The sequence below is a fragment of the Thermococcus sp. 21S9 genome (assembly GCF_012027635.1).
Classification (GTDB): domain Archaea; phylum Methanobacteriota_B; class Thermococci; order Thermococcales; family Thermococcaceae; genus Thermococcus.
This window is the reverse complement of the sequence record NZ_SNUS01000001.1, coordinates 870133-1093261: the sequence shown is the minus strand read 5'-3', so window position 1 is coordinate 1093261 and position 223129 is coordinate 870133. Positions and strand designations below refer to the sequence as shown.

The window sequence follows — 223129 nt, the reverse complement described above, 5'->3', positions numbered from 1 at the left end:
CAGGTTTCCGAGCCCGGCCTTCGTTAGGAACAGATAAGCGAGGCCAATCGTCATGAGAAAGATGGCGAGCGAACGCTCGACCGAGATGTCCTTTGCCACGTCCCAGACCTCGCCGGTGAAGATGAAGGGGAGCGCGAAGGTTATCGCCCCCACTATCTCCTGGGCTATGTCGTCCCAGCCGAGGGAGTCGGGCTTTCTTCTCTCCTCCAGCCTGGCAACCTGTCTTGTTAGCTCTTCAACGCTCTTCCGGAGTTTCTCCAGTTCAACCACCTCTCGCTCAGGTTCGGGGTTCATCATCCCGTCAGCATTGGATTCACTCATCATCGCGGAAAACCCTTTCCCGGGAACGGTTATAAAGGTTGACGTTGAGTAAAAAGAACGGTGAAGCTGATGAGACGAATTGAAGCCGTGATGGCGGTGTTTATTGTTAGCGTTCTTCTGGCAGTGCCCCTGGCAAGTGCAGGATTTAACTCCGCAAACACGATTATCGTTCTCCCAACAACCAAAGTCGTCAACAACACGCCCCTTCACATAAACGAAGACGCGATAGCGGGCGCAAAGCTCGGAGCCTTTCTTGTTCTGAATGGCATCGAGACAAAGACGTACACAAAGACTGTCAAAGTTCCTGTTGAATATCACAGTGTCCTTATAAGTGACGAAAACCAGACGTATGTGCTGACAAGTGACGACATGCCCGACCTCGGGCTGAACTTTGGCACGGAACCAGTCGGGGACGCCGTTGTTCTGAGGGTTAACTTCTCAAGGGTGCTCTACAACTCCACAAAGCACGCCGCGGAGTTTCTCGACAGGAGCGTTGAGATAATCTTTAATGAGAACACCACACCCCTCGATATCGGGGGCAACTACAAGGTCGTCTACACGAACGTTGACGGACGGGACGTCATGTACTTCTACAACTACCAGTACTCAACAGGCAACACGAGCTCGCTCGGCGACTGGGTGAAAATGGGAAGCTGGAAGATTCACTTCATAGACATCGATACCAACCAGATGAAGACCCTCGTCGAGCTCTACTACCCCGGTGGAAGTGTGAAGCTCACGAGCCTTCTGAAGGGCACCTACTACCTGATGTACATTCTCTCCAACGGCACATTCAAGTTCGAGAGCTACACCTCCAGCCCCACCACGGAGATTGACACCCTACTTAAGGAAGGCGCCAAGGAAATCTTCCTGTTCACCCCCACTGACTTCTTCATAGGGATAAACCAGGCGAAGATGGTAACATACGACTACTGGTTCTACAAGAAGGTCAGACAGTACGGAGACGGTGACGTTTACAGCGGTCAGTGGGTCTGGGACATCCAGCCGGAGAACAACCTCTACGTGCTATACCTCCACGTCAACGGGACAGAGTACCCAACGGTTTTCGTGGGCTCTAACTCGGCACTCCAGATTCCAATAAAGAGCTGGAACCTCAAGCTCGTCCCGGTCTTCAACAGAACCGCGGACGGCGGGGCAATAACTGGAATCCTTGGATACCGCTTCGTTAGAACCACCTACGTCACCAAGAGCGTCTCGATTACCGCACCGGCAGTGACGGCAACTAACGACGTAAACTCCCTCATAGTCAACGACACCTACATCCTCGACAACGGCCTTCCGAAGGACAAAAACGTCGTGATAATCGGCGGTTGGGTTAGCAACAAGGCCTGGGAGGTTCTTGAGAAAGCTTACGGCACAGACAAGGTCAACGAGCTCAAGAACGAGCTCATGAGCAAGGGCTACATCGTGGCCAAGCTCAAGAACCCGTACAACCCGAACTACTACGTGGTAATCCTTGCAGGAAAGACCTACCGCGAAACCGCGAAGGCCGTTGAGGAGTTCATCAAGTCCGCGGGCTGATTCCCACCGTCTTATCAATTGTCCCACTTTTTCCCGTTTTCAAAATCTCCCCAGCCCATCACGCCCGATTCTCACAAGTTTTATATACTCGATAGCCATCTAAGCGTTCATGTCTCTGCAGAAATACAGGGGCTTTTCCAGGGACGCGTGGTTGCTTGTGGCCTATTCGTTCATCGCCTGGCTGGGCGGGAACATAGCGTGGTTCATCCTGCCCTTCTATATGAAGTCCCTCGGCTACACCTACGGCGACGTCGGTGTGGTGTTCTCAGCTTCAACACTCTCCCAAGCTGTGGCGCTCCTCTTCTCAGGCCCTTTGAGCGCGAGGCTCGGCTACAAGCGCTCCATCCTCCTCGGACTGGGGCTTATGTTCTCAGGGAGGGCCATCCAGGCGGCATTTCCTTCCCTCCTGCCCCTGGCCATCGGCGGTGCCCTCGTTGGAGTTGGCCTTGCCTTCGAGAGCCCCTCCTTCACCTCCCTCCTAAGCGGAGAGGTGAGCGACGAGAAGAGGCACTACCTGTTCAGCCTGTCCTCGGCCCTCGGAACCATCGGCTCGGCGGTTGGACTAATCATCGCCGGAGTTCTACCAAAGTGGCTGACGTACAGGGAAACGTTCGCCCTTGTCCTGCTTGTCATCCCCCTCCGCTTTTTGGTAATCCTTCCCACGAGGCCAGTACTCAACGGCGGAAGGAGGATAAAGCTCCGGGGAGAAATCCTCAGGAGAATCGCGAAGTTCGCGGTTCCGCAGGCGTTAATCGGCCTTGGAGCCGGAATAGCGATACCCTACGTCGGGCTGTGGTTCAACCAGCGCTTTGGGACGAGCCTTGAGAGCATCGGCTGGCTCTTCGCGGTTCAGCAGTTCATAATGGGTCTCGGCACGTTCCTCCTCCCAATCATCGCGGACAGGATGGGCAGTGTGAAGACCATCGTGGCCTTCAACGGTAGCGCGAGCGCTTTGATTGCCCTGATGCCCCTCTCCCCGAGCTTTCCGGTCGCGGCGCTTCTGTACACCGTCAGGACAATCCTGATGAACATAGTCAACCCGATATGGAGCTCCTTCATGATGGGCTTTTTCAGCGAGGAGGAGCGCTCAACCGCGATGGCGCTCAACAACCTCTCCTGGACGGCCACCTTTGGGGTGGGCCAGTTCATCGGAGGCTTCATCTTCGACGTCTCGCTCACGTGGCCTTTCTTCATAACGGCCATACTTTACTCGCTCTCGATGGCGGTCTTCTGGGAAACCTTCAAAAAAGAGGATTAGAGGCGGAACTGCTCCACGTTCTCACGGAGCTCCCGCGCTATCTCCTTGAGCTTCCTGGCCTCCTCACTCAGGGCCTCTATCTCGGCCCTCTGCTCCTGCATCGCCGAGCTGACCTCCTCGGCAGAGGCTGTTGTCTCTTCGGCGCTCGCGGCGAGGTTCTCAAGGGCCCTAAGGGCCTTCTCGACTTCCTCCTTTGTCCTCTCTGCCTGCTCCTTTACCTCAGAGACCCTTTCGCCTATCGAGCCAATCATCTCCGCTATGTATCCGAGGTAGCCGAGGCTCTCCTTTAGGGTCTCGGTAGAGCTTGAGACAGTATCAACACCCTTCTCGGTCTCCTCAACGGCCCTCCGGACCTTCTCGTCCATCTCGGCTATGATTTCGCGTATTTTCTCGGCGGCTTCCTTGCTCTCCTCTGCCAGACCGCGGATTTCCTGGGCAACCACCGCGAAGCCCTTTCCAGCGTCCCCGGCACGTGCCGCCTCTATCGCGGCGTTCAAAGCGAGTAAGTTCGTCTGCTCGGCAATGTTACCTATCGTCTGAGTTATCTCACCTATCCTCTTGCTCATCTCGCTTACTGCCCGTACGGCCTCGTCAATGAAGTCCATCGAGCGCTTGATACTCTCAACGTCCCGTATGGCCTCATCACCCTTCCGTCCACCCTCAGATGCCGTCCTCGTAACCTCCTCGACGGCCCTCTCAAACTCCTCCATTATGCTCGAGGTCTCCTCTGTGACCTGGGCGACGAGGCGCATTCCCTCGGTAATCTCGTTGATGCTCTCCTGCTGCCTCTGCGCCTCAATGCTCACCTGCTCTATGGCTTCACCAACCTGCTCCATTGAACCGCGGACGTTTTCGGCAATCTGCGCCAGTTCTCCCGCCTGCTGGTCGAGCAGTAGACCGATGTGGCGGATGTTGCCTATCAGCGTTCTCATCTTGGCCGACGTTTCGCGGAGGGCCTTTATTATGTTCTTCAGGTCTCCCCTGGCCTCGACGCTCAAACCGTTGCTCAGGTCGCCCTCGGCGAGGCGTTCAAGCTTCTGGATGACGCCATTGAGGGTTCCGATAACGTCGCGCGAGATTGCCTCAAAGGCGGTAAGGAGCTTTCCAATCTCATCGTCGCGGTAGGGGTAGTCGATGGACCCAACGACCTTCTTGGCCTCCTCGAGCCTGCCCTCGGCTATCAGCTCCGCCGCGTTCGTGAGTTCTTCTATCGGCTTCAACGCTTTTCTCAGGTACTGAACGCCCGCGAGCACGAGGCCGAAGGCTATCAGCGAGGCAAGGCCAAGGCTGAAGATGAGGTTCCTCGACGCCTCTGACTTGGCGGTGTTCAGGGACTCAACCAGCGCCCCGATGAGCTCATCCTTCGGAGCCGCGGCCACTATCGTCCAGTTGGTAACCTTGCTCCTCGCAAACGCCATGACCATCGTTTTCCCGTTGAGGTCGAGCTCAACAACTCCCTGCTCCTCCCTCTTCATCGCATTGGCAAGGGGAGCGTAGCTCTCGTTCGTGAACACGTTGAGCTTGCCCACCAGGCTCTCGTTGGGGTGAATAACAACAGTACCGTTGGGGCTGAGAACGAAGAGGTAGCCGGTCTTCCCGATGCGCGTGGAGACTATCTCCCTTGAGAGAGCGGAGAAGTCAACGTCTATACCAAGGACACCAACAACGGTTCCGTTGTAGACGACGGGGGTAATGTAGCTTATCACGGTCTTGTTCGTGATTATGTCGGTGTAGGGTTCCATCCAGAAGGGGCCGTTCTCAACGGCACGGCGGTACCAGCTCGAGTGGGTGGCGTTGTAGTCCTGGGGAAGCTGGGCGGGGGGAACTATCTCAATCCTTCCCGTGCTGTCAGCGTAGTAGGCGTTGATAATGTCCCCCTCTGAGTTCTTTAGCTCCGTCAGCTTCTTTTCAACCGTGTTCCAAAACGTCTGGGTGCTGGTGTACCCTGGCAGGTACTCGTTGACCGCGTACTCGCTCGCTATGGACTTGGCATAGGAGTCAGCAACGAGCTGGAGGGGACTGAGCCTCTCGTCTATCATCAGGGCGTACTTCTCGCTTTCAAGAAGCGCAATGTGGTTAGCCTGGTCGGTTATCACCGGCCCAACAGTGTTTTCTACAGTAGTTCTCATGGTTTCAATTCCTCTCAACTGAGCTAATGCCATAACAACCATAACAGTTATCATAGTGCCAATCAAAACAAAGTAAAGTTTTTGTCGGAATCTCACTCGTAAACCCCCCATTTTGCTATTTCGGCTTTACTCCCCCAGAAATCATTAATTCAAGCAATTTTTAAGCGATTTGTGTAGGACATCGTGTAGGTTCGAACCACGAAATAGAGACAGTAAAAGCGGGAACCTGCTAACGTTTTTAAGCCAAAGCCGTAACCTAAGCGGGGTGAGAGGATGGCGGTTAAGGACTGTCCCGAGTGCCACGGAACGGGAAAGGTGAAGGTAGGCGAGAAGGAGTGCCCCGTTTGCGAGGGCTGGGGCTACGTTCCGGCTGATTTCAAGATAGGCGAAAAGCTGAAAGGTTACAGAAACCTCGACCACCTCGGCGTCGAGGACGAGGTTGACGAGATACCCTGCCCCGAGTGCCACGGCAAGGGAACGGTTCCCGTTTACGACACCTGCCCAACCTGTGGCGGAACGGGCAAGGTGCTCGTCTGTGACATCTGTGGCAAGATAAAAGAGCCCTGGGAGCCGGGAATGGAAACGACGTGGGTCTGCCCGGACTGCCTCAGGAAGTACAAGGTCGTCTTCATACTCGACAAGACCTGCGACTACGAAGATGTGGAAATCGGCAGTCTCTACAAGGGAACGATTGACAGGGTCGAGCGCTTCGGAGTTTTCGTCAGGCTCAACCCGCACGTCGTCGGTCTAATCAAGAGGAAGGACCTCCTCGGCGGAAGGGAGTACCTGCCGGGACAGGAGATAATCGTCCAGGTTCTCGACGTCAGGCCCGACAAGAGGGAGATAGACCTCATCGAGTCACCACAGAGGCACTACAAGACCGTCGTCGTCAAGAAGGAACTCCCCGTAACGCCGATAGCCGAGCTCAGCAAGGACATGGCCGGAAAGACCGTGAGGATACAGGGTAAGGTTACGCAGATACAGGTCACCGGCGGGCCAACGGTCTTCACGATAACCGACGGAACTGGAATAACCTGGGCGGCCGCCTTCGAGGCTCCTGGAGTTAGAGCTTACCCCAACATCCAGGTCGGCGACATCGTTGAGGTCATAGGCAAGATAGCCTTCCACTCGGGCGAGATTCAGATTGAAGTCAGCGACATGGCGAGGCTCTGGGGACCTGATGCAGCGAGGGTTAAACAGCAGATAGAAGCCGAGCTCGACAAGAGGGCACAGCCCAAAGATGTGGGCTTCCTCGTCCAGAGCGAGGTTCTCGAGAAGCTCAAGCCGAAGATTATGAAGGCCGCCTTCATGATTAGGAGGGCAATCTTCGAGGGCAGGCCGATTCTCCTGAGGCACCACTCCGATGCCGATGGTTACACTTCCGGTCTGGCCCTTGAATACGCGATAGTCCCGCTGATAGAGAGCATCTCCCCGGACCCGCAGGCGAGGTGGAAGCTCTTCAAGCGCAGACCGAGCAGGGCTCCCTTCTACGAGCTGGAAGATGTGCTCAAGGACATAATATTCATGGTCGAGGACCATGAGAAGTTCGGAGACCCGCTCCCGCTCGTCGTCATAGTGGACAACGGCGGAACGAGCGAGGACATTCCTGCCTACAAGAGGATAAAGGCCTACGGGGTTCCAATAGTGGTCATAGACCACCACGACCCGCGCGAGTGGGTGAGCGAGGACAAAGCTAAGGTCGATGAGTACGTTGATGTCCACGTCAATCCGCACCACGTCAAGCGCGGTTACTACGAATTAACCGCTGGAATGCTGGCAACTGAGGTGGCCCGTTTCGTCAACCCCGACGTTGAGGACAAGATAAAGCACCTGCCTGCCATCGCTGGAACCGGCGACAGGAGCAAAGCTCCGGAGTTCTACCAGTACCTCGAGATTGCCAAGAAGGCGAAGGGCCTCACCGAGGAGGACCTGAAGAAGATTGCCGAGGTCATAGACCACGAGGCCTTCTACTGGAAGTTCATGGACGGGCACGGAATCATTGACGAGATTCTCCTTCTGACCGGCAACCTGCAGAGGCACCGCGAGCTGATAAACGCGATTTATCCAGAGGTCAAAGAGAAGCAGGAGAAAGCGCTGAAGGCATCGCTACCGCACGTCAAGAGCGTCGTCCTACCCAACGGCATAAGGTTCAACACCATCGACGTGGAGCTCTTCGCGCCGAAGTTCAGCTATCCTTCTCCGGGCAAGCTGAGCGGTTTAATCCACGACCACTTCAAGGAGAAGTACGGTGAAGACAGTCCAATCCTGACCCTTGCCTACGGCCCGGACTTCGCCGTGGTTAGGGCCAGCGATGGAATGTCCGCCTACAACTTCGACCTCAACGAGATAATCCCGAGGCTCCAGGAGAAGCTCCCATCGGCGGGAATCGAGGGCGGTGGCCACAGCTACGCGGGGTCAATAAAGTTCTTCGAGGGCATGCGCAAGGAGGTGCTTGAGGAGTTCGCCAAGGAAGTCGTGAAGCTGAAGAAGGCCTGAGGCCAACCTTTTTAACCTCCCTCCCCTAATTATCCCGGTGAAAGCTTTGAAGATAGTTCTTGAGGTAACTTTCAGGATGGGCGGAGTGAACTTCCGCGGTACGAGATGGGAGGACGGAAACCTCGTTTTTGAGTTCGAGAGACTTGGCGATGCGTTCATTCAGGTTCTCAGCAATCAGAGGGTTGAGGCCGAGGTTGAGGAACCCCCAAAGAAGGTTCTCGTCGAGCTAAAAACGAAAGAAGGGGGAAAGGTCTTCGAGGCCTTCGAGAGGGACGGCCGTTACCTGGCGGTTGAGCCTTAGGTTCTTTTTCGCCCAGCTATCAGCGCCAGCAGGGCCAGCACAACTATAAACGCCGGCCCGCACACGTTTCTTTCCCCATTTAACGGTTGTACACTGGTGTTTTGGACCGGAGTGCTCGAGGTAATGCTGGAAGTCGCATTGTGGGCAACGGGAGTGGAAGTGCTCGTTGGGCTCGTGGTGGAGTTCTCTAAAGGAGTAAGTGTGACGCTAAGGCTTTTACTCTCCCCTGGCTTGAGTGTTAGGTTAACGGAATAGTTCTGATAACCCTGCTTCGATAGGACTACGGTGTAGTTTCCGGGATTGAGGGACAGGTTCTTGGGCGTTCTGCCGTAGGATTTCCCGTTTACAAAAACCTCAGCCGGGGGATTGCTGGAAATCGTCAGGCTAACAGGCTCAGGTGTAAGGTTGAAGGTGAGGTTCATGACATTGAAAGTCCATATCTCCTTTGACTGCGGGACGTAGCCATCTTTAACGGCAGTTACGAGACAGTAATAAGCGGTTGGTAGTATTATCCCCTTTATCTTGGAAGTGATGTTAAAGGTGAACCGATAGTCGGGCTGATACGATGGAGGACATATTATTTTGATAGTGGTGTTTTCCGGGGAGACTGAAAGCCGTAAAAACGATGCAAGAGTACTAATATCAAAGCCATATCTCACAAACGCTTGCAGGTCAATTGTCTCATTATGGGGTATGAAACCCTGTTTTGTTATAGTCACATTATGTTTCCCCGGGAAGAGATAAAGGGTGGCCGCAGAGGAGCTAATGTTAATTTTAGTGCCGTCTATGTAAATAGTGGCATCGCTTGGGAAAGATGAGTCAGAGTCCTGGAATATGTCCACCTTAACCATTGGCTTTGGGTCCCTGAGCTCGACAATATTTAACATGGAATCGACGGGAACAATGCTAATATTGCCAGGATGTATCTCAACGTTGAGGAGCTTTATACTGTAGGGGACAACGTACCTGCTCTCCTTTACCCTGAAACCCGCGTTCTTGAGTTTTATCGAGAAGTTTCCACCGTAGAGGAAATTCTTTCTCAGCGCCACGGGATTGTGGAGCTTGGTGTAGGGAATTCTAATGGCCAGGAGAGGACTGTACGCTTTGAAGTTTACGTCGGAGTACCTTTGGGCAGTTAACGTAAGAACAAGGGAGTTATCCAACTTAAAAACAGGGGTAAACGGCGGAATGAGTGAGTTATAGTAATCCACAGGAGAACGGTTGACGTTCACGAAGTAGCCGTCTATCGAACTGTTGTGAATCCAGCCCACGAAGAACCGCTCATAGTCGAGGTAAACCCCAGACACTATCATAGAGTCGTTGGAAGAGGGCAGGTGGTACAGTTTGAAAACCCCGGAATAACCGAGCTCAATGGGGCTGGAGTTGACAGTGGCTTCCTTGAACGAGTAATTGAGGAGGTCGAAGTTGTTATCAAGGGTCATCCACCACAGCCCGCTTTTCTGCAGGGTAACCCTCTTCTGGCCGTATTTTTCAACGAGAAACTTTCCAAAGAGTCTAATCGTGCCGTTGGAGTAGCTGGTGTAAGTCGCCCACCAGTCAGCAGACTTCACGGGAGTTCCGCCATCGAGGAGTGTAAACGCGACAGAGTTCAGAACGCTGAAGTCCTTCGTAAACCTCACCACGAAGGGTTTTCCCTGGATATCGCCCAGACTCCAGGAGCTCCCCACCACAACGTATGAATCCCTGAGAACTATAACGTCGTCAATCCCATCGGCATATATACCACCGAGGGCAACGAGCTTCTCAAGCTTCCGGGTTTCAGGGTTGAACACCCCAATGAACCCGTCACTACCTGAGTAAAAGCATCCACTACCCACCAGCAGGATTTTCCCCGTGGAGTTATCAACGATAATCCTTGAGACGGAGGAGGTAAAGCGGGTCAGGTAAGCCCTCTCCCACACAACGTTTCCACTTTTATCAAAGTACGCCAGCCAGAATCCCCAATGAGAACTGGAAGAGTTACTTCTAACGTCAATATTACCGGCAACCAAAAACCCATTCTTGTATGGAATCAGCGAGGTAGGATAGACAACATGGCCTTTGGGCTCCAAAACGTGATACACACGAATGGGGGTGATGTGCATATCGGTGTCCAATCTAACAAATGCCCAAGTGGTAGTGTTATCAAAGAAAACGAGGAAACCGTAGCCCCCATTCTGTTCCATTACAAGGGTAGGGGCCTTACCGTTAACAATGTATCCCGCAACCGTCACATCCGTTCCCAGTCCCGCGCCCGAGACATAACCCGTGGATAGAATGGAGAGTAAGACAATTGTTAGAACTATCCGTCCAATTCTCATAACTCCCTCACCTCGTATGCACAGACTCCAAGAGTCCATTATAGTTTTAAATGTTTCTGGGGAGACAGAAACGGTGATGCCCATGTTCATGGCCGAGTTCAAGCTCAGGTTTGGAGACAGAAAGTGGTACGTCAGGAGAATCGTCGAGGCTTCCTCGCTTGAGGAAGCCGAAGAGAAGGCAAAGCGCTACGCAGAGCTCATGAACAGGGGAGAGGTTGAGTGGAAGCTGAGCTACGTCATAGAGGCCGAGAGGCCCCTCATAATAGGCGACGAGGAGCTCAAAAAGCTGAGCTGAGCTCCCCGGCGAGGTTTTTCTCCATTATCCTCCTCACTTCTTCAACCTCCCTCGACCTGCCGAGGGCGTACATGAGCTTAACGAGCGTTGCCTCCTTCGTCATATCTCCAGCCGGAATAACGCCGGCCTCAAGGGCCCTTCTGCCAACTTCGTAGCGCGTCAAATCAACGCCACCGTAGAGGGCCTGCGTCGTCATGACCACGGGTTTTTCGCGGGCGACCTTTGAGACGGCCTCGAGGAGGTTCCGCCCGCGGTAGGGAATCCCCCCGGCGCCGTAGCCTTCGAGAACTATGCCGTGAACTTTCTCTGCAACCGCGAGAAAGACCTCCGGCGAAAGGCCCGGCGTTAGGCGAACGTGGACAACCTCTGGGTCTATCCTCGGGTCGAAGGACGGCTCTCCGGCGGGAAGCTCGGGCTTGTGCCTTATAACTACCTCCTCGCCCTTGATGTAAGCAATGTCGGGATAGTTTATGCTCTGGAAGGCGTTCAAGCCAAGGGAGTGCACCTTTGAAACCCTCGTGCCGAGCATTATCTTGTCCATGAAGGCGACGTATATTCCCGGAAAGCCCTTCATCGCGAAGGTTAGTGCCGTTTTCAGGTTCCTCGGCGCGTCGCTGTTGGGTTCAGTTATGGGGAGCATCGAGCCAGTCAGAACTACTGGAATTGGAACGTTCCTCAGCATGAAGCTCAATGCCGAAGAGGTGTAGGCGAGGGTATCAGTTCCGTGGGTTATGACGATTCCATCGTAGTCGTTCAGGCTCTCAAAAACGGCCTTTCCAATCGTTATCCAGTCCTCGGGCTGAATCAGCGTGCTGTCGAGGTTGAGTATGTCCTTCGCCTCTATCTCAACGCCGTCGCCTTTTATTCCGGCCATCTCCAGTATCTCGCCGACGCTCAGCGTGGCTTTGTAACCCTTCTCGGTCTTCGCGCTCGCTATCGTCCCGCCGGTACCGATTATTAGAATCCTCACTCCCACCACCGTGCCGAGTAGGCCCCACAGTTTTTAGTCTTTTTGACGGGAAATGAACAAAAAGGGACAGAAAAAATTGGCAGAACGTCAATCAAACTGGAGCAGGACGAAGGCCAGGAAGGCCATGGCGGAGGCGAAGAGGAAGCTGTAGGTTAAGGAGTAGGCACTCCAGAGGTAGCCGGCAATCAGCGAGGCAGGGAAGGCAAATACTCCAACCACAGTGTGGTAGGCACCTATAACCGTCCCCTTCTCGCCCTCCCCTGCCAGCTCAGCCATGTACGCCCTCGGAACCGTGTCAATCACCGCCATGTAGAGGCCGTAGAGGACGAAGGCGAGGAGCAAAAGTGTCAGGTCCCTCGCGAAGGCAAAGCAGAGACTTGCGAGGGCCGAGAGGAGGAAGCCAACGCCGATTAAGGCCTTCTTGCTCACCCTGTCCGAGTAAACTCCTATTGGATAAGCTGAGAGGGCGTAGATGAGGTTGAAGAGCGCGTAGAAGGCAGAGCCCTGTAGAACCGTGTAGCCGAGCTCCTCGGCCTTCCAGAGGGTAAAGGCGTAGCTGTACCTTCCGAGGGTCCCTATGGCGACAACCGCAAGGAAGAGCTGAAGGGAACGGCTCCGTAGTGACGAGATAGCGGTTATTTTCCTCTTAACTTCTCCACCCCTGTCCCTGACGAAGAGCGCTATTATGAGGAGCGACAGCAGTCCTGGGACGGCGGAGAGGAGGAAAATCCTCCGATAGAGGGTTTCCTTCGGCAGGTAGGAGAGGAGTCCGATTAGCAGAACCGCCACGAGGGGACCGGCAACCGCGCCAAGGGTGTCCATCATCCTGTGGAAGCCGAAGGACTTTCCGGTTTTTCCGTTGCTTGACTCGGCTATTAGAGCGTCGCGCGGGGCCGTTCGTATTCCCTTCCCCGTCCTGTCGAGCAGTCTGAGCGCGAGGAAGTCGAGCCAGCCACGCGAGAAGGCAAGCAACCCCTTGGAGAGCGTTGAGAGCGCGTAGCCTGTGAACACGAAGGCCTTACGCTTTCTAAAGCGGTCGCTGAAGTAGCCGAAAACCACCTTGAATAGCGAACTCGCGCTCTCGATGAGGCCCATTATCGAACCGCCCGCGAGCTTCCCGACCTTGAGAACCTCCGTCAGGTAAGCCGGAACTATTGGCGCTATCATCTCACTGCTCATGTCGTTGAGGAAGCTGACGATGCCGAGGAGAAAGACGTTCCAGCTGATTCCGAAGACCCTCTTTTCGTTCTCGTCCATCTTCATTCCTCCAGAAGCTCCTCACAGAGTTCCCTCAGCTTCTCTTTCCCCTCTCCAAGAGCCCTAATGCCTCTTTCTGTTATCGTGTAGACCCTAACCCTCCTCCCGTTCCGAACCTCTTCCCTGCTCGTGAGAAGGCCCTTTCGCTCGAGCTCATGGAGGAGGGGATAAATCGTGCCGGGACTGAGTCTGTAGCCGTGCCTCCTAAGTTCTTCCATCATGAAACTGCCTGTAACTCCTTCCCTCGCGTGGTGGAGGATGTGGAGCGTTAGGAAGTCCCGGTACTTCATATCGAACACCGATATCTAAGTGCGATATCTATGCCTAAAAAATTTTGGGTCACTCAAGCACGTGCCTTTCAAGGACGTAGCAGTGGAACGTTCCCTCGAAGACCTTCTCGTTTTTCTCATTGAAAACCTCGGCTTTGACAATCTTTTTACGCCCGAGGTCTTCGATTACCTCTGCCTTAGCTATCAGCCCTTCACCGGCCTTAACGGGCTTGAGGAACTTCACCTCGGCCTTTCCGAGGACGACGGTGGGCTCGTTAACGGCGAGCATAGCAGAGTAATCGGCCAGGCCGAAGGTAAAACCACCGTGCACGAGGCCGTACTCGTCAACCGCCATCTCCTCGGTAGTTAAAAGCTCGACCTCAGCTTTTCCGGGTTCGATTTTCAACGGCCTCCCAACGAGCCTCTCAGAGGTTAGTTTATGCGTCCTCTGCTCCATTTCCCACACCAAAAGTTTATCTATCCTGGAACCCTAAAAAGCTTGATGCCTATGCACCCGCTCAAGGAAGCAGTCCAGGTCAAGGGCTCAACCGAGTTCACGAGGAGTGAGCTGGTCGGAATCCTGAGCTTCCGGCTCAGGCGCTTCTCGGTGGGCGAAGCAAAGGCGGTGATTGAGGAGTGGATTAAGGAGGGTCTCCTTGAGGAGCGTGAGGGAAAGCTCCACGCGAGGATTGAGGCCCTGGAGGAGGCCGAGAAGCCGGAAAACCTGCTCGGGGAGATGGTCGTCCACATAGCGAGGGCCCTCGGCTGGACGGAGCTCGAGGTGATGGAGGGGATAAGGGCACTGCGCGAGCGTTACGGTAACCTGGACGAGCGGATTTTAGCTTACCTCTTCGGTCTTGAGAAGGGCGTTGACATGTCGAAGTTCAGGGACAGGATTGACGTCTGATTAACCCTTATTAACCTCCACCCCGATTCTGTAATTGGTGAAGCCCATGCCCGAGGAGGCCCTCATCGTAGTGGACATGCAAAGGGATTTCATGCCCGGCGGAGCGTTGCCGGTTCCCGACGGCGACAGGATAATCCCGAAGGTCAACGAGTACATCAGGAAGTTCAAGGAGAAGGGAGCGCTGATAGTGGCGACGCGCGACTGGCACCCGGAAAACCACATCAGCTTCAAGGAACAGGGAGGCCCCTGGCCGAAGCACTGCGTTCAGGGAACCGAGGGGGCGGAGTTCGTCGTCGAGTTGCCAGAGGACGCGGTGATAATCTCCAAGGCCACCGAGCCAGACAAGGAAGCCTACTCCGGCTTCGAGGGGACGAACCTGGCAGAGATACTCAGGGAGAAGGGCGTTAAGAGGGTTTACGTCTGCGGTGTTGCGACGGAGTACTGCGTAAAGGCAACGGCCTTAGACGCCCTCAAACACGGCTTCGAGGTCTATCTCCTGAGCGACGCGGTAAAGGGCATCAACCCGGAGGACGAGAAGAAAGCTCTTGAGGAGCTTGAGAAGGCCGGCGTGAAGATTCTGTGAGCCTTTTCCATTCTTTTAGGAGGACGAGGAGCAGGTTTAACACGATTGGTCCTATTATAAGGCCCTTCAGCCCCATCGCCCAGGTTCCTCCAATCATACCTATGAACACGAGGGTCTCGTCGAGCTCCGTGTCTCTCGCCACAAGCATGGGCCTTATCGTGTAGTCGGGCATCGGGGAGACGAGAATGAATCCGTAGAGAGCTATTCCGAGGGCGTGTAGATAAGCGCCTTTGACCGCAAAGTATATCGCCGCCGCGAGCCAAATCATCCAGCCCTCGAAGAGGGGGACGAAGGAAAAGGCGAACGTCAGGAAACCGGCGACTATGGCCGTGTAGAGGTCTGAAACGCGGAAGATTATGAAGCCGATTGTCATCAGGATTCCCTTGGCCACGTTGAGGAGGAGCCATGCCCTAACGAGGGCGGAGAGGGTTTTGTTCACGCTCCGCAGGATTTCCTCGCCGAGTTCGCGGTTTTTCTCGGGCAGAAGGGCGTATATCTGGGCCCGGATTTCCTCCCCGTAGGCGAGGGCGTAGTAGTAGGTGAAGAAGAACACGAAGAGCTGGAGGAGGTAGGAGGGCAGGGAGAACGCCTGCCTTGAGAGGTAATCGGCTATCCTAGGGACCACCTGGTCCTGGAAGTGCTGGAGGAAGTTGAGGACGTCCGAGGGTAGCGGAAGGGTCAGAAGCCAGTTGAAGACGTTCACGATGCCCTCGTAAAAGGACATGAGAACCTGAACAGAGACGAGGAGGAGTTCCAGTGTCAGTGCTCCGCCAAAGACGAGCATTGAAAGGCTTATCACGAGGGCGGAGCGCTTCCTTCCGAGCCTCACTGAGAGCCTGCGCTGAATCGGGTATGATGCATAGGCCAGAACGAACCCGAAGAATATGGGCGTCACGAGGGGATGCACTACCCTCCAGGTTACGTAGAGGATGATTGCTATAACCGCGCCCCAGACGAGTTCCTCGGCCTTCATCTCAGAACTTTTATTAGGGAGTCCTATAAAAACCCGCCGGTGGTCGTATGGAAGAGGCACTGGTTGAGAGGTTCACCTCATACCTTGAGAGAGGCGATAGGCTGATTGAAGAGGGCCGATACGGCGAGGCCTTCGAGGCCCTTCTCGACGCCCTGAAAACGCTCGGCGCACTGGTGGTTTACAGGGAAACCGGAATGCTCGTTCCGGCCGAGAGGCTCAGCGGTTTCCTTGGAAAATGGCCTAAGCTTGAGGAGGCCCTGAGAAAGTATTCATCCCTGACGGGAAGCAAGGAAACGGCAAGAGCTTTAAGGGAAGAGCTGGAAGAACTGAAGGGGATGATGAGTTTGCCGAGTTCCGAGCGGTGACGAGACTCAGCCTCTGACCCAGAGCGAGCCAATGCCCCCGCTACACTGGGAGGCAGTGTTCGCAAGGACTTTTGCAAAGCCCCTGCCCGCCCTAAGTCTCACGAGGACGTGGCCCATTCTCGTCAGGAAGAGCAACTCAATCCTCCCGGAACGGAAGCGAACCTTTGGAGAGCCCCTCAAGTAGAGCGCTCCGTGCTTTTTCCTTCCCCACAGGGAGCTTATCTCTATTGATTTTCCTGAGAAAAACAGCGAAAGCCTTACATCCTCCGGGGTTACAGGTTCACCCTCAAGGTAAACCCTGCCCCGGGTCGCCCCAAGGTACAGGGAGTTGGATAAGCTGTCAACGTACTTCCCCAAAGCTTCATAAACTGTCCCATCCATCGGTCTCACCATAGGTATTTGAACTCAGGAGTATATCGGTAATTGGTCGTTAACGGTGATTGCCATGAGGATTGTTTCAGCCGACACGGGTGGGGCCCTACTAACGGAGGACTACGAGCCGATAGGACTCATTGCAACGGCGGCAGTACTGGTTGAGAAGCCCTACAGAACCGCGACGCTCAGCAGGGTTCGCTACGCCAACCCCTTCGACTACGACATGAGCGGGAGGCAGGCCATCCGGGACGAGGCTTTCCTCGCGGTGGAGCTTGCGAGGGATGTCAAGCCGGATGTCATCCACCTCGACTCGACCATCGGCGGGATAGAGGTGAGAAAGCTCGACGAGCCGACCATTGACGCTTTAACGATAACCGACCGCGGGAAGGAGGTGTGGAAAGACCTCGCGAAGGACCTCCAGCCACTGGCGAAGAAGTTCTGGGAGGAGACGGGGATAGAGATAATAGCCATCGGCAAGTCGAGCGTCCCCGTTAGGATAGCGGAAATCTACGCTGGCCTGTACACGGCGAAGTGGGCCATCGAGTACGCGAGGAAGGAAGGGAAAGCCATCGTCGGCCTCCCGCGCTACATGAAGGTCGAGATAAGGCCCGGAAAAATCTACGGGGAAAGCCTCGACCCGCGCGAGGGCGGTCTCTTCGGGGAAATTGAAGCGGAAACAGAGGGAATCGGCTGGGAGCTGTATCCGAACCCGCTCGTGAGGCGCTTCATGGTTCTTGAGGTTTGGAGGGAGTAAGGGGGCTAAGCCCCCTTCTCCAGCTCGCTCGGGAACTTTATCGCGTCGAACGGGCACGTCTGGTTGCAGACGCCACAGCCCGTACAGAGCAGGCTGTCTATGCGCACCTTGTTGGTCTCCGGGTCGTAAACGAGCGCCGGACAGCCTGTCAGGAGTATGCACGCCTTACAGCCTGTACACTTGTCCTCGACGACGAGCGGAATCTCGCCTATCTCACCGCGCCTTATGACGGGAATGACACACTCGCGCTTCGCTATTATCACTGCCGGCCCCTCAACCTGCATGGCCTCCTTTATTGCCTCCCTCGTGGCCTTGAGGTCGTATGGGTCAACGGTCTTGACGTACTTCACTCCGAGAGCCTTGACGAGGGCCTCGATGTCAATCTCGTTGAACTTCCTGCCGGTTTCACTTCCACCTGTTCCCGGGTGAGGCTGGTGGCCGGTCATTGCAGTCGTCCTGTTGTCGAGTATCATCACCAGAACGTTCAGGTTCTTGTAGACGGCATCAACGAGGGGCTGAATTCCGTTGTGGAAGAACGTTGAGTCACCGATTGTCGCGATTATCTTCTTGTCCATGACGACGCTCTGGCCGTTCGCTAAGCTGATGCTCGCGCCCATGACGTATTCAGTCCAGATGGCCTCGAGCGGTGGGAGGAGCGATAGGGCGTAACAGCCTATGTCGCCGTGTATCGGGACGGAATAGCGACCGAGCTTGAGGTCGCGGAGAGCATCTAAAGCGGCCCTGTATGAACCGCGGTGAGGACAGCCGGGGCACATTACCGGCGGTCTCTTCGGGGCGAGGCTTTCAGCGAGCTTTACCTCCTCCGGCTTCTCGTAGGTTTCCTCGCTCTCGCCGATTAGCCTGAGGAGGGCGTTTCTGACGAGGCTCGGGGTGAGCTCGCCCTCGAGGAGCAGGTGACCAGTTCTCTTGCCGTAAATTGGAACGTTCAAGCCGGCCTCGTAGGCGACTATCTTGACCTCCTCCTCAAGGAACGGCGCGCCATCCTCGATTACAATCGCGAAATCAACGGTTTTGAGGAAATCAACGACGAGCTTCCTCGGGAGCGGGTGGGGCGTTGAGAGCTTGAGGACCTTGAAGTCCTCCCCGATTTTCGGAAGAACCTCCTTCACGTAGTTGTAGGGCGCGCCCTCGACGATTATTCCGATTTTACCGTTCCCCTCGACCCAGTTGAAGGGCATCGAGTTGAACTCCTCCTCAATCTTCGCCAGGGTCTCGTTGAGCCACCTGTGCCTCTTCCTGTTGCCCTCCATGCTCGCTCTAACATAGCGCTCGATGTCCTTCTTGAATACGGGCTCTCTATCGAGCTCGATGAACTCGCCGACCTCCACGTCGGCCGTCGTGTGGTTAACCCTGGTCGTTGTCCTGAAGATGACGGGGACCTTATAGCGCTCGCTCAGCTCGTAGGCGTACTTAATCAGGTCATGGGCCTCTTGCGGGTCGGCAGGTTCGAGGACGGGCAGGAGCGAGAGCTTGCCGTAGTAGCGGTCGTCCTGTTCCGTTTGAGAGGTGTGCGGTCCTGGGTCGTCCGCCACGAGGATTACAAGACCGCCTTCGACACCGGAGTAAGCGAGGCTCATAAGCGGGTCCGCGGCAACGTTCAGACCGACGCACTTCATGGTCACGAGCGCCCTCAAGCCAGTATAGGCCACTCCCGCGGCTTCCTCAAGGGCAACCTTCTCGTTGGGCGCCCACTCGGCAAAAACTTCTGGCTTGAGCCTCGCTATCGTCTCAATGACCTCGGTTGAAGGCGTTCCGGGGTAACCTGTGGCGAAAACGACACCGCTTTCAAGGGCGCCGTAGGCAATCGCCTCGTTTCCCATGAGAAGTTTCCTCTCACGCCTTTCACCCTTCACATCGGCTGAATCAGAAGGGTAAGTCTTAACCGCCTCCATGTCACCACCGTAGTGGATTGACACGGGAGGTTAAAACTCTGCCTTCACCAGCCAGGCAGGGATTTCGAAAGATTTTCGAATCAATGCTTATATACCGTGACGTAGAGGAAGATTCATGAAGGTCAAGGAACTTCTCGAGCTTTTGGAGGAAACGATAGGCCACCTCAGGATAGCTCTCGTGACAAACCAGCAAAGGATTTTTGAGAGCCCATACACGAGCTATGAATTCGCGCAGAGGGCCGTTGAGATTCAGGAGGACTTAGAAGATTTGGAAAAGCTCAGGGCGGAGCTTGAGAAACTCGACCCTGAGAGCGACGTCGAGGAGCATTACCCGAGGGAAGAGGTTGAGAAGCTCCTCCAAATGCTCGAACTCCTCAGGGAGAGCGAGAGCCACGTTTATTAACTTAGACTAGCATCGTGGTAGACCGCAATGAGCCTCTCACTGTTGGGAACCCCTGCTAACTTGTAAGCTCCTTCCGCCAAGGAGAGCTGATGGTAAGTGTAAAAGTTGTAGGCGAAGAAGGAAAGGAAAATTAAAAAGATGCCAAAGATCGCCAGAGTTCTCATTTTTCTTCCTCCTTAGCCGCAGTAGTAGCCAAGAATACTGTGATAGTACATTTTTTCGATTTCTCCAGGTGGATAGATCCTCCAGTACATCTGGATTTTTCTTTTGGCATTGATCCAGTCGGAGAACACTTCGAGTTTTCCGTTGTATTTGAAGATCGCCAAGTTGAATCTCAGGCTTTCTTTCATTTCTTTTTTGAGGATTTCGGATTCGAGTTTCTTGGTGGTATAGTTCCAAGGTACTTCTTTTAAAGTCCATGTTTCGTTTGAGAAGAATTTAAACCCAATTGTATCAGTGAGTACAATGCCGCCCGGGTAATGAATGGTTCTCCTTGCAGTCTGGTTGCCGAGAGGTGTAAGTTCAAGTACAATCCCCCTCTTTGGATCCTCCATCGTGCTTGGCAGGTGGATAAAACCTAAATACTCGGATGGTGCGGAGTATCTTACTGTATCTCCAGAGAGTATTTCCAGTGCTCCCATTGATATCTCAGCGTCCTTAAGAACAGCAAGTTCAAGGTAAGTTGTGTTTTCCTTATCTTTTATCACGTCATCAATTGATGGGTAAATGCCCTCAATTTCCTCATTCTTGTAAATCCTGCCCTTGTAGAGGAGGACTCTACAATTGTCGCAGTTTTCGAAGTTTTTGAGTTTTTCTGGGCTGGTGGCCAGTACGGAGTAATTGAGCTGAGTTTTGCAGGTTATTGTGGTTTTTTTCATCCTCGGCCAGATTTTCAGGAGTTTGGAAATTTTGAAAGTGTAAATGCTGATTGTTCTCTCTTTTGGATTATAAAACGCGAATTGGTATTCTCTGAAGCCATCAAAGCCTGTTTGTGATGAGTAGTAAGCGGCTATTAGCTCAGAATTTCCCCTGACTTGCTCTGGGATTTTTTGATAGAGTTCACTCATGTTCTCGCTCGGAAGGTAAAAGTAAGAGAGGAATAAGAGGAGGGAAAAGAAGGCAAAGAGGACAAGGAGTTTTCTCATCCCCAGGTCACCTCCATGAAGTAGCCAACGCCAGTGTAGGGGCCGGTTTTTGGAGTGAAGTCCTCAGTAAGGATGAAGTCAATATTAATTTGCGGTCTCTGCCTTTTGAAGTCTACTTTAGACAGCCATGCAGGCTCGTTTGTCCCTGTGAGAAGGGTGTACACAGTTTCCCATGCGGAACGATTCCATGATTGTTTATCTTTTAAGTTTGACATATCTCCCAACCACTGGTCCGTTGTGTGGTCTTTCCAGTCTCCAAAATTCTTTGAAAGATATTCGTGGAACTCATCATAATCCCTCGGCGTGCTCAACTCGCTCCATTTCCACTCGTGGTGCATGACAGAGTGTGGTGCGTGCTCATCGACCTTAGGGCCATCTAATCCATAGTCCCAAAAGTATGATTTACCATTCAAGTCCATATACTCATCCCCAAGCCAGAAAACATAGTGACCCAGCTCGTGCCCCAAAGCTTTTGCCCACTTTATATCCCCCATTTCGGCAATTCCCATTGGATGGGTAAGCCTTAAGAATCTAAAGGGCATCACGAGCTTTCCTCCAATCCAGTAGCCACCAACTGAAGCATGTGGCCACTTCTTGTTATCTCCCCAGAATTTAACTTCTAAAAATGTCTTATTAACCCAAATATCGGCCTTATCCCAGTTTCTCTTGTCGTCCCAAATTGTAACCCTTGTAATCATCGCGTAACCGTCCGTGTAGTCGTAGATGAAGTCACTCGCCTTCCTGATGCTGTAAATCAGGTTCTTCTTGTCCTCCTCGCTCATCTTCCATTCTACTGAGATATTCAGCTCGATACCGAGGATATCCCTCTTCGCAGGGTCCTTCCCAATCAGAAGCTCCACCGCGTTGGGAACGCCATCGCCATCATAGTCACCGTTCAGGTCGGCGTTATTTTTGTCCGTTGGGTCAAAGCGCGCGGTAAATCCATTCACCTCAAGCTCTTTGTTCAGCTCGATTTCGCGATAAAAGGGTATTCCGTCGGGGTCGTTGGTAGTTACAACGAACCAGATTTCACCGTCCGGAGTGTCGTCAGCTGAAGAGTACGAGACGACAAGGCCTGACTCCAGAGGCATTTCTCCGGAAGAAGTCACAACTCTGACATCACCTTTAAGTGTCGTTACATCGTTGCCTATAATCTCATTGCCCAAAACTTCAGCGGAACTTGGAGAGCTTGCTATCGCGACAACGTCATTTCCTGGAGAAGTCAGCTTAGACCCGTAGGTGTTCACGAGGGTAACGTTGATTACCGTTCCGTTCTCCAGCCTGACCTGTGCAACCTTCAGGCTTTTCGGTTTCACTATTGAGAATGCTGTAGTTCCATCTTTCACCGTGACGTCGCTAACACCTTCAATCGTTTTCATGCCGATGATTTCACCCCTAATTCCGGCCTTTTCAAGTATGCCCTCATATTTGACGTAAACCTTGAGGTCTTTGTCAGGGTTCCTTGGGCCGACGTTACAGGAGCTGTCACCACATCCGCTCAAGTGGCCGTAGCCGAAGTATTTCTCCTCGTCTCCGGGATAATCATCACCGCTCCACGTTCCGGTTTTGAGATTGTAGTAGATAGTTGCAACGGTTCCCTTGCCAGGGGAAACGTCCATTTCAGTTCTTCCAATTCCCTCTTTATTATCCCTGTCGTAGAGGTGGAACTCTATTGTGGCGAGCTCCTTATCGTCTGGAACGTCAAAGGTGGCCTTTGCAATCGCATAGTTTTGAATATTGATTAAGATGTCATCAGTCGGAAGGATTTTCTTCTCATAATCGTCTTGATTGTCAGTAAGGAATAGGGTTTTAGTCCGCCCGTTCACGGTGAGTTCCAGACTCATGTCCGCAGGGTTGTGACCAATAATCGAACTATCAACATCGTCCAACGCCCTCGCCCTGAGGATGTAAACGGTTACCTTCACATCCCTCAGCGGGTCAACGTCCTTGGAGTCGATAACCCCATCCCCGTCGGTATCTTTGCTGTGGGGATTGGTGCCGTACTCAAGCTCAAGGGTGTTGCACCACCCGTCTTTGTCGCTGTCGGTAATCACCGTTATGGTCTCGGTCACGGGTTTGCCCTTCAGTCCGTACTCGTCTATTGGGGTCGCTTCAACGGTGATTTCCTCCCTACAGTTCGTGCGGTTGTAGATTGGAGCAAGAGGGAACTTTCTTGTCTCTCCTGAGGCCAAGCCCCATAGTTCGAAGCTGTAGCGACCGATGATTTTCACGTATACGTTAACCCGGTCTCCATCACCGTCAACTACGGTTACACTTCCGTTGCTCTCTTCACCGGCGTAAACCCACTGGGGAAGTTCAAGGTCAACTATTGCCGGCGGGGAGTTGGGTTTCACGTAGATGCGCTTCTCCCATCTGCTCGTTGAGCCATCACTGGATTCCATGACTACCGTGACCGTGTGATAGCCAACCTCAGGACGCTTCCAGACGAGGTAGAACTTGTCGTATTCGCCATATCCGTACAGGAAGCCGTTGGTAAACTCATCGACCTTCTCGCCGTCAACGAGAAGTTTTAGCTTAACGTTGACTTTGCTTCCCGTTGGGTTCTCCGCCGTGATATTGAACCTGAGTGGGTGATTCTCAACGGGCTTTCCGTATTCGACGTCCTTCAGGTGAGGATGAACCTCCAGAACTTTGAAGGTTCTCGCAAAGGTCTGCGTGCTTCCCTTGTAGTTCGGAATGAACTTGACGATAAGGGAGTGAGCCCCGGCCGTTGCCTTCCATCCCGTGTTAATCCAGTAGTCCCTTATGCTGTAACCCCAGACATTCACGTCTTTATTCGTTACCACGAGGTTTCCATCAACGTAAACCTGAACCGTTCCAATACCATCAACAACGCCCCTGTTGTCCAGCTTAATTTTGACCCTTAGGGAATCTCCCACTACGGGATTCACCGGATAAACCGAGACGTCTTCAATGGTTATGTTCGGCGATGCTGTGTACCTGTAAATCGAAACGAGGTTACCCCATTTGTCAATCAGATAAACCGTGTCCCCATCATTGTTGAGTATAGCGGTCTTTGGGGAAGTTGCGAGCTGAACCTTTCCGACGGAATTCGGTGCAAGGCTAAGGGAAAGCTTAACCACGTGGTCCCTGCCAAAGGAGTCGTAGCAGTCATCCCGTGGAAGGTTGTTCGCCCAGCACTTCTGGTTGCCGTAGGCGTAATCATCCAGGATGTACCAGCCATTCAGGCTCACCGTTGTGAGAGAGGGGTTCTCAATGTAAACGTATTCTCCGCTTCCATCATTGGTTAGATAGTCAACGCCCATTATCTTGACGGCAAAGTTTACAGAGAGAGGTTTGATTACGAACTGGTTCTCAAGGGATTGGATTGAATAAGTGCCTGATTCGGCATTTTTAACCGCGGTAAGGGCAGAATACGGATTTTCCCACAGGTATGTCCTAATTAAAGCCGGCTCGGTCCCGTTGTACCACCAGATTTGGAATATCAGGTCAGTTCCGTTCCAGTAGGCGTTTTTGATTCTCATATAATCCGAAACCACAACATCACCGTTCAGAGTTCCGTTTAGGAGGGCTTCAATCAGAGAAAGTATTGCTTTCCTCTCATCCGATGTGGCGTTTGGAAGAAACCTCAAGTATTCCTCGAAGAAGGGATTGATTACACCCACTTCCGTTTGGGTTTTGAGAGAGCATTCACAGTTGGATTCACAATCCCGCTCAGGACAATTAACATTGTTAGAAATACTACAACTAACTTTCTCACATCTATCCCCACCAATAGTTGTTCCAGCGCAAAGCCAGAAAGGGGAATTAAAAATATTTCGGATAGAATTAAGTCAGCCTAAAACTCTGGCTAAAGCCTCTCTTAACAGTGAGACCCCTTCCTCGTCCAGCCGGTTCTTCACCCACCGCTCCTTCAGGCTTAGGTTCTCGTCCTCCAAATCGAGGACGGCCTTTCTAACGCCTCCCCTCGGGTTTCTGCTGTCACCCCTCCAGCGCGGAATGACGTGGAGGTGCAGGTGGGGAACGGTTTGCCCGGCTTCCCTTCCGAGGTTCATGCCGACGTTGAAGGCGTCCGGCTTCAGAGTCTCCCTCAGGACTTCCATCGCAAGCTCCATGCCCTGTATCAGGGCGAGCTTCTCTTCTCCAGTCAAATCTTCCCAGCGCTCGACGTGCCTCCTCGGAACGACTAGGAGGTGTCCCCTGCTGGCCGGATAAGCGTCGAGCAGGATTCTTATTAGGCCATCCTCGTAGAGGAGTTGTTCCCTAGGCGGTCTGCAGAAGGGGCACTCCATCGGCAACACCAAAGGCTTAAAATCCTCCCGCCTAAAAAAGCTCCCGGTGGTGGCATGGAGGAGTCGCTTGAATCGCTCCAGAAACTCCACAAAAAATTCCTCTCGGCTGGACTGCTGTTGCTCCTGCTCGGCTTTGCGTTGCTGATATTCAAGCCCATCGGAAAGGCGTCCATCTACGTCGGAGCCCTCGTCTTCGCTTTGGCCTTCATACCGCTCGAGATGGCGAAGAGAACCGCGAGGAAGATGGCGATTATAGCCTTCCGGGGAGGATAGAAAAGCTTAATAGAAAACCCGGCAACTATCGAAAAGGAGTGAGAAACAGGGGTGATGTAGAATGGCGTTTGTACCACCGCAGGCCGGCTACGACCGGGCGATAACCGTTTTCAGCCCGGACGGAAGGCTGTTTCAGGTAAACTACGCGAGGGAAGCTGTAAAAAGAGGCGCAACGGCTGTAGGAGTTAAGTGGAAGGACGGAGTCGTTTTGGCCGTTGAGAAGAGAATCACGAGCAGGCTCATTGAGCCGAGGAGCTACGAGAAGATTTTCCAGATTGACGACCACATAGCGGCCGCTCCGAGCGGTATCATCGCCGACGCAAGGGTTCTCGTTGACAGGGCCAGGCTGGAGGCCCAGATTTACCGCCTCACCTACGGCGAACCCGTTCCACTCACCGTTCTGGTGAAGAAAATCTGCGACCTCAAGCAGGCCCACACCCAGTACGGCGGTGTGAGGCCCTTCGGTGCCGCTTTGCTCATGGCGGGCGTTAACGAGAAGCCCGAGCTTTACGAGACCGACCCGAGCGGTGCCTACTTCGAGTGGAAGGCCGTCGCCATAGGAAGCGGAAGGAACGTGGCGATGGCCATCTTCGAGGAGCACTACGACGAGAACCTCGACAGGGACGGGGCCATAACGCTTGCAATACTCGCCTTGTCCAAGACCCTTGAGGAGCCAACCGCCGACTCGATAGAGGTTGCGTACATTACCACCGAGGACAAGCGCTGGAAGAAGCTCCCGAGGGAAGAGCTTGAGAAGTACCTCAACGAGGTCCTTGAGGAGATTAAAGAGGAAGAGGTTGAGGAGAAGGCCGAGGACTATTCGGAACTCGACCAGAACTACTGAGGTGACGGGCGATGCCCATTAGCGTTGACAAAGCGGTAATCGCCCGTCTGAAGACGCACGGCGAGACCTTTGAGATACTCGTTGACCCCTACCTCGCGAGGGACTTCAAGGAGGGCAAGGAGGTTCCCATAGAGGAAATCCTCGCCACTCCCTACGTTTTCAAAGATGCCCACAAGGGCGACAAGGCGAGCGAGCACGAAATGGAGAAAATCTTTGGAACAAGCGACCCCTATGAAGTCGCTAAAATAATCCTCCAGAAGGGCGAGGTCCAGCTCACCGCGGAGCAGAGGAGGCAGATGCTCGAGGAAAAGAAGCGCTACATAGCGACGATAATCCACAGGCACGCGGTTGACCCGAGGACAGGTTATCCGCACCCGGTAGACAGAATCCTGAGGGCGATGGAAGAGGCAGGGGTTCACGTTGACCTCTTCAAGGATGCCGAAGCTCAGGTTCCGAAGGTCATCAAGGCGATTAGACCTCTGCTCCCGATAAAGCTCGAGGTCAAGGTCATAGCGGTGAAGATACCGAGCGACTACGTTGGAAAAGCCTACGGCGAGGTTAGAAAGTTCGGAACGATAAAGCGCGAGGAGTGGGCCAGTGACGGCTCGTGGATGTTCCTCATCGAGATTCCTGGGGGAATCGAGGAGGAGTTTTATGAAAAGCTCAACGCCCTGACGAAGGGCACCGCTCTTACTAAACTTGTAGAGAGGAAGGGACTATGAGGCGGATTTTTGTAAAACCAAGGGAACTGGTGGTCCCGGGCACTTTGCTGGCCCAGGGACCGTTTAAGAACGGAAGGGGAACCTTCAGGGAAGGCAACAGGATTTACTCAACGGTGATAGGACTCGTCGAGATAAGGGGAGACCTCATAAGGGTCATTCCGCTTGAAGGGCCCTACATTCCAGAGGTTGGGGACAACGTCCTCGGAAAGATAGTGGACGTCAAGTTCTCCAACTGGACCGTTGACATAGGGGCACCGTACCAGGCCAATTTACGCGTTCAGGACGCGGTTGAGGAGCGCATAGACCTTCTCAAGACTGACCTGAGGAAGATTTACGACATAGGCGACATAATCTACGCCAAGGTGAAGGCCTTCAACGAGATAAACCAGATTGACCTCACAACTAAGGGAATGCCCTTCAAGGGCGGTCCGCTCAGGGGAGGACAGCTCGTCACGATAACGCCTTCCAAGGTGCCGAGGCTCATCGGCAAGGGCGGTTCGATGATTAACATGATTAAGAAGCTCACCGGGACGAGAATCATAGTGGGCCAGAACGGCTGGGTCTGGGTGAGTGGAAGGAACGACGAGCTGGAGAAGCTCGCGATAGAGGCCATACTCAAGGTTGACCGCGAAAGCCACACGCAGGGACTGACCGACAGGGTCAAGGAGTACCTGCTTTCGAGGCTCAGGGAGCTCAAGGAGCAGGGAGTTATTGAGGAAATCCCCCAGCTTGAGGAGAAGGAAGGTGAGAAGGATGATGGGCAGGCCTGAGGGTTTAAAGCTCATCGACGAGAACGGTAGAAGGGTTGACGGCAGGAAGAAGTACGAGCTTAGACCCATTAAAATGGAGGTTGGAATTCTCAAGAACGCCGACGGCTCGGCCTACGTCGAGTGGGGCAAGAACAAGATAATGGCAGCTGTCTACGGCCCGAGGGAGATTCATCCCAAGCACCTCCAGAGGCCGGACAGGGCAATTCTGCGCGTCCGCTACAACATGGCACCCTTCAGCGTTGAGGAAAGGAAAAAGCCCGGGCCGGACAGGAGGAGCGTCGAGATAAGCAAGGTCATAAGGGGCGCGCTTGAGCCGGCCCTAATCCTCGAGATGTTCCCGAGAACGGCGATAGACGTTTTCATAGAGGTCCTCCAGGCCGACGCTGGAACGAGGGTTGCAGGAATAACCGCGGCCTCACTTGCTCTGGCAGATGCAGGAATACCGATGAGGGACCTCGTTGCCGCGTGCGCCGCCGGAAAGATTGACGGCGAAATCGTTCTCGACCTCAACAAGGACGAGGACAACTACGGTGAGGCGGACGTTCCCGTTGCAATAATGCCCCTCAAGAACGACATAACGCTCCTTCAGATGGACGGCTACCTGACGAGGGAGGAGTTCGTCGAGGCAGTGAAGCTCGCGATAAAGGGAGCCAAGGCGGTTTACCAGAAGCAGAGGGAGGCCCTCAAAGAAAAATACCTCCGCATAGCGCAGGAGGTGGCGGGCAATGAGTGAGATGGAAGTCATGGCCAGCATAATGCGCGACCACATCATAAACCTCCTCAGGGAGGGCAAGAGGATTGACGGAAGGGGCTTCGAGGACTACCGCGACCTCGAGGTCAAGGTCAATGTCATAGAGAAGGCCGAGGGCTCTGCCTGGGTCAGGCTCGGCAACACGCAGGTTCTCGTTGGAATAAAGGTCGACCTCGGAGAGCCGTTTCCGGATTTGCCGGAGAAGGGAGTTATGACGACCAACGTCGAGCTCGTTCCCCTTGCCTCGCCGACCTTCGAGCCCGGTCCACCGGACGAGAACGCCATCGAGCTCGCCCGCGTTGTGGATAGGGGAATAAGGGAGAGCGGGGCCGTTGAGCTTGAAAAGCTCGTCATCGTCCCCGGCAAGCTCGTCAGGGTTATCTTCATCGACGTCCACGTTCTCGACCACGATGGCAACCTGCTCGACGCGAGCGGAATAGGTGCAATAGCGGCCCTGATGAGCACCAAGATTCCGAAGATTGAGTACGACGAGGAGAGCGGGGAGGTAAAGATACTCGACGAGTACGAGCCCCTGCCGGTCAAGAGCGTCCCGATACCAGTCACCTTCGCGAAAATCGGCAACACGATGGTCGTTGACCCCAACATAGACGAGGAGCGCGTCATGGACGGCAGGATTACGATAACCACCGACGAGAACGGCCACATTTCAGCGGTTCAGAAGGGCGAGGGCGGAAGCTTCAAGCTCGAGGAAGTCATGTACGCAGTGGATACCGCCTTCAAGAAGGCCGAGGAACTCAGGAAAATCGTCCTTGAGGCCGTTGGGAAGGCCTGACCCTTTCCCTCTTTTCCGGTGGTGGCGATGGACTTCATGAGCATAGTCGCGTCAGTGATTTTCGCCGGTTTCGCGGTGAGAACCGTTTACCTCCTTCTGCGGGAGGAAAGGAAAAAGGACCTGCTCCTCACAACGGCCCTCTGGGGTCTGGCCCTTTTCGTATGGGGTCTCTACATCGCCGGAAAGAAGGGATGGGGTATTTCAAGCACCCTGGTGATTCTCTCGGGCGTCGTTGCATTCTCCCTGTCCCTCTTCGGCCTGTTTAAACTCCGCGAAGAGAGCCCCAAAGAGTTTGGGAAAGAGCTATAAAGGAAAAGGCATAAAACTAAACGGCTTTACGATTAACCGGGGGGAACCCTCATGGGATTGTTTGACAGCCTCAAAAAGAAGGAGAACAAGCCTAAAATGAAACCTCCCGCGAGCGTTAAGAAGGAAGTCGCTCCCAGGCATGACATCGATGTCGTACCGATTGAGGAGGATGTTCTTGCTAAGGAGCTCGTTAAGCCCCAGCTTCGCTACCTGAAGAAGATAACCGTGACCAGCTACTCCGACCTTGAGAGGATTTCCAGCGAGCTTCAGGAGGGCAACATAGTCATAGTTGACCTGACCCCGCTCGAGAAGAGGCCCGACGTCCTTGAAAAGGTCGCCGAGCAGATTAAGGGCATGGTCAACGCCTTCGGCGGACAGGCGGCGAAGATATGCAAGACCGAGGTTAAGCTCATCCTCCTTCCAGAGGACATAAAGATTGCCAAATGAGGTTTTCCTTTTTCAAACTTCAACCGAAACCATGACTTTATAAAGGCATCCCTGGTTCTCTTCTCGGTGATGCTCATGGGCGAGAAGAAGGGCGAGAAGGTTGAGGTTAATCCCGAGCTCGGTGAGGTTCAGGTCATAAGCCTCGGTGACTGCCCCATCTGCGGTGGCAAGAACACCCTCAAGGCCATTCAGCACATCCACGAGATTCCCTACTTCGGAAAGGTCATGGAGAGCACCATAATCTGCGAGAAGTGTGGCTACAGAAACGCTGACGTCATGATACTCGAGGACAGGCCACCGAAGCTTTACACAGTTAAGGTCGAGAACGAGAAAGATTTATTCACGCGCGTCGTCAGGAGCAAGAGCGGAACGATAGAGCTGGAGGAGATAGGCGTCAAGATTGAACCGGGGCCGGCATCTGAAGGATTCATTACTAACGTCGAGGGAGTACTTGAGCGCGTTCGCGAAACGCTCCTGATGGCGAGGGAGTTCAGGAGGCAGGAGGGCGACGAGGAAGCGGTAAAGAAGGCCGACGAGATACTCCAGTACATCGAGGACGTCAGGGAGGGGAAGAAACCACTGACTGTGAAGATAGCGGACCCCCTGGGCAACAGCGCGCTCATAGGTGAGAAGGTCAGGAGCAGGCTTTTGACGGAGGAGGAAATCCAGAAGCTGAGCCTCGGGCCGTACCGGATAATCAACCCGGAGGAGCTTGAGGGGCAAAACGAAGCCGGGGAGGGCAGTAAAAACCCAGAAGAAACCGAAAAAGAGAGGAAAGAGCTCAGTGAGAAATAAGGACGAAGACTTTGTCCTCGATTCCATTTACCTCCACGTTTCTTCCGTCGAAGTTCAGCTCAGCTTCCCCGTTCGCGAGTTTATTATAGTCGTCCATGCTTACAGCGATGACGCTGAAGACGTCGTCGCCGTTCACGTAGTTTACGTATTCCAGCCCAAAGGGCATTCCAAAGGCCATATCGCCGGCGATGCCCTTGGTGACGTCGCTCACGTCGAGCGAATCGCCGTTGTCAACGATGTAGATGAAGACGTAGGGCTTGCCCACCTTCGCGACGTCCTCGTCGGCCATGTAAACGTTGCCAGTTAGAACGTCAACGTCATCGCTGTCCGGGTTGAAGGTCATGTGCTTACCGTTGGGTTCAGCCACCATGAGGGTATACTCGCCCATGTCGTCCGCGCTCTTGGCCATCTCCACTGCATTTTCGATGTCGCCACCCAGGTCGGTGTCGTCAACCGCGCCGAAATAGTCGCGCGATTTGACGACGAGGTAGTCATCGTCGGTTTCAAGGTAATAGAACGTCTTGAGGGGTTCATCGTCGCTGTAGGAGTAGTCTATGTTGACGTAGTAGCCGTCTGAGTAGTCGATTTTAACGACGTAGCCGTCGTCGGTTTCGAGAACCTCGTAGGAGTCATCTGGAACGACCACGACCGCGTCGGTGCTCCCGGTTTCGCTCGTTATGACATCGATGAAGGGCTCGTCAACGTCCGATACAACGACTCTCATCGTGTCGAACTTGAGCGTGACGGGCAGGTCGGCGTTGAGCTTGACGTCTTCGGTCGTCTCTGTCGAAGTTTTCTCGGAGCTTTTCTCTGAAAAGGTATCGGTCGTGGACGGAGTCGAACTGCTCGTTCCGGAGCTCATACACCCGCTTCCCGCGAGAACGAGTCCCACGAGAAGAAACGCCAGAACGTATCTAATCCCAAACTTCATTCAGAACACATCCGTGCTTCGGTAATCCTGAACTGGGAGGGAGGAGCTTAAAAAGGTTTGCAGGCGCGTTAGGAAGTCCTAAAATCGTCAGGGGTAGAAGTAGTCCCTCGCGAGCAGGTCCTCAATCAAGGCCCTTACCCACGGCTTCCTCGTCTTCCTTGAGAGGTGAATTATGCCCTCGACGTGGATTCCGTAGCGCTCCTTCATCTCCTCCCTGCTCATCGGTTCCTTGAATAGAAACGGCCTTTCGATGGTAAAGACGTAGCCGTAGTCCTTGATGTAGTTGGCCAGCCAGTTCTTCCCGTTCTCGCCGTGGACGAGGGTTAAACCGCTCGTATCCTTCGCCATCTCCCAGAGCGTCTCGAGGTCAGCCTTTATCACCTCACCGACCTCGAAGCCTCCAGCTATTGTCCCCCTCCGGGTTAGCGTCTGCTCCTCGTGAAGGTTGAGCCTCCTCAGCGTGTCCCTCAGCTCGTAGGGGTTTCCACGCGCTATGTAGAGGAACACTAGGTCACCCTCGTCGAAGGCCTTCCTCTTCCTGACCTCGACCGTTTTGAGGCCCCTGAATATCAGCTCGGCGTAAACCTGGTGGAGCGCTATGACGTGCTCCATGCTTTCACCTGGCGAACCCTCGAAGAATGGAATAAAAAGGTTTGGATTACTCACCAAGCCCCAGCGATGCCTTCACGAGGTCGCTCACAACCCCGCTCGCCGTCTCCTTCAGCCCGGCGCCGGCTCCTTTGATGAGAAGCTCTCCCAGAAGGTCGCTCTCTATTAACGCAACGTTCTCGTTGCTCGAAACCGCGAGCGGTCCTGAAACCTCCTCCGGAGCGACCCTAACGTCCTTCTTCTCGATTGTCGCGACGAGCCTAATCCTCTTCCCCTTTGCAAGCGCCCTCTTAACCTCGTCAACCGTAACCTCTGCGATGCCCTTGACGGCAATCTCGTCGAAGGTAATTGGCTTAAAGGCAACGCAGTGGAGTATCGTTGCCTTGTAGCCGGCATCAATTCCGAGGACGTCTCCGCTTGGGTCCCTCTCGGCTATGCCAAGCTCCTGCGCCTGCTTTACCGCCTTCTCGAAGTCAATCCCCTGCTCCATCCTTGAGAGTATGAACGTCGTCGTCGCGTTCAGGACGGCCTTTATTCTCCTTACCGAGTCCCCGAGCATGTTCTCGCGGAGGAGGCCGATGATTGGCGTCCCCGCCATAACCGTCGCCTCGAAAAGGTACGGCAGACCTCTCCGCTCGGCTTCTCCGATTAGCTCCGCGTAGTGGAACGCCAGTGGTGGCTTGTTGCTCGTAACGACGGCCTTCCCGTCCCCCAGCGCCTCAAGGTGCCACTCGTGGGCGTTTCTATCGTTGGTCACGTCAATTATAATATCGGCCTCAATCTCCTTCACAGCCTCGGCCGGTGAGAAGTTGTAAACCTCGTAGTCGTTGGTCCATTTACTGAGCTTTCCAAAGTTCTCCTTGACGAGGAGGGCCTCGCTCAAATCGATTCCCTCGGGAAGCCACACGGTTCCGCTCGTGTCGGAGATGCTGACGACCCTGAAGGATAAGCCGTATTTCTCTCGGAAGAAGCGCTCCTTTTCAAGCAGAACCCGCGCAACGGCTCTGCCAACGTTGCCGAAGCCGAAGAGCCCAACCTTTACCTCCATCCAACCACCGGAATAGAAAAGGAAGGGGGACTTAAATCACTTGTTGAGGATTACCTTGATTATGTCCATGTCCCTGACTATGCCGACGAGCTCGCCCTCGCCCTTGATGACGGGCAACTGCTCGATGTGGTGCTGGACCATCTTCTGCGCGACCTCGTAGACGCTCATGTGCGGAGTTGCCACGACGACGTTGGGGTTCATTATCTCCTCAACCGGCTTCTGGGGAAGCTGGAGCTCAGCCTTCTCGAAGAGGAGCGTTGGGTTGCTTTCAAGAATCCAGTCCTCCTCGCTTGAGGCGGAAAGGGCCGTCTGCTTCATGACCCTAACTACCTCTCCGTCCTTGAGGAGGTCTGTCTCGTCAACCATCCCTATCAGGTTACCTTCGTCGTCTATGACCGGAATCGCCATTGCGTTGCATAGGAGGAGAGCCTTAAGGGAAGCCTTAAGCGGGGTTCCACGCCAGACGACGCCGACGTTTCTCTGGTAGTAGGGCTCAATCGTTATATCCTTTAGCTTCTCGTTCTTGGCCAGGTAGCGCCTCACGATGTCACCGACGGTCAGGATTCCTATTGGCTTCTCCTCGTCGTCAACGACCACGACGCGCCTGTAATCTGTCTCAAGCATCCTTCTGACTGCCTTCTTGAGGTCGTCGTTGGCTTTAACAGTAGGCACGTCCCTCTTAACGAGCATGGCCAGCTGGTCCTCGTCCGGGTTCAGGAGAACGTTCTTTATGCTTATTATCCCGACGAGCTTTCCCTCCTTGTTAACGACCGGGAAGGAACGAACGTTGTGCTTCTTGAACAGCTCAAGCGCATAATCCCTCGTCGCCGGCAACTGTATTACCACTGGGTCCTTTGTCATCAGGGTCTTTACCCTCATGTTCTACCACCGCTTAACCTAAAACGGTGCCACCCTATTTAAGGTTTTAGAAAAGGAAATGGACGAAACGTCAGCCCAGAAGGGCGAGGAAAACACCCGCGACAACGGCAGTTCCGATAACTCCCGCGACGTTCGGACCCATGGCGTGCATGAGGATGAAGTTGCCCGGGTCCTCCTCGCTGGCCAGGCGCTGGACGACGCGAGCGCTCATCGGGACAGCTGAAACTCCCGCGGCGCCTATCATCGGGTTTATCTTTCCACCCGAGAGCTTCATCATGAGCTTTCCGAAGAGCACTCCTCCCGCCGTTGCGCTGGCGAAGGCCACTATTCCGAGACCGAGAATCATGAGAGTCTGAGGCGTGAGGAAGCTCTCTGCTCTCATGGTTGAGCCGACACCGAGGCCGAGGAATATCGTCACGATGTTCATGAGCTCCTCCTGGGCGGCCTTGGTGAGCCTCGGAACGACGCCACTCTCGCGGAAGAGGTTGCCCATCATGAGCATTCCTATCAGCGGTGCCGCGCTGGGAACGAGCAGGCCGATGACTATCATCGTGACTATCGGGAAGAGGATTTTCTCGCGCTTTGAAACGGGCCTCAACTGCTCCATCCTTATGCGCCTTTCCTCCGGCGTTGTTAGTGCCTTTATGATGGGTGGCTGAATCAGCGGGACGAGGCTCATGTAGGAGTAAGCGGCCACCGCTGTCGCGGCGAGTATCTGGGGCGCGAGCTTGGTGGTGAGGTATATCGTCGTTGGCCCGTCAGCACCGCCGATGATTCCTATTGAAGCGGCCTCGTGTATGTTGAAGCCCAGCGCGAGAGCGGTAAGCATCGCCACGAAGACGCCTATCTGCGCCGCGGCACCGAGGAGTGCTGTCTTAGGGTCAGCTATGAGCGGTCCGAAGTCCGTCATCGCCCCGAGACCGAAGAATATCAGGAGTGGCACTATCTCCGTCTTGATGAGGTAGTGGTAGATTATGTCGAGCAGACCTGGATGACTGCAGAGGGGTCCAACGGTCGGACAGTTGGCTATGCCGTTGAGGGGAAGGTTAACGAGAACCGCCGTGATGCCTATGGGCAAAAGCAACAGCGGTTCCATCTCGTAGCGTATGGCCAAGTAGACCAGCGTCAGGCCCACTGCAATCATGATGATGTTCCCTACCGTGAGGTGGAGCAGACCCATTGTGCTCAGGAAGTCCACGAACGTCGCCATGCCCCATCACCCGAGCTCAACCAGTGGGTCGCCGGTGTTTACGGTGTCGCCTTCCTTCACGTAGAGTTTTTTCACAACGCCGTCTTTCGGAGCCGGAATCTCATTCTCCATCTTCATGGCCTCAAGCACGACCAACCCCTGACCAGTCTTAACCTCCTGCCCCTCGCTCACGAGGACCCTCAGGATTTTTCCGGGCATTGGGGCAGTGACAGTGTTGGGCGAAGCACTCGCAGGAGCCGGCGAAGGAGCCGGAGCACTAACCGGAGCAGGAGCAGAAACTGATGCGGGAGCTGGAGCAGGAACCGGAGTGCTGGCAGTTTCGGGAACGCTTGGGAGCGCTATTCCAAGGCCTTCGGCCTTGACCTCGTAGCTCTTGCCCTCGAAGCTGACCCTGAACTTCCCGCCGGCGAGCTCTTCAACCTCAACCTCGTACTCCCTTCCATCGATGATGACCTTAACCTTCATCTTCACCACTTCCTCATCTCGTAGTTGAAGTTCTCAACCTCATTCATACCGCTCTGTAAACCGTAGAGGCGCCAGGCGTCGGAAACCTTCCTCTTGAAGGGCAACGGCCTGGCGACCTCGGCCTTCTTCGCGAGGTAGGCAAGAATTGAGGCAGTTATGATTGCCAAATCTCTTGGAGGAATTTCTTCAGTTTTCTCGGCAACCTCTGGGGTCTCAACCCCTTCCCTCTCCTCGACGGCCTTCTCCTCGGCCTTCTTGGCCCTTCCGGTCATCCCGCGCTCGAAGGCGCCTATGGCGTAGAGGATGATGGCCAAAATGGTGAGTATGGCGAAGACAACGGTGATTCCTATGACGGTAATCCATCCGCCTTCGGCGAGCTGGCTCATGCTTTCACCTCACAGCGGTATGTTGCCGTGCTTTTTCGGCGGGAGCTTGACGCGCTTGCTCTCAAGGGCCTCGAGCGCCATAATCACCTTCGCCCTCGTCTCCGCCGGGTCGATGACGTCGTCTATGTAGCCTCTAGCCGCTGCTACGTACGGGTTGGCAAACTTCTCGCGGTACTCGGCTATCTTCTGCTGTCTGACCTCCTCCGGGTTCTCAGCCTGGGCGATTTCCTTGCGGAATATGATGTTCGCCGCTCCCTCCGGACCCATGACCGCTATCTCTGCAGTTGGCCAGGCAAAGACGAAGTCGGCTCCAAGGTGCTTGCTTCCCATCGCGAGGTAAGCCCCACCGTAGGCCTTTCTGAGGATAACGGTCACCATCGGGACCGTCGCCTCGGCGTAGGCGTAGAGGACCTTCGCGCCGTGCCTGATTATTCCCCGGCTTTCTTGGTCAACGCCCGGCAGGTAACCGGGGACGTCCACGAGCGTGACTATCGGTATGTTGAAGGCGTCGCAGGTTCTAACAAACCTGGCAATCTTGTCCGAGCTGTCTATGTCGAGAACTCCAGCGAAGTACTTGGGGTTGTTGGCGACTATACCGACGGTCTGGCCGTTCATCCTTCCGAAGCCAACCACGGCGTTCGGGGCGAAGTACGGAAGGATTTCAAGGAAATCTGGGTTACCGTTCTCGTCGCGGTCAACTATCTCGTAGATGACCTCCCTGACGTCGTAGGGCTTGTTCGGGTCGTCCGGGACAATTTCATAGAGCCTCTCGCTCTTCCTGAAGGGTAAATCGCTCGTCTTGACTTTTGGAGGCTTCTCCATGTTGTTGGACGGCAGGTAGCCCACTAGGCGCCTTATTAAAGCCAAGACTTCCTCGTCGCTCTTGCCTATGAGATGGGCCTGACCGGCCCTCTGCGCGTGAACCATCGCTCCGCCAAGCTGAACTGGAGTAACCTCAACGCCGGTAACGGCTTTGACGACCTGCGGGCCGGTGATGAACATGAAGCTCGCGGGGTTGTCCACCATGAGAATGAAGTCTCCGATAGCGGGGCTGTAAACGGCTCCGCCGGCACAGGGACCCATTATCGCGGTAATCTGCGGGACGACACCGCTGAGAATCGTGTTCATCTTGAAAATCTCGCCGTAGCCCTTGAGCGCGTCAACGCCCTCCTGAATCCTCGCTCCTCCTGAGTCGTTGAGGCCTATGACAGGGGCTCCAGCCTCCAAAGCCAGCTCCATGACGCGCTTTATCTTCATCGCGTGCATCTCGCCGAGCGAACCGCCCATGACGGTGAAGTCCTGCGCGTAGACGAAAACGAGCCTGCCATCGATGGTTCCGTAGCCAGTAACGACGCCGTCCGCGGGCAGTTCCTTCTTGTCGAGGCCGAACTCAGTTCCCCTGTGCTTGACGAACATGCCGATTTCCACGAAGCTTCCGGGGTCAAGGAGCTTCTCAATCCTCTCGCGGGCGGTGAGCTTGCCCTTGGCGTGCTGTTTCTCGACGGCCTTCTCCCCGCCCATGGCGAGAATCTTTTCCCTCCTCTCGTAAAGCTCGTTGAGCTTCTCCTCCATGCCCATAAGAGTAACCCCCTTGATTTCTTTGGGCTTGTAGTTTGTAAAGTTTAAAAGGGTTTTTGAGGAGCGAAATTCATTCGAAGACGGATAATTTGTCCAATGACATGGAAAAAAGAAGGAAGACCTCAGAGGTGCTGGATTGGCGTTTCGGCACCACAGGCCTCACACTTGAGGAAGTGGAAGCGTCCGCGCTTGATAATCTTGGTATCTGGGCTTCCACAGACCGGACAGATGACGTACTCCTTGAGGTACTTCTTCATCTTGTTGGCTATCAGGTACGGAGTGAAGCGTCCCTGCAGGATTACGCGCCTGCCCTCGAGCGTTCCAGCGGTTGCGACCTCGCGCAGGATGAACTTCAGGAGATGGTTCGGGTCGCGGTTCATCGCTTCCGCTATGTCAACGAAGTTCTCGATTATCGTCCTGTTACCGGCTATTGTGACGACCGCCGGCGGGACCTCGAAACGGGACTTGTGGGACTTCACGTTCTCGGGCAACTCCTCGTAAGCCTTATCGAGGAGCTTCTCGAAGTCGTAAAAGTCAATGCTCTCGCTCATCTTCTCACCCCCTCATAGGTTTCCCCTTCGCTTTATAACCTTTGTTAGAGCACCCTGTAAAAGCCCGCCCTCGGCTCGTAGATTCTGCCGTCTGCCTTGAGCTCCTCGATGAGCTTCTCAACCTCGCGCTTACTGCCGACCCCGGCCTGCTTCGCGGCCTCGATTACCTTCTCTGCCGGCGCTCCGTAGTCGCCTTCACCTTCGAGGTTCTTGATTATATCGACCAGCTTCTCTATCTTGTTGAGCTTCTTGGAGCTTTTACCTATCTCCAGTATCGAGACGTCTATGTTGCCCTCCTCGTCAACTGCTATCGTCCTCATCATGGCCTCGATGAGCTCTATCGCCGCTCTAGCATCTTCGCGCGTTACCGTCTCGCTCAGCCTCATCCTCGCGTGGGCCTCGCTGAGACGTATGAGGGCCTCAAGCTGTCTCGCGGTTATCGGAATCGGCTGGACGCCTTCCTCGTCGCCCCTCTTCAGGCCCTTCCTCATCTTGACGTAGTAGCGCTTGATTTCCTCCATGGCTTCCCTGCTCAGGACCGGGTGGACGTTCTTCCTCGCGTAGGCTATGTACTTCTTGAGGAGGTCGTAGGGTATCTTCGGCGTAACGACCTCCGCCTCTCCCCTGCGAACCTTGAGGATGTGCTCAGCGATGCTCGCGTCAACCTTCTCGTCCGGCTCGTCGAGGAGGAGGAATATAAGGTCAAAACGGCTCAGCAGGGTCGGCGGGAGGTCGAGCTGTTCGGGGAGGGACTTGTGCCTGTTAAAGCGACCGAACTTCGGGTTGGCAGCGGCTATAACGGTCGTCCTTGCGTTGAGGGTGGCTGTAATGCCGGCCTTGGAGATGCTTATCGTGTTGTGGAGAACCAGCCCGTGGGAGACGAAGAGGTGGTACGGCTCAACGGTTACATCGTAGACCCACTCCCAGCGGTCGTTGGGGATTTCTTCGACCTTCGTAACCCTGAGGAAGCGGAGATTGCCCTCGACAAGTTCCGTTATGTCGTTGAGCTTTTCCTCGGCCTCCTCAAGCCTTTCCCTCGCAATTTCGAGAAGAGCGTTTGTTGTCTCTTTATGTCCTCTCCTGAGCCTGTAAAGGGTCGTCGAATAGGGAGTACCCAGCTTCTCCGATAGCTCTTTAACAGTAACGAAGGCCCTCAGCGCCTCAACGTCCCCCCTCTCAAGGGAGCTCTTAAGTTCAGCGATTCTCTCTTCTGCCTTCACAAGGTAGTCCATTACGCGCTCTCTGTTGGCGTTCTGGCGGGCGGTTATGTTGTTGGTAAGACCGCCGTCGTTCACGTGAAGGACGTTTAAAACCTCCCTCAGGGATTCGAGAACCTCGGTCGGAACGATGTCGCGGTAGTTGCGCTTTCTCCTGGAGACCTCGATAAGCTTCTCTATCTTCCCTATCCGCGGGTCATCCCGGACAATTTCAGCGAAGCGCTCCATGTCGGCCGTACCGCTCACGATGACCTTGTAGTAGGTCGTCTCCCCCCGCTTCTCCTCGAAGATGTAGGAGTATATCCCAAGGCTCAGCAGTAGGTCCTGGAGGTCTTCCACCATGCCCCTCGACGACGTTGTGAATCCAACGCGGTACTTGTCCACGAAGCCGTCTCCCTTGAAGAACGCGTTGAGGAAGGCCCTTCTCGCGGTTTCGTCGGCGCCGAGAACCCTGGCAGGAACCCTCTTCCGGCGAGCAGGTCTTTCGTCACCCTTCTCGGGAAACGCCTCCGGGAACTCGCTTAGAAGCTTGGTGTAGAAGTCCTTGGAGATGACGCGGACCGTGTAGAGCCTCTTCTCGCCAGGCCTCTCGCGAATCTGAACGCCGTACTTAACGCCGAGCTCCTCAAGGAGTCCCTTGAACTCCTCAACGAGCTTCTCATCAGTGTTCGTGAAGCCTACCTCATAGTAGCCGTTGCCGGGGTTAGCGTAGCTGAAGCCTTCCGACAGGAGGAAGCCAAGGAGTTTGGCAGTGGTCTCATCAAGACGGTTCTCTTCGGGGGAAAGGTAGCGCCTGACCGCGAGGACGAGGTCGTCGGGTTTCACATTCTCCGCTGGCTTCTCCCTTATTTCGCCGTCCTCCCACACCATAATCGGGTGCTCTGGGGTTACGGTTATCTCCCTGCCGTTCGAGAACCTCAGCCGTATGAACTTGTCAGGTGCTTTGTGCCTGCTCACGCGGTCCGCTTTAACCTTTACGATTTCCTTCCGCTCGAGGTCGTACGCGAGGAGCTCTATGTCATCAACGGGCAGTATCTCGGTGTCCTTACCGAGTATCACCTTATCGCGGTTGGCCTCGATGAGGGAATCCACCAGCTCCCCAATCTTAACCTTCCTGCCGTCAGCGAGGAGAAGCTCGAAGTCGTGGTGGTAGCTCTGCTGTTCCAGCGCCTCGTGAATCGCGCTCCTGTCACGGTCACTCATCTTGTCGAACTCGTCGATTAGTGCGAACCCGCCATCCGCTAAGACGAGAACACCCGCTTCCAGAACCCACGAGCCCGTGAACTCGTCGCGCACGGCTGCAGCGGTCAAACCGGCCGCCGAACTGCTCTTACCGCTCGTGTAGATTGCTCTCGGAGCCAAATTGGCCACGTAGCGGAGGAGCTGACTCTTCGCCACTCCAGGGTCACCAACCAGCAGAACGTGGCTCTCTCCCCTCAGCTTCGTTCCGTCCGGGAGAACCCTCTGCACACCGCCGAAGAGCGCCAAAGCGATTCCCTTCTTGACAACCCTGTGGCCCCAGATGGCCGGAGCTATCGAGTCCACTATCGCGTCAACGATATCCTTCCTCTTCGCCAGCTCGCGAATCTTCTGCTCGTCCTCCGGCGAAATCTCAAGTTCCTCAATCTCCTTGCTGAGCTGTTCGATGTGGTTGACCTCAAGGACTTTCTTGAAAATCGGCCTCTTGTCCCTCTGCTCGAGGATAACGCGCAGGATTCCGGTCACGAGAACACGGTCGCCGGGCAGAGCGGTATCGACGAGGTCATCGAGAAGTATGGCATCAACGAAGCGGGGCATCTGGCCACCTTTGAGGCTCTCGGGTCTGTCCTGAAGACGGAAGCTCTGGAAGTTGATGAACCGGCTCTTCTCGACGTCGAGCTCGACGTTTCTTGAGCCACAGGCGTCGCACTTGGCAGGTTTAACGAGATTCTCGTAGGGCCTCTGAAGGCGAATCATCTCGTTTCCGCAGTCCTTGCAGACGAAGATGGCTCTCTGGACGAAGGGTTTGACCTCACTGACGCGCGTGATGATTCCCTCGACCTGAATAAGCCTGTTTATGTGCTCGCTCCCCAGTTCCTTGACGAGTATCGTGTGGGGCAGGTTGTAAAAGCGCGCGTGAACCTTCAAATCCCTCTCGACGAGGAGCGGGGGCTCGCGGAGGATAATCTGAATCGCGTCCTCACAGCTCGCTATCGCCTCTTCTGGGTTGTTGAGGAGCTCCTCAGCCAGCTCGGGGTCGAAGGAGTTGAGGTGCGCCCAGTCTATGGCCAAGGAGCGCTTCGGCGTTACCGTAAGGAGGTCCTTGAGGCGGTTGATGTAGACCTCGTTGCCGTCGTCGTCAACGTACTCGCGGAGGAATTTTGCGAAGCGCGAAATCATCTCCTCCCTGTCCATCAGGCATCACCGAGCCACTCGTTCCTTATCTTGGACATCTGGAGGTAGAGCCGTCTTTCCTCCGGCGAGAGGCGCGAGAGCAGTTCGAGGCTGTTGGGCCTCAGCATGACCGCTTTGAGGATTTTGTTGAAGCGTATCATCTTCAAATCGCGGAGCTTCTTCTTGAGGTTGGCAAGCTTAGTCAGCTTGACGTTTATCGTCTCGACGCTCTCGCCCGGGTTCAGCCTGACGTAGTTTTCCAGGTAATACAGGTAGAACTCGGCCCTCTCATAGAGCCCGGCCGGGAGTGCCGTTAACGGCTCACTCTCACGCTCCCCGGCTATGGCCTTGTCTATCTCGCCGATTACCTTGTCGGTCTCGTCCACAATCTCAACTACCCCGGCCTCCCAAAGTTCCCTCGCCTTCCAGTCCTCGATTAAGACGATGTCGCCCTGATTCCAGTCCGAGAAGGGCTTTAACACCTTCACAGCGATGAGCGCCCTGCCGGTGAACATACCACCACCTTGAACGACCTAAGGTCTTCGGCTAATAAACCTTGTCGGAACAGCTTAGAACGGTGTTGCGCGGAGTTATGCCAGTTCGATTTCCACTCGAATGCATTCATGAGCACAGATGAGCAGGAGGACGCTTTTGGCCTCGATAACCCTTTAAACCTGAACGAGCAGTCCCATTAAGGTGAGCCGTAATGCTGATTGGAATAATGAGCGACACCCACGATAACCTTCCGGCCATAAGGAAGGCAGTCGAGTTCTTCAACGAGAGGAACGTTGACCTCGTAATCCACGCGGGTGACTACATCGCCCCCTTCGTCGCACGGGAGCTCGGAAAGCTCAAGGCCCCGCTGAGGGGCGTCTTCGGCAACAACGACGGCGAGAGGAGTGGATTGAGGAAGGCGTTAGGGATAGAGGACGAGCTCATCGAGGTCGAGGCGGATGGAATGAAGATAGCGGTGACGCACGGGACGAACGAGGTTCTCGTTAAGGCTTTGGCCTACAGCAAGCTCTACGACGTGGTTATAGTCGGCCACACCCACCGCTACGAGATTAGGGAAGTGGGCAGGACGATACTCGTCAACCCCGGCGAGGTCTGCGGTTATTTAACCGGCGTCAAGAGCGTTGCTTTACTCGACACGAGGAAAAGGGTTGTGGAGATTTTCAACATCGAGACCGGCGAGCTTCTCGGCGCGATGAGCGTATGAGGTGAGCCGATGGACATACTGACGCCGGCCGAGAGGAGGGACGCGGTGGTCTTCATCGGCGTTGATAGGGCTGGAAACGTTGAGTTCGTGAAGGTCTACGCCGTCAGCGAGGAAAAAGCCAAGGAAACGCTGGAGGAGTTCTTCAACGCCAAGGGGCTCTTTCCGACGGATTACCGGCTCGTGAGCCGTGGTCTAGAAGACGTTTCCGGAAAGAAGGCCATAACGACGAGGAGCGAGGAGGAGCTCAGCTCTTCCCTCGCGAGGCTCGGCCTTAAGCTCCTCTCCAACGGAATCCTGACCCTCGAGGACATCGAGGAGGTCTACCAGATAACCCTCGTCAGCGAGGTCCTCTACGAAAGGGTAACGTCGGAAAAGAGGGAAAAAAGCGAGGAGAAAACCCCTGGCTGGCGGGAAGTTCTCTCGCTCGGCGTCGATACGCTCGTCGAGAACCTGAGGGGAGTTGATTTGTCCGAGCTCGTTCCGGCAAACGCGCTAATCCTTCGAGAGCCGGGCGTTGAGACCGTTGCAGAGCTCCTGAACGGGGAGCGGGACGGGCCGATAATCGTCGAGACGAAGGACGCGGGCAGGTATCGGAACCTCGATTTTTCGGCCTTCGTGAGGATTCCCCCGCTTAGCAGGGAGGAGTTTGCGGTCGAACTCTCTGCGAGGCTCGGCTTCAACGTTCCGGTGAGCCTGATTTCCCTCCCCGAGAACAGGCTGAACCTGCGCAACGTCGAAAAACTCGCGAAGCTCGTCGAGGCCCTCGTGAGGAAAGGGTTTGAGAGGGAAGAGGCGCTGAAAATAGCGGTCGAGCTCAACTCTTCAGGGCCCTGAAGTAGGCCTTAACAGCTTCCCTGAAGGCGGGGTTGAGCTTTCCGAGGACGGCGTTGACCCTCTCGCGCTTCTTCCGCTCGCCCGCGAGGTAGCTGAGGAGGAGGCATTCGTCAACCGAGAGGTTAGAAACCTCTGGAGGCTCTTCTCCCGCTAAAATCCGCTTCAGGAGGGGCCTCAGCTTCTCGCTTCGCCTCTCGAACTCAAGCCAGTCCACGTTGAGCCTGCCCCTTGTGGAAATCTCGCCCGCTTTCTCAAGGTACGGCCGGATTTTCTCTCCGAGCGGGGAAGATAGAACCCTCGCGATGAACTCCTCAACGTACGCCATGTCGTCGCCGAGCCTCTTCCGGTCAACGAGGTCGAGGCTCTCAAAGAGTGCTCTTGCCGTCAGGTAGCACTTAACCGCGAAGGGGAGCTCCGGAAGGGTTAAGTGCACCCCGTCAATCTCGACCCTCTCACCGGGTTTTCTCTTCAGCGTCTCGAGGAGGGTCCCGAGGGGATAGCTGAGACTCTTCACGCAGAACTCAAGCTCGTCCATGCTCTCACCATGCCACCTTGTTCGGCCCGCCTAAAAGCCTTTCGTCAGGTTTTTAGGCTTCGCGGGAAATTCCACCACGGTGGGAGAATGGAGTGGGTCGAGATAGACGGCTCGTACGGCGAGGGAGGGGGTCAGATACTCAGAACGGCCGTTGCCCTGTCGGTAATCACTGGAAAGCCGGTGAGAATTCGCAGGATAAGGGCCAACAGGCCAAACCCTGGTTTAAGGCCCCAGCACCTGCACGGTATTCTCGCTTTGAAGGAGCTGAGCAACGCGAGGGTTAAAGGAGCAAAAGTCGGCTCTACGGTTCTTGAGTTCGTCCCCGGAAAAGCCGAGCCGAAGCACATCAAAGTCCCGATAAAGACTGCAGGAAGTATAACGCTCGTCCTCCAGGCGTTATTGCCAGCGATGGCCTTCGTGGGGGGAAGCTTCGAGGTAACCGGCGGAACCGACGTGCCCTGGAGCCCGCCTGTGGACTACCTGAGGCATGTTACGCTCTTCGCTCTTGAAAAGATGGGCTTGAATGTTGAGATTGAGCTCAAGAGGAGGGGCCACTACCCGAAGGGCGGTGGGCTCGTCCTCGGAAGGGTCGAGCGGTGGGAGGAGAGAAAACCGCTCGTTGCCCTCGAGTGGCGCAGGATAGAGCGCTTCGCGGGAATAAGCCACGCGACGAATTTACCCACCCACGTCGCGGAGAGACAGGCGAAGTCAGCTGAAGAAAAGCTGAGAAGCCTTTACAGCGTCCCGGTCGAGATTGAGAGGGAAGTCTCGCGCTCCCTTGGACCGGGAAGCGGAATAGTGGTTTGGGCCGAAACGGACTCGCTTAGGTTAGCTGGAGACGCCCTCGGAAAGCGCGGAAAACCGGCCGAAGTAGTCGGCAGGGAAGCCGCCGAAGAGCTGATTGAGCAACTGACGCCGAGGAAGGCCGTTGACAGGTTCCTAGGCGACCAGCTGATACCGTTCCTGGCCTTCGCGGGCGGAGAGATAGGCGTTGCAGAAATCACGAACCACCTCGTCACCAACGTCTGGGTCGTGGAGCGGTTTTTGGGCAAAACCTTCGAGGTCGAGGGAGAAATTGGAGAGCCAGGGGTTGTGAGGGTGGTGAGGAAGGCGGAGGTCTGATGAAGGGGTTAAATAGGTCACAGTTCTTAGTGAAGATGGTGGGAGAATGGAAGGTGTCGAGTACATTTACGACGAGCATGGGCGGATTAAAGGTGTGATAATACCGCCAGAACTTTGGGAGAGAGTTAAGAGCGAGTTCTTTGACCCATCAAGATACAGGGGTATTTATAAGGACAGGAAAGACCTTGAGAAGAGCCTCGGGGAGCTGAGGGAGGAATGGGAGAGGGATTTTTTGATTGACACCAACATTCTCATCTGAAAATGTAGATAAAAAGCAGTGACATTCTGCCCTGCAGACATCTCCTAAGCTTTACTCCTCCATCTCCACCCCGTAAACCGTCTCCGGGTTCTCGACGTGGATTTTGTAGACGTCCTCCTCCGTAAACAGGCCGTTCTGGAGGAAGGCCTTCGTTCTTCTCGGGACCGTCTTCGGGCCGAGAACCGCCCCCGGCCGTCTTTTGTCGTCTATGTAGTCCGTCTCCATCATGAAGCGGTTGCCCTGCTTTATTGCCTCCTCGATGTTCTTCCTGCTCGCGATTATGCTCGGAAAGACGCCGACCTCTTCAGCAACCTTCACCAGAGGTGGCGAGAAGTGCTTGACTACTTTGTAGGGCTTTATTCCAACTTCCTTCACGTACTCGCCGAGCTCCCTAAACTTGGCCTCGTCAAAGCTCTCGGTGTGGAGCTGAACGGCGCAGTCGGCATCTTTGGCGAGGCTCATGCCGTACTTCATAAGCTCTATGCTGGCGTTCCAGACTTCCTCGCTCACCTCGTAGTGGGGCCTTCCTATCTCGCCTATCGCCACGGCTTTCCCCTCAAGGCATAGCTTTTGCGCGTACTCCATGGCCTTCATGACCTCGTTTTTGGCATAGCTAAGCCCTTTCTGCTCCGCCAGATAGACGAACTCCGCCGGGTGGACGCCGACGACAGCGAAGGCTTTGACTGGCGTCTCGCGGTTTATCCTCTCGACCAGCTCGACGTGGAAGTCCATGGCCTTTATGAAGTCCTCAGCCTTGAGGCCCGGGAAGCCGTAGTCGTGGGCCGTCTTGTATACCACCATAAGATGCGTTCCGCCCGCTCTGTGGAACTGCTTAACCGCCTCGAGGAAGAGGCCCTTGAAGGGGTCAACGTGGAAATGATTATCGAGGATTATCATGCTCCCACCTCACGACTGGTAGACCTCAAGGACGTCGCCTTTTTTAGCGTTTGTCTTCCCCTCAAGAATCAGCGCGACCCTGTCGCCGTCAACCGCGAAGTCAACCCTCTTTCGCTCCCTCTGGATTTCCCGGATTAGGGCGATGCTCCTTCCCTTGACCTTGTAGCCGGGGTAGATTATCCCCTCAACGGTTCCAATCAGCGTCTCCCTGCCGAGGACGTTGAGAACCTGCTCCACCCTGAACTTCGCGACCGGTTTCCTCGACGCTATGAACTCTCCGGATTCACCTTCCCTCGGCCTTCTCAGAAAGTCGAACAGTCCCATGCTCCCACCGGGGAGAGTGGGAAAGAAAGGAGAAAAGCTTATCCCCTGACGAAGTGCACCGAGCAGGAGATGCAGGGGTCGAAGGCCCGGACGGTTTCCTCAAGCCTTCTGAGGAGCTCATCCTCCGGCGCGTTTCCGTAGAGGTTTCTCGCTTCCCACAGGAGGGCGCCCTCCATCATGGCGTGGTTGAAGGCCGTGGGCGTTATTATGTTGGAGTACTCGATTTTTCCGCCGGCTATTCTGTAGTGGTGCACGAGGACTCCCCTCGGGGCCTCTACATAACCTATCCCCTCCCCGTCCCCGGCCTCGACCGGAACGTTCTCGGGCTCAAAGCCTTTGTCTAGAAGGGTTTTCGCTATTTCCCCCGCCCGTTCGAGGGCGTAAACCAGCTCTATCGCCTGGGCGAGGTTGTTGTAGCTCACCCATCCGGCTTCGAGCCTCTCCCGGTTCTCCTCGAAGAGTCTCTTAGCTGTGGGGGTCAGCGATTCAGCCTTGAGCAGGAGCCTCGCCAGCGAGCCGACGAGGAAGGGCTTTCCGCTGTAGAGGCTCTGCTTCGCGAAGCTGTAGACGAGGGGGCGCTCCTCGATGCGCTCGAAGTAATGGAAGTTCCGCTCGACGTTCGAGATGAGCGAGTCGCCGGTGAGGTAGCCGTCGGTGGCGACGAACAGCTCCGCTTTTCCGCCGTACTCTCCAATTCCCGAGAAGAGCCTCACCGCGCGCTTCGCCACCGTGAGGAGTGCCTTCGCCTCCCGCTCTATCGCCTCAAGCTCTTCCCACCCCGGCCACCTTCCGAAGCCACCGGGTTTAACGTTTATGCCGTGGATTTCCCTCCCGCCGATGAGGTCCCTAATCCTGTTCCCGAAGGCCTTGAGCGCTATGCCCTCCTTAACGAGCTCGCCGTGCTTCGTCGCGAGCCGTATCGCGTCGGGGTAGCCGAAGAGGTCTGGCGCGACGAGAAGGTATAGGTGAAGAGAGTGGCTCTCGATGAGCTCCCCTATGAGGCCGAGTTCCCTGAGGAGCTCCGTCTTCTCCGGAACCTCGACGCCGAGGGCCCGCTCTATAGCTAAAACGGAAGCGACGCTGTGGGAGAGGTAGCAGATGGCGCATATCCTCGCTTCAAGGTCGGGAACATCCCAGAAGTCCCTTCCGAGGGTGAGAAGCTCAAAGAACCTCGGCCCCTCGACGATTTTGACCCTGACGTCCTTGACCTCGTTTTCCTCGATGACTATCTCGGCCTTCCCGTTCCCCTCGACGCGGGTGAACTCCCTCGTCTCGATTATCATGGCCCCCACCTCGCGAAGGTCTTGAACTTCCTCATGATGTACTCCTCGTCGTAGCCGAGGCCCTTGAGAACTTCGAACTCTCCAGCCGGGTTCACCTCACCGGGCAGGGGCCCGCGGCAGCCGATACAGCCGAGTCCGGAGCGCGGGCAGGCAGCGTTGCAGCCTCCGAGCGTTATCGGGCCGAGGCAGGGAAGGCCCTTCTTGACTAGAACGCACTCGTACTCGTTCAGCTTGCACTCGAGGCAGACTGGGTAGTCAGGTCTTACAGGCTCGATGCCCTTCGCTATGTCAATAAGCGCCTGGAAGAGCTCGTTTTTATCGTAGGGACAGCCGGGTATGGCGAGGTCAACGGTAACGTACTCGACGACGGGCTTGGGGTCGAGTGCCCTCATCGGGTTTCCCTCGTCGCCATAAACGGCCTTCAGCTTCTCCTTGAGCGGAAGCTCGACGCTCGCCTGAAGGCAACCGTGGGTGGCGCAGGTTCCGAGGGCTATGAGGTAGTCGGAGCGGTTTCTGGCCTCTCTAAGAACCTCAAGGTCGCGGTGGCTTGAGACCGTTCCAGTAACGAGGCCGACGTCGAAGTGCTTCCCCTCGAGACTGGTCGCCATGTGGAACTCCTCTATCTCGTAGAACTCAAGAACGTCGAAAAGCCTCTCGTAGAGGAACAGGAAGTTGAGAGCACAACCACCGCAGTCGGTAAGCTCAAACACGCCGAGCTTCATCATATCAACCCCCTCGTCGAGAGGGCGTCCCAGTATGTGAAAACCGGACCGTCCTGGCAGATGTACTTCATCGAGACGCTCGTTCCGACGACGCAGTGACCGCACTTGCCGACTCCACAGCGCATGCGCCTCTCGAGGGTCATGTAGATTCTCCCCGGCGAGAGCTTCCTGTTGAGGAGCTCCCTTATGACGAAGCGGTACATGATTGGCGGACCGCAGATTAGGGCGTAGGAGTTCTCGACGTCGAAGTTCTCGCCCCTGAAGAGGTCGGTAACCACTCCACGGCAGACCCTGTCGGAGAAGCCCTGCTCAAGGTAGATGCACGAGGGGCTCTCGATTTCGTAGGCGAGCTTGACGGTGCAGTTCATCGCACTCCCGTGCTTGAGGAGGTGGAGAATCTCGTCGCGGAAGAGTATGTCCTCGTAGGCCTTCGTGCCGTAGAAGAGCCAGACGTGCTCGTACTTGCCGGTGTCGAGGGCGTACCAGAGAACCGAGCGCAGGGGCGCCATTCCAAGACCGCCGGCCACGAGGATTAGGTTCGAGCCCTCCATGTCCTCCATCGGGAAGCCGTTGCCGTACGGCCCGCGGATTCCAACGACCGAGCCTTCCTTCATTCCGTGTATGAACTTCGTCATCCTGCCGGCCTTTCTTATGCAGAGCTGGATTGGACTCCTCGTCGGGGACGAGCAGAGGCTTATCGGGAACTCGCCGAAGCCGGGAACGTCCACTATGACGAACTGTCCCGGCCTGAAGGTGAACTCCTCGTTGAGCTCCTCGTCGAGGAAGCGGAGTGTAAAGAGCTTCTCCCTCGGGGTCAGGTCCTTAACCTCAAGGATTCTCGCCGGATGGCTCTCGTAGGGATTCATTCCAACGACCCCCTTATCTCGTCGAGAACCTTAACGTGCTCTATACCAGCTGGACAGAACTCGTCGCACCGGCCACAGCCGACGCAGTTGAAGCCCGCTGAAGGGTCGAAGTAGCTCTTGCAGTAGTAGCGGTGCCTGAAGCGGTCCAAGCGTGTGGGCCTGAAGTTATGACCGCCCGCGACGAGGCCGTGGCTCTCCATGAAGCAGGAATCGTAGCGCCTCTCGCGAACGGCCCTGTAGGCATCGACCCAGCGGTCGCAGACCTCGTAGCAACGGCACGTCGGACAGACGAGGTTGCAGTTCCCGCAGGCGAGGCACTTCTCGGCGTACTCCTTCCAGACCGGGCTGTTGTAGGCCAAATCGAGCGTGTCTGCCAGACCCTCCGAGCGGAGCTCCCTCTTGAAGGCTTCCGCACGCTTTTCCTCGAAGGCCTTGAAGTTGGCTATGTCCTCGTCGCTCACCTCGTCGAATAGCCTCGCGTTCTCCCAGACCACCTCGTGTCCCCTCACACTCCCTATCCTGACGAGCCATCCATCGGGAAGCTCGTGGAGGAAAAGGTCGAAGCCGTCCATCGCGAAGTGCGTTCCAAGGCTTTTGCAGAAGCACAGCTCGTCGGGGAGACAGCTTATGCCGACGATGAAAGCGCTCTTCCTTCTTTCTGCGTAGTAGGGGTCAACCGGCTCGGAGAGGTAGACTCTGTCGAGGATTTTGAGGGCGTGAACGTCGCAGGAATGAACTCCAAAGAGCACGAAGGGCTTTCCGTCCCCATCCTTCCGCCACCAGCCGTCCTCGAGGCTGAAAAGCCTCTCCCTCGGCCTGACGAAGAACTTCTTGGGCGGGAGCATCGTTCTGGTGTATTTCAGGTCCATTTCGCCGGCTTCCTCGACCCTTCGGAAGTGGTGGGTCTTCCCCTCTTTAACCGGCCCGTAGATTTGGCCTATCCCCTTGAGGGAATTGAAGAAGTCCTCAAAGTTTCCGGAGGGTAGCTTTACATATCTCAACTCGACCACGCCCCTATCGGGCTATAATTTTAAGTTTGTAAAGATTCCCTTAAGGATTTTTCAAACCGGAGGTTGGGAACCTTTTGTTACAAACTTGTGCTTCAATGCACATTTATAAGCACGGCAAACCAACTATCGCCCATAAGTGGTGGTGCTCATGGAGGCGGAAGTCGATTACCTGACCTCGTATCCCCCCGAGCCGAGCTCGCTAATCCCCCTTCTCCAGCGGACTCAGGAGCGCTTCGGCTACCTTCCAAGGGAAGTCCTTGAGAGAATCGCGGAATACCTCGGAATTCCCCTAAGCAGGGTATACGGCGTCGCAACATTCTACGCCCAGTTCAGGTTCGAGCCCCTCGGAAAGTACGTCGTCAAAATCTGCCACGGAACGGCCTGCCACGTGAACGGAGCGGTAACCATTGCCCAGGCGATAACGGAGGAGCTCGGCATAGAGGAGGGCCAGACGACGGAGGATGGGCTGATAACCCTCGAAAGGGTGGCCTGCCTCGGCTGTTGCAGTTTGGCACCGGTAGTCATGATAAACGACAAGGTGTTCGGCAAGCTCACGCCGGACAGGGTTAGGAAGCTCATAAGGAAACTCAGGGAGGGGAAGCTCGATGTCTGAGATAAAGGCCATAGCGGTCGGCATGAACTCCTGCGGGATTGCCGCAGGCGCGAGGGAAACCTACGAGGCAATAAAGGCCGAGCTTGAGAGGAGAAACCTTGACGTGAAGCTCAAGATAGTCGGTTGCGTTGGCATGTGCTACCGCGAGCCCCTCGTTGACATAATCACCGAGGACGAGATTATCACCTACGGCCACGTCGACCCGAAGAAGGTTCCGAGGATTATAGAGGAGCACGTGGTAAACGGGAAGCCGGTCAAGGAGTGGATAGTCAAGCGCGACTGGTGGGAGAACGGCGAGAGGAAGACGTGGGACGTTGACGGCTACTTTGCCAAGCAGGTGAAGATAGTCCTTGAAAATTCCGGCTACATAGACCCCGAGAACATAGACGAGTACATCGCAGTCGGTGGTTATGAAGCCCTCAAAAAGGCCCTCAGGATGGAGCCGGAGGAAATCATAGATATCATTATGAAATCCGGGCTTCGCGGGAGGGGCGGTGCGGGCTTCCCGACCGGCCTGAAGTGGAAGTTCACGAGGGAAGCGGAGGGCGACGAGAAGTACATCATCTGCAACGCCGACGAGGGCGACCCAGGAGCCTTCATGGACAGGAACGTCCTTGAGGGCGACCCCCACCGCGTTATAGAGGGCATGATAATAGGGGCCTACGCGATTGGAGCGACGAAGGGCTTCATCTACGTCCGTGCCGAGTACCCGCTCGCCATAAGGAGGCTGAGGATAGCGCTGAAGCAGGCTAAGGAGAGGGGCTTTCTGGGGGAAAACATCCTCGGAAGCGGTTTCTCTTTCGACATCGAGATTAAGGAGGGCGCTGGAGCGTTCGTCTGCGGTGAGGAAACCGCTTTGATAGCTTCAATTGAAGGCAAACGCGGGATGCCGAGGCCGAGGCCACCGTATCCGGCCCAGAAGGGCCTCTTCGGAAAGCCGACCAACATAAACAACGTCGAAACGTGGGCGAACGTGCCGTGGATAATAAGGCACGGCTGGAAGGCCTTTGCCTCGCTCGGAACCGAGAAGAGCAAAGGAACGAAAGTCTTCGCGCTGTCGGGCAAGATAAAGCACGGCGGAAACGTCGAGGTGCCGATGGGAACGACGCTGAGGGAGATACTCTACGAGATAGGCGGTGGAACGAAGACAGGGAAGAGGATTAAAGCAGTCCAGCTCGGCGGGCCTTCTGGCGGTTGCATTCCGGAGTACCTCTTCGACACGCCGGTGGATTATGAAAGCGTGAACGCGACCGGTGCGATAATGGGTAGCGGTGGAATGGTCGTCATGGACGAGGACACCTGTATGGTGGACGTCGCCAAGTTCTTCCTCGACTTCACGGTCAAGGAGTCCTGCGGTAAGTGCACATTCTGCAGGGTCGGGACGAAGAGGATGTTCGAAATCCTCGAGCGGTTCACCGAGGGAAAGGCCACGAAGGAGGACCTTGAGAGGCTCGAGAAGCTCGCCCACCAGGTCAAGGCCGGTTCACTCTGCGGTCTCGGACAGACCGCCCCGAACCCCGTCCTAACGACGCTCCGCTACTTCAGGGATGAATACCTCGCCCATATCGAGGGGAAGTGCCCGGCCAAGGTCTGCAAGCCCCTCATAAGGTACGTCATAATCCCAGAGAAGTGCACCGGCTGTACCGCCTGCGCAATCTTCTGCCCGGCCAACGCGATAACCGGCGAGAAGCTCAAGCCCCACGAGATTGACCAATCTGCCTGCATCAAGTGCGGAACCTGCTACGAGGTATGCCGGTTCAACGCTATAGAAATCGTTACCGGGGGTGAGTGAGATGGTCAGGCTCATCGTTGACGGAAAGGAAGTTGACGCTCCTGCAGATAAGCCCCTCATAGAGTTCCTGCGCGAGATTGGCCACGTTCCCGGCTTCTGCTATACCGAAGAGCTTGAACCCTACGGCTCGTGCAGGCTCTGCCTCGTAGAGACCGAGAGGGGAGTAACGACCGCGTGCACCCTCAAACCGACGGAAGGGATGAGGATAGAGACCCTGAGCGATAGGGTCATCGAGATGCGCAAAACAGCTCTCGAGCTTCTCCTTTCGAGCCACTACGGTGATTGCATCGGTCCGTGCCAGGACGCCTGTCCGGCTCACGCGGACATACAGGGCTACCTCGCGCTGATAGCGATGGGCAAGTACCACGAGGCCGTCAAGCTGATGAAAGAGAAGTACATCCTGCCTGCCGTTCTCGGAAGGGTCTGCCCGGCCTTCTGTGAGGAGGCCTGCCGGAGGAACCTCGTCGATGAGCCGGTCGGCATAAGGCTCGCGAAGCGCTTCGCTGCCGATTACGACCTGGAGAACGGTCCGTGGATGCCCGAAATACCGCCGTCGACCGGGAAGCGCGTTGCCGTCGTCGGAGGAGGGCCTGCAGGACTGGCGTGCGCCTACTACCTGAGGCTGAAGGGCCACGAGGTTACAATCTTCGAGGCGATGCCCGAACTCGGCGGAATGACCCGCTACGGCATTCCGGAGTACAGGCTTCCGAGGGACGTCTTAGACAAGGACATAGCGACCGTGATAAACACGGGCATCGAGGTGAGAACCAACACCGCCCTCAGCAGGGACGTTTCCCTTGAGGAACTGCGCGAGAAGTACGACGCCGTTTTCTTGGCCGTCGGAGCCTGGAAGAGCAGGAAGATGGGGATTCCCGGAGAGGATTTAGAGGGAGTGATGCACGGCATAGAGTTCCTGAGGAAGGTGAACACGGGCGAAAAGGTCAAGCTCGGCGAGCGCGTTATAGTTGTCGGCGGTGGAAACACAGCGATGGACGTCGCGAGGACTGCTCTAAGGCTCGGCGCGAAGGTCACCGTCGTCTACCGCCGTTCGAAGGCCGAGATGCCCGCCAACGAGCGCGAAGTGGAAGAAGCAATCGAGGAAGGCGTGGAGTTCCTCTTCCTGGCCAACCCGGTGAGGATTATCGGCGATGGCAGGGTCGAGGAGGTGGAGCTAATCAAAATGCGCCTCGGCGAGCCGGATTCAAGCGGAAGGAGGAGACCTGTGCCCATCGAGGGCTCGGAGTTCAGGGTTAAGGCCGACAACGTGATTCTGGCTATCGGCCAGTACTGCGACGAGGAGTTCCTGAAGAGCCTTGGGATAGAGGCGAGGCGCGGAAGAGCCGTTGTTGACGAGATTACACTTCAGACCAACGTTCCCGGCGTCTTCGCGGGCGGAGACCTCGTTCTCGGACCCTCAACGGTAATAGAGAGCATAGCCACCGGAAGGAGAGCCGCTGTGATGATAGACCTCTACCTCAGGGGCAGGCTTGAAAAGGCCAGAGAAGTCCTCGCAAACCCCGAGAAGCACATCAGGGAGCTGACAGAGGATAGAGAGCTGTACGAACTCCTTCTGGACATTAGACCCTACAACCACTGGAGGGACGTTACGGAGGAGGACTACCGCGAGACGCCGAGGAGGCCGAGGGTCAGGCCGAAGCTCCTCGACCCGAAGGAGAGGGCGAAGGGCTTTGAAGAGGTCGAGAATACGCTGAGCGAAAGTGAGGCAAGGAGCGAAGCTTCACGGTGCATGAGCTGTGGCTGTCTGGCGGTTTTCGACTGCAAGCTGAGGGAGTACGCGACGCTGTACGGCGTGAAGCCCGAACTCGGAAGGGGCGAAAAGCGCTTTGAGATTGATGAAAGCCACCCGAGGATTACGCTCGACCCCAACAAGTGCGTCCTCTGTGGCCTCTGCGTCCGCTTCACCCACGAGATTGCCGGAGAGGGCGTGATAGACTACCTCTTCAGGGGCTACAACACGAGGGTTGGGCCACCGCTCGGCGACACCATGGCCGACGTTGAGGGGAAGTTCCTTGGAGAGCTGGCCGACGTCTGTCCTGTCGGCGCGATAGTTGAGAAACCACCGCTCACGAAGCCCGGCCCATGGAAGACCGAGAAGGTAAGAACCGTCTGCAACGGCTGTTCCCTCGCCTGCGAGATGGCGGTTGAGGTCTACGCCGGGCTTCTCGTGAGGGCTTCGAGCGTCGGGGACTCGTGGAACGGATACCTATGCGACGTCTGTCGCTTCGAGAGGCCCTGGGAGAAGACCCTCAGCGGACCGCTCCTCAACGGAAAGCCCGTAAGCGGGGAAGAAGCGAAGAAGTTCATCAAGAGCGGAAACTACGCCCTTATCCTAACGCCCAACCTGACCAACGAGGAGATAGAAGCCCTCAAGGCCTTCGCCGAGCGTAAGGGTGTTCCGATAGGCTCGACCGTGAGCGGAAGTCCTTCAACGGCGACCCTCGACGACGTCAGGAAAGCCAGGCGCGTCCTGCTCAGGGCAGACCCGGAGAAGTTCCCGCTCCTCAAGATACTGCTGAGGGGCAAGGAAATCGTTGAGGAGAACTACGAGCTGGCCGTAACTGAGGACGGCGAAGCCTTGAACGTCCCGACGCTGATACTCAGGAAGGGGGCGAACGCTGAGGGGCTGATAAGGGCCGGTGTGGCTGGGATACCGAAGGCAGAACGTTACGTGGTCGTTTCGAACGAACCCGTTGAGCTGTCCGGCGAGACCCTCGTTGTTCCTGCGGGCAGGTGGGCCGAGAAGAGCGGAACGGTCACCAACGCCCTCGGAATGGAGCTGAATGTTGAAAAAGTGAGGGAAGGCTACTCCCCACTGGGGCTTTTCTCCTGATTTTTTACCACCATCCCACGACGTCGGCGGGCTGTAAAAACACTTCATCCCTTCCCTCGAGGAACGTGAAGACGGATTTCCTGAACCTGAGCCGGAGCATATCTCCGTGGTCGTGAAGCTCGATGACAGAGGTGGCGACGCCTTCAAGGAGAGGAAGCGGGTTCGTTGGGAAACCCCTGATGACGTTGCCCTCTATTATGTTGAAGCTCATCCTCCTGTCGTTCCCGAGGTTCTCCCTAAGGTGGTTGACGATGACGTAAACCCCCTTGACGTCGCGCTGGAAGCCGAGGAGCCTCTCAAAGCCCGTGACGATGTAAACGTATCTGTCGTCGCCCATTGCCCGCTCTATGGCCCTCTCCTTCTTCTGAAGATAGAGAGTTGGGTCCGCCTCGAACTGAATCTTGTCAACCACGTGGCCGACCTCGTCAACGCCACCGATTTTCAGGACGCCAACGTGCTCCATCGGCGGGGTGAGGCCCATGACTTCGAAATGCCTCACGTAGCCGGCGAACGCGTCAAAGATGTCCTCCACGAGAACCGGGAGACCCCTCTCGTAGGCGTAGTTCAGGATGGCGTACATCGTGAGCTCAACGCCCATCGTTGAGTAGTTCTCAAGGAGCGTGAGACCACCGAAGCGAAGCGAGTTGAACATAGAAATTACGTCGTCCCTTGATGCCAGACCCTTAAGTTCAACTCCCACCAAGGAAAACACCCCCGACGTCTATGGTGAACTCCCTGCCGACGAGGTCGAGGTCTGGACTGCGGAGTATTGAGAGCCTAACGCCGGTAGGATAGCTGTGGAAGACCCAAACGCTCGTGGCTATTCTCCTGAGCTCGGGGTGAACGTAGGGAGGAAGGCTCCGTATCAAACCAGTGTGAATAAGATAAAACGCCTTCCTCCTCTTGTTGCCAACGTAGCGCTGGATTCCAAGCAGAAAGCGATAGAAATCACGAACGTCGCGGACGAAGTACAAAAGGTTCTCGATACCGAGGGTTAAGTTTATGGCCGGGTTCTCAGGTGTTCCAACAGAGTTGGAGAACGCTGTATCGTAATTTCTGAGGAGAACCCTTGGGTCCGGATGGAAATCAACGCGCCTGATTGTACCACCGACCTCCTTTCTGCCACCGGTCTTAAAGACATGAGAGTGACCAATATCAACCTTAAGACCGAGCATATCACAGTGAACGAGCACGGTATAGAGACTATCAAAGTTATCGTCTATCACGAAGGGAACGTTGTTCTCCCTCGTGTAATCGGCGAGAAGCTTGAGGGCGAATTCGGGGACGTACGACGTCTCGTACTCGACGACGACGGTCTCCCCGGGCCTCACCAGTTCAAGGAGTTCAGGGATTGTAACCTCCATTGTGACCCCCTTACGGAATCTGCGACCCCGGAGGTAAAATACTTTTCTGCTCCAAAAAGAGAGTCAAAGGTGAGAAGTCAGAACCTCAAGGAAAAGCTCCACGTCCTCCCTCTCGTTGTAGAGGTGCGGGGAAACCCTTATCCCGTAGTGGCCGAGAACTCCCCTGTGGCTGATTGAAATTCCCTCCGAGACGAGCCTCTGGTAGAGCGCCTCCTCCGCGCTGTAGTCGAGTCCGGTCTTTATCGTCACTATCGGCGAGTCCGTCGAGAAGACGTCGAGACCAAGAGCCCTTACCTCATCAACGACAATCTTTGCGAGCTTGGTGTTGTGGCGCTCTATCCTCTCGATTCCCAACCCGTTAATCAACCGGAGCGACGCGAGAAGTGCCGAGGCTATTAGATACGGAGGCCCCCCGCCAAAGTCGAGCTTCCTAATCCCCTTCGCAGGCCTCAGCTCGCCCCAGGGGTCCTTCTCCGGCAGTCCCCACCAGCTACCCCAGTCCCCGGTGGGCGGTTCGTTGTTGAGGAGCCCAGATATCGGCTTGGCCTCCTCGATGAGTTCATCAGAGGCGTAGATTAGACCGGCTCCCGTGTCAGGGCTGATGAGCCACTTCTCCGAGCCGGCAGAGAGGGCATCCACGCCTTCCTTCTCAGGGAAGAGCCTCAGCGAGCCGAGGTGCTGGACGGCATCAACTATAAGCCACGCGCCGTGCTCGTGGGCGATTCTTGAAAGCTCGCCCAAGTCAATCCACTCGCCGATGACCCAGTTCACGGAGCTGAGGACGACCGCGAAGGTGTTATCGTCTATGGCCTTCTCAATATCTTCAAGGCTGTGGAGGCCATTCCTGTTCTCAACAACGCGGAGCTCGAGGCCGAAGCGCTTGGCATAGCTCTTGAGAAGCGCTGGAATCGTGGGGAACTCGGTGTCGAGGGAAACTATGTTCTGCTCCCTCTTCGGCTCAAGGGCCAGCAGGATTCGCCTCAGCCCCTCGGTGGTCTGAATCGAGAGGCCGACGTTCTCGGGCCTCACCTTCATGAGCCTACCCGCTTCCCTTTGGAGGGGCTTTAGGACAAGCTCGTCCATGTAGTCAACGGAGTTCACCTCCCCGTTGAACTCTATCACGTCGCTCAGGAGCTTAGTGGCTTCAAGAAGGGCCGTTGAGGGCATCAATCCGGTACTCGCGGTGTTGAGGTAGGCCTTGAACTTCTCAAGGGCCGGAAAGAGGTTCCGCATCATGGGCATCGCCGGAGGGATAATATGAAAAGAGCTTAAATCAATTTCGAAGTGTTCAGATAACAGCCGGAACGCCCGGAATCCTCGGGAAGGGCTGGACTTCTGCTATGTGCTCAGCCCCTACAATGTAGCGGATTAGCCTCTCGATTCCTATCCCAGCCCCGGCGCTCGGACGCAGGAGACCGGCCTTAGCCACCTCAAGGTAGGGCCTGAAAGCCTCTTCGCTCAGACCGGCCGAGCGTATCTTAGCGAGTATCTTCTCGTACTCCCACTCCCTTTCTCCACCGCTCGAGACCTCGCCGTAGCCTTCCGGAAGGTAGAGGTCGTAGTTCCTCCAGATTCCGTCAACTTCCCTGTCGTAGAACTCCCTCGGGATTCCCGTTATCCAGAAGGGCTCCTCGAGGGCTCTGCTGGCCTCCTCCTCGCTCCCGAACTCCTCGCGGATTTCCTCGATGGTGAAGCGCCTGAAGGGCCTCTTGGGCTTCGGAAGCTCCCTCTCGAAGGACTCCCAGACGACTGGTCTCAACTCGCGGAAGAGTCCAACTATCAGCTCCTCGATTAGGCCCATAACGTCGTCCATGCTCGCGCCGGCAATCTCCATGTCGAGCTGGGTGAACTCGTAGGCGTGCTTTCCGTCGTCTGCCTCTTTACCTTCGAGCCTTATGTTGGGTGAGAGGACGAAGAGCTTATCTATTCCCATCGCTATCGCCATCTGCTTGTGGAGTATCATGCTGTGCGTCAGTCTAAGTCTTTCCCCGTAGACCTCGACCTCCGGTGGTCTTAATGCCTCCTCGGCGGCGGGGTCCGGCCAGAGGGGGTCGGTTATTGAGCTGAGCACTATCGGGAGCAACCAGCGGAAGCCCTTCTTGGACAGCTCGCCCGTGAGGTAAGCTACTGCCCTCGTCTGAACCTCGGCAATTGGGTCAATTTTTCTGCTTACGATTTGGAGAGCGTTCATATCAATCACCCAGTTTTCGTCAGAGTGCCTTCGGGTTTATTGCCTTTGTGCAGAAATTTTGGGACGAAAGTCAAATTTTGACATGAATTTTCGAGTTATTTTAGATATTAAACAAATTTTCTTGGATTTATTGGCAGATTGTGCACTAACTACCAAAGATGGGGAAAAGCTTAAATTATTATCCTGCTCAAGATTATCCTGGTGAAGATAATGTTTGTCAACCGAAAAGATGAGCTGAGGTTCCTTGACTCACTCTACCGCTCAGGAAAAAAGGAGGTCCTGATTCTCTACGGGCGCAGGCGCGTTGGGAAGACCGAGCTCGTGAAAAGGTTCATTGAAGGGAAAAAGGCCGTTTACTTTTTGGCCGATAGGGACGGGCTAGAGTCGAACGCGAAGAGGTTTTACAGGGAAGCCGCCGAGGTTCTTGACCTGCCAAAGGTTGAAGTCAGGGACTTCAGGGAAGCCTTTGAACTCCTGAAGCTCAAGGCTCCCGAAAGGCTCGTCGTCGTTATAGACGAGTTTTCGTACCTTTTGCTCACCGATAAGAACGCCTCAGCGGTTTTTCAGCACGTTATAGACGAAATCCTTGACGACAGGTTCTTCCTAATCCTAAGCGGGTCGATAATCGGCCTAATGGAGGGACTTATGGAGTACGGCAACCCCCTCTACGGCAGGAGAACAGCACAGCTCAAGCTTAAGCCCCTCAACTTCTTCCACGTCCGCGAGTACTTCAAAAATTCACCGATTGAGACTGTCGTGAAGATATACTCTGTTACCGGCGGTGTTCCCATGTACTTTAGGCTCTTTGAGGGGAGAAACTTCGAGGAAGAGCTCCTCAAGGTGGCCTTTTCGCCGACGTCAATCCTCTACGAGGAGCCAGAGTTCATTTTGAGGGAAGAGCTCGGCGACGTCCACCGCCACTACCTGATTCTTGAGGCGATTGCCCTCGGAAAGCACAGGGTCAGCGAGATTGCCAACTTCGCGGGAATCGAGGCCAAGGACATGCCGAAATACCTGAGAACTCTAATCTCCCTCGAACTCGTGAGGCGCGAGGTTCCTGTTACCGAGCCGGAGAGGAGCAAAAAGGCGCGCTACTACCTCAACGACAACTTCTTCGCCTTCTGGTTCAGGTTTGTTAAGCCGAACAGGGGAAAGATAGAGCTCGGAACGTTCGAGATGGACTGGGACGCCTTCAACACCTATGTGGGGAAAGCCTTTGAGGAGATTGCCAGGCAGTTCCTCATCGAGCTGAACAAAGCTGGGAAACTGCCGTTCCACTTTACAAAAATCGGTCGCTGGTGGCGGAAGGGAAAGGAGATTGATTTGGTCGCCTTAAACGAACGCGGGAGGAAGGCTCTCTTCGTTGAGGTTAAGTGGAAGGACTTGAGCGAGCGGGAAGCGCGGGGGATTCTAAGGGGGTTGGAGAGGAAAGCCGAGCTCGTGGGGCTTGACGGAGGGGAGAAGAGCTACGGACTGGTGGCCAAGAAGGTTGAAGGAAAAGAAGAGCTGAGGGAAGAGGGATTTTTGGTCTGGGATTTGGAAGATTTCGAAAGGTTTTTGTCTCTTCGGAAAGAACGAGTTTAAGGGGGCGACTGAATGATTACGGTTCCGTCTCTGGAACGGATTAAGAAACTCCAAAAAAAATATAAAAAAAGAAACTAAATCCGGGTAGTGCGAAGCTGGGACTTTCCACGATCTTTAAAAAGAAAGGAAGAGAATACGCACGGGAATTCGCGCGTCTTGTAAAACACGTGCTCCCTACGGCGAACCCCGTAGAAATCCAAGAAAAGTATTCTGGTGGGGGATTTGGCCCCGATGCGCATTATGGGGAAGAAGATCTACCCATACATGAGATAGCGCGGCTTAACATCCTCGGAAAGCTCGCTTCCACAATCCTGGCCTACAAGTATGGAGTTCCGCTAGAGGATGCGGCAGAACTCGTGGAAAGAGAAATAATTATCCCCACCATGGTCCTCAAAGGCAAACTGCCTCACGAACTTACGCCCAAAGAAATAGAAGAAATTGCAAGAAATAGAGTAAAAAAGTTCAACATACCCGAGAACCATGCAGGCAAGATTGCAGAACTTATATGGATTCTAGCGCAGGCAACCAAAGAAGCAATTCCAGAGATTGACGAAAAAACAGAAATAGAAATACTCGAAGATCTAGATATTGGTCACAAACACGGAACACTGGAGCGTGCCAGCTCGCTACACAATATAAAAGTACATTTCGGCTTAGATGAATCTGCTTTTGATAAGTACGCGCCTGAAATAACGAGAATTGCCGAAGAACTTGAGCAAATCAGCCCGTTCAAGGAGAAGAGGTCTGATAGAAGTAACCCCATTGCCCTTTCTCAGGCGAAGCTCGAAGTCCTGTCCATAATCCGCGGCCTTGAGTTCGCGGGCTTCTCTGAGGAAGCTAGGGAAAGGGCACTCGAAGTTCTGAGCTCAAAAATCGAAGAGCTCATCGAAGGGCCGGTAACCGCCGAGACCGTCTGGAAGCTCGGTCTCTACGCCTTCGCCGTCGAGATGATAAAGCGCGGAGACTTCGAGAGGCTGAGGGAGGTGGAGGGGCTTTAAGACCCATCAAAAGATACCGTTATAACCCCCGGCGAGAAATACTTACGGTGAACCGAATGGGCGTCTACATCTTCAAGCCCGAGGATTTGATACGCTACGGCTCCGCTCGGCCAGAGCAGATGGAGCTCCTGAAGGAAGAGGTCCTCGGAAAGAAGGACATACTAATCGTCGGAACGAGCAGGAGCGGAAAGACGAAGCTCGTGGAAGCGCTACTACACTACGTCCCCGACGACTGGAAGGTGGCCGTTGTTACTGCCTACGGCGAGTTCAAGCCCTTCAAGCCGAACATCGAGGTCATTGATACCGCCTTCGACCAGCGCCCGACGAAAGAGAGGACCGACGAGGTTATTGAGAGGCTGAAGAAGCTCAACCCGGACTACGTCGTGATAGACACCCTCCACACCGTCAGCGTCCCGAGGATTCTCGATGAGCTGATAGACGACTACGCCTTCATTGTCACCTCGCTGGCGATGAGCGACGACCTGAAGGCCGAAGTCATGCACTGGCTCGGTATAGACGAGAAGACCTTCGACCGCTTTGATATTCTCGTCGAGCTGAGCAGGGACTGGAGAACAGGAATGAAGAAAATAAACAGGATTTACAGGATTAAGAACGGGGAGCTCGAGCCGATAGTTTAGCTACCAGCGGTTTTTCACGTTTCTTCTTCCTCCCCTCAGGAGAAGCTTTCTCTTCCAGAGGGCGAAGAGGATGAGGTTCAGGAGAACCGTAACGACGAGGGAAGCCGTTAGCGAGCCGAAGGTTATGCCCGCGATACTGTACTTCGTCCGCTTCACCATACCGAGGGCCACGTAGTCCTCTGGAGTCATGTGCCTCATCTCGGGCGAGACCCGAACAGTGCCGTTCTCGGGGAGGAGTGAGAGCATGTGGTTCCACGTGACCACGTAGAGCTTCACGTGGGTTCCGTTGACGGTGCAGTTGGGAACGCTCAGCCCGCGTTCGAGCCACAGGCACGAGCCGTCAGGGAATATTTTTCCATGAACGGGCGAGTGGTCATAGGTCTGGAAGTAGAAGGAGCCGTTTTCAGGGTTTATCTCGAAGACCTCTACATCCTCCGTGGTGCCGTAGATTAGACCCCTCATGACGCGGTAGAGCCTGTCGAGGAGAGGGTTGCTGAAGTACTCGTCGCGCCAGACGATGTAGTAGTACAGCTCGCCGTTCCTCCCGACCATGTAGAGGACCTCGGTCGGCTCGTCGCCGGGCTTGGAGTGGAGAACAGGAGAGTAAGCGAAGACCTTGGAGCTCTCCCAGGGGAGGTAACCCTCCAGTGAGTAACCGCTCGCGGTTAAGGCAACTGCCCAGAAAACGAGAACGTTTCCGACGAGCCACAGAGCCAGTAGAACCGTTCTCCTCCGCATGGTTAAAAAGAAGGGAAAATCAGGCCTTAAGCTTTTCTATGACCTCCCTGAGGTTATCGAGCATCTCGCGGATGTCGTCGAATGTCATGTAGCCCATGTTTCCAATCCTGAAGGTCTTCTCTGCCACGCTTCCGTAGCCCTTGGCGAGCTCAAAGCCCCTCTCGCGCATGGCGTTGTAGACGTCGACGCCCTTCATTCCCTCGGGAACGACGACGGCAGTGATGGTCGGGCTCTCGTAGCCGGGCTCGGCGAGGATTCCAAGACCCATCTCCTTGACGCCCTCGCGTATCATCTCGCTCCTCTTCCTGTACATGTCGAGCCATTCATTCTTTCCGCCCATCTTCTCGATTATCCTGAGAACGACGTTGAGGCCGAATATCTGCGGGAGCGGTGGGGTTGAAGGCGTTCCCTTCTTCTTCTCGTTGAACTTCTTGTAGAGCGGTAGGTCGAAGTACCAGCCACGCTCGGGCATCTTCTCGGCTATCTCGAAAACGCGCTCGCTCACAGCCGCAACCGCGAGTCCCGGCGGGACGCCGAAGGCCTTCTGACTGCTCGCGAAGACGAGGTCGATGCCCCACTCGTCGAACTTTATGTCCGCTCCACCCATTGCCGAGACGGCGTCAACGAAGAGGAGCTTGTCGTGCTCGTGAACAACTTTGGCCAGCTCGGGGAGCGGGTTAAGAACACCGGTTGAGGTCTCGTTGTAGGTTATTGTGACCGCGTGGACGTCGGGGTTCTTCCTGAGGGCGTCGTCCAGTTCCTCCGGCTTTATTGCGTAGCCGGGCTCCTTCTCGAGGATTACCGCCTTCCTTCCGTTGGCCTCGACGACGTCAGCGAAGCGCTTTCCGAAGGCGCCGATGATTGTGACGAGGACCTTTCCACCGCGCGGGACGGTGTTTCTGACGGCCGACTCCATGAAGCCGGTTCCCGAGCTCGGGAAGAGGATTATCTCGCCCCTGTCGGCCTCAAGGAACTTCTTGAGCCTCTCGAGGGTGTCAACGTGAACGGCTTTCGCCTCGGCCGAGCGGTGGCTGAACATCTGCACGCTCATTATCGCGAGAACCTCCGGAAAACAGGCGACCGGTCCGGCGGTAAAGAGCTTGTACTTCGGCTTCACCATCTCATAGACTTCCCTGTAAGCGTCCTCATACTCCATGTCGAAACGGAGTTCCATTCCAATCACCTCGAAGCGTGTTGATGGAAGACGGTAAAAAGTCTTCGCTCGGCCATTGGCGGAAAAATCTGAAACTAAACGCACCCATCGGTTCGGCTTTCGAAAAACTTTCGGGGGCCAAATCCTTTTAAGTCAAGTGCGTAACGTTCAGAAGGTGGTCTGATGGAGCGCAGAAGACTCGCCGGGATTCTGCTCCTCATCATCTCGGCCTTCACGGGAACGATTGCATTTCGCCTCGCAACCCCCGCCATAGCCTTCTACACGCGAGACATTCTCAGGGCGAGCATGTTCGCGGTTTCCCTCGTCTCGATGTCCTTTGTGCTTGCGAGGGCCTTCTCGTCCGTCCTCGGCGGTCTCGTCCTTGAGAGGGGCAAAAAGCTCGTCTACCTCGGAGCGATAGCGATGATGGGGAACGCGGTGGCCGTTCAGCTCTACCCGCTCACGTCGAGCTGGCTTCAGGTCGCTGGGATAAAGCTCCTCAACGGCTTCCTCAACGGGATAAGCTGGCCGATGGCCCAGTTCGTTCTGGCCGTAACGACGCCGAGGGAGATAAGGGCGCGCGTTACCGCGCTCTACTTCTTCTTCGGGAGCATAGCGTCTCTCCTCGGCAACTACGTTTACGCCTACACCGTCAGCCTCGGCTTGGCCGGCCAGATGTGGATTTCCTCAGCGTTCTTCGTCCTGACCGGCCTTATCATGCTCCTCAGCTACTACCTCCTCTTCGACCTGATAACGCCGAGGAAGAAGAAAACACCGGACGGCGAGAGGCCGAGCTTAAATCCGAAGAGGGTTCTAACGATTGCCTCGCTGATGGCGGTTATAGTGGCCTTCACCTCGGGCGAGATAACCTACGTCTACGTCTCGGAGGCTTTGGGGCTGAGCAAGGAGAGAACCGCCGTTCTGCTCGGCTGGACCGGGTTCCTCTCGGCGTTGCTCAGCTACTTCGTCTCGTGGGTTGCGGACGTTAGGAGCGAGGCAAGGATGGTGAAGCTCACCGCCCTACTCGCGGGAATATCGCCGATTTTAGCGTCGATAAAGACCGCGCCAACGGTTTTCCTTGGAATTTTTCTGGCTCTCTTCGCCTTCCAGAGCTTCCGCCCGATTTCGCGGAAGGTTCTGGCGAGCTACCACCGCTCCTCTCTCGCGATAGGCGGTGTGAACGCGGTTCAGAACCTCTCGACCTTCATCGGCGGAATGCTCTTCGGCTTGGCTTACTCGCTCGGGGAGGTCCACCTTGGGCTGACCCTGAACCTTGCGCTCCTAACCTTCCTGCCCTTTTCGCTCGGGCTGATAATCGAGGGAACGAGGGTGAAAGATGGTGAAAGTCCAAAACTTTTATAAGGGGCTCAAACGGCTTAAGTTCAGACCGGTTACGCTCATTTGGAGGTGAGATTATGGGACTTAGACCAGCGAAGATTGATAGGGACGTTGACAAGCCCGCTTACACGAGGAGGGAATACATACGCGGTGCTCCCGGACCGAGGATAACCATCTTCGACATGGGCAACCTCTCGGCCGAGTTCCAGTACGAGGTTAGCCTTCAGGCGGAGCAGGCGATGCAGATAAGGCAGAACGCCCTTGAGGCGATTCGTATCCAGGTCAACAGGTACCTCCAGAAGAACGTCGGTAGGAGCAACTACCACTTCAAGATTCGCGTTTACCCGTTCCAGGTGCTCCGTGAGAACCCGATGGCCACCGGAAGGAAGGCCGACCGTTACGGAAACGGTATGCGCAGGCCCTTCGGAAAGCCGATTGGCTTAGCTGCCCGCGTCAGGAAGGACCAGAAGATACTCACCGTCTGGGTCAACGAGAACCACCTCAAGTTCGCCCTCGAGGCCATGAGGAGGGCCAAGATGAAGCTCCCCTACAGCGCCTACTACAGGATTTATGACAAGGACGGCAACGACGTCACCACCAAGGTTCTCTCCACTATGAAGCGCTGACCCTTTTCTTTCATTCCAACACGTTTTTACGCACTTCATCCTATGTATCATTAGTGATTGCTATGGAGCGAATCGAAGCGCTCCTCGTCGTGGTAGGACTGCTGGCGCTGTCGGTTCTCGGCTACGCCATGACTTACAACTCCCAGCCCCAGGCTCAACCAATCCCTCCGGGCTTCGGGAACTTCAACGCCAAACTTATTCACCTGAACGCCATCAGCGTTCACCTCAAGGTCGGCCAGTCACTCACGGTCAAAGGCGAACTCGTGGGCGGGTACTATTCCATTAACGGAAACCAGTATCCCTATTACGGCAGGGTCTCGCTGATAGTCTACGGGGGACCTGCCAGGGATAGCCCTCAGTGGATAGCCCTTGAGCCTCACCTCACCGCGCCGGAAGGAGTGGCCGTCAGCGTCCTGCCCGAGGAGTTCTACCTCCAGCCGAACGGAAGGGAGAACATCAGCGTGAGCATCACCCCGCGGAGGAGCGGAACGTTCCACCTTTACGTCGTCGCGGTCTCAGATAGAGGCTGGCGGGCGTGGGCGGAGCTGAACGTCACGGCGGGATGACAACGTTATTTAACCCCAGCGACCAAGGTACTACGGTGAGAATATGGTCAGCTCGGGCTTTCGAAACCTTCTCCTGAAACTCGGCCTGCCGGAGGAAAGACTTGAGGTTCTTGAAGGCAAAGGAGGGATAGAGGAGGATACCTTCGAGGGAATCCGCTACGTCCGCTTCCGCGATTCGGCGAGGGGCTTCAGGAGGGGAACGGCCGTTTTTGAGGACGGGACGGTCGTCTTGGGATTTCCTCACATAAAGCGAATCGTCCAGCTCGAGAACGGTGTAAAGAGGATTTTCAAGGGCAGGCCCTTCTACGTCGAGGAGAAGGTTGACGGCTACAACGTCCGCGTCGTCAAAGTTAAAGACAGGATTTTAGCGCTCACCCGGGGCGGTTTCGTCTGCCCCTTCACGACCGAGAGGATTCTTGACTTCATCAGCGAGGAGTTCTTCAGGGATTATCCCAACCTCATCCTCGTCGGTGAGATGGCGGGGCCGGAGAGTCCTTATCTGGTCGAGGGACCGCCCTACGTTAAGGAGGACATCCAGTTCTTCCTGTTCGACATCCAGGAGAAGGGAACCGGCAGGAGCATTCCAGCCGAGGAGAGGTATAAACTCGCCGAGGAGTACGGGATTCCACAGGTTGAGGTCTTTGGACTCTACGACCGCTCAAGGGTTGAGGAGCTGAGGGAGCTTGTTGATAGGCTCAGCGAGGAGAAGCGGGAAGGCGTCGTCATGAAGACGCCGGACATGAGGAGGATAGCGAAGTACGTGACGCCCTACGCGAACATCAACGACATAAGGATAGGCTCCAGAATCTTCTTCGACTTGCCCGGTGGCTACTTCATGGGCCGGATAAGCCGGCTCGCCTTCTACATAGCCGAGCGAAGGATTAGGGGAGAGGACTTCGAGAGCTACGCGAAGGCGCTCGGCGAGGCCCTCCTAAAGCCCCTCGTTGAGAGCATCGAAGAGGTATCCCAGGGCCACGACGTCGAGGAGACCTTCAGGGTGAGGGTAAAGAACGTGAGCACCGCCCACAGAATGGTGAGCCACTTCGAGAGGCTCGGCCTCAAAATCCACATCGAGGACATAGAGGATTTGGGGAACGGCTACTGGAGGATAACCTTCAAGAGGCTCTACCCCGACGCGACGCGCGAGATAAGGGAGCTGTGGAACGGCTTGGCTTTTGTTGACTGAGCTTTTTCCATTTTCCAGCGCTCTGGAGAGGTGTAAAAAGACTCGAACCCATTCAGAAGGGTCTTAGATGAATCCACATCCCAAAAGAGCAACTCACAAAGGAATCCACTCAAAAACTGTCTTTCAAAAGGCACGCTCGCTTTGGTGAAACGTTTCTGAGAAAAGTTTCTTTGGCGCCCGGGCCGGGATTTGAACCCGGGTCACGGGAGTGACAGTCCCGTATGATGGGCCGGGCTACACCACCCGGGCGCGTGATAGTGGCCGGCGGCGTTCCCGGTTTCCCGCCCCCTCTCGGAGGGCAGTACACCCGGGAACGCAGGCGGGCTTAACTTCCGGGGTCGAAACGAGACCGGGTGTAACCCCGCCGCTATGGCCGCCGTGCCGATTCATACCTGTCGTGGCGGGTTTATAAATTTTGCGGTAGGTGGCATCAAGAGAGGTGGAACAACCGCCGACGGTACCTCAGCACTACAGTTTAAAGTTGTACTTCTAAAGATAGATAGAACAGAGTTATACATAACAAGAATGGACAATAATGCGTAACAATGGGGAAAAAGGTTATAATCCCTACCCGGCAAAGCAGGGTTAAGTGGTTGAAATGGATGGGTTGCTCCTCGCTGGTCAAATGCTCAGCCTAACGGCCAAGGTTGCGGTAGCCGTTCTGTTACTGCGAGCCTATCGAATCTCGGGGAGAACATCCGCCCTCCACCTGGGCCTCGCGTGGCTCTTCTCAGCTGTCGTTGTGCTGATGGATGCGCTCGGCCATGAAATCCTTGTCGTCGTTTTCTACTCGGTTTTCTCGGCTGTCCTCTTCTACGGCTCCCTGAGGTTCCTCATCGAAGAGGGTCAGGTTGTCCTTAAACGGCCGTGGATGTGGGCCCTTCCTCCGGTAATCGGTGCGTTTTATGGCCTCCTTCTCGGCAACGGCTGGGAATCAACCGTTGGAATCCCATACGGAGTCTCAGCGTTTTACGTATTTCTCGCGGGCGTGACCATAGCCTCTGCTGAGGGAGACTTCCCAACTGCAAGGAGAGCGGGAATAGCGCTCGCCCTCTTCGGTCTCCACGAGATGGATTACCCTGTTCTCAGGGACGTCCAGTGGTTTGCCCCCATAGGGTTCACCCTGGGAGCTGTACTAACGGTCCTATCAGCATACATGATGGCGAGAATGGTGCTGTCAGAACGCTTCATCGGAACAAAGCCAACTGTCGAAGTCAAACCAGGGGTTAAGTTACTTACCAGAAAGAACTACGAGCGCGTCGTTGAGGGACTGAAGGACTACCCCGTACTCGCTTTTTTGAGGGAACCAACTCCGTTTCCTGCGTGGACGGGGTATATGCTAACAGCCGTAAGCGGGGAGATGAGAATCCACCCCACGAACCTCGCGAGGATGAGCGAAATAGTAAGCAGATACCTGCGCGAGGCCTCTAACCAGGACGTTACGGGGGTTGTTGTCATTGACGGTGTGGAGTTCCTCGTAACCTACAACGGCCTTCAACCGGTTCTTAAATTCCTCGCGACGCTCCGGGACATGGCACTCGTCAACAATGCCCTTCTGCTCGTCTTTGTAGAGGAGAATGCCTGGAACCCCAAGGAACTGTCCATGCTGAAGCGGATTTTTGCGGGGGAATGACGGAAGTTTAATAACCAATCTCAACGAGACCCCCAACAGGTGTGAACCATGGGATTGTTGGAGGACAAGGCCCTCGTTGAGGCTGCCCTCTTCGTTTCGGGAAGACCGCTCAGCGTCAAGGAACTGTCGAAGGCCCTCGGGATAAAATCCCTCGACTACCTTGAAAAGCTCATCGAGCTCATAGCGGCTGAATACGCGGAGAGAAAGAGCGCAATAGAGGTCGTCAAGGTTCTGGGCGACAAGTACGTCATGCAGGTCAAGCAGGAGTACAGTCAGAGGGTTATCCACCTCATGCCGAGACCGGACCTAAGAACCGGCGAGCTGAAGACTCTCGCGCTCATTGCTTACCTCCAGCCTATAGAGCAGAGCAAAATCATAAAGCTCCGCGGAAGCCAGGCCTACGAGCACATAAGGAAGCTGACGGAGATGGGCCTAATCTATGCCGAGCCCTACGAGAGGACGAAGCTCCTCGGAACGACCCAGAAGTTTGCGGAGCTCTACGGCTTCCCCGAGAATGACCCTGCGATAATCAAGGAGGCCTTCAAGAAGGTTGTCCATGCGGAGTACAGCGACCTCATAGCGAAGCTCGAGGGCAAGGCCGGGGACGAGAGTACCGAAACTGGGGGAGACAGCTCCGAAAGCGATGGAACTTCTTGAGCTCCCAGTTATCCCTTTTCTTCGATAGCGCAGAAATAATGCCCCTTCTCGCCAAAAGAAGTTAGGAGGGAAAAGTTTAAATACTCCAGAAACGGATTACCATCAAGGTGAGTGCTATGGTAGGCCTTACAAAGGAGCAGATAATCAATCGAATCATCCGGCATCGGGGCCTCTCAAAGGAGGAAATCGAGGAGAGGATTGCCGAGCTGGCCAGAACCCATGGGATTTCCGAGCACGCCGCGGCTGTAATGCTGGCCGAAGAGCTCGGCGTCAAACTCGAGGAGGGCGAGGAGCTCCTCCACATAGCTGACCTCGTCCCGGGAATGAGCAACGTGAACATCGTCGCGCGGGTTCTCAGGAAGTTCCCGCCAAGGGAGTACCAGAAGAGGGACGGCTCGACCGGAAGGGTTGCCAACCTCATCATCTACGACTCCACTGGCCAGGCGAGGCTCGTTCTCTGGGACAACTTCGTTAGCAAGTACTACGACGAACTCAACCCGGGCGACGTCATCAAGGTCATAGACCCCCTCGTCAAGGAGGGAATGCGCGGGATAGAGCTCCACGCCAACTACAGGACTAGAATCATCAAGGACCCAGAAGACCCGCGCGTCGAGGAGATACCGCCCATCGAGGAGGTCAGAACCTACAATTACAGGAGGATGAAGATTAAGGACCTCGAAGGAAACGAGCGCTTCGTCGAGCTCAGAGGAACCATAGCGAGGCTTTACAGGGTCATAACCTACGACTCCTGCCCCGAGTGCAGGAGGAAGGTTGACTACGACCCGGCGAGCGAGAGCTGGGTCTGCCCGGAGCACGGTCCGGTCAAACCGGTGAAGATGGTCGTCCTCGACTTTGGCCTGGACGACTCAACTGGCTACATCCGCGTTACCCTCTTCGGCGACGATGCCAGCGAGTTGCTCGGCGAAAGCCCAGAAGAGATAGACGAGAGGCTCAAGAAGCTCATCGAAGAGGGCCTGACGATGAGGGAAGCCGGCAGAAAGCTCGCGGAGGAAACCTACTACCCGCTCCTCGGCAGGGAGATAATCGTCAGGGGCAACGTCACGGAAGACAAGTTCCTCGGAACCCTCCTCAAGGCCAGAACCTGGGAAGACGTTGATGAGAGGCGCGAGATAGAGCTCGCGAGGAGAGAGCTGAGGGAAGTTTTGAGGGCCTTCGGTGGTGAGTGAAATGGAAGAGGTTAGGTTCAGACGGAGAAAGCCCGCCGTCGAGAGGAAGATTGCCGAGATTAGGGAAGACGATACGAGGGTTTCCCTGATAGGCAAGGCCTTCAAGGTTGACAAGCTTGACTACACCTTCTGGCTCGACGACGGAACTGGAGTTATACTCGTCGAGAGCGAGGAGAACGTTTTACCTGAGAACGGCCAGGTTGTCAGGGTCATCGGCAGGGTCATAAGGAGCGAGGAGAGCGTTCACATCTTCGGCGAGGTCATACAGGACTTCAGCGACGCCGACCTGGAGGCACTGGAGGAGATAAGGGAGCTTGAGAGGAAAGTACTGCCAAAGGTTGAGAACGTCATCAGCTTCTTCGGAGGTGAGGAGCTATGAAGAAGCGCCTTCCGGCGAGCAGGGTCTACATCAAGGACATCCTCGACGGCTACTACGTCAGGAGCGAGGGTGATTTCGAGCCCAACTACCTCATAACGCGCGACGCCAGAAAGGTCTACCGCGTCAAGGTCGTTGCCACAGTCGTCAGGGAGCCTGTGATAAGCGACGACGAGACCTACGGCAAGTTCCAGATTGACGACGGAACCGGAACCATCTGGGTTCTCGGCTTCAGGGACGACACGCGCTTCATAAGGCTCGTGAAGAAAGGGGATTTAGTCCAGATAATCGGAAAAGTTGCAGAGTGGCGCGACGACAAGCAGATACTCGTCGAGGGAGTTGCTAAGGTGAGTCCGAACTTCTGGATACTCCACCGCTTTGAAACGCTCCGCGACAAGGTCGAGCACGCGGAGAAGGCGAAGATAGCCTTCGAAATCTACGACCGCTACGGAATAACGGCCAAGGCCAAGGTCATAGCCAGGAACAAGGGCGTTGACGAGGAGCTCCTCCAGACTATAGACGAGCTCTACACCATGATGCTCGAGCAGAGGGCCCTTGAGGAGGAGCTAATCGAGGAGGAAACGACCGAGGAGGCCGAGGAGACACCTGTCAACCCGGAGCTCGAGAAGGCGAAGGAAGCGGTCATGAACCTCCTCCGTGAGAAGGGCAAAGCCCTGTCGCACAAGTTCATAGTCAAGAAGCTCTCCAAGGAGTTCGACGAGGAAATCATCGAAGAGGCTATAAGCCAGCTCTTAGCCGATGGGGAAATCTACGAGCCGGAGATAGGCTTCTACGAGCCCCTGTAAACCTTTCTTTCTCCCAAAATTTCCAGAAAAATCAAAAATAAAGGCCGTCAGTACTGCTCGCGCATCGTCCTTATCACGGGGTCGTGTATCAGCGTCGACGTTATGCTGTCCACCATGCGGAAGAACTCGTCCTTTCCGCGCTCAAGGTCAAGGCTCTCAACCCTAATCAGCTCGCAGTCCTTCCCCAGTATCCACTTCCCAAGGAGAATCTTTTCCCTCCCGTCCTTCTGGAGGTCGAGCCTTATGAGGCCGTAGGGTATGTCGGCGGTCCACCAGTTGGCCTTGAAGGTCACCTTCCAGCCGGCTTCCTCAACGACCTTGGCGAGTTCGTTTAACGTTTTAGACGGACCGTGCGGGGTCTTGAACGTCAAAACGGTCCAGAGCTCATCGTTTTCAAGCTCTTTAATTATCTCGTCCTTAAACTCCATACTCATCACCTCACAAGCGAAGCTATCATGAAGGCCATAACGGCAAGGAATATGCTTATTTTGAGCAGTTTTTGCGAACGGTGGGCGGTTTCCCTGTCCTGCGAGCGGAGGATTAGGAAGGCCGAGTAGAGGATTATGGCATCCACCGGAACCATCGCGAGATAGCTGAGGCCGACGCCGGCCTTAATCGGCAGGAAGGACGCGATAACCGTCAGAAACGCAAAGAACGCCCCCACGTAGGCGGATTTCTTCTTCCCGATGACTATCGGGAGGGTCCTCGCGCCCTTGGCGAGGTCGCCTTCAACATCTTCTATGTCCTTTATTACCTCCCTCGCGACGTTAACGAGAAACGCACACAGGGCGAGGTAGCCTGCGAGGCCTATCTTCCCGACCGCTATCGCGCCGTAGAGCGGTGTGGCTCCGGTAAGGCCGGCGACGACGAGGTTGCCGACGAAGGGGAGTGGCTTTAGCTTCCAGGCGTAGAGGAACATCGTTGTGTAGGCGACAACAGCAAGCAGGAGGGCGTAGACGTTTATTAACGAGGCGAGGATTAGGCCGATGGCGAAGAGAGCCATCGCGTACCAGAAGGCTGTTTTTCTGCTCATCGCACCCCTCGGCAGGGGTCTCTCAGGGCGGTTTATCCTGTCTATCTCGTAATCGAAGTAGTCGTTTATCGTGTTGCCTGCGGAGCAACCGAGAGTGACCACTAAGAAGACGAGCAACGCCTTTACCGGCTCCGGGAAGTGGCCTACCGCCACTATCGAACCGAGCAGGCCGACTATCCCAGCTAGGACGCAGTTGTGTGGCCTCGTTATTTCGATGAAAGCCCTCGCCTCCAAACTACCACCGTCCAACCATTATGGTTAGTCTTTAAAACCTTATGGGTTCAAAGTTCGTCTCTCCTCAGGAGACCAAGTTCCTCGCCGGTCTCAAGGACCCTCATCCTGCCGAAGCGGAGTTCCCTAACCTCCCCAAGTGCCTCCTCGTCGAGCGGGGTGAGTAGTTGAAGCGTTTCAGCGCTGAAGTTCACCCACTTGAGGATTCCAAGGCCGAGACACAGCCCGTTCCCGTCGAGGAGACCCACGAGCAGGTTGCTCAGTCTCTCGAAGTCAACAGCGTGAATCGAACGGTAGCCCCTTGGGAAGCTCTCCTCGTCGGCCTTGACTACAGTGTAGCGCCCCTCGTTTTCCCAGCCCGCTAAAACGAGCCACCTGAAGGCCCGCGAGAGGAGGGTTTTCTCTCTTTCATCAAGGGGACGGCCATTGAAGAGCGAGGTTCCCGTTAAGGCAACCTTCGAAAGGCTGAACTCCGCCAGTCTGGCATTGGAGAAGTAGGTTCTCCACTTCTCAAACCTTATCTCCCGCCTCTCCTCCCGCGCAACGGTTTTCGCGTTCTCGCTGACGGTCAGCCTGACGACCTCTCCGTAGGGGCTCAAAGCCCTCGCAAGGGATTCCAGCTCGCCGTTCCGCTCGAGGAGGACTATTAAGTCTGGCCTCACGAGCTCCGCCTTGAGGCGCTTCATCTCGAAACCCGGCCCCATTACGAAGCCGGTCGTGTCTATCAGAACAATTTCAGCGCTCCTCTCGGCGAGCTCAACGAGCCTCTTCACCCCTACGGCCATCTCGCCCGTGAACTGGCCCGGTGAAACGGTGCCTATGAAGTAGTGCGCGACTCCATTAAGCTCGGAAAGGCTGGAGAAGTTCTCATCAGGAAGGGCGAGGCTTATCGTGGCCGGCGGGAGGATGCCCTTCTGGCCGACGTCGGAATCAACCACCGCGACGCTCCTCCCAATGCTGAGGAGCTCGTTGGCCAGAAACGTCACGAGGGTGCTCTTTCCGGCGTCGAGACCACCGATGACCATGACCTTAACCGCGTCGCGGGATGAGAGTTCGGCGAGGAGTTCAAGCCTGTCCGGTGGAACGTCGCGGGTGTAGATGGCCTTGTTCATGGTTTAAGGTTTCCGCAGGGAGTTAAAAACCTTGAGTCCAGCAAATTTAGAAAAACTTATAAGATGTGCCACTTTCAGTGAGAAAATGAAAAGTTAGGTTTGACATTTATCGCGCTCAAATTGGAAAAACGGTAAGGTGAAGACTCATGGTTGAGCGGAACACCCTAACACCGAGGCAGATTAAGCTTCTCAGGAAGCTCTACGACGACGGAAAGACCATCGAGGTCCACACCGTCGAGAAGACCCAGGACGAGCTCGCGAGGGAACTCGGTATAACGAGACAGGCCCTGAGCAACCACCTCAAGGTTCTCAAGGAGCTTGGCTACATAAGGACCGGCAGGGGCTTCATCGATTTGACGGACAAGGCCCTCGAACTGCTCGGCGAGAAGAAGGGCGACGTCTTCGTCTTCGTCAAGATAGAGCCGACCAAGAGGAGGCAGGTCTACGAGGCGATAAGGAGGCTCAAGATAAAGAAAATCTACCGCGTCACCGGCGACGTTGACCTTATCATCGAGGCCGACAAGACCAAGCTCGACGAAATCCTCGAGGAGATAGCTTCCCTCGACGGGGTGAAGGAAACCAACACCCACCTCGTTCTGGAGATTCTATGAACGCATTTTCTTTTCCATCAGCCTTCTGAGCTCGTCGAGGTTCTTCCCGAACTTGGCCGAGATTGGAACGAAGGTCTCGGGAATCTCGGAGTAGGGGACGCCGAACTTCTCGGCAAGGAAGTGGACGACCCGCTCGACGTTCTTGACCTTGTCAACCTTGTTGACCGCCACCACAACAGGTATCTCCAGCTCCCTGAGAAATTGATAGAACTCAACATCAATCGGAATCTCGCCCCTCTTCTCCCAGCGCTCTATAATCTCCGGCGAGGCCTTGCCGTCAACGACGAGGACGGCGAGCTCTATCTCATCGGCGTTGTCCTCGATGAAGTGCACTATCTCGTCCTTTATCCGCTCCTGGACGTGCTTCGGAAGCCCGCTCATGAAGCCGAAGCCTGGCAAATCAACGATTTTCTTCCCTCGCCACTCGATTTCGACGGGCTTCCTCGTCACGCCGGGCCTCTTACCTCGCCTAACCTTCTTACCGGTGAGCCTGAATATGAGGGTGCTCTTACCAACGTTGGAGCGCCCGGCGAATATTATCATCTCTCCCCACCGGGCTGAAGTTCTTTCGGCCCTTTAAAAGGTTTGGCGGAAAGGTTAAGTAGGCCCTTGGACAAAACCAAGCGGTGGTGACCATGCCTGAAGAAGCGCGGGCCAACCAGCTGATAAACAAGTTCGTGATTTCCCTTATAGATGGCAAAATACTCGGCTACGTCACCGATATAAACGTCGAGGTTGAGGGTGACCAGTTCTACTTCATCCTGAAGATGAAGGAAGTCGAGAACCTTGGAAAGGGCCAGAGCATCTTCACGAGCGAGAAAAAGCTCAAGATAACCCCAAACGATATAGTCAACGTTGGACCGGACGTCATTATCCTCGGTGACGGGAAAGTTCCCCCGCTCAGGGAGATAGAGAGGCTCCACCAGATAGCGGAGGAGTACAACAACCTGATGGCCGAGCTTGAGGCCAAGGAGAAGCTCATAGAACAGCTCAAGGAGGAGAACTACCGCCTTAAGAGGGAGCTCGATGAACTCCAGCGCGAGTTAAGGAAGTTCCAGGTCATGAAGGACGACTTCGAGCACCTCAAGGAACAGCTTGTGAGGCAGGAGGGTCAGCTTGAAATGGCAAGGGAGTACATAAGGCTACTTGAGGGCATTAGGGGCGACATAGACAAGATTAAGGCCGACGTTGAGGCGCTGATTCAGAGACAGCTTGAAGAAGTTGTCAGGGGGATAATAGACGAGGAACTGAACGCAAGGGGATTAAAGAAAACGAGCTTCCTTTAACCGAAGATGCTCGGACCAAAGGCGTGGAGCAAGATTTCAACGGCTATCAGGATGAGGGTCATCGCTATGACGCCCTTCGGGCTGACCTTTATGGCCCTCGTGTCCTCGTCGAAGAACCTCATCAGTCCCGCTCCGGTCGGCGGAAGTGTGGTCTTTTCCTTCGCCATACTATCACCTGCCCTTGAGTTTTCTCCATGATATTTAAGCTTCACGGTAAGGTTTTTAAACGCTCCGTTCAAGACCGCTCGGGAAAGGGCTCTGCCCAATGAATCCCGCTGATGAATGGAGGTGGGAGGAATGGCCACTTTCAAGCTCGTTATATCGAACCCGAAGAACGGTATAGCGAAGCAGGTTGAGATAACCGGTGGAGAGGCCGAGAAGCTCGTAGGAAAGCGCATAGGCGAAACGATTCCAGCCAAGGAGCTTGGGCTCAACCTCAGGGAGATATTCGGCGACGAGAGCATTCCGGAGGATGCCAAGCTCAAGATAACCGGCGGAACCGACAAGGACGGATTCCCCATGAGGCCCGACGTCCACGGCCCGAGGAGGGTCAAGATACTCCTCTCCAAGGGACCCGGATTCAGGCCCAGGGAGAAGGGTGAGAGGAGGAAGAAGACCGTCCACGGCAACACCATAAGCCCGAACATCGTCCAGGTCAACCTGAAGATAGTTCTTTGAACTCCTTCGATTTTCCTCTTCTCCCCGCGGTAACCTTAATAAACGTCCCCGCTTTCTAAGCTTAGGGGTGAGAGAGATGGCCAAGAAGTTTAGGCAGGCCGAGGTTAACATCGGTATGGTAGGTCACGTTGACCACGGAAAGACGACGCTCACCAAGGCTCTAACCGGAATATGGACAGATACCCACAGCGAGGAGCTGAGGAGGGGTATCACGATAAAGATAGGCTTCGCGGACGCGGAGATAAGGAAGTGCCCGAAGTGCGGGCGTTACTCCACTTCCCCGGTCTGCCCGTACTGTGGGGCTGAAACCGAGTTCGAGAGGCGCGTTTCCTTCATAGACGCTCCCGGTCACGAGGCGCTGATGACTACGATGCTCGCCGGTGCCTCGCTCATGGACGGTGCCGTTCTCGTCGTTGCGGCGAACGAGGGAGTCATGCCCCAGACCCGGGAGCACCTCATGGCCCTTCAGATAGTCGGCAACAGGAACATAGTTATAGCGCTCAACAAGATTGAGCTCGTCGATAGGGAGACCGTTATGAAGCGCTACCAGGAGATTAAGGAGTTCGTAGCTGGAACCGTAGCCGAGAACGCCCCGATAATCCCGATTTCGGCACTGCACGGCGCAAACGTTGACGTTCTGCTTGCTGCCATCGAGAAGTTCATACCAACGCCGGAGCGCGACCCGAACAAACCACCCAAGATGCTCGTCCTGAGGAGCTTCGACGTCAACAAGCCCGGAACCCCGCCGGAGAAGCTCATCGGCGGTGTCATAGGCGGTTCGATAGTCCAGGGCAAGCTCAGAGTTGGCGACGAGATAGAGATTCGCCCGGGCGTTCCCTACGAGGAGCACGGCAGAATCAAGTACGAGCCGATAACGACCGAGATTGTCTCGCTCCAGGCAGGAGGAAGGTTCGTCGAGGAGGCCTACCCCGGTGGACTCGTCGGCGTCGGAACCAAGCTTGACCCCTACCTCACCAAGGGCGACCTCATGGCCGGAAACGTCGTCGGAAAGCCAGGAAAGTTGCCCCCGGTGTGGGACGAGCTCCGCCTCGAAGTTCACCTGCTCGAGCGCGTTGTCGGAACCGAGGACGAGCTCAAGGTCGAGCCCATCAAGAGGAAGGAAGTTCTCCTCCTCAACGTCGGCACCGCCAGGACGATGGGCCTCGTCACCGGGCTCGGCAAGGACGAGGTCGAGCTCAAGCTCCAGATTCCCGTCTGCGCGGAGGTCGGAGACAGGGTTGCCATCAGCAGGCAGGTCGGCTCAAGGTGGCGCCTCATCGGTTACGGCTTCATAAAGGAGTGACCTTTCTTCCCTTTTCTTCCCGGTGGTCGCGATGGCCCATAGGAGAGAATGGTTCGTCCTTCCAGACACCAACTTTCTCCTCGTCCCCGGCCAGTTCGGGGTCGACATAGTTTCCGAGCTCGACAGAATCCTCGACGTGAAGTTCAAGGTGGTCGTTCCAAACGTCGTTCTTGAAGAGCTTAACGTGATAGAGAAAAAAACGCGCGGAAGAGATTTGCTCGCGGTCAGGATGGCGAAGAAATTAGCGGAGAGGTTCGAGACCGTTGAAATCGGGGAGTTCGGGAGGAGGCCGATAGACGACCAGATTTACGACTTCGCCGTCAAGAACGAGAGGGTAATAGTCTGCACCAACGACAAGGGCCTGAAGAAGCGCCTCCGCGAGAAAGGAATTCCGGTTGTTTACCTCCGCTCGAAGAAGATACTCGAGCTCGAGGGCATGCTTGAGTGATTACGGGTCATCAAGCAGTTCTAACAGTTCGTCGGTTGTTATCCCCACCTCACGCATTATGGCCTTTAAGAGCCCAGTTTTAAGGCGCTTGTGTAGAGGGACAACGACCATCTTGCCCGAATCGTTGACGAGAACGACGTGAGAGCCCTTTTGTCTTACTGGTTTGTAGTTCAGTTTCTGGAGGGCTTTTATAAGTTCAAGCCCCGAAACATCACGTGGAAGTCTCACACCGAAACCTCCGCAATTTGAACGTTATTCTTGCGCTTTATCTCGCGCAGGGTCTCTTGAAGCTTCATTTCTTCAGCTACCTCGAGGTACAGCTCTATTGCCTCCCTGATGTTTTTGAGAGCTTCCTCTACGGTCTCACCCTGACTCACGCAACCGGGCAACGCGGGAACGTACGCGACGTACCCACCTTCCGGCTGGGGCTCAAGCACAACTTTCAGCTTCACCTTACACACCCCATTGAGGTTTCAACGTGGAGGGTTATAAAAACTTCTCAAATCGAATTTGAGCAGAGACGTCAAAACCGCCCCGCAAACGCCAGCTTTTTTCACCGAATCCCGTTCAAAACCCTTAAATTCTCCCCGCCGTTTGGCCCTTGGGTGGGAGAATGTACACCGAGGAGGAACTTCTGAAGGAGATTAGAGAACTCCTCGACGACGACAGGCTCTTCGAGGCCTACGAGAGAACCTTCAGGGAGTACCACTACTACTTCGACACCACCAACTACATAGTGCTCAACGTCTACCAGTTCAACGACCACGGGCCGGTCCACGTCCTCCTGACGACGAGAAGGGCTTTGGAATTGCTGAGAATCCTCAGGAAGTTCGGAATCCAGACGACGGCTGAAAAGCTCGGAAAGCCCCACTGGTGGAGCAAGTTCATCGTTGCCTTCGGAGCGCTCCTGCACGACATCGGCAACATGATACACAGGATAAACCACTACGAGTTCAGCGTTTTCTTAGCCGAGCCGATAGTCGAGAAGCTCGTGAGGGAGTTCGAGAGGCGCGACCCGCTCCTCCTGAAGGCCCTGACGCTCAACGCAATATACACTCACGACGAGCACGTGCCGTGCACGACAATAGAGGGCTCGCTCGTCACCATCGCGGACGGTTGCGATATGGAGGCAGGAAGGAGCAGGCTCGTCCACAAGAAGGACCGCGTTGACATACACGCCGTCTCGGCCCTAGCAATAGAGCGCGTGGAGATAAGAGAGGGGAACGAGAGACAGCCCATACTCATCGAGATATGGATGAAGCACCCCGCCGGAATCTTCCAGGTGGACGAGATTCTGACGAAGAAGGTCAAGAGCTCCCTGCTGGCCGGCAAGATAAGGCTCAGGATTCACACCGGCAAGGACGGCGAGACCCTCGAAAAGGTTATCTGAGCTCTTCCCAATTTTTCACCATGCTGATTGAGGCGTACAGAGACCTGAAGTACCTCCTCAACAGGGGCTACCGGAAGAGCGTTGCTCTGAACTTCGTGGCCAACCACTACAGGCTGAGGAAGGAAGAGAGACATCTTCTCGCGAGGTGCATCTTCCCGGATTCCTGGATTGAGGAAGTTAAGCAAAAGCTCCTCCCGCCGGAAGAAATTAAGGTTAGGGTTCTCAGAATAGACGGCTTCAACGTCCTTATAACCCTCGAATCGCTCCTCGCGGGGAGGGCTATCCTGTGCGAGGACGGCCTCATCAGGGACTTGGCCTACCAAGGAAAGTACAGACCGCACGGGGAAACTCGGAACAACTTGAGACTCATCGTCTCGGCCCTGGCGGAGCTTTCACCCGAGAAGGCGGTTTTCTTCTACGGGAAGAACAATCCCGGAAGCGGGGTCGTTAAGAAGCTTACGGAGGAACTCCTTGACAAGTTTGGTGTTTCCGGGGAGGTCAGACTCGTTAGAAGCCCAGACCACGAGCTCAAGGCGTTCGAAACGGTGGCGACCGCCGACGTTGGTGTTATTGAGAAGGTCAACCACGTTTTCGACCTCGCGGGGTTCGCCGGGAAGAGCGCCGGGACAAGACCCATTCACCTCAAAGAGATTTTAAAAACTTCAAGTTTATCTGAACTTTTGAAAAAGCTTTAATAGCATAAACGCGAATTATATAAAGATGCCCTTTGCTTTTCTGGGCCAAAATCAACGGCCAAGGAGATGTTGGTTATGAAAAAGTTCGCAATAGTCCTGTTGCTCGTGGCAATTGTCACACTCGCGAGCGGATGCGTCGGTTCGGGCCCCTCTCAAACTCAAACCACAGAAACTCCCGGCACAACTTCCTCCCCAAGCTGGACCAGCTCCACCACCCAGCCCCAACCGTCATCACCCGGGACCACGGAGACTTCGTCAGGGACGCACTCAACGTCAACTTCCACACCGTCCCAAACCGAAACCCCCACCACGACCACCTCAACCTCAACTCAAACTGAGGAACTCTACTGGACGAACCCCTGGGAGTACTCGCCGATAAGCGTGAACGGGGAGAAATACATCATAACGCACTACGTCGTTATCTACAAGGTCAGACCCAACGAGACGAGCCCGCTTTACGAGTACAGAATTGAAAAAACCGAGCGGAAGACGAACATCACTGTCTATGGAATGGACTTCTCGGGTTCAAAGGTCGAGGTGGGAACCTTCGAGGTGTACGAGTACGAGACCGTGATAACGCCGGTTAAAGCCTTCGCAATGGAAGAACCGCTCACGATAAAGGTGTGGTACACCACGAGGGCAAGCGACGCTTTCATATACCCCTGGGACATGGGCTGGGCCTCGGCCAACTACGGCCAGAACAAGGTGGTTGGCTTCGAGATGGACTACAAGGGGAAGCAACTCCTCTACACGAACCCCATGGCCGTTGGGAAGTCGGCGGTTCCCTACATGGGCGGTGACCAGAACATAATGGACGAACTGAACACCGACCTGATGAACCTCTACTACGGCTGGTTTGCAGTTCTCCACGTGGGCATATGGGCGGACTGGAGCGACAGGAACTTACTCGTGCCCCAGAGTGGAACCTGGAGCGACTTCTTTGGCCACGTCTGGAGCTGGGAAACCAAACCGGACGGAACAGTTGAGTTCTCGGGCGTTAAGTTCAGGGTTGTCGAGGGCACCTGGAGCTACGCCGGGCCAGAGGGCGTTTCCATGACGGGCAAAGCCAAGGTCGCACCGAAGATATTCATTCCCCTCGAGGTGGACGGCCACTTCACCTTCGTGGACAACAACGGAAATCCCCAAACCATCTATGGCTACTTCAAGGTTGAACAGCTGGACCTCGCGAAGGCCCCTTAGGAAACTTTAAATTTTTGGGCCCTCTATTTTTCAGCATGAAAACCTTCGGCGAGCACGAGCTTAAAACAAAGTTCATCCACGTCGGCGAGAGGAAGATTCACGTCGTTGAGAACCCAGACGGGACGTTCACGTACCGGCGGGACGATGTCAGGGTTAAACTCCTCGGTGGAAGGCACCTGTGGGTTCTCCCGGCCCCTGCTGAGGGCTACGGCGTAAAGTTCCTAATGGTGAAACTGGAGGAGAGGCTCGCGGTTCCCCCAGGGGAGACCGTTCATGGCTACCTGAGCGCCCCAGTGGACGTTGTGGTAAAGGCAGGGAACGCACCCATAGACCGCTTCATCGTCGGGCGGGAGAAGTACGCGCTCTACGGCGAGCACGCAATAGGAGTAATCGCAAGGTACCACGTCAGCGGTTTTCATGAGAAGGAACCCGATTCCCTCTGTGTAATCAAGCTCGCCGTCAGAAACCCCACGAAGGAGTGGAAGCTCGTTGAAAGGGTTGTAATCCCGATAAGGAACAGCGTCATGTTCTACTCAGACGGGAAAGCTTACTATCCCCTCATCATCCTCACGACAAAGGAACCCTACGAGGTCAACAACACTGGGAATCCCCCCGACGGAAGGTTAAAGGCCACCCACCGGGCCGAACCGCTCCCGAACTTCAGGATGAGGTGGTGGCCGTGAACACGACGGCGACGCTACCGATTCCGTTCGTCCCGGGAATCACGCTTGAGAGTCTGCTCAAGGCCCTCCTGACCGTTGTGATTCTGGCTTTCCTCGGGGAAGTGACGAAGAAGGGCATAATCCGCGCCTCCAAGGAGACCGACTTAACTTGGATACTCAACGAGGACACCGCTGAGCTCATCTTCAGGCTCTTCGTCCTGGGGGGAATAATCGGAGCCCTCTACGCCCTTGGAGTCATGAAGTACACCCTCGGCCCCACCACGATAGGAAACCTCGCCTTCGCAGTTGGCTTCTTCTACATCTCCTACCTGATAGCCAAGAAGTCCAAGGACTACCTGCTCCAGACGAAGAGGGGGCCGGAGGACATAATAAAGGCCAAGCTCTTCTACTACCTCTTCGTCACGGTAACGTTCTTCCTTGCCCTGAGCTTTGCCGGTGTTATGGGAGAGCTCGGGGCGCTACTCGCGGCGGCTGGAATAACGGGCATAGTCCTCGGTTTCTCATCGAGAACCGTGGTCGCAAACTTCATCTCAGGAATATTCATGTACTTCGACAAACCCCTCCAGATAGGGGACGCGGTTCAGGTCGGCGATGTCCAGGGAGTCGTCGAGGACATACGAATTCTATCGACGAGAATTAGAACGTGGGACGGAACACTCGTCAGGATTCCAAATGAAATGCTCTTTAACAGCAATATAGTCAACCTCCAGAGGTACCCAGTGAGGAGAGTCGACGTAAGCGTCGGCATAGCGTACGCCGAGGACGCGGGAAGGGCCATAGAGGCCATACTTAAGACCCTCGATGAGATGCCCCTCGTCCTTGCTGAACCGGAGCCAAAGGTTTACGTCGAGAACCTCGGCGACAGCTCGGTGGTTTTGAGGGTCTGGGCGTGGGCACCGAGCGAGAGGTGGTTCGACGTTAGGACAGAGGTCGTGAGGAGAATCAAGGAGGCCCTTGACAGGGAGGGAATCGAGATACCGTTCCCGCAGAGGGTCAACTGGTTCGCCAACGAGCTGAAGGTGAAGTTAGAGGACGAGTGAGCGCTCCTTTTCCGCTATGTTTTCCAGAACCCTGAGCGCAATCGGCGCGAGTTCTGTTCTCTTTATCTCCTTCAGGAGGGGAACGAACTGCGCGAAGAGAACCGCGTCTTCCCTCGGAACTGTCCTCGTCATGGCCTCAAGGGTTAGAAGGACCTCAAATGGATACTCCCTGAGCAGGGCCCTCAGGAGAGGAAGAACTCTTCCGGCGAGTTCCCCGTCCCAGCGCCTGGAGAAATAGTAACTGAGGAATGTTAGCGCTCCCGGAACCGCCCTCCGCTCCTCAAGCAGGCCGATGATGGAACTCACTATTTTGGCACCGTAAGGAGCCCTCAACGCCAGCCTCGCAAGGATTCTCGCGGACCTGTCCCTCGCCCACCAGTTTTTGGAGGCGAGAACACCGAGCAGGGGTTCAACCGCCGGTTCCAGTGCCACGAGCCCCTTCTCAGGGAGCTCCTTCGCAAGCCTGTGGAGCTCCCACAGGGCGTCCATCTTCTCCTCAATACTTCCGGAGAGGGCATTCACGAGCTCGGCCACCCGCTCAAAGGGAACCCGTGTTTCGGGCTTCTCCGGCGGTTCCGGCTTCTTTTTCCGTACGGTTCCCCACGAGGATGAACCGCCGGCGGTTCCCGACCCAGCGGGGTGCTCAACGTACTTGGGCCCCGGAACAACAGAACCCCCGCGAGAAGGTAGCTTTGAAAATCCCCTTGGAACGTCCTCACCTGCCTCAAGGGCGAGCTCCATCGCCTCGTCAACCTTACCCTCAGCGAGGAGCTCGGCTATTGTTCTCATCGCCTCACCCGGATGGGAGGAATAGTAGAGGGCGAGGAGCTTTCTAACCCGAAACGCCAGGTCCCTGGCCTTGCTCCTGACCCCGGGAACAGGTGAGCGGTGGGAAACAACCTCAAGGGCCCGGAGGAGCTCCCAGTACTTGCCAACGTTTTCCTCGCTTGGAGGGACAAGGACCTCAGATAGCAGATTAAGGGTGAAGTCCTGAAGGGGAACGTCCTCCCCGAGAAGGGCCTCGTCAATCTCATCCAGCAGGAGCGAGAGAACCCGCGAGTCCCCAACGCTCATGTTGGCGAGCAGTCTGAGGCCCATTGCCCGGAGCCTCGGGTTGCCGGAGGAAAGAAGACTCATTGCCCTCGAGCGGGCCAGAGAAGATGCCTTCGCGGGCCTCAGCCGTTCAAGAACCGGGGGAATCTCAAGGAGAACTACCTCGTTTCTACCGGAGCGCACGAGGTCGGCGAGGGCTTCAACGGTCTCGATGTAGTCCCCTTCCTCTGGATGAACGAGTGAGAACAGAACCGCGAGAAGCCGAAGCGCCTCGATGGCGACCTCGTCGGTGTCCCTCAAAAGACCGAGGACAGTTCCGAGGTTCCTGAAAAGGGGAAGGGTGTACCCCGGTTCAGGTTTGCGCCGGAGGATTTCCCTTAGCGCTATGAGCGCACGCCTTCTAACGCGGTCGTCACCATCGCGAAGGAGAACCAAGAGCGAAGAAAACGCATCCTCGTCCGAGACCGCAAGCTCCACGGCGTTCGAAGTTCTCCACGCGAGGAGCATCTCACGCAAAACGTCACGGTAGTCCCGCATGGTAGTCCTTACGACGAACTCCTATATTAGGCTTTCTCAATCAGCGCGTAGAAGAAGCCTATGGTTTTATGCTGGTGGGGCCAGGCCCTCATAGTACCGGGCAAAAATCCGGAATCGTAGGGCCCGCCGAGCGGAACAAGTTTAGCGTCGTCGTGCCTCGAAAGGAACCACCGCACGACTTCCTCGTTTTCCTCCGGGAGCATAGAGCAGGTTGAGTAGAGCAACCTACCACCGGGCTTTAAAAGTCTCCACGCGCTCTCTATGAGTTCTTTCTGGAGCGCGACGACCTTCGGTATGTTCTTCTCGCGGAGGCGCCACCTCAGCTCGGGGTTTTTGGCGATGGTTCCGTCGCTCGTGCACGGTGCATCCAGGAGAACCCTATCGGCGATTCCCTCGCCCAAAACTTCGGGGGCCTTCCTGCCGTCAAGCTTCCTAACTTCGGCAATCTCAACGCCGGCCCAGCGGAGGATTTGCCTCATGCGCTTAATCCTCTCGGAATCGATGTCGAAGGCGTAGATTTTCCCCTCGTTTCCCATAAGCTCGGCCATGTGGGCGGTCTTTCCGCCGGGGGCCGATGCGAGGTCAACCACGGTCTCCCCCGGTTCGGGAGAGAGTATCAGGGAAGCGACGGCAGAGGCTTCCTCCTGAGGTAAGGCGAGACCCGTCTCCATCAGCTTTCCGGGGTTGAAGGGGTCCAGAACGCGGATTACGGTTTCAACGCGCTCGCTCCTCTCGAAGCGGAGGTTTTTCCTCCTCAGGTAGTTCTCAACGTCTTCAACGCTCGCCTTAAGGCGATTGACGCGAAGACTGACGGGAAGGGTCTCGTTGAGGGCCTTCAGCAGTTCCTCGGCTTCTTCTCCCAAAAGCCCCCTCATCCTCGCTATGAACCACTCGGGGAAGAGGTACTCCCACTTCAACCTCTTCTCCTCGGAGTCGAGCTTTGGGACGTAGTTTATGATTCTCGGCAGTAGCTCGTAGTAGTAATAGCCAACATACGGGTGCGTTTTACCCGAGAGGAACTTGGCGAGGCCCTTGAGGTGCTGGACCGTTCTCCCGCTCGGCTCCCTGAAGACAGCTACTTCAACCGCAACCCTGAGCGTCGCCCTCAGCCAGGGGTCGAGGATTAGGGGAGAAACGCCGACCAGTTCCTCGATAATCTCGTCTATTAGGCCGAGCCTGCGCTGGATTGAATAGAATATTCCGGTCAGCTTGGAGTTCTCCCAGCCCTCGATTTTATAGCGCGAGAAGGCCTTCCTCTTGGCGCTCTGGCTCGGTTTGATTACCTCGCCGAGCTTCACCGCTTCAATAAGTGCGTAGAGCTGTCTGTCCGAGAGCTTGAGCTTTGGCATTAGAGCCTACCCCTGTTTCCGTAGGCCTCCCAGGGTGCCGTTGGTATTGTCCCTATAGCGGAGGAAATCATGTATGCCTCATCCACGAGCCCAAGGCGCATGAGCTCCTCGACGACCCTCTGGGCCTCCCTCGGCCTGACGCGGTAGTAGCGAACCAGGGTTTCCCTGAGCCTGTCAAAGACCTCAACGGCCCTGGCCTTTCTAATCTGGTCGTCGCAGTCAACTATAGTCTTTCTGAGCGCAGGAAGGAGCTCCTTTATGAGGACGTCCATCGAGTATACCGGCGGAAGCTTCGAAATCTTCATTGATGCTACCAGGCCGGCGTCGACGAGCCTCGGCTCCCCGCTCAGCAGTGCCCCTGCAACCCTTTCAACGAGGGTGACCCAGCAGTCCTTGTCTATGGCCCCGGTTTCAAGGAGGACCATCGCCACTATTATCGCCTCACCCGCAGTTCCAGACTTGAGGAGGGTCTTGAGCTCGTCGGCAACGCTGTCATCTATGTATGGCGCCATGACGTTGTCAACCACATTGAGGAGTTCGTCCCAAACGACGGCGTTCCTCGTCTCGGCAAGGGACGTTATGGCCCTGACGAGCTTGAGCAACCTTGCTCCGTTGAGCGGGTTGTTCTTGAGGAGCGCCGAGAGTATGGCGAGCGTCCTCCACAGAACACGCGGGTCGTCGTCCGAGAGCGCCTCAACGAGTGTGTCAAAACCCAGCTCGAGAATTCTCTTCCTCTCGCGCCAGTTGGCAGTCTGAACGAGTTCCAGAAGGGCAGACAGCGAGGCAAGCTTAACGTCAGGGTCATCTGACTCAACGGCCCTGAGAATCTCCATTAGGGCCTCGTCGCTCTCTCTCGCGAGCCTGATTAAATCCCTCATTTCCCACTTTCTAAGCAGGGAGTCGAGCTTACCCCGGGGCATTCACGTCACCGACCTTGATTATATCACTTAGATTATGGTCTGAACCAAATATATTTTTTTCGGCCAGCGCTGGATTAGGGGATGCGTCTTTTGATGAGATAAATGTCAACTGGAATCCTCTCCAGTCTCTTCCTGTGAAATCGAAACTGGGCGGGAATCTCGAAGGGAACCGTTGTCAACCGAATCGCGGTGAACCCGTTGTCGGCCGAGAACTTCTCGATGAAGTTCCTAACCTCGGGCTTCGCGAGGTGGATTGAGTAAACCCTATCCGCGACCTCGAAGGCCTTGAGCAGGAACGGCCTGTCAGCATGCTTCCTCTGGCTCCCGAATGGGGGGTTCATTATGACCGTATCAACCCTCTCGTCGAACTCAGAGACGTCGGCGTTTATGAACTCCACCTCAACACCGGTCCGCTCGGCGTTTCTCTTCGCGACCTCAAGGGCCTTCCCGTCGACCTCGACCGCGTAGACCTTTTCAGCACCGAGGAGCTTCGCCCCTATCGCGAGAACGCCGGTCCCGGTTCCAAGGTCGGCAACGACCTTTCCAGCGATGTCCCCTGCAGAGTGGGCCAGCCACAGGAGCTCCGAAGCGACGTTTCCAGGGGTCCTATACTGCTCCAGCTCAGGCTTTGGCTCGGGAAAACCCTCAAGCTTTGAGAGGAGCATCGCGAGGTGCTTCTTCCTCATTTCATCACCGCCCTGTGCAGGAGGTCCTGGAGGGTGCCGTGAATCTCGTAACCGGGAACGTGAAGGTATGTGCCAAGGAGACCGAGGCCTATGCCCGTTGCCATCGCACCCATGAGAAAGAGGGCAAAGGCAAAGACCGCGGTTATAACCGAGAGAACCACACCGGTTCTCCTGCTCAAGAAAAAGCCAAGCAGAAGCAGAAAAGAGGGTACGATACCCAGTTCCCTGAAGACGATGGCGGTGAGAAGGGGAACGGCCAGAGTAGCCCCACGAATTTTAACGTAGGTCAGCGTTTCCGCCGAAACCTTCAGGCCCCAGTATGCGGAAAGAGTAAGGAGGCCGAACTCAGTGACCTCAAAGACCGGCCTTAGGTCCATGAACCGACACCCCTAAGGGCTCGTCCCGGCCCCGTTCAACACCGGGGATTTCATCGAACTCGTAGTCCTCCCTCATGCCAAGGAGGAGCTCCACTTCCCTCGGCGTTAAAACGGGCTTGCGCCAGTTCTCGTAGTCGTCTATCGGAACCCTCGGGCAGGCAACTACGACGTACGCATCAAAGGGAAAGCCCTCGAGCTTCGGATAGCTTATGTGGTCCATCGCTATGAGCCTCGCCTCCCTGCCGTGCTCGCGGAGGAGCTCGACTACCCTTCTGGCCTCGGCAAGCCTGAGCTGTCCCTTCTTGGTGCTAACCACGACCCCAAAGCTCCTCGCGTCCATTGCCTTGGCTATCTGCGCCCAGCGCTTCCTTACCAGGCGCTCCGCTTCTTCATCCATCCAGAGCGCGTCGCCGGAGTAGGGGTTTATCGCCAGGGTGGGCTTCTTAACCGCCAGCGCGACGCCGAGCGGGTGGAAGTAACCGGCCCCGATGAAGAGAACGCCATCTGCATCAACTTTAGCGCTCGAGAAGTTGCACCCGAGCACCTGACCGGGCCAGCTCACCCTTGAATCGCCTTTCCCGATTACCACCTCGAAGCCGTTCTTCTCAAGGAATTCCCGCGCCTCGTCGAGCCTGTGAACGTGCTGTGCCGTTGTCACGAGCGCTATTCTCTTCCCGAGCTTCCGAATCTCGTCGAGGTTCTTCTCCAATGCCGGAACGAGTTCAACCTTCGCGAAGGCGGGGACAAAGATTGTTGGCACCTCAAGGTTCAGGCGCATGTAGCTGTGCCCGAGGTGGATTAAGGCGTCGCAACCGAGCCTTTTGGCATCGGAATCGGCGGGGTCGCAGGCCCCGTAGTTTACCTCGCCGTGCAGGATGACAGCTAAACCGTTCTCCTCAAGGAAGCGAGCGAGCTCTTCGGCTTCCCGTCTAAGCCCCTCCGGGGACTGTACGAGAACACATCTCGCACCAAGTTTCCTCAGTTCCTTCAACACCTCGCCGTGCGGAACCTCGTGCATTCGACCACCGTCCAACAGTTGGGGATTAGGGTTTAAATCGCCATCGGAGGCATTACTAAGGAAAGTTAAGTGAAACGCAAGAAAAAGTCAGAAACTTTTCTGTGTAACCAGGTGAACCACAAAATTCTTTTGAGACACCAAAAATTCATTCGAAGACTTTATTAAGCGTTAATGCACAAACAAATACTCAAACGGACCTGGAGGTGCATCAAATGAAGAGGTTTACAACGATTGTTGGGTTGCTCCTGTTGCTCGTGACCCTGAGCCCCGTTTCCGCGTCCTCAAGTAGCTCGGGAAGTGGCGACTACTACCACCCCTACCCAACCGGCCTCGTTCCTGGAGACATCGTCATAGGCCACAACCCCGTCACCGACTACATAATCCCCGGCTACTGGACCCACACGGGACTCATAGCCTATTACGACACCTCCATCGGCGAGTGGATGGTCATCGAGGCCACCTTTGACGGAGTTGTTCTCACTCCCCTCAGCGAGTTCCTGAAGAGGTATGACACCGTCGCCGTCCTCCGCGTTGATACCACCGACACCGTCCGCTGGAACGCCGTCGCCTTCGCCTACCAGCAACTCGGAAAGCCCTACGACTACGCCTGGTACACCAAGGAGGTCTACGGGGACAAGTACTACTGCTCCGAGCTCGTCTGGGCTTCATATATGGCCGCAGGTGGGCCCGACCTCGACGCCAACCCCGGATGGAGCTGGACCTACGCAGACGGTGTCGCCCCGCAGGAAATCTACGATGACTCCGACACCTACGTCATCTACTACGACTCTGACTCCTGACGTTTTCCCCAACTTTTCTCTTTGTCTTTGACGGTTGTGAACACTTCTTCGGGGAAATTGATACGAAACGACGGCATAATTTTATTAAAATCTCAGGTGTCAGTATAAACGCCACAACGTGGAGGTGGTTTTAATGAAGAAGACTGGAATAATGGCCCTGGTACTTTTGGTGCTCGTCGCCAGCCTGCCGGCGGTCAGCGCCGGAGACCTTCTGAACTACATCTGGAACACAAAGACCTACGAACACCCGTATCCAACGGACGTAAAGCCCGGAGACCTCGTGTACGGTCACAACGATGACCTGTTCAACGCCCTGATTCCCGGTTACTGGGTTCACGTTGCCATAATAGCCTGGTACAACCAGAGCATCGGTGACTGGATGGTTATCGAGGCTAAAATTGGAAAAGGAGTCATACTCACCCCTCTGAAGGTCTTCCTCAGCAGGTACAAGGACGTTGCCATTCAGAGGGTAAAGGTTGACGACTCCGTAAGGGAGAGGGCCGTTGCCTTCGCCTACCAGCAACTCGGAAAGCCTTACAACTACGATTACTTCACCAAGCCAAAGGTCTACTCGGACAAGTACTACTGCTCCCAGCTCGTCTGGGCATCTTACCTTGTCGCCAGCAACTTCACCGTCAACCTTGACGAGAACGACGGGGCCTGGAGCTGGAAGTACGGCTACGCGGTCGCCCCACAGGAGGTCTACGACGACCCGATGACCTACACCATCTACTACCACGAGGCCTGAATGGCCATTCCCTTCTTTTTCTTCCGGCGCAAGGTTTTTATGTCATTAAGCTCAACAATACCTCGAAGTTCGATGCATCGGGGTGATGGGTATGATTGTCGTGACAACTGAGGAAGTCCCCGGCTACCGGGTCGTCGAGGTGAAGGGCCTCGTGAGGGGCGGTGTGGTTATGGCCACCCACCTGGGCAGGGACATTATAGCCGGCCTTAGAAACCTCGTTGGAGGGGAGGTGAAGGAGTACACCGAGATGATGGCTCAGGCGAGGGAGATAGCCCTCCAGAGAATGATTCAGCAGGCCGAGGAGATGGGCGCCAACGCGGTAATCGGAATGCGCTTCATGACCTCGAACGTCGGCCAGCGAATGGCCGAGGTCTATGCCTTTGGGACCGCGGTGGTAATCGAGCCGGAGTGATGTCCATGAAACGCCTTCTGGCGGTTCTCGTTTTTCTGCTCTTCATCGGCTACGCCTCCGCGCTGACCCCGCAGAAGGCGATGATGGAGGCTTGGAAAACCGGTAACTACTCCATCGTCGAGCCCTACCTGAGCCCCGAGATGAAACGGGTTTTCACGGAGAAAACGTTCACGACCGTGAGGGACGAGCTGGTTAAGCTTTACGGACCCATCAAAGGATACACCCTCGAGAAGACCGAGGAGAAGAACGGCTACCAAATCTATTTCTATCGCGTCACGGCAGAGAAAGGAGGCTACACCGTCAGCGTGACCGTGAAGGACGGAAAGGTCGAGGGCTTCCACCTCGTCCCGGGATTCAGCCCTGAAAAAGCCGTCTATCCACTCCTCGGCGGACTGCTCGGTTTACTCCTCCTCTGGGCATACCTCAGGAAGTTCCACGCGGGCGAACTAATCCTCGGGGCGCTCCTCGTAATCCCGGTGCTGATTTTCCAGCCCCTGGTTCAGGAACTCCCGGGATTCCTCGGAGTTACCAACACCGCCTTCCTCGTGGTCTGGACGGGTCTGATAGCGGGCCTCTTCCAGGAACCGCTCAAGTACTACTTCTCCCGCGACAAGACCCTCGGAAGGGCAGTTTACATCGGCGCCGGCTTTGGACTTGGCGAGGCCGTTTACGTGGCGTTTATTGCCTCCATCGGAGGGGGTTCCTGGATTGGACTCATCGAGAGAACCCTCGCACTCCTCTTCCACGCATCGACGACGGCCCTCTTCGCCTACTCCCACAGGAACAGCTGGGGAAGAAAGGCACTGCTCGCGATGGTGCTCGTCCACTGGCTAACTGACAGCATAGCGACCTACTGGCACACCAACCCGTCAACAACGGTACTCGTGGCCGGATACGTGGTGATGCTCCTCACGGTCCTGGCGATACTCTCAAAGCTCCTCCCGCTGGCGAAAACCGAGAACGAGGAACCGGAGGTGAGGTGGTGAAGCTTTTTAGGGTGGAGAAAATCCAATGGACGGAGGTTACGAAGTGCTCGGTGGAAGCCGTGAGAAAGCACTGAAGAAGCTGAGAAAGGACCTGCGCTCCGGACTCTACTCCTACTTAGTCCTATCGCTCCTCGAGAGGGAGGGCGAGCTTCACGGCTACGCGATAAGGAAAAAGCTCGGCGAACTGAGCGACGGCAAACTCGTCCCGAGTGAAGGGGCCCTCTACGACATTTTGAAGAGCCTGAAGAAGTACAAGCTCGTCGAGGACTTCTGGGTCGAGGTGAGCGGAAGGCCGAGGAAGTACTACCGCCTTACGGACCTCGGAAGGGAGGTTCTGCTGGAACTGAAAGATGAAATCAGAACTATTGAGGTTACCCTTGAGAGGCTGGAGGGGTTGGAATGAACGAAAAGACCTTTGAGGTATTCGTGTCGCTCCTCCTGCTCTGGGCGGGGCTGGTAACCCTCGCCTTCCGGAACAGGAGGAACCGGTTGATAGGCTTCCGCGTCGGATACACGTGGCACTCAGAGAGGGTCTGGCGGAAGGTGAACACCTTCGGGGGACTGTCCCTGATTGTTTATTCCATTATACTCCTCTGTTTGGCCATTTACGGCGTTTCAATGAACGCTTTCACAATTGCAGTTGTTGTTTTCGTTGTGGCAGAATCACTCATAGGAACGTGGATGGCAGAGAGGGAATACGAGCTTGAGGAACTCTCGAAGGAGGCCCCCGATAAACCGCCGGCAACCGAAGTGGGAATACCGATGACCAGTATAAAGCCCTATCTCCTCGTCCAGCTTGGCCTTCTGGGGTTCTACCTCATTTTAGTTGCCCTCTTCTGGGATAAGCTCCCGGAGCGGGTGGCGGTTCACTTCAGCGCGAGCGGGCAACCAAACGGCTACATGGACAGGCTCTCTGGACTGGTTGTGTTCCCGGTCCTCGGCTGGCTCATTCCCTTCTCCCTGACGTTCCTCGCCAAAGACCCGGGCTTCTTCGCGAGGCTGAGCGCGGGCGTAACCCGGAGGGGCTGGTTCGAGTTCAACACAATCATGAGCGCTGGCCTGGTGATGGTGTTCATCTCGGTGCTCATCTACAACGTAGGTGTCATTTCGGCGAACGCCATAAACTACGCAGTTATAGGGCTGTTTGTCCTCATCGGGCTCGGCACATACAGACTCCTCACGGTGAGACCAGATGAACGGTTATGAGCTCCTGAGAATCCTCTACGGGCTGTTCCTCGGCACCTTCATCATAATCGCGGGAGCCCTAACGCTAACATCAAAGGGCGAGCCGGGAATAGGCTTCAGGATAGGCTACACCTACCTCTCGGAGCGGGCGCGGAGAAAAGCCAACCGCGTTTCAGGGATTGGAACGGTTCTGACGGGAGTAGCGCTCATTATTCTCTCGCCTTTCATCCCAATGGCTGGCCTTTTCGTCGTTCTGCTCCTCGGCCTCGGTGGAACCCTTGCCCTTGCTTACCTAACGGCAAAGCGCGAGTACGAGCTTGAGGAACTCTCAACGGAAGCGCCGGAGAAACCGGGGAGTGGGATAGAGCCACCGAAGGTTGGAAAGCACATCACCCTTCAGCTCATATTCACCGGGGTTTCCTTCACGCTCATCCTCACCGGAGAAGTCCCAAGGGACCTGGGGATTCTCCTGGTCGCCAGCCTCCAGCTCTTCCTCCTTGCGCTCACTGTTCTCGTTTCCCGACCCCTCGTCTTCCAGCTGGCGCCGAAGTTTAAGGGAAAGATGGCGCTCGGCTTCGCGAGGGCGATGACTATTGTCTCGGCGATGGTAGCGCTTCAGCTGGTAGTTGTTGCATTAAAACCCAGGGCAAGCCCGCTCCTTGTGGTTCTCCTGCCCCTCGTCTCGCTCGGTGCAATCTTCTACGCGGTCTTCATAGCTTTGACGAGCGCCTACGAGGAGGGTTATTATTAGCCCTCAAGGGCTCTGATTAGCTTCTTCGGCTCGGGCTCGTCAACGATTCCCAGCTCGAGAGCGTGCATTAGAACGTAGTCCGGAAACTCCGCATCAAAAAACGCCCTGATTCCCTTTCCGGGAATGTAGAATGCGTAAACCCGGACGTTCTTATCGAGACACCTCCCCCTCGCGACCATGAAGCCCTTCTCCGCGTTGACTCTAGCTATCTCCCACGAGAAGACCTCGGCCAGGCCAAAGAACGCCTCGAAGAGCTTCACCCGGGCGTCCTTCAGGGCCTTGTTGACGGCCTGCCTTGAAACCCCGAGTTCCCTCGCTATATCCACCTCGCGCATTCCCTTGGCCTTCATGAGCCAGACTCGCTCCATCGCCTCAGGGAGCCGGAACATTTGAACCACCCGCACTCAGGAGGGATTTAATGTTCTCCATAAAACCCTCGGTAGCTGTTGAATCCCCGAGGAAGACTATCCTCTCCCGCTCGGTCCTGATTATGACCGCATCCTGGCCGTAGTTTTCGTTGGCAAACGTTGCATCAAAGAGACCATAGAGGGCAACCACCAGAACGAACTCCGGACGCCCCATGTACAGGAGTGCCAGGACCGTTAGGAGGGACACAACCACCGAAGCTAAAACACGGTTTCTTTTCTCAGAGGGCCGGAAGAGGAAGTTGAGAGCCGAGAGTATGGAGACGTAAATCCAGAGGAGGCCGTAAAACTCGCCCCTGTGAAGGAAGAGAGCCCCTATTGAAACTCCAATCACAAGATTGCCCAGCGGAACCCACGGCCTCTGGAACTGCTCGATAAGCCGGACTCCCGAAGCGGAGGGGAGTTTAATAACCTCCACCACTTCGTCAAGCGGGATTTCCTTTATCGCAAGCGGAACGGGCCGGCCAATCCTCACAACTATCCGGCCACGCTCGATTCTGGCATCGCCGGTCAGAGATATGTAAACCACGAGCCAGAAGGCGAGTGCCATGAGCGCCCAGCCGACGTTACCACCCTGGAGGAAGGAGACCGCGAGCAGGAGGAAGGGAAGGAGCAGAAGGGGGTGGTCAATCATCTTTAGGGACATTGGCCAGCACCCCCATCAACCTTCTGGAGTCACCGCAGAGGAGCAAATAGCTCCTCCCTTTCGTCCGTATTACAACACCGTCCCTCAGAAGCAGGTTCATGAGCGAAAGTGTTCCAGTACCCCAGACGAAGAGCATCGCGGGCAGGGCTTCTCTGTGAAGGAGAGCAAGTGGAAGCGACACCAGGAGAGGAACGAGAACCGAGAGACCAAGCCTTTCCTTCAGCACCTTCAGCGGGAAGATTAACATCTCGGAGTACAGGGCTATCCAGTAGAGGAGAGCGGGAAGAAGAACGGAAACTTCAGTCCCCCTCTTCAAAAGAATCAGCAGACTCAGGACGAGGAAGAAAGGCTCCAGAACCAGGGGAGTCACCCACTTAACCAGCCTCCCCCGCTCAAGCTCGCTCAGGCAAAGGATTTCGTCAACGTCAGAGACCCGGATTTTGAAGAGGGCGTACCTTAGAACCAGACCCCCGTCGATTACGACGTCCCTCCCCGTGGAGGCGATTACGAGGACAACCCCTGCGAGGAACGCACTTCCAGATTCTGTCAGGAGGGAGACAGCTATCAGGAGCCACCCGACCACCCTCAGGACCAGCGGTTTTCCGGCCGATGGGAAGGGAAAGCAGTCGAGCTTCATACCATCACCTGTCAACCTATGTAAGTTGACAAAGCTCTTAAGCCTTTCGATGGGTTTAAAACCATCCGTGAGAACGTTCAACGGTGGGACGATGGAGGAGCTCTACCGCTATTTGAGAACCTTCATGGACCCCAAGAGCGAGGTGGCTCAAAACCGCTTCATCGGACTGCGCTCCTTCTTCAACTGGGCTGTCAAGGAGGGCCTGTTCCCAGAGAGGAGAAAGCTCAGAATCCTCGACCTCTGCGCCGGAACGGGCATAGCCGGTGGAGCACTCTACGAGACGCTCCGCGAGTGGGGCTACGAGGCTTCCCTGACGGTCGTTGACAAGAGGAAAGAGGATTTGCTCCTCGTCGAGGAGTGGGTGAGCGGGGAGGTTTACGGGGCCGTTATGGACTGCCTCGACGATTTGAGAAGGCTCGGGAGGTTCGATATAGCTTTAATCTTCGGCTACACGATGCCCCACTTTGACCCTTTCCAAACGGCCGAACTCTTCAGGAACGTCGCAAGGGTTCTCGAGAGCGATGGTGTTTTCATGCTTGAAGAGATGGACCGCTTCGGGGCGTTCTTCTACAGGAGGGCCTACCGCGAGATTGTGCCGGAAGTTCGGGGCGAGGACTACACGGTAATCTCGCTTGATGAAGGCTACAACCCGATGAGGGGCGTTATCAGGAGGGGCTACTACAAGTTGCCGGGCTGGGAGAGGATTGGAGAAATCGAGACGCGCTACTGGGACCTGGCTGGCCTGGCAGGCATCGGCAAGGCTCTCTTCGAGGAGGCGAGGATAATAAGGAAAGGCGAGCACGGCGTTGTGAACGTCGGCGATATAATCTACCTCGGGAAGCCCTACAGGACGTAGTACTGTGGCCGTCTGTCCTTGAAGATATCGTTGAGCTCGTTGAGTCTCTTGTCCCTCGCCAGCTCAAGGTCTATCTCAACGACGGCAACCTCCTCACTATCCTCGCTTCCCATCGCCAAGACCTCGGCTTTGGGAGATGCTATCGTGCTCTTGCCTATGAACTTCAAGCCCCGCTCCTCGCCGATTCTGTTGGCCGTTATAGTGTAAACGCGGTTCTCCAAAGCTCGAATCGGCATTGCCCTTGGAGCGTAGGGCATGACGAGGTTGCTCGGGTGCGCTATTATCTCGGCTCCTTTCAAAGCCAGAGTCCTCGCGCTCTCAGGGAAGAACCAGTCAAAGCATATCATTATCCCAACCTTAGCGACCCCGATGTTGAAGACGTGGAAGCCGAGGTTCCCGGGTTTGAAGAAGAGCTTCTCGCGGTTGAAGAGGTGTATTTTCCTGTACTTCCCGATGTAGCCCCAGCCTATCGGGCCAACTATTACAGCGGAGTTATAGAGGTTTCCGCGCTCGTCCTTTTCGGCCGTTCCCGCGACTATGAAGACTTCCTTCTCCCTTGCGAGCTCGACAAGGAACTCCGTGGTTGGGCCGTCGGGAATCTCACCGGCGACTTCCGTTATTTCGCTTTTGCTCTCGAAGTTGTAGCCGGTGTCGAAGAGCTCCGGCAGAACTACAAGCTTTGCCCCCTCATTAACCGCCTCACCGATGAGCCTCTCAGCCTTCGAGTAGTTCTTTTCGGGGTCGAGGAAGGCGGGCTCCATCTGAACATAGGCGACCTTCATGATACCACCGCATAGGGTTCGCCCCGGAATAGATAAGCTTAGCGGAGGCGGAAACGAAACGTATCCGCGACGTTAATGGGCCGAACTCAGCATAAATTCAGTAAAAACCACTCGTTCACTGAATGCTATAGCCCCAACAACGCAAAGCCAGAACAAAGGGCGAAGCATAGTTAAAAATCTGAACGGATTGGACAAAACCGAGAAAAATACCGCGGACCGAAAGGAGTTTCTGAACCGCTCACGCCTCAATTGGAGGGCTGAGAGGGCTTCTCGACCCGATGGGAAAAGCTTAAAAAGGGACTCCCGGAGCTAACCCCGGAGAGAAACTCAGGGGTGATGCTCATGAAGAGACGCCCAAGGAAGTGGAAGAAGAAGGGAAGGATGAGGTGGAAGTGGATTAAGAAGAGGATTAGGCGCCTCAAGAAACAGCGCAGGAAGGAGCGCGGGCTCATCTGAAGCCCGGTGGTTCTATGTCTCCTTTTTCCGACTTTGAGAGTTTATCCCTTTTGCTTGACACCTCCCTTGGAAGGACCCTTCTCATTGCCGACCCACACATCGGCTTCGAGCTTTCCCGGGGCCTGAGGATTAAAACGGGCTTCGAGGATAGTTTAGCGGAGTTCGTCCTTGAGAGCGGTGCCGACGCCTTGATAATCCTCGGCGACGTGAAGGAACCGCTCGGCCTGAGCTTCCGCCTGAAGGAAATGCTCCTGCGCTTCTTCTCCTCGCTGAAAGATGTGAGTGTTCTCATTGCCAAGGGCAACCACGACGGAAGAATCGAGGAGGTAGCCGGGAAGTTCACCAACGTCGAGGTTCGGGAGCACTTCCTGCTCGACGGAAAGCTCTTCCTCCACGGCCACACGAGACTGCCGGAGGTGGAGTTTGAGGAGGCCTTCCTCGGCCACGCGCACCCGGCCTACACCCTGAAATCCGGCGGTGTCGCGAGGAAGGTGAAGGTCTTCGCGAGGGTTAATGAATTCCTCGTCCTCCCGACGGTCAACCCTTACATCGAGGGCTTCGACGTGAGGGAGGGGCTTAAGCTCGTCCCGTTTCTCAGGAAAGCGGAGGAGGTCGAGCTTTTCCTTCCCGAGGGCCTCTACCTCGGGAGGGTGAGGCTTTAAAGGAGAACACCCTAATATCTACGGCGGTTTTCATGAGAGTGATTGTTGTCGGAGCCGGGAGAACCGGCAAAAGGGTCGCGGAGCACCTGTCGAAGAACCACGACGTTGTTGTCGTTGACCAGGACGAAGAAGCGATAGCCGAGGTTTCTCATCTGGACGTTCTAACGGTTGTTGGCGACGCGACGCTTCCCGAGACGCTCGAGGAGGCAGATGTCGGGAAGGCAGACTACCTGATTGCCACGACCGAGGACGACACGACCAACATAGTCGTCTGCGCCCTTGGAAAGACGCTCGGAAGTCCTTTCACGGTCGCGAGGGTGAGAAGGCTCGATTACATAAGGCTCTGGGGGCGCGGAAGGGAAGCGCTCGGAGTCAACCTGATGGTGAGCGCGGTTCCGCTGGTTGCCAAGAGCATCGCGAACGTCATCGAGTTTCCCCAGCTGAGACAGCTGAGAAACCTCTACGATGGAATTTACGTCGGCGACGCCATCGAGGTTCCCGAGGGGCTCTGGCACACCGAAGTCGGGGGCAGGAAAATCATCGTTGCCACCATGGAGGAGCTGAAGCGGGCTTACAGGCCGAGGAAGCCGAGGAACGTCCTAATCCTTGGCGGAAGCGAGGTCGCCGTTATGCTCGCAGAGATGCTAATCCGGAAGGGCTGTGACGTCAAGATAGTTGAGAGGAACAGGGAGAGGGCCGAGGAGGTTTCCTCCCTTCTGGAGGACGCGACGGTAATCGTCGGAAACCCCTTCAGCAGGTCGCTCTGGCGCGATGAAGAGCTTGACGAAGCCGAGGTTTCGGTTTCGGCCTTCGACGAGGACGAGAGGACGCTGATGGGAGCTATGGTGTCGAGGGAGTGGGGAATAGAGAGGACCTTCGCGGTGGTTCACGACGGCGATTTGATAGCGATGTTCGAGAGGGCAGGGATAGTGGCGGTCAGCCCGGAGGTCGCTACGGCCGACAGGATAGTCTTCGCGACGAGGGGCGAAAAGGCGCTCGGCCTCGTGGCATCGATACCCGGCGTGAGGGTTCTCGCGGTTGAGGTTGACGAGAAACTCGCCAGCAGAACGCCGGACGAGCTTCCAGGAACGCTAGGCCCGGTTCTCAGGGACGGGGAGGTAATCCTGCCGACGGCAAGCTTCCACCTCCAGAAGGGGGACGTTATAACGCTCATCGTCGAGGAGGAAATGGCGGGGGAACTGGAGCTATGAGGATTAAAGCAACGTTCGCCCTGCTCGGCGAGATAATAGCGCTCCTCGGACTGACGTTGCTCGCGCCAGCGATTGTTGCGCTCCACGACGGAACCCCGGTGAAACCCTTCATTATACCTCTTGCGCTAAGCCTCGCTCTCGGTCTCGCCATGAGGTCCCTTGACAGGAACCCGGAGATAGGCGTAAAGGAGGCCTTCCTCCTCGTCTCGCTTGCTTGGCTTGCCGTCGCCGGAATCGGGGCGCTTCCCTACATCATATCCGGCAAGAGTTCGCTCGCAAACCCAGTAAACGCACTCTTCGAGAGCATGAGCGGTTTCACGACGACAGGGGCAACGGTTCTGGACAACTTCAACGAGCCCTCTCGGGCAATACTCTTCTGGCGCCAGCTGACCCAGTGGCTCGGCGGAATGGGAATAGTTGTTCTCGCCATAGCGATACTGCCGAGGCTCAGCGTCGGCGGTGCCGAGCTCATGAGCCTTGAAGCACCGGGGCCCCAGCTCCAGAAACTGACACCCCACATAAGACAGACCGCGAGGATTTTCTGGGGAATCTACATCGGCCTCACCGCCCTCGAAACGGGAATCTTGGTTCTCCTCCACTACCTTGGGCTGGCACCGAAGATGACCCCTTACATGGCGCTGGTCCACTCATTCACGACGATGAGCACAGGTGGCTTTTCCCCGCTGGCGCTCTCGATTGAGGCCTTCTCCCCAGCGGTGCAGTGGGTGATAATAGTCTTCATGATACTCGCTGGAGCGAACTTCGCCCTCTTCTGGTACCTCCTCCACAGGGATTTCAGGATAACCCGGAACGAGGAGTTCCGGTGGTACATCGCGGTGCTCCTCGCGCTGAGCCTTTTGCTAACCCCAATGCTCATAAGCCAGTACGGTTTCTCCCCGTTAACGGCATTCAGACAGGCGCTCTTTCAGGTGGCCTCGATAGTCACAACGACCGGCTACGCGACGATGAACTTCGCCCTCTGGTCGCTTCCAGCTCAGTTCGTCCTGTTCTTCGCAATGTTCATCGGCGGTTCGAGCGGTTCAACGGCAGGTTCGATAAAGGTCGTCCGCTGGGTGGTCGGGATAAAGGCCGTCTGGAGGGAGCTGTTCCAGTCCTTCCACGGGAAGAGCGTCAAGCCGGTAAAGCTCGGCGGAAAGCCCGTCGATGAGCGCTCCGTTCGGGGTGTTCTGGCCTTCATAGTGCTGTATTTCATCGTCTTCCTCGTTTCGTCAGTTGGGGTTGTTCTCAACGGAACGACAACCGGAAAGCCGATTCCCCTCACCGATGCCATGAGCGCGGTCGCGGCGACGCTCGGCAACATAGGGCCCGGCATAGGGGCCGTTGGGCCGATGGCCAACTACCTGATTTTCCCGACCGGGACGAAAATCCTGATGTTCTTCCTCATGTGGCTGGGAAGGCTTGAGATTGTAACGGCCCTGGTTCTCTTCACCCGCGCCTACTGGAGGTGGTGAAAAAAAACGCAAACATTTATTAACACGTATGAACACAAAACTTCATAGGTGAGAAGCGTAGTGGTGAGAGAGATGGGCGACGTCTACGAGAGGCTCGAGGCTCTGCTCCGCTCCCTTGGCGTCAAGAAGACGGAACTAAAGATATACCGTCTGCTCCTGGAGAAGAAGAGGCCTATGAGGGTCACCGAGATAGTCCAGGAACTCGGCATAAGCGAGCGCTCAGTTCGGGAGCATGTCCTCAGCCTTTACCGCAGGGGAATGCTCAGAAGGGAGCTAATCCAGCAGGGCTGGCTCGGCTACACCTACACCGCCGTCTCCCCGAGCGAGCTCCTCGAGAACCTCAAGAATTACATCCTCGAGCGGATAAACGAAATAGAGAAGGAGCTCAGGAAAGAGTGACGATTTTCGCTTCCTCGAGAACGCCGACGAGCCTTTCGAGCTTTTCTTTGTCGACCTTTCCATACTCCTCTTCGAGAGCTTTGAATGCCCCACCCCTCGGCAACAGCTCCGAGAGCATGAGCAGTTCGTGGAGCTGGGCGTAGACCTTCCTGTCCTCTGTGAGCCTCTTGAACTCCTCGGCGTTGCCACCGTTCCGCCTAATCAGCCTCTCGTTGAGTATTCCCCTGAGTTTCCACTCGAGCCAGGGCTCGCTCTCAAACTCATAACCGAGCTCAAAGTCGAGGAACCTTGAATCCCTCGCGAGGCCCCTCATCACGAGCTTCTCGCTCTCCTCCGTCTCGGTGTTCATAGAAACCTCCCCGAGGACCTTCATAGCATAGCCCCTCGCGAAGCGCCTCAGCTTCTCCTTGTCCTCTCCCGCAAGAGTAAGGGCCGTCGCCAGAACCGCGTTTCCGATTATGGCAATCGTCTCAAGGCTGACCTTCTCGACGGTGTCCCCGCTTGAGTGGTAAACCCTGTCGGGCCAAGTTATCGGCATCGTTCCCGGAATATTGAAGAAGTTGAAGATGTCGTGGTCGCTCCCCATCTCGTAGGGGTAGGCCTTGAAAGCCATCGCCGGGAGCTCGCTTCCTGAGAAGCTCTTCCCCTTCCTATTGGTCAGCCCGATGAAGTGCTCAAGCAGGCCGGAAACGACGGAGAAGCGTGAGAACGGCGTTCTAACGAGCATCAGCGTTGAGCCACTCCTGTCAGGACTGCCGGCGACCATGTCGAGGTTCACGTTGGCGTAGAACTCCTCAGGTTTCACCCTTTCGAAGAAGGCCTGCGTCCCGTGGTACTCGGGAATCCAGAGGAACGCGAAGCCGAAGCGGAATGAATCCCTGTAGGCCTCGCTCAACTTCCTCGCGAGTTCTATGAGCATAGCGCTCCCGCTCGCGTTATCGTTGGCCCCGGGTTTGGGATGGCAGATGTGGGCCGAGAAGACGATGTAAGGGGCCTCTCCCACCGTCGCGTAGAGCATCGGGAGGTCTTCCCTCTCCGGAGTTTCCACCTGGACGGAAACGCCTACCTCAACGCCACCTTTAAGGGATTTTGAAATCATATCCTTTGCCACGCTCTCAGGGACCGCCAGTGCGGGAATCTTCGCCCACTCAAGGTCGTCCCTCGTCAGGAACAGGCCGATGTAAGGGTAGAACTCACCGGTTCCCTCGCGGTAGGCTATGAAGGCCTTGGCGCCGGCCTCGTTGGCCCGTTTATAGGCGTCTCTCCAGTCCCTGCCGGCCAGAACGATTTTTCCCTCGGCCTTCCCCCAGTCCTCGTCGCGGAAAACCGGCAGGAGCTCGGCCTTGGCCTCTCCCTCTGGTGAGTGGGCCATTATAAGGAGCGGGCTTTCTTCAGTCGTTAGCTTCCTCTCGCCGTAGGACAGCTCCCCGCGAACTGGATTCCAAGCTATCGGCGAGGCCAGCGTCCCGTGCCAGGTTTCTCCGTCGTAGGCCGAGCGAAGGAGTTTGTTCTCAACGCCAAGCTCATCGAGCTTCTCCTTAATCATCTCGACGCTCTCAACGAGCTCCCGCGAGCCCTGAATCCTGTGGAACTCCGCTATCTCGGAAATATCCTTCAGAACGCGCTCCGGGCTGAGCCGGACGTCGGACAACTTCATGAAGACCACCGTATTAACGTGGAGAAGAAACTATAAAAGGCTAATCCCCGAGCCGGAGCATCTTCGGTGGCTCGAGGTGCTTGAGGGTATCCAAAAGCTCCGGAGGCATCGTGAGCTTCGTGCTTTGAAGAAACTCGACGTACTCACGCTCGAGTTCGGAGGGCCCCTCATGCCTGGTTTCAGGTTCCACAGGGACGACACGCTTTGGACGAGGCCGGGATTCCTCCTTTTCAACCTTTGCCACGAGGCTTTCGTAGAGCTTCTCCTCCCGGTCCCTTTTGCCAAGGGCCTTTCCCCTGTTGTAGGCATCCTTCACGAGGTCGTAGATACCGAGTTCCTCGGCCTTCCGGTAGAGTTCCTCCCTTTTCTTCCTCACCCATTCTGCCCACTCACTGTGACCCTTAAAGCCAACGAAGTAGCCGAACTGGTAGGCCTCCCTTAGGAGGGTCTTTTTTTCGTCCGTCATAGCGGGGCCTCCGGATAGACTCTTATTCCGTCGGTCGTGAAGCGAAGCCTCTTCAGGTTGCTGTCGTGTGGAACGCCACGCATCTTGAGTATCTGAAGGGCCCTGACCATCTGGTAGTTGCGCATGAAGTGGTGGAGCACTATCACCCCATCGGCAAGGTAGTACTCGTCGGTGTACTTTTCAGAGCTGAGCATCTCGGCGAGGAGAAGGGTCGTGACCTCAAGGGAGCGGAGGAGCCTGACGAACCTTCCGAGGGCCTTTTTCTTTCCCGCTGGGTCACTGACGAAGGACTCAAAGAGGCTGAAGGAGTCAATGACAACGCGCTTGGCCTTCTCGCGCTTGATAATCTCAATGAGGAGCTTAAAGAGCTCGTCCCAGGTGAGCTCGCGGTTCGTGCTGAGGAGAATCTCGCCGAGGTCGTAGAAGGCTATCCTCTTGGACTGAAAGTGTTCGAGGATTCCGAAGTTGTAGCGGAGCATGTCGCGCAGGATAACGTCCTGGGTCTCGAAGAGCGATATGAAAAGACCCTTCTCGTCGTTGTTGGCACCCTCGACGAGAAACTGCATTCCGAGGGTGGTCTTACCACTACCCGGTGGCCCTGTAATCAGATAAACCCTGCCCGGCAGGAAGCCACCCCCGATTAGGTTGTCGAGCCCCGGGACGCCTGTTGGCAGTCTGTCGAGTCCCTTGAGTAGCTCGCCTACGTACATTTTCCGCGCACCCCCGTAAAATTAGAGAAAAGCCAGTATTAAAGGTTAACCATCGTGGAACGTTCAACCCCACGTAACGTGCCTGTTGACGGCGAAGCGAACGACGAAAGAGGCACCGATGCCTATGAGGTTGGCTATGAGGTAGTGCAGGCCGAACCACACGAGGGGCACGTATATTGCCCACTGGACAACGGCGCCGGTCAAGGCCGCGACGTGGAAGCTAACAAGTCTCTTCCAGAGGGGCTTTCTCTTGAGGTCTTTGAAGGTCCACAGGTCGTTCCACAGGAAGTTGTTGAGTATCGCGAGCTCCGTTGCGGGGATGTTGGCGACGTACTTACTGAGGCCGAGGTGAACGAAGAGCCAGAGGAAGCCCTCGTTGACGAGGATTCCTGAGAGGCCAACGAGCGAGAACTTTATCAGCCTGTCCAGCTCGCCCTCCCAGCGCATGAGCCGGTAGAGGTGCCTCAGGTAGTTGAGCATCGTCTTCCCGCTCAGCTTGCTCTCGCCGGCCTTCCTCAGGCCGAAGACGAAGGGAACCTCGACGACCTTCCGGTAGTTGCCCTTGATTAGAATCTCCATCAGGATTTTGAAGCCGACCGGGTTGAGCTCAACGCCCTCGACGACCTCTCTTCTGAGGGCGAAGAAACCGCTCACCGGGTCCTTAACGTTCCGGATTTTTGGAAGGGCGAGGCGACCGAGCATTATCGCACCCTTCGAGATGAGCTTTCTGTACCAGTACCAGTTCTTAACACCGCCCCCTGGGACGTACCTGCTGGCTATTGCTATATCGGCACCTTCCTCGATTGCCTTCAAAAGCTCGGGGATTACTTCAGGAGGGTGCTGTAAATCCGCGTCCATCACGACAAAAACGTCGCCGGTCGCTTCCTTAAACCCCCTGATTACAGCCGATGAGAGGCCTTTCCCGTCGGTTCTCCTGATTACCTTAACCGGGTACTTCTTGGAGAGTTCTTCAGCGAGCTTCCAGGTTTCGTCAGGTGAATCATCGTCAACAATGATAATTTCATAGTCGTAGCCCTTCAGGGCCTTTGAAATTCTCTCAAAGAGCTCTGGAAGGTTGTCGCGCTCATTGTACGTTGGAACGATGACGCTGACTTTCACTTCACACACCCGGCCGTAGTAGTCCGTAAACTTTATAAGCACTGCGAAGTCCTTAAGAGCGGGCATGGGGCCGTGGGGTAGCTTGGTCTATCCTTCCGGCTTCGGGAGCCGGAGACCCGAGTTCAAATCTCGGCGGCCCCACCACAACAGCCCTTTCTGACGAAAGCGCTGGCGGAGAAACTTTTCTGGTGAAAAGTTTCATCAAAGCTGGCATGCTTTTTAAAATAGTTCATTTTCGGGTGGGTTTGCCCCCAAACTCGCCTTTCTCGAGCGTGTTTCTCCTATTAGCGCCCTTCGGGCGCGTTTCAAGCTAAACACTATTCCCAAGAGCCATTATTAAAGCAAACCCAAAAACTAACGAGTCACTTGAAGGGGCATGCACTCTATCTTTATCCTCTTGTGAGGGTTTGACCCTTTTGGTCAAGCTTTTACCAAAAGCTTGGTTGGGGAGAGTTTCACCCTGAGAAGGCGCCCGAAGGACGCCAAAAATGTGTTGAAACTGTTTCACTGAGCTCCTTTAATGTTAAACTCGCTTTAAATTTCCTAATTCGAGAGTGCACGACTGACTTTTGCCCCGTTGGTGAGAAGAGTAATCTTTTAGTCAAGCTTTGTTAAAGCTTGTTCGCCTGCGCGACGTCGAGCTTTGCTCGACGCAAGGGACGAAAGTCCCGCAGAGTTTGACAAGGTTCGTGATTCTTCTCCAAAAATGCAATTCTAAGAAGTTTGCACTCTCAAGTGCCAGTACTCTCAAAGAATTCTCTTCAAAAGGAGCTATTAGGAGGGTTTCTCCAGAAAAGCGCTCCTCCGGAGCGCAAGAAAAAAGCAAACCCACGCGAGAAAACTTCCGAAATCGATGAATTCACAGCCTACAAAAGTCGTTAAAAGCGCAAATACTCCAAAAGAAACCCTTGATGGAAGAATCACGAACTTTGATGAAACTTTGCAAAGACAAAGTTTCCTTGGTGAAACTTTTTCCAAAAGCTTCTTCGCCAGCGTTTCTTAAAGGCTGTGCAAAAGCTTCAGCGCTGGAAAGCGCGATTTTGCAAGTGAGATGGCGCCGATGGCGAGCAGAACTGGAGTACCGGGCATATCCACCAAAACCAGAATAGGGTTTCAGCAATTGCCGAAAGGCTTATAATCTATTACGAGTAGTAACGTGCATGCTGGAGAAAGAGAAGGAAGCGCTCGCTAAGAGGATTGCAGGGGAGATAACGCTCTCCTCTGACCCCGGAAAAACAATGCGAAAATGGCGCGAAATCTTTGGAATCAGCCAGACAGAGCTTGCCGAGTACCTTGGCGTCTCTTCCTCAGTCATAAGCGATTACGAGGGCGGAAGGAGAAAGAGTCCCGGCGCCTCAACGATAAGAAAGTTCGTGGAAGCCCTTCTCGAAATCGACGAGAGGCGCGGTGGCAACGTCATAAGAGCATTCAGCAAGACCATCGAAGGGGAGCTCCCCACGAGTGCGATACTCGACATAAGGGAGTTCGCGGTTCCGGTGAAGATTTCGGACGTCGTCGAGGCCGTCCGTGGTGAGGTCGTGGCGAACCCGCACCTCCTCGACAGGCGCATCTACGGTTACACCGTCGTTGACAGCATAAGGGCAATCCTTGAGATGAGCAGTGAGGAGTTCCTCAAGCTCTACGGCTGGACTACCGAGAGGGCCCTCGTTTTCACGAAGGTGACCACCGGGAGAAGCCCCATGATAGCAGTCCGCGTCCAGGGGTTGAAGCCGGCAGTCATAGTCCTTCACGGGGTCAAGAGGCTCGATGAACTGGCCGTCAAGCTGGCCGAGCGCGAAAGGGTTCCCCTCGTGGTTTCCAAGGCCTCAAGCGAGTCGGAGCTCATAGCCAACCTGAGAAAGCTTGTTGAAAAAACGGAGAAGGAACTTTAAAGCTCCTTCCTCCTCCAGATTCCTTCTTCGGCGAGCTCGGTTAGCCTGTCCCTTATGTGCACCAGAACGTCGCTCAGCGTTTTCCCGTTGTCGTAGGATTCAACAATTCTCTCAAGCTCTTCCCTCGGGAGGTCCTTCATCTCCTTCGCCAGCTCTATCATCCTCGGATAAGCTCTGACGATGTTATCGACTATCGTCACGTCCGCCATCCTTGCACTTCTCGAGAGGGGGTTCAGGTCAACCGTAACCACGAACTTGCCCATCCTCACGAGCGCCTCCGTCCTGTCGCCGTCCTCGAGCGGGACGAGAACGACGTCTGCCCTCCATATGCCGTTTTCGTCGACCTTTCCGCGCTCGTGCTCAAGGCCTGGAATCCTCTTCGTCGGGTTTATTCCGAGTATCTCCATTTCCGGGTCATACTTCCGGAGCTCCCTCTCTATGGCCCTAACGCGCTCCTCCGTCCTGTAGAAGAGGTTTATCTCGAGCTTCGCGTTGAGGGCCTTCGCCAGCTCAATCGTCTCCTTCGGAACGAGCGCCGCAACGTTGCCGTTCACCGAGATTACGGGCCACTCCGCGAGCAGGAACTTGGCAACCGCCACCCTCATCGCCCTTTCCGCAGGCTCTATCGTCTTCTCCCCGATGAGGTAGTCAAAAGCCTCTCCTCGCCCGTGGGCGATTAGACCTGCTTTGGCAGTCATTCCCTTCTCCATACCCTCAATGATTTTCTCGCGGTAGTAAAGGCTCCAGTAGCGTGGATGGCTCTTGGGAATCTTCACCATTCCAACCACCGGGGGCCTTTCTCCCGAACCCTAATAAACCTGTCCCAACCCGCCCCACAGAAAAAGCCGGCTCGTCCCTCCTTTTGGCCTGAAAAGGGTTCTAAACCTTTGGTTCAAGAAAACCGTATAAACCCTTGGTTCAGAACGTTTGGTGAACAAAAGTGTTCCCGTGAACGGGGGTGTTCATCTTGGGGTACAGGATTACCGCGAAGGAGGACCTGAGTCCGATAGATTATTTCGTCGAAGTGGAGGCCCCGCACGTGGCCAAGGCCTGGAAACCGGGCCAGTTCGTGGTGTTCATCCTCCACGAGAGGGGCGAAAGGGTTCCGATGTCCGTCTACAAGGCGGAGGACGGAAAGGTTGGGATGTTCATAAGGAAGCTCGGAAAGACAAGCCTTCAGCTCTACCATGAGTACAAGCCCGGAGACGAACTCTGGAGCTTTGTTGGGCCCCTGGGAAAGCCGATTAAGGTCAAGAACTACGGCAGGGTGGCCTTTGTTTCAGATGCGGTCTGCGGTCAGGCCGAGAACTACGCGACGCTCAAGGCGATGCGCGAGGCCGGTAACTACACGATTTCCGTCCAGACATTCGAGGACAGGGAGAACGTTTACCCGATGCGCTTCCTCGCGAGGGAAGTAGCGGACGAGTACTACCTTACGACCCTCGACGGTTCCGTCGGAATAAAGGGCCACTACCTCGACGTCGTGAAGGAGCTCATCGAGAAGGACAAGGTCGACATTATCTTCGCCGGCGGAAAGCTCGGTTCGCTCGCCAAGCTCGCGGAGCTCACGAGGCCCTACGGAATTCCAACATACGCAACGGTGAGGCAGATTATGGTGGACGGAACCGGCATGTGCGGTTCGTGCAGGGTCCTCTACGACGGGGAAGTAAAGTTCGCCTGCAGGGACGGGCCGGTCTTCGACGCCCACAAGATTGACTGGGAGGACGCGATTAGGAGGAACGCGGAGCGCTTTGCAGAGCAGGAGAGGCTCGCCAAGGAGCGCTACCTCGAGTACCTCCGCGCCAAGGGGGTGATTTGAATGCCGAAGCTCATCAAGGAGAGGGTTCCAACCCCTGAGAGGCCCATTGAGGAGAGGGTTAAGGACTTCGGTGAGGTTAACCTCGGTTACACCTTCGAGCTTGCCGTTAAGGAAGCCGAGCGCTGTCTTCAGTGTCCCGAGAACTACGCGCCCTGTATAAAGGGCTGTCCGGTCCACATCAACATTCCTGCCTTCATAGCCAAGATTAAGGAGGGCGACATCAAGGGTGCCCTGAGGATAATCTGGAACGACAACACGCTCCCGGCCATAACAGGCCGTGTCTGCCCGCAGGAGGACCAGTGTGAGGGTGCATGTGTCGTCGGAAAAGTGGGCCAGGCGGTAAACATCGGAAAGCTTGAGCGCTTCGTTGCCGACTACGCGAGGAAGCACGGCATAGAGGAGGAGCTCCTCTGCGAGTTCGAGGAGAAGTGCACCGGGGAGCTTGGAAAGGTGGCCGTCGTGGGAGCTGGTCCAGCGGGTCTGACCTGCGCCGGCGAGCTCGCGAAGATGGGCTACAAGGTGACCGTCTTCGAGGCCCTCCACAAGCCCGGTGGAGTCCTCATCTACGGAATCCCAGAGTTCAGGCTTCCGAAGGAGATACTCGACCACGAGCTGGCCAAGCTCAAGCGCCTTGGAGTCAAGATAAAGACGGACCACGTCGTTGGAAAGACGGTCACCCTTGAAGAGCTTCTCCAGGAGTACGACGCCGTCTTCATAGGAACCGGCGCAGGAACGCCGAAGCTCCTCAACATCCCTGGAATCCTGCTCGACAGGATTTACTCGGCCAACGAGTTCCTCACGAGGATTAACCTGATGAAGGCCTATGAGTTCCCCGAGTACGACACGCCGATAGCCGTCGGGAAGAGGGTAATCGTCATCGGCGCCGGAAACACTGCAATGGACGCAGCGCGCTCCGCACTGAGGCTTGGTTGCGACGTGACGATAGCCTACAGGCGTGGCGAGGAGGACGTGACGGCGAGGATTGAGGAAGTCGAGCACGCGAAGGAGGAGGGCGTGAAGTTCCTCTACTTCGTCCAGCCGGTTGAGTTCATCGGCGACGAGAAGGGCAAGGTCAAAGCTGTAAAGTTCGAGAAGATGGAGCCGTTGGAGGAGAGGGACTCAAGGGGGAAGAGGAAGATACGGCCGACCGGCGAGTACGTCACCGTCGAGGCCGACACCGTCATAATAGCAATCGGCCTTGAGCCCAACAAGATTATCAGCGAGGAAGCCGGGATAAAGACCAACCGCAACGGGACGCTCGTCGTCGATGAAAACCTCATGACGAGCGTTCCCGGAGTCTTCGCCGGTGGAGACGCGATAAGGGGAGAGGCAACGGTTATTCTCGCGATGGGCGACGGAAAGAAAGCCGCGAAGGCGATAGACGAGTATATCAGGGCAAAGAAGGCCAGCGCATGACTTGCCTTCACCATTCCCTTTTTCTTGAGCCGAAGAACAGGCCCTTTCTCAGGTAGTCCATGAACTCGCTGTTGAGAAAAGTCTTTGTGAACTCAAGGGTCTCCTCCGGCGAGAGCCATTCGACGTCCTCAGGGACCCCTTCGACCCAGAGGTAAACGAGCTCGTTCTCCTTCCTCGCTATGAGCAGGGTGAAGATTTTAATACCGAGTTCCTGCGCGAGCTTGACTTCCCTCCCGACGAGGGAAGTGAACTTCCCCAGGGGAGCCACTGCGACGAGGTACTCGGCTTCCTTGATTCTATTGCTCGTGTCCCTAATGCCGTACTTCGAGGGCACGAGGATGTTGTTGGAGTTCAGCTTTTCCTCGATAATCTCAACGATTGCCCTCTCGGTTCGGGTGTGGTAGAGGAAGGTGGGCTCCGTCAGGTAAACGAAGGGCCCGTAGGTTTTCTTCCTCCTCAAAAAGCCCAGCATTGGACCACCTCGGGTGGGGATAATGTCATCATCTCGACATCAGGAGGGATGACACTCCTCATCGGTAGTAACATGCAAACAACATCCAAATTAAATTCTACCTGTAATTCAAGGGCCCCAGTTTATAAACTTAACGCAAACAACATAATTACAGAATTACATAATCTTTCGGTTTACGAAAGAAAAGATATTATATATAGCATGCAAAGAAAAATTACCAGAAACGTTCTAGATATTACTACTACAATCGTTGCTAAAGTTTATAAAATCTTTGACACACACATTGGAACGGTGATTGAGAATGAGCGGTGGCGTGAGGAGAAAAAGTAACAACATGTTCCGAATGAGCGACCTCGCGACTAGACTCGGAATCAAGAACGTCAAGTCGAACGTCAACACAATTATAGCACGCAATGAAATCACAATCTCAGTCGAAGACATCGCTGAGTTCATCGAACGCAATGAAAGAAAGTTCGAGGCGGGCGCTCTCGCAGAGAGCACGATACAGAACATCAGACTCGCAATAAAGAAGTTCGTGAGCTATCTACTTGAAACTCAGGGAGACAAGGACGAGTATGTGATAAATGCTGACATACTCGATGACTTCTTCTTGACACTCGCGAAGAAACAATACAGCAAGAGCACAATCGAGAAGTGTGTTGTTTATACAAAAATGCTATTCGACAGAATCGCGAAGAAACGCGGAGTAACAATCGATTATGAATTCAAATTAAGAAGTATTTACGGCGGTAAGGGGCTCAAATGGCGCGCGAATAATTACAGAAGTCCTGTCAGAGAGAAGGCGACTCCGCTGGACGTTCAGCGCGCAATCGATAGAGTTTATCATCGCTACAACTCGACCGAAGAAACAAAAGACAGGCTCATCACTGCGATTTTAGTGTTGGCATATACAGGAGCTCGGGGCTCTGAAATCTCGCGCGTGAAAGTGCAAAACATCGATTTCAAGAACAACTTCATCGAATTTTACAGAGATAAACTCGTCACAGATAAAGTCACAATATTCCCGCTCCACCCCATATTAGCCAGTTGGCTGAGGTATTATATCAAGAAATACAATTTAAAGAAGAGCGACTCGCTCGTGAGAATGCGCAATGTCGATAAAATGTTTAAAAAGTACGTGCAGTTGAAACTGCGTCCCGTTCGCGCAATGAACGCCACATTTCTCGTTCTCGCGCAGAACAGAGAATACTTGTTGGGTCACGCGGACGAGAGGTCATACGCGATAACAGTGAACAACTATCTGCTAAAAGAGCAGAAAGAGACGTATTACGATTTTATCGCGCCCACTGTGCCCGATTTTGTCAAAGAGACTCTGACCGAGCTCAAACAATCAGCAATTGAGAAGATACAAGAGATGAACTACTATTCCTTCGAGAAGATGTTGCAAATCGACTATTTCGCGCACTACCCCGTGATAGCCTATAACATATATAGAAGTGAAGTTTGGGACATTTTTGAAAAGTATTACACAAATTTACCATTTAAACCTTTCAGTACAATCAGTACTATGGTGACAACAAATGACGCCGCTCAGGGCTGAAAATAAAGTTGTACGCAAAATAGTGTTGCACAAGTCAGACAACCGCGCAATGATTTACCTCCCTCTCGATTTTATTCGCGAATTTGAACCCGATAGACTCGTTATTGTCGAAAAGAGGCGAGGAGGTGAACTTGTCATCAAGAAGTTGAGCGTATAAAAAAGTTGTGAAAAGGTGATGCACTGTGTGTGCACAGACTGTATCGCGCCCCGGGGTTAGTGTGTACTCTGATGATTTAAATACTTTTCGCGCAGATGAGTTTAGCGTTACTGTGTACTATCATCAAAATCAATTAGTGTTAGTGTTTGATTCAGATTTTGTTTTTAACGAGTTTAGCGCATTGTTTTATTTCTTGTATAATTATTTTGTGCTAGGTAAGGTGACGGGGAAGTCGGAAAATGTTAATTTCGGCGATTGGGAGTATGCGGGTGAGATGAAAGTTAAGAAGAACAAAGAGAGCGTGTTTGTTTTTGTTAATCGTAAGTACTCGATAATGATGTTTCGTTATAGTCTGAACAAAGATAAACCCGTCATAATAAGATTTCTCGACACTGATTTTGCCACTGGCAAAAGGAAAAGTATAGAGAACAATGTTATCACGATTTCTAAAGTGTATACAACTCAAAAAACAGTGATAACTGTGAACTGGGCGGGCAAGTTTGAGCGTGCGTTTGAGTTGTTGCAGATTTTGCACGATATGATTCTTGAATATAAGAAGAGAGATATTGATTTTTCAATCGCGAAAATCAGACCTGTGAGAACCGAACTGTTTGTGAGATATAACAGAAGATATGAAAAAAGAGTTTGCGAAGTTCTTGATTTAGTTTACAGGCGCTGGGGTTACGAGAGGCTGATTTGGGACAGGAAGAGTAAGAAGAACGCGCGTGATGACGTTAAGTATTTGTATCGCGTTCATTTAGTTTTGAATAAGACTAAAATCCACATAAAGACATATAGAAGAAAGAATTTCAAAGAAGATTCGAGTGATTTTTGGGACGACCCTAAACTTGAGATTTCTGTATACTTCGGTGAAACTGACACTTTAGAGGAGGTTAGGCAGAAGACTGAGCTGGGTAAGTCTCTTCTTGCTAGTGTTGTATATCTTGCTAAAATTTCTGATGCACTAATTTATGAAGATACTTATGCAACATCACTCGCGTACGCGACTGATGCTATTGTCAAATCTCTCTTTGTGACTTCTGTTGAGTTGAAAGAGATGTATTCTGACCTTATTCGTGATGAGCTCGATGAATATCTGCTAGATTACCTCACACAGTCATCAATAAATACTGATGACACAAAGTACATTGCAGAATTGTTTAACACAACATCGAGAACAGTGAGAAGAAGACTTGAGAAGTTCATCAGGGCAGGGATTGTTGAACAATACAGGATTCGTAAAACATACTTTTGGGTTTTGCGTGTTGGTGAGCTCGATTTCAAAGATGAGATTGATATTGATTATGTTAAACAGCGCATTCTTGAGGAGTTCAATTACGAGATTGATGATACTAGTGCGAGGATACTCCACTACATTGATAGGGGGCACGTGACTACTACACAACTTTCTCGCGTTCTGAAACTGAGCAGAAGAACTGTACAGCGTTATTTGAGTGCTCTTGTGGTCGCTGGCATTGTTAGCGCGGAACGCAAGGGAAAGGTTGTGAAGTACTCCTTGAATTTTGAGTTGTGATTCACCTTGTCTAGTCTTTTATTGGCAATAGCAATAATATGAGTATTCGCGACATTGATGCAGTATCTAACACCCATGAAAAAAGTGCCTCTCTAATCTCTTTTTTACCCGAAAAAAGGATTTCACGCACGCCTGCCCCGATGCACACACATGTACATGTCCGGCAACCCATGTTACTAACCATGAATCGGACCTTTCATTGTTTTTCTGGTCCCTTGATTCTGCTCTGTTTCTTGAATAAAGTCTTCTCGTACCTGCTATTTTTCATCTATTTGAAAAATTTTTCACTTGTCCGGAATGTCGCGAATTGAACTGAATTTTACTCCCTGATATTATACCAAGTGTATAGAATCATGTAAAGAATTTAAATCATTCATGACCCGAAATGATTTAAACCCTCTTTTCCTTTATTTTCGCGATTGCAGACACGAGAGCGGTTCTTTCAGCAGTGTGTTATAGCAAAATTTTGCTATAATTGCACATCATCGCAAAATGAATCATGAAAAATTTTCGACTCGCGAAAGTGCAGTTATAGCAAACTGTGCACCAAAGTGTTCATCGAATCTCCCTCCTTATTGCTCTATTCTTCGAATAATCCGATTTAACCACTTATAGTATCTCGATGGCATCGTGATTTAAAATTCGTTACAAATTCTTTACGAATGATTTAAAATTCTTTACATTTCTACTTTGAGAAAGTATAACGATTGTCATGCATCGTATTAGTAAAACTTAGATTTGGTGAAACTCAAAGTTACAACAGTTTTATGATTGTCGAAATGTGTTTTCTGCATGTGTCGAACCTAGAACGATTCTATTTGTACATTTTTGTGCATTCCAGTGGGTAGAACAATTTAAACCTTTCAAGATAACAAAACTCACGGTGACGGCATATGGTGTCGGGAAGTGTGAAGTTCGCGAACTTCGAGCCTGATTCAATCTCGAGGTTTGTAGAGGAGAATGGGGTTGATGCACTCGAAGAAATGCTGTCTTTTGCGTCAAACCTCGCTAGCAGGGGATACAATGTCATTGTCGAACTCGATAAGGACGGTGATGGTGTAGTTTATGTCACTGAAGTTGCTAGAGCGAAGAGTGATGATGCAATCTTGACAGAGTTTTTCAGTGTTGTTCGTGACTTTTTCAGTGTCATGCTCAATCGTGATGTCAGCATTTTTGAAATCGAGCTCGCAGAGAAGGCGCTCGAAGGCGAGGATTATTGCGAGTATAGGCAATATGTGTTCTATCACTCAAACTGTGACAGAAGAGTCTTCGTGAAAATATTCAACAACGGCACTGTCGAGGTTTTCACTGAGTTTTGACTTTCTTCTTTTAATTAACTTTTATGTATATTATTATGTCTTAAAATTTTTGAGATAAGTTTTTGTTTTCGTTGGGTTTTCTGCTCTGCTGTATCTCAAAATTTTTGAGATATGACGTGATATTCCACTAACAATCAAGGTTGCACGATTAAGGTCATTTCACGCAGAGTCGCATCTAACAATTTTTGAGACATAATTTAAAACATCATAAATAAGAATGGAAATGGTGAGTATAATGGGTCAGGTAGGAATTCGACTTGTTGATAGTGAGTTTGAGTTGAAGAGCATATACGACTTTATTGAGTTGTTTATTCCACCGCAGGGGGAATATGGAAGAAATAAAGAGCGCGCTCAGATTCTTCATGACTTTGAAGTTGAGTGCGCGAAAGTTCTGCTAGAAAAACTCAGGGCGAAGGAAGTCATCTGTGACTCTGATTTTCATGAGATAATCTCTACTGCGGCCTTTAATCTTGATCTGATTTCGAGTGAGCAACTCATTCACTTACGAGCGATTTTCGAATTGAATAGGAGTAAGACATATATGAACAAACTCTTTTTTAAAAAATTGTACGATTACACTGGTATTCCAGGTAAAACATTGTACTACCACTACTCTCGCGCTGTTTCAGCACTGTTCTCTGTATACCTTGTTTCACTGCGTTTTGACAAAAATCTAAAGTGTAAAAGATTTTATCTATCGCGTCCGAGCACATTTCAAGACAAATTGCTGATTCTGGCTCGATTCTATGCGCACTGGTATGAAGAGGGCTATTCTAATGTGGAATGAACGAGAGAAGTAGTTTACAGTCTCTGTTGATTATTTGGGAGAGGCCTTCGTTCTTTGATTGCGGTTGCCTCGTGCCTTTTTCTCTCTATTAGAAAAGCTAAACAAACATCACTCTGAGAGCACTTTGTGTATTTCATTTTTTAAGGTTTCTTCGAATCTCTTGGATGATAGAAGACTTAATCTTAATATCTTAATGTTTATCTTTAGACCCTCATGGAGAGGACTGGTGAATACCTGGGTTTCGATATGATTTTCTTCATCAAATGATGGAAGAATTAGCATTGCCTCCCTAACACCTAATCGTAGAGCATATGTTATAATCTGATATAAATCATCAGATGTTGGATTTTCCTCATATTTGGCATCCAACACAAGTTTTGGTTGAAGCGACGAATTTTCTTTATAAAAAATAATATAGTCTGGTTTTATAGTATATTTGCTATTTCGTTTATCCTCTCTCTGTTGAGAATCTGCAAATAATTTTCTAAATACCTTGTATTTGTCTTGAGATTTGAATTCATTGTTATCTACTACTATATATGGGGGCTCAATGATATCTTTCAAGATACTATCCACATATTTCTCAAATACAGTGTTCATGTTTACAGAGAATCCTCTTGTCTTGACTCTCTTTTGAGATTCAAATTCAAATTCCATAAACGACAGTATAACAAGACAGATATTTAGAATGCTATAGTAATATTCCCTACTTTTTGATATTTTTTTATGTTGGATTATATTCTCTACTTCTTTAATGTCATTTTGAATATTCCCTAAGTGAATACCCTGAAACCATTTGTATTTCTGAATCAGAGAATCCTTCAACTCTTTTGGCAATACCTCTACGAACTTATTATCATCTACACCCCCTGTTAATATTTGTTCTAAAGTGAACTTAATGACTCTATTTTCAGGAGTATCCTTCTGTAACTCAAAATGTTTACTAGCTATATCTGTTAATTGACCTTTCGCCCAGTTTTGTAAGGTTTTGTTTATTATTACCTTACCTTTAATAACACCTGTTGAATCTGTAAATTTAGGTCTCTTCAAGAAACCGAATTTTCTGATATTCTCAAGTTCCACATTGAGAGCATGCAATAAGAATGAGAATATCGTATTAGTCCGTTCTTTATCAGTTACCCCTACACTTGCAATTTTTTGGAATTCTTTAATGTTCACCTTGTATTTAGTTGCACGTGAAAGGATATAAAGAAAATTAGCTAGTGGGATTTTTGGTTCAACGACAATAACGGTATCTTCAATAGGGTAAATACCCACAAACTGTTTTGCCTTCAGTTTTACCTCAAAACCATTTCCATCAGTTCGTGGCCTGATATCTGAAAACTCAAAATATTTTCTCAGTTCCCTAGGAAAACCTTGATATATTGGGATATACTCCGGTGTCTCATCCCATTCCTTCACAATAATTTTTTTCATAATCTCTCCCCGGGCCAAGTTATTTTAGTTCTTCTAGTGGTATCTCGAGGGAGCTGGAGTATATCTCTTTAATTCTCTCATATTTTTCTTTTTCAAGTTCACCAAAATACTGCTCAAGGAGAAATGCCAGTTGGTAGTTCCATAGTTCAATTAGTGACTGTTTAATAGAGTTCTCATCTTGCCCGGAGATATCTTTAAAATATGCATGACCCAAGGGGAAATATCGCTGGATTTCAACGAAGGCCCTAGCAATTTTTTCTATATAGCCTAGCGGGACATTGTTCTTGGTAAGTATCTTCTTAAGAATATTAACATCAGGTTCTATCTTGAAAAATTTGAATCTACGAATTAATGCAATATCCAAGTCAACAACAGATTTGTCAATGGTATTCATAGTTCCAATAATGTAGACATTCTGAGGAATAACAAACAGCTCATTTGAATATAGCAATCTTACGGGTTCCTGTCTATATTCAAGAGCGGAGAATATTTCCCCGAAGACCTTTGATAAATCAGCTCTGTTTATCTCATCAATAATAAGTACAAACTTTTGGTTCGGATGTCTGTTCGCACGTTTACAGAATTCTTTAAAGAGTTTATCCTTTGGTTTAAACTCGATACTACCAGTTTTATCATTTATCTCAGGCATAAGAGCCTCGATGAAATCTTCATATGAATAAGATGAGTGAAACTGAACAAATTCTACATTCTCTTCTTTTCCCTCAGCGATAGCCAACGCTAAACCACGTGCATAGTATGTTTTACTAGTTCCAGGGGGCCCATACAATATAATTTGTTTGTAATCCTTAGACATGATTGCATTAAATAACCGTAGTAACCTTTCATCTTCCTCTACTTTTGGAATGGGTGCAACTACACGGGAGGGATTCCATGCCTGAATACATTTTTCCATTGCATTGAGGATAATATCCCAATCTGGGATTTTGTCTTTTAATGTTCTGGAATATGCAGGCAGTAATTTATCAAGAACAAATTTTAAATAATCACTCCGTATTTCTGCAGGACAATTTGGATTGTCAACAATAGCCATTACCACTTTTGGTTCAGTTTTGTATTTTTCGTATAGATCGAGTAGCACATGAGGGTCTTTAGCCCTCTGCGCAATACGGATTGCGTCTTCTACACTTGACGCTCTCTCCATTTCTTTAACCTCCTTTAACATGATTGCTCATCATCTATGTGCAGATATCTGTTGAGTGTTGCCATGGCTAGTTTCTTCAATTGTTGAGCAGTGTAAAACAACTCAAAAACTTCCCGAGTTTCTCTTGCAATTTGTTCTTCGAGCCCTTTAGGAAGACGAGGGATTAGTATCATCTCAATATCAGATGGGTATAAATGGGTCTGACCTGTAGATCCTTTTACTGATCTCTCATATTGACTCTTTCCGTAGTGAGTCCACAAGAATGCACATACATAATAAGGATCAACTTTTAACTTATCTATCTCAACAATCGTTATTTCTCCATCTGCAACGACTTTCTCTAAAGTATTGACTGAAGTCCTACCCCAAGAACCTTCACCGGTGGATGTAATGACTAATGCATCCTTAGGGACTCTAGCGCGAGGAGTATTTTTATAAAATTCTTCATTGGTTTTTTGAGTTGATTCCCAGTTAATGGGGTTGTCCTTAACATCTTTTGTTTTGATGACTGGTATTGGACCATTATCAACATAGTATGGCCGAACGCCCCTATGAATTTTTATAGACACATCTTTTAACCGAGACAGGGGGTATCCAGATTGTTTTAATGCATTTTCATATATTAAGAATTTTGGTGCAAAGTACTTTGGATCGAGCCTTTTTGCCTGTTGGCATTCCTTAAGGGTGTATGTTGTTGTAATCTTTTCCTCGGCGACTTCAGAATTTGAAAGCGGGATATACTGGTTAAATATGAGGGGGATTCCTTCTCGTTTTTCCCTGAATTCTAATATTTTATCAATAGCATCTTTCAATTTATCCCCAATTTCATCTTGAATTTTTCTTGGTGGAATCAGTACTGGCAACTTAGAAGCGTCCTCAGGATATAATCCCACACTTTGCCCCCTGACAGAATAATTGAGATAGTATCTTGCGAGTTTTGTGTTTAAATACAGAACAAGGTAGTACGGATTAACTTTCGAAGGGTCAGGTCTTACTTTTATTAAGTGCCCCAGCATTATAGCCTTTTGATTTTCTTTTATTCTGATTATTGAAGTCTTGTATCCAATGTATCCCTCAGCATGAGCATCAGCAAGTAAGAGTATGTCCCCATCGTTGAGGATTCGTGGACCTCCTTTCTCGTATACCTCATCTGTTTCGCGTGCACATTTGGAAAAATCAACAACATAATCAGAAGATAGAGCTCCAGGTTTTACTGCTATGACCTTGCCATCTACTCTTCGCGCAGTTCCTGAGGATTTATACAATGGTTCTAGTACCAATTGTCCAAGTTCTTTGATTTCCCATCCATTCTTTTTTGCTATCTCATGAATCTTTTTGATTGCCCATAGTTTTCTTGGATGCATTGAGTATGGGTCAAGACGTTTTGATGACTTGAACGTACTTATGGGGGTAATTACAGAAATTGGAGAAAGAGGTTTCATGTTCCTTACCCCCTTTAGATGTCACTTTTCTCAATTTTTATTCTCCATACTGGGCAGTGTTCCAATTTATACCATAGGCAACATTTCCTTTCCTTCTCTGTGTCATTCCTGGTAGAGTCTAACTCTGCACATAGTTTGCAACGTTCGTCTCCTGTCATTTCAGCATCCGAGCATATTGCTGGGTCACACATTCTTCCAAGGCCAAGGTATAGTCTCCAGTCACAGAGAACTTTTCCAAGGTCATTATGATCAGGGTCAGGCGGAGTTTCCTGTTTATTGAGAACATAGCCGAGGTTCTGTGGCAGTGCTCCGAAGATTTCATAATCTTCAGGAGGCTGTTTTAGTTTCTGGTAGAGTATCACTGCGGTTTTTACAGAAGTTCCTGCGGCCTTAAATGCATTATGCGGAAACTCCACTATTGCATGAATTCTTGAAAATCTATAGAGAAATCTTCTGACGTATTCGTCCTCACTGTTGGAAAGAATTCCCGTATCAATAACGGTGAACACATAACCTCCGTTTTTCACTAATCTTAAGAATTCTTCTAAAAATACAACCTGTTTGGGAAGTGCGTATCTAAACAAGAGAGGAATGTATCCGTACCCCTGGATGTATATATCTTTCATTCCCGATAACAAGTTTTTAGCATCATTTAGTTTAGTCGAGGGTATCCTAAGAAACACTCCATATATTTTGGTCTTTCTTTCACCGGATTCACGCTCAGAGGAGTATCTGTAAGTGACTTCAAATGGTATCTCATTCTCTTTCAAGAGTCTTACGACTTTCTTCTCAATGTTCTTTTTGTTAAACTCAATCCAAATTCCATTGTAGAAAAAGATTTCATGAGTTTCTTCGTTGGCGCTGTCTTTTAGGACAAGTTTGTAGTCGTACCCATATACATCTCCCACAGATACCCATTCTGTTCCCAGTTTGTCTTTTAATTTCGTAAATAGTTCTTCACTTATCCTTGTTTTGTTGCCTTCAGTAATGTAAAGAATGTTATATGCAATCTGTTTAATTAAATTGTCAGGTAGTACATTGATGGATATTCTCATGTCTTCCCCTGTAATGTAGTCCCTGCCGAGTTTCTTTGAAAGGTTTGAAACTATTTCGGATTTTCTGCCTTTTTCAGGTATGCCATATTTTCTTGCAAGGGATTTGAGGTATTTTGCTGGGAGGTCATTGAATTTTATCTTGTATCTTTTCATAATTTCTCCAATTCCAATTTCCTTTAGGCACTCTTTGTAGAATTCTATTGCATTAATACCATAGACTTTTTTAATGAGATTTTCGACTTCATCCCGAGTTAAGTCTCCTAGCCATTTCTGTGTTGCTAGTTTATATTGAGCCAATATGTATGGATTCGTAACCATTAAATCTTGACCTGAACGCCCAAAGGGAGGGTTCGTAATTATTACATCGAATCCCTGGACGACTTCTGAGTTTCGTTTTGCCCATTTGAACTTAGTTATTTCTAAGAGACTTGGGTAGTCCTTTCTTTTACTTAGTTCTTCTATTGCATCCCATCCCTCAATGTGGACCTTGTGGTGAATATGGACAAGATTGTTTAAGACGGTAAACAGAACTCTGATTTCTTCAGAGGATATGTCTATCTCATTATTTTCTGTTAATCTCTTTAGTAGCTCGAGATTTTTCTTAATATAATCAACCATCTCTTGTATGTGTTCCTGTTGTATATCTTCTAAGGATTCAAGTTTTTCGGGTAGTTCGCGCAATATTGTCTGGATAAGGTCCCAATAGACAAGATATCCATAATAATTAAGAGAGTCAGCGTTTTCTATGTTTGTCGCACCATCTCCATGGAATACCATATTCCATGTGGCCCATTTTGCAACGTCTCTACTGATATCAATTCCGAACAGATTTCTGGGATAATAATTTCCAAGATTGTTAAGTGGAATTAGATTTTCTCTCTTTAATCTATTAGCCCATTGCACCAAATATCTTGCTGAGCCACAGCAAGGATCTAGAACTGTTATTTTTGTGAAGTCAGCATTTTCTTTTTCGAGTAGAGATGCCATCATTTCAACTACCAGAAGAATTATGTTTTTTGGCGTGAAGAATCGTCCTTCCTTTTTATCGAATACTTTGCTGTGGGTTGCAAGTGTTTCAAAGAGGATACCAATGAAGTCATCCTCATGATCCATAGCCTGTAAAAATTCATCTGCCTTCAGGAGCCTCTTTTTGGCTCTCTCTAATTTGGCTGGAGGCAGTTCTTCTATATTATCAATTGATTCTCTAATTAGTTCTCCCAGTAAGGGATTCTCCTCGATATTAGAATACTTGTTAAGAAGAGATGTTAATGTCTTTTTGATTTCATTTTTGTCTAATCTTTCAAGTTCTCTTTTTAGTTCTTCTAAAGGATTTTTAGAACCGCGCATTTTTATTTCTTTGTGTTTATATAGCAAGGTCAGGACTAGAGGGAGAAGTGGTTTTGTGCCTCCAATTTCTGAATATAAGTGATCGTGAACTCTTTGTATCTCTTCTCTAAGGCTCATTTCATCAACCTCCGTACAAATTGGTTATGCAGTGTGTTTGTCTTGTGTTGTACTCATTACTAACCTGTATTAAAACCTTACTCTCAGAATATTGACCTTGATAATCGTGACACCCTCGTGCATCTAGATTGTTATCACATTGCATTTATGTCTCTACAAAAGTGTCCTAAATTATTTGCATAATTTAGTAGATACGTTTCTGATATTTTGACAATATGGTTTACATGAGTTGAAAATGAAATGTCCGTAAAATTTTTATTTTACAGAATAACGTTAGTTTAGGCGGTCTTGCAATGCTAGTGACTGTCAATCAGCGCGATTTACATGAGTGCAGAAGTGCTCGCAGAATGCTCTTTTCTTCGAGAAGAGCTAAATCCGAGCTGGTTCGCATGACACTCCTCATCGGTTCACAACTCAAATTTCCCAGCTCAAGCCTTTTTTCGGCCAAAGGAGCATTTTCAGCGGAGTGGATGTCATCGGTTAAAGTGGGCCTGTCATCCCACCCCGTGAGAGTTGTGAATGAAAGAGGGTTAATAAGCTTTTGTAAGGTGTCTCCAGTCAGCTTGCAAATTATCCCCGATGTCGCCGTGCCCGACCGAAAGTATTAAATCATAATGCATTACAATTTTATGCATAAAACTGTAAGGTGGAGGCAATGTTTGTTGATAGGAGGAGAGAGCTCCAAATATTGAAGTCGTCATATGAACTGTTGAAGAGGGGAGACAGGGTTAACATTGCAGTTATAGGGCCGAGGAGAATCGGAAAAACCGAACTTCTCCTGCAATTCAAGGAGAAAGCCCAAGGAGTCATTCCCTACTTGAACCTTCAGAGAATTGGAAGCTTAGATTCATTTATCTTTGCGTACACAAGAGAGCTCCTGTATGAACTCTCCAACACCTTAGGGATAACTGTCGAAAGAAGTGAACTCTTGAACTGGGACGACCTTCTGATTCTTTCAGCAAAGCTCGACGTTGATAAGGAAGTTAAGGCCATTAAAACGGGCACTCTTGAGACTCTGTTTGAAGCTCAGGAAGCAATCTTAGCCAACACCGGCCAGAAAGCCTTGTTTATTCTCGACGAATTCCAAGAAGTCCTCAATTTCAAAGGATTTTTGGATACAATGCGTGCCGTCACTGAAAAGCAGAAGAACATTGCATACCTCGTCTCTGGCTCCGCCGTAAGGATGATGGAAGAAATATTAGAACCGAAGAATCCTTTTTTTGGCCAGTTCCGCAGGATTTACTTAAGGGGTCTGCCAAGAGAGGATACAATAACGCTTGCAAAAACAACTTTGGAAAAGGCTGGGATTGAGTCTGCTCAGTCGGCGCTGGATTTGATATACAAGCTCACCCAGGGCCATCCATTTTACGTTCTGGCAGTGTGCAGACGTTTGATTGGAGAGGGGTTTGAAAAAGTTAGACGGAAAGAAGTCCACTACGCATTTCTCACTGAACTGCTGACCGAAAAGGGCGATATATACATGCATTTAGAGTATGTTTTTAATGAATCCCTTTCTAGAGCACACCGGGGACCAGTCCACAAGCAGATTCTCCTTATACTAGCTCAGGAGGAAGGGTTGAGGCTTTCGGACATAGCCAAACGTTTAAACAAACCCACGGGAGAGGTGTCAAACTACCTGAAGTTCCTTTTGAGAACCGACCTAATTGTAAAGCAGGGGGGGAGGTACTACTTCGCGGACAAACTTATGCGTTTCTGGCTTGCAAAGACGTATCTCGGCATTACGGAACTTGAGCTCAAGAGGGAGAAGTTTTTGGAAGAGTTAATCCAGGAGCTTGAAGAAAAATACCTTCGGGCAAAGATGGAACTTGGACTTGCAAAAGAGGCCGAGATAAGAGAGAAGATGAGGGAAATATTTGGGCTCGATTTTAAGAGCTACAGAAGGGGCAACGTTGAATTTGATGGGGTTGCGTTTGGGGACAAGATTTACGTGCTTGAGGTCAAGTGGAGGGAGAGGCCCGCAACATATAGGGATGTGGAAGCATTCCTGAAAAAAGTAAAAGATGAGTTTGGGTCAGCGGAGATGTTCTTTTTCTCAACGTCGGGGTTTACGGACAAAGCCATGAAGCTGTGCAAGGAAAAGAACATTAAAATGCTCACTCCAGATGACTTGGGGATTGGTTTAGGGTGATAACCATGCGAATCGTCCCGCTCGCCTCTGAAAGCCTCGGTGTTAGGAGCCTGGCAACTTTCGTGGAAGCTGGAGGGATAAGAATTCTCATCGACCCCGGTGTCGCCCTCGGGCCGAAGCGCTACGGCCTCCCGCCGGCGAAAATCGAGCTCGAGACCCTTCAAAAGATGAGGCGGAAGATACAGGGCTACGCGAGAAAGGCCGATATCGTGACGATTTCCCACTACCACTACGACCACCATACCCCTTTCTTTGAGGGCCTCTACGAGAGTTCCAGCGAAGCCTTTGCGAGGGAAATCTACGAGGGGAAGCAACTCTTCATAAAGCACCCCACCGAGAACATCAACTTCAGCCAGAGGAAGCGGGCCTGGGCCTTCCTCAAGAAGGCGGAGCCGATGGCGAAGAGGGTTGAGTTCGCGGACGGGAGGAGCTTCGACCTCGGCGGTGTTACACTGGAGTTCTCCCCGGCCGTTCCGCACGGTAGCGAGGGTTCAAGGCTTGGCTTCGTGGTCATGGTTCTCATAGACGACGGAACCCGGTTAATCCACGCCAGCGACATACAGCTCCTGAACCGGCAGGCAGTCGAGTGGATAATCGAGAAGAACCCCGACGTTCTCATAACCGGCGGACCACCGACTTACCTCGGGAAGCGCGCCGAAGGGAGCTGGGAAACGGGAATTAAAAACCTCAACGAGATAATCCGCGAAACGAACGCCGAGGTAATCCTCGACCACCACATCGTCAGGGACAAGCGATATGGGGAGTTCTTCGACGAGCTTGAGAAGAGGCCGAAAACCTTCGCCGGCTTCCTGAAGGTCGAGGACAGGCCTTTGGAGGCCTACAGGCGGGAGCTCCACAAAATCGAGAGGGGCGAAAAGGCGGAGGTTCCCTTTTCAATCTCCCGAATCTCCTGATAAGGGAAAATCTTAAACTTCCATTTTTACATAGTCCAAATCAGGTGGTCGACATGAGGGACTTCTACATCGCCCACGAGGAGGATATAAAGGCCGGGAGGACGACGGACGTTTACTTTATCAGGACGAGGAAAATACTGACCGAGAAGGGAATCCACAGGAAAGTCTTCGCGGACGTTACAACGACTTCCCTTCCCAACGGATGGAAGTGGGGTGTTTTAGCTGGAATCGAAGAGGTAGCAAAGCTCCTCGAAGGTTTACCGGTGAACGTCTACGCGATGAGAGAAGGAACCATATTCCACCCTTACGAGCCAGTTCTCCAGATTGAAGGTTTCTATGAGGAGTTTGGAATCTACGAGACGGCATTGCTTGGAATGCTCAGCCAGGCGAGCGGAATAGCGACCGCCTCTTTGAGGGTCAAGATTGCCGCGAACTTCAAGCCGGTTTACTCCTTCGGGATAAGGCACATGCATCCGGCCATAGCGCCGATGATTGACCGCTCGGCCTTCATAGGTGGTTGCGACGGCGTGAGCGGTGTTCTTGGGGCTGAGATGATAGGGGAGAAGCCCGTTGGAACCATGCCTCACGCGCTTATTTTGACGGTCGGTGACCAGGTGAAGGCCTGGAAGTACTTCGACGAGGTTGTCGAGCCTGAAGTTCCGAGAACCGCTCTGGTTGACACGCTCTGCGACGAGAAGTTCGAGGCGCTGATGGCGGCCGAGGCTCTGGGCGAGAGGTTGACCGCAGTAAGGCTCGACACGCCGGGCTCGAGGAGGGGCAACTTCAGGAAGATAATCGAAGAGGTCCGCTGGGAGCTGAACTTGAGGGGCTACGACTGGGTGAAGATTTTCGTGAGCGGTGGGCTGAACGAGGAGAGCATAAGAGAGATAGTGGACGTTGCAGACGCCTTCGGCGTCGGCTCGGCCATAGCGAGCTCAAAGCCGATAGACTTCTCGCTCGACATCGTTGAGGTTGAAGGGAAGCCGATAACGAAGCGCGGGAAGCTGAGCGGGCGCAAACAGGTCTACCGCTGTGAGAACGGCCACTACCACCGCGTTCCTGCCGATAAAAAGCTCGAACGCTGTCCCGTCTGCGGAGCTAAGGTAGAACCACTCCTACAGCCCCTCATCGAGAACGGCGAGATAGTGGCCGAGCTCCCGAAGGCGAGGGAGATAAGGGAGTACGTCCTCGAGCAGGCCGAGAAGTTCAAGCTGAGCCTTGAATGAGCTCTTCTTTAGCTTTGTTTTTTAACTATCTGCAGAAAAGACCGACAAGGAATAGGAAAGAGAGGCCTTCAGGCCTCCTCAATGCTGATAGCGCTAACAGGGCAGGCCTCCATGGCCTCCTGAGCGCAGTTGTAGAGGTTCTCGTCCTCAATAACCTCGACAACCGGAACAGCCTTGCCCTCGTCGTTCATCTCGAAGACGTCCGGGCAGAGGCTAGCACAGATGGCGTCACCAATGCAGGTGTCCTGGTCGACGGTAACCTTCCACGCCATGGCACATCACCGGGCTTAAGTGGGCTCGGACGAATATAAACTTTTCGTTCCTAAAACCGGCGGTTTGAAACGATAGTCTGTGGAAAGGAAACCAGAAGAAAGCGAGGATGAACAAGAAAAGGCAGGATGGGTCAGTAAAGGCCCAGCCTCTTCTTGTACTCAGGGCTGATTCTGTCGGGTGTCCAGGGCGGGTCGAAGGTGAGCTCAATCTCGGCGTCTTTAACGCCCGGAATCTCAAGGATTTTGTCCTCCACTGCACGGAGAATCCACATGGTAAGCGGACAGCCTGGAGTTGTCATCGTCATCTTGACGTATACCGTGTTGTCAGGGTTGACCTTGAGGTCGTAGATGAGGCCGAGGTTAACGACGTCGATGCCAATCTCGGGGTCTATGACCTCCTTGAGCTTCTCAAGTATCATCTCCTCGGTTATCTTGACGTCCCCGGCTTCCTTCACTTCCCTCTCGCGGTTGATGGTTATCAGTCCGATACCCTCAAGCTTTCCGAGCTCGGAGTGGAGCTTTATGAGAACGTTATCGATGTCGGGCGTGTCCTTGGCGAGCGTTACGGTGACGTTCCCCTTCTCGTCAACCTCGATTGAGCGAATGAACTTCTCGTCAACGACGGATTTTACGACCTTTTCAACCTCTTCCTTCGTAACCATACTCACCACCGCTCCAACTTAAGAACTACACATTTAAACCTTTTGGGTCAAAGTTGGGAACTAACGGAGGAGAACGTCCTTCATCAGCTCGACGGCCATTTCCGGACTCAAAGCCCTTGCGCGCGTCTCCCTCAGAACTCTCTGAAGGGCCAAACGCTTCGTTGAAGGGGCTCGCCTGAAGAGCTCCCACAGGAGGGGACAGCCGAAGCTTAACTTGTATTCTCCGCCGATTATCCCGATAATCTCCCCCTTGTCGAGGGCGAGAAAGGCAGGAAAGTTGAGGATAACGATGCCGTCCTTCTCGTAAATCGAAATCAGACCCGAGCTGAGCATGTCGCCCGTTGCGAGGATTCCAATGCCAAGCTCCCTCGCCTTCCGTTCAACGGCTTCCATAACCATCGAGTGACAGCGACCGCATATCGGCGCGCCCTTTTCGATGAGGTCCCTCATCGTCTCCTCGTAACCAGGCACATCGACGAGTAAGGCCTTCTCTGAGCGGACCTTTTCGAGGGTTTTCTCACCCATCTGGGGCAGTCTCGCGGTTATTGGGACGACGTCAAAGCCTGCCCAGCGGAGGATTTTCAGCGTTGCGGTGCTGTCGGAGCCGGCGGAGAAGGCAACCGCTATCTTAACGCCCGTCGGCGTTCTTTTGAACTCCCTCCCTTCGAGGCGGAAGAGGAGGAGCTTCCTTAGCCGGGAATACGCGCTCTCACCTATCGCTCCCCTCACGCGCTCGAGGGCTTCAAGGTTGTAGCGGAGGCGGTAGCGTTTGACGGGGTCTTGAGTGGGAGTGAGCATGGAGAATGGTGGAGGTTTCTCTTTAAAAGCACTCGGGAAAACCTTAAAAGAGGCCTTACCCAACCCCGTTCACGAACCAAAAATGCTTCTGGAGGGATTCGAGATGAGGGAGATAATCGAGAGGGTTAAGGCCAGAACGAGCATTCCCGTTTACGAGAGGACGATAGAGAACGTTCTTTCGGCGATTCAGGCCAGCAGTGACGTGTGGCGCATCGTTGACCTCAGCGAGGAACCGCTCCCGCTCGTCGTGGCGGTTCTTGAGGCGCTCCACGAGCTCGGCCACATCGCCTTTGAGGGTTCGAACGTCATCCTCACCGAGAGCGGTAAACAGCTTGTCGAGAAGTACGGAATCGGGCCAAGGAGGGACTACACCTGCTCCCACTGCCAGGGCAGAACCGTTGAGCTTTCCGCCTTCAGCGACCTGCTCGAGCAGTTCAAGGAGATAGTCAAAGACCGCCCACAGCCGAAGCACGACTTCGACCAGGCATACGTTACGCCCGAAACCACCGTTGCCAGGGTTGCCCTCATGCACAGCAGGGGCGACCTCGAGAACAAAGAAGTTTTCGTCCTCGGTGACGATGACCTAACCAGCATCGCCCTGATGCTCAGCGGTCTGCCCAAGAGGATAGCGGTCCTCGACATCGACGAGAGGCTCATGAAGTTCATCGAGAAGACCGCCGACGAGCTCGGCTACTCCGACATCGAGATATTCACCTTCGACCTTCGCGAGCCCCTCCCGGACTACGCGCTCCACAAGTTCGACACCTTCATTACCGACCCGCCCGAGACCGTTCCGGCCATAAGGGCCTTCGTCGGCAGGGGAATCGCAACGCTGAAGGGTCCGGGTTGCGCCGGCTACTTCGGCATAACGAGGCGCGAGAGCTCCCTCGACAAGTGGCGCGAGATTCAGAGGCTCCTCCTCAACGAGTTCGGCGTCGTCATAACCGACATCATCAGGAACTTCAACGAGTACGTCAACTGGGGCTATGAAGAGGAGACGCGCGCCTGGAAGCTCCTCCCGGTCAAGGTCAAGCCGTCCTACAACTGGTACAAGAGCTACATGTTCAGGATTCAGACGCTTGAAGGCTCGAAGGGCTTCGAGGAGAAAATAGAAGTTGGCGACGAGCTCTACAACGACGAGGAAGCCTCGACCACATGAGGGTTGAAAGGCTCGCGGACTGCCTACGGAGAAAGCTTGGCCGGGTTCTCGGCCTCCACTCACTTATTCTCTACGGTTCCCTCGTCAGGGGCGATTTCATTCCAGGAACGAGCGACGTGGATTTCTTCGCGGTTCTTGAAGATGGAACGAACCCGGAGGAGGTTTTGAAAGAGCTAACTCCCGTTCTTGAGGAGTGTTCGGCTTTTCTCAACCCCGTTGAGGTTGATGTCGCCTGGGAGTGGGCATCGAACCTGAGCGACCCGCTCGGGAAAGGCTACCCCTACAAGTTCCTGACGGTCTATCAGCGGGATTTCAGAGAAAATCACGTTGTCCTGCTCGGGGAGGACGTAACTGACATTATTCCAGAGTATGCCCTGACCGAACTTCTCCCTGAAAGGCTCGAAGGGATAATGAGAAACCTCGGGCGCTTTGGGGGAAACAAAAAGATGCTCCACATCCTCGCCGGAGAAACTGCCAGGCTGATGGCGGTCCTCAACGGCTCGAGCCTGAGGAAGGACGACGTTCTCGCGACCCTTCGGAGGATTGGCGACGAAGAGGCACTCAGAATATACCGCGCCTACCTCGACGGCAGAAAAACGCCCTTCACAGAAGAGTTTTTGACGGAGTTCATAAGGAAAAGGGTGGAGGAGCTGAGGGCTTCACTTCTTCCGTGACTTCCGGCCCTTTGAGTTCCTCCTCAAGAGCGCCACGAGTCCGAGGAGCAGGAGAACCACTATGGCAACTATGTAGCCGAGGTATATTCCGCTTACTCCACTTGCACTCGTTGTTGTGAGCTCCGGGAGGGGCTTCTTCCAGACATCAGTGGCCTTAAAGCCGTTCACCGCCCTTGCGGTCACGATTAGGGGGTGCTTGGTCGGGTACACCATGACGTAGCCGTCGAGACCGTTCGTGCACATTCTTCCGGTGGTGTTCCCGTACAGCGTCCCGTCCTTAATCAGGTAGAAAGTGGCGTTCTCGAGGGTAACGGTGGTGCCGTTTACCGTGGGCTCGGGTATATCGGCGTAGAAGAACTCACGGAGGAAGCTGTATCCCCTCTCATAGGCCGTTGTGTTGGAGAGACCCGTCGCGAGGAGGGCCTTTAGAACCTCGGCGGTGCTCTTGACGTTGTCCGGTGAGCCGGCGGTGTAACCCCAAGCACCATCGGGATTCTGGCGCTTTTTGAGTATATCGAAGGTCTCCTGGAAGGCCTTGGTGTAGTTGAAGCGGTGGAACACCCTGAGGGCGTAGGCGTAGTAGTAGTTGGGATACCTGTCGGTCAGGTTGGACTCAAGCCAGTCGAGGACGGGGGTGTAGTTGAGGCTCACGTTCAGGCTCGAGAGGACCCAGACCACGTAGGCGGTGTTGTAGAAGTTGCCCCAGTGATGATTGCTCTCGTTCTTCAGGAGGTAGTTCACCTCGCGGTCGTAGGGCTTTCCGAGGAGGTGGTTAATCCTCGCTATCTCCGCCACCATCCAGGGCTTGAGCTTCTCAAGCTGGAAGTTCGAGAGGTCAACGGTGCGGTTGCACTCGAGGTAGTACTTGGCCAAGACGACGGCCTCCCACTCGAACTTGGGCTTTACCTTGAGCATGTACGGGCATGCAACGGGCTTTAAATCCGAAAAGCCGGGAAGCTGGGCGGTCTCGAGCAGGTCGGGGGGCTGGTACTTCAGCGTCCCCCAGAAACCGAAGTGGACGGATTTAATCAGCTCATCGGCGTACTTTCTATCGCCGGTCGCGTAGAGGAGGAGCGCCAGGGACGCGGGGTCGTCGAGGTCGGAACTTATTTGAACGTTCTTTCCGGTGAGGTATGAGATTGCGAAGGCCTTGTAGAGGGCATCAACGCCCGTAGCCTCAACGCTCTTGAGCTTATCAAGGTCTCCAAATGCCATGTAGCCGAATATCTTATCCATCGTCGTCTGAGGCTGGTGGGTCTGGAGGTAGTAGAGACCGTTGTTTATCGCCTTGTCAACGGGAATCCAGGAGTACTTGAAGTCCTTGTACTCCTTCAGTGCAATCACCGCAAGGGCTGTATCGGTGTAGTCCCCGAATGAACCATCATCCTTCTGTTTGTATAGCAACCAGTAAACGCCCGCGTGAATGGTCCTGTTGAACAGGCCCCTCGCTATCGACTCACCGCGCATGAGGGCCATAAGAGCGAGTGCCGTGTACTTAGCCTGGGGAGCCATGCCGTAGCGGTAGGCCCAGGCTCCATCTGGAGTCTTGAGCCTCATAAGCCAGGTGTCGGCTTCGAGAACGTACTGGTAATCGTGGGACTTGTAGAGGGCTATCGCCGCCAAAGCCGTCGCGGGTATGGTGGGCGTGTAAACGTACGGGACTTCCCTCGCCTGAACCCCGTGAACAGATGCCAGCGGAAGGACGAGGAGAATCGCCAGGAGAACCGCTGATGCTTTCTTCATTTCAACACCTCCAAGGGAAAAGAAAGAAGAGGGGTTAAAAAGGCTTCATCCGTAGTATATCTTTACCTGCAGGAAGTAGTTGGCGGACCAGTAGTAGGTGTCGTAGGCGTAGACCACGAAGTACCAGGTTCCTGCCTGCGGGTTGTCGTAGCTCACGTACTCGTTCGAGCCGGATGAGGTCGAGCTGGTGACGAGGTTCTGGTTGGGGTCGTAGAGGTAGAGGTCGAGGTCGTCGTAGCTGTTTCCGTAGAGGTAGCCCTCAATCTTGGTGGCACCGCTGTCGACGGTAACGGTGTCAACGACGTAGTCGTGGTAGCTGACGCTTCCGGTGAAGTTCTTAACGACGACGGTCGGGGTCGGGGCCGGAGCGGGCTGGGTGGTGTTGGTCTCGTTGGTCGGAGTGCTCGGGGTGCTCGGCTCGCTCGGGGTGGTGGTAGTGCCCTCGCTGACGGTTCCGCCCTCGTCGAGTATCTCAAGGTTGTAGTTGGCGCTACCCGAGTAGCTCACGATAAGGAAGTACCAGGTTCCCGGAGTGGGGTTCCTGTAGGCAACCTTCTCGAAGCCGTAGTAGCCGGTGTTGGAGTAGTCAACGAGCTGGCCGTTCGGGTCGTACATGTAGAGGTCGAGGTCGGCCTGCGGGTTGTCCCAGGTGAGGAGCGCCGCTATCCTGGTGGTTCCACTGCTAACGGTAACCTCCTTGGTGACGTTCTGCTTGTCGGCGAGGTAACCGGTGATGACAACCTTGGAGTCCTGGTCGTACTTGAGGGCCTCGTAGACGTTTATCCTGCCCGCACCGTAGGCGATTCCAGCGATGGCGCTCGCGTTGACGACGTCGGCGGTTATCTCGAGGACGTGCTTAATCTTGTCCGGGGTCCAGTCGGGGTGAGCCTCCCTGAGGAGGGCAACGGCACCGCTGACGTGCGGGGTGGCCATTGAAGTTCCGGGGGCGGCGACGTAGTACTGGCCAACGAGCTGGTCGGTGAGCTGAGTGCCAGCGGCCCTGTCGGAGATAATCCAGTTACCTGGAGCGACAACCTCGGGCTTGAGCCTGCCGTCCGCGGTCGGGCCCCTGCTGGAGAAGCTGGTGATGACGTCGTTCTTGTCAACGGCACCGACGGTGATGACGTCCGGGGCGGCGGCGGGTGAGCCTATGGTGTAGGTGTCCGGTCCGCTGTTTCCAGCGGCAACACAGACGACTATTCCGGCCTCCCAGGCCTTGTCAACTTCCTGGCTGAGGGCGTCGGTTCCGTCGGAGCTCTGGCTTGAGCCGAGCGAGAGGTTGATGACGCTTATGTTGTACTCGTCCTTGTGCTGGATGACCCAGTCAACACCGGCTATGATGGTCGAGATTGAACCGCTACCGTCGGCACCAAGGACCTTAACGCCGACGAGCTTGGCGCCGGGAGCAACACCCTTGTACTGGCCGTTGCTGGCGGCACCGGTGCTGGCTATGATTCCGGCGACGTGGGTTCCGTGACCGTTGTCATCGTAGGGGGTGGTCTTGTTGTTCACGAAGTCCTTCCAGCCGATGACCTTGCCCTGGAGGTCCGGGTGGGAACCGTCTATACCGGTATCGATAACGGCGACAACAACGCCACTTCCATCGTAACCGACGTTCCAGACCTCGGGCGCGGAAATCTGGGCGGTTGACTCGTCAAGGCCCTCAAGGTCGACCTGAACCTGGACCTTGTAGTCGTCCTGGATGAACTGGATTCCCTGAACATCGAGTCCGTTGATAACACCGGCGTCTGAGAGGCCGGCAAGGACGAGAAGGTACTTGACCGGAATCTTAACGGCCACGGCCGGGATGGCGTGGTAGTCGTACTTTATCTTGGCACCAAGGAACTTGAGTATCGGCATCGCCTTATTCTTATCTGCCTGGCTGTTGAACATTATGATTGTGCTTATCTCAGTGTTCGGGTTCATTCCCTGGACTTTCTGGAACAGCTTTGGCGTGAGCAGTCCGTAGTTCTTCGGACCATGGGTCGCAACGTTGGCATGACCGCCGACAGAGGCAGCCGCTGCGAAACCAAAGGTCATACCTACAATCAATATTGCCAACAGGAGTGCCTTTGCCTCCTTCATACGCTACACCTCCATGTACAGCATGCCCCCCATATGGGCATCTTAGACATTGTATGGTCTTTGGTTAAAAACTTTGCGCAACAATATACTTTTCGTATCAGTACATTGGCTCAATGTACATGTATTTGGCACACTATCCCAAAAACGCATAACAAAATGCACGGTATAACCGATGAATATTCTACAAAATCAACTCAGATTCACGCCAAAAGAAACAACACGCAGACGTGCATAGTAATCAAGATAAAAAAGAATATGTAACAGGTTGAAAAAATTACAACCCTTCCAATCCGAGCTCCTTGAGTTTCTCCTCTGGTATCTTGCCGTCCTCGGTCCAACCACGGAACTTGTAGTACCTTGGAAGCATGAGGTGGAGCCTGACGACGTGGCCCTTGTTCGGTCCATTCTTGACAGGTTCCTCGAGGAGCCTCTTCGGCAGGGTATCCTCCTTGAGCGGGTCGAGACCGGCGCGGAGGTTGAAGAGCCTCTCGGCGTTCCAGATGCGCTCGCCTATCTTCATGTACTCCTCGGTCGAGAGGTCCCAGCCGAGGGCCGCGTTCAGCATGTCGCGGTAGTCGTCGGCACCGAGACCGAAGGTCGTGAAGACACACAGTCCAGCGGCGTCGATGAGCGCCGTGAGGTCCTGGAACGTGATGACCATCTTGACCTTCTCGTCGCTTATGTCGTGCGGGTCCATCTTGTATGGGTAGCCGAGAATCTCGGGGCTAATCATGTACTGCTTGATGTGACAGCCACCGCGGTTGTTGGTGGCGTAACCGAGGCCGTGACCCTCAGCTCCACGCGGGTCGTAGGCTGGAAGCTCCTGCTTCTTGACGCCCATGAAGTACTCGACGCCGTTGTACATCTCGGCCAGGCGGTAGCCACCTTCAGCAAGCTTGTCACCGAAGCCCTCGCGCTTGGCAATCTTCTCGATGTAGTAGTGGAGCACTTCGGTGTTGCCCCACCTGAAGGGCGGAGCGTCCTCGCCGAGGTCCTCCTGCTTGAGCAGACCCTTCTCGTAGAGCTCCATGGCAGTTGCCAAAGTTCCACCGAGGCTTATGGTGTCCATACCGTACTCATCGGCGAGGTGGTTGGCCTCGATGATGCTCGCGAGGTCGTTTATGCCGTTGTGAGCTCCCAAAGCCCAGATGCTCTCGTACTCCGGTCCCTCGGTGATGCCGAGCGTTGGAAGCCGGTTAACCCTTCCACATCCAATTGGACAGGCGTAACAGGGCTTGTTCCTGACGAGGTACTTGGCGGCCATAGCTTCACCGCTCTGCTCCTCCGCGTACTCGAACTGGCTGTACTGGAAGTTCCTCGTTGGGTAAAGGCCGTTCTGGTTGATTATGTTAACGAGAACTGCCGTTCCGTACTTGGGAAGTCCACCGCCGGCAGTCGGGTCGTTCCTGAGCTTGTCGGTCTTCTCCTTGACTACCGATGTGAACTTCGCCCTGTCTGCAACTTCAACGCGCTTGTGGCCTCTGACCACTATCGCTTTAAGCTTCTTGCTTCCCATAACCGCTCCAACACCGCCCCTACCCGCGGCGCGGTGCTCGTCGTTCATAATGGCCGCGAAGCGGACGAGGTTCTCACCAGCGGGTCCGATGAGTGCAACCCTTATGCGCTTGTCCCCTATCTCCTCCTTGAGGGCCTCCTCGGTCTCGGTTGAGGTCTTGCCCCAGAGGTGGCTCGCGTCCCTAAGCTCAACGCTCTCGTCGTTTATGTACAGATAAACCGGGTGGTCTGAAGCGCCCTCGACTATTATCGCGTCCCAGCCCGCGAACTTGAGCTCCGCTCCGAAGAAGCCACCGGAGTTTGCCATTGCAATGTAGCCGGTCAGCGGGCTCTTGGTTATCACCATGTACCTTCCGCCCGTTGGAGCGGTGGTTCCGGTCAGCGGACCGGTGGCAAAAATCATCTTGTTCTCCGGACTCAGCGGGTCAACGGTCGGGTCCATCTCCTTGAGGAGGTAGTATATGCCGAATCCCCTCGTGCCAAGCCACTTCTTGGCAAACTTCTCGTCGAAGTGCTCTTCCTTTATTGAACCGTCCGTAAGGTTCACTCTCAGAATCTTACCCCAGTAGGCGTACATACTTCGATGCCTCCAGCTGTTGTGCGAATCATTTTTGTACATTGATGCTAATAAACTTGACGAAAGCAAAAAAAGGGAACAAGAATGAACATTGAAAGCACATCTGTTTAACTACCAGAAGCCCTTCATGCCCTTCTCCGGAATCGGGCAGAGAACTATGCGCCTCGACCACAGGCAGTCGGCACAGCTCGGCGTGTTGCCCCAGCAGTCGTAGTTCGTATCCTGCACAAAGGAGCAGGACTCGTTCAGCGGGCAGTCGGTACAGCTCGGGTAGAGGGAGTTCTTGACAACGTAGCGGAACCAGCTGTATTCCCTGCTCGTCCATATCTCCGCCAGGCTCTTCTCGCGGACGTTGCCAAAGGAGTGCGCGTAGACCTTCTTCTCCCTGCCGAGGACTATCTCGGGGTAGGTGTGCAGGAAGCGGTAGCAGGGAGCAACTTCGCCGTCCCACCTAACGACCGCCACCTTCTTGTCAACGAACTCGCACTTTCTCTCTGTTCTCAGGGAGAACTCCGCTATCTTGTGAAGGTAGCCGTGGTAAATCGCCTCAAGCTTGTCCACGATGGGCTTCATGTCAACGGAACCGTCGTAGACTATCAGCTCCGCGTGCTCCTTGGTGATTGGAATCAGGTTCGAGATGAGCAAAGTGTCAACGCCGAGAGAACCAACGTAGTGCGCTATCTCCGGCAGTTCCTTGTAGTTCTCCTTGGTTGCAACCACCTCGACGCCGATGTGGGGAACGTCGCTTCCGAGCCTCTTCTTTACCTCCTGAATCTTCCTTATGCGCGAGCTGGTGTAGTCGGGCTTTATGTGGCCGATGTCAACCGGCTGAGTCGGCACGGAGTCAATGGAGAAGTATATGAGGTCGAGACCGAGCTTTACAAGTTCTTCGATGCGCCTGTCGGTGAGAAGGAATCCGTTGGTGCTTATTCCAAGGGCAAAACCGCGCTTCTTAACTTCCCTCGCCATGTCCATGAAGCGCGGGTGAACGGTCGGTTCGCCGATTCCACCGAAGTAAACCATCTCCAGCTCTGGAAGCTCTTCGGCGTCATCGAGAATCTTGAGGAACAGCTCCCAATCCATGTCGCCCTCGGGGTCGTCCCAGTACTGCTTGAAGCACATCTCACAGCGAAGGTTACAGCGGTTGGTTATCTCTATGTAGAGGTAGTGGATGTCCGGCTTCTTGGGGATAAGAACCTTGTAGTCCGACAAATCGAAAAGGTGGTGGTCCTCCATATTCGACACCTAAGGGAGGGGTTAAACGGAACCGCTTATAACGGTTGGTGGGCAGAAATGGGTAAGGAGCAAAGCTTATAAGGGCTCCCCCTGTTATCCCGTCGGGATGGGCCGGTAGCTCAGCCTGGTTAGAGCGCGGGGCTTTTAACCCCGTGGCCGCGGGTTCGAATCCCGCCCGGCCCGCCATAGAAACCTTGCCGGGCAAAGTTTCATCAAAGTTGGTAGCTCCTTCTGGAAAGCTATTTTGAGTGATTTTCTTATTGAATGGCCACTTTGAGAGTGAGAACTTTTCAAATTGCCCCTTGGTTATGGGTTTACATTTAAAATCGACGCCCGAAGAGCGTCAAGAAGAGGGCAAACCCTCCTGTAGGGTGCTGTTTTTGTGGTCTCCAGTTGGAAAGAGCGATTTTGTGAGTAAAATCGATTTTATTGGGGTCCTCAACGAGGAGCTACTAACTTTTGGTGAAGCTTTTTCCAAAAGCTTCAGCGCTGGCGGAAGGTTAAGTGCATTTTTTAAAATGCAAGTTTTAGGGGGTTTCTACTGGATTTGCTCCATCTGTGAGTGTTTCACTTGGAGAAGGCGCCCGAAGGGCGCCGATATGAAGTTGAAACTAATCAGAGAGTTTGATTTTAGTACTAAACCCCCTGTGAATTGCCCTTGGGTAGTGCACTGCTGACTTTTTGCCCTTTGGGGAGAAAGGGCGCTCTTTTCGCCAGCCTTTCTTAACGGCTGTGGGCAAAGTTTCATCAAAGTTCGTGATTCTCTTTGAAATGCTGTTCGTTGAGTAGATTTCTGCTCGAGTAGCCCTTTTTGGGGGTGGGTCATTTTGGGACAAAAAGCCCACGGGAAAAGCGAGGCCCTCAAACGAGATTCGGCTGATTACTGGCGTAAGAAACGGGTTCACCTTTACTTGTACGAGGGTTTGGTCGGGGAAGTTCGCAGTAGAGGCTACAACTTGTCGCAGGTGGTGAACATGATTCTCGCGGCAATTGTCTCACAAGAAGACGCTATCTCAAAGCTCCAAAAGCAGATTGTGGTGCGGTGGCCGGGATTTGAACCCGGGTCACCGGCTTGGAAGGCCGGTGTCCTAGACCAGGCTAGACTACCACCGCACAGAAAGTGGTGGGGCGAGGGGGATTTGAACCCCCGACACCCGGATCTTCAGTCCGGCGCTCTCCCAGGCTGAGCTACCGCCCCACGCCCAAAGATAAGGGCAAGGAAGAGATTTATAAATCTTGCGGTGGCAAATGAACAGAGGTGGACATCAAATCTTCGGCTCCACCGCGTAAACGGTCCTGTCCTCCCCTATGCCCTCGATGAGACCGCGGTGCCTCCGGACACAGCTCTCACATTCACCGCAGTGTATCGGCTTCCCGTCCTCTGTGAAGCCCTTCGGCATGTAGCAGGAGTTTGAGTACTCGTACTTCGCGCCGAGCTCCTTAAGGAGCTTTGCTATACCTTTTTTGTCAAGGTTTATGAGCGGGGCAACGACTTTCACCTCGGCCATCGTCCCATACTTTAGCATCTCGTTCATCTTCTCAACGAACTCGGGCGTGTTGTCCGGGAAAGTGGCACCTTCCTCCGCGTTGAAGCCGACGATTATGTCCCCTCCGCCGAGAGCATCGAGCAGTGAAGCCGCGACCGCTATCAAAACCACGTTACGAGCCGGAACCCAGACGCTTTTGGCCGTCTCCTTTGCCCTCTCAAAGTCCTCGAGCTCCTCTGCGGTTACCTTCGGCGTCTCCCCGCCGACGAGCGTCGTTCCGCAAAGCTTTGAGAACTCCTCGAGGAAGTCAAGGCGAACTATCTTCAGCGGGACGTTCAGCTCCTTCGAGAAGAACTCCGCGACTTTGTTAGTAACGCGCTCCTCGTTGCTCCCGTAGTTGATGACGAGCATTATGACCTCGTCGTAGTTCTTCTTCGCCCAGTAGAGGCAGGCCGTTGAATCGAGTCCACCGGAAAACAGCACCACCGCGCGCTTCATCTTTCTCACCCAGCTCAAATCCAATTTTGAAGGCTTAAAGTTTTCCGGAAGTTCGATGTCACTTGTAGCCTCATTGAGAGCCTCTTCCGTGGCTTTTTCTATTTCTTCAGGATTCAAATCTCTGCCCAACGAGAGCGTTTTCCACTCCTTCATAATTACTCCTCCAGCGCCAGGCCAACTATCTCCTCCACGCTCGAAAAGCCCTCGCTTTCGAGGTAGGCTTCGATGCCCTCGTTGATTTCCCTGAATACTCTCCAGCCCCTGAGTGAGACCGCCGTTCCAATCTGAAGCGCCGAAGCTCCGGCCAGGAGAAACTCAACGGCGTCCTGCCACGTGGTTATTCCGCCGATGCCTACCACCGGAACCTCAAGAACCCTCGCAAGGTCATAGACAGCCCTGAGCGCGACTGGCTTAACGCCGGGCCCGGAGTAGCCTCCAACGCGGTTGCTGAGGACTGGTTTCCTCGCGTAGATGTCAATGGCAACGGCCTTGAGAGTGTTTATCGCCGAGACGGCATCTGCACCGGCCTTCTCAGCCGCCAAGCCGAGCTTCGTGATGTCGTCGATGTTCGGCGTCAGCTTCGCGATAACCGGCCTGTCCGTCGCGTCCTTGACGGCCTTCACAACCTCGTAGACGTTCTCCGGGTTCTGACCGATTTCCATACCGTAGCCCTTCGCGTGGGGGCAGCTGAGGTTCAGCTCGAAGGCATCCGCCACATCGCTCAGCTTTTGGGCTAAGAAGGCGAACTCCTCCGGCGTTCCGCCGAAAATCGAGACTATCAGCGGGAAGTCGAAGGTGTAACCCTCAACCATCTCAAGGAAGCCCTTCCAGCCGGGGTTTGGGAGGCCCATCGCGTTTATCAAGCCGTAAGGAAGCTCGACGATTGTGGGGTTGTCGTAACCTTTCCTCGGCTCGATTCCGATTGATTTCGTAACGACTCCTCCGGCACCTTCCTCGTGCGCTCGAATCCACTGCTCTGGAACTTTGTCGTTGATTCCAGATGCGAGAATGAGCGGGTTCTCGAACCTTATTTCGAAGAGCTCGACCTCAAGGCTCGCCATCTTGACACCTCAAAGGCAAAAAGAGGGAGGAACTTTAAGCCTTTTGGATTAGTTCCAGCATCTCTTCGCCGTAGTGGAAGACGCCCGGGAAGCCACCGGTGTGGATGAAGAGCACCGTTTCGCCGAGTTCTCCCCTCTCGGCCAGCTCCATGAGACCGTAGAAGGCCTTTCCGGTGTAGACAGGGTCGAGGATTATCCCCTCGCTCGTGCCGACGAACCTTATTAGCTCGGCGACCTCCTTCACTATCTTTCCATATGCCCCGAAGCCGTAGTCGTGGATTTCTGGCTCTGGAACTTCAACGGTAACGCCCATCAGCTCCGACGCCTGAAGGGCGAGGCTTTTAACGCGCTCTCCAAGGCCTTCAACGAAGCCACCGACGTCCATACCGACGACCTTCCATGGGGCCTTCACGAGGGCCGAGCCAAGGAGCAGGCCCGCCAGAGTTCCCCCACTGCCGACGGCGTCAACGACCGAGTCGAACTCAACGCCGAGCCTCTTCATCTGGGCGTGGATTTCTCCAACGGCCCTCACGTAACCGAGCGTTCCAACGGGAGAGGCTCCACCCGCTGGAATGAGGTAGGGTTTTCTGCCCTCCTTTTTCAGCTCTTCGGCGACCTTTTGAGCAATCGGCCACAGCTCGCTCGTCTTCTCGACGCTGTAGACCCTCGTCTCGATTCCCATGAGCCTGTCGAGGAGGTAGTTGCCCTTGAGCTGTTCCTTACCGCGAAGAACGAGAACGGCATCCAACCCGAGGCTTTTTGCAGCGAGAGCGGTAACGAACGCATGATTGGAGTGAACGGCACCGGTTGTTATGACCGTGTCGCAACCCCTGGCTATCGCATCGCCGAGGAGGAACTCAAGCTTCCTAACCTTGTTCCCGCCGATTCCGAAGCCGGTCAAGTCGTCGCGCTTGACGTAGACGTCAACCCCGAGCCTTTCGCTGACCTTCGGGAGGTACTGAATCGGGGTCTCCCACTTTATCAGCTCGACCCTGGGAAACCTCGCGAGAAGGGAACCTATCTTCGGGTGCATCGAAACCACCGTTAAGATTTGGATAGAACCGTTCAAAAGTTTAGCGACGGCGGGCGCGCCCGGGGGTGGGAACCCTCCGCCGCGCCCCTCCACCGGGGCTCCCTCACCCCCGCTACCCCGGGAGCGCCGAACGTCCCGCCTACCGCTGCTCCCTTCCGGGCCTGGCGGAGTTCGGCGGGCAAAGGGCGTTAGCCCGGCCCTCCAGCCGGACCTCGCCCACCGCCGGCCCCCCGGGACGAGGGCTCATCGTTGCACCCCGGCTTCGGGGCGCGGTTTTGGGAACCGCCCCCCGGGCTTCGGCCCCGGCATATCGGCGGTTTCCGGTTACAGGGGACGCCGAACCCCCCGGCCTAGCCCGCCGCCAACGTTAGTTCCAAGCCCGGATATATAAAGGTTTGGTAGCTCGAAAACCAAAGGTTGCCCACCATCGGGTTGAAAAATTTTCATAAGCCCGTGGGAGCATTCGCTCATAGGTGACGCTTAATGCGCCTCAATGAACATCCTGTTCTCAGGTTTGAACGCGGTAGAGAAGTTACAATATACTTCGAAGGAAAACCTATCAGGGCCTACGAGGGCGAGACGATAGCAACAGCTTTACACGCCTCGGGAATTAGGGTCCTCAACTACTCCCCGAACGAAAAGCGCCCGAGGGGCCTCTTCTGCGCCATCGGCAAGTGTTCCTCCTGCCTGATGGTCGTCAACGGGATTCCAAACGTCAGGACGTGCATAACCCTCGTCGAGGACGGCATGAGGATAGAGCGCCAGCACGGAAGGTCCAGGCTCCCGACGAAGGCCAAGCCACCGGAATTCAAAGATGCGAAGGTCGTTAGGGCGGACATCATCGTGGTAGGTGGTGGTCCTGCGGGCCTGATGGCGGCAATCCACGCATCGAGGGCCGGAGCGAAGGTTGTTCTCATAGACGAGAACCACACCCTCGGTGGCCAGCTCGTCAAGCAGACCCACAAGTTCTTTGGAAAGCGCGAGCAGTTCGCGGGAGTCAGGGGAGTGGAAATCGCGAGAATCCTCGAGGAGGAGCTGAGGAAGAGTGAGAACGTCGAGGTCTTTCTCGAAACCTCTGCCGTCGGCATCTTCCAGGAGGACGAAGAGAAGCTCATCTTAGCCGTCAGAAAGGAGCGTGAGCTGATAGAGTTCCGGGGAAGGGCGGTTATCGTCGCCACCGGCGCGATGGAGAGGATGATTCCCTTCGAGAACAACGATTTACCCGGGGTTTACGGCGCCGGAGCAATCCAGACGCTCATGAACACCTACGGCGTCAAACCCGGAGACAGGGTTCTCATCGTTGGAGCGGGAAACGTGGGGCTTATCCTCGCCTACCAGCTCATTCAGGCCGGCGTCGAGGTGAAGGCGATAGTTGAGGCCATGCCCAAAGTCGGAGGCTACTTCGTCCACGCGGCGAAGGTCAGGCGCCTTGGAGTTCCGATACTCACGAGACACACCATCCTCCGCGCCGAAGGAAGGGAAAAGGTCGAGAGAGCCGTTGTGGCCCAGCTCGACGAGAACTGGAGGCCGATTCCGGGAACCGAGAAGACGTTCGAGGTCGACGTCATAGCGCTCGCCGTTGGCCTGAGGCCCAGCATCGAACTGCTCCACCAGGCCGGCTGTCAGATAAAGTACGTCCGCGAGCTGGGTGGCCACGTGGCGGTTCGCGACGAATGGATGGAAACGACCGTTCGGGGAATCTTCGTTGCGGGGGATTCGGCCGGGATTGAGGAGGCAACCACCGCGATGCTCGAGGGCAAGATAGCGGGAATAGCAGCAGCGCTGAGGCTCAGAATAGCGAACGAGAGCTGGGTTGAGGAGATAGAGAAGGCCCAGCGCGACCTCGACGAGTTCCGCTCCGGGCCCTTCGGCAGGCACGTGGCGGAGGGGATTAGGAAAATACTCGCGGAGGCGAGAGCATGAGCGAGGTACCGCCCTACCTTCAGAGGGGATACATAACCCCGGAGGAGCTGTTCTCGATAATTCCGAAGCCGAGCGAGGAGAGGCTCAGGAAGAGGCCCGTTGCAGTTCCCGAGTGCCCCCAGGAGATACCCTGCGCCCCGTGCAGGGAGATATGTCCGACGGGCGCGATAAACATGCCCACCCCGAACGACCTGCCGATTGTCGACTACGACAAGTGCATCGGTTGCTCCCTCTGCGTCCAAATCTGTCCAGGTCTGGCGTTTTTCATGGTGCACTACGTCGGCGACAAAGCGCGCATAACGATGCCCCACGAGCTTCTTCCAGTTCCGGAGCGGGGCGAGGAGGTCGTTCTCCTCAACAGAGTCGGCGAGCCGGTCGGAAAGGGGAAGGTAATCACCGTCGTCCCGAGGGAGAAGAGCAAGGGCGACACGCCGATACTCGTCGTCGAGGTGCCGATTGAGCTGGCCTGGGATGTTCGGGCGGTTAGGGTGGTGAGAGAATGACCGGGAAGAAAATCGTCTGCCGCTGTAACGACGTAACGGTTGAAGACGTCGAGAGGCTCATCGATTCCGGCGTCACGGACATCGAGGAAATTAAAAGGCTCCTCCGCGTCGGCATGGGGCCGTGCCAAGGGAGGACGTGCATTCCAATCGTAATCTCAATCCTCGCAAGGAAGACCGGGAAGAGGCCCGAGGAGATACCGCTCCCGAAGGCGAGGGTCCCGATTCGGCCGGTCCGCGTAGAGGTCATCGTGGGTGGTGCCGATGAGTAGAATCGCGGTAATCGGAGGCGGAATAATCGGGGTCGCCACGGCCTACGAGCTGGCCAAGCTCGGCGAGGAGGTTGTCCTCTTCGAGAAGAACTACTTCGGCTCAGGCTCCACCTTCCGCTGTGCCACTGGAATACGCGCCCAGTTCACAGACGAGGCCAACATCAGGCTCATGAAGCACTCGGTTGAGCGCTGGGAGAAACTCGAGGAGGAGCTTGAGGCGGATATAGGCTTCAACCAGACCGGCTACCTGTTCTTGGCGACGAGCGAAGAAGAAGTTGAGGCGTTCAAAGCCAACATAAAGTTGCAGAACCGCTTCGGCGTCCCGACGAGGCTCATCGACATGGATGAGGCGAAGGAGATAGTGCCCATCCTCAACACCGAGCCGTTTTTGGCGGGAGCGTGGAACCCGAAGGACGCCAAGGCGAATCCCTTCAAGACGCTCTTCGCCTATCTGCAGAAAGCGAGGGAGCTTGGCGTTGACGCGCGCGAGCACACAGAGGTCGTTGGATTTGAGCGCGAAGGAGAGACCATAATCGCCGTAAAGTTCAGGAGCAACGGGAAGGTTGAGAGCGTTAAGGTTGACGCGGTTCTAAATGCCTCCAACGCCTGGGCGCCCCTAATCAACGAGATGGCGGGCTTAAAGCGCGACCTCGTCCCGATTAAGGCCTACAAGCACCAGCTCGTCAAAACGGAACCGCTTGAGAGGGGACAGGCAGAGCCTTTGGTGTGCCCGCCAGCGTGGGAAGACGCCTACATAATTCAGGACGGCGAGGACGGCGGAATCATCTGCGGTGCTGGGATAGAGCACGAGGCGAAGAGTTTAGACGACGTTGAGCCGACCTACGACTTCCTGCGCGGGGTTCTCCGCTACGCCGTGAGAATCGCTCCCCCGCTCCGCTACGCCCACGTTGTGAGGCAGTGGGCCGGCTTCTACGCCAAAACTCCCGACAGCAACCCGGCAATCGGGAAGCTCCTCGAAAACTTCTACATCGCGGCGGGCTTCTCTGGACACGGCTTCATGATGGCACCGGCCGTTGCCCAGGCCATGGCCGAGCTAATCTCGAAGGGTCGTTCTAAGGTTTCCCTGAACTGGGAGTGGTACGACCCGTACAGATTCGAGCGCGGAGAGCTGAGAAGCTCAGCGTTCCAGATTGGGTGATTTTCATCGGTTCTTTATTTTTCCTCATCAGTTAACACTTCGATGATAGGGATTCCATCGAAGTCCCTGTCAAGGGTAACGAGTCTTTTGATTCCGTTTTCAACCATTGAACCCAGTATCTTCGCATCGTGAAACAGAAGGCCATATTTCTCGGCCAGACTAAGAGCAAGGAATATATCAGGGTCCTTCACAATCTCCATATCATAACTGGCTATAAACGAGAGAACTTCTTCATTGGACTCTCGAATCAAAGCTCTACCTTCCTCAGTCTTGAGAAATTTCTTCAGGTCGTATATGCTACGAACTCCCCGTTTTGAAGCTTTTCTGCGTAGGGTTACGTACACGCACTCGTCAATGACTGTCTCAGAGACTACGGGATACTTTGCAAGGGACAGCAAACGAGTTGCTCTCTCAGTAAGCTCCGTTTCAAAAATCACGTTCAAAAGGACACTGCTATCCACGAAGGTCGCGGTACTCCTCAAGATACTCACGTAGCTCCCTCCAGGAGGCCTTCTCACGTTTTACACGTCTTCCCCCCACTGCAAGGGAACGCAGAACCTGCGCACGTGCAAACACTTCCGCTAGCTCGCCGATGACCTTCTCGTCCGCCCCCTCAGGAACTCGAACTCTCACGGTAATTTCCATCACTCAACCCTCAACGTTTATTCTCCCCCAACTTGATAACGCTTTCGATTAACATCCCTCCGTCAAGAAAAAGGTTATAAATCGAGCCGATTAGCACCGTGAGGGTCGTCATGAGAATCGTCTTCGACATAGGTGGTTCTGTTCTCGTTCCCGAAGACCCGGACGTCGAGTTCATCAAGGCGATAGCGTACGAGCTCATCAAGATAAGCGAGGACCACGAGGTAGCGGTGGTAGTCGGCGGTGGAAAGGTCGCCAGGAAGTACATCAAGGCCGCGAAGACCTTCACGCCCAACGAGACCTTCAAGGACTACATAGGAATCCACATCACGAGGGCGAACGCGATGCTTTTGATAGCCGCCCTTGGCGAGAAGGCCTATCCCTTCGTCATTCAGGACTTCCGTAAGGCGTGGGAGGTCATACAGCTCAAGAAGATACCGATAATGGGCGGAACTCACCCGGGCCACACGACCGATGCCGTCTCCGCGCTCCTCGCCGAGTACCTTCAGGCCGACCTTCTGGTGGTTGTCACCAACGTGGACGGCGTCTACGACTCCGACCCGAGGAAGAACCCGAACGCAAAGAAGCTCGACAGGATAACGCCGGAAGGGCTCGTCGAGATTGCGATGGAGGCCGAGAGCAAAGCCGGCGGAAGCGGTGTCGTTGATGCCTTGGCGGCGAAGTTCATCCAGCGCGGGCGGATAAGGACCTACATCGTCGGCAAGAAGGACGCCTATCACCTCTTCGACGTTGTCAGAGGGAAGCACAGCGGGACTGTGGTGGAGCCTTGAAGTCTTTCTTTTGATTTTGGTTGCTGGCTAATTTTGCTGAGCCAAAATGTTTTTATCATCGAGTTCGGTAATATAGAGCCATGTGTAAGAGGGAAGATTTTGGGAACTGCGACCCTGAAACTGCCAACCAAGAGTACTGCATTTTTCACAAGCCGAAAAAGAGTGAGGAAGAGGCGAGGGAGTTTTACAGGAAGTTTCTGGAGCGGTTTAAGCCGAGGGTTGAGGAGATTGAAGTTGGCGGAAGGAAGATAAAGAGGCTGGTTTTTGAGGAGGCTGTAGATGCAAGGGGGTATGTATTTCCCGAGGTTCCTGATGTGCCTATCAAATACATAGATGAAGAAGGCAATGAGTGGAATCAAAAATTTACGTTTGAGAACACAGTGTTTAAGAATTATGTAAACTTTTCTCACGTGACATTTGAAGGATGGATATCATTCAAAAAGAGTATCTTCAATAGTAGTGTTGTATTTAATAAGACATGCTTTAAAGCAGATGTTGAGTTCAAAGCCTCAGTATTCAATTCTAAATTTAAATTAGACCAAATCCAAAAGTTATTATCCACTCATCCTGAACTAGCTGCATGGATGATGAACATAAGTTTAGAAGATTTGGAGATAGATACCGGAAATACGGTAGTTTTGTTCATAGAAACCCAATTTCATGGAAAAGCAATTTTTTGTGAAACCTCTTTTAATGCTGAAGTAGTATTTTTTAAAACAATATTTACGGACGATGCGATATTTTGCTGTGCCAACTTTGACCATGTCAAATTCGAAAAAATAACATTCCTCAGTGGAGCTCACTTTAATTTTGTAGAAATGAATAAGGGAAACTTTGAATATTGCCAATTTGGAACGGAAAAAACACCGACAATAATCTTTTTCTGGAATAGCACCTTTAGAGAGGTTAAATTTGTAGAATGTACGTTTGTAGGGATTACACTTTTTAATAATGGTGTGTTTGATAGTGCTAAGTTTCTTAATTTGGTATTTACATCACCTTTGGAGTTTACTAGAAGCATCAGAGAATACTTACAAGGGTATGACCTCGTGGATAATTTAATCCTCTGTGGAGATACACTAAAAGATGTTCTTGAGAACTTTGATAAAAGAGAAGACATTGAAAATCTGTACGAATCACAAACATTGATAATGCTCTATGATACCTGTGTATTTTTCAGGAATGCTAAATTCACAAAAGCACTGTTTTATAATATCATATTCAACACAGGTATAGATTTCACCGGAATAAAATGTCAAGATTTTTTAATAAATAAATGCAAATTTAGTGAACAGATTAAGTTTTCAAACGCACAAGTTACAAAAAAAGTAGAAATTACCAATTCTGTATTCAACAGCAATGTCTCATTTAATAGAGCAGAGTTTAAAGAGGTATCTTTTAACTTTACAATATTTAAAGAAGGGGCTAACTTTAAGGATGCAATATTTCATGGTACTACACATTTCAAAGGAATTGAATTTAAAAACGAGGTAAATTTCTCCCTAGCAACTTTCAAAGGAAAAACGAGCTTTGATGGTTCAATCTTTGAACGATTGGCGGTTTTTGTTGAACAAGAAAACACAGACACCAGCGAACCAACTCCCAAGTTTCATGATGAACTAAGCCTTGCTAACTGCGACTTCAGACAGGGAGCTGACTTTTTAGGAAGCCTAAAAAGCGAAACAAATCTTTCCAAACTCTGGGAGTTTTTCAGTTCATGTTTCTCAAATCCACAGGCTATGATAGAAGCCCTTCGCGTTCAGAGGTTGAGTTTTGAAAAAGAAGGCAAACGTGACGAAGCCGATAGAATGTTCGTCCTTGAAATGAGAGCTAAGAGGAAAATCCGGGAATCTAAGCTCTCAGAATCCGCAGTCCAAAAAGCAACTTCAATATGGGGAGTTAGACACCTACTAAATCTCCAAGACTGGCTGACCACGTGGCTATTCAACTCGTCGAACATCTGGAAAGAACTCCTAAAGCTGTTGGTTGCGATTGTCCCAATAGTTTTTGTGAGCTTAATCATAACCGTTTCAATAGCAACTTTCCAGTTCTTGTATTTGCTTGGATATGTTGGAGAAGTAGTTCTTGGAGACTGGATATCCCTCTATGGCACAAGCTGGGAGCGTATAATTGGTGTGTCGTTGCTCGTAATCATTGGAAACGCCGTCCCCTACACAATATGGAGCAAACTAATTGACGGCTTTCCTAAAACTTCAAACATTGTTGTCCGTTTCGCCAACGCCCTCTACTACTCCCTCGTAACCTTCACAACCCTCGGCTACGGCGACATGCACCCTACGGGCTGGCTCAAGGCTTTGAGCGCCCTTGAAGCCCTAACCGGAGCCGTCTTCATGGCCCTCATCGTCGCGGTGATAGCAAGGAAGTGGATGCGCTGACGGGAAACCTTGACGTTTGTCTCCTCTCCTGCGCATTCTTTTGAAAAAGACAACGCCATTTCCAAAGCCAACTTTTTATACCTCCCCGCCCTTCTCAAGCTGGTGGTGCTCATGAAAATCGTCGTTATCGGTTCTGGAACCGCGGGAAGCAACTTCGCCCTCTTTATGAGGAAGCTTGACAGGAAGGCCGAAATCATCGTCATCGGGAAGGAAAGTACGATGCAGTACTCGCCCTGCGCTTTACCTCACGTCATCAGCGGGACGATAGAGAAGCCCGAAGACGTCATCGTCTTTCCAAACGAGTTCTATGAGAAGCAGAAGATAAAGCTCATGCTCAACACCGAGGCAAAGGCGATAGACCGCGAGAGGAAGGTCGTAATCACCGACAAGGGCGAGGTTCCCTACGACAAGCTCGTCCTTGCCGTCGGCTCCAAAGCTTTCATCCCGCCGATTAAAGGGGTTCAGAACGAGGGCGTCTTCACGCTCAAGAGCCTCGACGACGTGAGGAGGATTAAAGCTTACATCGCCGAGAGGAAGCCGAAGAAAGCGGTGGTCATCGGCGCGGGTCTAATCGGCCTCGAGGGGGCCGAGGCCTTCGCGAAGCTCGGAATGGAAGTTCTGGTCGTTGAGCTGATGGACAGGCTTATGCCGACGATGCTCGACAAAGACACCGCGAAGCTCGTCCAGAAGGAGATGGAGGCGAACGGCGTCTCCTTCCGCTTCGGCGTTGGAGTTAGCGAGATAATCGGCAGTCCAGTCGAGGCGGTTAGGATAGGCGACGAGGAGGTTCCGACCGAGCTGGTTCTCGTTGCGACCGGCGTCAGGGCCAACACGGACCTCGCAAAGGAGGCAGGGCTTGAGGTGAACAGGGGGATAGTGGTCAACGAGCACCTCCAGACGAGTGACCCGGACATCTACGCGATAGGAGACTGCGCCGAGGTGATAGATGCTGTAACTGGGGAAAGAACGCTCAGCCAGCTTGGAACTTCAGCGGTCAGAATGGCAAAGGTCGCTGCTGAGCACATAGTAGGTAAGGACGTCTCCTTCAGGCCCGTCTTCAACACTACCATAACCGAGCTCTTCGGCCTCGAGATAGGCACTTTCGGCATCACCGAGGAGAGGGCGAAGAAAGAAGGGATTAAAGTTGCCATCGGCAAGTTCAAAGGCTCAACGAAGCCCGAGTACTACCCCGGCGGAAAGCCGATAACGGTCAAGGTCCTCTTCAGGAAGTCCGACAGGAAGCTCGTCGGAGCGCAGATAGTCGGCGGTGAGAGGGTCTGGGGAAGGATAATGACGCTCTCGGCCTTAGCTCAGAAGGGAGCGACGGTAGAAGATATCGTTTACCTTGAGACAGCCTATGCCCCGCCGATAAGCCCGACGATTGACCCGATAAGCGTCGCGGCGGAGATGGCGCTGAGGAGGTTCAGGTGACCTCTTCTCTTTTTGATATTCCACGCACAGGAGGAAATTTTTAAATTGTAGAAGTTGTACCAACCAGTGGCTCTCCAAAGTGCTACAAGTTAAAGGTATCCCCTCGGGGTACAGGAAGGGTGATAACCATGAGAAAGCTCGCACTCGTTCTGGTCTCCGTTATTCTGGTGGCCTTCGTTTCGGGGTGCGTTTCAACCGAGTCCCCCGGCGCTTCAAACGTCACCTCAGGGAGCCATACAGGAACGACGACCCCAGTAGCGTCGGGACCAAAGCCATACACGACCGAGGAACTTCTGGAGAAAATGAAGGAGATAGAGCAGTTCACCTACTTTGAGAACACCAGCCTCAAGCTCACGATGAACCTGGCCGTCGGCAACCTCACGCAGAGCGAGAACATGACCATCATCTACCGGAAGGCCGGCTACGTGGACCTGAAGAACAGGGAAGCTTCCATCAACATAACCACGGTCACCTTTCCGGGCGGGGCCTCAATCTTCACCCGCCAGGTTGTGAAGGGCAACGACATATACATCTTCGCAAGCGGGAGCTGGATTAAGCTCACCAACGCGACGTCGAAGCTGAACGTTTCGAAGATACTGAACTTTACCTGGGAGTACAACACCGTGTCGTTCGCCATGAAGTACCTCAGGAGAAAGCCCTCCAACGTCAGCTACGCCAACGGTACCGAACTGCTCTACTACCCAATCACAAAGGAGGACCTCGAGACCATAGCCTCGGCCTTCCTGGGCTCAAACACCAACGTCAGCCTGAACGTCACGAACGGGATTCTTGAGCTGAGGTTCAGGAACGGAACCTTCGTCGGGGGCAGAATGGCATACAGAATAGAAATGACGCTCAGAACGGTGCAACCGACGGGAACGCCCGTCGAGGTCCACGAGGTGGGCCACGTCTACGACGAGTTCGTTGTTACTGACATCAACGTCAAAAAGCCCGTTCACGTTCCGGCATCGTACAGGGCGTGAGAAACGCTTTTTTATCTCCTTTCCATTTCCCAACCGATGAACCGCGTGAAGGTCAGCAAGCTCATGGCATACATTCTCAGGCACTCGCCGGAGGAGTTCGGACTAAAGCCGGACGGAGAGGGCTTCGTCCCGCTGGACGAGCTCGTTAAAGCCCTCCAAACCATTTATCCCGACGTTACAGAGGGGTTCGTGAGGGAGATAGTCGCGAGGGACTCCAAGGGGCGCTACGAGATTAGGGACGGTAAAATCCGCGCCCGCTACGGCCACAGCTTCAAAGTTAAGCTCGACCACGAGGAGGACACCGAATCAAGGGTTCTCTACCACGGCACGCCGAGGAGGAACCTCGGGAGGATTATGCGCGAGGGCCTTAAACCCATGAAACGGCAGTTCGTCCACCTGACGACGAGTAAAAGCGAGGCCCTCGAAACGGGCAGGAGACGCGGAAAGGACGTGGTGCTTCTAATAATCGACGCCGACTGCCTAAGGAGAAGGGGTCTGAGGGTTTACAAAGCCGGAAAGAACGTGAGGATAGTGGAGAGGGTCCCGCCCGAGTGCATACTATCATTGAGTGTAAGTCAACCCCCATAAATCTGAAACGGTGCCCAATACCAGAAACTTTTTTCACTAATATTTTCCCTGTAAAGTTTGATTATCTTTTCTTGACTGCTTTTTAGTTTCTCTGCAATGCTTCCGTTTTCTAGATAAAATATTTCAAAAATCCTTCTCGCAATATAATCATTGACAGGCCAGAGTGTTGCAATTACATATCGTGCTCCTGCTAGATGGATAGCCCTAACTAACCCTTCTAGCTCATCACCTGGTGAAATTTTAGCAAGTCCCGTTTCACAGGCAGATAAAACTACAAGATTGGCTGGGATATTTAACTCTGCAATATTTCTTATGGTGAATATCCCATCATTTAATATTAACCCGGAATTCTCAGGTTGAGCCCAATCAAAGAATGCATGTCCACTATAGTGGATTAGATTTGCAGTATTAATTTCATTTTTTAGATTATTTATTGTTGCATCTTCCCTAAGAAGAAGCACAATCATTTCATAAGCATTTTTCTCTTTAAGGATTTTTTCTACAAGTTTTGCTTCGTATTCTGCTCCTGGTAAATTCTTATCTGAATCTGGTGTTGGGTTGCCTATTATTAGTGCCTTCTTATTGGGATATTCTCTAGTTTTCAAGAGTTTCAACGAAGTAGCAGATGGAGCAAGTTTTATATCATGCTTCTCAATTAAGTACAATTCCCCATCCCACAATGCCGCGAAGGGAATATAATGAAGTTCTCTATGTGGAATTATAATAATATCATTCATTAAGTGGGACTCAAAAGGCTGAATAAGCTTTTTATAAATATTATTTAGTGCATTTATCGAGTTTTCTGGAAGCTTCTTCTCTATGTCTTTTGAGTTCTCTAGTATTGTTAGTATATTACTTCGTATCTCATGTAGATTGCCAAGAAACTTGGCAATTTTTATTTGTCCCTGATTTATCAATAGCCCAACAATTTCATCATTATATGCAACAAAGTAATAAAGAATAGACTCGGAGAAATCTTTTAACACATTGGGAGACAAAATAGTGTTGCTAATTGTATTGTTCTCAGGTATTTTTTCTGATAACATCTCAGCAAAAACTCTCGATCTAGCCCTTTCGGCGTATTCAAATGCTTTTTGATACTTCTCAAGTTTAATACATGTAGAAACCATTTTTTGGTATACCTCAATGTACATCCCATGAAATTCCGCACGCTCTTGAGGAGAGAGAATATTTGACCTTACTTTTTCTACCAAGTCTATCGCCTCTTTATAGTAGGCAAATGCCTGTTTAAAGTTCCCTTTTTGGTAATAGATATCCCCAATTTCAGAGTTTGCCCCTACTAACCCAAACCAGTTTCCAGCATTTTTAAATACCTCAATAGCTGAAGCATACTTCTCTTTTGCTTCTGAGATTTTTCCCAGTTTAAACAATGCTTCAGCTTTACATAGAAGAGCTCTTCCATAATTTTGCGAAGTAGGGAGCAGATTTTTTAACGCACGATTGCAAAGCTCAATGGACTTAACTAACAATATGTGAGAATCTGGGGAAGATTCTGCTAACCTTATCAAAACTAATGCCTTATTGACTAACGCCCTATTATAACTTTGACTTTTTACCTCGTTAGATAGAATTTCAATAACAACATCATAGTCTTCTAGAGATCTTTTTAAATATGGCACGTAGTTATCTTTAGCATATAATGCTAGAACACTATAAGCCACTGCCCTGTTCATTAATATCTGAACAATGCCGTAGGGAGCAGTTTGGAGTTTTGCTAGCCCCTCAATAGCTCGGGTGTATGCCTCAATCGCACTATTCAAATTAAGCTCCGGATCAATTGATAATCGAGCCAGAAAGAGGTGTGCATTTCCCTTAGTTCCTAATGCCAGATAGTATACTGGTAAGGAAGAATCTATTGTTGTTAGGATTTCATCGCATAGTGTTATGGCTTCCTTTAAATTTTTCACTGCATTACTAGAGTGTTCAGAAAGTCTGACTAGTGCATTTGCTTTAATTAACAAAATATCTGAATAAAGCTCTCTTTCTGTAGGTGTTATCACTTTCAAAGCTTCATCGCATGTTTTTATAGCATCATTCAATGTTCTTTCTGGAGAATATCCATGTTCCGCTAGCCAACCTAGAGCCTCCGCTTTGAGAGATATGGCAATTTTATACTCACGTGACTTTGGGTGGAATTTTTTTAGAATCTTGTCACTTTTTTGTATAACGCAAAGAAAATTTTCAATTGGTTTTATTCCCCGGTTTGCATCTATAAGACAGGCCATAGCTTCGGCATACCAATCACCACTGTACCTCATAGGCACTTCCCCTATTGGAAGTACGAATAATGACAATAAAAAGTTATCGATATTTAGTTTATAATATCAAATAGTCAAACTCGTTAATATTAAATTGAGGTTTACAATTTAAAGGCAAGCAGAAAGGCCAGCCCGAGGGGAATCAGCGTGCTCATGAAGTTCAGCTGGAAGCTTATCCCCGAGAGATAACCACCGATTAGCGGGCCAACGACCCAGCCGAGGCTCATCATCGCGTTGAGCAAGCCCATTCCCTGGGCCCTCTCGCTCACCCTGACGTTCTGCGCCACGTAGGCGGAGGTCGAGTTTATGGTTAGAACCCACTTGACGCCCGAGAGGAAAGCTATTCCAAAGACGAGCCAGACGTTTCTAACGACGGCGTAGAGCAGGAAGGCCAAACCATAGCCCGCTATCGCTATCAGGTAGAACTTCTTCGCGCCGTGCCTGTCTATCAGCTTCCCGAGAAAGTAGCCCGTTAGTGCCGCGGCGAGGCTCTCGATGCCGAAGATTACGCCAACGCTCCACTCGCCGAAGGCCTCCTTGAAGTAAACGGAGGAAACGCTGTAGAACTGCCCGCTGGCGACCATGACGAGGAAGACCGTGACGTAGAAGAGCCCGAGGTGCCCGCGCATGAGCTTTTTGAAGGCCGAGCCCTTAACCGTTGCCCTCCAGCTTTCCCTACCTTCCTGCACGAGAATCATGCCAAGGAGGGAGCGCCTTCCCGTCGGGCGCTCGCGGATTAGAAGGACTATTCCCGCGGATACGAAGAGGAGGAGGCCGGAGATTAGGAAGAGCTTCCTGACGCCAAGGTAGCCAACTATCGCGGAGCCGAGGAAGTTGCCCACCATGTAACCGGCATTCTCGATGGAGTTGAAGAGGCCGAATATCGAGCCCGCCCTCGTCGAGAGCTCTGAAATCAGCGCCGAATGCGCCGGGGTCATGGCGGAACCGAAAACGCCCTGGAGGGTCCTCAGGATTAGAACGCCGGTGGCGGAGCCGACGAAGGCCATTGCGGTATAGAAGAATCCTATCGAGGCCACGCCGAAGGCTATGAAGCCCTTCCTGTTGCCGGTTGAGTCGGAGAGCCAGCCGAAGGGGTACTGGAAAACCGTCGAGGTCAGGTTGAAGGCCACGCTCAGAAGGCCGACCATGAACATGCTCGCGCCGAGGAGGCGCATGTAGACGCTGAGATAGGGGAAGGCCATTCCGAATGAAACGTTGGCGATGAACATGGCTACGGCCAAGATTACGACGTTCCTCCGCTTAACCCGAAGCTTCTTGAGCTTGAGCGTTTTCTCGCGCTTTCCCTGGGTGACAACGAGTTCTCGCTTGCTCATCGCTGGGAGAACCGGCGAGGGGCTTATAAAATTTCCGTCGAAATGATAAGAAAAGGGTGGAAATCGCGGGAAATCAGCCCATCTGGAGCGCTTCCCCGCGGAGTTCTCCGCGCTCGAAGCGATACGGGTCGAACCACTCGACGGGCAGGTCTGTTCTGCCCTTGGTAATCAGGTCGGCCACCATTTCGGCCACTGCTGGAGCCATCATGAAGCCGTGCCCGCTGAAGCCTGCGGCAATGTAGTAGTCGCTCAGCTCCTCGATTTTCCCTATGGCTGGATTGCTGTCGGGTGTCTTTGCGTAGTAGCCGGCCCAGGTTCTCAGGATTAGGAGCTCCCTCAAAGCCGGGATAATCTTGGTGAAGTAGTAGCTCACCTCGCGCATGAACTCGTAGGTCGGGTTGAGGTCGTAGGTTGGCCCGAGCTCGTAGCCGACCCCACCGACGACGCCACCGTGCGAGGTCTGCGTTAGATAGGCGTGGCCGTACTTGAAGGATATGACCATCGGCTTAATCGCTCCCTTCCTTATGGGCTGTGTGATAACGGCCTGGTGCTTGTAGGGCTCTATCGGAATCGGAGTGCTTATCCCGGCCATCGCGTTGATGAGCTTGGCCCAGGCGTTGGTGGCGTTGACAACGATACCGGTCTTTATAACCCCTCTGCTCGTCTTCAGGCCCTTAATCTCGCCGTTCTCGATGATGAAGTCCTTCACTTCGGTGTATTCCACCAGCTTCGCGCCGAACTCCTCGGCCTTTATCGCGAACTTCGCGGTGGAGTGGAACGGGTCCGCCTTTCCGTCGGTGGGGTTCCAGGAAGCGGCGATGACCTCGCTGATGTCAAGGAGCGGGACTATTTCCTTGGCCTCTTCCGGCGTTATGAGCCTCGTCGGGACGCCGAAGCGGTTCTGTATCGCGATGTTGCGCTTGAACTCCTCGACTTCATCGTCGTCGTAGAGCAGGAAGAGGTAGCCTGTCTGCTCGAAGGAGAAGCCGTACTCCTCGCTGTACTTCTTCCACAGCTCGACGGAGCGCTTCATGACCTGAACGTTGGCCTCGTCGTTGAACTGCTGTCTTATGCCCGTTCCGCAACGGAAGGTGGAGCCCGAACCGATAAAGCGCTTCTCTATTACCGTGACCTCCTCACCGCGCTTGGCTAACTCGTGCGCTATCGTAACGCCAACAATTCCGCCACCGATAATCGTTATCTCGCTCCTCTCGGGAAGTTCTCTCGTCGGCATCTTCAATCCCTCCCCGCGGGGACCTTCATGCGGATGTTCTTGAGCGGGGGCCTCGCGACCGGAATGTCAAGTTTATCCATAGGCGTTCCCGTTCTCTGGGATACAACGACGGCACCGTTGAAGAGACAGAAGCGTCCCTGGCAGAAGCCCATGGCGAGATGAGTGAGGCGCTTGATTATCTGGAGGTCGGTGATGCCGGACTTCACAACGTCGTCGACCTTTCTCAGCGTCACGTCGCAACCGCAAATCTGAACGTCCTCGCCGTTGAACTCATCTAACGGAAGCCTGTGGACTGGAACCGCTATCGGCTCGTAGTTCTTCAGCTTCTCCTCGTAGACGCACGGTTCGGCCTCGAAGCCGAACTCCCTGAGAATGTAGGCACCAACGAGCCTTCCCTCAAGGTAGTTCGCGTAGTGGGGCTTTATCGAGACCGCACTGCCTGCAACGTAGATTCCCTCGCGGATTCTATGACTTGAGTCGAGAACCGGACGGTAGTAACCGCGCTTGAAGTACAGCCTCCCGCCGGCCTGGGTTATGGGGTTTATGTCGGGTCTTCTGCCATCGGAGACTATGACGGCGTCAATCTCGTAGACGTTGCCGTTCGCGTCTATGAGCCTCTCGACCTTCTCTTTACCTTCAACGCGCTTTGGATTGGGAACCACAACGTACTCAATCCCCCAGCGGTCGAGCTCAGCAGTCAGCTCCTCCGGAAAGGCCCCGACGACGGCGACATTCTTTCCTGGCGCAACTCCCCAGACGTTCATAACCTCCAAGGCGTCACTCCTCCTGAAGACGCCGGGGTAATCGTTGTTCTCGAAGAGCATGATGTTGTCAACGGCTCCAGTGGCTAAAACCACGCGCTTGGCGAGGAGCTCAATCAGCTGGTCGCCCCTAACGATGGGCACGAGGAAGTACTCACCCTTATCGAAAACTCCAATGGCGACACTCTTCAGGAAGACTCTCGTATTTTCGGGTAAATCGGTGAGCTCCTCCAGGGCCTCTCTCGGGTCTCCAAAGCCCTCCTGCTCGACGCCCTTAACCTTTAAATCCCCGCCGAGCCATCCCTTCTCCTCTATTATCGCCGTCGTGAGCCTTCCGCCGATTTCCTTGACGACGCCGAGGCCAGCAGGACCGGCGCCGATAACGGCCACGTCAACAACGTAGCGAAGAACGGGCTTGTCCTCGTCGATTTCTACCTTCTCCTGAAAGTCGCCGTAGCCCTGCCTCTCAAGCCTCATGCCGTCCTTTACAGCTGTTTTCCTCGCGTTGACGTTCTTGACGCCGTTGACCACCATCGGGACCGGGCCGAAGGTGAAGGCGCCCCTCTTTCTGCCCTCGGTGCTCGTCGTGAGCCAGTAGATACCGTTCGCGAGGAGCGCGACGGTAATCTTCTCGCCCTCGTAGGCTTCCAGGGGTTGCCCCTCAAAGTAAATCGTGACTCTCTTAGAAGGGTCCTTCTCGGTAAGGTCGAGCTTTCGCATGCTCCCACCCCGAAAATTTTACGGTAAGCGTTCGACCTTATACACCAATGCTTATAAACGTTAGGTTGTCCAAAAATGGTTAAAGAGGGTCAGGCGAGACCGCGCTCGATGAGGAAGTCGGCGACGTTCTCAACCTGGCTCTTGGCCCTGGTCTCGGCGATGCTCTTCTTTCCGGTCTCGATGGGAACCTTCTTGAAGAGCTCCTCGTGGAGCTTCATGATGTCCTCAGGGGGCTTGGTGAGCAGGCTGACGACGATTATGACGAACAGCGTGACGAAGAAGTTGATGAAGAACACCGGGACGCCGTTGAACCAGGAGCCGATTGTTCCGAAGATTCCCGGGGCGTTGGGGTTGAATGCCCAGCCGTAGACCTTGGCCTCAAGGAGAACCTCGCTGATTAGTCCGTAGGCCATGCCGACTATCGCTCCCTCCTTGGTGACGCGCTTCCACCAGAGGCTCAGCACGAGAATCGGCCCGAATCCGACAGCGAGACCGCCCCAGGCAGTTGCCACCATCTCGTAGACGACCTTGTTGCCTGTCAGTGCGAACCAGAGCCCGACGAGGGCGACGCCAGCAACGACGAGCCTCGATATGTTAACCATCTGCCTCTTGCCGACCTCCTTGCCAAGGACCTTGTGATAGAAGTCCCTCGCTATGGCAGAGGAGGCCACGAGGAGCTGTGAGTCCGCTGTGCTCATGACGGCCGAGATTATTCCCGCTATGACGAAGCCGGCCAGCCAGCCGGGCATGAGTTCAACTGCCATCGCCGGGATTACCTTCTCCGGGTCGCTGACCTTCAGCATTCCCGCGGCGTACATCGCGAAGCCCAGGAATCCCGCAAAGAACGCACCCCAGAGGACGAGGATTGTCCAGGTTCCGCTGATGAAGATTCCAGGTCTTCTGAGCTTCCTCGGGTCTTCAACGCTCATGTAGCGCGTGACGATGTGGGGCTGTCCTAGGTAGCCGACTATCCATGAAGCATAACCGATGGCGAAGATTATCGCGGCCCAGCCGGTTGCACCTCCAAAGGGGTCGAGCTTGGTCGGGTCCGTTTGGGCTATTATCTGGGTCGCCTTGTCGAAACCACCTATCTCAACCAGGGCGAGAATCGGAACCACTATAAGCGTCAGTAGCATGAACATGGCCTGAACGACGTCGGTCCAGACGACCGCGAAGAAGCCACCGGTTATGACGTAAGCCGTCAGGATTATCACCGTTAGGATTATTCCCGCGTTGTCGCTGATTCCAAAGCCCTCTGCAAACGTTTTTCCGCCGGCCGTGAACTGGGCCGCGACGTAAGCCGTCATGAAGACGAGGATTATAATGGCGCTCAGGATTCTTATCAGCTTGGTGTCGTCCTTGAGCCTGGCCTCAAGATAGTCCGGAACCGTTATCGCCCTGAACTTACCGGCGTAGATTCTGAGCCTTGGACCGATGAGGACGTAGTCCGCGAGCGTTCCGAAGAGACAGCCCACCGCAGCCCAGAACGCACCGAGGCCGGCTTTGAAGGCGCTTCCCGGGTAGCCGAGCATCAGCCAGCCACTGAAGTCACTCGCCTTGTCTGAGAGTGTAGCCGCCAAAACGTGAACCTTTCTTCCCCCAACGAAGTACTGGTCCTCGGTCTTGGTGTACTTGTTGGCCCACCAGCCGATGTAGGCCAGCAACGCGAGGTAGAACAGAAAACCGAGCAGTATCTCGGTGTTCATGCCCCTCCCTCCTGCTGTTTAATCAGGTCTTCGTCGTAGGCCAGGATGTCGTCGTCAACGTAGTACTCCTCGCCCGTTATCTTGTCCCAAAAACCATAGAGGAGCATAGTTGCTATACCGAGAAGGGTTGGCACCAACAACAATGCCCATCCACCGGCACTGAGCCCCATATTGAACCCTCCTGTATATATATGCTGGTTGATAGCCAGCACTGTATATTGTTGCCAAAAAGTTATAAACCTATCGTTAAAAACTATTGAGTGAACTGTTTGGGAAAATTAGGAAAGTCGAATTGAAACAAAGCGTTATGGTGTTGACCATGAAGACCGTGAAGGTTATGCGCCCAATATTCCAGCCTGAGATGGAATCAAACTTCATTCTCTACCCGTACAGGATATATCACCTACGACTCCACTACAAGAGGCTCGGCATGAAGGACAGGGTCTTCGACTACTTCGCCTACGTTGACCTCTACCGGTTCGGCGCGGAGAGGGGAGACAGGTTCATAGAACTCCAGGAGTGGGAGGTTGACGAAAAGGCCGTTATGAACCCGCTCGTCGACGAGGAAGAGGCCAGAATGAAGGCCTTTGAGAGCGCCATAACCTGGGGAAACTCGCGCGTAATCTCGTGGTGGCTCCCGAGGATTGAGGTCGTCAGGGAAGAGCTCGCCTACAAGGTCTTCTGGATTTTCGAAAGGGACGGCGAGAGGCTAATTCTCGACAGCCTCGATGGAAAGGAATACAGCCTCGACGTACTGACCGGGAAGGGAAGAAGAACCTGCAAGGGGCCGTTCTGCCGTTAACGGGCGTGAATCTCCACTATGTCGCCGTCCTCGAGCACGTGGTCGGCACCGACTCTCTGACCGGGGAACTTGACGCTCTTGCCCCAGACCCTCGCATAGCGGAAGTTCTTGGCGAAGTCCTTGTGAATTCTCTCGGCCAGGTCCATAACGGTGGAGCCTTTCTTGAGGGCAACCGGTGGATAGGCCGGCTCCTCGCCGGGACTCTTGGTGAAAACGCGAATGATTCCGGCCAAATCGTAGAGCTCGTCCTTCAGCTTGTCGAGGTTTATGCCCTTCTTTGCCGATATAGGGATTATCTTGAAGCGGTCGCCGTAGGCCTTGACGAGTTTCTCGTAGTTCTCCTTGCTCCCGGGGGCGTCGCCCTTGTTTGCTATGATTATCGCCCTCCTCCAGACGAGGCTCTCGTCTATGGCATCGGCGAACTCTTCGAGCGTTACGGGCTCCTTGACAGTTATCTCAGCCGAGTGTATGCGCTCCTCGCGGAGCATCTTCATGACCTCCTGAATATCGCCCTTTATGTTCTCCTGGCCGTTGATGACGATTCCGCCCATCGCGGTTCTCTTGATTTCGACCCTCGGCTTCCTCTTGTTGACCTTTATTCCGGCCCTCTCAAACTCCCGGAGAAGGGTTTCCATCTGCTTGACCGGGTCCTGGGAGAGGTCAACGACTATCGCTATGGCATCGGCGTTCCTTATGACGCTAAGGAGCTGTGGGCCCATTCCTTTACCCAAAGCGGCACCCTCAACGAGGCCGGGAACCTCAACGAGCTGGATTTGAACGTCCTTGTGGTGCATCATTCCCGGAATCGGCTGAACGGTTGTGAAGGCGTAATCTGCAACGTCCGCATCGACGTTTGTTAGAGCTTTGAGGAGGGAGCTCTTGCCGACGTTGGGAAGACCGGCCAAAACTATCTGCGCCGCGCCCTCTTTCCTGACGGCCATCGAGGGCCCGCCACCGCCTTTCCTCATCTGCCTCTGCTTCTCCAGTTCCTTCCTGAGCTCCGCTAACTTGCGCTTTATCTGGAGGCGGAGCTTTTCGGTTCCCTTGTGCTTCGGAACCGTCGCGTACATCTTTTCAAGGGCTCGAATCTTCTCGGGAATTGTCTTTGCGTTCCTGTATTCCTCCTCCGCGGCAAGGTACTCCGCTGTTACGTTCGTTGGCATTCCTGCTCACCCCCGGCCCGGAACTAAAAGACGAACGGCGTTTTATAAACGTATGGTTATCGAGAATCGGCAAATTTATAAGGATTGCCGAAAATTTTCCATGACGGTGGTGAGAATGACGAGGAGCGGTCTGGATGAGGTTGATAGAAAAATACTCACGATACTCCAGCGGAACAGCAGAACGCCCCTTCGTGAGATTTCTAAGGAAGTTGGACTGGCGGAATCAACCATATACGAACGCATAAAGAAGCTGAAGGATAGGGGAATAATAAAGAAGTTCACGGTCATTCTCGACCCGGACTCACTGGGCTTCAAGATTCTCGCCTTCATTCTCATAAAGGCCCGCGCCGGGATGTACGGTCACGTCGCGGACGAGCTCAAGAAGTACCCCCAGATATGCGAGGTCTACGAGACGACCGGGGACTACGACATGCTCGTCAAAATCAGAACGAGGAGCAGTGAGGAGCTCAACGAGTTCCTCGACAAGATTGGAGAGGTCGACGGGGTAGAATCAACCCACACGATGGTCGTCCTCAAGACCCACAAGGAAACCACCGAGCTCCCGCTCTAACCATTTTTGTCCAGTTAGGGTTATAAGCGGTCACCCATATATTCTTCTGAACGTTAAGGGGGTGATTGAAGTGAAGGTTCTGTTCCTCAGCGCCAACGATTTTGAGGACGTTGAGCTGATTTACCCGCTCCACAGGCTCAAGGAGGAGGGCCACGAGGTCTACATAGCGAGCTTCGAGCGCGGAAAGATTACCGGAAAACACGGCTACACCGTTGAGGTTCAGCTGGCCTTTGACGAGGTTGACCCCGATGAATTCGACGCCCTCGTCCTTCCGGGCGGAAAGGCGCCTGAGAGGGTGAGGCTCAACGAGAAGGCCGTGGCGATAACGAAGAAGATGTTCGAGGACGGAAAGCCGGTCGCGAGCATCTGCCACGGGCCACAGATACTAATCTCGGCAAAGGTCCTCAAGGGCAGGAAGGGAACGAGCACGATAACCATAAGGGATGACGTCATCAACGCCGGTGCCGAGTGGGTGAACGAGCCGGTTGTCGTCGACGGCAACTGGGTCAGCTCAAGGCACCCCGGGGATTTGTACGCCTGGATGAGGGAGTTCGTCAAACTGCTCCGCTGAACCCTTCTTTCCCCGTTTTTGCGTAAAGCTTATACGGAAATATGAGATTATTCTCATGGGTGAGTCCATGAGAAAGGGTGGCATTCACGGCCTCGCGCTCGGCATTTTCCTGCTCGTCCTTCTGGTTGCAGGTACTGTGACGGTGCTGGCCGTGAGCGGAAAGATAGCGATAAACGGCTCAGAACCCAAGAAGACGGCCGGCAGGGTGGTAACTATCGATACTCTCAACTCCTCTATCTCGAGCCTGAAGGTCGTAAACGTCAACGGCGACGTCTCGATTGTCCCGGCCAACGTGAGCGGAGCTGTCGTCAGGAGCAACCTCCCCGTCAGGGCGAGCCTTCAAAACGACGTCCTAACCGTCTACTGCCCCTCAAAGCACGGCTATTTCGGTGGCGGAACCCTCTGCGACGATTACAGGAACGGAACGGTAATCGTCGAGGTTCCTGAGAAGCTCGATTACGTGAAGGTTGAGAACGTCGTTGGGACCGTTTACGTTGGCGTGAACGCGACGAACGTGGAGCTCTCCAACATCGTTGGGACGGTTAAGGGGCGCGCGTGGGCGGACTACAGCGTTTCGAACATCGTGGGAAACGTCTACATCAACGCGAGGGATAGTGTCACCGTCAGCGACGTGGTTGGAAACGTGGTCGTTGCGGTCCCATCGGGGAAGGGCGCGGTGCTCAAGGCGAGGAACGTTATGGGCAACGTCATCAACGACGCCACCGGAAACGGGTCGGTTGAGGTCTCCGTGAACGACGTGGTGGGAAACGTCGAGGTCGGGGGCTGACTTTTTAAGGTCCCCCTCCCTTCTTCCAGTGGTGGAAGAATGAACCGGTGGGAACTCATCAGGGCTTTTCTCACAGGCCCACTCGTGGAGGCGACCGTCCCAAAACCAGGGAACGTGAGCAGGAGAAGGGACTTCGAGGATTTGAGCATCTACAACTTTCTCGTTGCGTATCCTGCCTTGACAGGGGTCTACCATGAAGCCATAAAGAGGGCCGAGTCAATCCGCTCCGGCCTTCTCAGGCCGAACGAGGCTGGAATAGGAGAGCTCATAAGGCGGAGCGTTGAGGCGAGCAAAAGGGTACAAGATGCCAACCCGAACTTTGGGGTGATAGTCCTCTCGATTCCGCTCCTGATGGGGCTCTCTATGACGAGGAAGATACGCGAGGGTGGCGAGAAGGCGAAGCTACTCCTCGAGGAGTCAACGGTGAGGGACACGATGGAGCTCTACCGGGCGATAAGAATCGCGAACCCCAAGGGGCTCCCGAGTGGAGTAAAGTACGACGTCTACTCGGAGAAGGCCTTCGAGGAGCTCTTCAGGGACAGGATAAACCTCTCGGGGATTGCCGAGATTAGCAGGGGCAGGGAGCTCGTTTTCCGCGAGTGGATTGAGGGTTACCGGCTCACCTACGAGACCTTCGAGAGGCTCGCAGAAAGAATCCCCGGCCCACTGGAGGAGACCGTCGTTGGGGTGTTCATCGAGCTCCTCGCGGAAAACCTTGACACGCTAATCCTGCGCAAGGCCGGAAGGGACGAGGCAGAGCTCGTCAGGGAAAAGGCGAGAGACGTCGTGGAGGGAAAGCTGAGCCTTGAGGAGTTCGACGCGTTCATGCGCGAGAAGGGTGACTTAAGGAACCCGGGCAGTCTGGCGGACGTTATGGCAGTCTCGCTGGGCCTGCTGTTTCTGGCCGGAGTAAGGGTCGAAATGAGAAACGGAAGGGCCTGGCTGGTCACTTCACGACGGTGAAACGCTTGGCAGAGGGAGCGTAGCCGAGGGCCTTGCTGTCTATTACCACCGCGTCCTTACCGAGTTCGTCGACTATCCTCACAGGCAGACCAGAGAGCTCAAGAACCTCCTCGTCGCCACCGAACTCCTCGTTCACCTGGGCCTTTATGAACTCGTAGGCTTCACCGCCGACGAGAACCACATCGGGCTCGAAGCCCTCAAGCTTCAGCTCGTTCGCCTTCTCCTCAACGGCGCTCAGAATCCTTATCAGGTCTCCGCGCATTTTCAACACCGGTAAAGGTTCAACCCGGACGATTTAAGGGTTTTGGAAAAATCAGAGGCCAAAGGCCCCCTTAATGCCGTTTATAATCATCTGAACTGCCATCGACGTCAGAATTAGACCCATCATTCTCGTCATGACCTTTATGCCGACCCTTCCGAGGCGGGCCTTAATCACGTTCGCCGAGCAGAGGACGAGCCAGACGGTAACGCCGATGAGAACTATCGTGAGCAGGACAACCGCCCTCTCGGCGACGCTCCCCGCCTTCGCCATGTAGAGCATCACTGTCGTTATGGCACCGGGCCCGGAAATCAGTGGAATCGCGAGGGGTATTATGGCGACTTCTTCAAGAGTAACCACCTCATCATCAAACTCCTCCGTCTCCTCCCTGCTTATCTTGACCGACGAGAGTCTGCCCGAGAGCATGTCCATCGCCATCCTGAAGAGGAGGATTCCACCGGCTATCGCGAAAGCGTCAACGCTCGAGCCGAAGAACCGAAAAATCCACTGGCCGATGAGGGCAAAGACGACGAGCGTTATCACGACCGTTAGGGCTGTTTTCGTCGCTATCTCGCGTCTCTCGCGGAGGCTGAGGTCGTGGGTAACGCTAAGAAACACTGGGACAGCTCCAACCGGGTTTGTTATCGCAAACAGGCCACCGTAGAGAATCAGGAGGTACTTGAAGAGTTCGAGAAGGTCTATCATGGCACCACCACCCGAGCACGAGTACCTGCCTTTAAAAACTTAGGGGTTGTTACGAGCTAAAGTTGCATTAAGAAAAACTTTTTAAGGTTTTAGCATTACCTCCATTGGTGATAGCGTGGGGCACACGGTTTACTACCGAACCAGGGTCGACAAGTGGGAAAGGTTCCGGGATTTCGTTGAGAGGGTTGCAGAAGGAATAGGTTACCACGTGCAGACCACGAAGGAGTCCCTGACAATCGACCCCGGGCACCCCCTTGTGGAACCGCTGGTCGTGGAGAAAAGTGGGGAGGGATTCGCCAAGACCAACCTGGTGGAACCCCACCATTCCATTTATCTGCTCGTCCTTCACTCCGTTGCGTTCTTCGGCTCGGTGGAGCTCTGGGAGGACTGAGAGAGGTAAACCTCTATTATCCTCACGGGCTTGGCGCTCCGGAAAGCCCTGTCCTCCACGAGAACCTTAACGACCCTTCCGGGCTCGGCGTCGGGAACCGCCGGAAGCCAGTAAAGGCCGGGCTTGACATTGGCGGAGAGGTCATCGTGTACGAAGACCCTGACGAGGTCGCCTTTGAGTTCCTCGACGACGCCGTACGTGTAGTCTCTGCCGAAGGTTCTCTTGAAGTACCAGCGGAAGAGCAGGACGAGGACGGCTATCCCCATCACGTAGGCGTAAACGTAGAGAACTCCGCCGGCGTATAGCCTGACGAGGGAGTAGCCAAAGAACGCAAGGAAAGAGAGTGCCGAGATTACTGTGTAGAAGACCCGATAGGGTTTTTCCTCGAGGAGAAAGTGACCGTAGCGGTTGAAAAGGTAGCGGAGGTACAGGAAGTAGGGAACCGCCAGGACGAGCACCCACAGGGGGCTACTCACCAGGAACACCACCACAAAGTTCAGGGCCAGGTAGAGCAGGAAGCAGAGCTGGAGGTGAAGGCTGAAGAGCTCGTGGAGCGTGACCCTGGATTTAACGAGCCTCCGCGTGAAGCCAAAACGAGGCGGGTTCTCAGCAGGTTCAGGGAAAATGAAAGACCTGAAGGCGGAGGCGATGCGCTCTACCCCCTCACCGATTGAGTAAAGGAACTCGTCCACTGCCATTTACATCACCCTGAGCCTATTGGAACGAGCAGGTCGTTGGCGTACGGGCCGAATATGAGGCTTGCTGTGGTCGGGGTAAGGTAAAAGTTCTGGTCCAGGACGGGAGTCGTTGATATTCCGCCAGTGGCTGATATTCCAAGGACCTGCATGGCGCTGGGGTCGTCGCCGGGGTAATCGGCGTAGTCGAGGTAGATGTAGTCCACGGCAGGTTGCTCGCGAACGAGGAAGTTCAGGTTTGCAGGGAGGTTCTTGGGGAGTATGAAACTCACCAGGCCGATGGGGTACTTAACGCTTCCGTAAACGGCCTTCTGCATGGCCTGGGCAAGGGCGACGTAATGGGCCCTGTGAACAGAGCTTCCGCCCTCAAGGCGCTCAAAGAAAGACGGTGCCCCGGCAACGCCGAAGTACCTGTCGTCGAGGATGCAACTTATGAAGGGCTGAATGTCGAAGACCCTTGCACTCACGTAGTTGCCCGCGGGTGGCCTCTGCTGGGGAGCCCCAAGCACAGGAGAGAGCACACTGTACGGATACGGTGCCCAGAAGACCCAGGAAAAGTGGGCGGAGTTTCCTGCGCTGTTGTTCACGGTCAGGTAAACGCTAATGTTGCCGGCAACTGAAACGTTGACTATTGAGTTCGAGTTCTGGGACACTGCGGAGTTGGGCTCGTGGGTGTAGTTGAGGAACAGGTTGGTGTACGGAACCACATCGACCTCGTAGCGGTTGGGAACGTCAATCGGCCAGGTTCCTGCCGGATAACTCGCGAGGGTTGTGTTCCAGTCCTGGAGTATGAAGAGCCTTCCGGAGGTGGTCCAGTTGTCGACGAGCTGGAAAGAGGTGGACTTCTCGGTGTACACCCTGCTAACGTTCTCGTCAAGGGCACTGAGGTCGAGGTACTTCCTCACGTAGACGAAGTCGTACTCAGTGGGGCCACCGTAGAACTGTCCAAGGCCTATGGCGGTGTTGCTGTAGGGGTAGAAGGTCGAGTAGTAGCTGACGCTCACTGTATCGCCACCCCAGGTTCCAGTGAACGGACCCGTCTGGTTCTGGTAGGTCTCGAAGTACACTCCACCCGTTGATGTCCAGTCGATGGCAATCTCAAGGTGGGTCCAGGCGTTGTACAGGTACTCACCACCGGTTCCGTAATAGGACAGCTCGTCACCCTGGTCGAAGTCAAAGGTGTAGAGGTGTCCATAGTAGCCGTTGTAGAAGCTGGAGTAATAGATATGCTCAATCAATCCGATGTCGGTGCTCGTGATGTACCACCCGAGGAAAGGCTCCCCGTTTAGCTTAACACCCATTCCCACGACGTAGGTGTAATAGGGGAACCTCTTCTGCGTCCACAGCCACACCTCAGGATAGTACCAGCTCGAGTCCCCGCTGACATCAAGGACCCCGTTTCCGGAGGTCAGATAATCTGTGTCGCCCCCGACGTTCCAACCGTGGCTCTCCAGCAGGCTCGCTATGGTCGAGCCGGGCAGTCCAGCCGTCAGATATGAGAAGTCGTCGAAGAACTCGAAGACCTGACTTCCGTTGCCCTGGGTTAGGGGAAGGTCATCGCCGAAGCGGATGTAAACGTTACCTGGGACGCTCGTCCTCACCCATATGAGGGCGCCATTGTTGTTCCAGTACTCAATCCAGAAGGGCAGGGCGGTCGTTAGGCTTGGGTCGGAGTAAACCTCAATCCTTGCCTCGTTGCCGGAGTGGGGAATCAGCGAAGCCCAGGTTGAGTTGAGGTACACAGGCACCTGGACGTCGGAAACGCTCGATGGGTAATCAAGGGACACGTTGAGGACGTTAGCGGGAATCCGGGCCGAGACGTTCAGGGAGACACCTCCCCCGAAGTCTGCGTTGGCTGATGCTGAGGCGTTGTAGCGGATGAAGACAGGGGAAGTAGTGTTGAAGAGGAAGAGAGACTGGCCGGGGGAAAGGGTAACGTTCTCAACGTAGTTGTTGCCAAAGACGTTGTTGAGGTATCCCCTGCTCAGGGGAGCGCCGGTGTCGGAGGAGTAGTAGATTGAATAAGATGTTCCGGTGACGTTGAGCCAAATCAAGACCTCGTTCGAGTCCCATTTTTCAATCCAGTAGCGGGCGGGAACACAGCTTGAGGTGTATATCCTCAAATCGGCGTAGGAGCCGTTGTGCCGTATCTGGGAAAACGGAACCGTAGCAGGGTTGAACTTCAGCAGGACTACCTGACCATCGGAGACGCCTGACAGGGTGAAATCGGTCTTCATGGCATAGTTGTCGTCACACCATGTAGTGCCCGCTCCAACGGTTCCGGAGAAGACCATAACACCCATGTTGCCATCCTTAAGAACATCCGACGGAGACACGAGTGAGCCGTTTACGCGGGTATCAAAGACGAAGGCCGAGCTTGGGGTGGTCGTGGGCTGGTCCTTGAGAACATAAGCAAGGGCGCCGTCTCCCGGATATGTGTCGCCGTAGTAGATTTTATCTGAGGCTATCGTGGGCGCGAAGGGTGCGGCGAACTTGAGGGGCATCGTCTCCGGGTCACCGTACCCCGTGAGGAGGTAGTAGGGAGGGGTTATGTTTGGGTACGCGAACTGGCAGGGGTTTATGACCCTGGAGAGCCTGCCCCTGGTGAGGTACGAAACAAGGGGGTCCTCAAGGTTAGTGATTGGCACGACGACGTAGAGCGAGCCAGTTGGGGGAATGCTCGAGTTGTAGACTATCTTGCCAGAGGAGTCCTCGATGACGATGTGGGGAATAGTGACGTTCGCAACTATGTGGAAGGAGTCAAGGGGGGCGATTGTCAGGTTTATGCTGTCCAGCACCTGGGATGGGGGAGTGACCATCCTGTACCCCATCGTGGCGAGGTAGTCCCTCATGTTGTTCAGCCAGTCGAGTAGAGTGGCGTTTCCCATGAACTGCCTCTCCCGGGACGCCCAGTCCGCGCCGGCCGAGGTTATCTGGGGATACGCCCCGTACTTGACGAGGTCCTCGAGGGCGAGCTGGGCGTTGTCAAGGGGTTGCACGGAGGTCACGAAGGCTATGCTGAGGACGAGGGCCCTCTTAATCGAGAGCCTCATGACGTTCTGGAGGTCGAGTTGAAGGTACGATACAACGTCCTGCGTCGTTTTCAAACGGGTCGCCTGTGATTGAGCCTGAAGAACGTATGAGGTAACGTTGCTGTAGGTGGCGAGAAGCAGGAGTAAGGGTATGAGAAGAACGAGAACGGTTGAGTTTATTATGAAGCCTCGCCTCTTCATCCACCAACCCTCCACACCCTAAGGGTAACGGTTATCGGAGAGATAGACCTCGGAACGCCGGGAAGGGAGACGTAGTTTATCATCGTGTCGCCGAGGTCAACGAGCACAGGCTTGGTACAGCCGTCTCCGCCGAGGTTGTTGAACAGCCTCAGTATGGCGTCGTCAACCGCGTATTCATCGGGTTTGAGGTCACAGGCAGTCAGGTTCATGTACTCCCCGCTCTCTATCGCCGTTGAATCGCCAACTATTATGGAGCCGTACCTCACCACACCGCTCACGTTGTAGGCGTATGTCAGGTTGTAAGCCTTGACGTTGGGATAGCCCTGCATCAGGTAGGGCTTAACGTTTCCGTAGGGAGCGTATGCATTGAGCAGGTACACCACTGAGGCAAGTGCGTGCTCGGGCGAGACGTAGTAACAGCTACCAAACTGAAGGTGAAGCGCGTTGTGACCGCCGTGGAGGGCGTTCTCGACGGGATTGCCGAGGTAGTCCCTTGTTACGGTCGTGTACCCCCAGCGGGCGAAGGCGTTGATGAAGGTGTTGTAAACCGGAGCATCGTAGAGCTTGACCCAGGTGTTGGTCGTCGCGTTCATCAGGATTGAGACCTTCTGCTCACAGGGCGAGTTGGAACCAACTATGTGGAGCCAGGGGAGCTGGAAGGTAGTATACAGCGGGGTCGCGTAGTCGGGGATGTTCCAGTCCCACTGAACGTCGCCGTAGAAGCCAGTGTTGTAGTACTCGGTGGTGGGGTCAACGGTGTAGTCGTTTATGAGCTGGGTAACGTCAACTGAGTAAAGACTCATTGCGGTGAAGGGGATGTAGTCGGCGTAGACGTAGGAGTTCCTTCCGTCGATGTGGAGCTCACCCGTGCCGTCCCAGGTGACGTTGAAGAGTATCGTGAAGTAAGTCCCGGAGAGGTCCGAGTAGTTGAAGCCCATTCCCTCCACAACCGATGCCAGGGTACTGTTGTCGGCGACGAAGTAACCACCCTCGTCAATCAGCGGGAAGCTCCTCGAGTCAACGCCGTAGACGCGAATACTTGCAGTCACGGACTTTATGTTCTCACCGGCCAGCTTTATGGAGAGGTCCGTTAGGTTTCCGGGCACGAAAACGTACTTCTCAATGTAGACCGAATCGTACGTCTTGACGTCTGCGAAGTAATAGTAGTGGGGATACTTGAAGGTGGACGCCTGCGAGGTAGAGTAAGTTATTATGATGTGCTGGGCACCGTCCTCACCGGCCACCTGGTAGTCCTTGGAAACAACCACAGTGAAGTTGGAGTCACTCCCGTTGTCAACGGCATCCTGAACGAGGGTGGCCAATGCAGGACACGAGGAGGAGGTTATCTCGTATCCGTAATCAACGAGCCCGTACCTCGGGAGACAGCTGTCGAGGGAGTAACCGTTGAGGGAAACGTCGTAGTAGGAGTATGTGTAAGCGGGCTCAAGGTACCATGTAACGTTCAGCACAGTCGAGTTAACGGGGAACTGACTTGTTGGGATGATGTACGTTATCTCGATGTCCCTGCTTCCGTGCTTCGTGGCGATGTAGTCACCCTGGTAAACGTAGCTTGTGACTTTCTCCCTCAGCTTGCTCAGGAAAGCCCTCGCAACGTAACCCCTCGGAGTCTGGTTGTAGGAGTAACCGCTGAGCACGAGGGTCGCGGCAGAGACGTCCCTCGCAAGGGTGTAGTTGTAGGTTCCCTTGCTCATGAAAGCGTCCGTCCAGTTGTTTATCAGGAGCTCGTAGTTGTAGCCCTTGAGTGTAGAATTCAGGATGTAGCCGAGGATTATTGAAGCCTTCTCCCGGTAGTTCTGGGAGGGGTAAAGCGGGCTGACCGCCCAGTACGTGGCGGCTATCTCAAGGGGGCTCATATCCGGGGACACGAGGGTCAGGTTGATTACAGGGTCCGGTCCGTTCTCCCACTTCTGAACGACGTCCGCAGGAACGAGCTGACTCAGCGGGACGGTACGGAGGAGTTTGAGCATGGCGTTCGCGTCCCCAAGCTCTCCCATCCGCATCTTCGTCTTGTAAACGGACTGGACCTGGCTCTCGGCTGTGGTGATGGCGGTTATCATAATGAGGACAAGGAATAGAGCGAGGACTGCATCAAGGGTAAAAACAAAACCTCGCCTCATGGCTCATCCCACACCCAGAGTTTTACAAGCAGGGGCTCGTACATCGGTGTCATAAGAACCCCTATGTCACCCTCGTCAACGAGCGTTACCGGCCCGGTGAACCCATTGGAGTACATGTAGAGCAGAACGGGCCTGCCAAAGCCCGCCGGTCCGCTGAAGATTACGCTCCAGGGAATCGTCACGGAGGTGTTGGAACCCCTGAAAGTTGCAACGGTACTGAGGCCGGTACCGCTATCCTCCCAGACTTCCGCGTTGACCGACCCGTTAACCGAGGTCTTCCATATGCCGATTGCCTTGAGGGTTCCCCCATCGACTGCTATAAGAAGGACGTAACCCGTCTCGGCAGGAACATCAACGCGGAGCATGGCGTAGTCCGGCACATCGTAACGCAGAACGCCCGCGAGTACAATGCCCGAGTCGTTGCCGACAATCGTTATGGTGCTGTTGTACCTAAACAGGCTCATCACAGTGTTCCTCTCTGAGTAAGAGACCCACGTCGCGTTGGTTCTGGCCTCCAAAACGCTTGAGACGTTGGAGGGGTTAACGAGGAACGACGCGTTCGTGTAGGCCACCCTGTTCCACGCCTCGCTCGCGTTTAGCTCCTGGGGGTAGGTGTAGTTACCGAGGAGGGACGACACCGCGAGTGGCTGGCCGGTTCCAAAGCTCAAACATTCCGGAGGGGCAGGTGGGACCCAATCTGGAGACAGCGGGTACCCGTTGACCCTGAGGACTCCCGCAGGAAGGACGATTCCAGGTGGAACACCCTGAATGCGCTTCCATCCGGTTGAGGTCTTCTCGTACCACACATCGGTCTCGTTGGAGGCGTACCACACCCCGTTAACGCGAACGTAAACGTTTCCAGGCGTATAACCCGCGATTCCAACGTTTATCGTGGCCGATGCACCGGCCATGTCTATAACGTACGGGTTGGTAGTGTCCCCGTAGATAATGAGGTCCTTCGCGATGTTGATTGAGCGCGAACCGATACCGCGGACTATGAGGGCGCCCTGGACGTAGGTGTTGCCGGCTACGTAAACGGTACCCGCACCGATTATCTCCCAGTCTCCGCCTATCGCGAGGTACGGGTACGACTGGTAAGGTGGATAATCACCGACGTCAACGGTTATTGAACCCCTGGTGTCAACGCCTATCGAGCCCACTATACAGAGGTTGGAGTCCGCCACTATACGGGCGGAACCCCTGACGTCAAGTGGCTCACAGGGCAGTATCGTGGGGTCTGGAAACGTCAGGGTAACGCTTCCCCTGATTGCGCAGGTTCCGTTGTAAACCACGAAACCAGGGGGGACGGTTCCACCGCTCGCGTTCGGGTTCCACGTGAAGTTCGCCTTGAACGTCCACCTGCCGAGGTAGAAGTCGAGCAGGAACGGGTGACCCAAGCTGAGGTTCAGGAGGGCACTTTGAACGCGAGAATCGTTGTTCTTGAGCAGGTCAAAGAAGGTAACGGCCTTGTTGTAGTCAACGTACTGACCAGATGACGCCCTCAGCCCGGGAACCACGAGGGCAGAGACGTTCTCGTTCCAGTTCGGAGGAGTTCCAGGGCTCTGAAGGAGGACATCGAGCATAGTATCGGGAATGCTCGTCCTATCATACCAGCCGAGAAGGTTCGTTATGCCCGCTTTCAGGTTGTCGGAGGTAGCACTAACCGCGCCGAGCATGAAGATTACCATAACCACCGCAAGGAGGGCGTCAAAACTCAGGAGTTGACCGCGCCTCATCTCACCACCACCGTAATGTTAACCGGTTTCTCGCCGTAGTACAGGTTCTCGCCGACCAGCTTGAAGCCCGAGATACGCGAAAGCCTGAGCTTAAGGTAAAGCGTCACGTTCCCCCCAAAGGCGTTGGGAAAGGCTCCCCCGGGATACTCGAAGACGAGTGTTGCGTTAACGGAGGAGTTCGTTTCCACGGACAGGCCAACGAAGCGACAGCCGAGCGGGGTGTAGTTCCACAGCTCAACGAGGTTGTTGAGGGGCGCGTGAAGGGAGTCGTTGACCACGACGCCGGTGTTGAGGTACGAGCAGACGTCCGAACCGGCGGTTCTAAAGGCATCCGAGAGCGAGACAGCTTGATTCGAGTACACGACGGAGGGGAGAATGTAGACTATCCCGGTCAGGATTATCGCAGTTATGAACAGCAACTCGATTGCGGTCTGACCCCTACGTTTCGACGACGACTTCCACACCATCGGGCGACCTCCTTGATGAAACCTTAAACACGGGAGCGGACTGGGTCAACAGTACCGAGCTGGTAGTCCCTGGAGGCACTTGGAGCTTTTCCACTACAACGTACTCCCTACCGCCGATTTGGGCGCGAACCCGCAGATAACCGTCGGCCGTGAGGGTTACGTTAATCCAGTCCCCGGGCCCGAGTTCCACAGGAGCCTCCTTGACAACGGTCATCCCGGGGGATGAGTACAGCCTCGCCACCGTTCCCCTCAGGTCTATGGCGAAGGCCTTCAGCTGGGCCGACGTGCCGAGAACCTCCGTCTCGGTCTTCTCGCTCAGGGCAACGTTCATCACGCTCAGCATTGTTATTGATATTATGGCGACTGCAAAGAGCAGGTCAAGGCTTATCTGTCCCCTCATCTCAGGCACCCGGCTTTATGTTTATGTACAGGGTCTCGGAGGTGCTGTTGTACACCATCAAAACCGGCTTCGCGGGGTTCCACTCAACGACGACCTTCATGGTACCCGGAACGTCTGCGGGGTTGAGGGCAACGACGAAACCCGTCGGCGAGGTAGCGTTGTAGAGGAAGTACGTCTGAACCCAAACTCCCGTTCTGTTGGAGCCGGTAAGCACAGGGCCAACAGTTGAGTTTGCAACAGCGACGGCGACCACGGAGTTCTCAGCACCGGCAGGGAAGAGCGGGTCGTTAGTTCCAAGGAAGAGCAACTGCACCTGGGGGGAGGTTACGTTGAAGGCACTCGTTATGTACTTGGAGTTGCGGAGCAGGTTGAAGTGCGCGTAAACCGTAACCTTTGAGCCGGGACCCTGGGCGTAGACCTGGTCGATTGCCCCGGCTATGACGTTCGCAACGCTCTTCTCCTCGAGGGCCATCTGGATGGCCAGGGTCCCGGAGGAGGGCGAGTTCGAGTCGAAACCAACGTTTTTGACGGAGTAGAGTAGCATAATCAGCATTATTGAGAACACCAGCATGAATTCAAGTGAAATCTGACCGCGCCTTTTAAAGACTAACCCCATCTCACTCCCTCCGTAAAGTTTATACGAATAAAAACCTATTTAACGGTTACTCCCCAGATTTGCCTTCAACTACCGCAAATATGCCTGAAGGCGTTCTTTTTGTTTCTACGCCAAAATAACCCCCCGTGAAGAGTTTAAACTTGTACTTCTCGGGAGTGAGCCCGTGTTTTGTGACGATTGCCCGGAGTTCGTCTATGAAGAACTGGGTGAGTTCGTAGTAGAGAAGGTCGAGCGAACTCTTCACCCTGTCCCTTACGGCGACCGCCAGGGGAAGAAGGGCGAGACCGAGCAGGATGAAAGGGGTTCCAGTCAGAACCGTCGCAAGGCCAGTCAGCCCAACAATACCTCCGAGAACCGCGTAGGTAATCTTTTCAAGCCTCTTCAGCCTCTTTCCGAGCTTAACCTTCTCCTCCCAGATGTCGAGCAGGGCAGGGTTGTAAAAGTCAAAGGCCGTATGACGCTTTCCTTTGGCCATCCTCTCCCTTATCAGCGCGTCCCAGTCGTCGGTGTAGTAAATAACCTCGCCGTGGAGCTTTGCCCTCTCGGCGTCGAGGGATGAGATAATTCTGATTATGTCCTCCGCACTTTCGTGGGCGATGTGGGAATAAACCGACTTCTCGTCGAGTTCGAGCGCGACTTCCACCGAGTCCTTGATGTTCTCCATCACTCCTCACCCTCGGGAACCGGGTAGATGTCGTCGAAGTCCGGCAAACCGCTGAGGAGCTCGCTCTTCTTCGTTTCAGCCTCTTTTTTGGCCTCCATGAAGGACCTGGCGTACTGCTTGGCGGTTTTAACGATTTCCTCGATGCTTTTGCTCTCGTAGATTCCGCTGAGGAGCGTCACAACCTCAACTTCCCTCTCGCGCGGGTCCGGGTAGAAACCGCGGAAAATCTGCTTGCCCCTGATTTTGCTCGTGAGGTAATCGAGGGCCTCGAAGATGTCTCCAGCCTTGAGAACCTCCGGCGGGCCGTGTATGGCAACGAGACCGTAGAGGGCGGACTCAATGTTGGCATCCAAATACAGTCCCTCGCTCTCGAAGGACTTGATGATTAGCCTCGACAGGCTCTTCACCTTGCTCGCGTCAGCCTTGGCGTAGCCAACCGTTGCAAAGCTTCCAAAGGCCTTGAGGACGAACTTGAGGTCGCTCGCGTCAAGGGTCTGCTCGCCGGGGACGTCGACTAAGGCAAGAAGCGAGGCTATCCTCTCAACTATCGTGTAGTTAATCCTCTCGTAGGCCCGGCTTATGTCGTCGTTGCCCTCCTTCAGCTTGTTGTTGTCTATAGCGATTATCGAGTCCGCAATCTTGGAGAGCTTGTCTATCGTTATCGCCGCGTTGATTGTGGGCCTTATCCCCTCTTCCCTGAGCGGGAGCGCGCCGATGGCAACGACGAGCGAGTCCGGGTACTCCTCCTTGAGGGCCTCAGCAAGGACGGGCGTTCCGCCGGCGCCGGTTCCACCGCCGAAGCCGAAGGTTAGAAAGAAGATGTCAACGTCCTCGTAGCCGACTATGGAGTTTATCTTGCGCATCACGAGCGGTAGGTCGCGCTTCATGGCTTCCCTGCCCAGTATTGGGTTCGCGTTGACGCCCTTGCCCCCGGTTATGCTCTCACCTATCAGGATTCTCCTGTCCTGGGGGACGTGCTTTAGGTAGTCGAGGTCACCACGGGAGGTGTTTATTGCAAGGGTTTCGAAGTCAACCAGCGCGAACAGGTCGGCTATCTTCGTCCCGCACTGGCCGATTCCGATTATCAGGGCCCTCAAGGGCCTTCACCCCACGACCTTCTGGATGAACCTGTCGTTCTCGTACGTCAGCACCATCGCGTCGCCCCTTATGTAGCGTATGAAGCCCGTTGTGAAGAGCTCTACGGCCATCCACCTGCTCGATGGTGAGTAGAACACGAAGAGCACGTTTCCGTCCGGTGTGTAGCCCGGAACCAGCACTATCGAGGAGTTCACCGGTGCAGTGTAGTTGGCCACCACTACGTTTCCATTCTCGACGCGGAAGCCGAGGTAGGGGTTGTAGGCGGAGACGTTGTAGCTTCCGTAGGGCGCCACGACTATGTAGTAGCCCTCGCCTATTTCAGTCGTATTGGACACCACAAAGGAGTTCCCGTAGAGCCTGACGAGAGAGTTCACTATATCGTCGGTCTCGTTCTTGGAGAGACCTGAGGTCACGATTGTGAAGAGCTCGGAACCAAGGGCCAGCCTGACGTTATCGAGGGTGACCTTCGGGATGAACTTGTAGCGGGAGAGATACATAACTGCAAAGGCCGTCTCGACGGACTTTCCGTTGATTTCACCGCTCTGCTTGGCCTTGATGACGAAGTTGAGGGTGTCCTTGCTGAAGTTGTAGCCGAACTTCTCCAGCACGTCGGTGACGCGGACGGTCAGCTCAACGGTGGGCTTCTCCTGGATAACGCGACCGCTCACGGGGTCGTAGTAGGGCTTCCAGTAGGCCCAGCCACCGTCAACGCGCTGGGAAACCAGCCAGTCCGCGTGAGGCTTGAGCTTGTCCTCGGGCACGATTCCCTGAAGGGCCTCGATTATCGAAACGGTCGTCATGACGTCGGGCCTCAGCATGTAGGAGAAGTAGGGCGTTGAAACGTAGATTCCCCATCCCCCGTTGGAGGTGCCAAGAACCCACTTAACGGCGCGCTGAATGAGGGAGTCGTTCACCGGGACGCCAAGGTCAACGAGGGCCCTAACTGCGAGTGCCGTCTGGTAGGGCTGGGGGCCGAGGTTGTTGCCCCAGAGGCCAATTCCATAGGGGAGTTGGGAGGAGATTATGTCGTTGATGGCCTTCTCCTTTTCATCCGCCGAGAGGGCGTTGAAGTGGAGCAGTGTCTCAAGGGCGTAGAAGTAGGCGGAGGAGAACCTGTGGGTGCTCACCATCTTCTCCCCATCGACGGCAAGGGCATCCCTGGCCCACGAGAGGGCCTTCTCGATGGACTCGTTGGTCGGAACGCAGTACTTGAGGGCAAGGAGGGCGTAGTATGTTGCCTTCTCGTTTGACGGGCCGGGTTTAACGAGGGGCCAGCCTCCGTCGTCGTTCTGGAGGGCCTTAAGCTCGAAGCATGGGGCGGAGTATGGGTTCTCCTCAACCGGGAGCTGTGGGGTGTACTGCTCAAGGTATGCAACGGCCATAAGCGCGAATGCAGAGGTCTTAACGACCTCGGGAGTTGTGAGGGGGTAAGTTGGCGACGAGAGCCAGTAGGCGTAGTCCCCGGAAACGTTGGCGAGTTCAAGCAGTTTGCTCACGAAGAAGGACGTGGTGAAGTCAAGGGGCCTGACGAGCTCAAGGGCATAAGTGAGCATGGCCCTGTCAAGGGTCGTTATCGAGTCGCTCCTGAGGAGTTCCTCAACGTTGGAAACGATGTCGTCGGGCACGGGGTAGTTAACGGCGTGGAGGGCTATAACCTTGAGCGCAAGAGCCTGGGGAGCGGGAAGGGTCGAAGGAGCGGAGAGGAGGAAGTCGATTGCCCCCTTTACCGGGCTCGCAGTGTAGTAATAGCCGTACTCACCAAGGGCCCAAACGGCCATAACGGTCGGGTAGAATGCGGGAGCACTGCCAGGAACGTAGCCCCAGCCCTTACCGGACGAGGACGTGAGAAGGTAGGACACCGCGCCCGAGACACCCTCAACGAGGGAGGAGCGGTGAACAGGAGAAACGTAAGGCTCTGCCTTGAGAAGGGCGATGAGGGCATAAGAGGTGTCAACCACGTTGCTTGTCTCGTTTGGAAGGTAACCCCACCCGCCATCCGGGTTCTGGAGTGAGAGCAGTTCCATGGCAAGGGAGTCGATTTTATCCACTGAGGTGTTGCCAACGGCCTTCTGAGCACCGGAGAGTGCCATGAGAACGAGGCTCATATCGCGGATGCTTTGAACGTTTGACGAGGCGTCCGAGAGAAAGTTAACACCGCCACTGATTTGGCCAGCGTAAGCGCCGGGAATTACCAGGAGGATGACCATTAAAACCGCCATTATCCTATTCATATACTCACACCCCAACCAAAAATGGAGCGGAAGATAAATAAAGTTTTCCACGTGGCGTGGAATCAATCAGAAATGAACCTTCCCGTCAATCCCCTTCCTCTGCTGTCCACGTCGTCGCGCATGATGAGAACGACCCTGCTCGGCTCGTACTCGTCCTCGATGTGATAGCCCGGCAGGTGCTTCACGAGCTCCTCGGCAAAAGCTCTGATTTCCTCGTGCCTCGGCATGTTGTTGATGGTGAGCCTGTTCCGCGAGAAGCCGACGAACATGTAGGCTTTCGCCTCGACGAACATCGGGTTGGCTATCTTAATCAGCTCGGCGTACTTTTCCGGGCTGTGCATGTTCTCGCCCTTGACGAGGGTGAGCCTTATCACCGTCCTCGTTTCCGCGTCACGCATGAGCCTGAGGGTTTCCTTTATCTTCTCCCAGCCGTCGGGAATCATCGGGACGTTGACGCGATTGTAGGTCTCGATGTCAGGAGCGGTCAGCGAGACGTAGAACTGCGTTGGGAGCTTGTCCTCCCTAATCATTTCCTCCAGCCTTTCGGGAACGGTTCCGTTGGTGACTATGAAGGTAGTGAAGCCCCTCTTGTGGAACTCCTCAACGAGGTCGCCCATGTACGGATAGAGCATCGGCTCGCCGGAGAGGCTAATCGCGGCGTGCTTCGGGTTCCACGCTTCCTCGAACTTCTCCTTCGGAACCTTGGGGTTGCCCTTGTAGCCGACGAGGAGCTTTCTCTGGGCCTTTATGCTCTCCTCGACGATGAAAGCCGGGTCGTCCCAGGGCTGGGGCAGTTCAGTGCCGAGGAAGCCCTCCATCGGGCGCCAGCAGAAGATGCAGTTGTGGGTGCACCAGGCCAAGACGGGCGTCATCTGCAAACAGCGGTGGCTCGCTATGCCGTAGAACTTCTGCTTGTAGCAGAAGCGCCCCTTGGTAAGGCTCTCCTTGAGCCAGTGGCAGAGCTTAACTCCGCTGTGCCTCCCAACGAGCTCGTAGTGCTGTTTCCTAAAGAGGAGCGCGATTTCCTCGGGCATGTTCGGGTTGGCCTTAACCACTATCGCCATTAGTCTCACCTAACCGAAACTCGGGCGAGGTTTTAAAAACCTGATTGGTCGCGACTGTGCATCGTCGAAAATTCCTTCGTCAATCTGCGAAAGGTTTAAAAAGCTAAAGCCGAGCCCACAACCATGATGCGCATAAAACCCGAACCCATGCTCAAGCCGAGGGAGATAGTTCTTTTCCCCAGTGAAGAGCCCGAGGAAGGAAGCGAGAGGCCCAAGGTAAAGCTCCTCCACGAGATAAGGCGCTACCGCCTTGCCTGAACGACCACGATGTCCTCAAAGAAGAGGTGCCTTTTGGCGACGACCTCAGCCCTAAGGCCGACTTTCCGGAAAAGGTTCAGCGTTTCTTCAATCCCGGTTATTGAGCTCTGGACGAGGTAAACCCTGCCCTTTTCGGCCAGGTAATCCGGCACCTCCCGGATGAACCGGTCTATCACCTCCCTCCCGGTTTCCCCACCGACGAGGGCCAAGTCTATTGGCTCCTCCGGCTCACCCGGTAGATAGGGGGCGTTGAACGTTATCACATCAAACCTTCCCGAGACGTTCTCGAAGAGGTCGCTCAGGCGAAACTCGACGTTCCCGATTCCGTTCAGCAGGGCGTTCTTCCTTGCGAGCTCTACGGCCTTTGGATTCACGTCAACGCCGAGGACGTGTTTGGCTTTCCTCGCCATGAGGAGGGCTATCAGCCCGGTTCCGGTGCCGACGTCTAAAGCGGTTTCACCGGGGTTAACTTCAAGGGTCTCGGCGAGGAGAAAGGTGTCCTCTGCAGGCTCATAGACGCTCTCGTCGAGCAGGATTCTGAGGCCGTAGTAATGGGGCATGGTGGCACATTACAGGTCGTGTTTATTGGGCTTTCGGTTTAATCCCTTAGAGTTTCCGAAAAATTTTCGTAATTTCTACCTAAAAAATTGGTATTTGTCAAAATGACGTCGAATAGCAAGCAGGGAGATAAATGTGAAGACGAAAGGTCCGTCCTGTTGACAATGTGACATATGTAAGCTACAAAAGACTTAAGTAGCCCAAACTTGATACGAATGCGCTAAAACCTACAGGGGTGAACGGATATGTGGAAGAAGGCAGTCTTGAGTGGATTGCTCGTTCTGGCACTGGTTCTGTCCCTCTTCGCGGTGCCGGCCGCCGCGAAGGGTAGCGACACGGTTAGGGTGGTTGCCCTTATAGACAAGGACGACTTCAGGGGAGACGCCGTCAGGGGCATTGGCGGTAAAATAGTCTACGAGTTCAAGCTGATTGACGCGGTCGTCATAGACGTTCCCGCGAATGCCGTTGGAAAGCTCGCCAAGCTTGAGGGAGTCAAGAAGGTCGAGTTCGACGCCCAGGCCCAGCTTTACAGGGGAGGCCCGCCGTGGCTCGTTACCGAGCCGACCCAGCCGGCCCAGACCGTCCCCTGGGGAATAGAGCGCGTTAAAGCTCCAGAAACCTGGAACATCACCACCGGCGCCAGCAACGGCGTCATTGAGGTTGCCATACTCGATACCGGAATAGACTGGGACCACCCGGACCTCAAGGACAACATCGCCTGGGGCGTCAGCACGCTCGACGGCCAGGTGAGCACCGACCCCGCTGACTGGTACGACGGCAACGGCCACGGAACTCACGTCGCAGGAACCATCGCGGCTCTTAACAACGACATCGGCGTCGTCGGCGTCGCCCCGAACGTTGAAATCTATGCCATAAAGGTTCTCGACGACAGGGGAAGCGGAACCTACACCGACATCGCAATCGGAATCGAGCAGGCCCTCCTCGGTCCCGACGGGGTCCTTGACAAGGACGGCGACGGAATAGTCGTCGGTGATCCCGACGATGATGCCGCTGAGGTCATAAGCATGTCCCTCGGAGGACCGAGCGACGACGAGTACCTCCACGACATGATAATCAAGGCCTACAACTACGGCGTCGTCATCGTTGCCGCGAGCGGTAACGAGGCCGCCGACCAGCCGAGCTACCCGGCCATCTACCCGGAGGTCATAGCGGTTGGAGCCACCGACTCGAACGATGCCGTTGCCTCCTTCAGCAACCTCCAGCCAGAGGTCAGCGCTCCGGGTGTTGACATACTCAGCACCTACCCGGACGACACCTACGAGACCCTCAGCGGAACCTCAATGGCCACCCCGCACGTCAGTGGTGTCGTTGCGCTCATCCAGGCGGCCTACTACAACAAGTACGGCAAGGTTCTGCCCGTTGGAACCTTTAACGACACCAGCACCGACACCGTCAGGGGAATCCTACATGTTACCGCCGACGACCTTGGAGACCCAGGATGGGACATCTACTACGGCTACGGAATAGTCAGGGCCGACCTGGCAGTCCAGGCGGCTCTTGGCTGATTTCCTCTCTTTTATATTCCCTTCCAAGAAGTTCTCAGAAAAGCCCAGTTCAAAGGAAAGAAAGGGAAATCACTTCTTCCACTCGGTGTAGCCACACCTTCCGCAGGACCAGCGGTCCTTGTGGTTGGCCATGAAGACGCCCGGCCCACAGCGCGGGCAGAACTTGTTCTTCCTGACGACCTTTCCGCCCTTAACCTCGTAGAGCTTCCACTTCTGGCTGGTCTTTTTCTTCTTCGCCATTCACACCACCTCACTCTTCCTCCTTCTGGATGAGGCCGTCCCTAACGAGGATGTACTCGGGCTCGATGTAGAGCATCCTCTCCCTCGTCTCGTAGGCCTTGGCGTAGCCCTTGCTGACGTGGCTTCCGAAGTAGCTCCTGATGTACTGGAGAACGGTGGTGTTCGGGTCGAGGTCGAGCATGGCGACGAGCTTACCCTTCACCGCTTCCCTGCTCGGGGTAGGCTCGCCCTCGTGGATGATGTCGAAGTATATCTCCTTTCTCCCAAGGAGCTTGTTCTCCCTTATCTCGGTCACCTTAATCTCCATCACGAACCACCTCCATCTTGGCAAGTATTTGCGCACACCTGCGCTTGCATTCGGGTGTTACCTTTATAAGCACTACCCCCTCGTCGGGCTGGCCGTAGAGGACGACCGAGTTGAGAGGGGCGTAGAGCACCGCCGGAATCGCCCCCAAATCCTCCTCACCGCTGACGAGTATGTGAACCGGCCTGCCCCGCTCGACGAGGCGGAAGGCCTTTCTGATGGCGTCTAATAAAGCTTTCGTTATGGTTCCAGGGGGATTTGAAACGGTCATGAAGACGGCCTTAGCGTTTATGTCGGGAGAATAGTCGGCCCTCTTCGTCCTGAGGTCGTAGAGGGCAAGGGAAGGAGAAATGCCGAGCTTGAGGACGTTCTCGGTAACGACGTCCCCGACGGTGATTACGGTCTTACCCCTAAGCTCGTCCTTAATCCGAAGGTAGGGCTCCGGAATCGGGCCCTTTATCAGCTCCCCCAGCGGTTCCTTGAGCTCCCGCCGGAGCTCCTCGGTTAGGCGGAACAGCATTTCACCTGACCCTTATGGCGTATTTGCCGGGAACTTTGGCAGCTTCCGGTATGCTCTCGCGGAGCTTCCTGGCAATTTTGCTCTCGGTGTCGAGGATTATGACGAGGTCGAACCAGTCGTCGCTCAAATCCCTGCTCCCGCAGACGGGACAGCGGTCCTCGGTCGTTATGTAGTGGCAGTGCCTGCAGGCCCTCTCCTTCGCCATGCTCACTCCTCCTTGGCCTTTCTCTTCTCCTTCTCAATCCACTCGAACTTTCCGAGACCGGGCTGGCGCATGGTCATGTTAATCTTGTTCTCCCTGATGATTCTGCTCTTGACGCTTATGCCGATTATCCTCGCCCTCACGAAGTCACCGAGCTTGAGAACGCGGTTGGTTTCCTTGCCTATGAACTGCCTGTTCTTCTCGTCGAAGACGACGTAGTCGTCCATGAGCTGGCTTATGTGGACGAGACCGTCCATCGGGCCGATTCTGATGAAGGCACCGTAGGGCATCATCTCAACGACCTCGCCCTCGACGACCTCCTGGTTCTCGGGCTTCCAGACGAGGACGTCGAAGGTTACCTCGTGGTAAGTGGCTCCGTCGCCGGGGACGATTATTCCCTGGCCAACGTCGTGGACGTCGAGGATTGCCAGAATAACTCCCTCGTCCCTATCGTAGATACCCTCGTAGGTCTCACGGAGGACCTTCTTGGCTGCCTCCTTCGGGTCCATCGTGAACATCCTGGGCGGAATCCTGACAACGTCCTTAACCGTCAAAAGCTTGTACATGGCCTGACCTCCAAAAAGAGTTGAAAGGAATCACTCCTTTCCGAACTTCTCCTTGTAGAGCTCTATGGCCCTGAGGATTTCCTTCTTGGCCTCCTCGGCGTTGCCCCAGCCCTCTATCTCGGTAACCTTGCCCTGGAGCTCCTTGTAGCGCTGGAAGAAGTGGGCAATCTCGTCGAGGAAGGCCTTGGGGACGTCGTCTATGTCCTTCCAGTCCTTGAAGTACGGGTCTTCAACGGGAACCGCTAAGACCTTCCAGTCCTTGTCGCCGGAGTCGTTCATCTTCATTATGCCTATCGGCCTGGCCTCAATGAGGGTGAGCGGGTAAACCGGCTCGCGCATTATGACCATTATATCGAACGGGTCGCCGTCGTCGTACCAGGTCTGCGGGATTATTCCGTAGTCCACCGGGTAGAAGAACGGGCTGTAAAGGACCCTGTCAAGCTTTATGAGGCCGGTCTTCTTGTCGAGCTCGTACTTGTTCCTGCTTCCCTTCGGAATCTCTATAAGAGCGTACACAACGTCCGGAACGTTCGGTCCGGGCTCAAGCTCGTGGAACGGGTTCATCTCTAACCACCTCTAACCCTTTTAGAATTCCTAAGGTGGCTTTCCGCTTGGGCTTTTAAAGTTGTTGGTGTCCGGGCTAATTCGCCCGGTACTCGTAAACGGTCTCGCCGTCGGTTATCGCGTAGACGTCAGTCTCGCCGTCGCGGTAGTGCACTATCGGCCTGTCAACGAGCTCAAAGACCCTCTCAAGGTCCTTCGGAGAGGACAGCTCGACGCGCTTCCCGTCGGGGGACGTTCCCTCAACCGTGTACTTCTTCAGGCCCTTCAGCTCCTTGGGCTCTGGTTCCTTCTTCTCGCGCTTGGCGTAGATGAACCCCGCCGGAGGAATCGCGAAGAGCAGTGCCATCGCTGGAAAGACCGTCCTGGCCGTCGAAACCCCCACGTCAGAACCGGCAAAGGAGAGCGAGTTCGTGGTCGTGCTAACGGTTCTCACAACCTTCTGGTACTCCTTGTCCGTTCCGCTGAAGTACAGCATCCCTGATGCGTCGCGGTTCAGGCGGATTTCCTGGACGAAGGGCTCCTGCCCGTTGGAAAGCACCTTAACCGTCACGTAAACCTCCATCTCAGCGCGGTAGAGGCCAGTCCCCTCGCGAACTTTCTTGAGTTGTTCGTTGAGCTCGGTGAAGTTGATAACCAGGGGAACCTCGAATGAACCCGAGAACGTGCCCTTCGAGAGCAGTTGGGTGTCGTTGACGAGGTAGACCTTCTTCTTGCCCGAGGAGACGTAGTAGTTGACGTGGAGGACGGCCTCGTAGCTTCCCCTCGCGCCGTCGGACGAGAACCTGTACTCACCCACGATTGCGGTGGTTATCTTGGACGGGTAATAGGCCAGGGACGTTCCGTTCTTGTACACGGTCTCGTTAGAGAACAGACCGTAATTCGCGAAATGCCCTTCCTGCGTGTAGGCTGTTGAGTAGGTTGCCTTCGTTGTCACGGGCTCCCTTGAGTAGGCAACACCCGAGTAGAGGGCAAAGATGAAGGCGAGGGAAACGGAGAGGGCGAGACCTCCAAGGAGCGCCCGCTTTTTATCAATCTTCATAATCAACGACCTCCAGTTACGTGGACAGTGATTTTATTCGAAACGACGTCGGCACCGCACAGGTGGGCCCCGCAGTTGAGAACGTAGTCGCCCTTGCAGAAGAAAACCGCCCCCATCGGTATGTTCAGGGTAACCGTTTCCCCGTGGGCAACGTGGACGTGCCACACTATCATCCAGCCGGAGCAACCGCAGTGGCCGACGCTAAGGAGCAAATCGGCATTACCCGAACTCGGCTGTGGTAGTCCTACGACGTACACCGCCTTCCAGCCGGGATTCGGGATGAAGTCTTTTATAACGAAATCCCCTTCGGGCCCGTTGTTGGTGAAGTTAAGCTGGAGCGTTATGTCGTTCCAGGCGAAGAGGCTGTAGGTGTATACGTCCCCGACTATGGCCTTCTTCAGCACGTAAGTTGGTCTTTCAACGCTTGCGTACATCGAGCAGTCCTTAATCTGGGCGCTTCCGCCGTCCCACTCCGCGTAAACCGTTAGGGGCACCCCGTAGGTGCCGTCTTCGACGTCATCATCAGCGGAGAAGCTACCCCCTATGGAAACCGACTCCCCAGGGTCGAGCGTGTAGGTTGAACTGTCAACGTCTCCACTAAGCCCATCAGGTAGACCTGAGTAGTTCCCAGCAACGTGAAACGTTATCGGCCGGTCCATCAGGTTCTCCACGGTTATCGCAGTGAACTCCACCCCGGAGCTGGCGTTAACCGGAACCGGGTCTGAAAGACAGCGGTAGGCTATATACGAATCATTCCCTCCCACAACCCCAAACTCAACGCTCCTGCTGGCGGTGTAAGCCCGAAAGTTCCCGCTCGAGCCCACGATGAGGAGCAGTCCGAGGAGGAAGGTTGTAAGGAGTACAAACTTTCTCATGCTAACCATCTCCGAGTACCTTGGAGAGAAGACTTCCCCTCCGTTTTCTGATTCTAAGGATGTCGCCCTCCGAAATCCCCGCGAGACGGTAGAAGACCACGAGCAATCCAGTGAGAAGCAGGGCGTAGGCCACGAGCGGGAGATACGGGCTGAACGAGTACAGGAAGACCACGAGGGAAGCGGGAAGTATTGCGGGGTAAGACCTCACCTGGAACTCCTCGCGGTAAATCCTCGTGTCCTGGGGAACCGTGACGTGAACCGGAACACTAACGCTCGAACCGCCGTCGATGCGGAAGAACGTCGGGCCGAGGAGCTGAACCCTCTCGCTACCACCGCTCACAAAGTAGTAGAACGGGTAAACGGCGTTGTTCGTGACGCTGAGGTTCTTCTCGAAGGTTGAACCTGGCAGGTACCAGCCGTCCCTCTGTCCACCGGCGAGGGTGGAGGAGTAGCTGAAGGCCAGCGTTCCCCACGAGGCCACGGTCACGAAGAGGAAGCCGGCGATTATGAAGACCGAAGCGACCGCGTAGAGTGTCTTAACGCTAACCCGGTAGTACTTAACTCGCTTTTTTCTCTTGGAGCCTCCCGAGAAGGTCAGGAACGCCCCAACGAGGAGCAGAATCGCTATCGCGTAGACGTTGCTGAGTCTCGTTCTTAAGGATTGAACCAGGTCTCCGCCACCCCTGAGGACGAGGGGCTTGCCGAAGAGAACGACCACCTTCCCGGCCACGTCCGACTCCTTAACGGGAGGATACAGACCGTTCTGCTGGTCCGTCGCGACGTTGTTGTCGCCCTTGGTTATGAAGCCGTCCTCGGTAACCGCGAAGATTCTGTGAACCGTCCACCCATCACTCCTGTGAAAGACTATTATGTCGCCGACGTCAAAGTTCCGGGCGAATGGGTTCATCAAGAAGAGGTCTCCCTTGTCTATCGTAGGCGTCATACTGCTTGAGTAAGCGTACGACAGAAACACGGGACGGTCAAGGAAGAAACCGACTAATGAACCTGTGAGAAAGGCAATGACGATGAAAGCAAACGTGAACTCGAGTATTTTCTTCATAGCAACTCCCCCTTAAAGGGGTTGGGGCAAAGGCCCCGAAAAGAAATCACGGTCCGCAGGCTCCGGCAACCGCCGAGATGCTCATCTGGAACTGGTCGAGGCCAAGGGTGGCGTTGGTGTTGTTGAATATCATTCCGACCTTAACGGGGTTTCCGTGCTCAACGGTGAACTGGATGTTGTGAGCCGGTCCGGCGGTCTCGTTCCCGTAGTCGCCGGCGAAGATAAGGACGTTGTCATGCTGGGTGGTGATGGTCACACATATCGGGTAGCTCTCGTTGTCGTTCTCCCAGAGCTCATTGCTGACCTCAAACATTTCCTCGAAGACGTAAGTCGTGTTCGGACTCATTCCCTGACCCGCACCCTCAGGGTAGTTCGGGTTGTTGGCGCTGATGTCAACGTAAAGCTTTCCCGCGTCGTAGGTCACGTAGGGCTGAAGGGCGGTCAAGTCAATAAGCTCGTTGTCGTCTGAGACGACATCAAAGCTCGCCTGCCTATCGGCAGAGTAATACCTGAAGTTGGCTCCGGCTCCAACGGCCAGGAGCATTCCAACCATCAATAAGGCCAATCCAAATAGTTTATTCATCTTTCACACCCCCTTCACTGCCCCGGCTGACCGCACTTGCCGACAAGGTCGCTTGGCTCGGTGCCGAGTCTCCAAGCCTGTATGTGTATGGTGCTACTCTCAGTGGTGTTGAGCGCGGCGTTTCCGACTGTGAAGTCCATACCTACCTTAACGGCCTCTCCAGGACCAACGGTGAAGCAAACATCGTTCTTCGCCATGTCACTGGCGTAAACTGGTGACCCGGTTCCCGGGTAGTACACGTTCTCATCCGCTCCGTAGAACTGTATCGCGGTGTTGGCGTTGGTTATCCTGACGACTATGCTCATGTTGTCCTCCCAGAGGTCGTTGCTTACCTCAAAGACCTCGTCGAAGTTGTACTCCGAGTTCGGGCTGAGGCCCTGGCCGTAGCCTGGGTAGTTCGGGTTGTCAGGGCTTATGTCGACCACCAGAACGCCACCGCTGTTTATGTAAGCGTAGGGCTGAATGGGGGTCAGGTCAATGAGTTCGTTGTCATCGCTGACAATCTTCCAGTGAACGCTCCTCTCAGCGTTGTAGTCCCTGAAGTTGGCTCCAGCCCCTAACACGAGACCAAAGGCCACCAACAGGCCAAAAATTCCAAGGGCAAGATTCTTTCTCATCTTTTTCGCCTCCAGATTAAGGAGGCACTGTGGCAGAGAAGCCAGCGGTGAGAGTGAAGGTTCATCCCTAAACCAAGACACACTCACGACCACTGCAACGGTGAACTCAACGCAGTGCCTCTGCAACCCCGCAGGGTTGCTCACTAATCCCTTGGCCCGTTGGGGTATATATGAAATGTCGGATTAACGGCCGGTAATGGGAGATTACCCAAGAAAAGAAGGGCTAAATGCGCTTCATTTTCCTGTGGTGAATGACGCCAACACCGGCGTAAACCAGTGACGCCAGGGCAAGCTGGAGGTTGTTCAGGTAGAGGGCGGTTATGAAGAACATCAGCGAGAGCCCTATGTAGAAGGAACTCCAGCTTATGTCGTTCTTCTTGACGGTCTCCATATAAACCGTAACGTCGTCGGGCACCTTAACGAGGGTTATGACGCCGTGCTTGAAGGTTATAACACCCTCTCGCTCAAGCTTCGGAATATGCGTCTGAACCAGGCTCACGTAAACGCTCTTCCTGTGCTTCCTGTCAGTGTTCCCCTCGTTCTCGGCTATGTACTCAACCATATCCCTCAGCTCGGCCCTCCCGTCGGACTTCTGGAGGTACTCAATCATGAGCATCCTCCTGCTGTTTCCGAGTATGACCGAGGAGGTCCCCATGGCAATCACCGTGCTAACCTGTAGTGTTTTCTACCGTTGTTGCCGACCCTCGTCTCAACGAGACCGGCCTTGGCCAACCTCCGGAGGGCCCGCTCAACCTTCTGTCTCGTGACGTCAAAACCCCTCTCCGTGAGAAAACGGGTGATGAACGCAACGGTCAACTCCCTTTCCCGGAGCATATCCACCATCTCACTCTCAAAATCCCCACTCATCACTACGACCTCCTGGCCGGAGTAAGACCCGACCTGGGGGAAAATACGGCGGGAGAGTATTTAAACCTGCCCCAAAAGTTCGAAAAAGGATTTTGAACAGACAAGACCCTCAAAAACTGCTTATTTGGAGAAAAGAGTGTTCCCCGGGCGACAACTGCCCAACGGGCGAGAAACCACGTTTTCTGTCGGCAGATGCCGTTGGGCATTTTCCAGGGAACCGCCAGGAATGGACCTCCAAAAGTCCCAACAGTGAGAACAAAACGGAGAAATAAGTCACAAAATTGGACGAGTTAGGATAAACGCCAACGGCAAGAATACGTCTTGAAGTATAACATAAGGTTCGAGAAGGGAATTTAAGAGAGGGGGTTCGGGGTTCTGGAGCCCTTAAACGATGGTAGCCCCGCGGGGATTCGAACCCCGGTCGCGGGATCCAGAGTCCCGCATGCTTGGCCGCTACACCACGGGGCTGTGCCCGTTGAATAGCTAAAGGGGAGGATTTATAAATTTTACTCCTCCGCAAGCTTTGCTTGCGCAAAGCTTGACCAAAATGGCCTGACTATCTGAAAAGGTAAGGGAAAGTTGCATGCTTCATCAAGCACCCCCATAGTTTTGGGGTTACTTCTAGGATAGCTTTGAGAGGAAGTGTTCAACTAAAAGGGCGCCCAAAGGGCGCTAATGAAGGAAACACACTGAGGAATAGCAAGCTTAAAAGCAACCCCTTGTGAAAATCGGCCATTCCAAAAAGCATGCCCACTTTGATGAAACTTTTCATCCGCCAGCGCTTTCGTCAGAAAGGGCTGTACTGGTGGGCCCGCGGGGCTTCGAACCCCGGACCTCCCGCTTATCAGGCGGGCGCTCTGACCAGGCTGAGCCACGGGCCCGTAAGAATTCTGGTGCCCCGGCCGGGATTTGAACCCGGGTCGCGGGATCGAGAGTCCCGCATGATTGACCGGGCTACACCACCGGGGCGTGTCCGAGATTAAGGGCGAGGGAGGGTTTAAAAAGTTTTCGGTTGGAGGAGCTTCATTATAGTCTTATAACTACCCTGATTAGCAATGTATCTCTTGCGAAATTCTTTTAATTGCCATACTCACAAAAAGCAAAGGGAATAGTATGAAAGAAAAGAGAACACCAATCAACAAAATTGCCTCAATAGCCAACACAAAACCAAAACTTGAGTTTCTAGCCGTGATACTCATTGCATTCATAATCCGTCTTCTTCCGATGCGCTTCAAGTACCTCCTCGGTTACGACCCGTTCTTTCACCTCGCCTACATCCGCTACGCCATAACTCATGGCTGGGTGAACTTCTTCCCCTACGCCCTCGGTCCCTGGGGATTCCAGGTAAAGCTTTCTCATCCCCTCGGCCTGTGGATGGTTCCTGCCTTTGTCTACAAGCTCCTCCACCCGTTTGGCGTCTCGCTCTTCAATGCCTTCCGGCTTACTCCCGTCATATTCGGCGTGCTCACTGTGGCCTTAGTTTACACGGCGGTGCTCAGGCTTTACGGTAGAAAGGAGGCACTGCTCTCCTCGCTGATTCTGGCAGTGAGCTTCGGCCACGTGTTCCGCTCTATGGCCGGTTATTACAGGGGAGACAACTACATGCTCTTCTGGTACAGCGTGGCCCTCCTCGGAATCGCCCTCGGGCTGACGTGGACGCCTAGGAGGTGGGGATACGAGCGGTTCGCGCTTTACCTGATTCCGGGAATAGCGACGGGCCTATCGGCGATATTCTGGCAGGCGTACTACCCGATATTCGCCTTCGTCCTGGCAAACGGAGTCTTGCTATCCATCGGCGCGTTCCTCATCGGAAATGACCGAAGGATTGTGGACGGAATCTGTGTAACCCTTTCAACGGCCCTTGGAGCGGTAATAGCCAACGCCCTCGGCGGGATATTCGGCTACGGCATGACTGGCTACAATAAGATACTGGGTAAAGAACTCGCGAAGGAGTTCGGGCTTAACTTCGGATTCATAAAAGACGCATTCCTCCTGCTCTACCTGAAATACGCCGTCGTCCTCGCAGTTGCAGTGGGGATAACTCTCCTCATCGTTGCGAGGTTCGTTAGGGACTGGAAAACCCGACTGTCCCTCGTGGCGGTTGTCTCACTGGTTGCGATTGCGGTTTTCGTTCATTACTGGGGAGTCCTCCAAAATCTCGTGGACAAGGTATTCCACACGGCCCCAATAGTGGAGACCCAGAGAACAGGACTGAGGGACCTGTGGACAGCGTACGGGCTGGCGTTCTTCGCAGTTCCGGTGTTTGCACTCAGCTTTCGGAGGAAACATCTCGCCGACTACGTTATACTCGGACTGGCGGTTGTCTCTGTCCCGATGTTGCTGATTTGGACGAGGTTCCTCTTCATTGGCTCCATCGCGGTGGCCGTTATGGCCGGCGTTGGGCTGGTTGCTGTCTACGAGAAGCTGAAACCCCTCGCCGTATCGAAGAGGCTCGGCGCCCTTGCCCTCACCCTCATCATTGCCATCGTCCCGGCCACGACGGCGTACACGGGGTTTCAGAACGCCCTCTCAGTCAGACCCATAGTAAACGACAACTGGGCAACGGCCCTCCACTACCTAGGAAACCACTCGAACCTCAACGACGTCGTCCTTACCTGGTGGGATGAGGGGCACTGGGTAACTTACTTCGCCGAGAGGGCACCGGTTGCGCAGGGAAGCCCGAGCAAGTTCGTCGCAGACTATTACCTTGGAAAGGTCTCGGAAAGGGCCCTTATGAACCTCGGAGTCGACTATGTTATCGTCTCCCTCGACGCCGTCGAGAAGTTCGAGGCGATACTCCAGACTGCCGGCGAGAGCGGGTACGCGATGGTCGTCCTCAGGCCCGTTTCAACACCGGGCGTTCTCACCTTCTCGGCGCCGGGATACACCGTCATGGCAACCCCCGGAGAGAGATGGGACGTGAGGGTCAGGATTGGGAACGCGTGGGGAATCCCGGCGGGCGTTTTCGTTGAAAAGGGAAAAACTGTTGAGGAAGTCCCGCTAAGGGAACGGCCAACCCTCGGTGCATACGTTTACATAAACCTTAACTACGGCTACGCGGTGCTGATGAACGAAAAAGCCTTCGAGACGCCCTTAGCGAAGCTCATGTTCACCAACCAGTACTCAAGCGACTACCGGCTCCTCTACACAGACGGGGGGATGGTCAAGATATTCCGCTTCGTGCATCCCAACGTCATCGTAACTGCCGAAAACGGCTCCATTGTGCTGAGGTTCGAGAACGCGACTGGAACAGGTATAGGTATCTGGGGTTATCTTGATAACGGGACATTGATAGAAGGAAAATGGATTAATGTAGCAAAAAAAAGAGAGTTGATCGTATCAAAATACTCTAATGTTTCAATAATACAATATACATACGTTAAAGGAAAAACAGTTTTAGATAGGGGGGTATTTAGAATAAAAGACATAATAACATATGAAAACAATAGATCTTAACGCGTATAATAGATATAGACCGCAGTAGAAGAATATATTTTTTGGGCATGTAATAGATAAGGCATTAGTTGTGCCATCGGAAGATATATTGTTAAAGATATGGAAGTACTGGGGAGAACACAGACTATTTTTTTATAATTAATTTCGAAACTATTAAAATATACATATGCTTTAGCTACCGGGAGATTAATAATTACACCATGACGGCATTTGAAGTACACCTTACCAATAGGTTGCCCAAGTAGATTTAAAAAAAGTAGAGAAGAATATTGATCAGAGTACACCCTTAATTCTATTTGTTTATGAAGGGCCAACCAGCCAGCTCCCACAATTTCTGGAGAGGTCCAGTATGGACCAACAGACTTAGTTAGCCACATAGGAGGCTTTGGATCATTGGCAACAACCATCATAATCCCAGAATTAAAAAGAAAATAAATTATTAAAAAGACAGCTGAAAGTTTAAGAGAATTCACTCTAGATTTAATAGCTTTATATTGTTTCCTCTTTCTTAAAATAATCGTGCGGAAAAGTGATATAAAACATAAAATTCCAATAACAAAATAAGGAGCTAAAAAAAACAAAGTGATTTGATATAATCGTGCTGTATTCAAACGGTTAGAGAAAAAGGGAACAGCAATTCCCGCTAAATCATACATCAAAAAAACTATAGATAGACCATAAAATTCCAAATTGTGTTTTTTATCAGCGTAAAATAATTGATATAACACTCTGAGCATACCAAGTAGTATAAAAATCAAAGCCAAAAGATTTATCCATTTTGCTATTTGTCGTATCGGGGTCAATTTACCAACTAATAATGAGAGACCTTGAGAATATTGAGGATTAAAGAGATATTGAATATACGAAAAAGTCTGATAAACAATGTTAGTCAGGTTTCGAAATTGAAAACCTCCCCCCGTATACATATACCATAATAATGTTATTATCCAAAACAGAGCGACAGACTTAGAGTCTATATACTTCTTGTAAAATTTTAATTTAATAAAACTAAAAACCACTGCCAACACTAACAATGCAAACATTAAAAGATACGCAGTTCCATAATGAGAAATCGCAAGAGATACTATGAATAGCAAAAATAGTTTTTTATCAAGTCTTGTTACAATAGAATATATAATAAGTGATAGATACAACTCAGCAATCATTTGTCTTGCCAATGCAAGCATATTTACAAAGAATGCAGGAATAAACATAAAAAACAAAACCGAGAATACTGCCATTCTTTTATCGCGTAACAATTTGAGATAAGATACATACAGAACAACAGGGACAAAAGATAACAAAAAGGGGTATACTAATTTGAATATCCATATCAAACTTTTGTTTAGAACTAGTGAATAAATCGGAGCCAAAATATTAACACTAGCAACCACATTATATTGATTATACTCATTAATGTTCCAAAATCCATTCATAAGTACAGATTTCGCCCAATGGTACTCCCCATTAATATCGTATCCCCATATATAATTCCAAGAAATCCCAAAGGTTGTAGACAGGATTAAGGAAAGAGATATTAACCAAAGTGCAAGGGTATAATTGAAGGCATCTGTCACAAGGAAAATTAAGGGGGTGATTGAAATAACAATATAAACTACTAAAAGACCAATATTATTGTGTGAGATATTAAAATAATATGCAGATAAAAGGGACAAAATAGGAAGCAAAACAAAAAAAAGATCTAGATAGTTAAATGTTAATTTAATTTTAATACTTATTACTCTATGTGCAGGATTTGTATGTCCATCCAATATACAAAAGAACAATAAGAGTATTACAATGGTGATATTCAACACTAACATTACGTAGCGAATTGAGAATGGGGAGGTAACCCCTAACAAAGGGAGCACAAACTCAATAAAAAGCCCCCACAGGAGGGTTATTGATATACTAATCCCAATACTCAAAAAAAGTGTTTCAGATAGATTATGTAATTTTATATTAAGAACTTTCAATAAAAGGTATCCCTGAAGAAATAACAGAAGAATAGCGCCTGAGAATAACCTCAGGGGATATGCCATAGATATAAGAGAATCATACAACGAGGCAAGTAAAACGGAAAGATCTAGCCCAACCACAAGAGCCAATGTGAACATAACCAGTAATCTCTTCCTCACACTCACACCCAAGGCAAGAAGTATCCGAAATGTTTAATAGTTTTTTGGACATCTTATTAATAATGCCGCCACGAGTTTCGATAATCATTTTAAATTGGAAAAATTGGGGAGACACTATTGAATGTTTAGAATCTGTGTACCGGTTAAAGTACACAAATTATGATGTCATTATAGTGGATAACGGGTCAGATGATGAATCAGTAACAAAAATCAAGGAATATGCTCGAGGTAATATCAAGATAACCTCAGACTTTTTTAAGTATTCCATATGGAATAAACCAATTAAGGTATTTGAACTTGATGAAACAGAAGCAAGAGTAGGGCGATTCAATAAAAGAATCTATGAGAAATATGATCCCGACAGAAGAATGATTATAATTAGAAATCATGAGAATTATGGATACGCAGGAGGCAATAATACAGGAATTAAGTTCGCACTTAGCGTGTTATCCCCCAAATATATCTTAATTTTAAATAATGATACAGTTATTGCTCCTGATCTAATAAATAAATTAGTCAAAGTTGCAGAGCAGGATAACAGAATTGGTATTGTTGGGCCTAGGGTGAATTATTATAACTATTTAGGACACAAGGATATAGTACAATACTGTGGATCAATTTTTAAGATATTATTCCTCCGTAAACAAATTATAGGCCATAAGAAAAAACAATGCATCTACAAAAATCCCATCGATACTGATGAAGTATATGGTGCATGTATGTTAATAAAAGAGAATATCCTGTATGACATTGGATTATTTGATGAGAACTTTTTTGCGTATTGGGAAGAAACAGATATGTGTTTTAATACCAAGAAACAAGGATATATACTAAAGATTGTTCCAGGTGCTACAATTTGGCATAAAATTGGGTCAAATAATGATTCTGAAAAGCGTGTTAGTATCTTAGCATCATATCTATTTGGTAGGAATATGATTTATTTTACACAAAAAAATTTAAACGGAATAACAAAATTTGTAAACTTATTATATATTTTAACGTTAAAAACAGTGACCTTATGGTTGATATATGTATTACACTATGCAAATCCAATAGCAGCTATTAGTTTCACATTGGGCATATTAAAAGGGATCAAAAATGAACGAGGAAAACCATGTTGCAAGCTATTCAACAGTTATAATATGAGTTGTAAATCTTCTATTAATCATTCACTCGATATGTCCACTGACTATTAAGTAAAGAAAAATAGACATTCTCATAGTCTTTGACAACCTGATCCCATGGTCTAATTCGCTTACTAAAGGGTCCCACTCTGATATTAGTAGTAGTAATATTCAATATGATACTAGCAACTTCTACAGGATCCGGGGGGTAATCCACTCCAAAACAGCCAGGTTCAATTAGGAACTCTTTAAGCGCTGCTTTTTTTGAAACTATAACAGGGGTGCCTAACGCTAAAGCCTCGGCCACTGTTATACCATAAGCCTCTGATTCAGATAGAAGTAACAATACATCAGCATTTTTAATGATGTCAATTAATAATTCTCTACGTAAAAAAGGATACCATATAATGTTATTTTGAATATTTAAGGTCTTTGCTAATTTATGGAGGGCTTGCTTTTCAGGGCCCTCCCCAATGATTATAAGATAGACATCTCTTATGTTGAAATCATAAATTAGACTATGCAAAGTTCTAAGAATGTGGTCAACTCTTTTTCGTTTTATCAAGTATCCAGAGTAAACGAGGTACAATCGCTTTTTTTGTCGAGTCGGTTTTTTTATACTAACATTGTCAACTCCATGGGGAATTATAGATATCCTTTCCTTACTTATGCCAAATAACCGAGTAATATTTTCAGCCTCAAATTTAGAATGGGAAATTATATGATCTACAATTCTAAAAGTAGATGCACCGATAAGTGAATTGTAAAATCGCCATAGATATTCACCAATGAAAGTACTTCGAGAAACATCAAGGTGAGGTGAAAATATCATTGGAATTTTTGGAGAGTAAAACTTGATAAAATGAATAACTTCATGAGAAAACAAACTATGATACCCATGAATATGGACAATATCTGGACTAAAAGTTGATAATATTCTCTTTATTAATTTGAGATTTTTTACATCAAGACCATATAGAGTGCTCCTAAGGGGATATCCTCTAATTAATATAGAATCATTAGTTAAAGATACCTGCTCAACTATTTTTTCAGAATAAGAAGGATTAAACACAACCACTTTATGACCCCATTTAGAAAGCCATTTAGCAGTTTCAAATACTACCCTATTTATACCTCCCGGCGCCGTTGTTTCCATATAGTTTACTAAAAGAATTCTCACGGCTTTCACCTACCAATGCTATTAAATACCTTTGCATACTCTCTTGCAATTTTTTCCCAATTGTATTGTCTTCTTATTCGGATAATCTGGCTTTTTCTTATGCGTTTTAAGTTATAACCACCCTCTTCAAGCAGGTTCATTTTCTTTGCCAAGTCCTCGGCGTTTTTGAAATAAATTCCTCCATCACGAAGGACTTCCTTATTAAATGGAACATTATACGCAAGGATAGGTCTTTTAAACAACATCTGCTCAAGGAGGGAAGGATTTGTTCCACCTACCTCATATGCGTGGATATAAGCAAAACAGTTCTTTCTTAAAACCCCAAGAATATCTTTATCATAAATAGGATCAAGGAACAAAATATTATCATTATCTCCTCTTAACTTAAATAGATATCTAGTATAAGCATCATTTATATTAAAATTCCCAATTATAGCCAACTTTTTGTATGAATCCGCCATATTAAAACCCTCAATTTCTAAATGGATATTGTTTTCAGCAACAATACGAGCAACTGTTAAATAGTAACCGTTCGGTTCAAGACTAAACCTTTTGAGTATATCAACCTCATCCTTCCACGAATATTTAGAAGGGATTAGTTCCCTTGCCCCATATGATATATATACGATTCTCCGGGGATTGTGATATTTTTTCAGGTATTCTTTAATCCCTACAGAGTCTGCAATTACAATATCAGGAAGTTTACATGATAGGTATTCCATTACGAACATGTAAATCATTGTGGACAAATACAGAGGTAGTAAATATGGCGGGACAAACAAACTTCGCTTTATCAAACGTTTCCATTCAATGCCATCAGGGTTTATGACAAGCCTTTTCTTTGCAAGTCTAGCAAGAATCGCTGCAAGAGCTCCGTCTGGGGCCACATAATACATAATATCAATATCACCCGAATGATATTTTAACAAGATGAGAGTAGCAAGTAGATCATTAATAGATGGAATAGTTGTACTTTTTCCCTGAATAGATGGAACATGAACTCGGATGACTCCATTGTATTCGTCTTCGTGAAATTTATCGGATTCACAGGTAACATATATTGTAAATCCTCTACTAGATAACCTCGTTGAAATTTCCTCAACAAAAGTTTCGGTGCCCCCATATTTACCAGGAATCCCCCTAGAACCAATTAAAGCGATTCTCATAGATAAATCACTCCCCCACCATTTTCGCTAACACATTCAATGTTAATCCTGCAATAAACAATTGTATCCCAATTATTACAAAAATTCCTGCACCAATTGCTTGGGTTAGATAAACACGTCCACCATTGTAATAGGGTTCTAACGCCAAGTACCCCAAAATCCCAGCTATAATAAAGGATATTATACTTAAAGTCCCAAAAAGCAGTAGTGGCCGTTTATACCCGATTAATCCTACAATACTAGCTAAAACACCGAGTCCATGAGAAATTGGATTCTTTTTATGCTTTTTGGGAACATCATAGCGAACACTTATAGGAACTTCCCTCAATCTAATACCATTATCGCTAGCTTTAACTATCATATCAGTTTCTATGGAATAACCGTCCCCACGTAGATCTAGTTTTTCGAGAGCACTCTTATTCAATGCCCGAAATCCACTCTGAGAATCAACTTCAACGCTTGATGCAACTTTGGTGGTTTTATTCAAAACCCAAAGACCGACTCGTCTATATAAAGGAATCTCTTTTTTACTGCCGTTTAAATACCTAGACCCAATCACAATATCTGCCTCGCCTTTGATTATTGGCTCAACTAGTAAAGGTATTTCATCCGGATTATGCTGACCATCTGCATCAATTGTTATAACAATTGAATAACCCCTACTCAAAGCATATTCAAAGGCAGTTCTAAGTGCCTGGCCTTTACCCATATTCCTCTCATGCCGTATAACGATTGCACCAGCTTCTTTAGCTATCTCAGAAGTTCTATCCGATGAACCATCATCTACAACTAAAACATCTCCATATTTACGAGATAAAAGCACAATTGAGCCTATAGTCAACTCCTCATTATATGCAGGGATTACTATCAGCACATCATTCTTGAGGTTAGTAACCTCCTTCCAAGGTGACGCTGTCATTGTTTGTCCTCACTGTCCATCAAACAGTAACACCTTTTTAAAGTTTTTCCAAAAGAGAAGTAATGAAAACGTAAAAATACCAATGGAGGCAATAACTGCCACTTGAACTAGAGAGGAGCCAGCGTAATCTAGGGTTTCTCTAAGCAGGGTAAATGCCACAATTATAACCCCCATGACTGCGTTGGCAATCCGTCCAAACCTCACTCTGGAGACCAGAACAACCACCCCACCAACAATCAGTGACTCCGGAAAGATTGCTCCAAGGAGAATAAAGGGAACCGCAATTAACTCCCTTCTTCCCGGCAGGAGCCGTTCCGTTAGAACGTCGTCAAGGAGAACAATGAAGGCTATGGAAAAGGAAAGGACCGCAATCAATGAGGAGTAAGAGTACACCGTCGAAACCTGAACGGAGTTGCCAAGATAGAGGGCATAGAGAAAGAACGCGACTAGTCCAGCGTCCCTTTTCTTCAACGAGAGCAACCAGGGTACTATCGAAAGCGCTCCCACGTAAGTTCCGGCCCAGTAACTGGCGATTATCGAGAGTAAAACACCAATCATTCACATCACCTTTGATATCTCCCTGAGGTAATCGCTTGGGCCAAGGTCAATTGTGGGAACGAGGGCATTGAAGCGTTTTATAAGTCTCTCCCTTTCTTCATAAGCTTTGTAAAGTCTCTCAAGGGTTTTCTCGTCGAGCGTCCCGGAGTAGAACAGAATCGGATTTGGGGAGAGTATTAGGACCCCGTGCTTTTTCCTAGCCTCTGAAACAGCTCGATAAACATCTCTTGGATTGCTAAGGTCGGTTATGAGTATTATAAATGCCGGACCTTTAATGAGGGAAAGAGCTTCAAAGATTCCAGACAAACCGCTTCTGCCCTTTATCATAGGAAATACCTTTTTGAGGAACTCCCTGGCTCTGAAACCAACGTTGGGGGAGAACTCGAACCTAAGGCTCATGACTTTCCTCTCGTGCTTTATGCCAAGACTTCTCCGGATGGCTTCGAGTTGAGTCCAGCCCTTTCTTGCGGGCAATAATTTAGCACTTTTTTCATCATAGATAACCAGTCCAACGTTGTAGTTATCAAGAAGCACAGAAGCCAGCTGGAGAACGAGAGTTGAACCATAGTCAATTTTTGCCCGTCTTATACCTTTCCGCATCTCGCGGGTGTTATCGAGAAAAATATAAACATCAACATTATCCTCCCTAAGGAACTCTCTCACTATAAGCTCACCAAGCCGGAGACTAGCCTTCCAGTCTATCCTTCTAAAGTCGTCACCGTGTTGATATTCTCTTAAATCTTTGAAGTCCAAACTCTCAAGGCCAAAAAAACGTCCGGCCCTATAAAGCTCAGCCAAACGAAGGTTTCTGTCAACTTTCGCCTCTTCTTTCAACTCTTCCAATGAGGGGTATGCTTGAAACTTAGCCCCTTCGAGAGTCAGCTCATCAAAGTAGAGTCCATGCCATTCCTCAATTCTAAGGGTAATTCTATCTATAGAAACCTCACCCTTTTCAAGGACCTTCATACGGCCAATTAGGGTTTTTTCCTCACCCTTAACGAGAAGAGACTCAGGAAACTCAACGATTAATCCCCTCGCAGGAACTTCCGGACAAAGCCTAACAATACTACCAAAGTTCTTAACATTAAGTTCCAGAGGATACTCTCTACCCACCTCAAGAGGACCCTCAGGGAAAGTTACTGAGGTACTAACGGCGAACTCCGTGGAGGAGCGGAGAAAGAGCAAGTAGAGTAACATCACTAGACCGAGAAATCCCGGGAGGACATTGCCCAAGAGATAGCCCTCAAGCATTAGGAGGAATGCCGTCATCACGAGGAAGTCTTCCCTCTTCATGCGCTACACCGGCACTGGTGTTCTCTTAATGATATCTAAGAGGACATCCTTAGGCTTGATACCTTCGAGTTCGTAGTCAACTCTAAGAACGAGCCTGTGGGCAAGAACAGGGAGTGTCATTTTCTTCACATCATCGGGGATAACATAATCCCTACCATCGAGAAAGGCCTTCGCTTTGGCAGCATAGAGAAGATGCTCTCCAGCCCTAGGAGAGGCGCCGAAAAGCAGACGCTCATCACTCCTAGTGGCAGAAATAAGAGCGTAGATATACTCAATAACCTCATCACTAACAGTAACTTCCTGTACTTCTTCCATAAGCTTAAACATTTCATTCCTATCAACTACAGGCTGAACATTACCAAAGTCGTTGGTACTCTTTCTCCTCAAGAGCGCAAGTTCCTCCTCCCTGCTCGGGTAACCCATTTCGACCTTGAGCATGAACCTGTCAATCTGAGCCTCGGGAAGGGGGTAAACACCCTCCTGCTCAAGAGGATTCATAGTCGCTATCACGAGGAAAGGACGGGGAAGAAGATGCGTTTCTCCCTCTATGGTAACCTGCCTCTCCTGCATTGCCTCAAGCAGAGCCGACTGGGTTTTCGGCTGAGCACGGTTTATCTCATCGGCAAGAACGACGTTTGCAAATATCGGTCCCATTTTAACAACCCAATCTTTGACCTTCTGGTCGTAGTAGCGGACACCGAGTATATCGGCGGGCAGAAGGTCAGGGGTAAACTGTATCCTTGAGAATGTAAGACCAGTAGCAGAAGCAAAGGCTTTGGCAACAGTCGTCTTCGCGACGCCAGGAATTCCTTCAAGGAGCACATGTCCCTCTGTTAACAAAGCAATTGCAAGGAGTTCTATAACATCCCCCTTGCCAACCACTGCCTTTGAGAGCTCCCGTTTAAGATTAGTGATGAAGGTTTTACCGTCCATGAGCACCACCCAGTTTTGAGCCGGTTTCGATTTCCTCAATCAGTCTTTTTAACTTATCCCTGTCGTATCCCTTAGATTCGAGCTTTCTGAGGACATTTTCAAGGGCCTCTTCCTCTGTCCTGAAGAGGTTCTTAAGGATTGAAAAAACTAAGGAGAGACCCCATGTGAGAACACGGAACGCAAGGCCAGATTCAACAAAGAACACAACAAGCGCGACGAACAGAACATAGTAAAACACTAACTTCTTATTAACAGCCCTCTGTATAACTATTGTCCCTGAGGAGTACGGGTTCAGGTCACGATGATGAGCCTCGTCTATGTAGAACGTCTTAGGAAGCCCTGCAATAAGGTTCCTGAGAAATGGCTCGTTATCGTCAAAGAGTGCATTTGTGAAAATCTCGGGGTCCGAGATTATAATTATCCGCCCTTTGCCATAGGGTACCTCATCGGCGATGGGGAACCGGCCGTAGGAACCCATGAACATCGTCGCGTTGCTAGTAAACAGGAATGGATTCTGAGCCCCAATAATAACTGAGGGTTTGTAAAGAGCCACAAAAGAAACACCCCTTGCCAAGGAATCCGAAACTTCTCGCGTAATGGGGAGACCGTTAAGGAACGTTATCGTGAGCGCTTTCTCCATAGAGACCCTCTGCTTTAAACCCAGCTCCCGAAGTATGAAGTTTCCCACGTCAGAGTCCGTGGCGAGTAGCAACGTGCCCCCATTTTCAATGAACGAACGAAGCACTTCAAGTTCACTTGCTCCAAGTGAAACATCGGGCTCTATCATTATGAGCGTCGCGTTCTCCTCTGAGAACGAGGAGTAAGGAAAGAGCACAGGAACAACCTTGCCAGAGTGGTACAAGAGCACTCCAAACCTCGAAGTTCCATCTGGCCCGGTGTTTAGAACGCTGTATGGGGCATCACTCTTAAACTTGGGAACGCTCAAGGGCATGACTATGAGGGCAACCCCAACTATGAGGAGCAATGCATACGCTACCCTTCTCACAGCTCATCACCAATTATTGCTGATAGCAGAACCCTCGACGCGATTTTGACTGCATCCCTAACCGTTGAGGCCTTAGCCTTAATTCCCCTGTAAACTTCAAGCTCATGAAGAGTTGTGAGAGTGAGTAAATCCTCCCTGAAAGGAAACCGCCTAAACTCACCGAGGAGCTCCCTGGGCGTCATAGACCTGGGCAATCCCCGGAGCCTCAGCAGAGCACGGTAAACGATGACGTAAACCTCACGCACGGAGGAGAAAGTTCTGTCCCGCAAGCCCCACGCTCTAGGACTCGAGTCTGCATTTTCCACCGGTTCATGAGAGCCAGAACTCTCTCTGCTAAATATCCGATACGCGAGGAACGCTATGGCCAGTAGGGACACGAAAAGGACAACCCTCGCTACTGGAATTAACGGGGGTGTTATTATTACGGTGTTTGACCTAGCGGGCAGATACTCTTGGTTCCCACTGAAAACAACGTAGACTTCATGAGATCTGCTTCCAGTTGGTATTGTTAGCGTGAACTCTCCCTTCGAAATGGAGAGATGAGAGTAAAAGGAATCATCCACGTAAACGTCAAGGACAATCAAACCATTTGGAGACGGGAACAGACGTCCCTCAATAGTTGCTTTTCCGGAAAGGGGAGAAACTTTAGAGACAGAGAGCTTTATTATAAGAGGCCTCCTCTGAGGAACGAACTCAGTAAAGGCACTTGCTGGTGCATGGATAGGATCTCCAAAGTAGAGAACGTCCACCCATACTCGGTCGGTTGTGTTGATTGGGACGAAAAATTGTCCCTTTTCATTTGTAAAGATGCCTCTATCTGAGTTTTCCCACCGAACTAAGAGAGAGGTATTTCTTAAAGGGTTGCCCAAAGCATCATTAACGTAGCCACACACACCGGAGAGGTTTGCACAGGTACTGAAAGTAATGAAGACTGGAACGCGAAGAACATCAACCTCAAGTGTATTTGAGCGGTGCTTACCCGTTGCATTTGTACCCACTGCATATACCTCGTAGACTCCAGTTGATGGAAAAGAGCACGTATAAGAAAACTTTCCCCCAATAAGCGGAAGGATAACCGAAAGATTACCAACATAAAGAACAACCTGGCTCATGTTAGGGGCATATCCAAAAATTGTAATGTTCTCCCCAACAAAAGGTCGTGTATTGGAAGCGAATATAGAGAACCTCCACCCAGTAACCTCGTTGAGGACGTTCTCCTTTGAACGAAACTCACGCGAGATTTCGACAACAAGATTATCCAGAGCAGTTGTATTAAAAGAAACGTTGTTACCTTCAACTCCAAATGAAAAAGCCGAGATAATCTGAAGAGAGTTTCTAACGAGAGATATACCATCCAAAACAGATGCTAAGTACTGCCTCGCCATCTCATAGTTTCCACTTGAAAGTAAAAAATTGAGTGAAATGCTTCCGTTAACTATTAAAAAGACACCCTTCTCAAGCTTAATAAAAGAGCGAGCGAGAGTAAGAGCATCACTTGAAGCATTATAGGAGAGAAGAGTAAAATACGTAGAATTTGCAACAGAAAGCAACTCCAAAGTGTCTGGCACTGATGCGTTACCCACCAGCACACCTGAAAGAACGACAGCGGTTCTATTAAGAAGATTGCTATAGTATACATAGTAAGGAGTACTCAGAGATGAACTCGCTGAAGATGGAGGAATCATTGCAAGAGGGAGCAACAGTAACAGGATTATGGAAACCTTCTTCATAATACCTCGCGAACGGAAACGAGAAAACCTTTTATAAGGTTAGTGGCTCCCCCGTTCATGGGTAGGGATGAAGATAAAAGAAGCCTCTGGACTAACTCTAATTATAATTGGACTTGCACTCGCAATCTACGGATTTGTGAATGTTAAAACTACTATTACAAACCTCGGCATAGCCGGCGTTTTCTTGGGTCTCATTGTTCTTACATTCAAATCCAATGACTATGTGAAAGCAGAAAGTGTTCATGCGATTATGGAACCGTATCGGAGAGTTTTCTCAACCTTTGCAGACAATCTGTACCTCGAAGGAAACGCCATCTTTATACCACCTTACGAAAATCTCCCAGAGGGTGGCCTCTTCGTACCCCTCCACGAGAAGTTTGAGCTCGACTTAGCGAGACTTGACGAAGGAATAGTCTTTCTTACAGATGTTCCCAATGACAGGGCAATGGGACTTTTCCTCGGCCCTTTCGGAGGTTCTCTAGTAGAGAAATTTGAGGAACACTTTGAAGGCCCACTGGATGGAGCAGGCAGTGGAACCGTTGAGAGCGTCACGGGGTCTGTTCTTCGATACCTTGAGTTAGCCGATAGAGTGTACATAGAGGAGAATGATGATGGATTTCGGATAGTAATTCGACCAACAATTAGATGCAGACCAAGGAACTGCGAGAAGACTCCCTGTCCAATATGCGCCTCAGTCCTACTCGCACTTGCAAAGGGAACAAATCAGGTGCTCGCCGTTGAATCCGTTGAAGAGAAGGACTACGGAATTGAAGTGACCGCCAGAAAGCTAGGAGGAGTCGAGAAATGGATGTAGAGGATTACATACTCCTCTTCCTGTCAGTCTGGATTTTGATTTCTGCTCTGGCTACATCGAGCGTAAGCGTTTTCCTAACCCTAACCCTCATAGGCCTTTTAATAACCGTTGAAGTGGGAAGCCTCTTCCTGAGCAGGGATCAGAAGGAGAGTTTAAAACCTCTCATCGAGCTCTTGATAGTGGTGTTCGCAATCATCGTTATGGGACGTGTATACTCAATCCTCTCGGGGGGAAGGTAGTTGCGAGAGCCTCGAGGCATATGGAGGTACTGGGACCTTGTGACGCTGATATGCCTCTCAGTCCTTCTGGACATCCTTATAATAATCTTCCCAGACAGCCTCGCGAGGAAGGCCCTTGGTTTAGCGTTTGTGCTCTTTTTCCCGGGCTACGCGTTTATTACCGCCCTATTCCCAGAGAGAAAGGAGCTTGATAATCTTGAGAGGCTCGCCCTGAGCTTCGGACTCAGTATAGCGATAGTTCCACTCATCGGCTTGGCCCTGAACTACACCCCATGGGGGATAAGGCTGAAGCCAGTCCTAATCAGCATGACTGCATTTAATATAGTATTCACCCTTGCGGCAATTTACAGGAGGAAAAACGCAATTGAACCCTGGATTCCCTGGGTAACCCTGGAAGATATAAAACGGGAACTGGAGTGGGAGACTGCAAGTAGGCTCGATAAAGCCCTTACCGTGATTCTGATAATCGCAATTGTTACCTCTGTGGGGGTCTTGACCTATGTTGTGACCCATCCAAAGCCAGGAGAAGCTTTCACGGAGTTTTACATCCTCGGCCCAAACGGAAAGGCGAGTGACTACCCAACAGACCTCTTCGTCGGAGAAAATGCAACAGTGATAATTGGCATCGTCAACCATGAACACAGAAACGTGACATACTACGTCCAAATCTGGCTTGTGAACCTGACCTGGGACAACCAGACAAACACGACGATAATCCACGAGATGTATCCAATGCCAGGGTGGTTTAACGTAACTCTCCCACCTGTCCCCGTCAACATCGAAGGCAACTGGACACCCCAGTTCGAGACCAACTACACATTCAGCATAGACCGACCCGGCAGGTGGCAACTGTGGTTTCTATTGTTCAAAGACAGCCAACCAAGACTTCCCCCTGAACCCCAAGATGGAAACTACGCTGAGACCCCCGCAAGAGAGCTCATTTTGAAGGCTGTCAACGGAACAATTCAGAGTCTCAAGCTGAATATCTATGTCCATGAGTGATTAGTTACTCCTGAATATCGAAAAGCATATAAAGAAAATTTCCAACATTATATGGTGTTACTAATGAAGACAGTTAAGGTAAAACTTCAGATAATCGTTGTCGTAGTGGTACTAATGGTAGCAATCTCTGGAGTAGCCAAATCCTACTTCACGGACACGGCAGTCTCGAAGAGCAACAGGGTAACCACTGCCGAGTTCGACATTGCCATAAGCAAGGACGGAAAGCGCTTCTACAACGAGCTCAAGCTCTTTGAGCTAAGTAACATGCTCCCGGGGGAGAACAGGAACGTGACATTCCTCGTCAAGAACCGGGGCACTGTCACGATGAACAGGCTGACACTGACGCTAAACGTCCGAAACTACGAGGTGAAGATGTCTCCGGCAGAGAAAGCCGTTGACTCAACTCCCGAAAGAGGAGAACTTGGAAAATGGCTGGTTTTGAAAACAATCAGTGTAAACGGACGAACAGTCCCGGTGAACAAAACGCTCGACGACCTCAACGGGAAGATGGTATCCCTGCCGGTAAAGCTCAAGCCAGGGGAGAAGGCTGAAGTAAGGATGACCTTTGAACTCCCGGCCAAGGCGGGCAACGAGTGTCAGACCGATGGAATAGACGTGACGCTGAGGCTCGACGCGAGCCAGTGAGCTTTTATACTTACCCTTCCTTTTCCCGTTGGTGAAAGTATGATTGGAATCATATTCGACATGGACGGCGTCATCTACCGCGGAAACCGGCCGATAGATGGTTCGCGGGAGGTAATCGAATACCTGAAGGAAAAGGGTATCCCCTTCGTCTTCCTCACCAACAACTCAACGAAGACCCCTGAAGCATACCAACAAAAGCTCCTTTCGATGGGCATAGACGTCCCTGCGGAGAGGATAGTTACCTCGGGCCTTGCCACGAGGCTCTACATGGAGAGGCACGTTAAGCCGGGGAAGGTTTTCGTCATTGGCGGGAAAGGCCTTCACGAGGAGATGAAAAGGCTCGGCTGGGGAACGGTGAGCCTTGAGGAGTGCAGAGAAGGAAAATGGAAGGAAATCGCGCACGTCGTGGTTGGCCTCGACCCCGAGCTAACCTACGAGAAGCTCAAGTACGGGACGCTCGCAATAAGGAACGGGGCGAGCTTCATCGGAACGAACCCCGATACCACTTACCCTGCGGAGGAGGGCCTCTACCCCGGCGCGGGGGCGATAATAGCGTCGCTTAAAGCCTCAACCGGTCGGGAGCCCATAATAATCGGAAAGCCCAACGAACCGGCCTACGAGATAGTGAGGGAGAAACTCGGACCAGTTGATGAAATCTGGATGGTCGGCGACAGGCTCGATACGGACATAGCCTTCGCCAAGCGCTTCGGCATGAAGGCGATAATGGTCCTCACGGGGGTCAGCACGTTGGAGGACGTCGAGAGGAGCGAGGTTAAGCCCGACCTCGTTCTGCCGAGTATAAAGGAGCTCCTGGACTACCTGAGGGTTGTGGAATGAAGGCGAGGGAGCTGATAGAGAGACTAATCTGGCAGGAGAACGAGCTCTACAACCTCTACAAGCTCGGGGAAACGTTCGCCCTCTTCGAGAGGCCGGAGTTAAGGGACACCTTCGCACTCATAGCGGAGGAGGAACTCCGGCATCGCGAAACCCTGACGGGACTCCTGAAAGAGGGGACCCTTGAGAACCTAATCCTCGACTACATGGACGAACTGTCAATAGAACCCGTCCTGAGCGACGAGAGGGCCAAACCGGAGAGTCTTGAGGAGCTTGTGGTCGAGGCCGTCCTGAGGGAAAAGCACGCCTACGAGATGTACTCAAAGCTCGCGAAGCTCATAGGTGAGCCCTTCAGCGACCTGTTCCTGCACCTCGCGAGGGAAGAACTAACCCACGCGTACCGGTTGAAGCTGATATACGAGGCCCTTTAAACCATCCACCGCCTTTTTCTATCCGTTCCCTACCATCCAAGGTGATAAGTCAGAATTCGTCAGGATGGCAAGTCAAGGCGGGGCAAGGTATATTAGGGGACCCGGCGAGAGTGGCGGTGCTGATGATTTTACCAATGTTCAAATCTATACACAGATGTGTGTCAGGGGTGTTTATATGGCCGTTGAAAAAGTGATGAAAAGAGACGGTAGAATCGTACCTTTTGATAGGGAGCGTATAAGGTGGGCCATCCAGAGGGCAATGCTTGAGGTTGGAGTTCACGACGAAAAGCTCCTTAACAGGGTTGTCAGAAGGGTCGTCAGGCGTGTCAACGAGCTCTACGACGGTCAGATTCCCAACATCGAGAACATCCAGGACATCGTTGAGCTCGAGCTCATGAGAGCGGGCCTCTTCGACGTTGCCAAGGCCTACATCCTCTACCGCAAGAAGAAGGCCGAAATCAGGGAGGAGAAGAAGAAAATCCTCAACAAGGACAAGCTCGATGAAATCGACAAGCGCTTCTCCCTCAACGCCCTCCGCGTTCTGGCGAGCAGATACCTCATAAGGAACGAGAAGGGGGAGATAGTCGAGAGCCCGAGGGAACTCTTTGAGAGGGTCGCCACCCTCGCGGTCATCCCCGATTTGCTCTACGACGAGCGCGTTTACGACAAGGAAGGAAAGCACGAGCGGGATTTAAGCCGGGTCAAGTACTACCTTGAGCACTTCGAGGAGTTCGACGGGAAGTATTCAATCGGACGCTTCAGGCTCAACAAGTACCACTTCGAGAGGCTCGTGAACCTCTACCGCGAGCTGGCGGAGAAGGGTAAGATGAAAGTCTCAATAGACGAGTTCCTGGGCATGCTCGAAAACGGGGCCTTCGATGACTATGAGGCAGAAATAGAAGAGTACTTCAGGTTGATGGCCGGCCAGGTCTTCATGCCCAACACCCCGGCCCTTATCAACTCTGGCAGGCCGTTGGGAATGCTTTCGGCATGCTTCGTCGTTGCAATAGAAGACGATATGGAGAGCATAATGAAGGCCGCGCACGATGTGGCCATGATACAGAAAATGGGTGGGGGTACGGGGCTTAATTTCTCAAAGCTCCGTCCCGAAGGCGATTTCGTCGGTTCCACCGCCGGAGCCGCTAGCGGGCCCGTTTCCTTCATGCACCTCATAGATGCCGTCAGCGACGTCATCAAGCAGGGAGGCGTAAGGCGCGGGGCGAACATGGGAATCCTTGAGGTATGGCACCCTGACATAGAGAAGTTCATCCACGCGAAGGAGCGCAACACCGGAACCAACGTGCTCAGCAACTTCAACATCAGCGTCGGCATCTGGGAAGACTTCTGGGAGGCCCTGAAAGAGGGCAAGCGCTATCCGCTCGTGAACCCGAGGACCGGCGAGAAGGTCAAGGAGATAGACCCCAAGAGCCTGTTTGAGGAGTTAGCATTCATGGCCTGGAGCAAGGCCGACCCGGGAGTTATATTCTTCGACGTCATCAACAGGAGGAACGTTTTAGCGGAGGCAAAGGGAGGGCCGATACGGGCCACCAATCCCTGCGGTGAAGAGCCCCTCTACGAATACGAATCGTGCAACCTCGCGAGCATAAACCTCGCCAAGTTCGTGAAGTATGACGACGAAGGGAAGCCCTACTTCGACTGGGACGAGTACGCCTACGTGATTCAGAAAGTTGCGAAGTACCTCGACAACGCCATCGACGTCAACCGCTTCCCGCTTCCCGAAATCGACCACAACACGAAGCTGACCCGGAGGATAGGCGTCGGAATGATGGGACTGGCAGATGCGCTATTCAAGCTCGGCATTCCGTACAACAGCGAGGAAGGCTTCGCCTTCATGAGGAAGGCCACCGAGTACCTCACCTTCTACGCCTACAAGTACAGCGTTGAGGCATCGAAGAAGCGCGGGACGTTCCCGCTCTACGAAAAGAGTGCCTACAAGGACGGTGAGCTACCGGTCGAGGGCTTCTACCACCGCGAGATATGGACGCTCCCGTGGGACGAGCTCGTCGAGGAAATCAAGAAGCACGGCGTCAGGAACGGCATGGTAACCACCTGCCCGCCGACAGGAAGCGTTTCGATGATAGCCGACACCTCCAGCGGAATCGAGCCAATCTTTGCCCTCGTCTACAAGAAGAGCGTCACCGTCGGCGAGTTTTACTACGTTGACCCCGTCTTCGAGTCCGAGCTCAAGAAGCGCGGTCTCTGGAGTGACGAGATACTCAGGAAGATAAGCGACAACTATGGAAGTGTGCAGGGCCTTGAGGAGATTCCCGAGGACATGCAGAGGGTCTTTGTGACATCGATGGACGTTCACTGGCTCGACCACATCCTGGCCCAGGCGAACATACAGCTCTGGCTCACCGACAGCGCGAGCAAGACGATAAACATGCCGAACGACGCGACCGTGGAGGACGTTAAGGCGGCATACCTTTTAGCTTACAAGCTCGGCTGTAAGGGAATAACCGTCTACCGCGACGGTTCGCTCTCGGTGCAGGTTTATAGCGTTGAAGGAGAGAAGAGGAAGCGCGTCCCGGCCAAGCCGAGTGGCTACGCCGTCGAGAAGCTGAAAGCCGTTGTTGAGGCCGAGCCCTGGCTGGCGAAGTTCATCAACGTCGAGGCTATCCTCAACGGCACCAACGGAAAGGAGAAGAAGGCGCAAACGCTAAGCTTTTCTCTGAGCACGGCAAAGACTGTCACACCAAAGACGCCAGAGCACCCGCACCACGCGGAGAAGCCAGAAATCCCGGAGGAGAAAATTAAGGAGCTCCTTGGAGTGGCTTACTGCCCGGTCTGCTACGAGAAAGACGGTGAACTGGTGGAGCTCAGAATGGAGAGCGGTTGCGCCACCTGCCCGCGCTGTGGATGGAGCAAGTGCGTCATCAGCTGAGGCACTTTCCCCGCTCCCCCAATTTGTCTCCCTCTGTTTTAACATCTTCCTGCCAAAATAGGTTTTTTAATCCCTATCTTTTAACTTCCACCACTCACCCAAAGCTTAAGTTTGGCGTTGAGAACTCACGCTATTCGGAGGTGTTCCCATGGACAAGGTTTACCTAACCTGGTGGCAGATTGATAGGGCCGTCTTCGCGCTCGCCGAGGAGATACAGAAGCACTTCATGCCTGACGTGATAGTTGGAATCGCGAGGGGCGGGCTTATCCCAGCGGTGAGGCTGAGCCACGTTTTGGGCGACGTGGAGCTCAAGGTCATAGACGTCAAGTTCTACAAGGGCATCGACGAGAGGATGGAGAAGCCGGTCGTGACGATTCCGCTCCACGGCTCGCTAAAAGATAAGAGGGTCGTCATCGTAGATGACGTCAGCGACACCGGAAAGACCCTCGAGGTCGTCATCGAAGAGGTCAAGAAGGCCGGAGCGAAGGAGGTTAAGGTTGCCTGCCTCAGCATGAAGCCCTGGACCAAGGTCGTTCCCGACTTCTACGTCTTCAGAACGGACAAGTGGATAGTCTTCCCCTGGGAGGAGTTTCCCGTTGTGGTGAGGGAGTAACCCCTTTAACCCCTCCCCCCAACTTTTCTCGGTGGTGGTATGAGGGCGTTCATAGCGATAGATGTGAGCGACGAGGTTCGCGACAACCTCCTGAAGGCCCAGGAGAGGATAGGGAACAAGTCGGCGAAGATAAAGTTCGTCGAGAGGGAGAACTTTCACGTGACACTCAAGTTCCTCGGGGAGATTGACGAAATAACGGCGGAGGAGGTCAAGAAGGTCCTGGCGGAGATAGCGAGGAAGCACAAAAAGCACCGCGTTAGGGTTAAAGGAATCGGCGTCTTCCCGAACCCGAACTACGTGAGGGTTATCTGGGCCGGAATCGAGAACGACGAAGGCATTAAGGCGATAGCGAAGGACGTCGAGCGCGAGATGAGAAGGCTCGGCTTCAAGAAGGACAAGGACTTTGTGGCCCACATAACAATCGGGCGCGTCAAGTTCGTCCGCGATAAGGTTGAACTGGCGATGGCGCTGAAGGATTTGGCTAACGAGGACTTCGGCGAGTTCGAGGTTGAGGCGATAGAGCTGAAGAAGAGCACGCTGACGCCGAAGGGACCAATCTATGAGACTGTGGCAAGGTTCGAGCTTGCGGAGTGAGCGCAATGGAGATGGAAGAAGTCCTCAGCGAGGTCCTCCGAAGGATAAGGCCAAGCGATGAGGAGAGGGCCTTCGTCAAGGCCCTCATGAAAGAGCTAAGAACTATAACTGAGGAAAAGATAAACGAACTCGGCCTCGACATCAGGCCCTACTTCGTCGGCTCGCTCGCGAAGGACACCTATTTAGCTGGAGACCACGACGTTGACCTATTCCTGGCCTTCCCTCTCGAAACTTCCCTTGAGGAGCTGAGGGAAAAAGGCCTGGAACTCGGAAAAGCCATAGCAGAGAAGCTCGACTCCCACGAGATAGCCTACGCGGAGCACCCATACGTCCGGGCGAGATACAGGGGAGTGAGCGTTGATTTGGTTCCCTGCTACGACGTTAGAAACTGGAAAGACGTTAGAACTGCCGTTGACCGCTCGATACTCCACACACGCTGGGTGAACGAGAATCTCAAGGGACGGAACGACGAAGTAAGGCTCCTCAAGCGCTTCCTGAAGGGCATCAACGCCTACGGGAGCGAGATTTACGTGAGGGGATTTTCCGGCTACCTGGCCGAAATCCTCGTCATCAAGTACGGTTCTTTCCTCGACGTGGTCAGGAAGGCGGACTTCATACTGAGACAGAAGATAATAGACCCGGCGAACTGGCTCAGGAAAGAGCCGGAAATCGCGCTCAAGACCGTGAAGAGGGAGACCGAGGAGGACAGACCTCTGATAGTGATAGACCCCGTCGACCCGAGGCGGAACGTTTCGGCCAACTTGAGCTGGGAGAAGTACGGGCGCTTCTACTTCAAGAGCATGGAGTTCCTTGAGAACCCATCGGTCCGGTTCTTCTTCCCACAGGAGAAGCCTAAGGGGAACTACCTCGACGAGCTGAGGAAGAGGGGAACCGCCCTTGTAACGCTTCTAATCGATGTCCCCGATATAGTGGACGACATCCTTTTGCCCCAGCTGGAGAGGAGCGCGAGGGGCTTCGAGAAGGCCCTTGGGAGGGAGGGCTTCCGCATCCTCGGCTGGGACGTCGGGAGAAAAGGGAGAGCCTTTATAATGCTCGAACTCGACCGGAAAAGGCGCGAGAGGGTGAAGATTAAGCCCGGCCCGGAGTTCTTCACCGAGAGGGGACGGAACTTTTACCGGAAGAACGAGAAGGTTTGGATAATCGGAAGGAGGCTCTACTCCGAAAAGATGGTCACGGAGAGCGTTGTGGACGTCATAATCGAACTCCTCGAGAAGAACCAGGTGTCGCTTGGAAAAGGAATAAGGGACGCGGTAAGGGAAGCGGACATCCTGTTAAACTACGTTCCCAAGGAGCTGGAGCGCGAAGCCTATCTCTTCCTGAGCAGAAAGAAGTGGAATCTGAAGGAGTAACAGGAGTCCGCGCTTCCCCAGCTTTCTGCGAATTTTATCGATTGTGGAGCGGAGCTCGAGGGCACTTTTGCCGTCAAAGCCCCTCTCAATCAGTTCAACAAGCCGTGATTCCTTCAGCTCGAAACCCTTCCGGGGTTTCATTGAAACCACCAGTTACAGTATTAGGAAAAACAAAATATAAACCTACCCGTTACGGTGCTCGCAGTACTCGGGGTTCTCCCAGAGGCCATGACGCTCGCCGGGGATGTGGCCGGCGTCGGCAACTGCCCACTCGAGGGTGTAACCTTCAATGAGGCTTCTCAAGTCACCCTTCAGGTCGCGCTTCCCCACGTAGAGAGCAGACCTCGTCACGATGTTATAACCGCTCGTCGGAACCTCCGGCTTTAAAGCACCACTCCAGGCTTCCTCACTCGTCTCCCAGCCCTCGATTGATGGCATTACCGAAAGGTTCCATACGTGGTAGAGGTGCTTGAAGTTGAGGAGCTTTAAGTAGGCCTCGATGAACAGTTTCTGGATTTCTCTTCCGTCGAAATACTTCATCAGCTCAATCAGAGCCTTTGCCATGACCGAGACGTTGGAGAAGGCAACGCGGGTGTCGAGGTTCTCCCAGAAGCGCGGGCAGGAGTGGTTGGCGAGGAGCATCAGATAGTAGGCCCTGCCGAGCGGTAGGGCGTCCCTATCGCCGTTGACAGGTTCGAGGACGTAGTTGAGAGACGTGCTCAGGCCAAAGTAGTCGTAGTAGTCCCTGAAGAAGACCCGCGCGTACCTGACCAGGAACCCCTCTGGGTCGGCGTTGAGCTCTTTCAGGCCCTTTAAAACGCCGAGCCTCACAGTCCTGTTGAGCTCGCCGAAAAGACGCGTGAATGCTACCTTCCAGAGCTGGGAGATTTTTCTTCCGTTTATTTCCCTCGCGAAGACCCTTCCATCGGCCCTTCGGTAACCGAGCCAGCGCGAGTCGCTCGTCTTGCCGTCGGGGCTCAAATCGAAGTAGTCGCTCCAGCTGGAGAACTCCTTGACCGGCATCTCGAAGGAGCACTCGCCCTTAAGGCGCTTGAACTCGCCGGAGAGCTTCTTCCAGACGAAGGAAGGCGCCGAAATCAGTTCAACCCCGTTTCTCTCAATGCCCTCCATCCAGGCAACGAAGCGCTCGAGCTGTGCCGGATTTCCGAGCAGACTCTCAAGGTCGCTCGCGGTAAAGACCAGGTAGGGAACGCCAAGGTTCTCCTTGTAGTCGTCCCTCCGCGAGAGGGTCTCGCTCACCAGCCCTGGAACGTCGAGGGTGTTGAAGGCGAAGGCGTCGCTCAGACCCCATTCACGACCGAAGACGAAGGAGTTTGAGTAGCGGTTGCACGAGTACTTCGCCTGCGGGAAGTCGTAGAGGAGTCCTCTTTCATCGAGCAGAAAGACGAGCTTCCTATCGGCGAGGGACTCGATGAGTTGAACGGTCTTTCTCGTTATCACAGCCTCGGGGAGCCAGTAGCCGATGACGCTCTTGTCGCCAATCAGAGGGGCGTAGAAGTCAAAGGAAACCCTTGCAAGAATTCTCTGCTCAAACTCATCGAGGTGGGGCATTATCGGGTGGAATGGAACAGTTGGAACGGCGTCAAGGTTCTTAAGAAGCTCAACGGTTCTCTCAAAGGCCCTCCTTCCGTACCGAAGGAGCATGAGGAACGTGAAGGGTTCGATATCAACGCTGACTCCCTTGAGCCGTGATAGGACATCGGAAATCCTCCCATAGGAGTAGAGCATCGCCCGCGTCCAGTTCTCGCCCCTAACTTCCTCATCGCCGATTCTAATCGCGACCGGGCTCTTCCTCTCCTCGTACTCTATCGGCTCGGAGCCGTCGCCGTCTTTAACGTAAACTATGTCACCCGGCTGATAGGCGTGGAAGTGGTGGGCGTACTTCATGAACATGGTCTCACCGTGAGTGATACGTCTCCAACCCTTATCGCCTTTTCCTACCCACATCTGCCCGATAGGTTAATAAACCTGTCCAGCAAAGCACAGATGGTGGGAGAATGAAGAGGCTCTTGAGGGAACTCCTTGGGGAGGAGCTGGCCAACTACCTCGAACTGCTGAGGGCGAAGCTGGCCTTCGCGGAGGAGCTTTACGGGGTAAAGATGAACTACGTCCCGCTCATCACGGAAGGGGACGTCGTAATCCTTGACAAGAGGGACGGGCTGATAAAGTGGCTGAAAACGAAGAAACCGCTCGAAGAGGAAGAGCTCAGAGAGCTGGCCGGCAAAATCCGCCAGAACCTCGAAAGCGGTTACGTGGAGATGCTCCTTTCAATGAACATGTCCTGTATCAACGGACCCGGGGAGTAGCTTTTTAAATTCCGGTAGCAACTCGGCTCGATGAAGAGGGCCGAGCTCATACTTCTCACGATAACAGCGATGTGGGGTTTCACCTTTCCGGCGATGAAGGTCAGTCTGGACTACCTTCCTCCGATTCTCTTCCTGGCTTACCGCTTCGGCATCGCGTCGCTTCTAATGCTCATTCTCTTCCGCTCGAAGGTCCTCAGGAAGGAAACTATGCGCGAGGGTTTCCTCCTCGGGCTCACGCTATTCTTCGGCCACGGCTTCCAGATTGTCGGCCTCAAGTACACCACCGCATCGAACTCGGCCTTCATAACGTCTCTCTACGTCGTGTTCACGCCCTTCATAGCATACTTCCTCCTCGGGGAGAGGGTAAAAGCGAGAGATGTTCTGTCGCTCGCCATCGCCCTCACAGGACTGTACCTCATCTCGGGGGCAAGCTCGAGCATCGGCTACGGCGACCTCCTCACGGCCCTCTGCGCGGTTAGCTTTGCCTTTCAGATAGTCCTCGTCCAGCGCTTCGGCGAGAAGGACTACCTCAGCCTGGCCTTCTGGCAGATTTTCTGGAACTTCATCTTTTCCTTAATCTTCGCGCTGGCCTTTGAGCCCAGGGTTTTTCCAAGGGAGTTGCTCCCCTGGCTCGGACTGCTCTACACGGCCGTCTTCGGGACGGTTGTGGCTTTCACCCTTCAGGTCAAGTACCAGAAATACACGACGGCATACAAGGCGGCGCTCATCTATTCGATGGAACCAATCTTCGGTTCCCTGTCGGCCTTCATCCTTCTTGGCGAGAGGTTCACGAGGAGGGCCTTAGCGGGCGCGTTCCTCATAATGGCAGGCGTCTGGAACGAGATAAGGAAAAACTAACGAAAGGTTAATAAAAACTTTCGCCCATTCTTAAAGTGGAGGTGATTGTCATGGTGCACGAGTACATAAAGGACCGCATCAAGGAGTTATCAAAGGAGGAGAAGGAGAAGCGCTACAAGTACCTTGGAAAGGAGGTCATTGACGTCGGCGACCCGGGACTCGACAGCATCCCCGAGTTCTACGGCATAGCGAACGCCATCTGGCGCGACTGGAAGAACGGGGAGATAAGCACGAGGACGGCCCTCGGAAGGCTCGCGCTCCTCAAACTGCTCACCTACAAGAGCAAGAACAAGAAGATTCAGGACATCCCGGAGGAGGAACTTGAGGAGGTCAGAAAGTTCATAGACTACGTGATACAGGTCATCAAGAACGAGAGCAGGAGAAAGGGCGAGCCCGAGGAGGAGAGGCAGGTCGAGGAGAAAGCTTCATCGTAAGGCTTCTCTTACAAATTCTCCCGCCCTCAGGATTTTAACTTTTCTTCCATCAAAACGATAAGTTTTGGTAGCTTCATCCCTCATCTGGACGATGTGCTTCGTGTTTTCTGAGATAATATAATCCACTTTCTTGACGTAGGCCACGTCAAAGAACTTAGCGTCGTTCGGGTCCCTCAGGTTCTTTAGGAACTCAGGGTCATCGGAGAACTTTCGCCGAGGACGAACCATGATGCTCTTGTTCAGTACAAGGGTGAGTATATAGTCAGCAACGTTTGGCCTTCCAACTTCGTCGCCAATTACAAGTAATTTCTCCTGCATTTCTTCAGCTATTTCCTTTGAAATGAAATTCGTAATCTCACCCGTCCTCAGCGCTTTAAGAACCCTCCATGCCGGAGAACGTTTCGGATTTTTAGTTTTCAATGCGCTAATCAGAACCGAGGTGTCCAAAACAACCCTGATTTTATCCGCCATCTCAAACAACCCCTAATTCCCTCAGCTTCACCTCGATGCGCTTGAACTTCCTAAAACTCCTCTCGCCAATCTCTATCAACGTTTCAAGGCTCTGTTCTACTGGTTCAGAGTTCTCTAATTCTTTCTCTATTTCCTTCTCCCAAAGCTCCAGCTCTTCATCACTAATCCTCTTAGCTTTCTCTTCAAGTTCCCTCATGCGCTGCCGCATCTCAAAAAACCACACTATATCCTCCGGACTCTCATGAATCTTTCTCGCGAGCTGAACAATCCATTCGCTAACTGAGCGTCTGGCTTTCTCATTGGTCTTCAACATCATCTCAATAGCGCTCACATCAGATGCCATGCCTCTCCCCATCAACTATTTATGAAGGGAATTATAAAACCATACCGTTGGCAATGTTTACACGTGAGTTCCGCAAAAGCTTAAAATTCTCACCGACCTAACCTTAACCGCCCTCCCCTCTCACGCCTCCGGGAGGAGTGACCGGGGGACGGTCGGGGAGGGCACAGCCTCATTTTCTCCCGAAGAACATTTCCTGATTCATCCTCGGTATCATCGCCATCAAAACGGCTATCTCGTTGAGTTCCGTCCTCGTGAGCAGGCCTTTACATTTTTCTTTTGAAAGCCTTGCCCTTTAGGACGGGGATGCAGTAAACAACCCAACAGTCTTTAAGCGAGAAAACAACACTCTTTTAAAGCCTAAAATTCATACCATACTTTGAAATGAAGCGAACAGTGACTCTTAAACTCCAGCCCTCAAAAGAGCAAGAAAAAACACTCTTCCAGTTAGCCGACCTTGGAGCCAAAGCATGGAACCGGGTAAATTATTTACGACGCCAACAGTTCTTCCAAGGACAAATCGTGGACTTTAACAAGACTGAGAAAACCGTTTATGAAGAATTCAAACGGGAAATCGGTTCTTCAACCGTTCAACAAATAGCGAGGAAGAACGCTGAAGCTTGGCGTTCATTCTTCACCCTCCTTCGGAAAAAGCGGAATGGTGAACTTCCCAACTGGCTTAAACCAAAACCGCCAAACTATCTCAAAGAAGACGGAAGGAGAAAACCCCTAATCATTCTCAGAAACGACCAGTACAGGATTGGAGGGAATAGGCTCATTCTAAAAGGCCTTGGAAAGTTTAAACGCCTTGAAATCCAGTTCAAGGGTAGAATACACTTGAAGGGGAAGCAAGGACGCTTAGAAATCATCTACGACCCCGTAAAACGGAAG

Annotated in this window: 230 protein-coding genes, 8 tRNA genes, 1 rRNA gene and 1 other RNA gene (2 of these 240 running past the window's edge); 108 read left to right on the top strand and 132 right to left on the bottom strand. The window is 53.2% G+C overall.

The window, feature by feature from the left end:
- Positions 1 to 321, bottom strand: the 5' portion of a protein-coding gene (locus E3E28_RS06155; protein ID WP_223211973.1) for a DUF2391 family protein. It extends 198 nt beyond the left edge of the window; the window shows 321 of its 519 coding nt (coding positions 1-321); the start codon lies at positions 319 to 321; its stop codon lies beyond the left edge, outside the window.
- 69 nt (positions 322 to 390) lie between these two features.
- Here E3E28_RS06155 and E3E28_RS06150 point away from each other — a divergent pair, with 69 nt between their 5' ends.
- Both E3E28_RS06150 and E3E28_RS06145 read left to right on the top strand, forming a co-directional pair.
- Positions 391 to 1863 (top strand): S-layer protein, encoded by a 1473-nt coding sequence (locus E3E28_RS06150; protein WP_167915264.1) that lies wholly within the window; start codon positions 391 to 393, stop codon positions 1861 to 1863.
- Positions 1864 to 1972: 109 nt separating this feature from the next.
- Positions 1973 to 3121, top strand: a complete 1149-nt coding sequence (locus tag E3E28_RS06145; protein ID WP_167914440.1) for an MFS transporter — start codon at positions 1973 to 1975, stop codon at positions 3119 to 3121.
- Here E3E28_RS06145 and E3E28_RS06140 read toward each other — a convergent pair.
- Entirely contained in the window at positions 3118 to 5250 is a 2133-nt protein-coding gene (locus tag E3E28_RS06140) for a methyl-accepting chemotaxis protein (protein WP_167914439.1), read from the bottom strand. The two genes, E3E28_RS06145 and E3E28_RS06140, sit on opposite strands and share 4 nt — an antisense overlap.
- A gap of 273 nt (positions 5251 to 5523) precedes the next feature.
- On the opposite strand from E3E28_RS06140, the gene E3E28_RS06135 reads away from it, so the two are divergent.
- Positions 5524 to 7746, top strand: a complete 2223-nt coding sequence (locus E3E28_RS06135) for a DHH family phosphoesterase (protein WP_167914438.1) — start codon at positions 5524 to 5526, stop codon at positions 7744 to 7746.
- Between the two features lie 46 nt (positions 7747 to 7792).
- Positions 7793 to 8047, top strand: coding sequence for a hypothetical protein (locus E3E28_RS06130; RefSeq protein ID WP_167915263.1), 255 nt, complete (start codon positions 7793 to 7795; stop codon positions 8045 to 8047).
- Here E3E28_RS06130 and E3E28_RS06125 read toward each other — a convergent pair.
- Positions 8044 to 10368 (bottom strand): PEGA domain-containing protein, encoded by a 2325-nt coding sequence (locus E3E28_RS06125; protein WP_167914437.1) that lies wholly within the window; start codon positions 10366 to 10368, stop codon positions 8044 to 8046. The genes E3E28_RS06130 and E3E28_RS06125 overlap by 4 nt on opposite strands.
- 82 nt (positions 10369 to 10450) lie before the next feature.
- Here E3E28_RS06125 and E3E28_RS06120 point away from each other — a divergent pair, with 82 nt between their 5' ends.
- Positions 10451 to 10663: a hypothetical protein gene (locus tag E3E28_RS06120; RefSeq protein ID WP_042692738.1), complete on the top strand. Its 213-nt coding sequence runs from the start codon at positions 10451 to 10453 to the stop codon at positions 10661 to 10663.
- Here E3E28_RS06120 and E3E28_RS06115 read toward each other — a convergent pair.
- From E3E28_RS06115 to E3E28_RS06100, 4 genes are all read right to left on the bottom strand, one after another.
- Complete coding sequence (locus E3E28_RS06115) at positions 10647 to 11633, bottom strand: asparaginase (RefSeq protein WP_167915262.1); 987 nt, start codon at positions 11631 to 11633, stop codon at positions 10647 to 10649. The two genes, E3E28_RS06120 and E3E28_RS06115, sit on opposite strands and share 17 nt — an antisense overlap.
- Positions 11634 to 11720: 87 nt before the next feature.
- Positions 11721 to 12890 (bottom strand): MFS transporter, encoded by a 1170-nt coding sequence (locus E3E28_RS06110; RefSeq protein ID WP_167914436.1) that lies wholly within the window; start codon positions 12888 to 12890, stop codon positions 11721 to 11723.
- Between the two features lie 2 nt (positions 12891 to 12892).
- Positions 12893 to 13180, bottom strand: coding sequence for a PadR family transcriptional regulator (locus tag E3E28_RS06105; RefSeq protein ID WP_167915261.1), 288 nt, complete (start codon positions 13178 to 13180; stop codon positions 12893 to 12895).
- 49 nt (positions 13181 to 13229) lie between these two features.
- Positions 13230 to 13616: a PaaI family thioesterase gene (locus E3E28_RS06100; RefSeq protein WP_167915260.1), complete on the bottom strand. Its 387-nt coding sequence runs from the start codon at positions 13614 to 13616 to the stop codon at positions 13230 to 13232.
- A gap of 45 nt (positions 13617 to 13661) precedes the next feature.
- Between E3E28_RS06100 and E3E28_RS06095 the strand changes: the two genes are divergently transcribed.
- Both E3E28_RS06095 and E3E28_RS06090 read left to right on the top strand, forming a co-directional pair.
- On the top strand, positions 13662 to 14066 hold the full coding sequence (locus E3E28_RS06095; protein ID WP_342764475.1) for a DUF2240 family protein: 405 nt from the start codon (positions 13662 to 13664) through the stop codon (positions 14064 to 14066).
- A gap of 46 nt (positions 14067 to 14112) precedes the next feature.
- Complete coding sequence (locus tag E3E28_RS06090; RefSeq protein WP_167915258.1) at positions 14113 to 14649, top strand: nicotinamidase; 537 nt, start codon at positions 14113 to 14115, stop codon at positions 14647 to 14649.
- On the opposite strand, the gene E3E28_RS06085 is transcribed toward E3E28_RS06090, so the two are convergent.
- Positions 14585 to 15622 (bottom strand): AI-2E family transporter, encoded by a 1038-nt coding sequence (locus tag E3E28_RS06085; protein ID WP_167914435.1) that lies wholly within the window; start codon positions 15620 to 15622, stop codon positions 14585 to 14587. The two genes, E3E28_RS06090 and E3E28_RS06085, sit on opposite strands and share 65 nt — an antisense overlap.
- Positions 15623 to 15669: 47 nt before the next feature.
- Here E3E28_RS06085 and E3E28_RS06080 point away from each other — a divergent pair, with 47 nt between their 5' ends.
- A complete protein-coding gene (locus E3E28_RS06080; RefSeq protein ID WP_167914434.1) occupies positions 15670 to 15987 on the top strand; it encodes a hypothetical protein in 318 nt (105 codons plus the stop codon).
- Between the two features lie 6 nt (positions 15988 to 15993).
- Here the strand turns inward: E3E28_RS06080 and E3E28_RS06075 are convergent, their stop codons facing one another.
- On the bottom strand, positions 15994 to 16368 hold the full coding sequence (locus E3E28_RS06075; RefSeq protein WP_167914433.1) for a hypothetical protein: 375 nt from the start codon (positions 16366 to 16368) through the stop codon (positions 15994 to 15996).
- Positions 16369 to 16432: 64 nt separating this feature from the next.
- Here E3E28_RS06075 and E3E28_RS06070 point away from each other — a divergent pair, with 64 nt between their 5' ends.
- Complete coding sequence (locus E3E28_RS06070) at positions 16433 to 17116, top strand: DUF4152 family protein (RefSeq protein WP_167914432.1); 684 nt, start codon at positions 16433 to 16435, stop codon at positions 17114 to 17116.
- A gap of 5 nt (positions 17117 to 17121) precedes the next feature.
- Here E3E28_RS06070 and iorA read toward each other — a convergent pair whose 3' ends face one another.
- A complete protein-coding gene (gene iorA, locus E3E28_RS06065) occupies positions 17122 to 19029 on the bottom strand; it encodes an indolepyruvate ferredoxin oxidoreductase subunit alpha (RefSeq protein ID WP_167914431.1) in 1908 nt (635 codons plus the stop codon).
- 115 nt (positions 19030 to 19144) lie between these two features.
- Here iorA and E3E28_RS06060 point away from each other — a divergent pair, with 115 nt between their 5' ends.
- Positions 19145 to 19432, top strand: coding sequence for a hypothetical protein (locus E3E28_RS06060; protein ID WP_167914430.1), 288 nt, complete (start codon positions 19145 to 19147; stop codon positions 19430 to 19432).
- Between the two features lie 176 nt (positions 19433 to 19608).
- Here the strand turns inward: E3E28_RS06060 and E3E28_RS06055 are convergent, their stop codons facing one another.
- The 3 genes from E3E28_RS06055 to E3E28_RS06045 all read right to left on the bottom strand — a co-directional run bounded on the left by E3E28_RS06055 (position 19609) and on the right by E3E28_RS06045 (position 24851).
- The gene (locus tag E3E28_RS06055) at positions 19609 to 20577 is read right to left on the bottom strand and encodes a hypothetical protein (RefSeq protein WP_240921656.1); all 969 of its coding nucleotides are present in this window, start codon (positions 20575 to 20577) and stop codon (positions 19609 to 19611) included.
- Entirely contained in the window at positions 20574 to 24224 is a 3651-nt protein-coding gene (locus tag E3E28_RS06050; protein WP_167914429.1) for a lamin tail domain-containing protein, read from the bottom strand. Before E3E28_RS06050 ends, E3E28_RS06055 begins: the two co-directional genes overlap by 4 nt.
- Positions 24225 to 24392: 168 nt before the next feature.
- Positions 24393 to 24851 carry an HIT family protein gene (locus E3E28_RS06045; RefSeq protein ID WP_167915256.1) on the bottom strand — a complete coding sequence of 153 codons (459 nt, stop codon included), beginning with the start codon at positions 24849 to 24851 and terminating at the stop codon, positions 24393 to 24395.
- A 54-nt stretch (positions 24852 to 24905) separates the two neighbouring features.
- On the opposite strand from E3E28_RS06045, the gene E3E28_RS06040 reads away from it, so the two are divergent.
- From E3E28_RS06040 to E3E28_RS06000, 9 genes are all read left to right on the top strand, one after another.
- Positions 24906 to 25124, top strand: a complete 219-nt coding sequence (locus E3E28_RS06040) for a hypothetical protein (RefSeq protein WP_167914428.1) — start codon at positions 24906 to 24908, stop codon at positions 25122 to 25124.
- Positions 25125 to 25185: 61 nt separating this feature from the next.
- Entirely contained in the window at positions 25186 to 25968 is a 783-nt protein-coding gene (gene psmA / locus E3E28_RS06035; protein ID WP_167914427.1) for an archaeal proteasome endopeptidase complex subunit alpha, read from the top strand.
- 11 nt (positions 25969 to 25979) lie between these two features.
- Positions 25980 to 26690, top strand: a complete 711-nt coding sequence (locus E3E28_RS06030) for a ribosome assembly factor SBDS (protein WP_167914426.1) — start codon at positions 25980 to 25982, stop codon at positions 26688 to 26690.
- A complete protein-coding gene (gene rrp4 / locus E3E28_RS06025) occupies positions 26687 to 27460 on the top strand; it encodes an exosome complex RNA-binding protein Rrp4 (protein WP_167914425.1) in 774 nt (257 codons plus the stop codon). Before E3E28_RS06030 ends, rrp4 begins: the two co-directional genes overlap by 4 nt.
- Positions 27444 to 28193, top strand: coding sequence for an exosome complex exonuclease Rrp41 (rrp41, locus tag E3E28_RS06020; protein WP_167915255.1), 750 nt, complete (start codon positions 27444 to 27446; stop codon positions 28191 to 28193). Before rrp4 ends, rrp41 begins: the two co-directional genes overlap by 17 nt.
- The gene (rrp42, locus tag E3E28_RS06015; RefSeq protein WP_206203807.1) at positions 28186 to 29004 is read left to right on the top strand and encodes an exosome complex protein Rrp42; all 819 of its coding nucleotides are present in this window, start codon (positions 28186 to 28188) and stop codon (positions 29002 to 29004) included. The genes rrp41 and rrp42 overlap by 8 nt, the downstream gene beginning before the upstream one ends.
- Before the next feature lie 21 nt (positions 29005 to 29025).
- Positions 29026 to 29313, top strand: a complete 288-nt coding sequence (locus E3E28_RS06010; RefSeq protein ID WP_167914424.1) for a hypothetical protein — start codon at positions 29026 to 29028, stop codon at positions 29311 to 29313.
- A gap of 51 nt (positions 29314 to 29364) precedes the next feature.
- Entirely contained in the window at positions 29365 to 29760 is a 396-nt protein-coding gene (locus tag E3E28_RS06005) for a cell division protein SepF (RefSeq protein ID WP_042692686.1), read from the top strand.
- A 75-nt stretch (positions 29761 to 29835) separates the two neighbouring features.
- Positions 29836 to 30555, top strand: coding sequence for a ZPR1 zinc finger domain-containing protein (locus E3E28_RS06000; protein ID WP_167915254.1), 720 nt, complete (start codon positions 29836 to 29838; stop codon positions 30553 to 30555).
- Here the strand turns inward: E3E28_RS06000 and E3E28_RS05995 are convergent.
- The 11 genes from E3E28_RS05995 to E3E28_RS05945 all read right to left on the bottom strand — a co-directional run bounded on the left by E3E28_RS05995 (position 30542) and on the right by E3E28_RS05945 (position 42317).
- Positions 30542 to 31486, bottom strand: a complete 945-nt coding sequence (locus E3E28_RS05995; protein ID WP_167914423.1) for a hypothetical protein — start codon at positions 31484 to 31486, stop codon at positions 30542 to 30544. The two genes, E3E28_RS06000 and E3E28_RS05995, sit on opposite strands and share 14 nt — an antisense overlap.
- Before the next feature lie 87 nt (positions 31487 to 31573).
- A complete protein-coding gene (locus E3E28_RS05990) occupies positions 31574 to 32098 on the bottom strand; it encodes an ASCH domain-containing protein (RefSeq protein WP_042692677.1) in 525 nt (174 codons plus the stop codon).
- A 46-nt stretch (positions 32099 to 32144) separates the two neighbouring features.
- A complete protein-coding gene (locus E3E28_RS05985) occupies positions 32145 to 33143 on the bottom strand; it encodes a homoserine dehydrogenase (RefSeq protein WP_167914422.1) in 999 nt (332 codons plus the stop codon).
- A gap of 36 nt (positions 33144 to 33179) precedes the next feature.
- Positions 33180 to 34022, bottom strand: coding sequence for a CBS domain-containing protein (locus E3E28_RS05980; protein ID WP_167914421.1), 843 nt, complete (start codon positions 34020 to 34022; stop codon positions 33180 to 33182).
- Between the two features lie 70 nt (positions 34023 to 34092).
- Positions 34093 to 35232, bottom strand: coding sequence for a sodium ion-translocating decarboxylase subunit beta (locus E3E28_RS05975; protein WP_167914420.1), 1140 nt, complete (start codon positions 35230 to 35232; stop codon positions 34093 to 34095).
- Between the two features lie 6 nt (positions 35233 to 35238).
- Entirely contained in the window at positions 35239 to 35697 is a 459-nt protein-coding gene (locus tag E3E28_RS05970; RefSeq protein WP_167915253.1) for an acetyl-CoA carboxylase biotin carboxyl carrier protein subunit, read from the bottom strand.
- Between the two features lie 2 nt (positions 35698 to 35699).
- Positions 35700 to 36083 carry an OadG family protein gene (locus tag E3E28_RS05965; protein WP_167914419.1) on the bottom strand — a complete coding sequence of 128 codons (384 nt, stop codon included), beginning with the start codon at positions 36081 to 36083 and terminating at the stop codon, positions 35700 to 35702.
- Positions 36084 to 36092: 9 nt separating this feature from the next.
- Entirely contained in the window at positions 36093 to 37661 is a 1569-nt protein-coding gene (locus tag E3E28_RS05960; protein ID WP_167914418.1) for a carboxyl transferase domain-containing protein, read from the bottom strand.
- Between the two features lie 122 nt (positions 37662 to 37783).
- Positions 37784 to 38212 carry a translation initiation factor IF-2 subunit beta gene (locus E3E28_RS05955; RefSeq protein ID WP_042692655.1) on the bottom strand — a complete coding sequence of 143 codons (429 nt, stop codon included), beginning with the start codon at positions 38210 to 38212 and terminating at the stop codon, positions 37784 to 37786.
- 44 nt (positions 38213 to 38256) lie between these two features.
- On the bottom strand, positions 38257 to 41823 hold the full coding sequence (locus tag E3E28_RS05950; RefSeq protein WP_240921655.1) for an LAGLIDADG family homing endonuclease: 3567 nt from the start codon (positions 41821 to 41823) through the stop codon (positions 38257 to 38259).
- Entirely contained in the window at positions 41823 to 42317 is a 495-nt protein-coding gene (locus E3E28_RS05945; protein WP_042692650.1) for a Gins 23 protein, read from the bottom strand. The genes E3E28_RS05950 and E3E28_RS05945 overlap by 1 nt, the downstream gene beginning before the upstream one ends.
- Before the next feature lie 191 nt (positions 42318 to 42508).
- Between E3E28_RS05945 and E3E28_RS05940 the strand changes: the two genes are divergently transcribed.
- A complete protein-coding gene (locus E3E28_RS05940) occupies positions 42509 to 43021 on the top strand; it encodes a metallophosphoesterase (RefSeq protein ID WP_167914417.1) in 513 nt (170 codons plus the stop codon).
- A 9-nt stretch (positions 43022 to 43030) separates the two neighbouring features.
- The gene (locus tag E3E28_RS05935) at positions 43031 to 43855 is read left to right on the top strand and encodes a hypothetical protein (RefSeq protein WP_167914416.1); all 825 of its coding nucleotides are present in this window, start codon (positions 43031 to 43033) and stop codon (positions 43853 to 43855) included.
- Here E3E28_RS05935 and E3E28_RS05930 read toward each other — a convergent pair.
- Positions 43836 to 44390 carry a hypothetical protein gene (locus E3E28_RS05930; RefSeq protein ID WP_167914415.1) on the bottom strand — a complete coding sequence of 185 codons (555 nt, stop codon included), beginning with the start codon at positions 44388 to 44390 and terminating at the stop codon, positions 43836 to 43838. The two genes, E3E28_RS05935 and E3E28_RS05930, sit on opposite strands and share 20 nt — an antisense overlap.
- 87 nt (positions 44391 to 44477) lie before the next feature.
- Between E3E28_RS05930 and rtcA the strand changes: the two genes are divergently transcribed.
- Complete coding sequence (gene rtcA, locus E3E28_RS05925; protein ID WP_167914414.1) at positions 44478 to 45512, top strand: RNA 3'-terminal phosphate cyclase; 1035 nt, start codon at positions 44478 to 44480, stop codon at positions 45510 to 45512.
- 46 nt (positions 45513 to 45558) lie between these two features.
- Positions 45559 to 45771 carry a hypothetical protein gene (locus tag E3E28_RS05920; RefSeq protein ID WP_167914413.1) on the top strand — a complete coding sequence of 71 codons (213 nt, stop codon included), beginning with the start codon at positions 45559 to 45561 and terminating at the stop codon, positions 45769 to 45771.
- A gap of 51 nt (positions 45772 to 45822) precedes the next feature.
- Here the strand turns inward: E3E28_RS05920 and E3E28_RS05915 are convergent, their stop codons facing one another.
- The 6 genes from E3E28_RS05915 to E3E28_RS05890 are packed head-to-tail and all read right to left on the bottom strand — an operon-like array spanning position 45823 to position 50864.
- Entirely contained in the window at positions 45823 to 46668 is an 846-nt protein-coding gene (locus E3E28_RS05915) for a TatD family hydrolase (protein WP_167914412.1), read from the bottom strand.
- Between the two features lie 9 nt (positions 46669 to 46677).
- Positions 46678 to 46992 (bottom strand): tRNA-binding protein Pbp11, encoded by a 315-nt coding sequence (gene pbp11 / locus E3E28_RS05910; protein ID WP_167914411.1) that lies wholly within the window; start codon positions 46990 to 46992, stop codon positions 46678 to 46680.
- A gap of 38 nt (positions 46993 to 47030) precedes the next feature.
- Positions 47031 to 48275 carry an NAD(P)-dependent hydrogenase/sulfhydrogenase 2 subunit alpha gene (shyA, locus tag E3E28_RS05905; protein WP_167914410.1) on the bottom strand — a complete coding sequence of 415 codons (1245 nt, stop codon included), beginning with the start codon at positions 48273 to 48275 and terminating at the stop codon, positions 47031 to 47033.
- Positions 48272 to 48997, bottom strand: coding sequence for an NAD(P)-dependent hydrogenase/sulfhydrogenase 2 subunit delta (gene shyD / locus E3E28_RS05900; protein WP_167915251.1), 726 nt, complete (start codon positions 48995 to 48997; stop codon positions 48272 to 48274). The genes shyA and shyD overlap by 4 nt, the downstream gene beginning before the upstream one ends.
- Positions 48997 to 49863, bottom strand: a complete 867-nt coding sequence (gene shyC, locus E3E28_RS05895; protein WP_167914409.1) for an NAD(P)-dependent hydrogenase/sulfhydrogenase 2 subunit gamma — start codon at positions 49861 to 49863, stop codon at positions 48997 to 48999. Before shyC ends, shyD begins: the two co-directional genes overlap by 1 nt.
- A complete protein-coding gene (locus tag E3E28_RS05890) occupies positions 49860 to 50864 on the bottom strand; it encodes a 4Fe-4S dicluster domain-containing protein (RefSeq protein ID WP_167915250.1) in 1005 nt (334 codons plus the stop codon). Before E3E28_RS05890 ends, shyC begins: the two co-directional genes overlap by 4 nt.
- A 157-nt stretch (positions 50865 to 51021) precedes the next feature.
- Here E3E28_RS05890 and nuoE point away from each other — a divergent pair, with 157 nt between their 5' ends.
- From nuoE to E3E28_RS05875, 3 genes are read left to right on the top strand one after another with little or no spacing between them, the layout of a single operon-like run.
- Complete coding sequence (gene nuoE, locus E3E28_RS05885) at positions 51022 to 51486, top strand: NADH-quinone oxidoreductase subunit NuoE (RefSeq protein ID WP_167915249.1); 465 nt, start codon at positions 51022 to 51024, stop codon at positions 51484 to 51486.
- Complete coding sequence (gene nuoF, locus E3E28_RS05880; protein ID WP_167914408.1) at positions 51479 to 53278, top strand: NADH-quinone oxidoreductase subunit NuoF; 1800 nt, start codon at positions 51479 to 51481, stop codon at positions 53276 to 53278. The genes nuoE and nuoF overlap by 8 nt, the downstream gene beginning before the upstream one ends.
- 1 nt (position 53279) lies before the next feature.
- On the top strand, positions 53280 to 56129 hold the full coding sequence (locus E3E28_RS05875; protein WP_167914407.1) for an NAD(P)-binding protein: 2850 nt from the start codon (positions 53280 to 53282) through the stop codon (positions 56127 to 56129).
- 4 nt (positions 56130 to 56133) lie between these two features.
- Here the strand turns inward: E3E28_RS05875 and E3E28_RS05870 are convergent, their stop codons facing one another.
- The 4 genes from E3E28_RS05870 to E3E28_RS05855 form a co-directional block, all read right to left on the bottom strand.
- Entirely contained in the window at positions 56134 to 56829 is a 696-nt protein-coding gene (locus tag E3E28_RS05870; RefSeq protein ID WP_167914406.1) for a DUF257 family protein, read from the bottom strand.
- Positions 56819 to 57493 (bottom strand): DUF257 family protein, encoded by a 675-nt coding sequence (locus E3E28_RS05865; protein ID WP_167914405.1) that lies wholly within the window; start codon positions 57491 to 57493, stop codon positions 56819 to 56821. Before E3E28_RS05865 ends, E3E28_RS05870 begins: the two co-directional genes overlap by 11 nt.
- Positions 57494 to 57556: 63 nt before the next feature.
- On the bottom strand, positions 57557 to 58729 hold the full coding sequence (locus E3E28_RS05860; protein WP_167915248.1) for an aminotransferase class V-fold PLP-dependent enzyme: 1173 nt from the start codon (positions 58727 to 58729) through the stop codon (positions 57557 to 57559).
- A 52-nt stretch (positions 58730 to 58781) separates the two neighbouring features.
- A complete protein-coding gene (locus E3E28_RS05855) occupies positions 58782 to 59684 on the bottom strand; it encodes an asparagine synthetase A (RefSeq protein ID WP_167914404.1) in 903 nt (300 codons plus the stop codon).
- Between the two features lie 210 nt (positions 59685 to 59894).
- Between E3E28_RS05855 and E3E28_RS05850 the strand changes: the two genes are divergently transcribed.
- The 3 genes from E3E28_RS05850 (at position 59895) to E3E28_RS05840 (ending at position 62904) form a co-directional block, all read left to right on the top strand.
- Complete coding sequence (locus tag E3E28_RS05850) at positions 59895 to 61268, top strand: ATP-binding protein (RefSeq protein WP_167915247.1); 1374 nt, start codon at positions 59895 to 59897, stop codon at positions 61266 to 61268.
- A 167-nt stretch (positions 61269 to 61435) separates the two neighbouring features.
- The gene (locus E3E28_RS05845) at positions 61436 to 62266 is read left to right on the top strand and encodes a hypothetical protein (RefSeq protein WP_167914403.1); all 831 of its coding nucleotides are present in this window, start codon (positions 61436 to 61438) and stop codon (positions 62264 to 62266) included.
- Positions 62267 to 62322: 56 nt separating this feature from the next.
- Complete coding sequence (locus E3E28_RS05840; RefSeq protein WP_167915246.1) at positions 62323 to 62904, top strand: type II/IV secretion system ATPase subunit; 582 nt, start codon at positions 62323 to 62325, stop codon at positions 62902 to 62904.
- Here the strand turns inward: E3E28_RS05840 and E3E28_RS05835 are convergent, their stop codons facing one another.
- Both E3E28_RS05835 and E3E28_RS05830 read right to left on the bottom strand, forming a co-directional pair.
- The gene (locus tag E3E28_RS05835; protein WP_167914402.1) at positions 62905 to 63642 is read right to left on the bottom strand and encodes a hypothetical protein; all 738 of its coding nucleotides are present in this window, start codon (positions 63640 to 63642) and stop codon (positions 62905 to 62907) included.
- A 19-nt stretch (positions 63643 to 63661) separates the two neighbouring features.
- A complete protein-coding gene (locus tag E3E28_RS05830) occupies positions 63662 to 64816 on the bottom strand; it encodes an alanine--glyoxylate aminotransferase family protein (protein ID WP_167915245.1) in 1155 nt (384 codons plus the stop codon).
- A 162-nt stretch (positions 64817 to 64978) separates the two neighbouring features.
- On the opposite strand from E3E28_RS05830, the gene E3E28_RS05825 reads away from it, so the two are divergent.
- The 4 genes from E3E28_RS05825 to E3E28_RS05810 are packed head-to-tail and all read left to right on the top strand — an operon-like array spanning position 64979 to position 68511.
- Positions 64979 to 66157 carry an MFS transporter gene (locus E3E28_RS05825; protein ID WP_167914401.1) on the top strand — a complete coding sequence of 393 codons (1179 nt, stop codon included), beginning with the start codon at positions 64979 to 64981 and terminating at the stop codon, positions 66155 to 66157.
- Positions 66158 to 66210: 53 nt separating this feature from the next.
- Entirely contained in the window at positions 66211 to 66759 is a 549-nt protein-coding gene (locus tag E3E28_RS05820; protein WP_167914400.1) for a 50S ribosomal protein L16, read from the top strand.
- Between the two features lie 53 nt (positions 66760 to 66812).
- Positions 66813 to 67325, top strand: a complete 513-nt coding sequence (locus E3E28_RS05815; RefSeq protein ID WP_167914399.1) for a hypothetical protein — start codon at positions 66813 to 66815, stop codon at positions 67323 to 67325.
- A gap of 43 nt (positions 67326 to 67368) precedes the next feature.
- The gene (locus tag E3E28_RS05810) at positions 67369 to 68511 is read left to right on the top strand and encodes an RNA ligase (RefSeq protein WP_167914398.1); all 1143 of its coding nucleotides are present in this window, start codon (positions 67369 to 67371) and stop codon (positions 68509 to 68511) included.
- 171 nt (positions 68512 to 68682) lie between these two features.
- On the opposite strand, the gene E3E28_RS05805 is transcribed toward E3E28_RS05810, so the two are convergent.
- A tRNA-Asp gene (locus tag E3E28_RS05805) sits at positions 68683 to 68760 on the bottom strand.
- Positions 68761 to 68770: 10 nt separating this feature from the next.
- Positions 68771 to 68892: ribosomal RNA gene (gene rrf / locus E3E28_RS05800) — 5S ribosomal RNA — on the bottom strand.
- Between the two features lie 217 nt (positions 68893 to 69109).
- On the opposite strand from rrf, the gene E3E28_RS05795 reads away from it, so the two are divergent.
- From E3E28_RS05795 to E3E28_RS05775, 5 genes are all read left to right on the top strand, one after another.
- The gene (locus E3E28_RS05795; protein WP_240921718.1) at positions 69110 to 70144 is read left to right on the top strand and encodes a DUF835 domain-containing protein; all 1035 of its coding nucleotides are present in this window, start codon (positions 69110 to 69112) and stop codon (positions 70142 to 70144) included.
- A 48-nt stretch (positions 70145 to 70192) separates the two neighbouring features.
- Positions 70193 to 70801 (top strand): SMC-Scp complex subunit ScpB, encoded by a 609-nt coding sequence (gene scpB / locus E3E28_RS05790; protein ID WP_167914396.1) that lies wholly within the window; start codon positions 70193 to 70195, stop codon positions 70799 to 70801.
- 116 nt (positions 70802 to 70917) lie between these two features.
- Positions 70918 to 71988, top strand: a complete 1071-nt coding sequence (locus tag E3E28_RS05785; protein ID WP_167915244.1) for an OB-fold nucleic acid binding domain-containing protein — start codon at positions 70918 to 70920, stop codon at positions 71986 to 71988.
- A 1-nt stretch (position 71989) separates the two neighbouring features.
- Positions 71990 to 72367, top strand: a complete 378-nt coding sequence (locus tag E3E28_RS05780) for a replication protein RepA (protein ID WP_167915243.1) — start codon at positions 71990 to 71992, stop codon at positions 72365 to 72367.
- Complete coding sequence (locus E3E28_RS05775; protein WP_167914395.1) at positions 72364 to 73170, top strand: OB-fold nucleic acid binding domain-containing protein; 807 nt, start codon at positions 72364 to 72366, stop codon at positions 73168 to 73170. Before E3E28_RS05780 ends, E3E28_RS05775 begins: the two co-directional genes overlap by 4 nt.
- A gap of 47 nt (positions 73171 to 73217) precedes the next feature.
- Here the strand turns inward: E3E28_RS05775 and E3E28_RS05770 are convergent, their stop codons facing one another.
- Genes E3E28_RS05770 through E3E28_RS05760 form a run of 3 tightly spaced genes read right to left on the bottom strand, consistent with a single transcriptional unit; the run spans position 73218 to position 75546 of the window.
- Positions 73218 to 73598 (bottom strand): ribonucleoside-triphosphate reductase, encoded by a 381-nt coding sequence (locus tag E3E28_RS05770; RefSeq protein WP_167915242.1) that lies wholly within the window; start codon positions 73596 to 73598, stop codon positions 73218 to 73220.
- A 5-nt stretch (positions 73599 to 73603) separates the two neighbouring features.
- On the bottom strand, positions 73604 to 74437 hold the full coding sequence (locus E3E28_RS05765) for a geranylgeranylglycerol-phosphate geranylgeranyltransferase (protein ID WP_167914394.1): 834 nt from the start codon (positions 74435 to 74437) through the stop codon (positions 73604 to 73606).
- 47 nt (positions 74438 to 74484) lie between these two features.
- Positions 74485 to 75546 (bottom strand): Clp1/GlmU family protein, encoded by a 1062-nt coding sequence (locus E3E28_RS05760; protein WP_167914393.1) that lies wholly within the window; start codon positions 75544 to 75546, stop codon positions 74485 to 74487.
- 146 nt (positions 75547 to 75692) lie between these two features.
- Between E3E28_RS05760 and E3E28_RS05755 the strand changes: the two genes are divergently transcribed.
- Positions 75693 to 76157, top strand: a complete 465-nt coding sequence (locus E3E28_RS05755) for an Lrp/AsnC family transcriptional regulator (RefSeq protein WP_167914392.1) — start codon at positions 75693 to 75695, stop codon at positions 76155 to 76157.
- Here E3E28_RS05755 and engB read toward each other — a convergent pair.
- Positions 76152 to 76700: a GTP-binding protein EngB gene (gene engB, locus E3E28_RS05750; RefSeq protein WP_167914391.1), complete on the bottom strand. Its 549-nt coding sequence runs from the start codon at positions 76698 to 76700 to the stop codon at positions 76152 to 76154. The two genes, E3E28_RS05755 and engB, sit on opposite strands and share 6 nt — an antisense overlap.
- A 92-nt stretch (positions 76701 to 76792) precedes the next feature.
- Here engB and E3E28_RS05745 point away from each other — a divergent pair, with 92 nt between their 5' ends.
- Positions 76793 to 77443 carry a hypothetical protein gene (locus tag E3E28_RS05745; protein WP_167915241.1) on the top strand — a complete coding sequence of 217 codons (651 nt, stop codon included), beginning with the start codon at positions 76793 to 76795 and terminating at the stop codon, positions 77441 to 77443.
- On the opposite strand, the gene E3E28_RS05740 is transcribed toward E3E28_RS05745, so the two are convergent.
- Positions 77440 to 77610, bottom strand: a complete 171-nt coding sequence (locus tag E3E28_RS05740) for a preprotein translocase subunit Sec61beta (protein WP_167914390.1) — start codon at positions 77608 to 77610, stop codon at positions 77440 to 77442. The two genes, E3E28_RS05745 and E3E28_RS05740, sit on opposite strands and share 4 nt — an antisense overlap.
- A 130-nt stretch (positions 77611 to 77740) precedes the next feature.
- On the opposite strand from E3E28_RS05740, the gene E3E28_RS05735 reads away from it, so the two are divergent.
- From E3E28_RS05735 to E3E28_RS05725, 3 genes are all read left to right on the top strand, one after another.
- On the top strand, positions 77741 to 78121 hold the full coding sequence (locus tag E3E28_RS05735) for a 30S ribosomal protein S6e (protein ID WP_167914389.1): 381 nt from the start codon (positions 77741 to 77743) through the stop codon (positions 78119 to 78121).
- Positions 78122 to 78197: 76 nt separating this feature from the next.
- On the top strand, positions 78198 to 79424 hold the full coding sequence (gene eif2g / locus E3E28_RS05730) for a translation initiation factor IF-2 subunit gamma (RefSeq protein ID WP_042692542.1): 1227 nt from the start codon (positions 78198 to 78200) through the stop codon (positions 79422 to 79424).
- Between the two features lie 31 nt (positions 79425 to 79455).
- Positions 79456 to 79872 carry a PIN domain-containing protein gene (locus E3E28_RS05725; RefSeq protein ID WP_167914388.1) on the top strand — a complete coding sequence of 139 codons (417 nt, stop codon included), beginning with the start codon at positions 79456 to 79458 and terminating at the stop codon, positions 79870 to 79872.
- Here E3E28_RS05725 and E3E28_RS05720 read toward each other — a convergent pair whose 3' ends face one another.
- Positions 79873 to 80100 (bottom strand): type II toxin-antitoxin system HicA family toxin, encoded by a 228-nt coding sequence (locus tag E3E28_RS05720; RefSeq protein ID WP_167914387.1) that lies wholly within the window; start codon positions 80098 to 80100, stop codon positions 79873 to 79875. It lies immediately after the preceding gene.
- Positions 80097 to 80324 carry a type II toxin-antitoxin system HicB family antitoxin gene (locus E3E28_RS05715; RefSeq protein ID WP_042692534.1) on the bottom strand — a complete coding sequence of 76 codons (228 nt, stop codon included), beginning with the start codon at positions 80322 to 80324 and terminating at the stop codon, positions 80097 to 80099. Before E3E28_RS05715 ends, E3E28_RS05720 begins: the two co-directional genes overlap by 4 nt.
- A 161-nt stretch (positions 80325 to 80485) precedes the next feature.
- On the opposite strand from E3E28_RS05715, the gene E3E28_RS05710 reads away from it, so the two are divergent.
- Positions 80486 to 81262 (top strand): HD domain-containing protein, encoded by a 777-nt coding sequence (locus tag E3E28_RS05710; protein ID WP_167914386.1) that lies wholly within the window; start codon positions 80486 to 80488, stop codon positions 81260 to 81262.
- Between the two features lie 20 nt (positions 81263 to 81282).
- Positions 81283 to 81957 (top strand): DUF434 domain-containing protein, encoded by a 675-nt coding sequence (locus E3E28_RS05705; RefSeq protein ID WP_167914385.1) that lies wholly within the window; start codon positions 81283 to 81285, stop codon positions 81955 to 81957.
- A 158-nt stretch (positions 81958 to 82115) separates the two neighbouring features.
- Here the strand turns inward: E3E28_RS05705 and E3E28_RS05700 are convergent, their stop codons facing one another.
- Positions 82116 to 82265, bottom strand: coding sequence for a hypothetical protein (locus tag E3E28_RS05700; protein WP_167914384.1), 150 nt, complete (start codon positions 82263 to 82265; stop codon positions 82116 to 82118).
- Between the two features lie 73 nt (positions 82266 to 82338).
- On the opposite strand from E3E28_RS05700, the gene E3E28_RS05695 reads away from it, so the two are divergent.
- From E3E28_RS05695 to E3E28_RS05685, 3 genes are read left to right on the top strand one after another with little or no spacing between them, the layout of a single operon-like run.
- On the top strand, positions 82339 to 83157 hold the full coding sequence (locus tag E3E28_RS05695) for a hypothetical protein (RefSeq protein WP_167914383.1): 819 nt from the start codon (positions 82339 to 82341) through the stop codon (positions 83155 to 83157).
- 35 nt (positions 83158 to 83192) lie between these two features.
- A complete protein-coding gene (locus E3E28_RS05690; RefSeq protein ID WP_167914382.1) occupies positions 83193 to 83840 on the top strand; it encodes a DUF432 domain-containing protein in 648 nt (215 codons plus the stop codon).
- On the top strand, positions 83831 to 84880 hold the full coding sequence (locus E3E28_RS05685) for a mechanosensitive ion channel family protein (RefSeq protein ID WP_167914381.1): 1050 nt from the start codon (positions 83831 to 83833) through the stop codon (positions 84878 to 84880). The genes E3E28_RS05690 and E3E28_RS05685 overlap by 10 nt, the downstream gene beginning before the upstream one ends.
- Here the strand turns inward: E3E28_RS05685 and E3E28_RS05680 are convergent.
- The 6 genes from E3E28_RS05680 to dph2 form a co-directional block, all read right to left on the bottom strand.
- Entirely contained in the window at positions 84866 to 86470 is a 1605-nt protein-coding gene (locus E3E28_RS05680) for a hypothetical protein (protein ID WP_167914380.1), read from the bottom strand. The genes E3E28_RS05685 and E3E28_RS05680 overlap by 15 nt on opposite strands.
- Positions 86471 to 86496: 26 nt before the next feature.
- Positions 86497 to 87819: an RsmB/NOP family class I SAM-dependent RNA methyltransferase gene (locus tag E3E28_RS05675; protein ID WP_167914379.1), complete on the bottom strand. Its 1323-nt coding sequence runs from the start codon at positions 87817 to 87819 to the stop codon at positions 86497 to 86499.
- Positions 87819 to 88739, bottom strand: coding sequence for a hypothetical protein (locus tag E3E28_RS05670; RefSeq protein ID WP_167914378.1), 921 nt, complete (start codon positions 88737 to 88739; stop codon positions 87819 to 87821). The genes E3E28_RS05675 and E3E28_RS05670 overlap by 1 nt, the downstream gene beginning before the upstream one ends.
- 74 nt (positions 88740 to 88813) lie before the next feature.
- Positions 88814 to 89425 carry an METTL5 family protein gene (locus tag E3E28_RS05665; protein WP_167914377.1) on the bottom strand — a complete coding sequence of 204 codons (612 nt, stop codon included), beginning with the start codon at positions 89423 to 89425 and terminating at the stop codon, positions 88814 to 88816.
- On the bottom strand, positions 89422 to 89802 hold the full coding sequence (locus E3E28_RS05660) for a hypothetical protein (RefSeq protein ID WP_167914376.1): 381 nt from the start codon (positions 89800 to 89802) through the stop codon (positions 89422 to 89424). The genes E3E28_RS05665 and E3E28_RS05660 overlap by 4 nt, the downstream gene beginning before the upstream one ends.
- Entirely contained in the window at positions 89780 to 90820 is a 1041-nt protein-coding gene (gene dph2, locus E3E28_RS05655; protein ID WP_167914375.1) for a diphthamide biosynthesis enzyme Dph2, read from the bottom strand. Before dph2 ends, E3E28_RS05660 begins: the two co-directional genes overlap by 23 nt.
- 212 nt (positions 90821 to 91032) lie before the next feature.
- On the opposite strand from dph2, the gene E3E28_RS05650 reads away from it, so the two are divergent.
- From E3E28_RS05650 to E3E28_RS05620, 7 genes are all read left to right on the top strand, one after another.
- A complete protein-coding gene (locus tag E3E28_RS05650) occupies positions 91033 to 91620 on the top strand; it encodes a YiiX/YebB-like N1pC/P60 family cysteine hydrolase (RefSeq protein ID WP_167914374.1) in 588 nt (195 codons plus the stop codon).
- Positions 91621 to 91753: 133 nt separating this feature from the next.
- Positions 91754 to 92368: a YiiX/YebB-like N1pC/P60 family cysteine hydrolase gene (locus tag E3E28_RS05645; protein ID WP_167914373.1), complete on the top strand. Its 615-nt coding sequence runs from the start codon at positions 91754 to 91756 to the stop codon at positions 92366 to 92368.
- A 91-nt stretch (positions 92369 to 92459) separates the two neighbouring features.
- The gene (locus E3E28_RS05640) at positions 92460 to 92780 is read left to right on the top strand and encodes a YbjQ family protein (RefSeq protein WP_167915240.1); all 321 of its coding nucleotides are present in this window, start codon (positions 92460 to 92462) and stop codon (positions 92778 to 92780) included.
- The gene (locus E3E28_RS05635; protein ID WP_167914372.1) at positions 92780 to 93766 is read left to right on the top strand and encodes a DUF3887 domain-containing protein; all 987 of its coding nucleotides are present in this window, start codon (positions 92780 to 92782) and stop codon (positions 93764 to 93766) included. Before E3E28_RS05640 ends, E3E28_RS05635 begins: the two co-directional genes overlap by 1 nt.
- A gap of 43 nt (positions 93767 to 93809) precedes the next feature.
- Positions 93810 to 94169 (top strand): PadR family transcriptional regulator, encoded by a 360-nt coding sequence (locus tag E3E28_RS05630; protein ID WP_167915239.1) that lies wholly within the window; start codon positions 93810 to 93812, stop codon positions 94167 to 94169.
- Positions 94166 to 94972: a DUF1648 domain-containing protein gene (locus tag E3E28_RS05625; RefSeq protein WP_167914371.1), complete on the top strand. Its 807-nt coding sequence runs from the start codon at positions 94166 to 94168 to the stop codon at positions 94970 to 94972. Before E3E28_RS05630 ends, E3E28_RS05625 begins: the two co-directional genes overlap by 4 nt.
- Positions 94959 to 95702: a hypothetical protein gene (locus tag E3E28_RS05620; RefSeq protein WP_167914370.1), complete on the top strand. Its 744-nt coding sequence runs from the start codon at positions 94959 to 94961 to the stop codon at positions 95700 to 95702. Before E3E28_RS05625 ends, E3E28_RS05620 begins: the two co-directional genes overlap by 14 nt.
- Here E3E28_RS05620 and E3E28_RS05615 read toward each other — a convergent pair.
- From E3E28_RS05615 to E3E28_RS05605, 3 genes are read right to left on the bottom strand one after another with little or no spacing between them, the layout of a single operon-like run.
- Positions 95699 to 96091 carry a hypothetical protein gene (locus tag E3E28_RS05615; protein WP_167914369.1) on the bottom strand — a complete coding sequence of 131 codons (393 nt, stop codon included), beginning with the start codon at positions 96089 to 96091 and terminating at the stop codon, positions 95699 to 95701. The genes E3E28_RS05620 and E3E28_RS05615 overlap by 4 nt on opposite strands.
- A complete protein-coding gene (locus E3E28_RS05610) occupies positions 96075 to 96773 on the bottom strand; it encodes a hypothetical protein (RefSeq protein WP_167914368.1) in 699 nt (232 codons plus the stop codon). The genes E3E28_RS05615 and E3E28_RS05610 overlap by 17 nt, the downstream gene beginning before the upstream one ends.
- The gene (locus E3E28_RS05605; protein WP_167914367.1) at positions 96754 to 97410 is read right to left on the bottom strand and encodes a hypothetical protein; all 657 of its coding nucleotides are present in this window, start codon (positions 97408 to 97410) and stop codon (positions 96754 to 96756) included. The genes E3E28_RS05610 and E3E28_RS05605 overlap by 20 nt, the downstream gene beginning before the upstream one ends.
- A 67-nt stretch (positions 97411 to 97477) precedes the next feature.
- Here E3E28_RS05605 and E3E28_RS05600 point away from each other — a divergent pair, with 67 nt between their 5' ends.
- The gene (locus E3E28_RS05600) at positions 97478 to 98266 is read left to right on the top strand and encodes a class I SAM-dependent methyltransferase (protein ID WP_342764474.1); all 789 of its coding nucleotides are present in this window, start codon (positions 97478 to 97480) and stop codon (positions 98264 to 98266) included.
- On the opposite strand, the gene E3E28_RS05595 is transcribed toward E3E28_RS05600, so the two are convergent.
- Entirely contained in the window at positions 98254 to 99048 is a 795-nt protein-coding gene (locus E3E28_RS05595; protein ID WP_167914366.1) for a nitrilase, read from the bottom strand. The genes E3E28_RS05600 and E3E28_RS05595 overlap by 13 nt on opposite strands.
- A gap of 470 nt (positions 99049 to 99518) precedes the next feature.
- Between E3E28_RS05595 and E3E28_RS05590 the strand changes: the two genes are divergently transcribed.
- From E3E28_RS05590 to E3E28_RS05575, 4 genes are all read left to right on the top strand, one after another.
- Positions 99519 to 100166 (top strand): metallophosphoesterase, encoded by a 648-nt coding sequence (locus E3E28_RS05590; RefSeq protein ID WP_167914365.1) that lies wholly within the window; start codon positions 99519 to 99521, stop codon positions 100164 to 100166.
- Positions 100167 to 100198: 32 nt separating this feature from the next.
- Positions 100199 to 101377, top strand: coding sequence for an NAD-binding protein (locus E3E28_RS05585; RefSeq protein ID WP_167914364.1), 1179 nt, complete (start codon positions 100199 to 100201; stop codon positions 101375 to 101377).
- A complete protein-coding gene (locus E3E28_RS05580) occupies positions 101374 to 102849 on the top strand; it encodes a TrkH family potassium uptake protein (RefSeq protein WP_167914363.1) in 1476 nt (491 codons plus the stop codon). The genes E3E28_RS05585 and E3E28_RS05580 overlap by 4 nt, the downstream gene beginning before the upstream one ends.
- A 72-nt stretch (positions 102850 to 102921) precedes the next feature.
- Positions 102922 to 103248 carry a transcriptional regulator gene (locus E3E28_RS05575; protein ID WP_167915236.1) on the top strand — a complete coding sequence of 109 codons (327 nt, stop codon included), beginning with the start codon at positions 102922 to 102924 and terminating at the stop codon, positions 103246 to 103248.
- Here E3E28_RS05575 and E3E28_RS05570 read toward each other — a convergent pair.
- The 4 genes from E3E28_RS05570 to E3E28_RS05555 all read right to left on the bottom strand — a co-directional run bounded on the left by E3E28_RS05570 (position 103235) and on the right by E3E28_RS05555 (position 107200).
- Positions 103235 to 104905, bottom strand: coding sequence for a DUF4910 domain-containing protein (locus tag E3E28_RS05570; RefSeq protein ID WP_167915237.1), 1671 nt, complete (start codon positions 104903 to 104905; stop codon positions 103235 to 103237). The genes E3E28_RS05575 and E3E28_RS05570 overlap by 14 nt on opposite strands.
- 40 nt (positions 104906 to 104945) lie before the next feature.
- On the bottom strand, positions 104946 to 105371 hold the full coding sequence (locus E3E28_RS05565; RefSeq protein WP_167914362.1) for a hypothetical protein: 426 nt from the start codon (positions 105369 to 105371) through the stop codon (positions 104946 to 104948).
- Positions 105368 to 106081, bottom strand: coding sequence for an ATPase domain-containing protein (locus tag E3E28_RS05560; RefSeq protein WP_167914361.1), 714 nt, complete (start codon positions 106079 to 106081; stop codon positions 105368 to 105370). The genes E3E28_RS05565 and E3E28_RS05560 overlap by 4 nt, the downstream gene beginning before the upstream one ends.
- A 63-nt stretch (positions 106082 to 106144) precedes the next feature.
- Positions 106145 to 107200: a glycosyltransferase family 2 protein gene (locus tag E3E28_RS05555; protein ID WP_167915235.1), complete on the bottom strand. Its 1056-nt coding sequence runs from the start codon at positions 107198 to 107200 to the stop codon at positions 106145 to 106147.
- 66 nt (positions 107201 to 107266) lie between these two features.
- On the opposite strand from E3E28_RS05555, the gene E3E28_RS05550 reads away from it, so the two are divergent.
- Both E3E28_RS05550 and E3E28_RS05545 read left to right on the top strand, forming a co-directional pair.
- Positions 107267 to 107344 (top strand) — tRNA-Pro (locus tag E3E28_RS05550).
- A 1016-nt stretch (positions 107345 to 108360) separates the two neighbouring features.
- Positions 108361 to 109092, top strand: a complete 732-nt coding sequence (locus tag E3E28_RS05545) for a helix-turn-helix domain-containing protein (RefSeq protein WP_167914360.1) — start codon at positions 108361 to 108363, stop codon at positions 109090 to 109092.
- On the opposite strand, the gene E3E28_RS05540 is transcribed toward E3E28_RS05545, so the two are convergent.
- Positions 109089 to 109871, bottom strand: a complete 783-nt coding sequence (locus tag E3E28_RS05540) for a 4-phosphopantoate--beta-alanine ligase (RefSeq protein WP_167915234.1) — start codon at positions 109869 to 109871, stop codon at positions 109089 to 109091. The two genes, E3E28_RS05545 and E3E28_RS05540, sit on opposite strands and share 4 nt — an antisense overlap.
- 188 nt (positions 109872 to 110059) lie before the next feature.
- Here E3E28_RS05540 and E3E28_RS05535 point away from each other — a divergent pair, with 188 nt between their 5' ends.
- Positions 110060 to 110911 carry a sulfide/dihydroorotate dehydrogenase-like FAD/NAD-binding protein gene (locus E3E28_RS05535; RefSeq protein WP_167914359.1) on the top strand — a complete coding sequence of 284 codons (852 nt, stop codon included), beginning with the start codon at positions 110060 to 110062 and terminating at the stop codon, positions 110909 to 110911.
- Positions 110912 to 112327: an NADPH-dependent glutamate synthase gene (gene gltA, locus E3E28_RS05530; RefSeq protein ID WP_167914358.1), complete on the top strand. Its 1416-nt coding sequence runs from the start codon at positions 110912 to 110914 to the stop codon at positions 112325 to 112327.
- A 7-nt stretch (positions 112328 to 112334) separates the two neighbouring features.
- Here the strand turns inward: gltA and E3E28_RS05525 are convergent, their stop codons facing one another.
- Positions 112335 to 112799, bottom strand: a complete 465-nt coding sequence (locus E3E28_RS05525) for a hypothetical protein (protein ID WP_167914357.1) — start codon at positions 112797 to 112799, stop codon at positions 112335 to 112337.
- Between the two features lie 48 nt (positions 112800 to 112847).
- Here E3E28_RS05525 and E3E28_RS05520 point away from each other — a divergent pair, with 48 nt between their 5' ends.
- From E3E28_RS05520 to E3E28_RS05500, 5 genes are all read left to right on the top strand, one after another.
- Positions 112848 to 113129, top strand: coding sequence for a hypothetical protein (locus E3E28_RS05520; RefSeq protein WP_167914356.1), 282 nt, complete (start codon positions 112848 to 112850; stop codon positions 113127 to 113129).
- The gene (locus tag E3E28_RS05515) at positions 113095 to 114360 is read left to right on the top strand and encodes a site-specific integrase (protein ID WP_167914355.1); all 1266 of its coding nucleotides are present in this window, start codon (positions 113095 to 113097) and stop codon (positions 114358 to 114360) included. The genes E3E28_RS05520 and E3E28_RS05515 overlap by 35 nt, the downstream gene beginning before the upstream one ends.
- Before the next feature lie 638 nt (positions 114361 to 114998).
- Complete coding sequence (locus E3E28_RS11285) at positions 114999 to 116051, top strand: helix-turn-helix domain-containing protein (protein ID WP_167914354.1); 1053 nt, start codon at positions 114999 to 115001, stop codon at positions 116049 to 116051.
- An 893-nt stretch (positions 116052 to 116944) separates the two neighbouring features.
- Positions 116945 to 117370, top strand: a complete 426-nt coding sequence (locus E3E28_RS05505) for a hypothetical protein (RefSeq protein WP_167914353.1) — start codon at positions 116945 to 116947, stop codon at positions 117368 to 117370.
- 235 nt (positions 117371 to 117605) lie between these two features.
- Positions 117606 to 118157 (top strand): hypothetical protein, encoded by a 552-nt coding sequence (locus tag E3E28_RS05500; protein WP_167914352.1) that lies wholly within the window; start codon positions 117606 to 117608, stop codon positions 118155 to 118157.
- A 108-nt stretch (positions 118158 to 118265) separates the two neighbouring features.
- Here E3E28_RS05500 and E3E28_RS05495 read toward each other — a convergent pair whose 3' ends face one another.
- From E3E28_RS05495 to E3E28_RS05480, 4 genes are read right to left on the bottom strand one after another with little or no spacing between them, the layout of a single operon-like run.
- Complete coding sequence (locus E3E28_RS05495) at positions 118266 to 119594, bottom strand: hypothetical protein (RefSeq protein ID WP_167914351.1); 1329 nt, start codon at positions 119592 to 119594, stop codon at positions 118266 to 118268.
- 19 nt (positions 119595 to 119613) lie between these two features.
- Positions 119614 to 120777: an McrB family protein gene (locus E3E28_RS05490; RefSeq protein ID WP_167914350.1), complete on the bottom strand. Its 1164-nt coding sequence runs from the start codon at positions 120775 to 120777 to the stop codon at positions 119614 to 119616.
- Positions 120771 to 122198, bottom strand: coding sequence for a restriction endonuclease subunit S (locus E3E28_RS05485; protein WP_167914349.1), 1428 nt, complete (start codon positions 122196 to 122198; stop codon positions 120771 to 120773). The genes E3E28_RS05490 and E3E28_RS05485 overlap by 7 nt, the downstream gene beginning before the upstream one ends.
- A 14-nt stretch (positions 122199 to 122212) precedes the next feature.
- The gene (locus E3E28_RS05480) at positions 122213 to 124717 is read right to left on the bottom strand and encodes an N-6 DNA methylase (RefSeq protein ID WP_167914348.1); all 2505 of its coding nucleotides are present in this window, start codon (positions 124715 to 124717) and stop codon (positions 122213 to 122215) included.
- A gap of 655 nt (positions 124718 to 125372) precedes the next feature.
- Here E3E28_RS05480 and E3E28_RS05475 point away from each other — a divergent pair.
- From E3E28_RS05475 to E3E28_RS05465, 3 genes are read left to right on the top strand one after another with little or no spacing between them, the layout of a single operon-like run.
- Positions 125373 to 126866: an ATP-binding protein gene (locus E3E28_RS05475; protein ID WP_167915233.1), complete on the top strand. Its 1494-nt coding sequence runs from the start codon at positions 125373 to 125375 to the stop codon at positions 126864 to 126866.
- Between the two features lie 5 nt (positions 126867 to 126871).
- Positions 126872 to 127780, top strand: coding sequence for an MBL fold metallo-hydrolase (locus tag E3E28_RS05470; protein WP_167914347.1), 909 nt, complete (start codon positions 126872 to 126874; stop codon positions 127778 to 127780).
- A 53-nt stretch (positions 127781 to 127833) separates the two neighbouring features.
- Positions 127834 to 129006 (top strand): nicotinate phosphoribosyltransferase, encoded by a 1173-nt coding sequence (locus tag E3E28_RS05465; protein WP_167915232.1) that lies wholly within the window; start codon positions 127834 to 127836, stop codon positions 129004 to 129006.
- A 68-nt stretch (positions 129007 to 129074) separates the two neighbouring features.
- Here E3E28_RS05465 and E3E28_RS05460 read toward each other — a convergent pair whose 3' ends face one another.
- The 3 genes from E3E28_RS05460 to E3E28_RS05450 form a co-directional block, all read right to left on the bottom strand.
- Positions 129075 to 129278 carry a ferredoxin gene (locus E3E28_RS05460; protein WP_167914346.1) on the bottom strand — a complete coding sequence of 68 codons (204 nt, stop codon included), beginning with the start codon at positions 129276 to 129278 and terminating at the stop codon, positions 129075 to 129077.
- A 131-nt stretch (positions 129279 to 129409) separates the two neighbouring features.
- Positions 129410 to 129940, bottom strand: a complete 531-nt coding sequence (locus tag E3E28_RS05455) for a metal-sulfur cluster assembly factor (protein WP_167915231.1) — start codon at positions 129938 to 129940, stop codon at positions 129410 to 129412.
- Between the two features lie 60 nt (positions 129941 to 130000).
- Positions 130001 to 130738, bottom strand: coding sequence for an ATPase (locus E3E28_RS05450; protein ID WP_167914345.1), 738 nt, complete (start codon positions 130736 to 130738; stop codon positions 130001 to 130003).
- 103 nt (positions 130739 to 130841) lie between these two features.
- Between E3E28_RS05450 and bpsA the strand changes: the two genes are divergently transcribed.
- Together bpsA and E3E28_RS05440 are read left to right on the top strand one after the other, a co-directional pair.
- Positions 130842 to 131897, top strand: a complete 1056-nt coding sequence (bpsA, locus tag E3E28_RS05445; protein ID WP_167914344.1) for a N(4)-bis(aminopropyl)spermidine synthase — start codon at positions 130842 to 130844, stop codon at positions 131895 to 131897.
- Complete coding sequence (locus E3E28_RS05440; RefSeq protein WP_167914343.1) at positions 131894 to 132571, top strand: nucleotidyltransferase domain-containing protein; 678 nt, start codon at positions 131894 to 131896, stop codon at positions 132569 to 132571. Before bpsA ends, E3E28_RS05440 begins: the two co-directional genes overlap by 4 nt.
- Here the strand turns inward: E3E28_RS05440 and E3E28_RS05435 are convergent.
- From E3E28_RS05435 to E3E28_RS05420, 4 genes are all read right to left on the bottom strand, one after another.
- The gene (locus E3E28_RS05435) at positions 132557 to 134314 is read right to left on the bottom strand and encodes a prenyltransferase/squalene oxidase repeat-containing protein (RefSeq protein WP_167914342.1); all 1758 of its coding nucleotides are present in this window, start codon (positions 134312 to 134314) and stop codon (positions 132557 to 132559) included. The genes E3E28_RS05440 and E3E28_RS05435 overlap by 15 nt on opposite strands.
- Positions 134315 to 134359: 45 nt before the next feature.
- On the bottom strand, positions 134360 to 136399 hold the full coding sequence (locus E3E28_RS05430) for a S8 family serine peptidase (RefSeq protein ID WP_167914341.1): 2040 nt from the start codon (positions 136397 to 136399) through the stop codon (positions 134360 to 134362).
- A 274-nt stretch (positions 136400 to 136673) separates the two neighbouring features.
- Positions 136674 to 138491, bottom strand: coding sequence for an aldehyde ferredoxin oxidoreductase family protein (locus E3E28_RS05425; RefSeq protein WP_167914340.1), 1818 nt, complete (start codon positions 138489 to 138491; stop codon positions 136674 to 136676).
- A 111-nt stretch (positions 138492 to 138602) separates the two neighbouring features.
- Positions 138603 to 139727: a tungsten cofactor oxidoreductase radical SAM maturase gene (locus tag E3E28_RS05420; RefSeq protein WP_167915230.1), complete on the bottom strand. Its 1125-nt coding sequence runs from the start codon at positions 139725 to 139727 to the stop codon at positions 138603 to 138605.
- A 108-nt stretch (positions 139728 to 139835) separates the two neighbouring features.
- On the opposite strand from E3E28_RS05420, the gene E3E28_RS05415 reads away from it, so the two are divergent.
- Positions 139836 to 139913 (top strand) — tRNA-Lys (locus E3E28_RS05415).
- A gap of 849 nt (positions 139914 to 140762) precedes the next feature.
- On the opposite strand, the gene E3E28_RS05410 is transcribed toward E3E28_RS05415, so the two are convergent.
- From E3E28_RS05410 to ffs, 6 genes are all read right to left on the bottom strand, one after another.
- Positions 140763 to 140840, bottom strand: a tRNA-Gly gene (locus E3E28_RS05410).
- A gap of 8 nt (positions 140841 to 140848) precedes the next feature.
- Positions 140849 to 140925: transfer RNA gene (locus E3E28_RS05405), tRNA-Phe, on the bottom strand.
- A 67-nt stretch (positions 140926 to 140992) separates the two neighbouring features.
- Positions 140993 to 141712, bottom strand: a complete 720-nt coding sequence (queC, locus tag E3E28_RS05400; protein ID WP_167914339.1) for a 7-cyano-7-deazaguanine synthase QueC — start codon at positions 141710 to 141712, stop codon at positions 140993 to 140995.
- A gap of 155 nt (positions 141713 to 141867) precedes the next feature.
- Positions 141868 to 142773: a dihydroorotate dehydrogenase gene (locus tag E3E28_RS05395; protein WP_167914338.1), complete on the bottom strand. Its 906-nt coding sequence runs from the start codon at positions 142771 to 142773 to the stop codon at positions 141868 to 141870.
- A gap of 34 nt (positions 142774 to 142807) precedes the next feature.
- A complete protein-coding gene (locus E3E28_RS05390) occupies positions 142808 to 143806 on the bottom strand; it encodes a pyridoxal-phosphate dependent enzyme (protein ID WP_167915229.1) in 999 nt (332 codons plus the stop codon).
- Positions 143807 to 143853: 47 nt separating this feature from the next.
- Positions 143854 to 144167, bottom strand: an RNA gene (gene ffs, locus E3E28_RS05385) — signal recognition particle sRNA.
- A gap of 122 nt (positions 144168 to 144289) precedes the next feature.
- Between ffs and E3E28_RS05380 the strand changes: the two genes are divergently transcribed.
- Genes E3E28_RS05380 through E3E28_RS05365 form a run of 4 tightly spaced genes read left to right on the top strand, consistent with a single transcriptional unit; the run spans position 144290 to position 147660 of the window.
- Positions 144290 to 145729 (top strand): FAD-dependent oxidoreductase, encoded by a 1440-nt coding sequence (locus E3E28_RS05380; RefSeq protein ID WP_167914337.1) that lies wholly within the window; start codon positions 144290 to 144292, stop codon positions 145727 to 145729.
- Positions 145726 to 146232, top strand: coding sequence for a 4Fe-4S dicluster domain-containing protein (locus tag E3E28_RS05375; RefSeq protein ID WP_167914336.1), 507 nt, complete (start codon positions 145726 to 145728; stop codon positions 146230 to 146232). The genes E3E28_RS05380 and E3E28_RS05375 overlap by 4 nt, the downstream gene beginning before the upstream one ends.
- Positions 146229 to 146501 (top strand): (2Fe-2S)-binding protein, encoded by a 273-nt coding sequence (locus E3E28_RS05370; protein ID WP_042691515.1) that lies wholly within the window; start codon positions 146229 to 146231, stop codon positions 146499 to 146501. The genes E3E28_RS05375 and E3E28_RS05370 overlap by 4 nt, the downstream gene beginning before the upstream one ends.
- A complete protein-coding gene (locus tag E3E28_RS05365) occupies positions 146494 to 147660 on the top strand; it encodes an FAD-binding oxidoreductase (protein WP_167914335.1) in 1167 nt (388 codons plus the stop codon). The genes E3E28_RS05370 and E3E28_RS05365 overlap by 8 nt, the downstream gene beginning before the upstream one ends.
- 14 nt (positions 147661 to 147674) lie before the next feature.
- On the opposite strand, the gene E3E28_RS05360 is transcribed toward E3E28_RS05365, so the two are convergent.
- Together E3E28_RS05360 and E3E28_RS05355 are read right to left on the bottom strand one after the other, a co-directional pair.
- Positions 147675 to 148097 carry a PIN domain-containing protein gene (locus tag E3E28_RS05360; RefSeq protein WP_342764505.1) on the bottom strand — a complete coding sequence of 141 codons (423 nt, stop codon included), beginning with the start codon at positions 148095 to 148097 and terminating at the stop codon, positions 147675 to 147677.
- Between the two features lie 16 nt (positions 148098 to 148113).
- Positions 148114 to 148305, bottom strand: coding sequence for a hypothetical protein (locus tag E3E28_RS05355; RefSeq protein WP_167914333.1), 192 nt, complete (start codon positions 148303 to 148305; stop codon positions 148114 to 148116).
- A 110-nt stretch (positions 148306 to 148415) separates the two neighbouring features.
- On the opposite strand from E3E28_RS05355, the gene pyrH reads away from it, so the two are divergent.
- The 5 genes from pyrH (at position 148416) to E3E28_RS05330 (ending at position 154491) form a co-directional block, all read left to right on the top strand.
- Positions 148416 to 149093, top strand: a complete 678-nt coding sequence (gene pyrH, locus E3E28_RS05350) for a UMP kinase (RefSeq protein ID WP_167915228.1) — start codon at positions 148416 to 148418, stop codon at positions 149091 to 149093.
- An 80-nt stretch (positions 149094 to 149173) separates the two neighbouring features.
- A complete protein-coding gene (locus tag E3E28_RS05345; RefSeq protein WP_167914332.1) occupies positions 149174 to 151489 on the top strand; it encodes a pentapeptide repeat-containing protein in 2316 nt (771 codons plus the stop codon).
- A 111-nt stretch (positions 151490 to 151600) separates the two neighbouring features.
- Positions 151601 to 152920 (top strand): NAD(P)/FAD-dependent oxidoreductase, encoded by a 1320-nt coding sequence (locus E3E28_RS05340; protein ID WP_167915227.1) that lies wholly within the window; start codon positions 151601 to 151603, stop codon positions 152918 to 152920.
- 128 nt (positions 152921 to 153048) lie between these two features.
- Positions 153049 to 153903: a hypothetical protein gene (locus E3E28_RS05335; protein ID WP_167914331.1), complete on the top strand. Its 855-nt coding sequence runs from the start codon at positions 153049 to 153051 to the stop codon at positions 153901 to 153903.
- A 36-nt stretch (positions 153904 to 153939) separates the two neighbouring features.
- Positions 153940 to 154491, top strand: coding sequence for an RNA 2'-phosphotransferase (locus E3E28_RS05330; protein ID WP_167914330.1), 552 nt, complete (start codon positions 153940 to 153942; stop codon positions 154489 to 154491).
- On the opposite strand, the gene E3E28_RS05325 is transcribed toward E3E28_RS05330, so the two are convergent.
- From E3E28_RS05325 to E3E28_RS05300, 6 genes are all read right to left on the bottom strand, one after another.
- Positions 154479 to 156770 (bottom strand): CHAT domain-containing tetratricopeptide repeat protein, encoded by a 2292-nt coding sequence (locus E3E28_RS05325; protein ID WP_240921714.1) that lies wholly within the window; start codon positions 156768 to 156770, stop codon positions 154479 to 154481. The genes E3E28_RS05330 and E3E28_RS05325 overlap by 13 nt on opposite strands.
- Before the next feature lie 101 nt (positions 156771 to 156871).
- Positions 156872 to 158104 carry an MFS transporter gene (locus E3E28_RS05320; protein ID WP_167914328.1) on the bottom strand — a complete coding sequence of 411 codons (1233 nt, stop codon included), beginning with the start codon at positions 158102 to 158104 and terminating at the stop codon, positions 156872 to 156874.
- A gap of 73 nt (positions 158105 to 158177) precedes the next feature.
- Positions 158178 to 159338, bottom strand: a complete 1161-nt coding sequence (locus E3E28_RS05315; protein WP_167915226.1) for an FAD-binding oxidoreductase — start codon at positions 159336 to 159338, stop codon at positions 158178 to 158180.
- A 2-nt stretch (positions 159339 to 159340) separates the two neighbouring features.
- Positions 159341 to 160819: an FAD-dependent oxidoreductase gene (locus tag E3E28_RS05310; RefSeq protein WP_167914327.1), complete on the bottom strand. Its 1479-nt coding sequence runs from the start codon at positions 160817 to 160819 to the stop codon at positions 159341 to 159343.
- An 89-nt stretch (positions 160820 to 160908) separates the two neighbouring features.
- Complete coding sequence (locus E3E28_RS05305; RefSeq protein ID WP_167914326.1) at positions 160909 to 162525, bottom strand: sodium/proline symporter; 1617 nt, start codon at positions 162523 to 162525, stop codon at positions 160909 to 160911.
- Positions 162522 to 162695 (bottom strand): hypothetical protein, encoded by a 174-nt coding sequence (locus E3E28_RS05300; protein WP_167914325.1) that lies wholly within the window; start codon positions 162693 to 162695, stop codon positions 162522 to 162524. Before E3E28_RS05300 ends, E3E28_RS05305 begins: the two co-directional genes overlap by 4 nt.
- Before the next feature lie 149 nt (positions 162696 to 162844).
- Here E3E28_RS05300 and E3E28_RS05295 point away from each other — a divergent pair, with 149 nt between their 5' ends.
- Complete coding sequence (locus E3E28_RS05295; RefSeq protein WP_167914324.1) at positions 162845 to 163327, top strand: hypothetical protein; 483 nt, start codon at positions 162845 to 162847, stop codon at positions 163325 to 163327.
- Here E3E28_RS05295 and E3E28_RS05290 read toward each other — a convergent pair.
- Complete coding sequence (locus tag E3E28_RS05290; RefSeq protein ID WP_167914323.1) at positions 163324 to 164490, bottom strand: GTP-binding protein; 1167 nt, start codon at positions 164488 to 164490, stop codon at positions 163324 to 163326. The two genes, E3E28_RS05295 and E3E28_RS05290, sit on opposite strands and share 4 nt — an antisense overlap.
- A gap of 115 nt (positions 164491 to 164605) precedes the next feature.
- Between E3E28_RS05290 and E3E28_RS05285 the strand changes: the two genes are divergently transcribed.
- The 4 genes from E3E28_RS05285 to E3E28_RS05270 all read left to right on the top strand — a co-directional run bounded on the left by E3E28_RS05285 (position 164606) and on the right by E3E28_RS05270 (position 167382).
- Positions 164606 to 165061, top strand: a complete 456-nt coding sequence (locus E3E28_RS05285; RefSeq protein ID WP_042691471.1) for an Lrp/AsnC family transcriptional regulator — start codon at positions 164606 to 164608, stop codon at positions 165059 to 165061.
- A 70-nt stretch (positions 165062 to 165131) separates the two neighbouring features.
- Positions 165132 to 165632, top strand: a complete 501-nt coding sequence (pfpI, locus tag E3E28_RS05280) for a deglycase PfpI (protein ID WP_167915225.1) — start codon at positions 165132 to 165134, stop codon at positions 165630 to 165632.
- Positions 165633 to 165699: 67 nt separating this feature from the next.
- The gene (locus E3E28_RS05275) at positions 165700 to 166419 is read left to right on the top strand and encodes a hypothetical protein (RefSeq protein ID WP_167914322.1); all 720 of its coding nucleotides are present in this window, start codon (positions 165700 to 165702) and stop codon (positions 166417 to 166419) included.
- A 39-nt stretch (positions 166420 to 166458) separates the two neighbouring features.
- Positions 166459 to 167382 (top strand): triphosphoribosyl-dephospho-CoA synthase, encoded by a 924-nt coding sequence (locus E3E28_RS05270; RefSeq protein WP_167914321.1) that lies wholly within the window; start codon positions 166459 to 166461, stop codon positions 167380 to 167382.
- On the opposite strand, the gene E3E28_RS05265 is transcribed toward E3E28_RS05270, so the two are convergent.
- Positions 167366 to 167644, bottom strand: coding sequence for a family 4A encapsulin nanocompartment shell protein (locus tag E3E28_RS05265; protein ID WP_167915224.1), 279 nt, complete (start codon positions 167642 to 167644; stop codon positions 167366 to 167368). The two genes, E3E28_RS05270 and E3E28_RS05265, sit on opposite strands and share 17 nt — an antisense overlap.
- 51 nt (positions 167645 to 167695) lie before the next feature.
- Positions 167696 to 168346 carry a neutral amino acid NAAT transporter SnatA gene (snatA, locus tag E3E28_RS05260; RefSeq protein ID WP_167914320.1) on the bottom strand — a complete coding sequence of 217 codons (651 nt, stop codon included), beginning with the start codon at positions 168344 to 168346 and terminating at the stop codon, positions 167696 to 167698.
- A 115-nt stretch (positions 168347 to 168461) separates the two neighbouring features.
- Between snatA and E3E28_RS05255 the strand changes: the two genes are divergently transcribed.
- Positions 168462 to 168737 (top strand): TonB-dependent receptor, encoded by a 276-nt coding sequence (locus E3E28_RS05255; RefSeq protein ID WP_167914319.1) that lies wholly within the window; start codon positions 168462 to 168464, stop codon positions 168735 to 168737.
- On the opposite strand, the gene E3E28_RS05250 is transcribed toward E3E28_RS05255, so the two are convergent.
- From E3E28_RS05250 to twy1, 11 genes are all read right to left on the bottom strand, one after another.
- On the bottom strand, positions 168692 to 169435 hold the full coding sequence (locus E3E28_RS05250) for a DUF2101 family protein (protein WP_167914318.1): 744 nt from the start codon (positions 169433 to 169435) through the stop codon (positions 168692 to 168694). The genes E3E28_RS05255 and E3E28_RS05250 overlap by 46 nt on opposite strands.
- A 5-nt stretch (positions 169436 to 169440) precedes the next feature.
- Positions 169441 to 172665 carry a DUF2341 domain-containing protein gene (locus tag E3E28_RS05245; RefSeq protein ID WP_167914317.1) on the bottom strand — a complete coding sequence of 1075 codons (3225 nt, stop codon included), beginning with the start codon at positions 172663 to 172665 and terminating at the stop codon, positions 169441 to 169443.
- A complete protein-coding gene (locus E3E28_RS05240; RefSeq protein ID WP_167914316.1) occupies positions 172662 to 174803 on the bottom strand; it encodes a hydrolase in 2142 nt (713 codons plus the stop codon). Before E3E28_RS05240 ends, E3E28_RS05245 begins: the two co-directional genes overlap by 4 nt.
- On the bottom strand, positions 174800 to 176539 hold the full coding sequence (locus tag E3E28_RS05235) for a hypothetical protein (protein WP_167914315.1): 1740 nt from the start codon (positions 176537 to 176539) through the stop codon (positions 174800 to 174802). Before E3E28_RS05235 ends, E3E28_RS05240 begins: the two co-directional genes overlap by 4 nt.
- Complete coding sequence (locus tag E3E28_RS05230; RefSeq protein WP_167914314.1) at positions 176536 to 177006, bottom strand: hypothetical protein; 471 nt, start codon at positions 177004 to 177006, stop codon at positions 176536 to 176538. Before E3E28_RS05230 ends, E3E28_RS05235 begins: the two co-directional genes overlap by 4 nt.
- Positions 176978 to 177406, bottom strand: coding sequence for a hypothetical protein (locus E3E28_RS05225; RefSeq protein ID WP_167914313.1), 429 nt, complete (start codon positions 177404 to 177406; stop codon positions 176978 to 176980). The genes E3E28_RS05230 and E3E28_RS05225 overlap by 29 nt, the downstream gene beginning before the upstream one ends.
- 1 nt (position 177407) lies before the next feature.
- On the bottom strand, positions 177408 to 178022 hold the full coding sequence (locus E3E28_RS05220; RefSeq protein ID WP_167914312.1) for a class III signal peptide-containing protein: 615 nt from the start codon (positions 178020 to 178022) through the stop codon (positions 177408 to 177410).
- Between the two features lie 46 nt (positions 178023 to 178068).
- Complete coding sequence (locus E3E28_RS05215; protein ID WP_167914311.1) at positions 178069 to 178689, bottom strand: hypothetical protein; 621 nt, start codon at positions 178687 to 178689, stop codon at positions 178069 to 178071.
- Positions 178686 to 179783, bottom strand: a complete 1098-nt coding sequence (locus tag E3E28_RS05210; RefSeq protein ID WP_167914310.1) for a cell division protein FtsZ — start codon at positions 179781 to 179783, stop codon at positions 178686 to 178688. The genes E3E28_RS05215 and E3E28_RS05210 overlap by 4 nt, the downstream gene beginning before the upstream one ends.
- 6 nt (positions 179784 to 179789) lie before the next feature.
- Complete coding sequence (locus tag E3E28_RS05205) at positions 179790 to 182015, bottom strand: prenyltransferase/squalene oxidase repeat-containing protein (RefSeq protein ID WP_167914309.1); 2226 nt, start codon at positions 182013 to 182015, stop codon at positions 179790 to 179792.
- Positions 182016 to 182077: 62 nt separating this feature from the next.
- Positions 182078 to 183079 (bottom strand): 4-demethylwyosine synthase TYW1, encoded by a 1002-nt coding sequence (gene twy1, locus E3E28_RS05200; RefSeq protein ID WP_167915223.1) that lies wholly within the window; start codon positions 183077 to 183079, stop codon positions 182078 to 182080.
- A gap of 123 nt (positions 183080 to 183202) precedes the next feature.
- On the opposite strand from twy1, the gene E3E28_RS11235 reads away from it, so the two are divergent.
- Entirely contained in the window at positions 183203 to 183337 is a 135-nt protein-coding gene (locus E3E28_RS11235) for a hypothetical protein (RefSeq protein WP_277346776.1), read from the top strand.
- Here the strand turns inward: E3E28_RS11235 and E3E28_RS05195 are convergent.
- Positions 183322 to 183897 carry a HemK2/MTQ2 family protein methyltransferase gene (locus E3E28_RS05195; RefSeq protein WP_167914308.1) on the bottom strand — a complete coding sequence of 192 codons (576 nt, stop codon included), beginning with the start codon at positions 183895 to 183897 and terminating at the stop codon, positions 183322 to 183324. The genes E3E28_RS11235 and E3E28_RS05195 overlap by 16 nt on opposite strands.
- 243 nt (positions 183898 to 184140) lie before the next feature.
- Here E3E28_RS05195 and E3E28_RS05190 point away from each other — a divergent pair, with 243 nt between their 5' ends.
- The gene (locus E3E28_RS05190; protein WP_167914307.1) at positions 184141 to 185421 is read left to right on the top strand and encodes a S8 family peptidase; all 1281 of its coding nucleotides are present in this window, start codon (positions 184141 to 184143) and stop codon (positions 185419 to 185421) included.
- Positions 185422 to 185490: 69 nt separating this feature from the next.
- Here E3E28_RS05190 and E3E28_RS05185 read toward each other — a convergent pair whose 3' ends face one another.
- The 16 genes from E3E28_RS05185 to E3E28_RS05110 all read right to left on the bottom strand — a co-directional run bounded on the left by E3E28_RS05185 (position 185491) and on the right by E3E28_RS05110 (position 193827).
- Positions 185491 to 185661 carry a 30S ribosomal protein S27ae gene (locus E3E28_RS05185; protein WP_015858123.1) on the bottom strand — a complete coding sequence of 57 codons (171 nt, stop codon included), beginning with the start codon at positions 185659 to 185661 and terminating at the stop codon, positions 185491 to 185493.
- A 10-nt stretch (positions 185662 to 185671) separates the two neighbouring features.
- Positions 185672 to 185968, bottom strand: a complete 297-nt coding sequence (locus E3E28_RS05180; protein ID WP_167729101.1) for a 30S ribosomal protein S24e — start codon at positions 185966 to 185968, stop codon at positions 185672 to 185674.
- Positions 185958 to 186485, bottom strand: coding sequence for a GTP-dependent dephospho-CoA kinase (locus tag E3E28_RS05175; RefSeq protein WP_167914306.1), 528 nt, complete (start codon positions 186483 to 186485; stop codon positions 185958 to 185960). The genes E3E28_RS05180 and E3E28_RS05175 overlap by 11 nt, the downstream gene beginning before the upstream one ends.
- Position 186486: 1 nt before the next feature.
- Positions 186487 to 186690 (bottom strand): transcription elongation factor subunit Spt4, encoded by a 204-nt coding sequence (spt4, locus tag E3E28_RS05170; RefSeq protein WP_167914305.1) that lies wholly within the window; start codon positions 186688 to 186690, stop codon positions 186487 to 186489.
- A gap of 2 nt (positions 186691 to 186692) precedes the next feature.
- A complete protein-coding gene (locus tag E3E28_RS05165) occupies positions 186693 to 187253 on the bottom strand; it encodes a DNA-directed RNA polymerase (RefSeq protein WP_042691412.1) in 561 nt (186 codons plus the stop codon).
- Positions 187254 to 187283: 30 nt separating this feature from the next.
- Positions 187284 to 187817 (bottom strand): inorganic diphosphatase, encoded by a 534-nt coding sequence (locus E3E28_RS05160; RefSeq protein ID WP_167914304.1) that lies wholly within the window; start codon positions 187815 to 187817, stop codon positions 187284 to 187286.
- 76 nt (positions 187818 to 187893) lie between these two features.
- Positions 187894 to 188856 carry a DUF5305 family protein gene (locus tag E3E28_RS05155; RefSeq protein ID WP_167914303.1) on the bottom strand — a complete coding sequence of 321 codons (963 nt, stop codon included), beginning with the start codon at positions 188854 to 188856 and terminating at the stop codon, positions 187894 to 187896.
- Positions 188857 to 188858: 2 nt separating this feature from the next.
- Complete coding sequence (locus E3E28_RS05150; protein WP_167914302.1) at positions 188859 to 189731, bottom strand: hypothetical protein; 873 nt, start codon at positions 189729 to 189731, stop codon at positions 188859 to 188861.
- Between the two features lies 1 nt (position 189732).
- Positions 189733 to 190791: a signal peptidase I gene (locus tag E3E28_RS05145; RefSeq protein ID WP_167914301.1), complete on the bottom strand. Its 1059-nt coding sequence runs from the start codon at positions 190789 to 190791 to the stop codon at positions 189733 to 189735.
- 46 nt (positions 190792 to 190837) lie between these two features.
- Positions 190838 to 191374, bottom strand: a complete 537-nt coding sequence (locus E3E28_RS05140) for a DUF1102 domain-containing protein (protein ID WP_167914300.1) — start codon at positions 191372 to 191374, stop codon at positions 190838 to 190840.
- 14 nt (positions 191375 to 191388) lie between these two features.
- Positions 191389 to 191991: a DUF1102 domain-containing protein gene (locus E3E28_RS05135; RefSeq protein WP_167914299.1), complete on the bottom strand. Its 603-nt coding sequence runs from the start codon at positions 191989 to 191991 to the stop codon at positions 191389 to 191391.
- Positions 191992 to 192214: 223 nt separating this feature from the next.
- Entirely contained in the window at positions 192215 to 192646 is a 432-nt protein-coding gene (locus tag E3E28_RS05130) for a hypothetical protein (RefSeq protein ID WP_167915222.1), read from the bottom strand.
- Between the two features lie 5 nt (positions 192647 to 192651).
- Positions 192652 to 192858 carry a helix-turn-helix domain-containing protein gene (locus tag E3E28_RS05125; RefSeq protein WP_167914298.1) on the bottom strand — a complete coding sequence of 69 codons (207 nt, stop codon included), beginning with the start codon at positions 192856 to 192858 and terminating at the stop codon, positions 192652 to 192654.
- Between the two features lie 392 nt (positions 192859 to 193250).
- Positions 193251 to 193326: transfer RNA gene (locus E3E28_RS05120), tRNA-Gln, on the bottom strand.
- Between the two features lie 335 nt (positions 193327 to 193661).
- A tRNA-Ile gene (locus tag E3E28_RS05115) sits at positions 193662 to 193739 on the bottom strand.
- Positions 193740 to 193749: 10 nt separating this feature from the next.
- A tRNA-Glu gene (locus E3E28_RS05110) sits at positions 193750 to 193827 on the bottom strand.
- Positions 193828 to 194046: 219 nt separating this feature from the next.
- On the opposite strand from E3E28_RS05110, the gene E3E28_RS05105 reads away from it, so the two are divergent.
- Complete coding sequence (locus E3E28_RS05105) at positions 194047 to 196314, top strand: oligosaccharyl transferase, STT3 subunit (RefSeq protein ID WP_342764473.1); 2268 nt, start codon at positions 194047 to 194049, stop codon at positions 196312 to 196314.
- Here the strand turns inward: E3E28_RS05105 and E3E28_RS11280 are convergent.
- Positions 196311 to 198458, bottom strand: coding sequence for a DUF2206 domain-containing protein (locus E3E28_RS11280; protein WP_167914296.1), 2148 nt, complete (start codon positions 198456 to 198458; stop codon positions 196311 to 196313). The two genes, E3E28_RS05105 and E3E28_RS11280, sit on opposite strands and share 4 nt — an antisense overlap.
- 56 nt (positions 198459 to 198514) lie before the next feature.
- On the opposite strand from E3E28_RS11280, the gene E3E28_RS05095 reads away from it, so the two are divergent.
- Positions 198515 to 199648, top strand: a complete 1134-nt coding sequence (locus E3E28_RS05095; protein WP_240921654.1) for a glycosyltransferase family 2 protein — start codon at positions 198515 to 198517, stop codon at positions 199646 to 199648.
- Here E3E28_RS05095 and E3E28_RS05090 read toward each other — a convergent pair.
- Genes E3E28_RS05090 through E3E28_RS05055 form a run of 8 tightly spaced genes read right to left on the bottom strand, consistent with a single transcriptional unit; the run spans position 199614 to position 208361 of the window.
- A complete protein-coding gene (locus E3E28_RS05090; protein ID WP_167914295.1) occupies positions 199614 to 200765 on the bottom strand; it encodes a glycosyltransferase family 4 protein in 1152 nt (383 codons plus the stop codon). The genes E3E28_RS05095 and E3E28_RS05090 overlap by 35 nt on opposite strands.
- Positions 200762 to 201922 (bottom strand): DUF1972 domain-containing protein, encoded by a 1161-nt coding sequence (locus tag E3E28_RS05085; RefSeq protein WP_167914294.1) that lies wholly within the window; start codon positions 201920 to 201922, stop codon positions 200762 to 200764. The genes E3E28_RS05090 and E3E28_RS05085 overlap by 4 nt, the downstream gene beginning before the upstream one ends.
- Before the next feature lie 7 nt (positions 201923 to 201929).
- On the bottom strand, positions 201930 to 202841 hold the full coding sequence (locus E3E28_RS05080; RefSeq protein WP_167914293.1) for a glycosyltransferase family 2 protein: 912 nt from the start codon (positions 202839 to 202841) through the stop codon (positions 201930 to 201932).
- A gap of 9 nt (positions 202842 to 202850) precedes the next feature.
- The gene (locus E3E28_RS05075; protein ID WP_167914292.1) at positions 202851 to 203399 is read right to left on the bottom strand and encodes a hypothetical protein; all 549 of its coding nucleotides are present in this window, start codon (positions 203397 to 203399) and stop codon (positions 202851 to 202853) included.
- Positions 203400 to 204692: a DUF58 domain-containing protein gene (locus tag E3E28_RS05070; protein WP_167914291.1), complete on the bottom strand. Its 1293-nt coding sequence runs from the start codon at positions 204690 to 204692 to the stop codon at positions 203400 to 203402. It lies immediately after the preceding gene.
- A 3-nt stretch (positions 204693 to 204695) separates the two neighbouring features.
- Positions 204696 to 205625, bottom strand: a complete 930-nt coding sequence (locus tag E3E28_RS05065; protein WP_167915220.1) for a MoxR family ATPase — start codon at positions 205623 to 205625, stop codon at positions 204696 to 204698.
- The gene (locus E3E28_RS05060; RefSeq protein ID WP_167914290.1) at positions 205615 to 206631 is read right to left on the bottom strand and encodes a DUF4350 domain-containing protein; all 1017 of its coding nucleotides are present in this window, start codon (positions 206629 to 206631) and stop codon (positions 205615 to 205617) included. Before E3E28_RS05060 ends, E3E28_RS05065 begins: the two co-directional genes overlap by 11 nt.
- Positions 206628 to 208361: a hypothetical protein gene (locus tag E3E28_RS05055; protein WP_167914289.1), complete on the bottom strand. Its 1734-nt coding sequence runs from the start codon at positions 208359 to 208361 to the stop codon at positions 206628 to 206630. Before E3E28_RS05055 ends, E3E28_RS05060 begins: the two co-directional genes overlap by 4 nt.
- A 67-nt stretch (positions 208362 to 208428) precedes the next feature.
- Between E3E28_RS05055 and E3E28_RS05050 the strand changes: the two genes are divergently transcribed.
- The 10 genes from E3E28_RS05050 to cca all read left to right on the top strand — a co-directional run bounded on the left by E3E28_RS05050 (position 208429) and on the right by cca (position 217808).
- A complete protein-coding gene (locus tag E3E28_RS05050; protein ID WP_167914288.1) occupies positions 208429 to 209175 on the top strand; it encodes a hypothetical protein in 747 nt (248 codons plus the stop codon).
- The gene (locus E3E28_RS05045) at positions 209166 to 209414 is read left to right on the top strand and encodes a hypothetical protein (RefSeq protein ID WP_167914287.1); all 249 of its coding nucleotides are present in this window, start codon (positions 209166 to 209168) and stop codon (positions 209412 to 209414) included. The genes E3E28_RS05050 and E3E28_RS05045 overlap by 10 nt, the downstream gene beginning before the upstream one ends.
- Entirely contained in the window at positions 209415 to 210416 is a 1002-nt protein-coding gene (locus tag E3E28_RS05040) for a DUF1616 domain-containing protein (RefSeq protein WP_167914286.1), read from the top strand.
- A gap of 63 nt (positions 210417 to 210479) precedes the next feature.
- Positions 210480 to 211061, top strand: coding sequence for a TasA family protein (locus E3E28_RS05035; protein ID WP_240921708.1), 582 nt, complete (start codon positions 210480 to 210482; stop codon positions 211059 to 211061).
- Between the two features lie 39 nt (positions 211062 to 211100).
- On the top strand, positions 211101 to 211898 hold the full coding sequence (locus tag E3E28_RS05030; protein WP_167914284.1) for an HAD-IIA family hydrolase: 798 nt from the start codon (positions 211101 to 211103) through the stop codon (positions 211896 to 211898).
- Positions 211895 to 212326, top strand: coding sequence for a ferritin family protein (locus E3E28_RS05025; protein WP_167914283.1), 432 nt, complete (start codon positions 211895 to 211897; stop codon positions 212324 to 212326). Before E3E28_RS05030 ends, E3E28_RS05025 begins: the two co-directional genes overlap by 4 nt.
- Before the next feature lie 175 nt (positions 212327 to 212501).
- Positions 212502 to 215231: an adenosylcobalamin-dependent ribonucleoside-diphosphate reductase gene (locus E3E28_RS05020; protein WP_167914282.1), complete on the top strand. Its 2730-nt coding sequence runs from the start codon at positions 212502 to 212504 to the stop codon at positions 215229 to 215231.
- 148 nt (positions 215232 to 215379) lie between these two features.
- Positions 215380 to 215844, top strand: a complete 465-nt coding sequence (locus E3E28_RS05015; protein ID WP_167914281.1) for a phosphoribosyltransferase — start codon at positions 215380 to 215382, stop codon at positions 215842 to 215844.
- Between the two features lie 39 nt (positions 215845 to 215883).
- A complete protein-coding gene (gene thpR / locus E3E28_RS05010; protein WP_167914280.1) occupies positions 215884 to 216438 on the top strand; it encodes an RNA 2',3'-cyclic phosphodiesterase in 555 nt (184 codons plus the stop codon).
- Between the two features lie 5 nt (positions 216439 to 216443).
- Positions 216444 to 217808 carry a CCA tRNA nucleotidyltransferase gene (gene cca / locus E3E28_RS05005; protein WP_167914279.1) on the top strand — a complete coding sequence of 455 codons (1365 nt, stop codon included), beginning with the start codon at positions 216444 to 216446 and terminating at the stop codon, positions 217806 to 217808.
- Here cca and E3E28_RS05000 read toward each other — a convergent pair.
- Positions 217731 to 217958 carry a hypothetical protein gene (locus E3E28_RS05000; RefSeq protein WP_167914278.1) on the bottom strand — a complete coding sequence of 76 codons (228 nt, stop codon included), beginning with the start codon at positions 217956 to 217958 and terminating at the stop codon, positions 217731 to 217733. The genes cca and E3E28_RS05000 overlap by 78 nt on opposite strands.
- Before the next feature lie 33 nt (positions 217959 to 217991).
- Complete coding sequence (locus E3E28_RS04995; protein WP_167914277.1) at positions 217992 to 219722, bottom strand: glycoside hydrolase; 1731 nt, start codon at positions 219720 to 219722, stop codon at positions 217992 to 217994.
- A gap of 104 nt (positions 219723 to 219826) precedes the next feature.
- Between E3E28_RS04995 and E3E28_RS04990 the strand changes: the two genes are divergently transcribed.
- The 3 genes from E3E28_RS04990 to E3E28_RS04980 are packed head-to-tail and all read left to right on the top strand — an operon-like array spanning position 219827 to position 221427.
- Positions 219827 to 220135, top strand: a complete 309-nt coding sequence (locus E3E28_RS04990; protein ID WP_042691315.1) for a hypothetical protein — start codon at positions 219827 to 219829, stop codon at positions 220133 to 220135.
- A gap of 30 nt (positions 220136 to 220165) precedes the next feature.
- On the top strand, positions 220166 to 220993 hold the full coding sequence (locus E3E28_RS04985) for a DMT family transporter (RefSeq protein WP_167914276.1): 828 nt from the start codon (positions 220166 to 220168) through the stop codon (positions 220991 to 220993).
- 50 nt (positions 220994 to 221043) lie between these two features.
- Positions 221044 to 221427 (top strand): hypothetical protein, encoded by a 384-nt coding sequence (locus tag E3E28_RS04980; protein ID WP_167915219.1) that lies wholly within the window; start codon positions 221044 to 221046, stop codon positions 221425 to 221427.
- Here E3E28_RS04980 and E3E28_RS04975 read toward each other — a convergent pair.
- Both E3E28_RS04975 and E3E28_RS04970 read right to left on the bottom strand, forming a co-directional pair.
- Positions 221419 to 221898, bottom strand: coding sequence for a putative toxin-antitoxin system toxin component, PIN family (locus tag E3E28_RS04975; RefSeq protein ID WP_240921706.1), 480 nt, complete (start codon positions 221896 to 221898; stop codon positions 221419 to 221421). The two genes, E3E28_RS04980 and E3E28_RS04975, sit on opposite strands and share 9 nt — an antisense overlap.
- 1 nt (position 221899) lies before the next feature.
- Positions 221900 to 222253 (bottom strand): hypothetical protein, encoded by a 354-nt coding sequence (locus E3E28_RS04970; protein ID WP_167914274.1) that lies wholly within the window; start codon positions 222251 to 222253, stop codon positions 221900 to 221902.
- 369 nt (positions 222254 to 222622) lie between these two features.
- On the opposite strand from E3E28_RS04970, the gene E3E28_RS04965 reads away from it, so the two are divergent.
- Positions 222623 to 223129, top strand: the start of a protein-coding gene (locus tag E3E28_RS04965; protein WP_167914273.1) for an RNA-guided endonuclease TnpB family protein. It continues 807 nt past the right edge of the window; 507 of the gene's 1314 nt are visible here — the first part of the coding sequence; it begins with the start codon at positions 222623 to 222625; its stop codon lies off the right edge, out of view.

Bases quoted from the DNA above. Each gene is read 5' to 3' on its own strand.
- E3E28_RS05860 (WP_167915248.1), bottom strand. From the start codon at position 58,729: ATGATGCGGAACCTCTTTCCGGCCCTTGAGAAGTTCAAGGCCTACCTC.
- nuoF (WP_167914408.1), top strand. From the start codon at position 51,479: ATGTCTGAGATAAAGGCCATAGCGGTCGGCATGAACTCCTGCGGGATT.
- E3E28_RS05955 (WP_042692655.1), bottom strand. From the start codon at position 38,212: ATGAGCGAGAGCATTGACTTTTACGACTTCGAGAAGCTCCTCGATAAG.
- E3E28_RS05590 (WP_167914365.1), top strand. From the start codon at position 99,519: ATGTCTCCTTTTTCCGACTTTGAGAGTTTATCCCTTTTGCTTGACACC.
- E3E28_RS11235 (WP_277346776.1), top strand. From the start codon at position 183,203: ATGATGCGCATAAAACCCGAACCCATGCTCAAGCCGAGGGAGATAGTT.
- E3E28_RS05315 (WP_167915226.1), bottom strand. From the start codon at position 159,338: ATGCCGACGAGAGAACTTCCCGAGAGGAGCGAGATAACGATTATCGGT.
- E3E28_RS05935 (WP_167914416.1), top strand. From the start codon at position 43,031: ATGGACATACTGACGCCGGCCGAGAGGAGGGACGCGGTGGTCTTCATC.
- E3E28_RS05225 (WP_167914313.1), bottom strand. From the start codon at position 177,406: ATGAGGGGACAGATAAGCCTTGACCTGCTCTTTGCAGTCGCCATAATA.
- E3E28_RS05570 (WP_167915237.1), bottom strand. From the start codon at position 104,905: ATGAAGTTGTCCGACGTCCGGCTCAGCCCGGAGCGCGTTCTGAAGGAT.
- E3E28_RS05425 (WP_167914340.1), bottom strand. From the start codon at position 138,491: ATGTACGCCTACTGGGGTAAGATTCTGAGAGTGAACCTTACGGACGGT.
- E3E28_RS05035 (WP_240921708.1), top strand. From the start codon at position 210,480: ATGAAGACAGTTAAGGTAAAACTTCAGATAATCGTTGTCGTAGTGGTA.
- E3E28_RS05855 (WP_167914404.1), bottom strand. From the start codon at position 59,684: ATGAACGCTCTCCAAATCGTAAGCAGAAAAATTGACCCAATTGCCGAG.
- E3E28_RS05595 (WP_167914366.1), bottom strand. From the start codon at position 99,048: ATGAAGGTCGCCTATGTTCAGATGGAGCCCGCCTTCCTCGACCCCGAA.
- E3E28_RS05965 (WP_167914419.1), bottom strand. From the start codon at position 36,083: ATGAGCCAGCTCGCCGAAGGCGGATGGATTACCGTCATAGGAATCACC.
- E3E28_RS05625 (WP_167914371.1), top strand. From the start codon at position 94,166: ATGAACGAAAAGACCTTTGAGGTATTCGTGTCGCTCCTCCTGCTCTGG.
- E3E28_RS05435 (WP_167914342.1), bottom strand. From the start codon at position 134,314: ATGAAGAAAGCATCAGCGGTTCTCCTGGCGATTCTCCTCGTCCTTCCG.
- E3E28_RS05725 (WP_167914388.1), top strand. From the start codon at position 79,456: ATGGCCCATAGGAGAGAATGGTTCGTCCTTCCAGACACCAACTTTCTC.
- E3E28_RS06045 (WP_167915256.1), bottom strand. From the start codon at position 24,851: ATGGAGTGCCCCTTCTGCAGACCGCCTAGGGAACAACTCCTCTACGAG.
- E3E28_RS05470 (WP_167914347.1), top strand. From the start codon at position 126,872: ATGCGAATCGTCCCGCTCGCCTCTGAAAGCCTCGGTGTTAGGAGCCTG.
- E3E28_RS05490 (WP_167914350.1), bottom strand. From the start codon at position 120,777: ATGTTAAAGGAGGTTAAAGAAATGGAGAGAGCGTCAAGTGTAGAAGAC.
- E3E28_RS05945 (WP_042692650.1), bottom strand. From the start codon at position 42,317: ATGTTCACCGGCAGGGCGCTCATCGCTGTGAAGGTGTTAAAGCCCTTC.
- E3E28_RS05940 (WP_167914417.1), top strand. From the start codon at position 42,509: ATGCTGATTGGAATAATGAGCGACACCCACGATAACCTTCCGGCCATA.
- E3E28_RS05030 (WP_167914284.1), top strand. From the start codon at position 211,101: ATGATTGGAATCATATTCGACATGGACGGCGTCATCTACCGCGGAAAC.
- E3E28_RS06140 (WP_167914439.1), bottom strand. From the start codon at position 5,250: ATGAGAACTACTGTAGAAAACACTGTTGGGCCGGTGATAACCGACCAG.
- E3E28_RS04975 (WP_240921706.1), bottom strand. From the start codon at position 221,898: ATGGCGGATAAAATCAGGGTTGTTTTGGACACCTCGGTTCTGATTAGC.
- shyA (WP_167914410.1), bottom strand. From the start codon at position 48,275: ATGATAATCGAGACGAGGGAGTTCACCCGCGTCGAGGGGAACGGGAAG.
- E3E28_RS05505 (WP_167914353.1), top strand. From the start codon at position 116,945: ATGGTGTCGGGAAGTGTGAAGTTCGCGAACTTCGAGCCTGATTCAATC.
- E3E28_RS05155 (WP_167914303.1), bottom strand. From the start codon at position 188,856: ATGAAGATTGATAAAAAGCGGGCGCTCCTTGGAGGTCTCGCCCTCTCC.
- E3E28_RS05245 (WP_167914317.1), bottom strand. From the start codon at position 172,665: ATGAAGAGGCGAGGCTTCATAATAAACTCAACCGTTCTCGTTCTTCTC.
- E3E28_RS05650 (WP_167914374.1), top strand. From the start codon at position 91,033: ATGAAGAGGTTTACAACGATTGTTGGGTTGCTCCTGTTGCTCGTGACC.
- E3E28_RS05465 (WP_167915232.1), top strand. From the start codon at position 127,834: ATGAGGGACTTCTACATCGCCCACGAGGAGGATATAAAGGCCGGGAGG.
- E3E28_RS05025 (WP_167914283.1), top strand. From the start codon at position 211,895: ATGAAGGCGAGGGAGCTGATAGAGAGACTAATCTGGCAGGAGAACGAG.
- E3E28_RS05950 (WP_240921655.1), bottom strand. From the start codon at position 41,823: ATGGACAGGGAGGAGATGATTTCGCGCTTCGCAAAATTCCTCCGCGAG.
- E3E28_RS04985 (WP_167914276.1), top strand. From the start codon at position 220,166: ATGAAGAGGGCCGAGCTCATACTTCTCACGATAACAGCGATGTGGGGT.
- E3E28_RS06085 (WP_167914435.1), bottom strand. From the start codon at position 15,622: ATGAAGGCCGAGGAACTCGTCTGGGGCGCGGTTATAGCAATCATCCTC.
- E3E28_RS05145 (WP_167914301.1), bottom strand. From the start codon at position 190,791: ATGAAGAAAATACTCGAGTTCACGTTTGCTTTCATCGTCATTGCCTTT.
- E3E28_RS05440 (WP_167914343.1), top strand. From the start codon at position 131,894: ATGAGGGTTGAAAGGCTCGCGGACTGCCTACGGAGAAAGCTTGGCCGG.
- E3E28_RS05645 (WP_167914373.1), top strand. From the start codon at position 91,754: ATGAAGAAGACTGGAATAATGGCCCTGGTACTTTTGGTGCTCGTCGCC.
- E3E28_RS06070 (WP_167914432.1), top strand. From the start codon at position 16,433: ATGAGGATTGTTTCAGCCGACACGGGTGGGGCCCTACTAACGGAGGAC.
- bpsA (WP_167914344.1), top strand. From the start codon at position 130,842: ATGAGGGAGATAATCGAGAGGGTTAAGGCCAGAACGAGCATTCCCGTT.
- E3E28_RS05825 (WP_167914401.1), top strand. From the start codon at position 64,979: ATGGAGCGCAGAAGACTCGCCGGGATTCTGCTCCTCATCATCTCGGCC.
- E3E28_RS05475 (WP_167915233.1), top strand. From the start codon at position 125,373: ATGTTTGTTGATAGGAGGAGAGAGCTCCAAATATTGAAGTCGTCATAT.
- pbp11 (WP_167914411.1), bottom strand. From the start codon at position 46,992: ATGGGACTGTTCGACTTTCTGAGAAGGCCGAGGGAAGGTGAATCCGGA.
- engB (WP_167914391.1), bottom strand. From the start codon at position 76,700: ATGATAATATTCGCCGGGCGCTCCAACGTTGGTAAGAGCACCCTCATA.
- E3E28_RS05565 (WP_167914362.1), bottom strand. From the start codon at position 105,371: ATGACGGACGAAAAAAAGACCCTCCTAAGGGAGGCCTACCAGTTCGGC.
- E3E28_RS05080 (WP_167914293.1), bottom strand. From the start codon at position 202,841: ATGACAGCGTCACCTTGGAAGGAGGTTACTAACCTCAAGAATGATGTG.
- snatA (WP_167914320.1), bottom strand. From the start codon at position 168,346: ATGATAGACCTTCTCGAACTCTTCAAGTACCTCCTGATTCTCTACGGT.
- gltA (WP_167914358.1), top strand. From the start codon at position 110,912: ATGCCGAAGCTCATCAAGGAGAGGGTTCCAACCCCTGAGAGGCCCATT.
- E3E28_RS05540 (WP_167915234.1), bottom strand. From the start codon at position 109,871: ATGGTGAAGATTCCCAAGAGCCATCCACGCTACTGGAGCCTTTACTAC.
- E3E28_RS05190 (WP_167914307.1), top strand. From the start codon at position 184,141: ATGTGGAAGAAGGCAGTCTTGAGTGGATTGCTCGTTCTGGCACTGGTT.
- E3E28_RS05830 (WP_167915245.1), bottom strand. From the start codon at position 64,816: ATGGAACTCCGTTTCGACATGGAGTATGAGGACGCTTACAGGGAAGTC.
- E3E28_RS05990 (WP_042692677.1), bottom strand. From the start codon at position 32,098: ATGGAGCACGTCATAGCGCTCCACCAGGTTTACGCCGAGCTGATATTC.
- E3E28_RS05390 (WP_167915229.1), bottom strand. From the start codon at position 143,806: ATGCACCCGAAGATAGGTTCCCTTCTCGCGAGGTTTCCCAGGGTCGAG.
- eif2g (WP_042692542.1), top strand. From the start codon at position 78,198: ATGGCCAAGAAGTTTAGGCAGGCCGAGGTTAACATCGGTATGGTAGGT.
- E3E28_RS05580 (WP_167914363.1), top strand. From the start codon at position 101,374: ATGAGGATTAAAGCAACGTTCGCCCTGCTCGGCGAGATAATAGCGCTC.
- E3E28_RS05045 (WP_167914287.1), top strand. From the start codon at position 209,166: ATGGATGTAGAGGATTACATACTCCTCTTCCTGTCAGTCTGGATTTTG.
- psmA (WP_167914427.1), top strand. From the start codon at position 25,186: ATGGCGTTTGTACCACCGCAGGCCGGCTACGACCGGGCGATAACCGTT.
- E3E28_RS05670 (WP_167914378.1), bottom strand. From the start codon at position 88,739: ATGCCCCGGGGTAAGCTCGACTCCCTGCTTAGAAAGTGGGAAATGAGG.
- E3E28_RS05330 (WP_167914330.1), top strand. From the start codon at position 153,940: ATGAACCGCGTGAAGGTCAGCAAGCTCATGGCATACATTCTCAGGCAC.
- shyD (WP_167915251.1), bottom strand. From the start codon at position 48,997: ATGAAGCTCGGCGTGTTTGAGCTTACCGACTGCGGTGGTTGTGCTCTC.
- E3E28_RS04970 (WP_167914274.1), bottom strand. From the start codon at position 222,253: ATGGGGAGAGGCATGGCATCTGATGTGAGCGCTATTGAGATGATGTTG.
- E3E28_RS05285 (WP_042691471.1), top strand. From the start codon at position 164,606: ATGACGAGGAGCGGTCTGGATGAGGTTGATAGAAAAATACTCACGATA.
- twy1 (WP_167915223.1), bottom strand. From the start codon at position 183,079: ATGGCGATAGTGGTTAAGGCCAACCCGAACATGCCCGAGGAAATCGCG.
- E3E28_RS05180 (WP_167729101.1), bottom strand. From the start codon at position 185,968: ATGGAGATTAAGGTGACCGAGATAAGGGAGAACAAGCTCCTTGGGAGA.
- E3E28_RS05320 (WP_167914328.1), bottom strand. From the start codon at position 158,104: ATGAGCAAGCGAGAACTCGTTGTCACCCAGGGAAAGCGCGAGAAAACG.
- E3E28_RS05820 (WP_167914400.1), top strand. From the start codon at position 66,211: ATGGGACTTAGACCAGCGAAGATTGATAGGGACGTTGACAAGCCCGCT.
- E3E28_RS06150 (WP_167915264.1), top strand. From the start codon at position 391: ATGAGACGAATTGAAGCCGTGATGGCGGTGTTTATTGTTAGCGTTCTT.
- E3E28_RS05075 (WP_167914292.1), bottom strand. From the start codon at position 203,399: ATGATTGGTGTTTTACTCTCGATAATCGCCAGTTACTGGGCCGGAACT.
- E3E28_RS06060 (WP_167914430.1), top strand. From the start codon at position 19,145: ATGAAGGTCAAGGAACTTCTCGAGCTTTTGGAGGAAACGATAGGCCAC.
- E3E28_RS05635 (WP_167914372.1), top strand. From the start codon at position 92,780: ATGTCCATGAAACGCCTTCTGGCGGTTCTCGTTTTTCTGCTCTTCATC.
- E3E28_RS05705 (WP_167914385.1), top strand. From the start codon at position 81,283: ATGCTGATTGAGGCGTACAGAGACCTGAAGTACCTCCTCAACAGGGGC.
- E3E28_RS05615 (WP_167914369.1), bottom strand. From the start codon at position 96,091: ATGTTCCGGCTCCCTGAGGCGATGGAGCGAGTCTGGCTCATGAAGGCC.
- E3E28_RS06135 (WP_167914438.1), top strand. From the start codon at position 5,524: ATGGCGGTTAAGGACTGTCCCGAGTGCCACGGAACGGGAAAGGTGAAG.
- E3E28_RS05660 (WP_167914376.1), bottom strand. From the start codon at position 89,802: ATGGACCTAAGGCCGGTCTTTGAGGTCACTGAGTTCGGCCTCCTTACT.
- E3E28_RS05290 (WP_167914323.1), bottom strand. From the start codon at position 164,490: ATGCCAACGAACGTAACAGCGGAGTACCTTGCCGCGGAGGAGGAATAC.
- E3E28_RS05235 (WP_167914315.1), bottom strand. From the start codon at position 176,539: ATGAGGCGCGGTCAACTCCTGAGTTTTGACGCCCTCCTTGCGGTGGTT.
- E3E28_RS05230 (WP_167914314.1), bottom strand. From the start codon at position 177,006: ATGGTGTGGAAGTCGTCGTCGAAACGTAGGGGTCAGACCGCAATCGAG.
- rtcA (WP_167914414.1), top strand. From the start codon at position 44,478: ATGGAGTGGGTCGAGATAGACGGCTCGTACGGCGAGGGAGGGGGTCAG.
- iorA (WP_167914431.1), bottom strand. From the start codon at position 19,029: ATGGAGGCGGTTAAGACTTACCCTTCTGATTCAGCCGATGTGAAGGGT.
- E3E28_RS05665 (WP_167914377.1), bottom strand. From the start codon at position 89,425: ATGAGGAAGAAGCACCTCGCGATGCTCCTCTCAAAGCTTGAGGGTTTT.
- E3E28_RS05420 (WP_167915230.1), bottom strand. From the start codon at position 139,727: ATGGAGGACCACCACCTTTTCGATTTGTCGGACTACAAGGTTCTTATC.
- E3E28_RS06125 (WP_167914437.1), bottom strand. From the start codon at position 10,368: ATGAGAATTGGACGGATAGTTCTAACAATTGTCTTACTCTCCATTCTA.
- E3E28_RS05300 (WP_167914325.1), bottom strand. From the start codon at position 162,695: ATGGGGCTCAGTGCCGGTGGATGGGCATTGTTGTTGGTGCCAACCCTT.
- E3E28_RS04990 (WP_042691315.1), top strand. From the start codon at position 219,827: ATGAAGAGGCTCTTGAGGGAACTCCTTGGGGAGGAGCTGGCCAACTAC.
- E3E28_RS05755 (WP_167914392.1), top strand. From the start codon at position 75,693: ATGGTTGAGCGGAACACCCTAACACCGAGGCAGATTAAGCTTCTCAGG.
- E3E28_RS06040 (WP_167914428.1), top strand. From the start codon at position 24,906: ATGGAGGAGTCGCTTGAATCGCTCCAGAAACTCCACAAAAAATTCCTC.
- thpR (WP_167914280.1), top strand. From the start codon at position 215,884: ATGAGGGCGTTCATAGCGATAGATGTGAGCGACGAGGTTCGCGACAAC.
- E3E28_RS05305 (WP_167914326.1), bottom strand. From the start codon at position 162,525: ATGAACACCGAGATACTGCTCGGTTTTCTGTTCTACCTCGCGTTGCTG.
- E3E28_RS05220 (WP_167914312.1), bottom strand. From the start codon at position 178,022: ATGGGGTTAGTCTTTAAAAGGCGCGGTCAGATTTCACTTGAATTCATG.
- queC (WP_167914339.1), bottom strand. From the start codon at position 141,712: ATGAAGCGCGCGGTGGTGCTGTTTTCCGGTGGACTCGATTCAACGGCC.
- E3E28_RS05525 (WP_167914357.1), bottom strand. From the start codon at position 112,799: ATGCTGGGCTTTTTGAGGAGGAAGAAAACCTACGGGCCCTTCGTTTAC.
- E3E28_RS05680 (WP_167914380.1), bottom strand. From the start codon at position 86,470: ATGCGGGACTACCGTGACGTTTTGCGTGAGATGCTCCTCGCGTGGAGA.
- E3E28_RS05735 (WP_167914389.1), top strand. From the start codon at position 77,741: ATGGCCACTTTCAAGCTCGTTATATCGAACCCGAAGAACGGTATAGCG.
- E3E28_RS05620 (WP_167914370.1), top strand. From the start codon at position 94,959: ATGAACGGTTATGAGCTCCTGAGAATCCTCTACGGGCTGTTCCTCGGC.
- E3E28_RS05275 (WP_167914322.1), top strand. From the start codon at position 165,700: ATGAGAAAGGGTGGCATTCACGGCCTCGCGCTCGGCATTTTCCTGCTC.
- E3E28_RS05165 (WP_042691412.1), bottom strand. From the start codon at position 187,253: ATGTACAAGCTTTTGACGGTTAAGGACGTTGTCAGGATTCCGCCCAGG.
- E3E28_RS06100 (WP_167915260.1), bottom strand. From the start codon at position 13,616: ATGGAGCAGAGGACGCATAAACTAACCTCTGAGAGGCTCGTTGGGAGG.
- E3E28_RS05960 (WP_167914418.1), bottom strand. From the start codon at position 37,661: ATGGGCATGGAGGAGAAGCTCAACGAGCTTTACGAGAGGAGGGAAAAG.
- E3E28_RS05265 (WP_167915224.1), bottom strand. From the start codon at position 167,644: ATGCGCGGAGACCTGATAAGGATTCTGAGCGCCGTTGAGGAGAAGGCG.
- E3E28_RS05095 (WP_240921654.1), top strand. From the start codon at position 198,515: ATGCCGCCACGAGTTTCGATAATCATTTTAAATTGGAAAAATTGGGGA.
- E3E28_RS05975 (WP_167914420.1), bottom strand. From the start codon at position 35,232: ATGGCGACGTTCGTGGACTTCCTGAGCACAATGGGTCTGCTCCACCTC.
- nuoE (WP_167915249.1), top strand. From the start codon at position 51,022: ATGGAGGCGGAAGTCGATTACCTGACCTCGTATCCCCCCGAGCCGAGC.
- E3E28_RS05135 (WP_167914299.1), bottom strand. From the start codon at position 191,991: ATGAGAAAGAATCTTGCCCTTGGAATTTTTGGCCTGTTGGTGGCCTTT.
- E3E28_RS05980 (WP_167914421.1), bottom strand. From the start codon at position 34,022: ATGAGGGTAAAGACCCTGATGACAAAGGACCCAGTGGTAATACAGTTG.
- E3E28_RS05015 (WP_167914281.1), top strand. From the start codon at position 215,380: ATGGACAAGGTTTACCTAACCTGGTGGCAGATTGATAGGGCCGTCTTC.
- E3E28_RS05710 (WP_167914386.1), top strand. From the start codon at position 80,486: ATGTACACCGAGGAGGAACTTCTGAAGGAGATTAGAGAACTCCTCGAC.
- E3E28_RS05500 (WP_167914352.1), top strand. From the start codon at position 117,606: ATGGGTCAGGTAGGAATTCGACTTGTTGATAGTGAGTTTGAGTTGAAG.
- E3E28_RS05140 (WP_167914300.1), bottom strand. From the start codon at position 191,374: ATGAATAAACTATTTGGATTGGCCTTATTGATGGTTGGAATGCTCCTG.
- E3E28_RS06145 (WP_167914440.1), top strand. From the start codon at position 1,973: ATGTCTCTGCAGAAATACAGGGGCTTTTCCAGGGACGCGTGGTTGCTT.
- dph2 (WP_167914375.1), bottom strand. From the start codon at position 90,820: ATGCACGAGGTTCCGCACGGCGAGGTGTTGAAGGAACTGAGGAAACTT.
- E3E28_RS05340 (WP_167915227.1), top strand. From the start codon at position 151,601: ATGAAAATCGTCGTTATCGGTTCTGGAACCGCGGGAAGCAACTTCGCC.
- E3E28_RS05495 (WP_167914351.1), bottom strand. From the start codon at position 119,594: ATGAAAAAAATTATTGTGAAGGAATGGGATGAGACACCGGAGTATATC.
- E3E28_RS05865 (WP_167914405.1), bottom strand. From the start codon at position 57,493: ATGGAGGTTACAATCCCTGAACTCCTTGAACTGGTGAGGCCCGGGGAG.
- E3E28_RS05930 (WP_167914415.1), bottom strand. From the start codon at position 44,390: ATGGACGAGCTTGAGTTCTGCGTGAAGAGTCTCAGCTATCCCCTCGGG.
- E3E28_RS05070 (WP_167914291.1), bottom strand. From the start codon at position 204,692: ATGAAGAGGGAAGACTTCCTCGTGATGACGGCATTCCTCCTAATGCTT.
- E3E28_RS05450 (WP_167914345.1), bottom strand. From the start codon at position 130,738: ATGCTCACTCCCACTCAAGACCCCGTCAAACGCTACCGCCTCCGCTAC.
- E3E28_RS05355 (WP_167914333.1), bottom strand. From the start codon at position 148,305: ATGGAAATTACCGTGAGAGTTCGAGTTCCTGAGGGGGCGGACGAGAAG.
- E3E28_RS05575 (WP_167915236.1), top strand. From the start codon at position 102,922: ATGGGCGACGTCTACGAGAGGCTCGAGGCTCTGCTCCGCTCCCTTGGC.
- E3E28_RS05690 (WP_167914382.1), top strand. From the start codon at position 83,193: ATGAAAACCTTCGGCGAGCACGAGCTTAAAACAAAGTTCATCCACGTC.
- E3E28_RS05745 (WP_167915241.1), top strand. From the start codon at position 76,793: ATGCCTGAAGAAGCGCGGGCCAACCAGCTGATAAACAAGTTCGTGATT.
- E3E28_RS05250 (WP_167914318.1), bottom strand. From the start codon at position 169,435: ATGGCAGTGGACGAGTTCCTTTACTCAATCGGTGAGGGGGTAGAGCGC.
- spt4 (WP_167914305.1), bottom strand. From the start codon at position 186,690: ATGGCGAAGGAGAGGGCCTGCAGGCACTGCCACTACATAACGACCGAG.
- E3E28_RS05915 (WP_167914412.1), bottom strand. From the start codon at position 46,668: ATGATAATCCTCGATAATCATTTCCACGTTGACCCCTTCAAGGGCCTC.
- E3E28_RS05175 (WP_167914306.1), bottom strand. From the start codon at position 186,485: ATGCTGTTCCGCCTAACCGAGGAGCTCCGGCGGGAGCTCAAGGAACCG.
- E3E28_RS05055 (WP_167914289.1), bottom strand. From the start codon at position 208,361: ATGAAGAAGGTTTCCATAATCCTGTTACTGTTGCTCCCTCTTGCAATG.
- shyC (WP_167914409.1), bottom strand. From the start codon at position 49,863: ATGAATCCCTACGAGAGCCATCCGGCGAGAATCCTTGAGGTTAAGGAC.
- E3E28_RS05050 (WP_167914288.1), top strand. From the start codon at position 208,429: ATGAAGATAAAAGAAGCCTCTGGACTAACTCTAATTATAATTGGACTT.
- E3E28_RS05365 (WP_167914335.1), top strand. From the start codon at position 146,494: ATGAGTAGAATCGCGGTAATCGGAGGCGGAATAATCGGGGTCGCCACG.
- E3E28_RS05345 (WP_167914332.1), top strand. From the start codon at position 149,174: ATGTGTAAGAGGGAAGATTTTGGGAACTGCGACCCTGAAACTGCCAAC.
- E3E28_RS05675 (WP_167914379.1), bottom strand. From the start codon at position 87,819: ATGCCAAAGCTCAAGCTCTCGGACAGACAGCTCTACGCACTTATTGAA.
- E3E28_RS06095 (WP_342764475.1), top strand. From the start codon at position 13,662: ATGCCTATGCACCCGCTCAAGGAAGCAGTCCAGGTCAAGGGCTCAACC.
- E3E28_RS06080 (WP_167914434.1), top strand. From the start codon at position 15,670: ATGGAAGAGGCACTGGTTGAGAGGTTCACCTCATACCTTGAGAGAGGC.
- cca (WP_167914279.1), top strand. From the start codon at position 216,444: ATGGAGATGGAAGAAGTCCTCAGCGAGGTCCTCCGAAGGATAAGGCCA.
- E3E28_RS05480 (WP_167914348.1), bottom strand. From the start codon at position 124,717: ATGAGCCTTAGAGAAGAGATACAAAGAGTTCACGATCACTTATATTCA.
- E3E28_RS06110 (WP_167914436.1), bottom strand. From the start codon at position 12,890: ATGGACGAGAACGAAAAGAGGGTCTTCGGAATCAGCTGGAACGTCTTT.
- E3E28_RS06055 (WP_240921656.1), bottom strand. From the start codon at position 20,577: ATGAGAAAACTCCTTGTCCTCTTTGCCTTCTTTTCCCTCCTCTTATTC.
- E3E28_RS06105 (WP_167915261.1), bottom strand. From the start codon at position 13,180: ATGAAGTACCGGGACTTCCTAACGCTCCACATCCTCCACCACGCGAGG.
- scpB (WP_167914396.1), top strand. From the start codon at position 70,193: ATGGGATTGTTGGAGGACAAGGCCCTCGTTGAGGCTGCCCTCTTCGTT.
- E3E28_RS05520 (WP_167914356.1), top strand. From the start codon at position 112,848: ATGACACTCCTCATCGGTAGTAACATGCAAACAACATCCAAATTAAAT.
- E3E28_RS05760 (WP_167914393.1), bottom strand. From the start codon at position 75,546: ATGAACAAGGCCATCTACACCCGCGACGTTCCACCGGACAGGCTTGAA.
- E3E28_RS05395 (WP_167914338.1), bottom strand. From the start codon at position 142,773: ATGGCGAGCCTTGAGGTCGAGCTCTTCGAAATAAGGTTCGAGAACCCG.
- E3E28_RS06075 (WP_167914433.1), bottom strand. From the start codon at position 16,368: ATGGATGGGACAGTTTATGAAGCTTTGGGGAAGTACGTTGACAGCTTA.
- E3E28_RS05740 (WP_167914390.1), bottom strand. From the start codon at position 77,610: ATGGCGAAGGAAAAGACCACACTTCCGCCGACCGGAGCGGGACTGATG.
- E3E28_RS05310 (WP_167914327.1), bottom strand. From the start codon at position 160,819: ATGCGAAAGCTCGACCTTACCGAGAAGGACCCTTCTAAGAGAGTCACG.
- E3E28_RS05205 (WP_167914309.1), bottom strand. From the start codon at position 182,015: ATGAATAGGATAATGGCGGTTTTAATGGTCATCCTCCTGGTAATTCCC.
- E3E28_RS05835 (WP_167914402.1), bottom strand. From the start codon at position 63,642: ATGCGGAGGAGAACGGTTCTACTGGCTCTGTGGCTCGTCGGAAACGTT.
- rrp42 (WP_206203807.1), top strand. From the start codon at position 28,186: ATGAGTGAGATGGAAGTCATGGCCAGCATAATGCGCGACCACATCATA.
- E3E28_RS05770 (WP_167915242.1), bottom strand. From the start codon at position 73,598: ATGGAGTTTAAGGACGAGATAATTAAAGAGCTTGAAAACGATGAGCTC.
- E3E28_RS05380 (WP_167914337.1), top strand. From the start codon at position 144,290: ATGCGCCTCAATGAACATCCTGTTCTCAGGTTTGAACGCGGTAGAGAA.
- E3E28_RS05270 (WP_167914321.1), top strand. From the start codon at position 166,459: ATGAACCGGTGGGAACTCATCAGGGCTTTTCTCACAGGCCCACTCGTG.
- E3E28_RS05875 (WP_167914407.1), top strand. From the start codon at position 53,280: ATGGTCAGGCTCATCGTTGACGGAAAGGAAGTTGACGCTCCTGCAGAT.
- E3E28_RS05455 (WP_167915231.1), bottom strand. From the start codon at position 129,940: ATGGTTACGAAGGAAGAGGTTGAAAAGGTCGTAAAATCCGTCGTTGAC.
- rrp41 (WP_167915255.1), top strand. From the start codon at position 27,444: ATGATGGGCAGGCCTGAGGGTTTAAAGCTCATCGACGAGAACGGTAGA.
- E3E28_RS05840 (WP_167915246.1), top strand. From the start codon at position 62,323: ATGGGCGTCTACATCTTCAAGCCCGAGGATTTGATACGCTACGGCTCC.
- E3E28_RS05195 (WP_167914308.1), bottom strand. From the start codon at position 183,897: ATGCCCCATTACTACGGCCTCAGAATCCTGCTCGACGAGAGCGTCTAT.
- E3E28_RS05970 (WP_167915253.1), bottom strand. From the start codon at position 35,697: ATGAAGGTTAAGGTCATCATCGATGGAAGGGAGTACGAGGTTGAGGTT.
- E3E28_RS05295 (WP_167914324.1), top strand. From the start codon at position 162,845: ATGAAGACCGTGAAGGTTATGCGCCCAATATTCCAGCCTGAGATGGAA.
- E3E28_RS05065 (WP_167915220.1), bottom strand. From the start codon at position 205,625: ATGGACGGTAAAACCTTCATCACTAATCTTAAACGGGAGCTCTCAAAG.
- E3E28_RS06090 (WP_167915258.1), top strand. From the start codon at position 14,113: ATGCCCGAGGAGGCCCTCATCGTAGTGGACATGCAAAGGGATTTCATG.
- E3E28_RS05375 (WP_167914336.1), top strand. From the start codon at position 145,726: ATGAGCGAGGTACCGCCCTACCTTCAGAGGGGATACATAACCCCGGAG.
- E3E28_RS05560 (WP_167914361.1), bottom strand. From the start codon at position 106,081: ATGTACGTAGGCGAGCTACTCAAGGGACTCGACAGACTGCCAACAGGC.
- E3E28_RS05775 (WP_167914395.1), top strand. From the start codon at position 72,364: ATGAAGAAGCGCCTTCCGGCGAGCAGGGTCTACATCAAGGACATCCTC.
- E3E28_RS05185 (WP_015858123.1), bottom strand. From the start codon at position 185,661: ATGGCGAAGAAGAAAAAGACCAGCCAGAAGTGGAAGCTCTACGAGGTT.
- E3E28_RS05150 (WP_167914302.1), bottom strand. From the start codon at position 189,731: ATGAGAAAGTTTGTACTCCTTACAACCTTCCTCCTCGGACTGCTCCTC.
- E3E28_RS05795 (WP_240921718.1), top strand. From the start codon at position 69,110: ATGGATGGGTTGCTCCTCGCTGGTCAAATGCTCAGCCTAACGGCCAAG.
- E3E28_RS04980 (WP_167915219.1), top strand. From the start codon at position 221,044: ATGGTGCACGAGTACATAAAGGACCGCATCAAGGAGTTATCAAAGGAG.
- E3E28_RS05335 (WP_167914331.1), top strand. From the start codon at position 153,049: ATGAGAAAGCTCGCACTCGTTCTGGTCTCCGTTATTCTGGTGGCCTTC.
- E3E28_RS05160 (WP_167914304.1), bottom strand. From the start codon at position 187,817: ATGAACCCGTTCCACGAGCTTGAGCCCGGACCGAACGTTCCGGACGTT.
- E3E28_RS05605 (WP_167914367.1), bottom strand. From the start codon at position 97,410: ATGAAGCTCGACTGCTTTCCCTTCCCATCGGCCGGAAAACCGCTGGTC.
- E3E28_RS06005 (WP_042692686.1), top strand. From the start codon at position 29,365: ATGGGATTGTTTGACAGCCTCAAAAAGAAGGAGAACAAGCCTAAAATG.
- E3E28_RS05240 (WP_167914316.1), bottom strand. From the start codon at position 174,803: ATGAGGCGAGGTTTTGTTTTTACCCTTGATGCAGTCCTCGCTCTATTC.
- E3E28_RS05485 (WP_167914349.1), bottom strand. From the start codon at position 122,198: ATGAAACCTCTTTCTCCAATTTCTGTAATTACCCCCATAAGTACGTTC.
- E3E28_RS05125 (WP_167914298.1), bottom strand. From the start codon at position 192,858: ATGAGTGGGGATTTTGAGAGTGAGATGGTGGATATGCTCCGGGAAAGG.
- E3E28_RS05785 (WP_167915244.1), top strand. From the start codon at position 70,918: ATGGTAGGCCTTACAAAGGAGCAGATAATCAATCGAATCATCCGGCAT.
- E3E28_RS05085 (WP_167914294.1), bottom strand. From the start codon at position 201,922: ATGAGAATCGCTTTAATTGGTTCTAGGGGGATTCCTGGTAAATATGGG.
- E3E28_RS05850 (WP_167915247.1), top strand. From the start codon at position 59,895: ATGTTTGTCAACCGAAAAGATGAGCTGAGGTTCCTTGACTCACTCTAC.
- E3E28_RS05780 (WP_167915243.1), top strand. From the start codon at position 71,990: ATGGAAGAGGTTAGGTTCAGACGGAGAAAGCCCGCCGTCGAGAGGAAG.
- E3E28_RS06120 (WP_042692738.1), top strand. From the start codon at position 10,451: ATGTTCATGGCCGAGTTCAAGCTCAGGTTTGGAGACAGAAAGTGGTAC.
- E3E28_RS06000 (WP_167915254.1), top strand. From the start codon at position 29,836: ATGGGCGAGAAGAAGGGCGAGAAGGTTGAGGTTAATCCCGAGCTCGGT.
- E3E28_RS05430 (WP_167914341.1), bottom strand. From the start codon at position 136,399: ATGAAGGAGGCAAAGGCACTCCTGTTGGCAATATTGATTGTAGGTATG.
- rrp4 (WP_167914425.1), top strand. From the start codon at position 26,687: ATGAGGCGGATTTTTGTAAAACCAAGGGAACTGGTGGTCCCGGGCACT.
- E3E28_RS06030 (WP_167914426.1), top strand. From the start codon at position 25,980: ATGCCCATTAGCGTTGACAAAGCGGTAATCGCCCGTCTGAAGACGCAC.
- E3E28_RS05130 (WP_167915222.1), bottom strand. From the start codon at position 192,646: ATGGGGACCTCCTCGGTCATACTCGGAAACAGCAGGAGGATGCTCATG.
- E3E28_RS05640 (WP_167915240.1), top strand. From the start codon at position 92,460: ATGATTGTCGTGACAACTGAGGAAGTCCCCGGCTACCGGGTCGTCGAG.
- E3E28_RS04995 (WP_167914277.1), bottom strand. From the start codon at position 219,722: ATGTTCATGAAGTACGCCCACCACTTCCACGCCTATCAGCCGGGTGAC.
- E3E28_RS05610 (WP_167914368.1), bottom strand. From the start codon at position 96,773: ATGTCCCTAAAGATGATTGACCACCCCCTTCTGCTCCTTCCCTTCCTC.
- E3E28_RS05810 (WP_167914398.1), top strand. From the start codon at position 67,369: ATGGTCAGCTCGGGCTTTCGAAACCTTCTCCTGAAACTCGGCCTGCCG.
- E3E28_RS05995 (WP_167914423.1), bottom strand. From the start codon at position 31,486: ATGAAGTTTGGGATTAGATACGTTCTGGCGTTTCTTCTCGTGGGACTC.
- pyrH (WP_167915228.1), top strand. From the start codon at position 148,416: ATGAGAATCGTCTTCGACATAGGTGGTTCTGTTCTCGTTCCCGAAGAC.
- E3E28_RS05325 (WP_240921714.1), bottom strand. From the start codon at position 156,770: ATGAGGTACAGTGGTGATTGGTATGCCGAAGCTATGGCCTGTCTTATA.
- E3E28_RS05585 (WP_167914364.1), top strand. From the start codon at position 100,199: ATGAGAGTGATTGTTGTCGGAGCCGGGAGAACCGGCAAAAGGGTCGCG.
- E3E28_RS05370 (WP_042691515.1), top strand. From the start codon at position 146,229: ATGACCGGGAAGAAAATCGTCTGCCGCTGTAACGACGTAACGGTTGAA.
- E3E28_RS05920 (WP_167914413.1), top strand. From the start codon at position 45,559: ATGGAAGGTGTCGAGTACATTTACGACGAGCATGGGCGGATTAAAGGT.
- E3E28_RS05020 (WP_167914282.1), top strand. From the start codon at position 212,502: ATGGCCGTTGAAAAAGTGATGAAAAGAGACGGTAGAATCGTACCTTTT.
- E3E28_RS05460 (WP_167914346.1), bottom strand. From the start codon at position 129,278: ATGGCGTGGAAGGTTACCGTCGACCAGGACACCTGCATTGGTGACGCC.
- E3E28_RS05545 (WP_167914360.1), top strand. From the start codon at position 108,361: ATGCTGGAGAAAGAGAAGGAAGCGCTCGCTAAGAGGATTGCAGGGGAG.
- E3E28_RS05985 (WP_167914422.1), bottom strand. From the start codon at position 33,143: ATGGAGGTAAAGGTTGGGCTCTTCGGCTTCGGCAACGTTGGCAGAGCC.